The following is a 230,686-nucleotide window of genomic DNA, read 5'->3' as shown; positions in this document are numbered from 1 at the left end:
CGAGCCTGAGGTAGAGAATCGGCGGCCAATAGCCGGACGACGCTCTAGAGCTGCGCGAGAATGCATTTTTAGAAAAAATACGCGCACAAGAATGTAGAGGAACAGGCGGCGGCCTAGGAGCCTCCAAGTGACATGGCTAGAAGGGCAAATCTGCATCTATGCGCCAGTCCAAATTGGGTCTCTCTAGAGGGCGCACATCGATTAAAGAGCATCGGCAAGGACAAATGCAGCGCTCTTTTGCCTGCTACGCGAGCCAGCACAAACATGCCGACGCGCGCTCATAAAAATCTTTCTGCCCGGGCAAGTAGCAGGAAAGCTGCGCCAAGGCCTTGACCGACGTTCGAGAATCCGCTCTCCGGCGGGGCCGTACGGCTGGGCCGTCTTATTGCTTGCGCTTTTGTGTAGCCCATGGTGCCGCTAAACTTCGGCCGCGCCCGCAGGCACCAGTCACACTGAATCCACTTCCGGCGCCAGCCCGCGGAGTGACCCGGCAATCTTGATTAAGATCAAAGGACGCAATTCAGATCCTTTATCCTCTGGTGAGCTTAACGGAGGCAAGAGGTCTCATGCGCTACCTTATCCTTGTCGCAGTGCTCGCACTTCCCATCCTCGTCGGCTCAGGATCGCGTTCGATCGCTGGTTCGCGGGCTCATTCGTACACGCCACCGGTACGCCAGGACGTTTATTGTCTGCAGGGACGCAGTTGGGGATATCCGGGCAATTGCCAGTTCTCGACCTATGGCCAGTGCATGGCTACGGCATCAGGTACATACGCCTATTGCGGCATCAATCCGACTTACGCTTTCGAGCGGCAAGGAAGACAATCGCGCTGATGTGAATCGGATTTGCTGGTACGCCAAGCGGCGGGTTTGGGTCCTGTTGCCGTTCGTTCACCTGTTCTGGGCTGGAACGCCTTTTCTCGGCTGCCGGCCAAGCCCCGCGGATACCCCAAGCCCCGCGGATACCCCAAGCCCTGTGCTTCTCCGCCACAGACAATGAGGAGTATAACATCCGTTCGAAGCGGTGGCTGAGCGGAGATTCATCAAGACAGCCCGCCAAGACGCCGAAATTATCAGGCGGTATGTCTTAACATCAGTGGGCCGGCTGCGGCTGTCGATTTGGGCGGGCCGCCGTAAGCAGATCGGCAACGGTCGCTGTGCGCTGAGCGCGGCCCGCTGCCCTGATTGGCTGCCCGAGTATGGATGCTCTCGGCCGCTAGGCGCCAATTCCCTGCAGAAATCCGGCGCTTGAGCCTTTGCAATGGCTGCTATCCTGCTTGTTGCGCTGCTATATCGCCAAATGCCCCTAAAGTGATCGGCCATTGGTTGGATCACTGTATTTTGCTGTCGTGGCGGTGCTCTTGGGGCGCTCTCGGGTGGCCGTTCTACTCTCTTTAGAAGTAGCCGTTAGAAGTAGCCGTTCCAATCGTCGCGCTGCCTGGTCCCACTTAATTTCATCCCGAATCGGCGCTCTCGCAATATTTCCGACTATTTTCAGTCTTCCGTTGGCCCGAAGTTGCTCGCCAGGAATTTGTCGTGCGTCCATTGCTTCAGCGCATCGTCGTTGAGTACCGAGTTGACCAAGGCATTCCAATTCTCACCAGCCTCCCTCCATTTCGTTTTTCGGTCGGGAATGTTCCGGAGCAATCGAAATGCCGTCGTTGCGATCTTGCTTGCCTCTTTCCCTTCAGCAGCCTCGCGGATCACATCTTTGAACAATTGTTCGGGGAAGGTCCACCCGGCGCCTGTGAAGCGGTCGGCAAACATGTATTCGAACGAGGCGCGAAACACGACCGCCGCTAACGCGTCCTCATGTTCTGAGCCCGCGCTGCGCAGGTCGAACCATTGTAGCAGTCTTCGAACGGCTGCAGCAGGCGAAAACTGGCAGTCCCCCAGCGTGAGAGATACGAACATATACGCGATATCTGTTTGAAGTTCGTCGTCCAGGGACACGTACCAACGTTTGATTGCTTCAATAGGGGTCATGTGAAATTGCTATAAAGAAATGCAAGAACAGGATGCGCTCGATCCGACGCGCTTGTTAACGTAGTGCCATGGCTCTCAATACGCCCGACTGTCCGCAGAGGCCCAGTTATCTAAAAATCCCTGCTTCTCTGCTGTGAGAGATCGAGGATGATACTGCCGCAATTCGATCCCACGTCGCGGTCGGCTGCAAAACAAAGCGTTCTTATCGGAAGAGACGTATCGAGCAACCATGTACGGTGCTGCCACCTCCAAAATGAAGGCATCTCGATCAGTTGTCCTTACATTCGACGGCGAAGTCATATTCCGATTAGTCCAAGTTGCGGCCGAGAACGAGGCGACGAGCTGTCGAGGATAGCGGGTAGCGCTCTGGGGCGCCCTCGTAGAACACCGCTCCTCCAAGCAAAGCATTGGCCAAATGCAGCAGAGTTATCGCTTATCGTCGGCGCACCGAGCAAGACGCAGAGACGATTGCTAGAGTCGAGGCAAATCGCTGCGTCGCAGAGCGTTAGGTCCGAAGGCTTCGACGGCGCAGTGTGCATCGCTCGGGTGCGACCTGATCCGAAGTAGCGACAGCCGGAGCTTCTGAGGGCGTATTGCTCCTTCAGCATGCTGTCGCCGTAGCTTGGAGGAATTTGATCATTCGGCGCCGGCTCGAGCTGTTGCAGAGTAGCAGCGTAAATCCAAGCTCCCGATCCAGGATTTGGGTGCGCTCGCAGGGAGTAGGCTCATGACTCAAGTTGTTGACCCGTTAGGCGTCCCGCAGCTGCTGCTCTCTTGAAGGTTCTTGCATCTTTAACGCGGCGTGCAGGCGCGCCTTTTCCAGCCGTCGCCTGACTCCGCTAAGGCAACTAGCCAGCTCGGCAAATTCCGCAATATCGAGATAACCAGAAACAAACTCATCGAGTTCTTCCTGCTGAGCCGCGATGCTCGCAAGTCCTCTGCGAGCACTGTCTGTTAGCGACAGGTGGACGATTCGTGCATCGTTCGCGCAGCGCTCGCGTCGCACGAAATGCTTATCCTCAAGCTGTTTCGAATGCTTCGTAATGAAGGCCGACTCAACCTTCATCAACTTTGCGACCACGTTGACCGGAACACCCTCGCTGTGTTCCAAGTCGATCAATGCCATCAAGATCATCATTTGTGGTGCGGCAATGCCCAGCGCATGTGCCTGGAAAGACCGAAGGTCGTCCAAACACACATTAATGCCCCTGATCTCCCATGTGAATCGCCTGAGCACATCCTGACTCGCGGCAAGGCTCTTCCCCAGCCGTCTTTTCGATCCTGGCAGCTTGGACGGCATCAGATTTCAGGGAGCCTCCATCCTAAAACTATTCGGGGCGAGCAGAGCGCAGTCGGGGGACTACATATGCGCCTACTTCGAAGCGTCGAATCTCGGGTCAATAAGCAATCACATCAACTCGCTTCCGTGCCAACCTTCTTTGCAGACACGTCCGGTGCCGTAGCTGCCTAGGTGCAAAGCAGCTTCACACACTCGCCCCGGTGAAATCACTCAAAAAACAAGTTTCACATGCAGAGTTTCGGCTTCGTTAACTGCTTTTTCACGCGATTACAGCGTGTAACGCCCTGAACGTCGCAAGTCCGGCCCAAAAGCGACGCTGCTCGGCCGCGCGATTGGACGGCGAGCATTTTTAGGTTGTCGAGAGCTGCTCACTGAATCACTAGAACAACCCGTACGCCGCATGATCAACCTGTCGGAGCCGGCTCCAAGCTTTGAAAGCAGGAGCTGGAGATCGGCAATAGCTCCTTGTTCCACGATAAGTCGCACCCTGGGTCGAAAGACAAGTAATTGCAAGTCAGTTCTTCACCGGGTTGTACGTCACGGGCTGTGAGAATTCTGCAATGATCGTCTTGATATGTGTTTGGATGACTGCTGTGATTCATGAAGCGAGCGTTGTCAGCATTATACTCTATGACACCGTCATTAACCTTGTGGTCTCTCGGATAGGCATGCTTATCAAGTAGAGCTTGAAATGTTGGAGCTAGAGCTTCGTATTGTTCGCGCGTCACCGCAATGTCAACGATCGGGTTGTGAATCCAAAGTAATGAGCCTTTAGGCAGCCGAGTCGCGGAGAAAAGTCCAATCCCGCCAAACTGGTCTGGCTTCAAAATGGTTTCCACAATCAACATCGACGAAATCTCCAAAGTCACTAATAGCAGCAAGCTAACTGACGTGAGCGGCGAAATCTCCTCCGCGAATAGGTAGGGTCGTCTCTCCGCGCCTTCATCACAATTCAAAGTTCCTCGGGATGCTTTTCGGCTGCATGCTCCGGATGCCTTCTGCCGCACCGCCATCTTGGTGATGCTGGAAGGAGCTGTAGGTCGGTGGGATTTCCGGCAAAGATCCGCTCCGATCAAGGAGGCGAGTGATCGTGACCTGTGGACTCTCAGCGCGGCGGCACGCCGGACTTTCTCGGGGCCCTCTCAAGCGGCGACAACGCCTTTCATCAAGGCTTCAAAAGCAGGGGCCGAATCCCATTTGTTCCTCTGCCTTGCCGCAAAGAAAGTGGAGACATGGGCAGACATTATCGCGACGAGCGGCCGCCGAGGGAGCGGCAGTCGCCTTCGATTGTTCTGCACTATCACCTCGCCGCAACCAGCCCGCCAAACGTAATCACACTCTTCACAAACAAAAGGGGCCATGGCTGTTCGGCTCAACAAGGAGCCGCTAAGCCACGGTGCCCGCAGGTTCATCGGGGCCGGCAGCCCTTATCCGCATCGCCCAGAAGCTCACTAAGCTCGCAAGAGTCGCTGAAGCAAGCTATCGTCCATCAACTAGTCTGCTGCCTGTCTGGACTGGCCCCTCACGTAGCGACTGTCCCTGGTGTCTACAGCTGTGGATGGTGGATGAGCCGAACGTCGTTGGGGCCTCCCGGCCCCAACAGCGCCGTGTAACGCTCGCCGCGAATGTCGTATTGCTTCATCGGCTGCGCTGCGTCCGGCAAGAGGCCCCGGCGGCCGAGCTTCGAGATCATCGTGATTGGGGCGGGTTGTGTGCCGTGCGAAAAGCCCTGAGGAACGGCGAATGATGCGGCGTAAATCTCGCGGGCCGCCACCGGCGTCGTCTCAGCTCTGGCGGACGCCGGAGCGGCTTGCTCCATCGTCTGTGCAAGCAGTGCTGGCGACGGCCGATTCGCCGGTTGTGCGCTCGGCTGCGAAATGATTTCCGGTCGAGATCCGAAATGAATGGGTGCGCCTGACAGATTCAGTGGAGAGCTGCCCCTCATCGCCGCCGCGGGCACGAACAGCGCCGTGAAGCGGTCGTTATGAACTATGAAAGGAGCGGGTGGCGTGTCCTGGCTCGGCGGGACGCTGCTACCCTCATGCGCGCCTGACGTGCGTTGGTCATCCTGCCGCGAGTTGAAGGAACGAACGGCCACTCCTGAATCCACGGCGTGGTCATGACGCTCAGTTGGCTCCAGAGACGACGATGAGCCGGCGTTTTCCAGCATCGCCCACAGCAGATCCTGAGCGTAGTCTTGCGCAGGAAGGATCAACGGACGGCTGGCCCGAAACGGTGTGCCGGCCTCTTCAATCAGCCCGCGAGCGGCTGAATTGCTAGGCTCGCTGGCCTGGTGCTCAATGGCATCGGCTTGCGTCTGGCTAAATGTCCTCTGCCTCTTAGCAGGCCTCAACTGGCCGGTGTAGTCCTCACCCATCAGGACAGCGGCATCCTCGCGTCTGGTCACTGCGTGTTCGGGATGAGAACCCTCGGCCCTCTGGTGCTCAATTCCTAGGGTCTCAGCGGCTCTAAAGTCCGACAGATGAGGATGGTAGGGAACAGCAGAAACAGGATCCTCTGGGATCGCAGAGGTACCAACTTGCGGCACTTCAGCCAAGTACGGCTCAAAATCCGGTTGCTGCTGTTGCGCTTGTTGCACCGGGGCGCTGTAAGCAGCGAACTCTGGGTCGAATCGGTTGATGGTGTTAAATGGATCCATGGCCGCCCTCGGTTCGAGTGTTTCGCTCTCGCTCTATTAGGACCAGCTGTCGACAAGCTGACGCACTCAGAGAATTCGGTGAGCCAAATAGGCTTGCCCGATCGCCACACTTCGGTCGAAATCACGCAAGATGCCGGATTGCGCCTTAAGTGGTACGCAATGCGGCATTTCGCGGCGATCCTGCTGCATCGAGGCCGACCTGAACTAAAAACAGTTCAATCCCTTCTGCCAGCACCATCCACCCTATTGGATGCATTGATTTTCTTGAAATTTCGGTCCTGAGTGCCACACAGGCCAATGGTTTCCCTGAAGCGTCGCATGGATAAGGGTGCCCGATCTTCCGTCCCCCAATTTCGTTGTCGCGTCCCCCAGAAAGCTAGTCGATCAGTTACGCGGGAAGAAACTGTTGCTGCACTTGTCGCGGCAAACTGAGCCCGCGTGCATCAAGATTGTAATCATCGATGCAGACGTCGCCGACTTCGGCCAGCGCTTTCCCAACTGCAAGCGCGTCGAGATCAGATATATTCACTCGACCTCGTGGTACTCGGCCCGGTCGAAATCCGAGCCGAACAGCGCTGCTGCTGCGTCGTAGAGGGCGACGGTATTGACGGTTGACTGCATGGCGTACCAGGTGCGCAATGCCTCGATCGCCGATCCATGGGCTAGCAACTGTCGCGAGGGGGGGCAATCGAGCACCTCCAGCTTGGGCGCCTCCCGCTTCGTGCCGCTCTCGAGGATATTCCGGTCGATTGTCATTTCTCTGCCTTCGCCGTCCTAGTTGGTCCTCGAGATTCTATGCGCTCGCTACCAGCCTGCCAGTCTGCGCCATGTTGGCCGATCATTTCGCGATGGGACCGTTTGATGAAGGCGCGCTCGGCGCAAAAGCCGGCGGTGACTGACGCGGCTAGCGCTAGGCCGCAGGCGACGTAGTCATCTAGCAAACTCCAAATTATGTTACTGCCGGCGACGACGACAAAAGTGAGTACCATGACGGTATTGCGAAATGCTTTAACCATGCTTATTTGCCCCTACCCATTGGCGAGCGATGTTAACATCGCAACCACGACGTTCTGCGGCGTTTGAGCGGCATGATCCGTTGTATTTCTGCTAGATCAGCTTGTGGTGGCGCGCGGCTAGACGGCCCTCAGCGGTGCGCCAGTTCGCGCGCGGGGATCCTTCGCCGGCTTTAACGGCACGATGGTCCCACGTAGCCGCAGGCCAGACGAACCACTCGAAAGAAGTGGTGGGCGACACGGGATGTGATTGCCCGGCACGAGGTCTGGCGGGCCGAAGCAGCAACAGCAGCTCAGAGCAATCCACTGCAATTGCTGTTGGGGCAGTGGCCTTCAGCGGCGACGTTGGCCGTGTCTTGGTAAGTCCGTGGGAGAACCGGTTGCCCCACCGACATGTTAGGAGGGCCGCATGGTATGAGAGAAGCTTCGTCAATGACAATGCCTCCGGACAGGAGCGGAATTGAACAAAACTTCCAGCTAATCTGCTGAAATCCTGCAATGTGAGGCTGCTCACCAAACGATCATAGCGCGCGAATCGCGCTAATATCGTGAGAGCGATGATGTTATCGTCCAGCGCTTAGCAGTGATATCGAGGCGCGAACGCGGCGCGGGCGTCCAAAGTTCCCTTGAGTCATCAAGGCCGGTGATGATGCGCGAGCAACGAATCCCATTCCGAATTTTATATGACGGCGAGTGCTTCATCTGCTCTCGAACTGTGACTGGAGTCAGAAAGTTGCGTCAGACCGTTGCTGTCCCTGGGTTTGGCGTCGAGGTGGACTTGTCCGTTTATAGTGAAAACAACGCTCATCCAATCTCGAGCATGGAGAGCGCGGCGATCCTTATCGCCATCGAGATGGTCGCGCGCGGCAGCCGTGCTCGTGTTGCGCGGCGCCGCGCCGCCCCAGGCGCATAGTTGTCTTTTGCCATGCTCGGAAAGTTCGATGACTTGCCCCGCTGCGCTCCCAGCCGATGGCCGCATTTGACAACATGACGACGTAAGGGTGCTTGGAGGGGGCTCGGACGACCAATGCGGTCGCTTGGAATTCATTCTATACGAAACGTACAAAGGACGTGCTGCTGCGAGGTTGATAACGCGCTACCCCGGTCGAAATGAGCGCCGAATCTCTTGCGCGAGCGGCGATCATGTACACCGAAGTGGTGCCGGCCCTGAAAAAGCGCGCCGGCAGCGAAGATCTTTCCATCTCCCTCGCTCAATTCTGGACACTGCCGGACATCTCGGCCCAAGCCGTCCTCTCGGAGAACTATCGCAACGCCTTCGCGATCAGCGTCTATTTGGCGGCCGCCTCGCTCTATGGTGGAGGCGCCAAGTTTCTGATTCTCGATGATGTCACATCGAGCTTTGATTCCGGGCACCAGTTCCATCTGATGAACGTGATCAAAGGACAATTTGCGCGCCCTGGGATCCCAAATGGCCCTCAGGTCATCCTGCTTAGCCATAACACAGTCCTGGAGAATCTTTTCAACACGAATGCCAACGAGGGCGGTTGGTGGCATCAGTGCATTCAGCCCACCGCGCGAACATCGGTGCTTCCGCAGTCCGGCGCAATCCACAAGATCCGCGACGCGACTCACGCCTTTCGCGATGCCGGAAACACCGACGACGCCGCGCCTCGGATCAGGCAGTACCTCGAGTTCAAACTCGAGGAGGTCATCTCGAGGGTCGGCACTCCCGTGCCCATCGGCATTGCCTTCAATGACGACAAGCACATGGCAAAAAACCTTATAGACGCCATCAAGGCAGCCGTCGACCTCCATGACGCGGCCGGGCGCCTGGTCCTGGAGGCTGCCCAGCTCGCCGGCCTCCCCACTTCGGTGGCGACGATCGTGAGCAACTACCTTTCGCATTGGTCTACGGGGCAGACCCGCCTTCACGGCACCATCACTTAAAGGGGTAATGCAGGCGATCGAGAATTTTGCGGGTTGCTTTCAATTCGAGCTTCCAGCAGGCTCGGGTCAACACCGCTACTATAAATCTCTTGGCCAAAAGCTTTGAGCGCGGTGTAACGCTTCGAGCTCCGCCGATCATCAAGATTGAAGCGCTTGTGTCCTCATTCGGAAGAGGAGCTGTCTGCTAGGGATATAGGAGCAAACATCAAGTCGCGCCGACTGCCGCAGGTACTGGCGGCATCGGGTACTGCAAAACTGAAGCTCGTGGGAGACCGGCTCGCGATTGAGAAAGTCGCAGGGCTAATGACGATATGCGCGGCGCTGATGGCGGCGATGATCGCGGCGTTTGAAAGCTGAGCGGGCTCGTCAAGGCATCACCCCCGGCATCCAATGGCTGACGATCGGGACGATTCCCAGAAGAGTTTTAAGGGCTTGCTACAGCAAGCCCTCAGGGCGGACGACTGGGCTGAAGACCAAGCTGAAGAACCAAGCTCCGACCCTTCCGGCGCAGATCCTCCAAAAACTCCGTCCCGGAGGTCGCCGACTTCATGCTGAAGCAGCCGAAGAAGAACGCGCCACGCATGCTGCGCGAACACAAGGAGTCCGACGCCGAGTCCGAGCGGGAGCCCTCGCCCTAACGGTAAAAAAAGAGCTTTTCCAAAGCGCAGGCAAAGCCGAAGCCAAGCAAGGAGGCGAGAACCGCGGCGCGAAAGAGGAAGAGAAAATAGCCCCTGCTATACTCGCGCACTAGCCTGAAGTTTAGTCTCGATCTGCTTTAGAATCTCGATAGCACCCGCAATGTCAGAGGCAACCCGGCACTGAAACAGTTGATTGCCACGAGAGTGGAATGCAGTCCATCTTCAGTGAAGAAAGCCAGGCAATAAGCCAGCGCAGCCGATGCGTGCTCAATATCATGCAAGTCTTCGCTGGTGAACCGCCGCGCCTTCCATCGGAACGCCGCATGCAGCCCAGTATGAATGTGCAGCGCGCGAAGCTGTTGCCGGACTTGTGGACGCTTCTCGAACACAATGAAAAGCAGATTTGCCCATTCGTTCCAGAATGTTTGAACGCGTCGGCGGCTCTCGCTCTGGCTGACCACATCGCTCATCACGTTCATGCCGATATCGGCGCCAAGCTCAACGGTGCCCTTAAGCTTGGTCTCCAGGCTTGGGCGAAGCTTTTCAATTAATCCGCGTTTTGCTTTCCGCCCTCGTTCAATCCAGAAACGGTAAAATCAAGGGCAATCAGGCGGCGACTTTCGTCGGATCCTACGCATGGTCTCTTCCAGCGGCATATCCACACCGGTCGAAGGACGCCTTCTGCAGCGCAAGCTCGGTTGCGGCATCGGTGCCCGTGTTGGTCGGATTAACAAACCCAATAGTGAATGCGATCCTTGACCAGACCAGATGATGCAACGGATGCAAATCGTCGCAGCCGTCTGCGCCGTGCACAAAGTGGGAGACCTCGGCCCCGAGGCGCATGCGGAGATCGAGAAGCGAAACGCGACCACTTAGCGTATCGACACGCGTGCAATATCGAGACGAGCAGCCGCATCACTATTCTTTAGAAATTCGAAGAAGGTGCTGTCGCTGATTGGGCAACCCCATCGTCCTGCACGAGCAGTTGCTTCGGGGAAAGTAAGTCAGACACTTCCCACGCTGCGGGAGCGGCGCCTATCGCACCGCCGTTCGGTCAGTCGCGAGACAGATCGTCGGTGCGATGGGAGATTGCGAAAGGTTGCGTCAATGTGTGGTTATTTGCAGCGAGTTGTCGTCCCAGTAGAGCATTTGGACCAGCTACTGATGAAAAAGCGCGAGCAGTGGCGGGGATCGGCCCTTCTTTGCGGGGGGGCTTCGCGGGGCCTGAACATGCGCCTGCATTGATCATGTGATGCTGCTTTCTTGAGTTACCCAATGTTACCCAACTTCGATCTGAATGGGTGCATATGGGCGGAAAATGACGGTTAGCGTTTCCAACACTCGCGGCCCCGGAAGAGCAGGGCACGTGAATTTGCGGGCCAAAGAGCCAGAGGAGGGACTAATGCCAAGGACGCTAGCCGCTTTGGGCGGCCATTCGGCTCATTTCGTCAAAACCGCTCTGATTTGCTCAACTCTCTTGGCCGGCGCCGCCACATCTGTCGACCAGGCCGAAGCGCAGGAAATCAACTGGCGCCAGTTCGAGGGCTCTTCGATCGTGTGGGCTTACGACATCCATCCGTATGCTGACGCCGTTGCAGCACAGCTGCCTGAATTCGAGAATTTGACGGGCATCAAGGTGACACCCGAGCTTTATCCGGACGACGCCTACTGGAATAAGCTGACAATCCAGCTGAGCACGAAGTCGGCCTCGTGGGACGTCGTCGGCACAGGGATTCAGCCGGCTTGGGATCTCGCGCCCGGTCAACTACTCGAGCCGCTCGACCACTATCTGAACAACCCAAAGCTCACCTCGGCAAGCTATGACTACAAGGACTTCTTCCCCGCATTGCGTGACGCGCTGACGTGGCAAGTCAATGGCGGGCAAATCGAAGCGGGCGGGGGTCAGGTGTGGGCTATCCCGCACGGGTTCGAAAACATTCAATTATTGTACCGTAAGGACATTCTGGACAAGCACGGTATCAAGGTTCCGACAACCCCGCCGGAAATGTCCGCGGCTTGCGAGAATCTGAAATCTGCGGATCCGGCGATCACACCTCTGGGCGTGCGGGGGGTCCGCTTTTGGAGCAGCATCCACACGGCCGCAATCTCGATTGCCAAGTCTTACGGTGTGCACGACTTCGTCGTCAAGGACGGCAAATTAGAAACTGGTCTCGATTCGCCCGAGTCCGTCGCCTTCCACCAGGACTATGTGGAGATGATCAAGAAGTGCGCTGCTCCATCCTTTGCCAATGACAACTGGTATCAGGTGGTCGATGGCATCAATTCGGGTCGGACAGCGATGGCGATCGATTCCAACATGTTCGGGTTTTGGAACGATGTCGCCGGCAAGCCCGCTTCGGGCAAGATCGCATTCGCTCCCCCTCTGCGAGCTCCGAACGGCAAGAATTTTGAATCGAACATCTGGATCTGGTCCCTGGCCATGAATGCGGCCTCTCAGAAAAAGGGAGCAGCCTGGCTGTTCATCCAGTGGGCGACGTCAAAGCAGGTCGAGCTCAAGGGTGCCGTCGCAGGGAAGCTCGTCAACTCTCCGCGCGCCTCGACCTGGAGCGACAAGGTCTGGCTCGACTACGCGACGAAACCGGAATTCACGAACTTCGTGGATACCTTCAAAATCGTGCAGGACAGGGCTGCATTGGCCTTTACGCCGCGCGCAGGATTTGCCGAGGCAATGAACGCCTGGGCAGTCGCCATGCAGAAAATGGTCAACGGCGCGGACGTGAAGGCGACTTTGACCGACCTCGCCTCCGAGATCCGCTCCTCCATGTAAGGCGGTTGACGGGGCGGCATAAGGGGTTTGCCGCCCCACCAGGCCCGAGTATCTTTTGAGAAGTGAGCGATGGACCTTCAAGGCATCGACGCAATCGTGACGCTACAATCATCGGTCGACCAGCTGGCCTCGTCCAAAAACGAGCAGGTGCAAAAGGCCGAGCAGAATGCTCTTGACTGGCGGAGCCTTGCTGCGATTGCCCCCGCAATCATCATCCTACTTGGATTTCTTTTTCTGTTTTTCTATGGGGCCTTTCAATCACTCACCGATCTCAAGTTTGGCCGTCCCGTGGTTCGCTTCATTGGATTCACCAACTATGAAGTCGCAATCAAGACCCAAGATTTCTGGAACAGCGTGCGGGCGACTATGGCGTATGCCTGCTCCGCCGTGCTCGCCGAAGCGTTTTTTGGGCTTGCGCTCGCCAAATTGTTCGCAAGTGGGGTGTTCCTTGCCCGGCTGATGCGGCCGGTCATTCTGCTTCCCCTGGTTCTGCCGCCAATGAGCGTCGCCTTGATGTGGACCACAATGATGGATCCGCAGATTGGGATCCTGAACTATTTGCTTTCGCTCGTTGGGATCGGACGGTTCGCATGGATTTCGGATGCCAGCACGGCGATGTTCTCACTGGTACTCATCGACATATGGACTTACACACCATTCTTTGCGCTCATCATCTTCGCCGGGTTGCAGGGCATCAACGATGAGGTCAGAGAATCCGCGCGGGTCAATGGCGCGCGGGGTTGGGCAACGTTCCTCCATATCGAGCTTCCGCTCATCGCGCCGTACATCCTGATCGCCGCGGTATTTCGGCTGATCGAATCGCTCAACCAGTTTGATATCATCTTCGGAACAACCCAGGGCGGGCCGGGTGATAGTACTTCCGTGCTCTCGGTTCGCGCCTACATCACGGCCTTTCAAAATCTTGCCTTCGGGCGTGGTGCCGCGCTCATGGTTGTCAATTGGATGATCGTGCTTCTCGGAACCTTTGCCATGGTGAGATTGTGGCGGTTGGTCCGTCAGCGCGTAAGCTAGAGGAGGCTGACATGCGTTTTAATCGCTCAACGCCTGCAAGCTTGTTCCTTAATCTGCTGATTGTTGCTTGTACGCTGATCCTGACATTTCCGCTGGTCTGGATCGTGATGATGTCGGTGAAGCAGCAGGCCGAGGTCATGATCTGGCCGCCGCGCCTTATCTTCACTCCAACATTTGAAAACTTCCGCGTTTTGTTCGATGCCGCCCACGCCGGGGCAACAAGCTACGGCACTATCAAGGTTGATTTCTTGACCCCGATCACGAATAGCGTCGTCATCTCGCTTTGTGCGGTGCTGGTATCGCTCGTTGCCGGGGTACCGGCAGGCTACGTCCTGGCGAGGCGTAATATCCCTATGAAGGAGGACATCGCGTTCTTCATTCTGGGCTTCCGCTTCGCGCCGGCTCTCCTTGTCGTCATACCGCTGTTCAGCGTGTTTCAGACAATCGGCCTTTATGACACCTATTTCGGTATGATCTGGGTCTATCAAGTCGTCACGCTGCCAATGATCATTTGGCTGAGCCGTTCATATATCGAGGATATCCCAAAGGACGTTGAGGAGGCGGCCGCCATGGATGGCGCAAAGCCATTCCGGGTTGTGTGGCACATCGTTCTTCCGCTTCTAAAGCCCGGCTTGATAGGCGCCTCTTTGCTTATCTTCTTGCTCGCGTGGCACAACTTCGCGCTCGGCCTGATCCTCAGTTCGACGAAAGCACCAGTCACGGTCGCCCTGCTCAAGCTGCTCAATCCCGGCGTTCAGTTCTATCCGGTGATGGCTGCTGGTCTGGTGGTGACCATGATTGTGCCGGTCGTCCTGATCATCCTTGGCCAGCGTCATCTCGAACGTGGTCTTACCTTCGGGGCCGTGAAATGAGCCCCAGACCATTGATGTTCTTCGGAACGACCAATCTCGACCTCTGCTTCAACGTCGAGCGGCTTCCAACGCCGGGTGAAAGCCTGATGGGGAGCTTAAAACGGAATGCGGGAGGCAAGGGCGCCAATCAGGCGGTCGCCGCTGCTCGATTGGGCCTTCGGCCGAGCTTCTACACCCGGCTTGGCGATGACGACGCCGGTCGATCCTTGCTGCAAGCGCTGCGTGAGGCAGGTGTCCGTCTCGATGCCATAGCGGTGTGCCCAGGGGAGATATCGGGTTCTGCTCTCGTCCTTGTCGGTGACGACGGCTCCAACATCATTGTCATAGACCCGGGAGCCAATGCAAATGTCACACCAAGCATGGTCGAAAAGGCAGCCGAATTCATTGAGCGGGACGCAATCGTCGTTGCCGAGATGGGCATGCCCGTCCCCGCGCTCAATCACCTGTTTGCAATGAAGAGCAGCAAAGGATTCGATCTCATTTTCAATCCGGCGCCCGTGAGGGCGGGCCTGTCGGCGGCGGCATGGAGGAGTGTCGATTTCGTCACTCCAAACCAGACGGAAGCTTTCGAGCTCACCGGTGTCGAGGTACACGACCTCGACAGCGCAGCTCATGCGGCCGGAAAGCTTCTCGATCTCGGGCCAAGAGCTGCCCTGATCACGCTTGGTGGGCAGGGGGCCTACTACGCCGATGCCAGCGCGTCTTTTGCGCTCAGGGCATTTCCTGTGAAGGTCGTTGATACAACCGCGGCGGGCGATGCCTTTAATGGAGCCTTCGCAGCCTCTCTTGCCCACCGGTTGCCGATACGAGAAGCGATCAAAAAGGCGCTCGCGGTTGCCGCCTTATGCGTGACGCGACGCGGGGCCCAGAGCTCAATGCCCAGCAGTGGGGCCGTCGACGAATTTCTGAATTCTCAAACGATCTTGGAGTTGGAATGACTGAACAGTTCTCAGTTGCAGACAGGACCGTGCTCGTGACCGGTGCGGGCGGCGGCATTGGCTCAGCCATTGCCAATGCTTTCCGTCAAGGCGGTGCGAACGTCCTGGCAACCGACGTAAATGTGGAAAGTCTCCGGAACATTCTGACGCGCTTGCCGCACGGCAATGGCATCCTGCCCATGAGCATGGACGTGTCTCGAGAAGATGATGTCGGCAGGGTGCTTGATGAGATCGCCCAGCGCTTCGGCAGGCTCGACGTCTTGATCAACAACGCCGGAATAAAATCGGCTCAGCCGCTTCTGACCGGCAATGCCGATAGAATCGAAAAGACCATACAGATCAACTCCGTTGCGGTGCTTCGCTGTGCCAAGCAAGCGATCGAGCGCTTCATGAAGAGCAAGGGCGGCCGCATCGTCAATGTCGGGTCCTCGTTGTCATCTCAAGGCGCGGTTTTCAACTACCAGGCGGGCGGCGCTGATTATTGCTTGTCAAAGGCCATTGTGCACGACGTGACAAAGCTGCTCGCCTATGAATGCGCTCCGCTCAAGATCAACGTCAACGCGATTGCACCCGGGATCATCGATACACCCATGCACGGGCGTCCGCGGGAGGAGACCGAAGCGCGCCACAGTGGCCGAATTCCGCTGGGCCGGGTCGGATTGCCGGAGGATATCGCGGGGCTCGCGGTGTTCCTGGCCAGCCCCGCTGCCTCTTACATGACCGGGCAGGTCGTCCATGTGAATGGCGGGATGCTGATGCATGGTTAGCACCGGCTCAAACGTGAACTGGCCGCCAATAGAAGGGATCATCTCGGACCTGGATGGCGTCGTCTATCGTGGCAGCACCGCAATCGTGGATGCGATAGAAGCATTTACGCGATGGCAGGAAGCCGGCGTGCCGTTCTGTTTTGTGACGAACAATTCCACGCATACCCCTGAGGACGTCGTCCGCAAGCTGAGAGCATTTGGTCTTCCGATCGCAGCGTCAGAGGTCGTGACAAGTGCTATCACCGCCGCGGAACTCATTCGAACGAACTATCCGCAGTTGACGCGAATCTATGTCATCGGCGCTCCCTCGCTTGTCACAGCCATGCGCGATGTTGGACTGGAGGTCACTGACCGAACGCCTGAAGCCGTTGTGATGGGACTTGACCGGGATATCACGCACGAGAAGATGCGAATTGCCGTTGAAGCGATCCTGAATGGCGCCGTCTTCATCGGAACCAATCCCGATCTTCTGCTGCCGACGGCCAGCGGGTTCGAGCCTGGCGCTGGTGCGACCATTGCTGCTGTGGCAGCGGCTACGCAAGTGCAGCCCTCAATCGTTGGGAAGCCGCAAGTGCCGATGATCGAGACGGCGCTCTCACGCCTTGGTACGAACCGCGGTTCGACGATTATGATCGGCGACCAAGTATCTACGGATATTCAAGCCGGGAAGAGGGCGGGTCTTGCCACGGTGCTTGTCAGAACCGGCGTGCCGATGCGTCAGGATCCCTCCTTGATGGCCCCGGACTTCATCGTATCGAGCTTGCGCGAAATTGAGGTAAGTGCTGCTCGCGCGGCCGAGGTGCGACAGAGGAGGGCATAATGGCCAACGTTCGCCTGGAGAGCATCAAGAAGGCCTATGGGACCATCGAGGTCCTGCGTAATATCGATTTGACCATCGGGCACGGCGAATTTGTCGTCTTCGTTGGTCCGTCCGGGTCAGGCAAATCCACGCTTCTGCGCATGATTGGCGGGCTCGAGCCCATCAGCGGCGGGCGGCTCTTCATCGACAATGAGCTCGTCAACGACATCGATGCGGCCGATCGCAACCTCGGCATGGTCTTTCAGAGTTATGCTCTCTATCCGCATATGACGGTGAGAGAGAACCTGGCCTTTCCCCTGCGCATGGCCAAAGCCTCGAAAGCCGAGATCGCGGCCAAGATAGCCGAAATAGCGGCGCTATTGCAGATCGACCATCTATTGGATCGCAAGCCTCGACAGCTTTCAGGCGGGCAACGCCAGCGCGTCGCAATCGGGCGCGCCATCATGCGAGAACCAAAAGTGTTCCTGTTCGATGAGCCCCTGTCCAACCTCGACACCGAGTTGCGCGTGCAAATGCGGGTTCAGATCGCCAAGCTCCACAAGCAGCTCGGAAACACCATGATCTATGTGACGCATGACCAGGTCGAGGCGATGACCATGGCCGACAAGATCGTCGTCCTCAAGGACGGCAACATCGAACAGGTTGGCAGCCCCCACGATCTATATCACAATCCGGCCTCGCGTTTTGTGGCAGGATTCATCGGCTCGCCGAAGATGAACTTCCTGGGCGGCAAGGTCGAGGCAGCTCACGAGCAAGGCCTGGACGTCCGACTGGAGGCTGGTTCTACAATCTCCGTTCCGGTCCAGCCGGACCAAATGCTAGTTGGCAAGCCGGTCACTGTCGGAATCCGCCCGGATGACTTCTCCTCGCCGGCACTCGAGCAGCAGGAGATCTCCATTGGACTTGAGATCGATTTCGTTGAGCATCTCGGTAGCGTCACGTACATCTATGGCAACGTTGGAGACGAAATGGTCGTCGCCAAGGCGCCAAAATCCGGCTCGCGCAAAGGCGCCGGAAAGCTTACCCTCACGGCCGCTCCAGCCGATTGTCACTTGTTCATGAGCAATGGAAAGGCGGTTCGGCGGTTGCAAGCTCCTGTGACTTGGAGCTAGTCTTGACGTCGAGCCGTGCGATGATGCCGGCTCCGGATGGACACGCGGACCACTGAGGTGAAGGGAGCCGGCATCAGGCAGTTCTTCCGGAATTCCCGTTCGTTTGTCCTTGGTGCGGGGATCGGATCGGGCATGACGGCCAGGGCCGCGGAGCGGGCGGGCGCCGATTTCGTGCTCGCACTCAATGCTGGCCGTTTTCGCGCCATGGGCGGGGCCTCGCCCGCCTCGATTCTTCCAATCCGCAATAGTAACGAGTTCGTAGCGGGGTTCGGACGGACCGAGATCCTGCCAAATACGAAACTGCCGGTCTTCTTCGGCACCTGTACATTCGACCCCGAGCTTGATCTGGATCGATGGCTCGACCGGATCATCAAATGGGGATTTGCTGGCGTGACCAACTTCCCTTCGGTCATACACATCGATGATGACCGCAGGTCGTTGCTCGAGAAGTCCGGCCTTGGCTATTCCCGGGAGATCGAGCTCCTTGTTAAGGCTGCAAAACGCGGCCTGATGACGATTGCCTATACTCGCACTCAATCTGAAGCGCGTCGGATGGTCGAAGCCGGCGCCGAGGCCATTTGCATCAACTTCAATCTAAACCGCGCGGTTGAAAGCGGGTCTGATCCGTCGATCAGCCTGTCTGAACTTGCAGCGCGTACGAATGCCGTTGCGCGCGTTGCTCAATCCGTCAACAAGAGCACCATCTGCTTGCTTGGGGGCGGCCCGATCACAAAGCCGGACGAGCTCCTGGACATCTGCCGCGAAACCGGAATCCAAGGGTTCATCGGAGGCTCTTCGCTGGACCGCGTGCCTCTGGAGATGTCGGTCCTCGAGGTGACGTCGGGCTTCAAGACCATCCACCTGTTGCGCGAGAAGGTGGATCTGCTCGAAAGGAAGCTGCAGTTGAGTGGCTTCAGGCACGGCGTTATCGCGCAGTCCTCGGCAATGAAGCGCGTCCTCGAGATGATCAAACGCGTTGCGGCAACTCCCAGCCCGGTCCTCATCTGGGGAGAGGCCGGCTCCGGCAAGCGTAGAATAGCAAGCCTGGTTCACGCGTTCAGCGACCGCAGGCACGCCAAGGCGACGCTGTTTCATTGCCGGCCGGGTCCGGCGATGGATACACTCGGCCCGTTTTTCGGCGCCGAGCGCCTTGAGAGCGGCAAACGCCAATTGTCGCTGCTGGAGGCGTCGAGCGACGGCACCGTCTTGCTGCTGCATGTTGACCAGCTTTCGCGCGAAGGCCAGGAGCGCCTCGCCGATTACCTGGAGACAGGCGGGTTTACCCCTCTGAACGGGGTAACTGTCATGCGTTCCCACGCTCGGATCATTGCGACCGCGACAGTGGCCCGAGGCGCTGGACTTGAAACGGTTCTGTGCGCGCGGCTTCTCGACCTTTTTACCGGGCTGGATCTCCAGTTACCTTCGCTACCCGACAGGCTTGAAGATTTGCCGCAACTCGTTCAACACTTCACCGTCGAAGCCAAAGGAGATTCCAGCGCCCAAACGCTCACAATCGAAAACTCTGCTTTCCTTGCGCTAGCCGGGCACGACTGGCCAGGCAATTTGCGCGAGCTGCGGCAGGTCGTGAACCAGCTCGTGACCCTGCCATCAACTCACATCACCGGTGAGATGCTAAAGCCGCTGTTGGAGCCGACTTCAGGCGCACGGCCCGCCGCCTCGCTGTCCGAGAGAGACTGGATTATCGAGGGCCTGAAAAGAAACCGGCTTCACCGCGGCAAGACTGCTCGCTCTCTCGGGCTTTCGCGCAAAACCCTCTACAACAAAATCAAGAAACTGCGGATCCTCGAATAAGGCCTCATGCCCGTCGGAGCGGCTGCTTGGCCGTGGAGGCCTGCTCAAGTGAGAACTTCGGTACCGACGACGATCCGTGAGAGCCAAGGCCTACGAGCGCGATGTCCGATCCAATCGGCAGCGCAAGCGCCTCGGGTCGCAGATAGACGGACCCTTCCAGCTGTGAACCTAGCCGTTGCTCCGCTACTGTCATCTTTGCCTCGTCCGCCGCGACAAACAGGACTTTGAACCCTCGGCTTGCAAACCACTCCATACGGCGAAGCTCGAGCTCTTGACCGCGATCGAGCGGCACTCCTGCCGGTGTCCGTTCAATCATGGAGGCAGGTGGAAAGTTCGTCACTCCGGTCATCCTTGCATCTTCCAACAAATCACCGAGATCTTCCCAGCATGCAAACGGGTCGATCATGACGATCGCCGCATAGCAGGAAGGGGGCACCTTGGGCCCCGCTTGCAAGTCCCGCAGGAGACAGTCGTTCCAGTCGATGACGGGAAGCGTGGCCATGACCAGCATGGCGTTCTGTGGAAGGGTCCGCAGTGATGGCGCATAGATCGTCATCTGATCACCGCGAGACGAGGAGAGACTTGCGGCAAGGCGACCTAAGACATTGGTTCTCACGGTTCTACCCAACCCTACCCAATTGATGCTTCCGCCGATCTTACACGCCGCTTCATCCGGGTCTAGACCACGACGTCGATCGTTATCGGAGCACCGTCCTACTTTCTTGGCGCAGGAGCCAGGTTCGGCTGGAAAGGGATGGTCGTCGGCGCCGTTTCCTCCTGGCTGCTTAACTGGGCTCACCGCGCCCGTCCTGAGTGCCGGATGCGATTTGCTGCAGGGTGCTGAGCGAGCTCCGCTCGCGGTGAAAGAGGGCCCATGAAGCGTCTCGAGTAAAAAAAATGGGCGAGCTATCTGCGCCCTATGGATCCGCTGGCAGACCGGCTCGTCTGCTTCCTCCCTGACTGGCGCCGCTGCTGGAAACTCCGGCAGCGGCATCTTTTTGACTAGGGGCGGGCCTCGCCGCGCGATCGGGAGCTGATGTCGCGGAATTGGACGGCTCGCGACCAGGCGGGAGCCTCAATTTATATAAAGTCCGCCAGCTACGATTGCCCCAGTCGGTTCAAATGAGGCGCCTCCCAATCCCACACGGTGGCGCTCAATCACCTCGTTTCGGAACTGCTGTACCTTATCCGGCGCCTTCATCGAAAAGCAGAGGGCCCTATCAGGTCGCTCCAGTGCGAGCGATCCTTTCGATGATGCGGCAGGCCCCGGCACGCTCTTGGCTGGCTCACGGACGAGCAACATTGAAGTATCGAAGGTCGCGTTGGTCACCTATGAAGGCGTGAGATAGATCGAAACGGCTTGAAGCAGTGCCGAGAGGAAGGCGCAAGCGGCTGCAACCATGTTCAACCGCGACACTTTGCGGAGCGCTATTCCGACCAGCTCTATATCTGCGATGCCATCAAACGTCGCTCTAACCACGGGAACATTGACGAAGGCAGACCAAGCCCAGAACCCCGCGGCGGCACCTGCAAAGACCACGCTAATCCAGCTAGAGAGCTTCATCACCAATAACCTCAATCAATCTAAGCGGCAGTAGGAAACCTGTTGAGCAAGCTCGCAACGGCGGTTGCGTGCCACTCGCCCCCACGAGGCGCACTGATTCCCTGCCTGTTGAGTTGGTCGGTGATAGCACGGACGCTCGGGATACCAGAGCGCTTGATGCTCTCGATGATGCCCTGATACGGGGGAAAGTCAGACAACAAGAGGCCGTGCTGCCATCTCAGATTTTTGCTGCAATTCTGCTTTCGGTTCAGTCGTGAGACGCAGCCGTACTCTCAACGGCTGTTGCGCTACTCTCTTACAAGACGTTGAGGCGCGAGAATTTGGTCAAGAATTTTCTTCATCCCGGCAGGCTGATGCCCTTTGTCACGCATTCGAGCGATTATGACATTGCGAAATGTCTCGTATTTCACCCCACCGCCGCGCCTGCCGACGAAGAGCCTGAGGATGTCGCGTCCACGGAATGACGTTTTCCAATTTCCGTTTTGCAAATCGAGTTGGAAGCGCTCTTGATGCGCCTTGGTCATCGTTTCAAGAGCCGAAGGTGAAAGGCTGTTCTTGATCAAATCATCGATCCGAGCCCGCGAATATAGAATGGCTCTTGAGAGCGCTTCGCCCGGGTTGGCCGACTTGGGATCGATGTTGGTGCGGATCGCCGCGACTATCTCGCGGTTTGCTACATCGCTAGCGTCGTGCGCCACCAGCGCTGATAGTGTTTCCTTCGCGCAGTCGATCAGCTCATTCTCTATTTCGTCTTCGGACGGAACGTCCCGACCGCCGAGAAGATCTTGCAAAGCGCTCCTAATGAACTTCGAAACAAGCAAATAGTTTTCTATGTGATAGACATCCCATTCGAATTGCGTGGTGCTCGCGGCCGCGCTTGTATCGGAATCTTTGTCCGTGATGGAAAACACTCGCATCGGGGGGAGTCGATTTGCTTCGGTAAGCGACTGCAGGAGTGCGTGAAGTCCTCGCACTCGCGCCTTGTTAGTGCCTGAAACGGCATTTACGCCTGCAATAAGGTCAGGAAACAACTCAGATGTCATCCTCAAGTCAAAGTCAGAGTCCTCCCCTTCAAAGATAACAACCTTGGCCCCGGGGTTGTAGGCGGCCAAATCTCCCACTAAGTCGATGATTGCGCGGTCCAGGTCTTGATCGGCCTCAACGCGGTGCGCCTGATCGCGATCGGCAGGGGGATGCGCACTGGGCGTCATGTGAAATACCGAGACGCCTAGCCGCCCGACACTCTCTCTCAGGATGGCATCTGAATGAGTGATCAACCAAACCTGATTGCCCAACTCCTTCGCCAAATGTCTATGATAGAAATCGGACAGGTTGCGCGTGAGTCGTGGATTGAGATGCAGCTCGGGTTCATCGAGCAAAATTACAGAATTCTTCGGTGCCGACCTCCGCAGTCGCAAATAGCCGTAAAGAATTTCTTTTTCACCAGAACTAAGATCATCTAGATCATGTGTTTCGCGGCCGCCAACCATCACCGGAAAATTTAGACTGCCGTCCGATAATGGTTGAGGCCCAAGAAATTCTTTTTCCGGAAAAAACGTTGAAAAAAGCTCCTTAAGGGTATCGGTGAGGGAGATTTGCGATCCCAGCTTTTTTCCGGCCTTTTCGGCCAACGCCTCGCGCACATATAACGCGGCCATCTCGCTTTTTACGTTCGAATACTTTGCATTGTAATTGTAAAGGGCGCTTTGTTTGCGCTGCTGTTCAAGCGCATCTAGATTCACGTTGATGGAGTTGATTTGCTCGCGGTTGTACATCCGGTGAGCGCCGTGATAGTCGATAACACCAATGTGTTCTGGATCGAAATCGGTGAACAGCAACTCGAGCGTTTTCGATTGAGTGAACTGCGGAAGATCGCCCGGATTAATGGTGAGGCTTGCCGATACGGTAGGCTCGTCTATTTCTCCGCTAAAGATCTCCAGATCTTGCTTGGTCAGTTCTTCCACCTCTGATTGGCGGCTCCTGAATTGGGCCGTGAACGGAGCAGCATCGAAGCTGCGCCAGCCAACCAGTTCTGGCACAAGCGTTCCCCATACTTGCTTTGTGATCAGCTCCCGTGCTCGATTCTTGAGATAGCTCCGTTCTTCCTCATGAAGTTCTACCTCCATCTGCAAAATCATGGGCTTTTTAGGGTCATTGAACATACGGGCGAACGCTTGGGGTTCGTTCGCAAAGTTGATTTGGAACTCCCCGAACCACTGATGGAATTCGTTCGGCTGATAACCCCCGTAAACTGATTTCAAAAGTCTGATGGCATCTAAGATGCACGACTTTCCCGACCCGTTCTGCCCGGCGAGGACAACCATCTCCGCGAGGTCGTTCAAAACCGCCGACCGAACCCCACGAAAATTCTGTACGGATACTTTTTTCAGTTTCACGCCAAAATCCCTCCATGGCATGCAAACAGCACGTTCGGACATTCGACCGGCCAGTCCTGCGATGACAAATACCCGAATGTAAGATGGGCCTTGCATCACTGGATGGGGCGTTGCCCTGGGTTGTCCACTGGAAAGAGACGGCTCTTGCCTGCACTGCGGTCCCAAATTGGTCCCACTGAATGGCCACTGCGCGGCTCGTGTCGTCGGTCGCAGATTGCTGGGATGGTGATAACCAATTGGAGATGTTGGCGGATTTTTGGATCGGCCTCAGCAGAAGAGCACCTGAGAGCATTGACATGGCAGGGTCACAGGTTGAATCGCTGTCGTGCCTTCATCCTCAGGACGCTCGCGCATCCCGTAGCGCGAGCGCATCTCTATTGGTGAAATGCGCTTCGCTTACGACCTTGGGCTCGCCCCCGTTAAGGTGCAGTACTGCATGGTCGTTTCCCTTCTTGACCCTCATGCCGTACACTCTCGTCACATCAACGAACGCAAGGAACAGGTCGCCAATCGGCAGTTGGTTAAATGCCATCATGACGCCAGGCGGTTCAGTTTGCATCGTCTTCTCCCCGAGCTATCTTCTTTTCCAACTAAGCTAGATCGCAATAGGTGCGCGGATGATAGGTATCTTCCTGAGCTATCCCAAACCTCACAAGAACGTCCAAGCCAAATTTATCGAAGCAATCAAGGCTCACCTAGTCGCGCAAGGATTGAGTCCGCAAACCATGACGCGATCGAACTATGACATGGATGCCCCGTTGGCCGGAATACGCAGGCTGATGATCGGTTGCTGCGGACTGCTTGGTGTCGCTTTCAGGAGATCCTATTCAGAGCATTTCGCAATCCGCGATGGCGCAGACATCCAGTCGATTTCGACGGAACTCAAACAGAAAGTCTGGCTAACTAGTCCTTACATGCAGATTGAACCGGCCATGGCTTACCAGTTAGGTATTCCGATTTTGTTGATGAAAGAGAAAGGTGTCCTAGCCGAGGGAGTCATTGAGCAGGGGGTTACCGGACAGTACCTCCCAGAGTTTGATCCGGAGAATGTTACTGAGCCCTTTGATTGGAGTAATGCCATGAATCAATGGATTGGAAGAGTAAGAGCCGTTTACGACCATCGAGGAAGGCCCCCGCAACTATACTAGGGCAACTGACCGAAGCGGGAGCCTGAGTCGAGGCGTCCAATGCGAGAAGGCAATGGAGGAGAGGTGGTTGGAGTGCGGATTTTTGAAGTTCTCTCAGGGATTTTTCTTGACGAGCTTTGAAAGGGTGAAGCCGATTCGTTGAGGCAGACTATCCGGTCTCACATTGCTCCGAGATTCCACCGCAGATTGATCGACATAAGTCTCCTAAAGTTTACCCGCCACGCTTCTGTCTGATCGTTCCGTCAGTGTCATCTCTACGTTCAAGCGACGTCCGCTGTAGGCAGATGTGTTTGAGGGCTGCCAGTTTACAACGAGGAGCGCTCACTGCGGCGCATTGGTGCGACCTTAGCCTCAGTTCTGTCTTTCTAGATATTCTCAGGATGAGTAGGGGCTCGGTGCCAGCGACGAGCCCTCAACCGAGCACGCTCATCGACCGCCTCCGATCAGAACCTTGAGGTTCTTCCAGGTCCACTCGTATAGTTTGTCACTTGATGTCGCCGCCGTGGGCTTCTTGCAGCCGCCCTCTTTGTAGCCCTGCAGCAAGAAATAAGGGACCTTCTCTTCCTGTGCGATCTTGACCTCAGCCGATACGCCAGTTGCGGTGTCGGTGTGCTTGCCGCAGATCACGGCGACCGTATCGACCCCCTTGATCCGAGTTTTTGCTTTCTTCTTCCAGTCTTCGTCGATCGCTTCCTTGATGGACCAATCAGCAAGCTCAAAGGGGCTGTCGTCCAGTTTGGCCTGGCCAACCAAGAACTGTTTGAGGACCTCGTCGTGATCGTAGTCGAAGCTGATGAAAACTTTCGTTTTTGCCACTTCAATCTCCCATGAGCCCGAATCAGATGATTCAAATCTGCTTTGGCGGCGATCAGCACCTAGGGATGTTCCGAGTAGCGCTCTAGGAAAGGTCGGCGATCATCGGCTGTGAACCTGCTCGGTGGCCAAATTCGGAAGGCGCCTAAGTGATTGGGATGGGTTGTACGCCATGGGTAGTCGTGAGGAGGCTGATTGATGTTGTCACCGCCCGAACTCGGACTTGGCTATATTGGCGCTGCAACCAGCTTAACCTTGGTGCTTCCAGTCGATCGATACGACTATTGCTTTCTCGTCGCTACTGCTGGGGAAGAGCCAACTGCGATCTTTCTGGACGAAAGGTACCAATTCCAAGCCTTTGGTTGTCTCGGAAATACAAGTTATAAGGGTCTACTCATTCCCGACGTTCGTATCGAAGTGGACGAAACCCTGATTTTCGATGCTGCGGGAAGATGGGCTGTGCCTGGCATGATGGTCCGCCGCGACGATGGTCTATTCATCTCAACGATGGACGAGAGAGGGGGCGGCAGAAATCCGTTGATTGCGGTCCAGAGGGGACTCTCTCTTAGCGAGCAGGGCATGGCTGCCGGTTTTGCTCGTTGGCAGGTCGTGATCGGCGAGGGCATTGAGAAGCGGGTGCTGAAAGTTATCGAGCTAAATCAACCGGCCAACTGACAAGAAGTGCGTGCACGTCTGCTTGGGCGCCGATAATCATGAGGCCCGCAGTGGATCACCGCCGTCGCTGGTAGACTACCAGGCTCTCTGCCATCTGCCGTAGGTCCCTAGCTCGGATATCGCGATATTTCGCGTGTACGCTCAGAGTGACGAGAATGGCTACTTCGGCAGTATTGCCGGCCAAGTATGTAGTGTCATAATCGCGTACCTCGGCGCCGCGGATGACTCCCTCAACCCACTCAGTCCTGCGATAGTCACCCGCCGAATAGAGATGATCTCCGCCTGGCCGCCCCCACCGATCGCCGGTCTGGGTGTGCGTAGATGCTCTTCGTACTTCGCCAATGTGTCATCGAAAGCCCGGTATTTCATAGCCATAATAATAATCGAGTCCGATGGCGGCTCGCTAAGACGGCATACATATTCGGTGGCCTCCCTTACACAAGACCAGCCTGGCGCTAGATTGAAGGAGAACGTCGCAGTGGCGAAACGCTCCGGCGGGAACGGCACCAAGAGCCAGGCAGCGCCAATACCCAACCCGCAGATCGTTACGGCCGAAAGCGCCAGGCCCGTGAGGAACGCTCGGACAAACGGTCCTCTCACTACCGCCGTTCCTCCGCAGGTCGTCTGACGATTTCAGCGACCTGCCGGAAGCGTTCGCGCAGGCCCTGCGCGTCGACGTCCTCGTCGCGAATGGTGGAGAATAGCTGTCGCGCTCTTGAAGACGCCTCAAGAGACGCCTGAGAATCTCCCCGCAATAGGTGGATCTCTGACTTTAGAGAAATGGCCGTAATATGATCAAGTCGTGCGGAGAGATCGGCTCCTCGATCGAGCGCGGTTTGCCCAAGTTCAATTGCTGTATCGACCGCATCCATCGCTTTCCGAAGTTCTTGCTTCTCGGCCAGTGTCAAGGCTGCCGCTTGTAACATTTGCGCGGCGAGGGCCGGAAGGTCTTTGTCGGAAGCAAGTGATTTTGAGAAATCCCTCGCGCTCTTGATGAAATCCGACAACGCATTACCTTTTCCTTCCGATGTATTGTCGGCGATCACGCGCTGAAGAGCGGCTTTCTGAGCCACAAGAATCGCTGATGCGTCGTCAGGCGAGCCGGTTTTTGCGAATTGGTCTCGAGCGAACTTGATCGCGAAGTCAATCAGCTCAGAAGCCTGAGCTTTCTCACCAAGGGCGTCTCGGCTCTCTGCCCTCTGCACCGCACATAGGGCGATGGCATTCGTCCTCGGGTCTGCTGTCGCGTGGTCGCGCAGAGAATCCAGCAAGTCGCAAGTCGATGCCAGGAGCTGACTGCGTGCTTCACCCGCGGGGAGAGAAGCGGAGACGGATTGTATAACCCTATCGGTTGCGAACATACTGCGTGACAGGGCGTCAAGCGCACGATTTCTGCTCTCAAATGCGAAGATCGCTAAAGTCGCGACGGCCACGATTAGCGACGTTGTGCTTCCTGCTACAAGTCCCAGACGAACCTGCTGGCGCCGCTCCTCTTCGCGGCGCAGCGCCGGCATGTCGTCGAGACCAAAGCCAAGAAGCGGCGCCAGTAATTTTGCGGTCTCGTCGGCCAGCCTGGCCGCGCGGCTTGGGTTGAGAAATGATAGAGGACTAAGTCCTCTTAGGTCTATTATCTCAATATTTGGATATCTGCGTTCGAGATCACCGGGAAGGGCGTTTCCAGGGGCGTCTAGGGCGCGAACCACGAATATGTTGCCTGCATGGGGCCCTCGCTCGAATGCTTCGATTTCGCGTCGGATCCAGTCGTTACGCTCCGTACCGCGGTCGACCGCATCCGGTGTCGCAACGACGATCAAGTGTCGGGATGCGAGTAGTGCGGGAAGCGTGACTTTTTCGAAGAAGTCGTTAGTCGCCTGTTCGTAGATTGTGTCCAGGTAGAGTTTCAGTGGCTGTGGCTGGCGGCCGCGCAGGGAAGGCGGTGGCCGATAATCCTGAAGAAGTCTTCGCAATCGCCGAGCGAATGCATTGCCGTCGGATCGTCGATACGAGATGAAGGCATCGAACGAGGTCGCCATGGCTCTCAGGTCAAAAAATCTAAGTCTGAAACGCGAGTTATCGTGCAACGAATAGCGCTCAGCATCAACCCGGGAATTTTCCTAGTAGGCACAGACACTTAAATGCCGCAAAAAGAGACGCCCGCCTGGCGGATAAGTACTATTGGAGCAAACGTGGCGATCACCAAGAGAGTTTTCACGGCTTTCGCAATTGAAGACGAAAATCTTCGCATGTTGCTTGTTGGACAGCGCCTTCATCCCGAAACGCCATTCGAATGGACAGACATGTCTGCGAAGGAGCCGTGGAGCTCGGATTGGAAGTCTAAATGTCGCACCAGGATTAAGGGTTGCGATGGGGTGACCGGCACCGAACACGCCGAAGGCCGCTGGGCAGCTCAAGTGCGCCCACGAGGAGAACAAGCCGGTGCTCTTGATCCGCGCGAGTGGATCTAGCCCCTTGTCAGTTGTCCCGGAGGAAATCCGCGGTAAGGTCGGCTCAGTCTGGAGTTGGCCTGCAATTGACACGTTCATTAAGAGGCTGTGATGGGTATCGAAAACCACGCAACGGTAGTGGGTATCAATAACTATCCGGACGCTCCGCTGACGGGATGTGAAGCTGATGCGAGGGCCATTAAAAAGGCCCTTGCGACCCACGCAGATGGCCTAAAGAACTTCAAGGTCGACTTGCTGCTCTCATCCAAGCAACTGGTTAGCAAAGGAGCTATAGTCCGCGCGTTCCGAAAGGCTTTTTCTAGCAGGGACGCTCGGATCGTGTTGTTTTACTTTTCTGGCCATGGCGAGCTGACGTCGGACGGAGGCTTTCTGGTGACCCAGGACGCGATGGAGGGGGACGAAGGAGTTCCAATGGCGCAGTTGATCGCCGCAGCAAATAGCTCGCCGGCGTCGGAGCGGATAATCGTTCTCGATTGCTGCAATTCCGGTTCAATTGGCCAATTTTACGGGTCTTTGTCCTCGATTGCGCTTGAGGAGGGCGTATCCATTCTCGCGGCGTGCAGGACCGAGCAAAGCGCGATGGAAACGAACGGCCGTGGCGATTTCACGCGACTCATATGCGATGCGCTTGACGGTGGCGCGGCCGACGTCCGCGGAAACGTGAACGTGGCCGGCCTGTATTCGTATGTGGATGAGGTGATGTCCGTCACGCAACGTCCATTATTCAAGACCAACATTTCCAAGCTCGTTCCGATTAAGCGTGCCCATGCCTCGATCTCCGACGAAAAGCTGCGCTGCATCACCGAGTATTTCCCGTCTTCTGACTACGTCTATAAGTTAGATCCGTCCTACGAGCCGACGGCCGAGCCGAACTGTCCCGCACACGAGGCAATCTTTGCTGATCTGCAACGATTCAGAGGAGCCCGCCTTCTGGTCCCAAACGGCGAGGATCACCTGTACTGGGCTGCGATGAATAAAAAGTCGTGCAGCCTGACCGCGCTCGGAAAGTTTTACTGGGAGCAGGTCAAGGCTGAAAACATATAGCAAGTCGCGTATTTTCCATCGCCTCGAAATCCTTTCTAGTAGGGATACTCTCGAGATCTTTATCCGGAGGCGTCGATGGAGATTTTTCTTAGCTATCCTTCAGAGCGATTGAGCGTCGCGCGTGAAGTTTATGATTTTCTCACCCCGCTGGATGTCCGTGTCTGGTTTGATAAAGCCTCGCTCATCCCGGGTCAGGATTGGGATCTAGAGCGTGCGCGCGCTCAAGAACGTGCAGATTTAACTATTCTGATATTGGACCAGTAAGTCCCAAGCGATTGCCTCCGCCTTTTCCGCCGGTAGATGGACCTTAGCGGGCAAAGCGACGATCAAGTACTGGCAGTGCTCGGCGATGTTGTATTCGATCGTTTCGGCGATTGCCGACCCGGCGTGAACTCCGACGCGGATATTCGGGCCGATCGAATCATCTTGGACATAGAATGCTTCGCAGAACTCGGCGCGAGTTGGCCTGTTGGGGAGTGTCGACGTAATCGACGAGCGGAGCACTTGACCCGTTGCGACCACGGCGTGGCCAATATCCTTGTCTTTGAAGGACAAGCCGACGAGCACAGGAATGCCGGAGTCCACGTATCTGTTAATGATGTCTGCTGGCCTAAGTTGTCCCCAGGTGGGCTTTGAGCCGGAGCGTGCATAGAGCAGCGTCTCACGTCCCGCAGCACGCAGTGCCGCAATTATGTTGTTGCCGCTCAGATATTCAGAGCCAGTCGGTATAACCCGATTAATCGCGTGATCGGGCGTGGCGATGGCTGCGGTCGTTATGGAAACAATAGAAAGCCAAGGGCCTCGGTGACGCGCATTAAAATGCCGTGCCATTACCCAGATAACGGCTTGCGCACAGGCGCCGATCCGGGAGTCCTGCTGGGTCATCGGAATGGCGTCAACGGCGAAATCAACACCGAGCAAGTGGGCGGAGTAAGTTGCCCTTACAAGTTGGTATCCTTCGTACCCGGTTGGGGCAGTCGGCGTTCTAAGAATTATTTGCGATAGTGGGGCTTGTGAGATGGGCCTTAAAACCGCCCATCCCAGGAACGATCTCTTTCCGACGTTTTCGAGATGCTCGATGGTGGTCGATACATCGTCTGTGTCCAGAAAGAAAGCCCATTTGTTCGGAAAAGAAGAGCAAGCGAGTGCAGAGCTTGCGATGCCGCCTGAATGTCTTGGCATAGTAGGCGGAGTACGCCTCTGAAAAATCGCGGTCTATGTAGTCCTCTTCGACGAGAACTGTCTTCGCTCGGAGTTCAGCGAGATGCCGAAGGATATTTCTAGTAATGTCTGATCTGGATTGGCGCTCACTCAGGAGATTATTCAGCGCGGACCAGCTGGCTGGGTCATTCAGATGGATCGGCTTGACCGACGTCTCTCGTGGTCAACCGACCGTTAGATGACCGCTGATCTGCTCTGCAGCGCCAATGTTGTCGTCGATGGCCCGAAGGGTTTGACGAGCATCATCCGAAAGAGGCCACCGCAGCCCCGGGACGCTGTCATCGTGGCCAGTAAATACTTCGGCCTGGAGTCTATCCGTCGAATCAATTGGAGCCCCGATTGGCGCGACAACCTCTGGTTTCGGCGGTGTGCTCACTGCTAACCTCTTGACCGGACTCGACAATTCGAAAAGGGCAATAGGAATCAGATAGTTACATGGTGGGACGTTTTGTTGGTCCTTTCTAAGCACAAATTTGTTGACAGGGCCATAAGAAATTCGAATCGGCGACTCTCGGTGCACAGGAGCGCACGTCTTCGACGCCGGTTCGCCAGCTCGGCGTCGTCGATGTGCTCACGCGTTGAGCTGGCTTAGATGCCCTTGCAGGCACCAAGAGCCGACGCGGAGTACACGGCGAGCATTTCAACGGTTGGAGTAATGCTGCCCTAAACCCGATGGCATTCACAAAGGTCAGTCTGACTGCGGGTTTGCTGGATGGCTCTTGTGGCGGGCCCCGTTCCAGGGCCCGCGGTCGTTCGGCTGCAAGCGAGCTTTGTGGTTGCCCAAGTGAGCGCGTCCTCCGCATCAAAAGTTACGAGGTACCATCCGCTCTACGCTAAAGCGTTGTGCAACTAGGGAGTCTCCGGGGGCTGATGCGACATCGCGCAGCTTTTCGCAGACACAACCTCTGATACCTTATGGACACTCGGTCGGTGCTCAAATTCGGAGGTCGGAGATGTCGAAGGAAAAACGGCTGAAGCGGCTGCAGAACTTCACCTCTTGGGTCCACGAAAGCGATGCCAAGCTGGCAGAGGAAACCAGGGAGTTCGTCTTCGCGGAAGGCAAAGCGCCGGCGCAGACTGGAGATGTGGTTGAAGACCAGATCGTCAATGAGAGTATTATCCTTAGGCGGACGCGCCCAGTGCTCGCAATCAAACACGACCAGGCGGAACTCGTTTTTCTAGACGCGCTTGACAGCGAAATTTGGAAGGATCGATTGACGAAGGCCGAGGGGCTGATCAAGAGCGCAGCTCAGGCCGTCGGTCGCATCGACCTTGAGAACGCGGGACTGGATTGGGTCGGCACAGGATGGCTCGTGCACGACAACATTGTCGTCACCAATCGTCACGTGGCGAACGAATTCGTTGGTCGAAAGGGGCAGGGCTTTACGTTCAAGATGGGTTTGGGCGCCGAGATCGCCGCATCGGTCGATTTCCTTCAAGAGATCGGCAACCCGAATACGCTCTCGTTTCGCCTCACTCGAGCCATTCACGTCGTACCGTCTGGTGGACCTGATATAGCGTTTTTCGAGGTCGAGCGCTCCGAAGGCGGTGATGGACGTCTGGCGAAGCCGATCCGGCTTGCTACCTCTCCGACGCTGACCGACAGCGTCGGGCTCATCGGCTTTCCGGCATACGACAGCAGAATTCCGGACAGTGTCCTAATGGATCAACTATTCGACAAGACGTACGACAAGAAGAGGCTTGCTCCGGGAGCGGTCACACGCCTCGAGGAGTTCAGGATATTCCACAACTGTACGTCAGCCGGAGGGAATTCCGGATCCGCTCTCATTGATCTGAATTCAGGCGCGGCAGTCGGGCTTCACTTTAGCGGTACCTTCCTCGCGACCAATTATGCGGTACGGTCCGACGTGGTTCGTGCGGTCCTGGACGAAGTGCGCAGCGGCCGGATTAGTGTCGCAGCCACGGGCGCTAATGTCGGAGCTTCAGTTCCGAGTGCTCGTCGGGTGCGACAGCGTCTACGCTCATCGACCCTCGAACCGGAGATCGTGGCAGGAAAAGACGGTCGGGAAATCAGCGTAACTTTTCCACTCACGATCAAAGTCTCTATCGGAAAACCGATGGACGACTGCCTACGCCCTCGGTTCGATCTGCAAAATATCGAAGCCGGTGAGGGGGACGACATAGAAGCCGGCGATGAGGCGGTCGCCTCTGACTACCGCAACCGTAACGGCTACGATTCCGATTTCCTTTCGGTCGAGGGTGACGACTGTGTGGTTGAACTCCCGGAAGTCGTTCGCGGCGCGCGCGACGTGTTGACGTTCGATGGGAAAGACGGGGAAGAGACGGTGCTTAAATATGAGCATTTCTCCGTCGTCATGAGCCGCAGCCGTCGAATGTGCTTCTTCAGCGCCGTCAACATCGACGGCAACAAATCTAAGAAGAGCGCTCGAGTAGCATGGAAATGGGATCCCCGTATTCCCCGCGAACAGCAGATCATGAATGAATGCTACGGGAATCCGCCGAAGTTCAGCAGGGGGCACATGACCCGCCGGGAGGACCCCGGTTGGGGCACTCCGACAGAGGCCAAGCGGGGAAACGAGGATTCGATGCACGTAACGAACACGACGCCGCAGATGCAGGCGTTTAATTCACCCATATGGCTCGCGTTGGAAGACTATGCGCTTCAGCACGCCCGCGAAGACAAGATGCGGATCTCAGTCTTTACCGGTCCCTATCTGCACACAAAGGATCAGCCGATGTACGGAGTGAAGATCCCTACGGCCTTCTGGAAGATCATCGCCTTTGTACATGATCGGACCGGGAAACTTTGCGCGACCGGCTACGAAATGGATCAACAAGGTCAGCTGGAAGAGGAGGCGGAAGAGTTTGTTTTTGGCGTATTCACGTCACCGCAATTGAAGATCGCGACCCAGGTTTCGATCCGGTCAATTGAGGCAAGGAGCGGTCTCAACTTTGGACGTTTGGCGAGCCTAGATCCTCTGACTGGCGGGGAGGAAAGCCTCGCGGGCGAAAGAGTGCCGCTGATGACCCTCGGGCAGATCAAGGTCTTCTGAAATTCCGAAATGGAGCCGTCGACCTGATCGGGCATCCCGGAGGACGGTGGTGGACCGGCGAGAGAGCAATTACGCGCCGGAATCTGCCGGCCGCGCTGACGGGTCGAGGGTAGTCAAAAGCAGTGGCCATCTGCCGGAGTCCACTACGCAAACACCGGTTCTGCGAAAACCCCGGCCTGGCGCTTAGCTGGGGATTTTACTAGCTGATAGGCGCATCAGGTTATGGCACATCGGATAAGGGGCCACGAATGTACGGCCCGAAGGGGATGGAATCGACTAATGGTGCAAAGGGCGGTAGCAATAGTCCAATTTTGCACGCAGAATGCCGCCGCTACCCAGGTGCGGGGGTCTGCATGGGCCTTCAATTAGTCGCCCTCTTGAGCTCGTGGGTGGCCTGTCGATGCTGACGAGTGACGACTACATTCTTGTAGAGACCAAGCTGATCGAGCTGGTCACGCCACAGGCGTCTCCTCGTCAGTTCGTTGCCGCCAATTTGCCGGAGGCACTTGCAGCTCGGCTGGTCGAGGGACTAGCGCCGGTTCTGCTGGTGCAAGCTGCGCTGCGGCTTTGCGAAGAAGATGCGTACAGTGCTGCACCGCCTTCCATGTGCACGTTCTTGCAGAATTGCTTTCCGCTAAGACCAGAATTTACGGCAATTTGCGATAAGATCAAAACTCCGCCACCAGCATTGCCGGCCGCGGCGGATCCATTCGATGCCGTTATGCTTTCGAACAAGCTGCCATTCTTGGGTCGGTTGGCGGCCAGAACGCATCTGCGCGCGCTTATGCAAAATTCGCCACCTCGCCCCCTTGTTGTAATCAAGGGTTTGGGCGGAGCGGGCAAGACCTATACCACCGAATTGATCAACCATGTCTGCCGCACGCATACCAATATCATCCCGTGCCATATTGAGGTGCCCAAGGATCAGGGAATTTCGATCGGGCCGGCAGATCTGGCTCGCGACATCGTGCTCCAGTTGGGCGGCGACGTCGATAAGATGCCGCCCCAGCAGACTAACGCCGATAGGTGGGCCCAAGAACTGGCCATATGGATCGTAAATACCGCCCAAAAGTCTGGGTTTAAGTACTGGATCGTGCTCGACGGCTTCAATCAGGCCGAGCTGCGGCGTGATACACTGCCCCTTATTATCAAGCTGTCTCTCCAACTCACCAGGGGGATGGCAAGTCGGGTGCATAGACTTATCTTAACGGACTTCGACCACACGAGTTTGCCTATTATTCCCGGCAACATTGCCATCGAGACTATCCCGGGCCTGACAAAGGCGGTGGTCGCCGACTTTGTGACCCAGCTTCTCACGGCCGCGGGACGCCAGCAAGATGCCCCGGCGATGATCGCCGGAGTGACAGGAGACTTCGCCGATCCAATTCAAGACCTTCGGGAGCTCGGCGGGCGTCTCAACGACCTGATTGAACTGATAGGGTGATCGCATGGCCGCGCAGCCGCTATCTACCGGGGATGTACTTGCTGAGCTCAGGCGGAGAACGGCGGCTCGGGAGAGCCCGTCGTTGGACGAGTCGAGTTATGTCTACCTGTTGGCGGCTTCTGTTCTACACGTCTTCAACCCAACCCAACTCAAACCCTGGCTTCCTCTTGCTAATCCGGTCGACCCGTTGAAAGCTCTTCTGGGCTCCACGGTGCCTGCCGTGGGATGGCGCCATTTGGCGCTCCGGACGTTGAAAGTCGAAGAACGACGATCGGCCCTCAAATTCCTTTGGAATTTGGGCGGGCGGCAAAGAATCAAGACGGTTCTCGCGACGAATACGGACGTGGTCCGCACGCCGGTACAGACTGTTTTCGAGAGATGGATTGAAGGCGACCGCTTCGATCTCGCCTCGATGAACTACGACGAGCTTATCGCGCTCGGACAGGTGTACGATTGGGACATCAGCGCGTTCGGTGGTCTCCCAGACAAAGACAAGTTCGACGAAGCACTACGACGCAGATCGGCTGTTTCCGTGTTCGAACACCTGGTGGATGTAGACTTTACCGGGCGTGATCGCGAACTCCAGGTGCTGCGCCACTACGTTGGAGTAGTTTCGCCCTCTCTTTGGCAGCGCTTGCGAAGTTTTTACGGGTTGGGGGCGAAGCCGCCGCTTGTTCTTTGGGGACCAGGAGGCGTGGGCAAGACTGCGCTTGTCGGCAAGTTCCTGCTTGAGCACGTCGACGCGCCGGAAAGCGGTTGGTTTCCATTCGCCTATCTTCCGTTCGACTCCGAATCCCTCGATGTGCAACAACCGTTTACGATTTTAATCGCAGCCTGCGATCAATTGACTGCGCAGATCGAGGGGGGAGCCGGACCCAATAGCGCCGCCGCGGCAGCCGTCGCCGACTTCAAGAGGTTGGTTGAAGCGTACAGGGATGATCGCGCACAACTGCAGGAGCGTGCGTCGCGACGCGGCAGCCGGCGCATCGCTGACAGATCGTCTACCGAGTATTCCCTCTACGGCGCTTTCGCAATCCTGTTGAACAGGATCGCGGAGGCGGCCAGTTCGCAGCAATCGGCCTCGAAGGTACCTGTTCTACTGGTCTTCGACACGTTCGAAGAGGTCTACTATCGTCTGCGGGAAGATCTGCTCGGTTTCTGGCGCATGCTCGAAACCATTCAGAGGAACTTTCCCGCTCTTCGCGTTATCATCGCGGGGCGAGGACGTCCCAATCCTTTCACCGTCAACGGCCAAGTGCCTATCGAATGCCCGCTCGATGATCTCGATTCGAGGGATGCTGTTCAACTGCTAACTAACCTCAACGTGCCGCAGCCTGATGCGATCGCGATCTACCGACAAATCGGGGGGAGTCCGTTGATGTTACGCCTCGCAGCACGCGTGGCCCAAAGCGAGTCGTCCGGCGGCGGGATACGAGACCTCGAGACCAAGAAGTACTGGTTCTTCAACGTTGCTCCTGAGGTGATCAGAGGCAAGCTGTATCAGAGAGTACTCGATCATATTCATGATCCGGATATCAAGACGCTTGCGCACCCGGGGATGATTCTCCGCCGCGTTACAAAGGAAATCATCCGCGATGTTCTGGCTCCCCTGTGCGGCCTGGGTCAGATATCCGAAGAGCGGGCTGAGAGGCTCTTCGAGGGATTGCAGCGCGAGCACGCCCTCGTCAGTATCGAGCAAGACGACGCTCTCCGATATCGTGAAGAGGTTCGTCGTCCTACCCTTTTGTTAATGACGGAGGATCGTCCGATCCTTGTCCGTGAAATCCAGGAAGCCATCATTACATTCTACGAAGCGAGACGATCGCCGTCACTGTCCGAGCGCGCCGAGGAGATTTATCATCGCTTGATGCTAAAGCAACATGCGCGCTTCTTGCAGGGGCGATGGCTTCCTGGCGTCGATCGATATTTGAATTCGGCGATCGAAGAGGTGGGCGCAGAACAGCAGATATGGCTAGCCGAAAGAATGAGCATCGAACTTCCGTCCGAGACGTACGCGCGCGCCGATCTTGCGAGCTGGGAGCGGTTGATCGGACGTAAGGCCCTCGAAACGATGCGCTTTGGTGAAGCGCAGGCTGCGCTTGCGATGTTGGATGAACGAAAGGATCGGACGCCTGAAAGTCCGCTTTTCGCCATCGAAGCGAGAGCTCATCTGGCGGTTGGTCATCACGTGGCGGCAGCGCGGCTGCTGGAATCAGCTCTCGACAATTACCCGCCGTTCGGAAGCCGCGGGCGGCTCGCCGAAATCCTTTGGTTCAGGTCACAGGCTGCTTGGCAGATGGGCGACGCCTCGGCAAGCGCCTTTCTGGATCGCCTGATCGAGGTTTGTGAGACTCTCGCCTCCAGCATGTCCCTTATTCAGGCTCTCACGCAGAGGCTTGTTCTTTTGCGCGATAATGGTGGGGACGACCTGCGAGAGCGTTTGGCCAGCAAGCTCATGACACTCACCACGATAGAGATTGATAAGGAGCAATCGCTCATTAGGCTTGCCCTCGTCCAGCTTGGAGCGAATTATCCGCGCACCGTTGCGAGCCTGATCTGGCGGCTTTCATCCGAGGTCATACGCCGACTGAAAGCCGTGAATCTGAGCCCAGTCGAGCTCGAAAGGCTAATTGGGTTGCTACCCGAAGCTAATCGAGCGCCACTCTCAAGCGCGTCTGGTGCCGCCGATGTGTTTGCTGCTGCCAGCATGCATCTAACTCCGGAGTCGACGCGCGTGATCGTCGAACTTCTCGCTTCCGAAGGAGCGACCTTGGCCGGCGCCGGACTTGCCGGTCTCGAACCATATCGCGAGCCGTGGGAACTTGTGGCGTCTGAGGAGGCCATGCCCTAATGCCGTACCTCAGCAACGAAGAGATCATCGAGGTCTCGCAGAAACTAGTCGAACTCCTCGGCTACGGTCCTCAAATCCGTTCGGACTTGCTCGACGGAATTCCCGCGATCGTGACAGGGATGTTTCAGACGGCTACGCAGCCCCTTCTGTCGGCGCGACTTGACATTCGCGGCCTGAACGGCATCGATCGATTGGAAGACGGATCCATTCCGTTGAAGGTTTTCCTCGGTAACGCGACATCTCTACTTATAGGCCGGCCAGATGCGGAACCTCTCAGGAGGGCGCTTCATAAGGTCGAAACGACGGCCACGGGTGCTCCGGTTATCGACACTACGGGCTTTCCCGAACTTAAGGAAGTCGTGGTGCACCGAGATGATATGGTGCCGTACGCCTTCATGCTGTCGGGCGTCACTGCCGGCAAGGCCGTAGCGAAGCTGTCCGTGAAACGTCATTCCGGCGGGCACCCGCAGACGGATGCTGCCGGAAAGCCCATGATATTCTTGGGTAGTGGGTGGCTAATTGCACCTAACCTGCTTTTGACCAACCACCATGTAATCAAAGCCCGCGAAGCCGGCGAAGCCGCGGCATCTGAACAGGACTTCGGGTTACAAGCTTTGGCGACGACAGCGCTGTTCGACTACGACTTTGAAAGCGTGCAGGGCAACCCCATAAGCGTCAAAGAGCTGGTCGCCTGGGATCGATCGTTGGATTACGCGCTGCTGCGGCTCGATGGGGATGGCAGGCAGGGACTGAATGTCGGGGGCCCCATTACGTTTTCCGGTCCTGACGAGGATCGGCCTGCATTGAACATCATCCAGCATCCCGATGGCCAACCGAAGAAGTTTGCGATCCGGAATAACCTGTTAACCCAGGCGACGGATACTCAGCTTCGTTATTTTACCGACACGATGGCGGGCTCATCCGGATCGCCCATCCTCGATGATCGCTGGAACGCGGTGGGGCTGCATCGCGGCGCGACGCCGGTTACGGGCGTCAACTTCAATGGGAAACCCGTGGCCTACGTCAACGTCGGGACGCAAATAAGCTCGATCATAAGTGATCTTCGTGAGAGGTATTCAGGTAAGGTAAGTGAACTGAACATCTAGCGTCTGACCGCGTTCCATCCTACCTTTCGGTTCGAGAGGATCGTCATGCGACCATTTGATAATTTCGGTAGCGTCTTCATAGGTTTGGCTGGTCAGGTGGCCGCTAGCGGCTTGCCGGAGCTATTGGGCGCCGCGTTGAAGAAGTCATCCATCGGTGACCTTCAGACCGTTGTCGATCGGTTGACATCGAGCGGCTTCGCCGACCGCGTCTTCTCTTGGGCCGAAAATCAACCTAAACCCTCAATCTCCCCTAACGAGGTCGCACAGGCATTGGGCCCCGATAACGTGGCGAGCTTGGCAGACTCTCTGGGCGTGCCAAAAGAATCGGCGCTGAATCTTTTGGCCGACAAATTGCCTGCAGCGATCGGCGAGGCCACTAAGCATGGCGACATCACAGTAGGTCGCATTCGCGCGACAGGCTGAAAGGCTACCGCGGACCTCCGTTATTTCGCGGATCTGCATCGGCCATTGTTTTACGGCTTGCGTACTATCGGCCCTCGATGACCGATATGACTGCTTTCAGCGCGTGCTCTACCTGTTACAGGCCAATAGTCATTTCTTCCAACGCTACCTAGAAGCCCTCCTGCTGCGCCAGACATCCCCGCGGGGATTTTCATGCCCATGGTTGGCCTCGTACATCGCTCGTCCAGGCAAGCGCCGTCGGCCAGTAAGTACCTCGTACGCTGAGAGCTTGCAGCTATCGCTATAAGACTCGATCCGGACGAGGGGTAGGCGTGCATCCTTCTGACAGTTGATAGGTCTCTTGTGGCCGACACGATCCATCTCGGTCTCGGCACGTCAGTGCCCAGAGCACTCACCGTGCCAAGTAATCCGGTCGCCCTACTCGGAAGAGCCCTAGTGTCGTAGGGCTGAGTGCCTGTGTAGACTTGCGAGTCCGATATCAAGCAGCATGGGCGGGCTGATTAATGATCGTACGAATTGGACGTTGGTTGTCTACTATAGTCTTTTTCCTGGTAACAGGCGGCCTGGCGGTCAGCGCCATCGTGAATCAAGGCGAAGGACCGGACGACGACTTCCTCAAGGCGGTTTGGCAGCCGTTGGATAGCCTTGGCATTGACGTACTCCTGGGAAATGCGACGGAGCCGGCGACATCAAGCGTACCGAGGCTCGCTTCATTGAAGGGCTATACACCCAATAAGAAGGACTGGGGAAGCTTCACGAAGGAAGCTTGGCCTTACGCCTTTGCGAAAGGGCGCGCGGGCGTACTCTTCGCTTATAAGCCACGTGCCGTGCCCAAGCGATTGGCCAAGAAGAAAACGGCTTGCGATCGTCGGCCGCTATCTTTGGATGAAGGATGCCGTTTCGTTAGAAGCTGGCTAGCGGCGGAGCCGGAAAGCCGGGTCTTCTTGTCGTTCACGAATGAAGATTTCGAGGTTGCGTCCAAGACAAAAGCAGCGCTGGAAAAGGCCGGCTACGTGGTCTTCGTGTTCTTAAATGGCAAAAACGAGAAGCCTTGGGCCAGTCCAGCTCTGGTAGGCGAGGTGTTCGCGCAAGCGACCCATCGACTTGTTCTTGATACGGTGAGCGCTAGAGGCAGCGAAGGAGTGAAGTTCGAGAGCCTATGTTGTGAACCCCTTCTCTCGCCATCCTATCCTGATACACCGCTATCGAAGGCTCTAGCCGGCCAGATTTAGTGTTGTTCGATTAAGCGTTTCGAGACAGTCGCAAGCAGGTCAAAAAAGGCGAGGAGATGCGCTTGCCTTCTAGAGACTGATCATGTGGCTGCTCCGAAAGGATGTATCAATCTTGTCTTCTCGAGCCGCCGGCGGCGTCTCGATGAGGCCAATTGCCACAGCAACTGCCACTGGGCCGATTTTTTATTTAGGGACATCGCCCGAACTCTGGAGTTCGCCCACCTTCACCGTTAGGCCCGTGTAGAATTCGTTGACCCTCGCGAGCGTTCGTGGAGTGGATCCATTCGTATATCGGAAATCGAGAGCAACGCGGCCGTCCGGCGTTAGCTTATATTTAGCCCCGCCCTGGAAATAGCTCACGACATTCATGCCGGGATGTAGGGTATCATACAGATAGTAGTAGCGAATGTAGAGCCCCAAGGGCTTCAGGAAGCCCTTATCGAACCAAAGATTGCCGCTTATCTTGGTGCCGGCCAAAAAAGGTCTCTGTTCTTAAGCTGATCGAAGATGCCTGCGTTCTCGACCCGGTAATAGTCGGTCGCTAAAGTTGGAAAGAAGCTGATCCACATCCCGAGGGTTTCGTTCGCTCGGAAACTCGATCCGATGTATAGATCAGGTGCCCACGGCTGCCACATTCCCTCCAATCCAAAAATTCTGGCCTGCTGATCGTAGTCGGTGGTGTAGGTCGCATCCGTGCGGAAGTAATGCATCGGAATGGCGCCGCCGCGCTGCACCTCAGCTTCGAACCCGGCCATTCCCGATATCGACCCTGTCGTCTTCCCCTTCGATATTTTGGTATCGAACTCTAGGCCTGGCGCGAAATTGAAATAGGTCATCCTCGGAGAGTTCGGATCTCCCGTGTAGTTCAGATTCGTGTTGCCGTGGACAGCCATGATAACGGCTCCATTTCCGGCGAAGGTCTCGAATTTTTCGGCTAGGTTTCTCGTGTAGGTGAACGATGCGCCGTTATCGGAGATATTTCCATCCAGGGTTATATAAGCTATTGGCGCGTACGACTCGCGGATCAGGAGCTCGGTCCTTATATCGTTGTCCTTCTTGAGATCCATTTTTGGCGCCGGCAGTGCCGCATTTGCTGATTTGACCTCCTTGGAAATTCGGAGCGCAACGCTTCTCGAAAGCGGCTTCGTCTTGAGCCGCAACAACGCGGCTTCAACTGGAGCCTTGAGCGCCTCGCGTTCGTGCGGACTCAGGCTTGAGTAGCTCTTGAGAAGCTCTTGAAGGTCTTTTTGGCTGAGGTCATCGCCGCGCGACGTAGATGCTGCGGCAGCGACAGTAAGGGCGATGATTGCGCCCAACGTGTTCTTCCAGGTTGTCATTCACGGTCTCCCGCTACGCGAACGTTGTGGCTTAGACCGGAGCTGATATGCCGGCGGGGCGTCGAGCGGGATTGTGGCGGCTGATGACTTGAGCGACATCGGTCACCTTCATGTCGGGATTGTCGGTTTCTGAGGGGTGGATCCAGGGAGTAAGAACCATTCCCCGTTCGTTGTAGTAGTAGAGGTGAACCATCTGCGCCAATCCACGGCAGTCGATGCGCGTGAAATTCCAGTCCTTAAGCTTGTCGGTGTCTTTTATCTCGGTTGGATTGATGTGCTTTATTCGCGCCATCGCAAGCTTCACGTCGGTCTTGATCGCCGACATCGGATAGCCGGCCAGCGAACCGCGGACAGGACTGGCGGCAGCGACTCGAGACAGACTTTCCGTTAATTCTCCTACGGTGTCTCCTTTGAGCGTCTCGTTCGGCCATCCAACGGAATGCCGTCCAGATGCGCTTGTGTCAGTACAGAGGCGTCGAGCACCTTTCTAAGATCGCCCTTCAGACCGATACTATCGAACCTCGTGCTATGCTTCAGTTTAGCACTGGCCGACGTAAGTCGACCGACGGCAGTGACGACAGCTTTCTTCGCTGCGTGTTTGGATGTTTTAGCCATTTGATGCCCCCATAGATCGCCACTAACCGCCGGACAACCGGAGGGCTCTCATTCTGGCGGGTTGATCTCCCGCTTTACGCGGAGCGGCCACGGCATGGGCGGCCCCGGAACCCTAGAATCCAGCTAATGACATAGGTACTAGGAGGATTCCTAGTAACCACAGCTCGACGTTTACCTGGCGTTGCGAATCGCTGTTTGTTTTCTATGATTTGAGCGTTCCGGCCCGCCGTTGCGGCTCGGATGGAGCGTACGAGCATGGATTTCTTCATAAGTTATAACAAGGCTGATCGAGAGTGGGCCGAATGGATTGCCTACGTACTCGAGGAGGAGGGCTTCTCGACCTCAGTTCAAGCTTGGGATTTTCGACCTGGCAAAAACTTCGTACTCGAGCTGCAACGGGTTGCTGGGAGCGCCGACCGAACCATCATGGTTCTCTCGCCGGATTATCTCGTCTCCGAGTTTGGCTCTCCCGAATGGGCCGCTGCGTTCGCGGGCGATCCAAAAGGAGACCGCGCGAAATTGCTGCCGGTGATGGTGCGGCCGTGCGAGCCCACCGGCATGCTGCGGCAAATCGTGCGCATCGATTTGGTCGGCCAAGGAGAGGAGAACGCCCGTAAACGATTATTAGAGGGTGTCAAAGAGAAGCGAGGTAAGCCGGACGTTCGCCCCGCGTTTCCGACACGTGCCGCTGAGGACAAGGAAACCGCGCCGCAGCCGCGTCAATATTCCCCGAGAAGGTCGTCCAGCGCTCCGTACATTCCGGACATACGGCGGCCGCCAACGGACGCGGATCGGCGCAAGTTTGTCAAAGCGGGCTTTGCAACGATCGCGGATCGATTTCGATCTGGGCTCGAAGCTTTGAAGTCACGCTACGGTGAAATCGAAACGGATATCGATTTTCGCGGCGACTCGGACTTTACCGCTGAGGTCTTCTCCGCCGGCAAAAGCCGCTGCCATTGTCGGATTTGGCTAGGAGGCATGCTCTCGAAGGATTCGATATCTTACAATGAGGGGCGAGTCCTTCAAAATAATGCTGTAAACGAGATGCTTTCGATTTTTTCTGACAATAACCAGCTGTATCTTTCGGCGACGATGGGCGCATCGTTCTTTGAACGAGAAGGGTTTGATCTCAAGCGTCTTTCACCTGAAGCAGCCGCCGATTATTTATGGCGCAGGTTCCTGGAGCCACTCGAACGCGCATAATAGAGATCAGCGCACCGAGCATCATCTCGCTTTGCTGCTAGGGCTGCTTCGGGCAATCGGGCTTCGCCTGCAACCTGTCGCTCCACCGGATCTCTGACTGCGTGGACATGCGGACACAGCCCGCGGCGATCAATTCTCTGGGGTCAACTGACCAGCGCCGTATTTCTTTCTGAGTCGAGACTGTTATAACCCTCTCGCCTACAATCCCGGCGGCGGATATTTCTTTGAATGGTAACCGGTCGACCTCGAGCCCGGAGCCTACGCTCCAAACTTGCGCGATCCCCCTCCTGCCGAAAGTAACGAGCCGATTGCCGTCTTCAGTGAAGCCGACTCGTAGCGCGACACGCGTTTGTATAGCCGCGGTACTTCGATCGCAGGAAAACTAGCGTCATCGAGTGTTATAATTCGATAGCGTTACTTAAGCCTCGTTCGATAGCGGTCGTCACCGCGATCTGCGCTGAGCTGCTCCCAAATTTCTTTAGATAGAGAACGGTCAATTTGGGCCCGGCTGCAAGCAGCCAAGCCAAGTACACGCGAAATAACCAAAATATGAAAGTCGCGAGCGAACCAAATATGTCCATCTGAAATCCTCGCCCCGGGTTGCTTGTGCCGATAGAGATAAGCGGTATTCCGTATTCCTCACGAATTGCGTTCCGCGTCACAAACTACAAGGGCTGAGCCGCGGGCCGATGTGGAGTTTGCCTGATGCTTGCAGCGTACGATCACATCGCGCCAAACGACGTTAGGCAAATGCTTGAAAAAAATCTGGCACAGGAGTCGCTGAAGTAGGCGGTCGAATGGGTATCCCATCTCGTACTTATCAGGCCAGCTACGATCCTTCTTTCCGCAGAAGGTCACCGAACCACATTCCGATTTGCCGATCTCGGAGGCCGTGCCGTCATGGTTAGCGTCGGTGATCATCACCATGAAGCGGCATGGCACACCCTGGAGGTGCCGCGGGGCAGCAGCAGTCGGTAAGGCGGTCCGCATTCGCACCAGGCCTCTTCGTCGTTGACTGATACATCGTCTCGAGGCGTCAATCCGCTTCGGCCATGTGTTGATTCTTCAGAAAGTCTACAAGATACAACGCCGTGTCATCACGGGACCAAGGGATCGCCCCAGGGCGGAGTGCCGGAAAATTATTCGGACTTCTTCTCGCCTGCCGCAATGCCGAATGCTTGGAGAATGATTGGAAGGTAGCGCCGGACCTGATCCCGGTCGCTTTCCTTTTCGGATTCGCTCAGTTTTGAAAATGGGCAGGCGATCTGTTGTTCCCATCGTGCGACTAGCTCCGCGGGAATGACCAAGGAGCCGTCCGGAGCTCGGTCGCAATGGTCATGCACGTAGCGCTGCCAGTGCGCCCATCGCTCGTGCTCGATGTTCGCCAGAACTTCGGTGAGCTGTTCGAGCTCACGCGCTGATGGATGGCTTGGCATTCGGAATTTAGATCAAACCTTTCTTTGCAAGTCGACGATAGTGTTCACCCAGTGCGGTAAGCCTTAGAGTTTTGCTCTCCATGGCCGCATGCCACATATGGGGTGCCCCCTCCGGTACGAGCAACCCGTTCCGATTGTACTTCTGCAAAATTGCGAAAACCATGGTGTTTTCAAGGTTTGGGGGCGGTATGTCGGGGGGCGCCGGTTGGGGACGCTCCGGCTCGAACGTAGGGTCCAACTGGAATTGTGAACTGGCATCGGGAAAGAACTCTGAAATCCGACGCAGGTCTGAGAGCTGGAGAGGGGGCTGAACCTTTCTTAGCGAGACGAAGCGCTTGACGTTTGTCTTGAATACCGGACGTTGGGCCCACGGTCCAAGAGACTGATCGATGTGCGCATAAACCCCTCCTGGTGTCACGTCTCCCACAAGGTTGGCCGCGGCCCCACCGAGAGCATCGACAAGAAGGCTGGTGAATACACCGCCTTCATCATTCTCTTCCGCATACTGCTCCGCTGTCGACGCGGTGAGTATTGTCACCCCGTCGCTAATTTCGGACACTTTCGTGTTGGTCGGACTGTCGCCTGCGATACCGCTATGACAACAATCCAATATAATGACCTTGTTCTGAATCTGCGACTTCGTCGCTAAGGTCATGATCTCGGCCAGCGGAACTCCGTCGTCTCCGGTCTCGCAATCGCTTACGCAGAGGTACCCGCCAGTGACATCGAGGTGGCCATGGCCCGCAAAATATAGGAGGGCTATTTCTCCGTCGCCGGCGAAAAGCTCTCGAATGAGCTCCCTGAACTCTTGCCTCTTGACTGCATCGCGCGGCCCCGTTCCCGATTTCAGGTTAACGCCGAAGTTGACTGATGCGTCGGCATGGCGCTCAAGCATGGCCTTCACGCTATGGGCGTCGTCGACGGCCCCATGAAGCGGAGTGATGGATTCGTAATGGTCGATGCCGACGACGAGAGCTTTTCTCATGAATATTCTCTAGAGCGAATCGACAAAGGCTTTGATGTTGTCCCAAGTCCACACGACGGTGTTAACACCGTCGTGCTTCGTGCGATCACCAGTATAAGCCCAGACACCGCGCAGTGGCACCTTCTCTTCCTTGGCGCATTGAATTTCCCACTTCTGACCGGTCGACGAGAGCGAATTCTTGCTCATCAACGCGTGACGCCGTCGGAACGACGGATTCTCGTGCGCACGCGCTCCTTCCATTCCTTATCGTAGGGCTCCTTTACCGACATGTCGACGTAATCGAATGGGGTTTTCGTGTTCAGGGCCTGACCCTTCAACAGATCACGCGCCTTCTTGTCCTCGATCGCGAACGCGACAAAGACGGTCTTCTTGTCGGCCATGCACCACCTCCAATTTCGGGAATCTGCCAGGATCGGACCCGTTGCCCGCGGAAATACCCTCGTCCGACAATCCAAATAAGGGGGCATTTCGGCCGAGCAATAAGGTCTCGCGAAAACCTAGGGTATCCCTAACGGACGTCGGCTTCAACACGAACAAGACGGAGCGGCCGGCGTGGAACGGGCTTGGGTTCAGCGTGCGAGTGTCGCGAAAGGATCGCCATAGAAACAGTACGCGGCGTAAGTATCGCGTCCGCCCCCCTCATTGTAGGCTTCTGCTCGTATTGACGAGAGTATCTTGGCGAGCGGCATCTCAGGGGTATTCTTCAATGCCTCGTAGAAGGAGGTTGCCACCTTGTTTGCGACGGAGTCCTCGACGCTCCATAGCGGTGCTATGACAGCGGTGGCGCCAAGCTTGATAAAGGACGCGACGAAGCCTCCGAGGCCCACCAATGACGGGACCGTCTGTCCTATCTTGCAAGCATTGAGAAACACAACGGGCCTCTTGGCACGGAACAGCTGGGCCATTCCAGTCATGCCGAGGAGTGCGGAGGAAGATAATGTGCGGCCGCCTTCAAGGGCAATAGTCTGAATTCCGCTGCCGTCGTCTTCACCATGGCAGACGAAATGCACCAGGGTGCGTGCTTCCGCGCCGAGCCGGGATTGTATTGTTGCGAAATCAGCGGGGGTGATCTTGTCTCCCGAGTAGCAGGCCAGGACCATGGCCGCCTCTTCGTCGGAGAAGCGCAGTTTGCGGTTTCCAGAATACGCGGGAGCAACGACGAAACAGTCACGCAATTTGACCTTGCTCGAGGGAGAGATCACCCTGGCATCGGTCCATCTACCAAGCTGAAACTCGACCCCAAGGGCCAGCCGTTCTTCATAGCCACCATTTCTCCAGCGATTTGGAATCATCAGTTCCCATGGAACGTAGGGTTCGGCTGTTACGACAGCGATCGTCTTGATTCCGATCCCGCTATCGATCAGCTCCCAGAAAGCCTGCTGGAATAATCTCGGAGAGCCTTCGAACAAGATGTTTCCGGCACCCTTCAATTCGGCAATCAGCGCAGCCCCACCACCTTGGGCGGTGAATTTTTTCATAAACCCGGCAATGAGGTCGCGCGCTGCAGTCGGCAGATTCCAGACGCAGGTCTGCCGCTCGCGGAATGCAGGTAGGTGTGGTGTTTGAACCGAGCAAATGTATGAGCGACCGTCGTTTGCGTCAGCTGCCACGATCGTGACGACGAGATCGGGGGCCGCAGTTTCGGCCGGAGTAATAACCTCGATGGATGGAGGTGATTGTGCAGGTGCTTGCTGCCACGGATCGGAGCCAGGTGGCTCAGAAGGTAGCTCAGAATGAGGTTCAGAAGGAGCAGAGGAAGGCTCAGAAGGAAGGGTAGCTCCTTGAGGCGGCGCCGGACTTACGCCGGCAATGGCAACATTTCGGGTAACTCGGCCGCAAGGTCGGGAATTCACATAAAAGATCGCGGCGATGAAGGGTTGGCCGGTCACCTTTTCCGGGTCGTCGACGACTTGCACTGCGAATCGTCCGATGTCGACGCGGTCGATCGATCCATCCAGCCTGAAGGACTTTGTCGCCTTATCCTGGACCACGAAATGACCGCTCGCTGCAAGCGTCATCTCTACTTGCGTTCCGGCAGCCGCCCTGATCGGTTCGGAAGTTTCTCCTTCGGCAGCGGCGAGAGTGTCCAGATAAACGTTTGCAAAAAATCGACTTCCCTCATGGAGAGAGGCGGCATCCTCAAGGTCCAAATGGGGGATGCGCTCCACTAACTCGGGCGCGGGCGAAGGCTGCGGATTGGCAATCGGCCCGAGATCCGGTCCCCGCGGATTTTCACGAGAGGCCGTCCTTCTGCGGCCGCTGCCTCCGCGGCCGCGCCTTTGCACACTTTCAGACAGGCCGGGGGACAGATCTAACTGGAAAGAACCTTCCTCGATCTCGATTCTATCCGGATCGAGGGCATGGCGAACTCGTTGGAGTCTCGTCCTTAGCTGCGGCGAGGGGCTCAAGGCGTCGAGCACCTTGAGTATTCGCGTCAGCAACGGCTTGACCCGCTCCCGCCAATCCTTGCTTAGGAGGAGTGGCTCCAACTCGTCCAATGCCTCCACGAATTTGCGGCTGTCCAACAATTTGCGTCCGCGAAGATACCGCTCTTCCAGATCAGCCCCCGGCATTATGCGTCCCTCGGCTCAACGCTTTCTTCATGGCAGACGAAGCCGTCCTCGTCGACGTACCGCGCCTTCAGAGTCTCTCCGTCAAGGTCGATGACGGAAAACCCCATATAGGCCCAGTGCTCGGCGCCACCACCTATGAATCGACGATCTTCGTATGTCGCGGGCGGCAGGTACTCGTCATTCTCGCAATGGGTCATATAGACAGGCACGCCTCCATGCCCAACGAGTCGCGCATATTCCAGTTCGGCGTGTGGCTCATGGAGGATACACCTATGCTCGTGGCCCCAAATGGCGCCAAAAATCCTGCCTTCGGAAAGCAGCGGCCCCAGTTTTTCCCGTAGGATCTCTCCGACCTCGGGCGCATCCTCATAAGCACTGAAGAACTGATGGTGCGTGAGGAGGACCGCTCTTTGGCTGTTCCTGGCCAAGGTATCCGCCAGCCAGGTCGCCTGTGGGTCTTTGAGGCCGTTGTCGTCGTAAGCGGTGTCGAGGCCGATGAATTGCCAGTGCGAGTTTGCAAGCCGAAAAAAGCTGGAATATTTCTGCTTTGCAAAGCGGGGATCGGCAAGCAGCGTGCCGAAATAGGCATGCCCGCCGGAATACATATCGTGATTCCCGTTTAGCGACCAAGAGCCAACTTTTGCTTCTTCGCCGATCTTGACGGGCCAATACGGTAGAAAGCGCTTGCGGTACTCGTAATCGAAGCCAGAGTAATAAACGTCGCCGAGGTGGATGACGTGGCAATCGATGCCCTTCTGAAGACATTCTTCAACGTATTTGCGCATCTGATCTGCAACCTTCTGCGCTCGTCGCAGTCCACTTCCCCAATCACCGACCATGACAAGACGGCACCGATCAGCCATGGCCTGCGTTGGAGCTGGCTTTGGGTTGAACGGATGCTTGTTCCGGAACTTGGAGATGCCCATCGCGACCAGTGAACTCACCCAGCCAGGATCGGTGATGGAAAATTTCTCGAAGACGCGTCGGTCCGTCGAGGCCAGATGTTCGGCGAGCGAGCGATCGGCCACTGGAGGTTCAGCGGCGTCATCACGGCGCTGCGCCTGCTCTTGCGGCATATCCACGCGATCCGGGCTGTCCGGATGATTGAAGTATTCCTCCAATGCGCTCTGAGTGATGCTGACGATGGGGTCGCTGCTGATGAAACAGGCAGCATCGAGAGATGACTCCGTCGCGCCCCCGCGCCGCTCTGGAGGCGTGTCGAACCCGACGGGTCCGGACGACGAGGTCTTCTCTTCCTCCAAGGCAGTATCGAGTTCCGCGGCCGCTACCTCATAGTCTTGAGGGGCGACATGGACTTCATGGTCTCCTTGGGATGTGCCGTCGCGTCTTTCGCTCGAGCGCCGGTGCAGCTCTTGCGAGATCAACTCCATCTGAGCGAGCACGAATTCGCGCTCTAGAACTTCCCTGATCATCTGTCCCTCCAACCGCTTTATAACCCGAATCGACATCCCGCTTGGGGGGAGCCAGCGTGCGCTATGGCTCCCGGTTAGTAACCTAGGGTACTCCCGCAGGTGAGACACAAAATAGCAGTTCTCTTGCGACCGGAACTGCCCTTAGCAGTGTGCGTCGCGCCGCATCCCCACATTTCAACATTTGACGAAAATGAGACCGATCACCACGGGATTCCCCCAGTAACAAGACGACGCAGTTTTTGCTTCGATGCAGCGGACAGCAAAATCAGGGTGGATGTTCGATGATTGAAGCCTTCTCGATTGCGTCGGCGCATCTCTATCAGGATGCATTGGCTTCCCAGGCGCGGTTGCGCTTCGAAGTCTTCGTTCGTAGGCGCGGACTTGACCATTCCTCCTGGGAGGGATTGGAATTCGACGAGTTTGATACTCCTGCGGCAATTTATCTCGTCTGGCGTGATGTCGACCGCGTCGTGCGAGGGGTTGCCAGGCTGCTTCCGACCACCAGGCCATACATGATGCAGTCTTACTGGCCGCATCTGGTGGAAGATGGGGACCTTCCATCGGGCCCCGGTCTCTTCGAAGTGACGCGGGTCTGTGTCGACAAGACCGTGCCTCCAAACACCAGAAAGACGATCTTTCCAGAGCTTCTCTGCGCGATTGAGGAATTCATAGCGTCTCGCAACGGGATCGGCATGATCGGCGTCACTCGCGAGCACTTGCTAGCTCATTTCATCCAAACCGGCATTTGTTGGCTGGGACCGGCCGACGAAATAGAGGGCGAAATGGAGCGAGCTTTCTTCGTTCCGACCCACTTCATCCGTCCGAGCATGCATTGTCAGAAGTTCGGCATTGTTTCGCCAGTACTGCTTTCCGCTTTCGATGGCGTCCTGGCGAGGAGAGCAGCTTGATGAGTGCCTGGTCAGGAAAGACTCTGGGGGCGGTCGACGAAGAGTCCGCAAGACACATGGCCGACGCGCTCACTTATCTAAGTCGTGTTGCGATCGACGCTGGATACGCTGCAATTAGCCGTGAGATCCTGGTCATCCGCGACAAAATGAACTTGATTGCGTTGGCAGAGGAGGCCGCGCGTTGTCGTGCGGGGCGAGCATGAAAAAGGCATCCGCAGTATCGACCGATTTGAGCAAACAAGTAGCCTTCTTCGCAGAGCACGAGTCCGAAGTTCGCTACTATTGTAGAAGGGTTCCATCGACCCTTAGTACCGCAAAAGGCGCGATCATCGTCGACTCCAGGGGGCGGGAGTACGTCGACATGATGTCCTCATGCGGCTCACTCAATCTCGGTCATAACCACCCATACCTCAAGCAAGCCGCAGCAGACTACATCCTGCGTGATGGCATATCGGCGGCTCTCGACTTTCATACTGAAGCGAAGCTCCGCTTTATGAAGGCGTTCCAGCGAAGATACTTCAGCCACGTGGCTTAGCGTACAAGATGCAGTTTCCCGGGCCCACAGGGACGAATTGTGTCGAAGCTGCGATCAAGCTCGCGCGCAAGTTTACTGGTCGTAGCAATGTCGTAGCGTTCACCAATGCTTTTCACGGCGTGTCGCTGGGAGCTCTGTCGGCTACCGTATCCGGGTTTGCCAGGCGCTCGGCAGGAGGCTTGTTGAACGGCGTTCTGCGGCTTCCCTACGACGGTTATCATGGCGCTGGAATCACCGATCTCAAACGCTTCGAAACGATGGCATGCGATCCCTCCGGAGGGGTCGACGGAATTGCTGCACTGCTGGTAGAGGTCGTTCAGGGGGAGGGAGGACTGAACGTAGCTTCGAATGAGTGGCTGTCCGAACTTGCGAATATTACCAAGAGCCTTGGTGTCCTTCTAATAGTAGACGAAATTCAGACAGGATGCGGAAGAACCGGAAAATACCTTGCGTTTGAGCGCGCCGGCATCACTCCGGATTTGGTTTGTCTGTCAAAATCCATCAGCGGATACGGCTTTCCAATGTCGCTTCTTCTTATGCGGCCCGAATTGGACGTGTGGTCACCCGGCGAACATAGCGGTACCTTCAGGGGAAATTCACTGGCGTTCGTTACAGCCGCAGCTGCGATTGATCTCTGGAGCGAAGAGTTTGTGGCAGGAATCGAAGCGCGATCCGAAATCATTTCAACTTGGTGCAACTCGTTGATTGCGGAGTTCCCAAGCATGCTAGAGCCAAGGGGCATCGGGATGATGCAAGGGCTTTGGTTTTCGGACATGGCGATCGCCTCCGAAGTCGCGGACGAGGCGGCGCGGAGTGGTATCATCGTCGAATGCTGCGGCCCGAACGATGAGGTGCTCAAGTTCATGCCGCCGCTCAACATAGAGATTGATCTCTTGCGGAGCACCCTGCGGTCCCTGGGAGAGATGCTAAGAGCGACCCTTCTTCGCGAGTCGATCCCCACACTACAGAGCGATGAGGCCGTTCTTGATCCCCATGATGACCGCAGTGATCCGATTGCCTGCTCCAAGCTTTCTCATCGCATTGCCAACGTGGAATTCGACGGTCTTTTGCGAGATGGATAGTATCTCGCCAATCTCCCAGTTAGTCTTCCCCTCTTTGCACCACTTCAAGCACTCGAGTTCTTGAGAAGTCAGAGCCACGGCATCGGTAATGTGGCGGTCGACGAACTCGCAATACTTGAGCCAGTACTGAACGCACTTCATGTAGACGATTGCGGATCTACCTGACGCGGGAGCTCCTCGCTCACGGAAGCTTAGGCTGATTAGGTCGGTCTGCCGTACCGGTCCGCGCATTGGAACGGTCAACCCAGAGTGAACGCCGAGTTCGCGGCATTCTTCAAAAAAGTTGAGCTGCGCTTTGGAGAAGCGGCCGCCTGGAGCTGTCTCGGACCACCGAAAAGGTCCCCGGGCAGTCTGAACGTACTGAACAACCGGGTCGATCTGATCCCATTGATGAGTTTGATAGTTGTCCAGATATCCGACAGGGAATTCGCTCCACGGAATCGAGACGAGCCGCTTATTCTGAGCGCGGGCGAAGACCACGTTCTCGTATCCTTCCTCCTTCATTGAGGCAAGAAAGACGCTCTTCAGGGCGTTTTCGCTAGACGCCCGCTGAGTCTTTTCAATGAAGTCCTCGATTGCTGCGACCATGGTGCCCCCCACCGTTAGTCAGTCCACTTGCGTAGTTCAGAAAACCCTTCATGTGCTGATTGAACGTCGCCGAGGCCTCCCAGTGCGGAGCGTGGCCGGCGTCGATTAAGAGTGGCTCGCCATTCCAGATGTTTCGATAAGGAAGCGAGGCAAGGTATTCAGTCCTAATGAAGGGGTCGAACCGTCCTTGGACGATGCCAAGTGGGCGCTCGTCCTCCGCGACAATCCGCAGTTCGTCCGCTCCAACCCCGGCCATGCCGTTCCGCACCATCCAGTATCTTGCGTTGCCGTCGGCGCTTAAAGCGGTCGCAAGTTGATCTGGAGCTGCGCTGCGAGTCCCCATCATGGCGCGGACATATCGGATCGCATCGTCGCGGCTGAACGCCTTCTTCCCCGCTAGTGCCGTCGAGGGCGTCCACCTAAAACCCTTCTGAATGCCCTCGACGTTCAGCGAAACAGGAGGCGTTCCGGTTATAAGAAGCGATCTGACAGCGGAATAGCGAGCTAAAAGCTCGAGACCGATATGTCCACCAAGTGACCAGCCAACAACGTGATAGGAGCGGTAACCGAGTTCGTGCATCAGGGAATGGAGCACGTCCGCGTACCCCGGAAAGCTGTATGTTCGGTCAGGCCTTCGCGAATGCTCCGAGCCGCCATGGCCCGGCAAATCAGGAACAACAACGCTGAATCCCATCGCCGCCAACGCGGGAATTTGCTTCGCGAAGGCATGGTTGGACGATGAGTTGCCGTGAATCAGGAGAACGCCAACACCGTTCGCCTTCTTCTCCAGGAACGCCAGACGAAGACCCCTTACTCTTCGGGTACGCAATTGCATCGCCGTATTCCAAACCGCGTCAGAATTATCGATGACTATTCGAAATGCAGGCGCAACCCCCGGAATAATTGTGCGGAGGTGTCTCCTTATTGATGCATTCCGGCCTCGATCAGTCAAGGGCTTGGTGAGGCGGTTTTTGAAGGGGGCCGGTACTGCAACTTCTGAATCTTAAAAGCCGCCCGAGCTCCGCTGCTGAAAGTCAAATGCGGCTTTCACTCAATCTCACGATTGGTAAGCGGTCTGTTTTTTCGACAGATAGACGAAGAACTCGTCCGGGGGGCGTCGGCGCAAATTGGTCCCGAACTGCTTCTAGGGGTCGCTTGTCGCAATTGCTGCAACGTCAGTCTTTGGGCGGCGAACTTATCTAACTCTCACAGGTCTTTAGGTGTTTTTATAAGCTCAAAGTGGTCAAACGCCTCTGTTCTGCTTCTCTTCGGCGCGATAACGTGGCTGAAGCGAGGGTAGGTAGCACCATGAGGCGACAGGATTTCACAAGAAGAACCGGCGCAGCTGCTGGCCTAGAACTCGACGGCTATTCCCGGCGAAGCTTAAGTTACGGTCCGAGGAGGCACTCTTATGGCCGAGAACGACCATGTCGCTCTGCTTGTTAAGGGCGTGGCTGCCTGGAACACTTGGCGTTATGAGAATACCGCCATTCTGCCCACCTCAGTAGTGCCGACCTAAGCAATGCATTTCTCGGCGAGGTGAACCTCAGATTGGCGAATCTAAGTGAGGTAGAGCTCAACGCAGCAAACCTCCGCGCGGCGGACCTCTGGCGGGCAAACCTCCGCGCGGCGAAACTCGCCGGGGTAAACTTTAGAGACGCTTACCTCAGAGAGGCCAACCTTACCGATGCGAATCTCACCGGGGCGGATCTCACGGGGGCCAATCTCGGTGGAGAAAATCTCAGTGGAGCGAACCTTCAGGGGGCTACACTCCTGTCTGCCAGTCTGGTGAGTGCAGACCTTACGGGCGCTAACCTGACTGGATGCCTCATCCATGGTGTATCCGCCTGGCGCGTGAAGCTCGATGCCGGGACCAAACAGCAAAACTTGATTATCACACATCAGGACGAGCCTTCGATCACGGTCGACAACATCGAGGTCGCGCAGTTTACCTATCTTATGCTCCATAATGAGAAAATTCGCAATGTCATTGACACGATAACTTCAAAGGCGGTGCTGATCCTCGGCCGTTTCCAAGATGAACGAAAGGTCGTGCTCGAGGCGTTGCGCGAAGAGCTGCGTCATCGCAAGTACCTGCCGATCCTGTATGATGTTGATAGGCCCGCCACACGAGACATGACTGAAACCCTCTCTCTGCTGGCGCGTATGGCACGCTTCGTCTTGGTAGATATCACGGACGCTAGGGCAGTTCCGCAGGAGCTCAGTGTGATCGTTCCACATTTGCCCTCCGTTCCTGTGCAGCCGCTCGTCATAAAAGGCGCCTGCGAATACGGGATGTTTGAGCACTACGCCCGCTTTCCCTGGGTTCTGCCAATTTATCGATATGAAACACGGGAGCAGCTCGTTGCTGCGCTTGCCGAGGTGATCGACCCTGCTGATCGTTTGGCGCAGCAGTTTCGATCAGGCGCCAGCGCGGCCCAGGCACTTTGACGCGATCTACAGATGTAACCGTCCAGAATCTGGGACACCGCGGTACGGGTGTGACTGGACCGCAGTCAGCCGATCTATCCACAAGTACATTTCAGGGTGACCGTGCGGCGGCATCTTTAGCGCTGGATGAGATTTCCTAGTCCCGGAAGGCCCAATCTCTCCGGCCTGGATCCTGTTTGCTAGCTAATCTCGGACAGAGATTTTTAAATCGCGTCGGCTAAGTATGGAAATCGATGTGCCGCTTTGAGATGCTGCAACTTGTACCGTTGGAAAGATTTCGCTCAGCGACTTGCCTTGGAAAAGAAGACTGTAGAACAAGGTCGCCCATTGTTCGTATCCATCCACGGAAACGTTTCCTTGTGCTGCTAATACAGAAGAGGCAACCAGAGAGGATCCAAGTCTAAACGAGTTGCATGCTGCGAGAACGACAAGCTGAGTTTTGGAAAGGGACAGGAGAGGGTTGATTGATTCGTAGGTCATCCTATCGTCCTGGGGACTAAGACATTTCCTTCAACAAAGGCATCCATATGGACTATATCGTATTGCAAGTACGAAAAGGACTCCACGAATTCAGAAGAGGAAGCATGTGTCAGCATGTGTCGCTTTCTGGCTGAGAAGAGATTGCCAATCAGGGACGGAATCCTGGACGGGTACTCAGCGAAATCACGAGTTGCAACATACAAAATGCTTGGGTCTTCAAGCAGCGCGGTATCGCAACGTTTGGCCAAACTTATTAGCGCCTCTACCACGTGGGCGCGAAGATCGTCCGGTGACTTGAAGAATGCCGCAACCCGATCTCTGCCGATCCGATCCTTGAGCGATTGCAGCTTCGCTGCGCCGGGGCCTGTTTCAAAATTCTTTGTTTTGAAAACGTGATCGTCATGACAGAAGAAGATGGCCCGAGGCTTTTTGAGTTCGACCGCGTGGTTGTATTCCATCTCGCTGATCGAAATGTCGTGGCCATCGGGAACGTAGCCGTAGCGCCTGCCGAAGATGCCCACATAAACGTCGGGTTGTTCGACCATTTGCAAAGACGCCGCGATAGCATCTGAGTCGCGCGCCGTCAGGTGCTCCATCATATCGTGAGGGGCGTAGCCCGCGCGCTCGCAGGCCAGACGGGCCTGTTCGCGGTGTTCCGGCAAATCGAGCGCCGTGCTTGAGATCATCACGGCCTTACCCGCAATCGTTGTCATTCCAGGCATGCGATTTCCTCGATTTGAAGGCCGCTTGCGTCCCCGGCAGAGCCTGGCATCCTGTTGGCCGTGCCTGAGTGTTAGTGAGCCCAAGATGCAACATATTCCGCCCCTCGTCCTCTCATCCAACGCGTCGTAAGCTAGAAGTTGTGCTGGGCTGCCTATCGCGCCGCTCGGGACGGTATGTCTGGTGTGGCGGGGCTTCTAAACTCTTTTTTTGCGGTACGGGGGAGCCGCCGGTCCAATTCTGCCTTGGGGCAGGGCTTGCTATCTCGCCGTTGTCTGGGTGTGACCGGACATCAGTCAGGCGCCGCTCAACCATTGCATCTCAGACTGCCCCCCACAGTTCATCGCTGGCCGAGATGAACTAGCCCGGAGGTCCCGATCGCTCCGGCTAGTGCTCGGCGGATGATGCAGCGCCGCTAGATCAACGTTCCGTCGCGTCTTGCATCTGGAGCATTCGATCCCAAGCCAATCATAGCCACCACTGATTTCGCGTCATCTGAAGGAGCAGGGCTGGCCGCAGGGTCGAGCAGCTAAAGAAAGCGCAGTTGAACTCCGGATCAGGACTCATTGCTACCACAGGTCGCTTGCCTTTCTTAAAACAATCACCGAGGATCGCAGACAAAGCTTGGGCGCCCGTGACAATCGGCCACGTGGTCACGCGACGCGTGCTCCAGAAGCGCGCGCTCTACGAAATCCTGATCTCGCAGGGGGGCCGATTTGGCCGCTTCGTGCAGGAAATTACGGCGGTCGCCGCAAACCCGCTCTATGCGCTTGCCGCGCCGCTCGTGAGGATCACGCGGCTTCTCTACGATATGGAGCGGCGCCCCGTGCAGCACCTTACTGTCCACATCTCGCCGGAGCGTAGCCGGCTATTGATGGATGTCTCGATAGACTCGGTGAATACGCTTGCGGCCGGGTCGATATTTCATGACATCGATCGTTCGTGAACGGGATCTTTTGGAGTTCCTCAATCCTCGAGTTAACGACCTTACTCTACTCTTCCGCGCTCGATTATGGTTACGATCAAAGGGCACCAGGTAAGCCCATGCTCGTAAAACGAAACGGCCACCTCTTCGCGCCCCTAGCTTTGTTGTCAAAATTAGGTCAGTTTTGACGACGTAAGAAAGTCATCACTGATAGCGAGGATGCGACTGTGGGAGGTGCGAAGTGATCCCATTGTTTGTTTCACATGATTGGACTGAGACTACGGAATATGATGCGTTCGTATCCGTACTAAATCGCGCCCTCAGCGGGCGATGGACAAATTGCTCGGTCCCGCGGGACCAAGCGATCGACATCTTGGCTGACGAGGAGCGGCGACGAAAGGACAAGTTGCCTTGGCTAGAAGAGGAGCTCTGGCGCGCTGAGGTTCGGCTACAAGACCCCAAGCTTCCCAAAATCTTCGGATCCAGGTTCGTTTATAGGAATGGCGAGCTCCAAGAAGTCCCGAGTGTGGACAAGGTGAGAGCTGAAATTGGAAACCTGAAGAGACAAATTGCCGCTGCGAAATGCGAAAGCCAATCCCCGAGGGAGTTTGAAGCGAATACTGATGCGGCTTCCAGACAAAGGAGCTATTTCGGCCAGACCAAAAACCTAAGCCCATACGTCGAGGATTTTCCAGAGCTTAGTGGAGCAATCCGGGACCGAATCAGTGGGAGTGAGTTGGTATTCCTCCTGCTAACCCCGATGATAATTCCAAATCGCTGGGTGTACTATGAGTTCTCGATATGCAGCAATCTGGGTATTCCCATCGTTGGCGTGGGACTGCAATCGACATCTGGCTTCCGAGATTTAGAACTTCGGCTTTCGCACGTTATCGACAGTCAAAGCAGTGAAATCGATCGTGCTATCGTCGAATGCATAGATTCCATCCCGCAGTGGAGTTGGAACCGCAGACGGAACTCTCGTTATAGACAGCCCTAGCGCGGGCGTCGACGTAAGCGCAATTCAAGTCGAGACCAGATTGCGGATTGGACCATGAGTGATGAAAAAGTCGCAATAACTGAAGCACTCGCGAATTCCGAATCCCGATGGCGAACAGCTCGTTGGATCGCGAAACAGACAGGCGTCTCAGTCGAAAATACCCTCAAGATTCTAGAGCGATCACCAGAAATCAGGCGCGCCAAGAATGGAAACACTCGAGGAGAAGCACTTTACGCACTAAAGGATAAACGGATGGGTCGCACGGGCGACGATGTCCAAGAACCGACACTCGGCAAAACCCACTTGCCCCCGTCAAAATTGTTGGTGCTATTGCCCTTTGATGCTTCCGCGAGGCCTCTACGGGATGTTGTCGGTAAGGTTGTCCGGGCCAGTCACGGTGAGCCGCTTTTTCTTGACGAAATCCGACCTGGCGCCGTTTGGGCAGACGAAGTGTACAGACTCATCGGTATAAGCGACGCCGTCATCGCGGATGTCACACGGCATAATCCCAATGTGATGTTCGAAATCGGAATCGCTCACGGTCTGGGCAAACCGCTGGTGCTTCTAATTGACGATGCCGCTAGCGCAAATTTGCCTAGCGACCTCGCCGGATATCAGTTCATTCCATATTCCAGCTCGAATTTCTCACCCTTTCTGGATCGTCTTGGTAGAACAATCCAACAAGTTGTTCATCGTCGGGAGCAACGCTGATGGCCCGATCAAGCGTTTGCTTTATGGTCATGCCATTTCGATCCGAGCTCAACTTTCTGTATTTGTTCCTGCAACAGTATCTAATGCAAAAACATGGGCTTCATATTCGAAGAGGCGACACAAGCATCCTGACGAAGTCACTGATGGAGAAGGTGGAGGCGGAGATTCAAACAGCCGACCTCATTATAGGGGATATCACATACTCGAGCCCGAATGTTTTCTACGAGCTTGGGATAGCCCGAGCGAATCGCAAGCCCATCATTTTTATGACTCAAGAAGATCCCAAAGCTGCCCCGGTGGATCTCCGGCACTTCGAATTTATTCACTATGATCTATCGCGAGATCAAGAGCTGCTTTCAAAACTCGACAATGCCATCCAAAACTCGCTTGGTGGCGACTATGAGAAGCTACTGCAACAAGCGGTCGCGCTTCTCCAGAAATTTAACTCTGAGACTTCGTCCTCTTACTCCGCGGCCACACTGGAAGAGTTTCGTGCGCGAACGATCCGCGGCGAACGACTCGAGCAAATCCCCAATCCAAGCGATCCAGGTTTTGCAGAATTCTTGTTGCCGAAGATAATCGTTGAGTCGACCGACATCGCTGTAATTCGAAAGATCGACAAATGGTTGTCAGGCGCCAACGGTCGCGCGGAGAAAAAGCAAAGCAAGGCTCGCAAGCGAACATTGGCTTAGCGAACACTGTACGGAACCGACGGCGACCGCCGTTGCTTCATCGTTCCACGATTTGACCTCATTGTACCCAGGCTGCCATGTCGAACCAAAAACAAATCAATCTTCTTAGGCGGGGTGTCGACGCCTGGAACAGAACGTTTGCACTCCAGTCCGCGCCACCTATCGATATGATCGAAGCCAATTTGCCAGGAATATTTTTGGGACGCGCCTACTTGGTAAGGGCGCATTTCACGGCGGCTAATCTACATGGAGCAATCTTAGACGGAGCGCTACTGCTTCAAGCGAATATGGTGGGCGCTAATTTGAGTGGAGCGTTCTTAAGAGACGCGAACCTCGAAGATGTAAATTTTCAAGGCGCGGATCTAACGGGCGCGGACCTCAGCAACTCCGACTTGAACGGCGCCAGTTTCTGGGAAGCGAATCTGAGCGGCGCAAATTTAAAAGGAGCAAAGTTGGCCGGGGCATATCTGGTCGACGCCAATCTAGCGGGCGCGGATCTTAGTGGCGCCGATTTGACGGATGCGCGCTTGGTTAAATCCGACCTACGCGGGGCCAATATCACCGGCTGCAGGATTCACGGTGCTTCTGCGTGGGGGCTTCAGCTAGAAGGGGCCACTCAGAGCAATTTGATAATCACGCGCGACGAAGATGAACCAGACATTACAGTTGACAATCTTGAAGTCGCGCAATTTGTCCATTTGCTTATCAATAATGCGAACGTTCGAAATGTGATTGATAGCATCTCATCAAAAGTCGTACTGATTTTAGGCCGGTTCACACCGGAAAGGAAGATGATACTCGATCAGTTGCGCGAGGCATTGCGCAACCACAACTACTCTCCAATTCTTTTTGATTTTGATAAGCCTGCTAGTCGTGATCTTACGGCTACAATTTCTACGCTGGCTCATATGGCTCGGTTCATTATTGCAGATCTGACTGATTCCAAAAGCGTCCCTTATGAATTGGCTACGATAGTTCCTACTACGCCGGTTCCGGTTCAGCTAATACTTCTCTCAGGCGACAAGGAATTTTCACTTTTTGGCGATTTGGCGAATAGGCATCATTGGGTCCTCCCAATATTTTACTACGAAGACATGGAGGGCCTTTTTGCCAAAATGGTCGAAGAGGTGATCGGGCCGGCCGAGAGTAAAGCGCGTGAACTCAAGAAGTCGCTAAAAGGCTAGATCAATTCGATCTCTGAGATCATCGGCCGCAACGGAACTGAAGCCTTGATACCAGCAATTTCGAAAAGTCCGGCCGCGCCCGATTTCGTTGAGAGTGGCGGCAGTCGTCCAATGTGTTGACGCCAGCGCCGATGCAGGCGATCAGCCCCATCTGCGAGCCTCTCACCCGACAGGCCGACAAGCTACTTTGCGAATCTAGGAACGAGAAGATGTGGGCCGATGGAGGACCAATCGTAAGCGTAGCTCTGCAGCCCTTTGAATGACGCTTGACGCCTATTTTGTTTGCGTGGCGCGTCGCCGCGGTATCCATGTGTCGGACAACGCGTTGACGGCGGCTTCGAGCGCCTTCCGGTCGACGACGTTGGGATCGAACCGCTCCGGGCCCCAGAGACGCATGTGTTCGTGCTCGGGATGGCCGGGGTCGCTGATGGCGGCGAGGTATTCGGCATAGCCTGGCGCACCGCCGACGTCTTCCGGAGGACAACGACCGGCGGCCTCGAGCAGGAAGGGAAGCCCTTCCGTCGTGGTGTTCTCGAACCATTTTTCGAGCTTGATCACATGGTCCCAGCTGTCGCCGAAGTCATAGAGATAGTGGATCGTCTTGGCGCCGGTCTCGCGAACGATATCGCAAAGCCGCGCTTTGCGGGCATCCATGGGCTGGTGGCCGTAATCGTTGTGGGGATCAGGAACCCCCCAACGGACCTCACCAGCGAAGAACTCGAAGAGGTGACTGTTCGTCCAGCCGAATGCCTCCTGAAGCGCCAGATGCAACCGATCAAGGCGCAGGGTGACGGGTACGACAAGGCGACGCATCACCTCCGGCTTCACATCCTTGAGGGTCACCTTGATCCGAACCGCGGTCGTGTTCAGGCTCATGCCGCCAGCCTCGGATCGTGTGTATGCATCGTATAGGTCGACGCCCAGGGAAGCAGTTCGTCTAGTCGCGCCGCAGGCCAACCATTGACGAGCTTGGCGAGAACGTCAGCGAGCCAGTGCTCGGCACTGACGCCATTGAGCTTACATGTCTCAATGAGCGAAGCCAGCAATGCCCAATTCTCGGCACCTTCGTCGCAACCGGCAAAAAGGGAGTTCTTGGCATTGAGCTTGATCGGCCGCATCGCTCGCTCGACCGCATTGGTGTCCATCTCGATGCGCCCGTCATCAAGGTAGAACGTCAGGCCGTCCCAATGACGCAGCGCGTAACGCAGGGCCTTCGCCGTGTCGCTCTTCTGCGCAAGGTGAGCAAGCTTGGCCTCAAACCACTGCTTCAAGGCTGTAGCCAGAGGCCGGGCATGCGCTTGTCGCCCCGCGCGGCGCTGGTCCGCAGATCGGCCGCGGAGTGCCTTCTCGACCGCGTAAAGCTGGGCGATGCGCTCGAGGGCCTCGCGGGCAACCGGAGCTGGCGCCGGCGCAGCCTCCCGCTCGATCTTCACAAACTGGCGCCGCAGATGCGACCAGCAGAAGGCGAGCGTCCCGGACAGGGCGTCCGCACGCGTCTCTCGGGTCATGGTCTTGTAAGCCTGATAGCCGTCGCAGTGGATGATGCCGCGATAGTCTTCAAGCAGCCGCAAGCCATGAATGGCGCCGCGGCCCGGTGCATAGGCATAGACCACCCCAGGCGGATCAGGTCCGGCCCAAGGCCTGTCATCGCGTGACAGCGCCCAGAAGTAGCCGGTCTTTGTCCTGCCGCGCCCCGGATCCAGCACCGGCGCCGGGGTCTCATCGACACAGAGCTTCGAGGAGGCCAGCAGAAGCTGGCGCAGACGATGCCACAAGGGCTTCAATTCCTGGGCGGCATAGCCGACCCAGAAGGCGAGCGTGGAACGGTCGATGGCGATACCGTGCGTCGCCAGCATCTGCGCCTGGCGGTAAAGCGGCAAGTGCCAATGATACTTGGCATCGATGACATGCGCGACCAGTCCCTCGGTAGGCAATCCTCCCCTGATCAGTCGCTCGGGCGCGGCGTGCTGGAGGACGACGCCATGACAGGCGCGGCAGGCCAGCTTGGGCCGGCGGGTGACGATGACGCGATACTGCGCCGGCACGACGTCCAGCCTCTGGCTCTCATCGTGGCCGATCTCAAAGAGATCGCCTTTGCAGGACGGACAGCAGGTTGCAGCGGGCATCAGGGTTTCGACGATGCGCGGCAAATGCTCCGGAAGCTGACCACGGTTGGTTCTACGCTCGGCCGCTCTCTTCTCGGAGGTTCTGGGATTGACGCGATCCTCGGCTGCTTCGAGAGCTGCGACCGCCTCTTCGATGTCCTCCAGAACAAGCTGTAGCTGATCAGCATCCAGCTTTTCCGAGGACCGACCGAACTGCGCATCTTTTGCAAGCTTGAGCAACCGCTCGAGCCGGGCGCAGCGATCCAGCAGAGCCGCGGCAAAGGCACGCAACTCGGCGGGATCGCTCGGCAGCTCATCGGGCAAATCACTCATTGGCCCGAGCTTGCCATGCTTCGCGTCACGATGCAGCGAAGATCTGTATCTTTACGCAAGCGCTTTCGGCTGCGGGATTCGAGGCGCGTGCATGCGCGTCCAATCCATGCCGGCCACCAGTGCTGACAGCTGGGCCGCATTCATCCGCATCACACCGGCCACGATGGGTGGCCATTTGAAGCCGCTGCCATCGAGCCGCTTCCAGTACATCACAAGGCCGCTGCCGTCCCAGACGACGATCTTCACCCGATCGGCGCGCTTCGCACGGAACACCACCGCCACGCCCTTCATCGGGTCATGGCCCAGCGTCTCCTTCGCCAGCAGCGCCAAGCCTTCCGCTCCCTTCCTGAAGTCGACAGGTTGCGTCGCCACGTAGATCATGAGGCTCGCGGGTGGCGTCAGCATGAACGTGTCCGTCGGAGCGCAATGAACACATCGCTCAATACAGCAAGGCCAGGCGCCCCGCGCACCTCCACGCGCGCGCCCTGGAACTCAACCGTCACAACGGCGGCTTCCGGCGACCCGGAGGGGTCTGCGGCCGCAGGCAACGCCGATTCCGACATCACCGGCACGAACGACAGCGTGTCCGCCGACGCCGGCAATACCAACTGGCCCAAACGCGCCCGGCGCCGCCAGTCATGCACCTGCTGGGGCCGGCAGCCATGGCGACGGGCGACGTCTGTGACAACCGCCCCCGGCTCGAGGCTTTCCGCGGCAATGTGCGCCTTCAAATCATCCGGCCAGCGCTTGCGACCTGCGCCTGCGAACACTTCAATACGCGGTGACAACGGTCGTCTTATGTCGTCAGAATGGTCGTCCATTGTGAGCACCCTTCCAGAAGATGACTCTTCTAACGGTGCTCTCAAGACTCCGCACAAACAATCCAAAGGGCCTCGGCGCTACGCTTACGACCAATCGATCCATCGCCGACCGTAGATCAAGCTATGTGCGGCTCCGACAGCCGCCTTCACCTTGTCGGGCGCAGAAAGCAAGCGCGTCATCCGCTCGACATTGTACGGAGGCAGCTGCTTGTGATCTCCGATCATCAAGCGGCGGTAAGAGAGTAGAAGCGGCGACAGCAATGCGCCGCCCGTCGCTTTGCCGGATTCTTCGACTATGGTCCAATCGAACAGACTCCGCTCCTCGATCAACCGTTCGACTGCTGCTGAGTTCGTAGTCGCGAAGACCAGGTTGGCGGATCGTAGGATCATGCCTTCGAAAGCCCGCCCTTCCGCGTTCATGCGATTTTGGCGCTTCGACCGGCCAACCCCCTGCTGTTCTTCTCTCGCGCGAGCAAGCGCTATTACCTTCTCCCGCAGACCGCTGCTCGCTTCGGCGACCAGCTGGCTCTTTGCAAGCGCCTGGAGGTGCCGGTCGGCTTGCCTGTCGATTTCCAAATCGGTGTCGCACGGATCATCGTCCGCCGGGCGAGCTCGTACCATCACTGGCGCCACGCCCGATCCATCACCGAAGTTGGACTGGATCTCCTTCATCAGATGGTCGATCGCCGCATTGCTTTGGGCGGAGAGGAGCATCCTCGTCGAGGGGGCGTCCTCGAACCGTCGCTTGACGATGTCGCCAACGAGAAAGGTCTTACCGACGCCGGGCGGCCCCTGAAGAAAGAACAGCGGGACCGTCGGCTCCATATCAAGGCTTTGCCGATCGCGGTGACGTCGCCTCCGTCGCCGATCCGATTCATCAGGATCAAAGATCGTACCCTGTCGCCTCTTGCTGAGCGCTTTATCGAATGTAGCCGAAGGATCGCAAGTTCCAACGCGGATACGCCCATGTATCCCATGTGAATGAGCGGACCTGTCCCAGCGGCGCCGGCATCTATTGGCTGCTCCGCGCGAACAACCCCGCCGATCAGCCTATGAACCACTCATTCGTGACTGCCGGTGTCGAACCTACACGCCGCCCGGTCACCGGTGATGGCACAATGACCCGAAGCCGTGCGCAATGGGACGGCACTCCAGGCGAACTGTAGCCAACCATTATTCCCAGCGTGGCAGCCTTGGCCTAGTTGTCACAGAGGCTAATCAGTCATCCGATTATGCACCGAGTTTTGCAACGTTCGGCATTTTGCCAACATCTATGTATCGCGCTGAGTTTTGACGCGGCTAGCCGGCCTCCCCCGCGCGCGACGCCGCATTCAACTCTTGCCACTCTTTCGAGCTGACTTCTTTCAACGGCCTCAAAAGCAACTCAGATTCCTCCGTCGAAAACGCCCTCGGGCCCACCGATGCTGCAAAAATTTCTTCGGCTCTCCTTTTCGCGTTCCGCTTGATAGTCGAAATTAATCCCCAGCGATCATTCTCTATGCCGGTTATAGAAAAGCTACCCGCGTAGACAGGATTCGAATAGCTATTTATGCGAGCTGCGTCGCAAAGGACGCCGGGTCTCAAAAGGACTTCTTGATACCCTGGGAAGTTCTCGAAGGCGCGGGCATCAAGTTTGGGCGCTCCTTGATAATCAATAAAGCACCAGCCGGTCCACTGGGTCAGCTTCCCGTTGACCACCTCCGCCGACGCGTCGCGCCGGGCAGACGGATAAATTAAGCCGCGAACACCGCGACGTCTCAGTGTGTGCCATACATACGCAGGGAAATATGTTCCTCCTCGCTGCTCCGCGATGATCGCTGGAATGCAATAAAGGAACAGATTGGGATCATTCGGGTCGGTACACTTGCTTCGCAGAAACTCATCCGATCTTACAAGCCCAACAAACTCACGCTGCCCCTCGACGCACCTCAAATCTAGGATGCCCTCATCAGCGACCTCACAGAGTTTCGTGCGCAGCGGAAGAATAACCGTGGTGGGCTGGATAAGCCAAGAAATTCGGCCGCAGCCGCAATATGGCGCATATGGAGTGGAAAAAATGCACAGATCATTGTGGAAGGATCGTGGTCCCACGCAATTCCATATTCGACCAGCAATTCCCTATCCGTGGCCATCGCGCCGTCGAAAAGCAGCACGCTCCCCGTATTAAAAATCCGGTTCGGATCCCAATACTCCTGGATCTCCGAGACAAGAGTTCCATCATCCGACGAAGCATCTTTGCTTCCTACGACGGCATAATACCGCTGGCGACCGAGATCGTTTCCTCCCGCGAACCTACGCGGCTTCGTCTGTTCGTAGAGCAACGGAGCATCCGCTTTTTCTAACATTACGAGACGGCCTTCCGACCCAGGCGGTGCAGGCGGAGGTAGGATTACGGTCAGAGTGCCACGCCCCGCCGCCCCCTTCGCGAAACCTGGATAGGCAATATCGAAAAGCGCCCGTTCCGCTTCTGACGCCGTGCTTAAGTCCAGCTGTCGAAGGATGATGCTGACCATAGCGCCCCTAACAACGTTATCTGCCAGATCAACGCGCAGAAATTGCAATGGCTACCGACGTATACCACAGCCAAAAGTTGTGCAATAGTGCACCGAGCGAAGGAGAGCCCGAGGCTCGACCGGCTTTCGTTCGCGCCATATTCCTAAGGGCGCAGGCGGCACGAGACCATCTTAATGCTGAATCCAAATCTGGCAAGCTTCATCATTTGCTAGCGTCTGGTGGGCTCCTGCCAATCGAGATGCACACTGGAGAGGGGCGCCGCGACATGCCACCATCGAAAGAGGTAGCAGGACTTCCAGCTCTCCCTGTCTCCCTGATTAACGGCCGTCCTGGGCTTATGAGACAACCGCCAAAGGTGGGCGAACACGATTGGGAAGTTGCAAAGGAGGCAGGCCTTAGCGTGAGCGAACTCGTACGTTCGAAGACCCTCGTCTCCACCAATGAAACGAATGTGGGCGACACTCAAGATTCCCAGGTAACCGGGAGCAGCCAGCGCCTCAAACTAGACAGCGGTAAATAAGTCCAAGCACGCGCACATTGTGACAAGCCGCTATCGGTAGTACGATTTTCATATTGCAACCGACTAGCAGTCGGTTGCGCTCAATGGATCGAGGGCATTGTCCATGGCCAATGACGAGCACGTCGCATTGCTCAAGCAGGGTGTGGCTGCTTGGAACGCATGGCATGTCGACAAGCCGTCCCCTCATAGTCTGAGCTCTTTCGTTAGTCCGGATCTCAGCGAAGCGGACCTCTCCGGGGCGAACCTTCGCGGGGCCAACCTCAGTTGGGTGCACCTTGGCAAGGCTAACTTGAGCATGGCGAACCTCCAGGAGGCGAACCTCAGCTCGGCGAACCTCCATGGCGCGGTCCTCAGCGGCGCGAACCTTGTCATGGCGAACCTCAGCGGGGCGAACCTCGAGGAGGCGAACCTCTACCAAGCAAACCTCGGCGGAGCGGATTTCTCGTTGGCGGACCTGAGCAAAGCGAACCTCTGCTACGCAAATCTCAAACGAGCGCACCTCTTCTCGGCGCACTTGAGGATGGTGGACCTTAGCGGGGCAAGCCTCTACGCGGCAAATCTCCACGGGGCGAATCTCAGCCATGCAATTCTACGGGGAGCTGATCTTCAGGGTTCGCAGCTGGTGGGCACCGACTTCAGGAACGCCGATCTCACCAACTGCCGAATATTCGGTATATCAGCATGGCTTCTCAAGCTGGAGGGAGCCGCGCAGCAGAACTTGGTTATTACACATGAGGGAGAGCCTAAGATCACCGTAGACAACATCGAAGTCGCGCAGTTCATCTATCTCCTGCTTCGCAACGAGAAACTCCGGGACGTCATCGACACCATCACCTCCAAGTCGGTACTGATCCTTGGTCGCTTCACAGCCGATCGTAAGGCAGTCCTCGACGCGCTACGTGAAGAACTGCGCAGGCGTGAGTACCTTCCGATTCTGTATGACTTCGAAGGAACTGAAAGCCGCAATACGGACGAAACAATCACGCTGCTCGCTCGGATGGCAAGGTTTGTCATTGCCGATATCTCTGATGCCCAAAGCGTGCTGCAAGAACTGCGTGCAATTATACCAGATCTGCCTTCGGTGCCCGTGCAACCGATTATCCTTGCGATGCAGAAGGTGCCCGGCATGTTCGACTTTTACAAGAACTACCGGTCATTCCTGAAGGTCCACCACTATGCCGATCAGGCGCAATTGATTGCTGACCTCGGTGACAAAGTGATCCGCCCGGCAGAACTGAAGGTGCTGGAGCTTCGAAGTTGAGCCACATGCAATTGGTTCTACTGCCGGCCGGACAATAGAAGTCTGCGACTAATATATATGACAACCGCTTTCGAGGCCTTAGGCCTCCGATCAGGTCGGGTCTTGACCCTGGCTGTTCTCTAATTCCGGGCGTGAGGTCAAGCTCTCCTTGAACATCCTTGCCGGGTCCATGGTTCTCTCCGCGGTAGGGGCGTGCCCTCCGCATGATGGCGTAAGATGACGTTAGCGGATCAATGTGTGAAGCGCGCTTTGCCCTTTCGCGCACCGCAAAGCCAGGGGCGATCTCACCAACGCCAGCGTCCCGGCAGGGACGTTCGCTCCCGCTGTTCGGCGGGAACTTGTTATCCTTTATGCAGGCTTATCAGCAGCATCCTTTAATGACCATTTAAATTCGGTACCATCGATCCACATCCGATGCAGAATGACAGCAAGTTTTCGGGCAACTGCAACCTTGGCTTTGCGTAGCCCGCTTCGTTTCGCAAGCCGAATGCCCCACGCTTTGAGTGCTGACCATTTTGCGACGCGTGTGAGCAGCACATTGGCCGCCTCATAGAGGTAACTTCGTAGCATCTTATCGCCGCATTTCGAGATTCGGCCCGTCCAGTCAATCTCGCCGGATGCATATCGGCGGGTCGTTAGCCCTGCGTAGGCTCCGACGCTTCGTGATCTCTTGAAGCGAGCGGGGTCATCGACCGTCGCAAGGTAGCAAAGGGCCGTGACCGGGCCGATGCCAGGAGCCGTCATGAACCGTCGCACCTGAGCATTGTTGCGAGCCAGCCGCAGCACCTTGCGGTCAAGGTCCACAATCTGTTGCTCGACGGCCTCGCGTGCCTTCAGCAATGGATCTACCGCGGCAAAAAGCTCTGACCGATCCTCGGCCAACTGCGCGGCACGCACAGCAAACATATTCATCTTTGCTCGTCCGATGACAAGCCCAAGATTCTTGAGGAGCCCCCGGATTTGATTTTCGATATCCCGCTTGATCTTGACGAGCAGAGCTCGACTGACAAGAAGTGCTTTGGTCGCATGGCTATCGAGATCCTTGACGCAAACCTCCTTGTACCAACCACATTGCATGATACGCGCTATGCCAGCAGCGTCATTTCGGTCGCTCTTGTTGATCTGCATCTTCAGAACCGCCTTCGCATGCCTGGCGTCAATGCAGATAACGGGTAACCCGATCTTATTCAGCTCGGTCCACAGCCATGTCGACGTTGCTCCGGTCTCGAGTCCAATCCGAACGACGTGTGGCGCGTGCAATTTTATGAACGTCGCGATCGCCTCCGGCTCAGACGTAACCACCCCTTCGCGCTCGGCCTTTCCTGTCCGATCGACGATGCAGATCGAAGTTAGTTTCAGTGACACGTCTAATCCGACATAATGTTCCATTGCCTCTCTCCGTCATTGCAAGGCCCTGAGGCAGGCCTCGTCGAGTCCTGGAGAGCTGATTCCCAGAGCCTGAGTATGGCTCCGAGCCCGGAATTACCCCATGTGTGAAAACACAGTGCCGCTGTTATGATTCTCCCGTGATTCTGAGGGGGAATTGATGAGGCGCTTCGTTGAGGGGCGGATCGTGGGCAACGGGCGCTGCTGCCTGAATGCCTCGATGATTTCATTGACGAGAACAACCCTGTTCGCGCGATCGACGAGTTTGTCGATGCGCTTGATCTGGCCGAGATGTGCTTCGGTGGAGTTGCGCCGGCGGCGAGCCGCGCGTAGTGGAGGCTCGTTATGATCGGAAGCTTGGAGTTCTACCGAAATGTGGTGGACTTCGCTGAAGGCCTGCCGGAGTCGGATATCGGATTCATGAAGAAGTTCCTCGGGGCGTTGGATGCCGCCAAGAACGACGGCGACGCGCAGATCGTGTCGTGGTCCCAATTGCGCGGGGCCTCAGCATGAGCGTCGTGCAGGTTGCGATCCCGGTGCTGCGCGGCAGGCGCCGCTTCCATGTCGAAAAGGGAAAGTGTTGGAGCCTCATCGAGCATCTTATGCTCGAATCCGTCGCACGGACCCCTGCGACAGCCGCCGATCTAGCTCAACGCTCGAGCCTTCCGCGACGGGTCGTCGTCGAGGCTTTCATCCGGTTCATGCGGGTGGGGTGGGGGTGGTTCTCACAGGCTCAGCTACGAAGCACGGACTTTCGGCTGCCGAGCAGAACCACGTTTGGACTCTTCAAGAGGCGGCATCGATCGTCAACCCGGCTCAAAAGGCGGCGCTTCTTCAGCAAACCACCTTTCAGTTGAAGAAAGTCTACACATTCGAAACCGAACTCGAACGCGTCACGCGTAACGCGAAGATGTTTGGGCCGATGGAGGCTCTTTGGGACGGTTATCGGGTGGTCGAAGAGGATGTCGTGGTTCACCCACGCAGAGTTTGGCGTGCTCATCGTGCTGAGCGCGTGCGCGATCTCCGATACAAAGCCTTGTTACGCGGATGGGCCTTTAATCAGTTGCCTCCCCGTTTGAATAGTCAGGATAAAAGGCGATGCGATCATCAAATCCGCTTTCGTGATGAAATGGCCGTGCAGCCAGGCGGCAAGATACTCAGACCGTTCGCCGCTTGCGTGCGTGAGAGCATCGTTGCGAACTGCGACATCGTCCCGGTCCTCGTTCCCGACGCCATATCCGAGCCGGCGGAGACGGGTTGAAGGCGTCCATCCCCGATCTCTTTGTTGTCCCTGCGAAGGGAGATCTGCGGCCGCGTCCGCTTAGGGCAGGGCGACGGCCCAAGAATTGATCTCGCCGGCGCGGTCGAAGGACGTGTGGAACTTGCGCATCCAAGGGCACCTATCCGTCGGTCGTCTCGGTGCGAGGATCGACGCTGATCTCGGGTGAGAGGCCGGGCTCCTCCACACCTTGACTGCGAAGGACTGACCGTGCCGTGCCGATTCCGACTATAGACGGCCGTCTGTTCGCGGATGGTCTGGTGGTGATGAATTACATGGAGGGCGAACCGACCGAGACGGAGGCCGATTGACGTCGCGTGACCAACATGTTCCGCCGGTTGACGGTGGGGTGGCCGCAGCGTCTAGACTGGCGATCGTCGATGCAGCCGGTCTCGATGGCGGCCGGCAGTCTCTGACGTTCATGATCGTTCAAGCGCAACTAGCGCATCGCTCGCTGAAGAGACCCGATCGATTCGTATAGTCCGGTCGACAGGAAGAAGGAGCGTTGAGAATCTCGGAAGTGCCACAAGCGAAGCCATCTACCATTCGTCCAGGGCCTCGAAAATACCGGCAAAAATTTCTTAGCTCTTCAGCCAATTTGGGATGTGATATTTTCTTATTCCGCCATCGCTTTTAGACCTCGCTCAATGCGACAGGAATCATCGTAGGCTTCACCGAGCCAAGGCCACATAGATTGGAGTGCCAAGCACCATTGAATGTATCTTCTCTGATTCCGAGATTTCGTCTGCCCCAGGCTCGCGCCAACTCATAAGCGTGCGAGCTAAAAACTCTAGTTTGGCAGCAGGGCCTCCTTGCATGTTCCGGTCTGCATTCACAAGATGATATACCAAGTCGGAACCGGAGTTGCCCAAATATCCCATCTCGTCGAGGTCTTCTGCAGGGTCGAGGTCAAGCTTTCTTCGAAAAAATGTTTCAATCATTGGCGTAATTGAATACGAGTGAGCATGTGTCTTTCCAAGTTCACCAAGGTCCAAACCTATAAGATGCTTGGTTGAGCCGCAAAGAGCGACAAGCGTCCTGTCGCGATGTCCGCTGAAGTACGCCAGAGGCGAGGTCTCTTCGGAAGCGTCGGCTCGCTGATAGCGATAGAAGCCGTCGCCATAAGGACCCCACCTCATATCAAGAGTTCCGTGGAAGTACTCACTAGGCGCGTCGATAGTCCCGACTTTCTCGGTGTCATAGATGTGCTTAATTACCTCATCAGCTTTTTTGTACCGGTTAGACTCAGGAGTGGATGAGATTTGACTGAACAGCATGTCAATTTTGCTGTCAGAGATATAAACATAGTATCGTGAGCCAATTTTCTTTTTCTTCTCAATTAAGTTGCTCTTAATCCGCTCTGAAACCGCTTTCCCAACGGAGGTAAATGCATACGCGTCTTTTAACTTTGGTTGCTCCTCGATCAGTCGCTTTTCAAGAAGCTCGTTGATCGTTGCTGCTGTGAAATCGTCTTCACCGCTATGCGCGATAACATTCTTTCCATAGTGGTCATGCATAAACTCAACACCGGCCGGACTTAGCCGCGAATTCAGTTGTGATATGAAGTCATCGGAAACAACCAGATCAGGATAGTCCTCGCTGAGAAAGTCGAACAGAAATTCGTGGGCTGGATGTGTCAAGCTATCCGGCTTAACGGAAGAAAAATGATCTGTGCCTCTGAGGAGCCGGGGTGCAGCGAAATATCGGCCGGCTGATTGCTTTTCAACTACATGTCTGCGCGACGGCAGCCATTTCCTGCGAACAATGAAAAGATTCTCATACGCCTCAGCCCCTTTGAGCTGAGGAATCAACTTCTTCGCTAAAAGATTTTTGAATCTGTCGTCAAGGTCCTCAATGCTCCAATTACCCCACTCCAGTTGAGCCATCAGCTTGTGGTTATATAGTCTCGAAATCCATCTGAAGGTATCCGCTAAGCTCGATCCATACGAGGGGGACGCGATCAGCGCGAGGCCCACTTCTTTTGAAGCGAATTGCGCATAATCGCTCTCTAACATATATCGTACGACGATGCCGCCGGTGCTGTGGCAGACAAATATCAGCCGTTTCTTCTCAATCGGCGCTGGTCTCAGGCCGGTAGGATCGACTCGTTTGAGCGCGCTTAATAGCTCGCTGGCGCACGCGCGAATGTCATAAGCTCGCGACTCTGGCCCTGTGTAAAAGCCGCCCATAAAAATCGATACGGGCAGAATTCTCGGGTCTTCCGTAACTAGTTTTGGCCAGAAAACTTGGCTTCCATTGTCGCCGCGATAAAGCCAACAGGTAGCGCTGCCGGAAAAAATTCCGTGAACAAAAACTATAACCGAATCGGAGTTGTTGAAGAGATACCAGGTATTATTCGAAACCGGAGGGTCAGTCGGTGGCATGTTACTTACTCCTTGGGAGAGCAGTTTAGCCGGAGGATACGCCGCCGCACGCAATTAGACAATTTCTGCTTGAAATCCCGCCCCTGCACATGCATTTGCGGTCGGCCATTAATCGCCAGGATGCCTCTTATAGCGACCGTCAAATTCACTCCATTGTGGAGATCCTCCAAGAACCTCGATCGCCTGGTCATCTCTATCTAGCAGGCCAAGCCTTTTGATGAGGGCCTTGGCCGGTTCTATATCTGTATGACTCGGAACCTTATAGCCGAGCATCCAATTAACATAGTACGGCCAACCAACAGCTTCCCGCCCCATCAAGAACAGTGCCGCGCGAAACGCGCAAATAGACTTCTGTATCCAACTCCTTGTTTTAACGGTCCCCAGATCCTTGGGCTTTTCAGCTGGCAAGATTTCATCGAGTGGAATTGGCGATATACATCGAGTAGCGGTTTCAGCGAGAACCCTGAAATGTGTCTCACTCGAGTTCGGCGCGTGTGAAAAATACGATGTACCAAAATCCAAGATCCTTATCTTCGGCGCTCTCTCACCAATCTCCCAGTACGTTTTTGGCCTATTGTCCTTTTCAATCATAACATTGTTCCAATGGAGATCTCCGTGATAAATGTGTGACTTTCCCCACTGTGCATCGAGCTCCGTCAGGGCCTCTGCAATGTAAAATTTTCTGCCTATTGGGAATTGATGTGATGGCAACCAATCCCTTAGGGTAACTCCATCGATGAACTCCATGACCACAAAGAAAACGCCATCAGCCAAGACGCCGGCATTGTAAATCTCCACAGCCGAACTATAGAATAACTTCTCGTACGGCTCCGCGATGTGGAATTCTTCTTTGGGTTGCCTTAAGGCGCGCCAAGACTTCCGAGCCTCCTCCATGCCTTGAAGCGCCTTGTCCCGGGCGCCTTCGGCTTTAAGCTTCGTGTAAATCTTTACGGCGACCGGCCTCTCAAGGAAGGTGTCTGCACCCGCATAGACTATACCATTGGCTCCTCTAGCCAGTTCTGCCGAAATCACGACCCCCGGGATTTCCAAGGGTATCCCGTCTCCGATAATTCTTCCGTCAACAACTTCAAACATCTGTTGCCCTTCCTGCATGCGCCCGCATGGGCTGATTGAGATAGTCTCATGCGATCCTTGAAGGTCCGATTCTGCGGCTCATTTGCGCGATTTATGGATCTGTTGAAGTTTCTTCGTTGTTGCGCATTGTATCATCCGACGCTGTCTTACGACGCGCTGTAACTAAGGGCCTGTTTTCGCGACAAGGAGGGTCTATGACGGACGGCCAGTCGGAGAACGATGTCCTCGTGTCGTGCGGGAAGCATAAAAAGGAAAGTCGAGCAATCTGGAGGGATTGAGATGCTTCTCAACCTTCGAGGAATGGTCGGGGCGAGCACCGGAAAAGATGTGTCAAGACCATATGACACTCACTGCAGCAGAGAAAGGAAATAGACGAATGGCTTTAAAATCAGCTTCGCGAGAAGAACGATAAGATGAGGCGTGCTGGAGTTGGCATGCACGTTATGGATAGGTGCTATCTTGACTTTTGCACATTCTCCAAAACAGATGTTGAGAACGTTGAAAAGTTGAATGTTGAATGAGTTGCGGGCGCGTGTATGTAAGCATAGCGGCCCACTTGCGGCTGGCCAAATAATCTTCTTGGAAGCTGATGAGCAGGCACTTAGCGACAGGCAGGCTAGGCGCGGGAAGCTTCGAGGAGCTACCATGGTGATTGATGACGACGGCGTCTCTCTCGTGAAGCAGTTTGCCACGTTGAAGTCGGTCTATAAGCCGGAGCCTCAATTCACGTTCGATAATTCTCGCGAGGGCCGTGATAAGACATCGCGCAGGATTGCTAGGCAGATATTGCTAGGCGACATTTTGAGAAGCGCATAGACGAGCTGCTCGCGAGCGGAGGAAAGGTGTGAAGGCCAACGGAACTAGAGTGTATCTTGCGGCTCCGTTGTTTTCGCAAGCTGAGCGAGTAAGGAAGTCGCTCAGAGACGCGATTTCGAGCTTCGCCAATGTGTACCTACCGCAGGAGGACGGAGGCCTTATCTTGGACTTTGTGCGGGACGGAATGTCAGTAGAGGAGGCGAAAGCCAAAGTATTTCAGCTCGACATTAACGCCATAGCCGCTTGTGATGTGCTCGTCATTGTACTGGACGGGCGGCATTCGAGTTGGGGTACGCTTTCGCGACTGGAAAGATTTGCGTTGGTCTCAAGACTGACCCCCGTATGCTGCTTCCAATAGGAGACAATCCCATGATTGAGGTTGCTCTCCGGAAGATCTTCCATGACGAAGGCGAGTTAGTGAGTTGGATTGCAAGCTATGACGCGGGTGTACGAGCGAGCTGAGGTACCTATCGGCTACATCAGTCGCGAATAGCCTGCGATTTGGCGGCTTGCCGGTGGTAGCAGCGCGTGGTAGCATTTCGCTGGCAGCTAAGCTGATTTCTGTATGTTTTTCAAAGCCTTCCTTGATCGCCCTTCGATCCCCTGGGGAGCGCCAGTCGGGCAATCATGGCGTTGTTTTCCCATCGCTTTTTGCCGCTTTTCCCAAAATTCCCGGTGTGGTTTGGGAAGGTTTGTTCTTCCGATGTTCATTAAGATGCGTAGGCCCGCGCTTGCCGCTGCGCTTCCGGTCGGCGTCGCGGGTGTATCTCTCGGCCTTTGCAAGTGCGGTGTGTCCGAGCGCGGCCATGATGTCGTGGGCGCTGCAGCCAGCGTCGGCGAGCATCCGGCCCAGCGTCTTGCGCAGGCCGCGCGGTTGGCACGATAGGGGTAAGCCGGCGGCAACGACATGATGGTGCTTACTCGATGCGCGGCATTTAGCGTCGAAAAGGCCTGGAGCTTGGCTGGAGGTGTGATCATTTCAATCGAACCTATAGGACGCCTGAAAGAATGTGCCCCAGCGCTCCATGCTGTACTTCGAAAACTGTCCCCTACTGACGTTTCCCGGACCACGACAGCCTGTGCATCTCACTTCGCCGTCCTTTTCGGTCCACATTGCCCAATAGCGCCCGCCGATACCGACGCTAACGTTCTTCGTGATGAAGTAGGACAGCACGCCTTCGACCTGGACGCCGCCGCCACCATTGCCCCGTTGTTCAACGAAGGTGGTCGTCGGACGCAAGAGATGATTGTCACGGCCTTTGAAATCGGTCCAGGGTAAGTAAGCGACATCCGTACTCAAACGCCAACGCTCGGTCAGCATGGTTTCGGCGCTCAGGCCGACACGAGGTGCATTCCACTGCGTATTCTGGCTGCCAACGACCCTGTCGTCGCCGGGCGATAAGCATGCGCTTGGGTTGGCGATCTCTACACATCCCCTCGAGTCGGAGTTCTGTTCGTAGTAGGTCCAGCCGATAAATCCCCCAAGCTTGTAGTTGGCGCCGCGCAGAAAATTGTAACCGGCGTCGGCCGTGTAGTACGTGAACCTCCCGTTTGCTTGCCCTGATACCGTGTTGAGGTAGGGCGGGATGCCCCAATCTTCGTCGTTTTCTTTTCCTTTGTTGAAGCGCCCAACGCCGATGTTGCTTTTCAGGAATACTCCCCACGGGCTGTCAAGACGGCCAAATAATTCCCCCGAAAGTCCGTCCAGTCCGTGATAGGTGAGCCTCGACACGAGCATGCTGGGGTCTTCAATGCCGCCAGCGCCAACGCCGCTGGCGTCCCATTGGAATCGTCCCCGGCTGAGCCAGAGCCGCGATCCGCCTTCGAACGACCAACCGGCCGTGTAAGCAATCGGCGCGCCGGCCGGTGCTTTCGCGTACAGCGGCGCGTCGGACCATTCCGCCGTCCATGGGTCGGCGCCAAAATGGTAGTTCAATCCAATCTTCCCGATGTGATAGTTGCTGGACAGGGTCGTTGTGTTCGCCGGAAGAATTGCGAACGGGGGATCCTGCACCGTCGGAGGCGTCGTGACACTTGGTCCGCCGAAACGCAGATAGTTATACTCAGCTGTGACGGACCATGCAGGCGAAAGCGCTTGCTCGACGCCCAGCCCGATGATGCCACCGAGGCGACCATAGTCGAAATGTGTTTTCTCCTGTGGCAACCGGCGCTCCTCGTAGTTATTGACGACGTCGCCCTGATTGTTTTGCCAAGCCACGCCTCCCTTGAGATAGGCCAGCGTGCGGCCCAGAGCGCCAAACGCGTAACCGACGCGGCCCGTCGCGGTGGCAAAGACGTTGGGGCCTGCCTTGCAGTTTGCGCTCACGACCAAGCCGGACGACGCGAGGCAGGTATTTGTGCCGTCGGAGGCAGCACCGCTGGCGTCGAGTTCGACGCCAAACACCCAGCCGTTCTTCTGCCAATTGTAGCCGATCTGGCCACCTGCAAGGGACGCCGGCGTATCGACGATGCCGCCATAGATTGACGGACCGTAGAGATTGCTGAAGGATGTTTGGCCGTACCCGCCGCCGACATGCCCGCCAATATAGCCTCCGGACCAATGCCACATCGCCGGTGGCAGTTTCAGTTCTCGCTCAAGGTCTGCAGGATTGGCCGCACCGGTTGCAACGAGCGCAATTGTCGTGGCTCCCAAAAGATGAACTCCAGATCGCATTCAACACGTCCCTGCATTTTCTTGGTCCACGACCGAGCGCCCTTGAGTTATCGCGCAGCAAACCCTCGGGGTGGATCAGACGCTAACGGCGACACGCGCCGAGTCCGTCCCGAAGACCATCGCACTGCGATTGGTGATGATGCCGCAAAGAGAGCAAGTCGCGTGCCGAAGTAAATTCGCAGACTTTCCAGGCGCTTCCTCGTGGCGGTGTAGCGTCAAGTTGCCGACATTGTCTCAATACCGACAGCCGCGCAGTCACTGCCTCAGCAATACTTGGCTAGCGCGGTGTCATGGGGGCTATGGCCATAATGCGTTTGTCTTCCTTGGCGACCGTCGCTCAAGATCGAACGGCTCGAGCTCGACAAGGCTCGCGCGCGGCGCCTATGATCAGATGCATCCCACTTCTGTGCACAGGGCTCCACGGGGACGGACAGGCCAACCTGATTTCATACTCCTTGATCGCTAGAGCCGATATTTCTGCGGGGGCACGGGCTGCCGGTTTGTGCGATCTAAATGATCTTTTTTCGCGATCTTTTCCCGTTAGCGGGTCGTCACGATTCTCCTGGCAAAGGATACGGAGTGCTTGCTCGTAACCTGCCGCGATGCGTCTGACCATTTTCGGCCGAATCGCGGCGTCATGGGTTAGCCGTGTGCATAATACCCATCCATCTCAGCCGGGCAGGCTCTGCCTCCAAGTCTTTCAGGATGCGGCCCCGACGCACTAAATGGCAGGCCTGCATCTGGAGATAGCTGGAACAAATCCAATGCCAAGCCCGTGTCGTGATCGGCCCGCGCCAGTTCGTCAATGATCTCGACCTGCCGGGCAATATGGCGCTTACCGAGTGCTACGTGCTGCTCGGCTTCCGCTAAGTACTGTCGAGCGGCGCGTTGCCCTTGATTCATATCGGCGACCGCGAAAGCGACGTCTACGACGCAGACAGTCTCAGAATCTAAATCTTTCGGATTTCGAGTCCTCCGCGAAGTGGCTGCTGCTCCCATGGCCCGCTTCGCACTTACCCAACTTTACCCAGTCGCGCTCCTATCCGGCCTTATGAGCCACTTTACTTCGATCTAGACCTCCAAATGTCCAGAAACGTCTAGGAGGAAGATCGTGTCTCACCATTGCGCGGGCGACCAGAGGTCGGTCCGGAATGGTCACCCTTCCGATCTTGCGAGCAAGGTGGCGATTATCGCAACCTTGGACACAAAGGGCCGCGAAAGCGCTTATCTCGCGCGCGTCGTCGAACAGTGCGGCCGCAAGACTCTTACGATTGATGTAGGCACGTCAAGCAAGAGGTGCGGAAGCGAGGCGGATCGCAGCGATGCACGGGTGGCTGCACCCGCTGAGCTCTTACGGGAGACAGCTGCAACAGCGCGTGAAGAAGTCAAGGAGCTCCTGCGATCAGGTGCGATCGACGCTGTCGTCGGAGTAGCGGGCGGCAAAGGCAGCGCAGTCTTCGGTGAAGTTGTATCGGATTTGCCGTATGGATTCCCAAAGCTGCTGGTGAGCAGCGCGAGGCCAGCCCTCCTGGCCGAACTCGCCCTCCACAATGACATCCTCCTCTATCCGACCCTGGTCGATCTGTTCGGAATCAACGCGTTCACCGAACGCGTTCTCGACAACGCAGGACGGGCCATTGCGGCGATGCGCTATGTGCCAGCTCCAGAGCGGCGGAAGAGAAAGACTGTTGCGATCACGGCCTTTGGGGTCACGACGCCGGCGGCAAATCGCTGTGTAGCGCAGCTGGCAGAGGCAGGCGTCGACGCGATTGTCTTTCCGGCCAATGGCGCTGGGGGCCGCAAGATGGAGCAGCTCGTGTCCGCCGGTGAGTTCGATGCGGTGATCGATTTGACCACAACCGAGCTCGCTGACGAGCTCGTCGGCGGCACCGCCAGTGCAGGTCCCGATCGGCTCAAGGCAGCTTCTCACCGCATGATTCCTCAGCTTATTGCGCCGGGAGCTGTCGACATGGTGAACTTTGGCCCTCCCTCGAGCGTGCCTGCCGAGTTCAAGGGGCGCCAATTCTATTCGCATACCCCCTTCACAACGCTCATGCGCACGACCGTCTCGGAGAACGAGCGCATAGGCAGGCTCACAGCAGAGCGCCTTTCGCAAGCAAAGACGCCCGCCCTCGTGTTGTGGCCGGCCAAGGGGGTGTCTGACTATGACCGGGACGGTGGAATCTTTCGAAATCCTGAAGCCGATAGAGCCTGGTTCGACGCTGTCAGGCACAACCTGCCGCCCTCGATCATCGCCCGCGAGCTGGATTGTCACATCAACGATCCGGAATTTGCGGACGCGGCCGCATCGTGGATCGTCGAACGACTGACACCAGGAGGGGCATCCGGTGCGGATGTTTGATCGGGCCGAAATACTCGCAAAGATCACAGCTCAAATTGAGGCAGGAAAGGCGGTGCTTGCCGCGGCGAGCAGTTGCGGGCTCGTCGCAAAATGCGCAACTCTCGGCGGGGCCGACATGCTCGTGGTCTACAGTACTGGGCTATCGCGGTTGATGGGGCTGCCGACGAGCCGGATCGGCGATTCCAATGCGCGCACGCTCGAGCTGGCGGCGGAGATCCGCAACGTCGTCTCCTCCGTGCCTGTTATAGGCGGTGTCGAGGCCTGGGATCCCCTCCGGCTCGACCTCGATGACCTTCTGGCCAAGTTCTGGGCTGCCGGCTTCTCCGGCGTGATCAACTACCCGACCATTTCAACGATGGGTGAGAAATGGCGTGAACGTCGAGGCCGCGTCGGGCTCGGGTTTGAGCGTGAAGTTGAGATGATCGCGGCAGCCCGCAAGAAGAACATCTTCTCGCTCGCCTATGTCGCAAGCCCGCACGACGCCAAAGCGATGGCAAAGGCGGGAGCCGACTGCATCATCCCACATGTCGGCGCAACGCGCGGCGGGCTTGCGGGGCATGAGGAGGGACAGTCGATTGAAGAGGCCATCAGGCGCATCAACGAGATCAATGCTGCAGCTCAAGCCGTCCGCCCGGACGTCACTCTTCTCTGCCATGGCGGGGCAATCGCTGAGCCCCAGGATACCTCGGAAGTCTACCGATCGACCGGATGTATCGGCTTCGTTGGCGCCTCCTCCATCGAACGGATCCCGATCGAGCGGGCGGTGAAGGCTGCAGCCGAAGAATTCAAAGCCGTTCCGCTCCCGCGAGAGCGTCAGCATTCACTGCAGACTCCGCACCGAGGCACGAATGAATAGCCCGATCACCGAATCGAAACCCAATGCTGCTTCCTTCTCCAAAGCGAGCAAGCCAAGGCTCGATTTGGAGACAGACGTGCTCGTGATCGGCAGCGGCGCGGCTGGACTGTCCGCAGCACTCTATGCGGCAAAGGCCGGACTTCGTGTGACGGTGTGCGAGAAGTCTGACCGGCTCGGTGGCACGACCGCCCTGTCGAACGGCATGATCTGGGTTCCATGCTCAATGCAGGCCCGAGCCGCGAACATTGACGATTCGGTTGCGAAAGCGAAGATCTATCTGCAACACGAACTTGGCGACTACTATCGCCCCGAGTTCGTGGACGCCTATCTTGAAGACGGTCCAACAGCGCTCGCCAGCTTGGAGAATGGGACTGAAGTCAAGTTCACACTGGCCTCCGCTCCGGATTATCATTCGAGCCAGATCGGCGGGGTCGACAAGGGCCGGGCGCTAAGCCCAGCACCTTACGACGGACGGCTTCTCGGCAAGGATTTCGACCTGATAGGTGATCCGATTCGCGTCGTGCTCGGCGGCATGATGATTTCGTCCGGCGAGGTGAGAAGCTTCCTCTACCCCTTCCAGTCGGCTGCCGCGCTCAAACACGTCCTGCGCCGGGTCAGCCGCTACGCAGGCGACCGGCTGCGCTACAGGAGGGGCACTGAACTCAGTGGCGGCAATGCGCTGATCGCGCGGTTATTGGTAAGCCTGCGCAGATATGGCGTTGACATCTGGCCACGTTGCCCGGCGGTAGATCTGACGAGGGAGGGAGGGAGAGTTACTGGCGCAATCTTGAAGCGGGATGGCACGGATCTCCGCGTCCGCGCCTCGCACGGAGTGATCCTGGCAACAGGTGGCTTTGCGCGGAACGGTCGAATGCGAGCCCAGCTCAGCGGAGGCCACCAACACAGTGATACGCTCGCCCACAGCGATGTCACTGGTGATGGTATTGCGCTCGCAGGCAAGCTCGGAGCGGCAATTGATAATGACGTGGCATCGAGCGGCTTCTGGACGCCCGTCTCGATCCTCAGGAACGGCCGCTCCTCGCAAGTGGTCCCGTACGGCTGGCTCGATCGTGGCCGTCCAGGCGTCATCGCGGTGGGGCCAAATGCCAAGCGCTTCGTCAACGAATCCAATTCGTATCATGATATCTGCCTTGCCATGTTCAACAACGGTTATCCGGCGGACAAGCGGTTCTATTTCATCTGCGACAAGGAATTCGTCCGCCTCAGGGGCATGGGTCACCTGCTCCCCTGGCCATGGACATTGAGTATCAAGAAGTATGCCCGGTTAGGCTACATCGAGATGGGCCGGACTATTGCGGAGCTTGCACTGGAATTGGGCCTCGACCCCAACGAGCTCGAAAAAACCGTTGAAGAACACAATGTCCACGCAGCTGAAGGACGCGATCCGCTCTTCAACCGCGGTGAATCGGCTTTCAACCGTACGCTGGGAGATCCGGCGGCCGGTAAGAAAAACCCGAACCTTGGGGCTATCAAAACCGGCCCATTCATCGCACTCCCAATTGTCCCGGCAACCCTTGGAACGGCCACCGGCCTCTCAACCGATGCAGAGGGACAGGTCCTGAATGGAAATGGCGCGCCGATCGCAGGTCTTTATGCCTGCGGCAATGACATGACCTCGCCGATGCGTGGAATCTACCCAGGGGCAGGCATTACGATCGGCCCGGCGATTGTGTTCGCCTACCGCGCAGTCGACAGCATCGTGCGGTCGGCGCGACAGGAGCAGCTCGCGGCGGCATCGGGAGCGTAAGCCGAATGTTCTCTCCTGTTCCCCTGCGACGACGGGCCAGGGGCAAAGCAATTGTGTGGATGGTCCACTAGCACCGCTTTGAACTCCTTATGAACAGCCCCGTCGGGTTTCATGCAACTATGATCTCATGATTTGGAGGGGCACGATGCGCCGCTCACGCAACGCCAAGATCGTCGCAACCGTCGGCCCGCATCAAAGCTCACCGGGAGGCAGTTGCGAGCCCTCGGTGATGCTGAACTGGTCGGTGAAGGAGTTCGCCGGCCGAAGCGGGTTGTCATGCGCCGTCATCAGGCGGCTCGAAGAGTATAATGACACGCCTCCGGCCTCCGACGAGTTGCTTCAAACCTTGTAAAACACGTGTGCGGGGGGAATTGAATCTACATTTCCGCTGATTGGCAAGGCAGGTGTTCGGCCGCGGGTGCAATGTCGGTTGCCCAGCGAACATTACTCAACATTACTCAGATCTCGCCTACGTTTCTATGGGAAATCTCGCGCTGCGTGTCGTGAATGAAGTATCGACAGGCGAGCCGCCCAAGAAGCTCACGTTCGCCTGCAACTCCCATTGCCGGGATGACCTTCTAGGAGCGCTCTCGTGGCAGCAGCCCTTCGCATTCCAACGAGTAGCCCACGCCGTCAAGCGGTCGGCGTGAAGAGGATGTACTCGCAATCGCCGGGAATGTGACGCAGCAGCATGGATACGCTACCTATCGCCATCTTCGAGATCTTGAGCTTCGGCGCGATCGTTGTGCTGATCGTGCTCGGTCTCGGAATCATTGCCAGCATGATGGGTATCGTCAACTTCGCCCAGGGCGAGTTCGTCCTGCTCGGCGCCTATGTCACTTATCTCATGCACAGCGTCGGTTTGCCGGTCCCGCTCGGCATGCTTGCCGCGCCGGTCGTGGTCGGCGCCCTTGGTTTCGTCCTGGAAAAGCTCGTAGTTCGACGGTTTTACGCCGCTCCAATCGTCGCCATGCTTGGCACCTATGCGCTTGGGCTGATCATTCGCGAAGCCGTGCGCGGCCTGACCGGCGGACTCTATCTCTCGGTGCCGGAGCCAATCAGTGGCTCTATCACGATCGGTAGTCTGCATTTCGCCACCTGGCGCGGCGTCATCGTCATCATCACTTTGCTGGTGATGGCCGCGAGCCATGCATTGCTCGCCTACACCTCGTTCGGCCTGCGGGTCCGCGCCTCGCTGGAGAACCCGTCGCTGGCGCGGGCCTCGGGCATCTCCACGGGCATGATCTACAGCCTCACCTTTGCCTTTGGCGCGGCGCTCGCGGGCCTCGCCGGCGCGCTGATCGTGCCGGTCTTTTCACTGTTCGCCGATCTCGGCATTCGCTTTCTTATCCAGGGTTTTGTTGCCGTGATGGTCGGCGGCGTCGGGTCCTTCGCGGGCCCGGTCGCAGGCGCCAGCGTCATCGGCACGCTCAGTGCCTGGCTGCCTTGGCTGATGTCACCGGTGCTCGCCGACGTTCTGGTGTTCGTGCTCGCCATCATTTTTATCAAGCTCCGGCCGCAAGGCCTAATTTCGGGGAGAGGGGTCAACCGATGATCAACGCCAGCCGTGAACTGAGCCGCCGCCGCTTTCTCGGCAATTTTGCTTTCGCTTCGGCTGCCATCGCGGCGGGCCCAGGCAGCTGGGTGATCCGCCCGGACTGGGCAAATGCTGCGGAAGGCCCGATCAGGCTCGGCATTGCTACCGATCTTACGGGGTCACTCGGCTTTGCCGGCAACACCGACGCCAATGTCGCTCGCATGCTAGTCAAGGAGATCAACGACTCCGGCGGCCTATTGGGACGCCCGATCGAGCTCCTGATTGAGGATACTGCCTCCGACGAATCCGTCGCCGTGGGAAATGTGCGCAAGCTGATTCAGCGAGATAAGGTCGACTTGGTGATCGGGGGTATCTCGAGTTCGATGCGCAATGCGATCAAGGACGTCATTATCTCTCGCGGCAAGACGCTCTATATCTATCCGGAAGGTTACGAAGGCAAAGAGTGCACGCCCTCTCTGTTCTGCACCGGGCCGGTACCGGCGCAGAATTGCGACCAGTTCATTCCCTGGTTGATCAAAAATGGTGGCAAACGCTTTGCCCTGCCTGGCTCCAATTATGTTTGGCCGCAAACAATTAATGCCTATGCGCGCAAGGTGATCGAGAGCAGCGGTGGCGAAGTCGTCTTTGAAGAATACTACCCGCTCGACCAGATCGACTTTTCCTCTACGGTTAGCCGCATCATATCCAACAAAGTAGACGTGGTTTTCAACGCAATTGTCCCGCCCGGCGTTAGCCCGTTCTTCAAACAGCTCTACCAAGCCGGCTTCTCCAAAAACGGCGGGCGGCTGGGTTGCGTCTATTACGACGAAAACTTCCTGGAAATGAACCAGGCCGAGGAGATTGAAGGGCTTGCGAGCAGCCTCGACTACTACAAGGTGCTCGCGGAGGCGGATCCAGTGAGCGCCAGGATTCAATCGGCTTACGACAAACAATTCCCTGCCAAGTTCCGGTTCTCGGCAGGCAGCGCCGCTACCGGCACCTATCGCGGACTGAAGCTATGGGAGGCCGCGGTGAAGGAGGCTGGTTCAATTGACCGCGACTCGGTAGCCGCCGCCCTCGACCACGCCAAGATTGCAGAAGGGCCGGGCGGGCCTGCCGAAATGGCACCCGGCAAGCGCCACTGCAGGATGAATATGTACATCGGAGTGGCGAAGGGCGGCCAGTACGAGATTGTCGCGCGTAGCGCCGGCCTTGTCGATCCGAAGGAGTGCTGATGTCATCGACCGGCACTCGCATACAGCCGCCGCCACGCGTCATTCAAGCTGCTCGTTCGCCCGTCGTGGCATCTGCCTTCGGAGGGCGAAAGAAGGTGCTTCCGATCCTCGAATTGGCATTGCTGATTGCCGCTTTGATCGCACCGCTCGTCCTGCGGGATTACATCACTGTTTATGCGACGCGAGTGCTAATCCTGTGCCTCTTCGCGTTGTCGTTCGACCTGGTGTGGGGCTATGCCGGGATATTGAGCTTGGGCCAGTCGTTGTTCTTCGGCATGGCCGGCTACGGTGTGGCGCTGCTTTCACGCGACTTCGGGCTCGGATCGATTTTTGCCGTTCTTCCGGCCGGAGCCCTGATAGGCTTTGTGGCGGCATTGCTGTTGGCAGGCTTCCTGCTGCTCGGCCGTCATCCCTCCAGTGTGGTCTTCGTTTCCCTTGGTACGATGACCGGAGCTTACGCAGCTGACCGCCTGGCGAGAGGGTCACATTATCTTGGCGGCCAGAACGGCATCCCTTCGATCCAACCGATGACCATCGGCTCGCACGAATTGAGTGAGGGACCAGGTTTCTACTACCTGGTGCTAGCCATTCTAGTTCTGATCTATCTTCTGTCGTGCTTCTTGTCGCGATCCCAGTTCGGCCTGGCGCTCGCGGGATTGCGAGAGAACGAACAGCGGATCGCCTTCTTCGGGTACAAAGTGCAACATTTGAAGGCGATCATATTCGCAATCAGCGGTGCGATTGCAGGTACTTCCGGTAGCCTTTATGCGTTTCACGAGGGGTTCGTCTGGCCAAACATGCTGGGCGTGGTCATGTCGACCCAGGTCGTTCTCTACGTCTTGTTCGGCGGCTCCGGGACATTGATCGGTGCGGTCGTCGGCACCGCGATTGTCGAGGGGCTCAGCTTCTGGCTCTCCGACAACTATCGCGATATCTGGCCGATCATTCTCGGCGTTCTGCTGTTGCTCGTCATTCTGTTCCGGCCCCTCGGCTTGATCAGCCTCGTGCTAGGCGAGCGAGAACGTGTAGGTCATTTCGGCCCGAGCCTGAAGGAGAAGCGCAATGCCGCTCCTTGAAGCCGCCGGCGTCTCCAAGGTCTTTGGCAAGCTCACCGCGCTAGACGGAGCGGCGCTCACGGTCGGCGAGCGAGAGTTTCATGGCCTGATCGGACCGAACGGCTCGGGCAAGAGCACGCTGATGAAGTGTCTTGCAGGTGCGCTCGTGCCAACCCGAGGCAAGGTGACGTTCATCAACACTGACGTCACCTCGCTTACGCCGCCGGAGCGTGCGCGAGCTGGCATGAGCTTGAAATTCCAGATCACCGCCGTGTTACCTGCCCTCACGCTTTACGACAACCTCCTGCTCGCGCTGCAGGCCAGGTCCTCACTGCTGGACCTGGCGTTCTCGCGCACTCGAGGACGACTGCACGAGGAGGTCATGACGATGCTGCTCCAGTTCCGGCTCGCCGATCGCGCCTTTGATGCTGCGGCGACCTTATCTCACGGGCAGCAGCAATGGTTGGAGATCGCGATGGCGCTCGCATGCCGACCTCGCCTGCTGCTGTTGGACGAGCCCACCGGCGGCATGAGCCTGGAAGAGCGCCGCGTCACCGGGGAATTGCTGCAGCCGATCAAACAGCATTGCTCGCTCGTCATCGTGGAGCACGACCTGGATTTTATCCGCGACATCTGCGACCGCTTGACGGTGCTTGATCAGGGCAAGGTGCTGGCGTCAGGAACGGTTGCCGAGATCCAGGCCAACAGAAGCGTCCAGGAGATTTATCTGCGCCGTGCCTGAAATCCTCAATATCAAGCATCTCGACGCCGGCTATGGACGCAGTCAGGTCTTGTACGGCGTCAATATGGCCATCCCGCCGCGTGGCGGGGTCGCCGTCCTCGGCCGCAACGGCGCCGGAAAGAGCACGCTCATGAAAGCGATCGTGGGCGAACTACCGGCATGGAAGGGCTGCCTGCAGTTCAACGGCCAAGACATCGATCGCCGGCGGACGGAAGTGCGGGTGCGGGCCGGCATTGGATATGTGCCGCAAGAGCATTCAGTGTTCGCGCGCCTCTCCGTGCGTGACAATCTCGCCGTCGGATCGCTTTTGGAGCCCGATGGATCGGCAGTGGAGCGGGTGATGAAGATGTTTCCGAAACTCGGCCAGCGCCTCGATCAGCCGGCCGGAACGCTCTCCGGTGGCGAGCGCAAGATGCTCGCAATCGGGCGCGCGATCCTCGGAAACCCGAAACTCCTCCTGCTGGACGAGCCGACCGAGGGTGTTTGGATCGGCGTCATCGAGGAGATCACCGAGCGCTTGGTCGAGCTAGCTAGAGAGATCGCCATCATCATCGTCGAGCAACACCTCGACCTTGCAATGCGCGTAGCGGAGCAGGCCTATGTGCTCGATCGCGGCCGTGTCGCGCTTTCGGGGCCGTCGCAGCAGCTGCGCAACGACCCGCGGCTGTTGACGTATCTAGCGCCGTAGAGGCGTTCGCCGGTGGCTATCTCCAGGTCGAAGGTGGCGCATTTGAATTTCTTGCGATGGCTGAACGGAGAGGGGCGATGTCCGAAACCATGAGCGATTTTGTCAATGCGTGCCAAGTCGTCGATGTCCATGAACATCACATGGCCGAGATCGCACATGGCGCGGACGTAAATCTGTTGAAACTGTTCCAACAGAGCTATGTGGCTTGGACGAGCCACGTGCTGCCATCCGAGCCTAAGGCAACGATCGAAATGGTATCTATCCCTTCCGAGCCGACCACCTGGGAGGCGCTTGCGCCGTTCCTCGAGAGGAGCGGATCGAACGCATTCGTCCGTAACCTCGTCCGCGGAGTCGCCGAGCTTTACGGTGTCGCCGACACTGGAATCACTCGCGACAACTGGGAGGCGGTAGATGCTTCGGTGCGCTTGCGCCACAAGGAGGCGACATGGCCAAGTGAGGTGATCGGGCGGGCCGCCATCCGAAGGATCGTAACGGACCCTTTTCTCGATCCGTTGATGGATCCGCGGCCGGTCCTAGGGCAAAGTTACGATGCGGTCCTGCGGATTAACGCGTTCGCCCTCGGCTGGCACCCCGAATCTCGCGATCATAATGGAAATTGCGGGCATACGTTGCTGCGGCGCCTCGGCCTGGAGGTGAAAACCTTCGATGATTATTGCGACGCAATCCGCGAGCTCGTTGCCGGCTGCTCACGGCGCAATCACATCGCGCTCAAGAACGCACTCGCCTATGACCGGGATATTCGCTTTGACGAACCGAACGAGGAACTGGCTCGGCAGGCCTGGGGACAAAGGTCTCCATCCCCTGCGGCGCGCAAGGCGTTCTGCGACTTTGTCGTCGACTTGTTTTGTCAACTCGCAGGCGAGGCCGACCTGCCAGTCCAAACTCATCTTGGAACGGCAATCATAAGCGGCTCCCACCCCCTACGCATGACCGGATTGATTGAGCGTCATCCTCGGACCCGCTTTCTGCTGATGCATTTGGCCTATCCCTGGAGCCGGGATTTGTTGGGAATGGCCTTTGTGTACCGAAATGTCTGGCTTGATTTGTGCTGGTCGTTTCTGTTGAGCCCGTCACATTTCAAGCTCGCCCTTCATGAGGCTATTGAAGTCTTGCCGGATGAATCGCGAATGATGATCGGAGGAGATTGTCTTCACGTTGAGGAGACGTTTGCCGCGATACAGGGCGCGCGCCAGCTTATCGGCGAGGTTCTGAATGAAAAAATCGCGAACGGTTACTTTCGGCGGCGAGACGCAGAGCGCCTGGCGATCAGAATCCTTGGCGAGAACGCGAAGGAGTTTTTCAGACTGTCCTGAACGTGCCCTTTGTTACGCGATCTTACCCAAACGCGAGCGGAAGAGGCTGCTTGAAACTTAAAATGACGGATAGCTTTCAGGCTGCCGGCGCCCGGGAAAGAGCGGGGCACGTGGATTTAAGGCTAAGAGCCAAGGGGAGGGCAGTTCGATGTTGAATGATCACCGACAACTCAGCCGCCGCCGCTTTCTCGGCAACTTCGCCTTTCCGTCTGCGGCCATTGCGGCCGGTCCGGGCAGCTGGGCGATCCGTCCTGACTGGGCCAACGCCGCCGAAGGCCCGATCAGGATAGGTATTGCCACCGACCTTACGGGGGCACTCGGCTTTGCCGGGAATACCGACGCCAATGTCGCTCGCATGGTGGTCGACGAGATCAACGAGACTGGTGGTCTACTGGGCCGGCCCATCGAGCTCCTGATCGAGGACACTGCGTCTAACGAGTCTGTCGCTGTTGGCAATGTCCGCAAGCTGATTCAGCGAGACAAGGTCGACCTGGTGCTCGGTGGCATTGCGAGCTCGATGCGCAACGCCATCAAGGACATCATCATCTCTCGTGGCAAGACGCTCTACATCTATCCGCAAGCCTACGAAGGCAAGGAGTGCACGCCCTATCTGTTCTGTACCGGCCCGGTTCCGGCGCAGAATTGCGACCGGTTCATCCCCTGGCTGATCAAGAGCGGGGGCAGACGCTTCGCGCTCCCTGGCTCCAATTACGTCTGGCCACAAACAATCAACGCCTATGCGCGCAAGGTGATCGAGAGCAGCGGCGGGGAGGTGGTGTTCGAGGAGTACTACCCCCTCGACCAAATTGATTTTTCCTCGACCGTAAGCCGCATCACGTCCAACAAAGTAGACGTGGTCTTCAACAGTGTGATCCCCCCCGGCGTCGGCTCTTTTTTCAAACAGCTTTATGAAGCAGGTTTTTCCAGGAATGGGGGACAGCTGGGCTGCGTCTACTATGACGAGAACACGCTCGAAATGAATCAGGCTCACGAGATCGAGGGCCTCGCCAGCAGCCTCGACTATTACAAGGCACTGGCGGTCGAAGATCCGGTGAGCGCTAAAATTCAGTCGGCCTACGAAAAGCAGTTTCCTGGCAAGTTCCGGTTCTCAGCAGGCAGCGCCGCGACCGGCACTTATCGTGGATTGAAGCTGTGGGAAGCGGCAGTCAAGGAAGCCGGTACAATTGACCGCGAGGCGGTCGCCGCCGCGCTCGACCACGCAAAGCTTGTGGAAGGGCCTGGCGGGCCGGCGGAGATGGTGCCGGGCAAGCGCCACTGTAGGATGAACATGTACGTTGGTGTGGCAAGGGCCGGCCAATACGAAATCGTCGCCCGTAGCGCCGGCCTGGTCGACCCGAAGGAGTGTTGAAAGCCCCATATTACGCGGTCCAGCTTCGCTGGCGCCGCATGCGAGCAGATCGCGGTGGCTAGTTTCCGAGATAGTTCGGCGGCCTCTTCTCAAAGAAGGCGTTCATGCCTTCCTGCTGGTCAGCTGTGCTGAACGCAAAGCGGATGGCTTGGCGTTCAAACTCGAGCCCGGCGTCCAGCGTGGTCTGAAACGCGGCGAGAACTGCAGCTTTGGCAAGTTCAGCCGAACGGGGAGGCTTTTGCGCAATCAGATCGGCTAGTTCGACCGCACGAATCTGCGCCCTGCCGCTTTCGACAACTTCCGCCACAAGGCCGGCCTGCATCGCGATCCGCGCCGTGATGGATTGGCCGCTCAGGATCATCAGCATGGCCAGCGATTTGCCAGCCACGCGTGTCAGCCTTTGCGTCGCGCCGTCGCCCGGCAATATCCCGATGTTAATCTCAGGCTGTCCAAATACAGCCCCTTCGCCTGCTATCACGATGTCCGCGAGCAGTGCCAATTCGTGGCCGCCGCCGAAGCAAATGCCCTCGACTGCGGCAATGAGAGGCTTGGGGAAATTGGCGACATCCCGCCAGGCAGAACGGCGCGCGGAATTGTCGATTGCCTCAAAGCCGCGCTCTCGCATTTCCTTGATGTCGGCGCCGGCAGAGAAGAACGCATCGCTGCCACATATCACGACACAGCGGACATCTTCGTCAATTGCGGCATCGCGCAAGGTCGCGCCTAGATCCACAATCAGTTCGTTGCTCAACGCGTTTCGTTTCGATGTCCTATTCAGCGTCAAAAGGCGCACGTGGGGCGCGACAGATGTGGACAGGATGAGATCGGATGTCTTGGTCATGGAGCGGTTCTCCTGAAGGAATATGAGAACCAGCGCATAAACTGAAATCGATTTCTTAGCAACGACGCTTCTTTGGGAGCTATTTTGGCTGAATCAGCCTCCGCGTCGCTGGCGCCACTCGCTCGAGGCGGGGCTGACGGTGTCCCGTGAGGCGGGCCTCAGCCTTAAAAAGCAGCTTGACTCCCCAGATCCGAATTCTTATTGGTTCTGAAATCGATTTCAGAAGCCGGTGTTTAAATGCCGGATAAATGCGGGAAACCGGAAGCGTGCGACCGGCGAGGGTGGGGCGCATTTGAAGGATCTCATTGACGCTGCGGCGGTCTTTGGCGCTGCGCTGTCCAACAAGAACATCAGCTTCTTCAGAAGCGCGCTCAGAGCAACAGGAGGAGGGTAAGCCATGGGAATGGCACGGAATGTCGCGCGCGCTTTACGCGAGCCGCCGCGAAAGTCGGAAGCAATGATGGAGGCGTCCTGCGGCATTAGGGTCGTGCAATGGCCGCTCCTGAGGCGAGACTCGCAAATACGTGAAGCGAGGCGGGCTTTCCGCCGGCATCCCGAGCGCCTTTTGCGCCTGCGCTCCCTCGGTCCGGCCTGCTCCATGCCACCGCTCTCGTAGACCCCGCCGCTGCGGGCGCAGGTGAGCCGACGAGCGGCTGCTCGTTCTCGCGCGACCCGCAACATTATTAACGCATCAATAGAGTCAGAGGATCCATGAACATCATTGCTCAGCCCAGCGCTGTATCCATCCAGCTTGACAAGCAAACTGCCAACAAGCGGATGACCGTTGGCCTTGGAGGAGGGGTGGCGCTGGAGTGGTACGACTGGAATGTCTACGGCGTAATGGCAGCGTTTCTCTCGCCGCACTTCTTCCCTTCCGATGATCCCACCACCTCGCTGCTAGCGGGGCTGGCCGTGTACGGGGCGGGTTTTTGCGCTCGACCGCTGGGCGCGGCTTTGCTGGGGCCGGTCGCAGATCGCATCAGCCACAAGCGCGTGATGTTGATCTCGGTTACGGCCATGGCGGTTTGCTCGCTTTTGATATCCTTGCTGCCCACCTACAAGGACCTCGGCGTCGCGGCGGCGATAGCGCTGCTGATCATGCGGCTCATTCAGGGGCTTGCCACTGGCGCTGAGGCTGGTGTCGCCAACGCCATTGCAATTGAATTGGCGCCACCCGGAAAGGAGGGACACTACCTGGGTCTGATTGGTGGCACATTCATCCAGTTGGGAAATCTTGGATCGAGCCTCGTTGCCTTCCTGGTGAGCGCCTCGGTCGCACCTGAAGCCATGCGCGAGTGGGCCTGGCGCATACCCTTTGCGGTCGGTGGCCTGCTGGGCCTTTTGATCATCTATCTCCGCACGACGGTGCCGGAAACCTTGATCAATCGAGCCATGCATCGGCAAGACGAGTCTTCGCGCATTCAGGAAACGACTGGCGGTGTGTGGAAAACGCTATGGAGCGTCCGCCTTTCGCTGCTCGCCGTCATCCTGGTGATCGGCTCGGTGCAGATCGCCAACTATGCGTGGAACACCGGTCTGCCCAACATGGCCAACACGGTCTTCAAGGAGAACAGTACGTATGTGTACGGGATCATGACGCTGATGGTCCTGATCTGGATGTCAACGGCGCCTCTTGTCGGCGCTTTCGCAGACAAGGTACGACCCTCGCGCGCGTTCACGCTGCTGCGCCTGTTGCTCATCCCATGCTTCTTCCTGACGCTGCTCTATTCGGAAAAGGGCATCGTCACGTTCTTCTTTGTCACGGTGTTCGGTGGCGCGATCGTGGGCTTCAACATGGCCCTCTATAACTTCATCGCGACAACGCTGATGCCGCGCGCCGTGCGGACCACCGGAGTGGCTCTCGGCTATGCGCTCGGCGTCTCTCTGTTTGGCGGGACGTCACCCTATCTGCTGGTCTGGTTGCAACGCGAGCACATCGCCTGGATGTTTCCCGTCTACGGATCGTTGATCGCGCTCCTGAGCGTGCTGGTCTACCAGATCGCCAAGAAGCGCGGCCGCCTCTACATCGGTGAATGAGCACTCTGCCCCTGCGCTTCGCCGCGACAGACGCAAAGTGTTCGCATCGGGTGCAAAACATAAGGGTTCGCGCGTATCCATTCATGCTGGGCATGAGCATGGGATTGGCGCAAGCGTCCTTCCGCGAGCAGTCATTCACAAGACAAAGACTGCTTGCGCGGCACCAGAGTTCCTGAAGTTCGAGTTCGAAGCATGAAAACACCTTCATCGCCGCACTTCACGCCTGTGGACCTGAAGCGATATTTCAACGCCAGGCGCGCAAATACGGAAGGGTTCGCGGCCCGCCCGGGTGATACCGGCTGGATCGATTCGCTTCGTGGGCTCCAGACTCATCGCGGCATGCCCTTTCTGTTCGGCACCGAAACAGGGCCGGATGTGCTGCAGCTGCGCCCCGGGGCCTCTCCTGCCGTAATTGCGTTGCCGCGGGCAACGGCGAGCTATGTGCTGTTCGTGCAAGTGGTCGCAGACCGCCCCAGTACAAGTCCCGAGGGTTTCGGAGAGATCGGCCCTGCTACGCTACCTGTTGAAGGTAATCCACTCGGCGACCGGGTGGCGACATACGGGCTCCGCTATGCCGACGGCAGCGAGACCGACGTGCCGGTGCTGCGCCGCTTCGCGATCCAGCAGAACCACATCTCCTGGAGTGCGAGTGCGTTCGCAGCCCTGCCGCTACGCGGCCCCATCGTGCATGCAAGCACGGGCGAGGACTTTATACTCGGCAGAGCGCCGGGGGCGAGCTTCTTCCAGGGCGAGGCCCGCACCCAATCGGGACGTATGGATCGACAAGGTGAGAACCTGTGGCTTTACGCGCTCCCGAACCCCTGTCCGGACAAGGAGCTTTCGGCGCTAAGCTTGCACGCGGAACAGGAAATCTCGCTTGTCTTTGCGGTGACCACGACCACGACCACGCTCACCCAGCACCCGTTGCGCCTCCACGGCCGTCGCAAGCTGAAGGTGAGGCTGCCGCCCGGGGTTCATCTCAATAAGCTTGGCGAGCTCGATGTCGACGATCGAGGCGAGCAGATCGGCATGGACCTCGGCACGGTCATCTCGGCCCGCGCAGTGCTCGAGTACTCCAGAGCGGATTGGCTGGGCGCCAAAGTTGATGTGCAACCCGTGCGCTCGGCCAACGAAGTCATCGTTGAGTACTCCGCGCATCCCGACGCAAGGCTCTATCTGCGCTCCGACGATGGCCGCTTGCATATGTTCGAGCTTCGATCGTTGGAAGGCGGCGGTAACGAAGGCGGCGCCTCGCTTAATGTGGCCGCAGTCGAACCGGCCACAAGGCCGGTCAAGATCCGCATCGTGGAGAAGGGCAGCGGGGTGCGTGTTGCCGCGCGACTGCATGTCCATGGTGCGCACGGAGAGTATCTGCCACCCAAGGGACATCACCGCAAGGTCAATACCGGCAGGTTCGAGGACTTTTCGGGCGAATTTGCCAATGGGCTGAACCAGTACGCCTACGTGGACGGCAGCTGCGAGGCGGACCTGCCGCTCGGGCCCGTGTTCGTAGAGATCAGCAGGGGTTTTGAGGTGCGCCCGCTGCGCACCATCATCGAAATCACCGCAACGACGGACAATCTCACCTTTGAGCTCGACCGTGTGCTGCGCTGGCGCGAACAGGGATGGGTCAGCTCTGATACGCACGTTCATTTCCTGAGCCCGCAGACGGCGCTGCTTGAGGGCAAGGCGGAGGATGTCAACGTCGTCAACCTGCTCGCCGCACAGTGGGGCGAGCTATTCACCAACGTCGCCGATTTCGATGGACACACGACGATCGGGGCAAAGGATTTCGGCGGGGACGGGGAATTCCTGGTTCGGGTCGGCACGGAGAACCGGATGCAGGTTCTGGGGCACATATCGCTGCTCGGCTACGAAGGTGAGATGATCAATCCGCTCTCCTGCGGCGGGTCCAACGAAGCTGCGATCGGCCATGTTCTGGAAGCGACCATGGCCGACTGGGCGGAGCGCTGCCGTCAGCAAGGGGGCCTGGTCGTGATGCCGCATGCGCCGAACCCGCAGGCGGAACGTGCGGCCGATATTGTGCTCGGCCTAGTTGACGCCATCGAAATGATGTCGTTCAACCCGCGGACCGCGCAGATCAGCGCATTTGGTCTTGCCGACTGGTATCGCTACCTCAATATCGGGTACCATCTGCCGCTCGTGGCCGGCTCCGACAAGATGGACGCGGCCGCACTGCTCGGGGGCTCGCGGACCTATGTGCGGCTGGGCCAACGCGACTTCACGTATCGCAACTGGATGGATGCCGTGCGCAGCGGGGACACGTTCATCACGGTCGGTCCTCTGGTTGAGATGATCGTTGAAGGACGCCGCCCTGGAGGCACGGTGGTCCTTCCCCGTTCAGGCGGCACCCTCACGATCGACTGGCGGATTGAATCAGTCAGCGTTCCGCCGGCACGAGTGGAGCTCATATGTAACGGCACGGTCCTCGAGGAGATTCGATGCGGGGGTTTATCGTGCAAGGGGCAGCTCTCCGTGCCCATTAGCGATTCATGTTGGATCGCACTGCGCGTTCGGGGCAGTGTCGCCGGACGCGAGGCCGACATTGCGGCGCACACCAGTGCGGTATATGTCAAAGTAGGCGAGATGCCCATCTTTGCCACCGCGGATGCAGTCTCGGTCCTTGCACAAATCGAGGGATCGATCGCCTATATGGACACGCTTGCTCCCAAGTCCGATGAAGCGCGACACGCGCGACTGCGAGCTGCCCTGGAGCTTGCGCATCATCGCTTGCATCATAGACTGCACGAACTCGGCGCCAGCCACCATCACGCGCCCGTTCATTCCGTTCACGTTGAACGCGAGCATTGAGAAGCCGCTAGTTCGGTTGATGGTCGTGCAGGCGCGCGTCGCATGCTCAGCAAAGTTGCTGACGGGCGATTGGTGAAATGGAATGCCTCACCGGGTCCCTCGGCGCGAGGGATAGGCCACGGTTCTGAAACGGATTTAAAGAACCGGAGCCCGATCAATGATCTCGACTGCGCCCGCGCCGGGCGGGACGGACGCTGGACCGCGGCGGCGCGCTCGATGAGCGCATGACCAGCCGATAAGGCAACACGACACTTCTCGGGACAGGACTTCCAGCGATGGCATTGATGAGATAATCGGCGGCTCCCCGGCCGATTTCTGCTGCCGGAACACTGACCGTTGTGAGCGGCGGGTCCATTTGCGCCGCCAGCTCCACATCGTCAAATCCAGTGATGGAAAGCGTGGCCGGTACGGCCAGACCCATCTTGCGAGCCTCTGCCATTGCACCGATGGCAAGCGTGTCGGTGGTGCAGATGACTGCTGTCGTGTCCGGATGATCGGTGAGGAGTTGACGAAGGGCACTACGGCCTTGGGCAAGCGAATAATCGGCCTTGACGATCTGGGTTGGCTTGAGCGGGAGGCCGGCGTCCGAGAGCGCGCGCTGAATTCCCTCGAGCCTGGCGCGGGATCTGTCGTTTGACGCAGCAACAACGTTGGCAATTGCGCCGAAACGGACGTGTCCAAGCCTTAGCAGATACTCTGTCATCTCGCGGGTGGCGCTTTCGTTGTCGATTCCGATCGCGGGGATGCCGCCGCCGGACTTGGCAACATAGGTGGTGATGACGGGTACGCCTGCCTGTTCGATCAGGCTCCTCAGCTCCCGTCCGTGGGAAGCTCCGACCAGCACGATTCCATCGATGCCACGTTCAATGAGACTTTGCAGTTCCTGAAGTTCACGCCGCTGGTCATATTGCGAATTCGCAATGAACAGCGTGTAGCCGCTTTCGCTGAGGCGGTTCTGGAGCGCTTCGACCCCTTCTGCAAAGATACCGAGCGCCAGCGTCGGAACGATGACGCCGACGGTCCGCATGCGTCCCGATTTTAATGCTCTGGCTGCGCTATCGCGCGTGTAGGCGAGGTCATTGATATGCCGCATGACCCTGTCGCGAAGCTCCGGCCGTACGATATCGGGGTGATTGAGCACCCGCGACACCGTCGCCGGCGACACATTCGCCTTCCGAGCAACGTCCTCGATCTTCACGCGCGGCTGCTGGCGGCCTTTTGGCGCGATTAGAGGTTTTTTGTCCATTTGCGTTGGTCAACCAAGAGAAGGAGAGGATCACCCCCTCAAGTGGGTTAAACCATCACGAGCGCCACCTTCTCAAGCCCTGTATACGGGCCGTCGGCGCTATTTCTGGCCCTCTCATGCGCACATCGAGCGGGGGAAGCGAAGCTCATTCGAAAGTTGGTCGATTCGCTTGACTCCGGTTCTTGCGCGGCCTAAGTCTGAAATCGATTTCAGGGGTCGAGCGCCAAGCAGCTCGATTTCAGGCAAAACCGAAAGCAAGGACGTATGGTCGATCTTTTGAAGGGCATTCGTGTCCTCAGCCTCAATCACTTTCTGATGGGTCCGGTCGGCGTGCAGTTTCTCGCCGACCTCGGTGCGGACGTAATCGCCGTGGAGCCGCCCGGAGGGGCCTTTCAGAGGAAATGGGGCGGGGCGGACAAGCGGGTTGATGGCCAGTCAATGTTGCTTCTTACGGGCAACCGCAACAAGCGCAGCCTTACGCTCGATCTGAAAAAACCCGAAGCCGTCGTCATCGCCAGGCAACTGATCGCGAAATCGGATGTGATCGCAGAGAACTTCCGCCCGGGTGTGCTCGACAAGCTCGGTCTCGGCTACGAGGATGCAAAGAAGATCAATCCGCAGATCATCTATGCGGCTGCCTCCGGCTACGGTCCTGACGGGCCCTACGTCAACCGCCCAGGCCAGGATCTCTTGATCCAGGCCCTCTCAGGACTTGCGATGATCACCGGAAGTCGCGAGCAGGGGCCGCGGGCTGTGGGCGTTTCTGCCATTGATCATCACGGCGCCGCCTTGTTTGCGGCGGGCATCCTGGCTGCCCTGGTGAGGAAAGCGCGCACGGGGCAGGGTTGCCGCGTCGATGTTAGCCTACTATCGGCTGCGCTCGACCTACAGATGGAATCTTTTACCTGCTACTTGAACGGCCAAAGGCCTGACGACGTCCGTCAGCCGGGTCCGCTGGCGGGCTGGTACTACGGCGCGCCCTACGGCATCTACGCAACACGTGATGGACACATTGCGATCTCTTTGGGATCGCTGGAGGCGCTCTCAGACGCGCTTGACCTTCCGGTCGACCAGCGAATTCCTGACGAGGAGGCGTATCGCCGGCGGGACGAGGCCTCAGCCATGATTGCGCCCAGTGTCGCCAAACGCACAACCACCGAATGCATCGCCTTGTTCGAGGCGCGCGGAATTTGGCACGCTGCGGTGAACGATTATGCCGACGTCGTTGCGGATCCGCAGATTGCGCACAACAGAAATTTCCAGGTCGTGACCGGCGCGACTGGAACTCCCATCACCCTCGTCAGCCATCCCGTGCGCTACGACGGCGAGCAGCCGGACGTGCGTTTACCCCCGCAAAAGCTCGGTGCGCAAACGGAAGAGATTCTGAAAGAGCTGGGCTATGACGCCAGGAAATTGAAGCATCTTTACGATACGGGCGCCATCGGCGCTGCGGACTCCCATCACTGAACGACCAAAGTGACTTCTCGAAAGTAGCGCGCTTACGTCAGGAGGGCGTGGTGATCAGCATCAACTTGCGCGCGGCTTTCCCTGCGGTGTTGCTGACGAGGCGTGCTCCTCGGCAGCGATGCAACCAAGCGCACGCTTGGAAGTCTGGTGAACATTAACCGTTCACGCCAGGCCAGGATCTGTTGGTAAAAAGCTTTCAGTTGCCGCCAGGCCAAAGCCGCGCGGCGAGTTTTATGTTGGACCAGAAGCCATGACGGAACGCCAATATCTGCTCGCGCGCGAGCGTATGCTGAAGCGCATTGCCGAGACCAGGGACACTGCACACTCGGGCTTGCCACACCGGGCGAGTGCTGCCGATGGAAAATGGACGTTTACGCCCGATGGTGATTGGACCGGCGGGGCCTTTGTCGGCGAGCTTTGGCTCGCGCATCTCGCTGATCCCAGGCAGTTCCCAATCGAAGACGCGCGTGCTGCGCTAAGCCGGATGTTGCCGCGTGCCGAGCGGCTTACGGCCTTCAAGGGTTTCGGCTTCTATCATGCTGGCGCCCTCGGCAGCATCCTGTTCGAGGACGAAAACGCGCGCGAGGTGGCTCTGACAGCTGCAAGGTCGCTTCGTGATATGTTCGATCCACAGCTCGGACTGATACCGTTGGGCAGGGATGCCGAGGAGGCGAGCGCAGTCGGAGCCTCCGAGAGCAGCATCGACTCCCTTCAGGCGACAGGCCTGCTCTATTGGGCCGCGGAAGAGCTTTCCGATGCTCGGATGGAGGAGGTCGCCAATGCACATATGCGGCGTGTCCTCGAGATCCACGTACGGCAGGACAATTCAGTTATCCAGTCTTCCACCCTTGATCCACACACCGGCAAGGTGCTCAGAACGCACACGCACAAGGGATATAGCGATATCAGCACCTGGGGCCGGGCGCAGGGATGGGCGATGCTTTACACCGCTCACGCCGCCATGGTCCGCCCGGACGAACCGCTATGGCGCGACTACGCCGTGCGCCTTCTTGACTGGTGGATCGATCATGTGCCTGCGGATCTCATTGCCTTCTGGGATTTCGACGATCCGGCGATCCCCAACACCAGCAGGGATACTGCGGCCACTGCTATCGCTGCTGCCGCGGCACTGCGCCTCGCATCCGCACTTGGTCCCGAGCGGGGCACCAAATACAGACTATTTGCGGAGCGAACAGTTACTCAGCTGATCTCGAAATACCTGACGCCGACTACTCCCGATGACCGGCGCCCGCCTGGAATGCTCACCGGCGGCTGCTTCACCCGAAAGGCGATTGTGCGCGATATCGATGCGGCCCAGAACGTCGAGCTGATCTTCGGAAGCTACTTCCTGTTTGAATGTCTTGCCGTCCTCACCGACCTGGTGCCGCCTGGCTGGATTTAATGAGGAGGCACGAAAGGCGTCCAACGCGAGCAAAGCCTCAAACCAATCTCGTTTGTGACACCACGCCAGTCAATCTGTCAAAAAAAGTGCGCCGGTATCGGCGCCACTCCTTAGATGTTTGCGATGGCTGCCCCCGTTCGACAGCAAGTGACCGCCTCCTGTCTGGAATCCTCCACATGAGAAATGCGAAAACTCCCATCTATCGCGGCTTGTTCCCGGTCGCTCCGACGCCGTTCACGGAGGCTGGAGATCTCGATCTCCAAGGGCAGCGGCGCGTGCTGGATTGCATGATCGATCAAGGCGTGGACGGAATCTGCATTCTAGCCAACTATTCCGAGCAGTTCCTGCTGTCTGATCAAGAACGCGACATTCTGGTCGAGCTCTGTCTTTCACATGTCGCGGGCCGCAAGCCAGTCATGGTGACCTGCAGCCATTTCAGCACCCAGATTGCGGTGCAACGCGCCCGCTCTGCGGCCGAACGTGGCGCAAGCCTCCTCATGCTGATGCCGCCTTATCATGGTGCAAGCCTCAAGGCGGATGACGGGGCCATGATTGGGCATTTCGGCCGGGTCGCAGACGCGGCAGGGATTCCAATCATGGTCCAGGACGCGCCGCTCTCCGGCGTTACATTGACGGTCCCGTTTCTCGTCCGCCTCGCTTGTGAGGTGCCGCTCGCCAGATATTTCAAGATCGAGGTCCCGTTTGCTGCTGCCAAGTTGCGCAGTCTGATCGAGCTCGGCGGTGAGGCCATCATTGGTCCTTTTGACGGGGAGGAGGCCATCACGATGATGGCAGACCTCGACGCGGGTGCGACCGGAACGATGTCGAGTGCGCTGCTGCCCGATCTGCTTCGCCCGGTGCTCGATCACCACAAAGCGGGACGCAGGCAGGAAGCCGCTCTAGCCTATGCAAAGGTGCTGCCGCTCATCAATTTCGAGAACCGCCAGTGCGGCCTGCGCGCTGCCAAGAGCGTGATGGCTGAAGGTGGTGTGATCAAATGCGAAGCAGTGCGGCATCCGCTCGATCGGCTCCATCCGGCGACGAGAGCTGGATTGATCGAGCTTGCGCACGAACTCAACCCGCTCGCTCTTCGCTGGGGACATTGAGGCATGAACAATCCGGAACAAGCGGTGCAGGCACAACCTGTGTACCCCCAGATCAAGATGTTCATTGCCGGGGAATGGACGGAAGGGGAGGCGGAGCGCTCGGAAGAGATCCTCAACCCCGCGACCGGACAGCCCATTGGCGAAACGCCTTACGCCTCCCACGGTGATCTTGATCGTGCCCTCGCGGCCGCCGCGGACGGCTTCGAGATCTGGCGAAAGGTTTCAGCCTTCGACCGGTACAGGACCATGCGCAAGGCCGCCGAGCTCATACGCTCGCGCGCAGCCGACATCGCTGCAATCATGACCCTCGAACAGGGTAAGCCGCTGAGCGAGTCGAGTGCCGAAACGCTCCTCGCTGCCGATATCATCGACTGGCTCGCCGAAGAAGGGCGGCGCGCTTATGGGCGGATCGTGCCGGCGCGCTTTGGCAATGTCGCTCAGCTCGTGACCAAGGAGCCGGTCGGGCCGGTTGCGGCATTTACGCCCTGGAATTTTCCGATCAACCAGGCCGTGCGGAAGATTTCGGCGAGCCTTGCGGCCGGCTGCTCCATCATCGTCAAGGGACCTGAAGAGACGCCAGCGAGCTGCATGGAGTTGGTGCGTAGTTTCGCGGATGCGGGCTTGCCGGCGGGCGTGATCAATCTCGTCTTCGGGCTGCCATCCGAAGTTTCAGATCATCTCATACGCCATCCTATCGTCCGTAAAGTCTCCTTCACCGGTTCGACCGTAGTCGGAAAGCATCTCGCAGCCCTTGCCGGCGCCCACATGAAGCGCGCCACCATGGAGCTCGGCGGGCACGCGCCTGCCATCGTTTTCCCAGATGCCGACGTCGAGAAGGCCGCAAGAATCTTGTCGGCGAACAAGTTCCGCAATGCCGGCCAAGTCTGCGTCTCGCCGACGCGGTTTCTGGTGCATGAGAGTGTCTATGAAGATTTCGTCAAGAGGTTTGTTGCCGAGGCTAGCGCGATCAAGGTTGGCAATGGTCTTGAGAGAGACAGCCGCATGGGACCGCTCGCCAATTCGCGTCGGCTCGACGCAACGGAGAGCTTTGTCGCGGACGCTCTCGATTGCGGCGCCCAGTTGCGCACCGGCGGCAAGCGTATCGGCAATGCCGGATACTTCTTCGCGCCGACGGTCCTGACCGATGTTCCACCACGAGCGCGCATCATGAATGAAGAGCCGTTCGGCCCTGTCGCCCCGATTGCGCGGTTTAAAACCTATGACGACGTTGTCAGGGAGGCCAATCGACTGCCTTACGGGCTCGCCGCCTATGCCTACACGCGATCCGCCGCAACCATGGCCGCGATCGGGGCCGATCTCCAATGCGGGATGGTATCGATCAATCATCATGGGCTGGGGCTTCCCGAAGTGCCCTTCGGAGGAACGAAGGAGTCCGGCTTCGGCTCGGAAGGTGGCCTCGAGGCAATCGAGGGCTATCTCGACACCAAATTTGTGAGCCAGGCGAGCTAGAACCGGAATCCCAGGTGCCAAACCGGAGCAGAACGATTGTTCGACAGTGCCGCCGGATCGCCTCAAGCGCTTTCCCCTTCTCCGCTGGCAGACCGGTACGTCTGCCTTCTCCCCAGACTTGAGCCGCTGTCGGAGAACTCCGGCAGCGGTTCTTTTTCTTTGCGGGACTGACACCTTGTTGTTCATTCAGGCGGGAGCAGAAGTAAGATATCTTGTCCGGCAAATCGGCGCGGACGGATAACAGCTGCGTCCAAAGCCCTCAAACCTCCGCGCCAATCATAGCCCGCGAGCACCACGAATATTGGCGCGGCCCAGCATGACCATCGCCGAATTTCTCGGCGATGACCATCTCACGCGCATAAGCGCGCAGATGCGGAGCAGGAAGATCGTGGAGAACCGACAAGTCCATTTCCAGTAGACCCGGTTCGACCGCATCATCAAAGGCCATATCGATAACGATACGGGCCTTGGCGGAATAATGCGTCGGCGGTGATACGCAGTCCGCCATACTCGGTTTCCTCGCGAATGCGATTGACCTTGAGGCTGTTTGGATCGAACTCCGCCCATCGTCGAATGAAACGCCGCCGACTTCTTTGAAGATGCGGACCGTCTCGTCCTAATCATCGTTCTCGATGACGAGGGAGTCGAGGGGTACATGGAAAAATGGCCCGCTTGGAGCCATACCAAGCGTTTACGATAGGGCCAAATGTGGTAGCGTCAGTTCACCTTTGCCTGCGACAACTGAGAGGTTGAGTTCCTGCGCGGCAGCATCCAGGACCGGCACGGAAACGGCACTCTCGCGCGCTAGGCGCACAGCACACTCGATGTCCTTTGCAGCATTTGCAATCGAGATTGCCAGTGCATCCGGTTTCTCTCCCAACAAAAAGGCGGCGAAGGCTTGGAATATTCCACTGTTCGTAGAGCCCCGACTGACCAAAGACCGTAGTGTTACAAGATCTATCTGAAGACTATCCGCGAATTGGCAGACCTCAGCGGCGACCGCAGCTATGCCCATAGTCATGCTGTTGTAAACAAGCTTGAGCTTGTGGCCGTGTCCGACATCTCCAACATGCGTCACGGTCTCGCAAAACGCAGCAAGAATGCGTTCAGCGACGGGAAAGAGTGTTGTATCCGATCCAACCATCGCATTGAGAAGGCCGAGCTCTGCTTGCTCGGGGCTTCGTGTTACGGGAGCATCAATAAAGCTTAGACCTCGTCTTTGCGCCGTCTTCGCCAATGCAATAGTCGAGGCAGGATACGAAGTTGTACAATCAATTATCAAGCCTCCTCGGCACATGTGGCCAAATAGTCCATCGTCATCAAGGCACACCATCTCAACTTCGCGGCTGGACGGCAAGCACAACACCACCACACTTACATGCTGCGCCAACTCAGCGATCGACGTATGTTCGCGGGCCCCTGCATTTATCAGGCGATCGGCACCGAACCGCTTCTTGTTGCCTTTGATGTGGAGTTCGCGTTGCTGACGCAGCAGGCTGATGCCTATACCTGTTCCCATGCGCCCCGCTCCGATAAGCCCTACGCTTTGCTTGATCAGTCTGGGAGCCGCGCTCGCTGATGGTTCCTTGCTCATGACTTAGCATTCCGAAAAGTAGCCACGGCTTTGCAGGATGGGCAGCAGCTCGTGATGGTTGTTGATCGTGTAATCTGGCCGCGCGGCTTGCAGGCGCGAGGTCGAAACAAATCCTCCGGTGATGGATATGCTCGTCAGACCGAGATTACGTGCAATATCGATCTCCACGGGCATATCGCCGATGATGAAGGTTGATGCGGGCTTCAGGTCGTATCTTTGCATATAAAGCCGAAGCCGCTCTCTTTTGCTCATCGATTTGTATTGCGTGGCGCGGCTTTCAAAAGCGAGCACATCGGTGACGTAGTGATCTACTCCAAGCCTCCTCAGCTGGGACTGTAAAGGCGCGACTATGTGGTTGCTGAGGATGATGAGTGGAGCGGATTGTCGTCGCGCCATCTCGAGCACTCTGCGCGCCCCCTCACGTAGATCGGCCTTGTCCGCAAGAGGCTCGTATAAGTCGTGAAACAGTGCGCCATCGTCACGCTCAACTGCCTCAATCTCTTCGCGCGACATTCCAAGGCTACGATAGAGATGAGAGAGGGGAACATCACAATGATCCCGAAAGGTCTTTATATCGATGCTCCGACGACCAAAGCGGTCCAAAATGACATTGGTCGTTTCGAGCAGCGCATAGGTGTCATCGAGCAGTGTTCCGTTCCAGTCAAATACGAGAGCGGGTTTCATGATCCTGACCTCAGGCGGGTATTGACAGGAAGAGCGGCCAGCAACGCTTCCAAGTGCCTACGCGCGCGCTGCCGTCCAGCGGCGGTCGGCATCTCGAACGTGAACGGTGACAGATCGATGCCCTCTAGCCTGTTGGCCAAAACGGATACAAGGGCGCGGAAAGGCAGATAAGTTATCGATGCCGCTTGGATCGCCGTCGCAATGTTGCTCTCAACGATTCCGAGCGCTGGCGGCTCCATCCTGTGGAAGCGAAGGCATTGGGCGCGCAGTTCGGACGGTAGCCGCTTCAATGCCTGCCAGAATGCGAGCTCATCTAGCGTATCAATACCCATGCCGTAGTAGTTTGGCGCAACTATAGGGGGAGAACCTATCGCCCAATGTACGTGTTTGGCTCCAGCGGCAAGGAGCATCGTTGTGACGGCTTGGCTGGTATCGCCTCGAATGAGGGCTTCGTCGACAACTATTACGGTCCGTTCAGCTACGGCGGGTTCCGACACTCGATACTTCCGGGCAATGCGAGATTGCCGGGCGCTGGTTCTGCCGAGGAGCGTTCGCTCATGAAATTGCGTTGCCACTACGTCACTACGCTCGGCAAGCACGCCCTGTTCGGCGAGAGAGTCAAACAGACCATCGGCGTACGGCCCCCCAGTATTTGGCATTGAGGACACGATTGGCGGCATCAAGAGTGGCGCTGCTTGAAGTCGCTCCGCAACAATTCTCCCCAAAGAGAGCCCGATGTTGTAACGGGTTTGGCGATGTGAATGGCCCTCGACCGATGTGTTTGGACTTCCCAAATAGAGGGCTTCGTACGCGCAGAGCTTGGCCTTATGTCCTCGGCAGTTCAGGGCATGGTCAACGCTGGCGCCGGTCTTAGCATCCATGCGCTGTATGCTCCCAGGCGAGATCTGGCTGATCTCACCTTCCAAGCCTGCGAAGGCGCAATTTTCAGAAGCAAAGAGCAGCAAGCCATTACTTGCTCGCATAGTCTCCAATGGTCGCAAACCGCTTCGACTGCGGTATGCAACAAGATCTCCGTTCTTATCTAGCAAAAGCGCACTAAGGGCCCCATCGATACGATTATCAAGCTCGCGAAAGATAGCTTCGTAGTTTGCGGGTCGGCCGTGACGCCAATATTCTCGTTCGCAAGAGTGTTCAATCCACCTCAGCAAGAGCTCGGCGTCTGTATTCGTATCTGTTATTTGGCCTCGAGCGAGTACTTCGCTCCTGAGTTCATGAGCGTTCACCAAGGCGCCGTCCAGAGCAATGGCAAAATGGCGGCTAGGAATTGACTGCACGTCGTCGCCATCCCTAGCTCCACAGGATCCGCTACGGATCTGCGCGATTGCAACATGAGGCCGAAAGCACGGGTCCTGTTCGATGCAGTCAATGCGCACCGAGCCATCGTTCGATTGAAAGGCCCTTCCATACCGGAGCCCACGCTCTTGCATAAAAGCAGAGACGATGACGCCCGCTTGCCCACGGAGTGCAAGTGTCGGAATCATTTTGTTCAGCTGATCAACGACACGGGGCGATGGTTCGCTTGAAGCGCAGAAAAATGCACCGGCGACACCGGACATATAGTTACCCACTTGTTAAGGAGTCGCTCTGGCGGGGGCGCCTCGATGGCACGTCGCTTCATCCTTAAGCAAGCGTCGTACCAGCGCTTTGCATATGCTAGCTGGCATTTCCGGAGCGAGTAGGATTGGAAGACAGGCCATTCTAGCCATCGAGTGGTATTGTGCGTCGTTTAAGCACCCACGCGATGTTCAGGATGCTACAACCATGTGCGAAATGCTCCACACCGGAGCGAGCAGGAAGGGGGCTCAAGGTCGACGAAAGCCTTCTGATCTTCCACTCGTGTCTTTCATTTTTGCGTCCAGCCACCAAACCGGGTCTTTAAAGACAACCAGCCTAAGAAAAGGAGCTCGGAGAGGCCAGAGAGTGGCGTTCGACGCTCGCCTGATCAACTACCAACAGTGGTGATTGATCAGGACCATGAATCTTGGCCAGAACGAATCGTGTCGCTTACGCGGACCAACGCATGACGATCCACCTAACAGTTTGGTCAGAAGCTGCAATATGTCACCTTCAACGGCTCTGTCGCGGCGCGCGCGGCCAAATTATCTTGCGTGCGAAATCCTTCGAGCCCGAGTGACTCAGGTATCCACGTGCTTGGCGGCAAAACGCGACTCGATCGGCGGCGCTGAGATAAAAGGTGGGGAGGCGGATATACCAAGCCGCTATGATCCCGGATCCTGTACTGCCGAGCCTTAGCCGTCGAGGGCATCCTCGTCCCTGTGTCTTCACGCAACACAGACGACGGTGCAACGATCAGCGGCTGTTCGCGACGTTGAGCGAGACACCACTTAAAGAAGGAGCATCTGTTTGTTTTCTCAAAGTGCCGTCACTCCCAAAGCGGTGCAGACTAGCGCATCGGTGTTGCCGACACTCCCGGAATCTCGGCACATGGCACCTATGATATGCGCAGTCGCCACGATTCATAATGTCGTGCTAGCGCGAGTGCCTAGGCGCTAACTGAATTACGAAGCGCGTTCGTTTCACGGTGAGCCATTTCGTGGCAGCGCGGCCATGATCTCGTTTAGCCGGCAGAGAATTTCTCTGAACTTGTTCGCTCGACCTCGCAGAAGGCATAAGGGGGCGGTGCGTGCGCATGGAAATTGTTGAGTGCTTGGTCCGAAACCGAACGCTTTCGATGTCACGAATCGGTCAAGCAGCCTCCAATCTCGACTTTAATCAGACAATTGCCGGCGATTGCTCTGATTGGAACTGGCCCAGAGCGTGCATCGTGAAAGATGGGAGCCCATCTGAGTCTCGCAACATGAGCAGCAGTTGGGGAGAGCGTTCAAATCAAGTGTATCTGACATTAGGTTCGGAGACTGTATGCGAATTTGCGGTATCAAACTGACTCATGACGGAGCAGTCGCCCTTGTCGAGGACGGAAGGCTGGTCTTTTGTGTGGAGCAGGAAAAGCGGGACAATAATCCGCGATATCAAAAACTCCACAATCTCGATGCGGTTGTTGTCGCGTTGGCAGAACACGGTTTGGATCCGCGGGACGTTGACCGGTTCGTCATCGATGGATGGTGGGGCGAGAGGGAGTCACAATTTCAGGTTCTCAGCGGGACTGCACCCATTACCCTTAAAGGGGCGCCGTATGTTGAGGGCGATGCCGACGGCCTCCTCATAGCGCACGACGGCGCTGGGCTGATGCTCAAGGGAAGCGCCTTCCCTTATAAAAGCTATCCGCATGTCACAGGTCATGTGGCTTCCGCTTTTTGTACCAGTCCTTTCGCCAAGGCCGGGCAACCCGCGTTCTGTCTGGTTTGGGACGGCGCCTCCTTTCCACGGCTCTACCATGTAGAACGCCACGCAGCCAGGTTCGTCGAGTGCCTCTTTCCGCTGATCGGGCATGCTTATGCTGCCGCAGGCTATCACTTCGGACCATACAAGCAGGCTAACCGGATCAAGTGGGACCTCGGTGTTGCGGGCAAGTTGATGGCCTACATTGCGCTCGGTTCGGTCGATGAAAGCATCGTCGAGGTGTTTCAGGAGCTCTATGAAAAGCACTTTAGCAGGTTCACGGAGCCAGTCGGTCGTTGCAGCGAGGACGCCGCGCTTGAGCCTGTCCATGCGTTCTTCGATGCCTGCGTGTTACGGTTAAAGGCCGAAGCACCCGCAGATGTGCTTGCATCCTTTCATTGCTTCCAAGAGCGTCTGCTCGTTAGCAAACTGGCGAGTGCTATACAGAGACATTCGAGGTTTACCGCGCGCAATCTTTGCATAGTCGGTGGCTGCGGTCTCAACATAAAATGGAATAGTGCACTACGAGCTGCCGGCTTGTTCGATGCTATCTGGGTGCCACCCTTTCCGAATGACAGTGGCTCGGCAATAGGTGCTGCTTGCTCCGCATTGGCGGCGGACCAAGGTTTTGTACCATTGGAATGGTCCGTCTATAGTGGTCCAGCCGTGGAACGAGGCGACATGCCGCCCGGATGGGGCGGCTCACCATGCAGCATGCGTGAACTTGCAACCATTCTCGCCAGCAACAAACCCGTGATTTTTCTTGCCGGCCGCGCGGAGCTTGGACCTCGGGCTCTCGGTAGCAGAAGCATACTGGCCGCGGCGACATCGCCGCAAATGAAGGACCGTCTCAACGACATCAAACTTCGCGAGCACTTCCGGCCTGTAGCGCCAATATGCCTGGAGGATCGGGCGCCGGATATTTTTAGTCCCGGAACGCCAGACCCTTACATGCTTTTCGAGCACCTAACACGAGCAGAATGGCGGGATAAGATCCCCGCTGTTGTGCATCTGGACGGATCTGCGCGATTGCAGACCATTTGCAGGACCTCTCGGCACAAGATTGCCGAACTTCTCGTCGAATACGAAGGCCTCACAGGCATTCCGCTACTATGCAACACCAGCGCCAATCACAATGGACGCGGCTTTTTCCCGAATGCGGCGTCTGCCTGCCAGTGGAACCGCGTTGACCACGTGTGGTGCGATGGCATGCTGTGGACGAGACGCGAGGGCGGCGACTAAGCGCTGATCAAGGGCGTCTTTCTGTGTACGTGAGATTTGAAAACGGAACGCCGACCGTTTAGAGCCATTTTGGCGGCGGATAGTTCTCATCCAGCCCACGCAGACATCCCTTAGAATACCCTCTCTTCCCGAGCACCCCGATGACCGTGAACGGACCGCGGCGATGTTGAAAGCTGAGCCGTCAGATGTCGTCGATCGGCGACATGCGGCGACATGCGGCGATGTCGCCGAAAGGCGACATTTTTGATTGTCAGCGAATGGCGACAAATGATAATGTAAGCGAACGCTGACATTCGAATTTCCCATGCTTACACGTACCGCAGCCGATCTTGGCGCCGTCATCCGTGACCGGCGCAAACGGCTCAAGCTCGACCAGTCGACGCTAGCCAAAAAGGTTGGTGTCAGTCGCCAATGGCTCATTGAAGTCGAGCATGGACATCCGCGCGCAGAACTCGGGCTAATCCTCCGCGTCCTCGATGCTCTCGGCATTAAGCTCGATGCAGACAGCAATCCCTCCGCGGGCCGCGGCGTCCCGAAAACCGCCGTCGATCTGGACGCCATCGTGGCGAAAGCCAAAAAAGGCAAGCCTTAATGGCCGAGCTCATTGCACTCTTGGACGGCAACGAAGTCGGTCGCGTCCGAAGTGATGCACGCGGCCGGCTGACCTTTGGCTATGACAATGCATGGCGCAACGCTGAGGGAGCCTATCCTCTCTCGCTTTCGATGCCGCTTGCCGCTGAGGAGCATGGTCCAGTCGCCATTCAGGCCTTCCTGTGGGGGCTGCTTCCCGACAGTGAGCAGGTGCTCGAGCGTTGGGCCAAGAAATTTCAGGTATCAACGCGCAACGTGTTTGCTCTCATCCCGAACGTCGGTCAGGATTGCGCAGGCGCCGTTCAGTTTGTCACGCCGGATGGACTGGACGCCCTGAAAACGGGCCGAGATGACAAGATCGAATGGCTTGACGAGCCGGAAATAGCAAACCGGCTTCAAGCCTTACGCGAGGATCATGCTGCCTGGCGTCTGCCCGGCGATATGGGTCAATTCAGCCTTGCGGGCGCCCAGCCTAAAACTGCTCTTGTCCTCAAAGACGGCAAATGGGGCATTCCGTCCGGCCGCATACCGACCACCCACATTTTGAAACCGCCGCCAGGCCATTTCGATGGTCACGCCGAGAACGAGCATATCTGCCTGCAGCTCGCGCGAGAACTCGGGCTGCCGGCCGCTGAAACCAAGGTGATGCGCTTCGAAAAGGAAATCGCAATCGTCGTTGAACGCTACGACCGGCAAGTCAGTGGGAACGACATCATTCGGGTTCACCAGGAAGATATTTGCCAAGCCATGGGCATCCCGCCGACCAAGAAATACCAGAACGAGGGAGGACCAACGTCTGCCGACGGGATCGAGCTCTTACGGACATACTCGACGGACCGCGACGCGGACCTTGAGACGTTCGTCAGCGCTTTGGGCTTCAACTGGCTCATTGGCGGTTCCGACGCTCACGCCAAGAACTATTCCTTGCTTTTGGCTAGCGGCCCGCACGTACGGCTTGCGCCGCTCTACGACATAGCTAGCATTCTTCCTTACGATCACGTCGACCCGCGGAAGGTTAAGCTCGCCATGAAAGTCGGGGGCGAGTACAAGCTCGACCAAATTGGCTTGCGTCAATGGCAGAAGTTCTCGCGCGAAACGCGGGCTGATGCGGATGTGGTCACTGCTACTCTTATCTCCATGGCGGGGCAGATCCCCGACCTCGTTAACGACATCCGCGCGCGCGCGCAAAAGGAGGGATTGGAGAACGCCGTTATCGAGCGATTGGCAGCGGCTTTGACCAAACGAGCTCAGGACTGCGAACGCGTTCTGAAGGGAACCTAATTTTTGGGCTAGCAGATCGATCCGCACGGGCAGCACCAGCCGCGGCATGTTGATCGTCGGCATCGACGTCGAAAGCGCTTCCGCAATTGGCGCGCCATTTCGCCCACAGCATCCGTCCGCGAAAGAGCTGCTTCGATCAGAAGCGCGACTGCTCGCCGTGGCTCGCCAGCCTTTTCAAGGGAATCCGACCAACCCGCCTCACCCTTCGCCACATCAACAGCAGTAAGAATTCGCTGGAGAGTTTCTGGCGCCGCATCGCTCATCACCTCGACAAGAGGCTGACTTCCCTGAACCAGCTTGAATTTTGTCGGGATAGTCCGACACCAAGAGCAAAAGGTCGGGGCGTTCTTGCGCAAATTGCGCAACGATCACCGCGGCAAATTGCCAAGCGCAATGATCATGTTGGGCCAATCGAATTGTCTTCCCGGCTTCAACATGTGCAAATGCAGCCTTCGGTGCAATGCAAGCGACACGGGGCGAAAGCTTTTCAATTCGGGGCAAATTGCGGAAAATAACTTCCTGTATGAGCTCACGCGCGGCTTTATCATTATAGCTGACAGCAATAAATATTTCGGATTCGTGCGATAGATTTGCCCAGTCATCGCCTATTGTTCGCTCGATCGTACCCCAGTCAAGCGCGCGAACCGTCGCCGCGTACTTTGATCTGTTCGCTTTTTGAATGAATGCCAGCAGGAACGTTGCATTCTGAAAATCGCGCCGGCCGACGGCGGATAGCTGCATCGCCAAAATCTTTGGATTAAATTTTGCGCAGATCGATTTCGCCAGCATGAGGCGCCGCTTTTTGGGCGCGAACTTACGAACGTAGGCGCCGAGCGGGTCAGATACACGCAGAACGTGGTCTACTATAACGCAGAGCCGGCAACGCTCACTGCGGATCCGCCGTCGCCCGTCAAGATCGTCGAACTGCCCAAGCCCTTGCCGCTTCCCGGCCAGTTGAAACCACTCGCCGCCAGCAAACGCGTTCCGGAAGCCGCCGACCCAAAAGTTCGCGTCAAACAGGCCAACGCCGCGGCGCGCGTGCAGCCGGTCCGCGACGGTTTCATCAACGCGGTCCAGGTCTATCCCTTCTCGGGCGGAGCCCTCTACCAGGTCTATACGGCGCCCGGCCAGATCACCGATGTCGCCCTCCAGGAGGGCGAGCAACTTGTCGGCTCCGGTCCGGTCGCTGCCGGCGACAGCGTGCGCTGGATCATCGGCGATACCGAGAGTGGCGCCGGTGCGAGCAAGAAGATCCACATTTTGGTCAAGCCGACGCGGCCGGAGTTGATCACCAACCCCGTCATCAACACCGACCGGCGGACCTATCTCCTCGAGCTGCGCTCGACGGAGAAGACCTATATGGCCTCGGTCTCCTGGCAGTATCCCGAGGACCAGCTCATTGCATTGAGGCAGCAGAACGCGACGGCTGAAGCAGCCGCGCCGATTGCGGCCGGCGTCGATCTTGGCTCGATCAACTTCCGCTACGCGATCGAGGGCGATGATCCGGCCTGGCGTCCGCTGCGCGCTTTCGACGACGGCAACAAGGTCTACATCGAATTCCCCAGCGGGATCGTCCAGGGTGAGATGCCGCCGCTGTTCGTCATCGGTCCGGCCGGCGGCTCCGAGCTCGTCAATTACCGGGCGAACCGCAATTACTACATCGTCGATCGTCTCTTCGCCGCCGCCGAATTGCGGCTTGGCGACAAGGACAGCGAGCGGCGCGTGAGCATCGTCCGTACCGACGGAAGGCCGCGCGCATGGCGATAGGCAGCGAAGACGAACGTCAGAGCGAGATCCCGCACGTCGCGCCGCCGGATCTTCGGCTCCGAGGCGAGCGGCCTCCTGTCACACGCCTCTCGCGCAAAATGCTGATCGGCCTCGGTGCGGTGTCTGCCGTCGCGGTCGCAGGCGCGCTTGGCTACGCGTTGCAGACCCGCAACAAGCAGCAAGCCGGCCAGGAGTTGCTCAGCACACAGAACCTCCCTTCACCAGAAGGCTTTGCCGCCTTGAAGGACTGCACGGGTTTGCCACGTCAGGCGCCGCCGCTCGGGCCGCCGCTGCCCGGCGATCTCGGCAAGCCGATCCTCAACGCAGGCGCGGCACCCAACACCGTGGTCCCGGGAACGGCGCCCGATCCGGAGGCGCAGCACAGATCCCAGGAGATCGAGGCAGCCCGAGTCAGCCGCCTGTTCGCGCAGACCGTTCAGCAACCGCAGGGCGTCGGGCAGCCTATCCCGAATACCTCGACCGCAACCGCGACGACGCCGGCTGCAACACCTCCCGTCGACGCCGGGTCTGCTCAGAATATGCAGGATCGCAAGACGGCCTTCCTCAACGCGTCGACGGACAAGCGCACGGTCAGTCCCGACCGGCTCGAAGCTAAGGTCTCTCCCTATGTCGTGCAGGCAGGTACCGTGATCCCGGCTGCGCTCATCACGGGCATCAGGTCCGATCTGGCCGGCCAGATCACCGCTCAGGTCACCGAGGCGGTGTATGACAGCCCATCCGGCAAATATCTCTTGGTTCCCCAGGGCGCAAAACTGATCGGTCAGTACGATAGCTCCGTCGCGTTCGGCCAGAGCCGCATCCGTCTGGACCCGCATCATCATGCCGGACGGCAACTCGATCGTGCTGGAGCGCCAGCCCGGTGCCGACACCGGCGGTTATGCAGGCCTTGAGGACGAAGTCGACAACCATTGGGGCATGCTGTTCAAGGCCGCCGTTCTATCGACTCTGCTCAGTGTCGGCGCCGGGGCGGGCACGAGTCAGAACGAGAACAATCTTGTTCAAGCGATCCGCAGCGGCGCGTCCAACAGCATCAGCCAGACCGGCCAGCAGATCGTGCAGCGCCAGCTCAACATCCAGCCGACGCTCACCATCCGGCCAGGTTTCCCGGTCCGTGTGATTGTGACCCGCGACCTAGTGCTGACGCCTTACCGCAAGGGAGGAATACCGTGACAAAACTCAAGCTTGGGCCGCTCGAAGACGACAAGCCGGTCAAGCTCACTGTTGAGCTGCCGGCGGCAGTCTTCAGGGATCTCAAAAGCTACGCCGAGATCTTGTCGCGTAGCGGAAGCGCGGCCACGCCGACCGAGCCCGGCAAACTGATTGCCCCGATGATCGAGCGCTTCATGGCGACTGACCGAGCCTTTGCGAAGGCCCGGCGAAACGGTGGTCAGTCTGTACCTGGCTCAGCTGAGAGATCCGGATAGCGCTCGCGAAGGAGGTCGAGAAACGGACGCAGCGATGGATTGCTGTTCGCCTGCCGCCAATAAGCGCGAAAGCTCAGGCGGGTTGGGCCCTCTGCATCATGCACCTCGCGGAAGGTGACACCCGGATAGGTCGCGCCGGTGCGCACCTTCCAAGGCCAGCAGCATCCCCCAGCCTGCGCCGACCAGGGTGAGTAGCCGATCGAGCGACACATCATCACGAAGCACCGGGCAGGGATCGGAAGCTCCCAACTTGCTGATGAGCAGTTTGTGGAATTCTGGGCCCGGGCCGTGCTGTGACAACAGTAGGGTTTCGTGCCGCAGTTCGCCTCAATGAACCATATTGCGGGCTGTCAGCGAATGGTGTTCGGGAAGAGCGACGACGACACGCTCGCTCCAGACCAACAATGTCTTCTCGGTCCACCTTGGATTGGGCTCGGCCACGAATGCGATATCAATGGCGGAATTGACGAGATCGGAGATCAGTTGGTCTCTCGTGCCATCGACCAGATGTGGATCGACATCGGGGAAACGATGCCGGTGCTCCAGAAGGGTGGCTCGGAGATTGCCGGCCGAGAGAGAGGCGTGGATGCCGATGATCAATCGGCCGCTCTCACCACGCGAGTGGGTCTTGAGGCGCGCGGTTATGGCTTCCGTCTCACCCACGATGCGCCGGGCGGCATCGAGGAATTCCAGACCTTGGAGAGTTGGTCGCGTGCCTCCGTTGGTGCATTCGAACAGCGTGCTGCCGATCTTGTGTTCGAGATTGCGCAGGCAGCGACTCCGCGTCGACTGCTTGACCCGCAGTGTCTCTGCCGCTTGGCGGAGGCTTCGGTGCTGAGACGCGGCGATCGCCCAGCGTAGACCGCGAAATTCCATAGGCACGATTGAAACTTCACGGCGAGTTACAGCGACAGGGGACAGCCCACATCTAGAGGCACCCATCGCCTGCGCCTCGCACTGCCCTGCCACTAGGTCAGCTTGTCTCAAATACTTTCGTGGTACGCGAGACGGCACGGCGGCTGCGTTTAGCTTCCAGCGTAGTTGTCTCCTCTCCATCAGTTCAGCTCTTCGGGTGAATGATGTGTAGGCGGTTCCGTCGGAATACTGGATGTTGCCGAACGGCACGAGGCACGTCCTCGAGACTGTTGTTTACCTGCTTTAACGTGGCTGTTCGGGGACCGACCAATACATATGTCGTATCGATCGAAGTCAAAATCGGTATTTAACAATTAGCCCGGTTGCTGATGATCTAAATCGATTGTCATTCACGCAACGGGAGTTTCCGCCAGCGCGCCAACGCAACGCATATGTTTTCTTCAGTGGCGTTTGCGGACCGCGTAGGGATCGAAGAGTAAGAGCACCACGATGCGACCGGTCCAAACCATCGACGGCGGCCATGAGGTCGACGAGGCCCTCCTGGATGACGTCGAAGTGCCCATCGAAAACTTGATCGGCGAGGAGAACAAGTGCTGGGACTACGCAAAAATCATTGCCCAAATCGGCCGCTCGAAAGAGCGCATTCGCCGCATTAAACAATGGCATCCAAGATCGAGTCCGGGAGGCGCCCAATCATCGAAGATCCCGCAAAAATGATGTTGGTCCATTTGAGACCACGTCTGTTGCACTAACTGAGTTCGAGCGGCTGGTGACGCTCCATGAGCGAAAAAAAGGCCGTCGAGATCAGTGACCTCTCGGGCAAATGTTCTCGAAACGGCGCGCTACGATTAATCCAGAGGTCAAGTTTACTATTTGTGAAAGCGGAGAAATTCTTGAGCATCGGGGGTAAGGCGTACATCGCCGGAATTTACGAGCATCCGACCCGGCATGCACCGGACAAGTCGATCGCGCAGCTGCATGCCGAATGTGCGCGCGGCGCGCTAGCGGATGCGGGGCTCAGCAAGGACGATGTCGACGGCTATTTCTGTGCCGGCGATGCGCCCGGCGGGCCGATGGCGATGGCCGATTACATGGGGCTCAAGCTGCGTCATTTTGACGGCACCGAAAGCGGCGGCTGCTCCTACATCATTCATCTCGGCCATGCGGCGGAAGCAATCGCTGCGGGACGCTGCTCGGTCGCGCTGGTGACGCTGGCCGGCAAGCCACGCACCGGCAGTGCACCGGCGCGCGCCGTCGGGCCGGAACTGGATTTCGAAGCGGCTTATGGCGCCACCACCCACAACGTCTACGCTATGTGCGCGCTGCGCCACATGCATGAGTTCGGCACAACCGGCGAGCAACTCGCTTGGGTGAAGGTCGCTGCCTCGCACCATGCGCAATACAATCCGCATGCCATGTTGCGCGACATCGTCACGGTCGAGGACGTCATCAATTCGCCAATGATCGCTGATCCGCTGCACCGGCTGGATTGTTGCGTGGTTACCGACGGCGGTGGCGCCTTCATTGTGACCACGCCGGAGATCGCCAAAAGCCTGAAGCGGCCGCGGGTGCGGTTGATCGGCGCCGGCGATGCGTTGAAAGGGCCGCGCGGCGGGCGCCGGCTCGATTTGACCTATTCGGCGGCGGTGTGGTCGGCGCCGGCGGCCTTCGCCGAAGCCGGCGTGACGGCGAAGGATATCAAATACGCCTCGGTCTACGACAGCTTCACCATCACCGTGGTGATGCAGCTCGAGGATCTCGGCTTTTGCAAGAAGGGCGAGGGCGGCAAGTTCGTCGCCGACGGCAATCTGATTTCCGGCGTCGGCAAGCTGCCGTGGAACACAGACGGCGGCGGCTTGTGCAGCAACCATCCGGTGAATCGCGGCGGCATGACGAAAATTTTGGAAGCGGTGCGCCAGTTGCGCGGCGAGGCGCATCCGAAGGTGCAGGTGCCGAATTGCGATTTGGCGCTGGTTCACGGCACCGGCGGCATGCTCGGCATCCGTCATGGCGCGTCGACGGCAATCCTGGAGCGGGTGTGATGAGCGAGCGGAAGACTTATCCGGCCCCACATGGAAATGCCGAAACCAAGCCTTTCTGGGATGCGGCTGCGCAAGGCAGGTTCTTGATCAAGCGATGCACCGCGTGCAACCGACCACATTATTTTCCACGGGCGACCTGCCCGTTCTGCTTTTCCGATCAGACCGTGTGGGAAGAGAGCTCGGGCGAGGGCGAGATCTACACCTTTAGCATCATGCGCAAGTCAGCCACGGGTCCTTATGCCATCGGCTATGTGACGCTGAAGGAGGGCCCGTCACTGCTGACCAACTTCGTCGACTGCGATTTCAAGGCGCTGAAAATCGGCCAGCGCGTTAAGGTGGTGTTCAAACCGAGTGATGGCGCGCCGCTGCCGTTCTTCACGCCGGTGACGTAGTGCGCGGCTTCTACCATTGTCGTCGACAGCAACGGATATGCGATCGCGAGCGCTGTGGCGCCCCCCATTATCGACAGCGGCATGCACGATAATTCGCCGATGTTGCTCGATTTTTGGACCTGCCCGCCGCTTGACAGAAGTTTGACGGCCTCTTACGCTTACCGAAATTCGAGCCAAAGTTCCGAAAAGTGATACTTCGCTCGGTTCATACAGAAATGCTGCCGTCCACTTTTTCGGCATTGGCGCAAAAATCTGGAGCGCGAAATCGACGCGCGAGAGGGGATGGGAATGAATAGACGCGACTTTCTGACTGCAACCGCCTGCACCGCATTTGCTTTCTCCGGATCTTGGTCTTCCGGCGTCGCTCGCGCAGATGACGATATCATCCTCGGAGCAGCGGTCCCTTTGACCGGGCCATTCTCACTCTCTGGACGGATCTACTATGATGCGCTTCAAGTCGCGCAAGATGACCTCAATGCAAAGGGCGGCATCGGCGGCCGAAAGACGAAGATCATTTTCGAAGACACGCAGTCGTCCAATACGGGAGCTATCAATGCTTTCGTCAAGTTGTATCAGGAGTATAGACCGTCGCTAATGTTTCTCAGCAGCTACAGTACACAAAATGTGGCGACTTCACCCGAGATTCTCAAAGCTGAGATTCCCGTTTTTTATGCCGGCGGTGCTCGCACCGTATCTGCACTTAACAATAAGTGGATGTTTCGCATCCGACCTGAAGACGCACTCGCAGCTATCGGTATGGCTGAGTACGCAAAAGACGGACTTTCGAAGTCTAAACCCGGCGTGCTCTTTATTCAGAACGACTTTGGTCAGGGGGCGGCCGGCTTGGCAATCGAGGCCTTTAAGAGACAGGGCATCGAACCAGTTGGATCAGAAGCATATGGCGGAAACGACAAGGACATGTCGGCGCAACTTCTTAGCCTCAAAGCAAAAGGCGCGGATTCGCTGTTGCTTTTCTGCTATGCAGTAGATGCGGCGCTAATCGTTCAACAAGTCAAGCAACTGGGACTCGGTATCCCGATCGTTGCATCGTCGGGCCTCTTCTTGCCAACGACAGCCAACCTCCTTTCGCCATCGGACTACCAAAACGTCTGGGGTGTGACCGATGGTGTACTAGACGATTCCGCAGGCGGCCCAGTGAAGGAGTTCATGGACAAGTACAAGGCTCGCTTCAAGCGAGACGCCGACCCGTATGCGGCGGCCTATTACGATGCTGCCATGATCGCTTCGGATGGTATTTCTAAAGTTGGAGCAGATCCATCCAAGTTGCGAGACTATATTGCGGGATTGCAGGGCTACAAAGGATTAGCCCATGTATATTCGTTTGATTCCGCTAGGGATGGTGTGCACTCGGTAGCAGTCGTTAAGATGAAGCCCAGTTCAAAGCAGATCGAGTTGGTCAAAGAAATTACACCTTCGTTGCCGTGATCTCGCAATAATTTGCCGCAGGGACTGAGCATCAAAAAATGGGACCACTTCTGCAACTCGTTTTAAATGGGTTAGCTTTGGGCAGTATCTACGCACTGATCGCTTTGGGCTTTGTCATCGTTTACACTGCCACGGGAGTGGTAAACTTTGCAGCCGGAGAATTTGTCATGATAGGCACATTCCTCGCTGTATCTGCGATTGTGCAGGCAGAGTTGCCGCTATCGGTTAGCTATGTTGCGACGTTGTTCGGCATGGCAATCTTCGGGCTTCTCTTCTACGCGCTCGTTTTTCTTCCCTTGCAGCGACGGCCTACAGTTACGGTTATTATCGGCACCGTGGCAGCTGGCATCGTGATCCAGAACACTGCCGCACTCATTTGGGGAAATCTTCCGTTCAGGCTGCCATCTCCTTTTTCTGGGCAGCTCGTCACGATTGCCGGTAGCATTGTGCCAGTTCATCAGATAGCCATCCTGTGCGTGACAGCGGTGCTCGTCATTGGCCTCTACTTCCTTCTTTACCGCTCAGTACTCGGCAGTTCGATGCGTGCTACGGCGCAGGATGTCGAGACTGCGAGGTTGATGGGCATCGCGGTCGACCGGGTCTTAGCATTTTCGTGGGTGCTCGCGGCCCTTCTCGCGGGAGTCGCGGGCCTTCTGTTGGGTCCTGTCTGGTTTGCAGACGTAAACGTAGGGGGGCAGCTCGCTCTCAAAGCGTTCGCGGCGACGATCATCGGAGGATTCGGCAGCATTCCAGGAGCGATATTAGGTGGATTGTTCGTCGGGCTAACAGAGATACTGGGGGCATCATTCATTTCGTCAACCTACAAGGATGGCTTCTCGTTTCTGTTGATGTTGCTGTTTCTCCTTATGAGGCCGCAGGGCATCTTTGGCGAACGCGTAGCGGATCGTGGATGACCGCATGACTTCCCTTAAGCGCGAACAGCTCGTAACCATCGGTTTTCTAGTCGTACTCCTTGGGCTACATTTCCTAGTGTCGGAGTATTCGGTCAGACTGTTGAACCAGTCGATCATCGCCTCGATCGTAGTGCTGGGTCTTAACTTCGCTTTTGGCTGGGCTGGTTTGATCACGCTCGCTCAAGCCGCTTTCGTTGGCTTCGGTGCTTACGGTACTGCATTGTTGACGACCGTCCTCGGGTTTGACCCATGGCTTGCCTCCGGCGTCGCCGTCCTCGGGGCGGCTTTGATCGCACTGTTGCTGGGCATACCGACACTCCGGCTGAGCGGTCATTATCTGGCTCTTGCGACGCTCGGCCTGAACGTCAGTTTTGGCGTAGTGGCCTCAAACTGGATCGAGCTAACCGGAGGGACGAATGGCATCGTTCACATTCCTTCCTACCATGTGGCGGGTCTGCAGTTAGACAGTGAAGTGCTGTTCTTCCGCCTCGCGTGGGTCGTACTAATCGTCCTGACCGTGCTGGCCTACCGGATTAGAATGTCGCGCTTTGGCCGAGAAATGATCGCGCTGCGCGATGATGAGATCGCAGTCCAAATGTCAGGCGTTAATGCATTTCGGTTAAAGATGATGGCCTTCGTCATTGGAGCCGCCTATGCGGCTGCTGCTGGTGTATTGTTTGCCCACCACAGCAAATTCATTTCGCCCGGCGATTTCGATCACGTTCATTCAATTTTCTACCTTTCAATGCTGATTATAGGCGGTGAAGGCGCCATCTTTGGAGCTATCTTGGGCGCTGTGCTTGTTACGTTTCTTCCTGAGTGGCTGAAGCCGGTTGGAGACGCGTACTTAAGTGTTTTTGGCGTCGCGGTAATACTTGTTCTCGTGTTCATGCCTAGGGGGTTAGTGAGCTTGCTGCCATTGTTGAGTCCACGGCAGACCAGGAAAGAGAAACTGGTCAAGTCGGCGGAGACTGCAGCATGAGCGCGCTACTTGAAGTTAAAGAACTCTCTAAGAATTTTGGCGGCGTTCAAGCACTAAGCGACATTGCCTTCGATGTTGAGGAAGGCAAGATATTTGCTCTGATCGGCCCAAACGGCGCCGGCAAGAGCACTATGCTCAATGTCTTGACTGGATTGCTCAAGCCCTCAAAGGGAAAGATCCTACACCAAGGAAGTGACCTGGCTGGCTGGCCAGCATACCGTGTTGTCGCAAGAGGGATCGGGCGTACGTTCCAAAACGGTCGTCTCTTCTCCAGGTTATCTGTGATCGAGAACGTGATGATCGGTGGAAGTACAGTAACCGAGGCGTCGGTTTTATCGACTTTGCTCAGTACGCCTAAATTTCGCAAAGATGAAGCGGAGCTGCGCGAGCGCGGGATGAAGTTATTGAATCGCCTTGGATTGGCAGGGGTTGCAGAAGTCGCGGTCGGGTCGCTCCCCTACGGTCAGCGAAGGTATGTAGAACTGGCGCGTGCATTGATGCCGAGGCCGAAGCTTCTTCTATTGGACGAACCGGCGGCCGGGCTCAATTCCGGCGAAGTTGAGGATCTGATCGTGCTGCTCGCAGCGCTTCGATCAGAAGGGATTACAATTGTCGTGATCGAGCATCACATGGGCCTCATCATGCGTCTCGCAGACCATATCGTAGTTCTCAATTTTGGTCGAAAGATCGCTGAGGGAAAGCCGTCGGAGATCCAGCGAAATCCAGCCGTGCTCGAGGCTTATCTCGGTGGGGGTTATCGCCATGCTGGCGTGTGAGAATTTGGAGGTCTTTTACGGTGCGGTAGCTGCACTTAAAGGCATCAATATGAAAATCGAACGTGGCGAGATTGTCGCATTGTTGGGCTCAAACGGTGCGGGGAAAACCACTCTCTTAAGAACTCTTTCCGGCCTTGTTCGTCCACGTAGCGGCGAGTTTACGTTCGATGGGGTGAAGCTTGGCAACATCAGCCCGGAGCGTCGGGTCAGGATGGGTCTTGCCCACGTGCCTGAAGGACGCCGTGTCTTCCCAGGGCTTACCGTGCTCGAAAATCTCATTGTTGCTACCAACGCTTGGAGGCGGCGGGGCGAGAGTATCGAGGGCGATCTCGATTCTGTGATGCAGCTGTTTCCGCGGCTCCGCGAACGCGCCAAGCAACACGCATGGTCCCTTTCTGGTGGCGAACAGCAGATGCTTGCTATTGGTCGGGCTCTTATGTCCAGGCCGCGCTTGCTATTGCTCGATGAGCCTTCGCTCGGGCTCGCCCCGAGGATAGCGGAAGAGCTTTATGAGAAAATACGCGAGATCAATCTGAAGGGTGTAACTGTACTGCTGGTCGAGCAAAATACCGTGCTCGCCCTCTCCGTCGCACGTAGGGCATATGTGATCGAACTCGGGCGGCTGACTATTGAGGGCGCGTCGGAGGAGATTGCAAATGATCCTCGGGTCCGCGAGGCCTACTTAGGTGCGGATGCCGCGACCGTCGCGTAAAAAAATTTGCATTCGTGGTTGATGATGGAGGCCGGCTGCCAATGCAGAAAGGAGCAAGGGGAGCGCGCCGTCTCCGTAGTCGTGTGCAGAGGCCCGTCGGAAACAAACTTTACTTCTTATCGCGGAGTGAGAGGATTGTTGCCAAAACGCCAGCTAGCTGCTGCAACTGGGACAACAAGTGCGGCAGTTCTTGCGCAATTTTTTTAGTGATCGGTCCTGTTACCGCCACCGAGTAAATTACCCCCGCATCGCGAAGTAAAATAGGTACTGCGAGAGCCGACATTCCATCGTTGATGCCGTTTATGCAGGTGGCGTAGCCGAATTTCCTGGCGTCGCGAATTTCCTTTTGTACGAGCTTAGGGTCCGTGCAGGTCTCGGATGTGAAGGCTTTCAACGGTCCCGCCAGGGCTTTTCGCACGATATCCTCGTTCTGGTGGGCTAGAATCATCTTGGCTGATGCTCCCACATGTTGTGGGATTTCCTGACCAACTTCGACGTAGCTTCGCCACTTAGGGTCCCCGTAGGCTGACGCAACGACAAAGACGCGGTGGCCGGACAAGCACGACAGGAAATAGCACGCCTCGCCATAATTTGCTGCAGCCTGTGACAAGTGGGGCAGCGCTGCTGCTTCAATCCAATCGGTCGTTCGAGAGGCGTGAAGAAGGCGCGTGAGACGCGTGCCCAAAATTATATGACGTCCTCTGTCGCCTCCCTCCACAAGACCGGAGCGCGCTAGTACGCGCAGCAATCGATGCACCGTCGATTTCGGCAATTGAAGCGCGTTAGCGATTTCGGTGGAGGAAAGTTCGTCTGGAAAGGCCGCCACTAACTCTAAAAGAGACATGTAACGCTCGAGCGGTCCCGATGCGTTGCCGGAGGCGTCGTCCTGGTCCAGTAGCTCTTCTCGCTCAATCTTATTGGTTCGAACGTTGTTGCTCAATCTGCTCACCGGTCGTTTAGGCACCAAAGCCCTTCGGTCATTTTGTTGCGTACCACTTTATCAGCAAACCGCAATTGACAGGTCGCGCGGTGGGTGCATAAATCGGAAAAGAGTTCCGGTTTTTGGAAAAGATAGTCTTCCTTTCCGGGGCTGTCAACCGATCCGCAATCTGTGCGCGAAACAACCCTGCGAAGGTGGAGACATTTCATGAAGACTAGCGGTTCGGGAGATCAGGCGTTGGGCGATAAGCCGATGAACTTTGACGCTCCTGAAGAGCATGAGCTTTTGCGGCAGAGCGTCCGCCGCTTCTTCGCTGAGGAGCTGCCTGAAGTAAAAATCAGAGAGATGGATCAGGCTCGTAAAGTGCCGAAGGCTCTGTGGAAGCGCTTCGCCGAGTTGGGGTGGATGGGCCTTTCGATCCCGGAGGAATACGGCGGTAGCGGGGCGGATTTGACGACTGGCGTCGTGTTTTGCGAGGAGCTGGCGCGCCAGTTTCCTTCGCTTGGCGCTGACTATGTGATCTTCGCGATGGCGGCACGGGCTCTTCGTGAGCACGGGACGCAGAAGCAGAAAGACGAACTTTTGCCGCGCATGGCACGAGGTGAGTTTATGTTCGCCTTTGGTATTACCGAGCCGAGCGGGGGTACAGACGTGCTCTCCCTCACTACTCGCGCGCAGCTCGACGGTGAGGAGTGGGTTATCAATGGTCAAAAGGTCTATACAACTTTTGCCGACGACGCGGATGCGATCCTAGTTGTTTGCAGGACTGATCCACCTAGCGAAGGAAAGCGTGCGAGAGGGCTGTCCCTGATTCTCGCGCCGCGAAACCAGCCGGGGTTTGCCATCCGACGTCTCCACCTAATGGGAATGCGGGCGGCCTGTACATGCGAAACCTTCATCGAGAATGTGCGTGCGCCAGCGGACGGATTGCTCGGCGAGCGTGGTCGTGGATGGTACCATCTCCTCTCGACGCTCGACGAAGAGCGTATCCTGTCCGCGGCGCTCTATGTAGGGATTATGGATGGAGTCTTGGCGCAAGCGACCCAGTACGCAAGCGACCGCGCGGCCTACGGACGTCCCATTGGTGCCTTTCAAGCGGTGCAGCATCCTATCGCAGAAATTGCTACGGATCTTGAACTGTCGCGAACGATGGTGACAAAGGCCGCGTGGCTCCTCGCCAGTGGTCGCGAGTGCTCGAAAGAAGCCGCGATGGCCAAGGTGTTTGCGTCGGAAGCGGCCGTTCGTTCGACGGATCGCGGATTGCGCGTATTGGCCGGATACGGCCTAGTTGAAGAGTCGCCAATGGAGCGGTTGTTCCGAGATACACGGCTTGGTCCGTTCAGCCCTATTTCCAATGAGATGGCCCGCAATTTCATTGGACAGAGGCTCGGTTTGCCACGCTCTTACTGAAGCGAAGTGGAGGCAGTGGCCGGGCGTATCCGCAGCCTCGCTTGATAGATCGCTGGTGCCCGCATCCAATCTTTGAGGCTTATTTTCACCGAAGAGGTCGCATGTCACTTCTTACAGATGAACTGAAGGCGTGGATCGGGAAGGAGGTTCACTATCCCGCACGCGAAGAGTTGAGCAGGGCGTCAATCAGGTACTTTGCCTTGGCGTTGGGAGACCGCAATCCGTTATATGTCGACGACGAATACGCGCGAATGGCTGGTTACCCATCAGCTATCGCGCCCCCGACATTCGTTGTGGACTCCTGTCAGTACGCGCATCAGGCTCCAGCCGAGAACGGATACTTCGCTCATGAGTGGGATCTGCCCGTGTCGGGTTTCCGAACCGTGCGAGCGGGAAATGATTATGAATTCTTTAGGCCGATTCTGCCGTCCGATCGCGTGTCCGTCACCTGGAAGCTGGAAGATATTGTTGAGAAGCAGTCCTCTCGTGGCGGCACGCAATTGTTCATCATTTCGGTAGCGAGCCATTTCGATGACGACGGCAGTTTGGTTGCGGTAAATCGCGAGACCCAGGTGCTCCAACCGATAGATCCTGCAACATGATCAAAGCGACCCTTCGTCCTTCTGATATCGCTGTCGGCGATACGAACCACCTAGAGAGTACGACCCTTAATGCCGCGAGCCTGATGGCGTACGGAGCCGCAACGTGGGACTGGGCTCGTATTCATTACGATCTTCCCTATGCTCAGAAGCTTTCGTTTCCAAATGTCTTCGTTGATGGGCAGACATATGGTGCGATCATGGCCCGACAACTCATTGACTGGTTCGGACCGCGAGCATTCATCAGCAAGATGTCTCTGCGCTACCGAAACATGGTGTTCGCTGGAGAAACGATTGGAGGGGTTGGAGAGGTGGTTGATCTCCAAATGTTCGGTGATTACGCGATCGCGATAGTCTCGCAAGTCGTGCACAGAGGTAGCGACACAGTCGCCACCTGTCAGGCTGAAGTAAAGCTCCCGTTCTGAAAAGTCAGCATACAATGATCAACATCGGTACGCACCTAACTTACGCTTCGCTTCGGTGGCCGGAAAAAGCTGCAATCATTTTCGAAGGGAAGCGTTGGTCCTTCAGCCATTTGAATCGTCTCGCAAACAAAGCTGCGAATGCCTTTCTTGCTAGCGGCGTAGAGAGAGGGGATCGCGTTGCTGTTCTGACGTGGAATTTGCCTGAACAAGTCGCGTCATTTTACGGTCTACTAAAGATCGGGGCGGTCGCGGTTCCGATCAACTACCGACTGGCCTCGAACGAAGTCAAATACATCATCGATAATTGCGAAGCGAAGGTGCTTCTGTTTGATGAAGATTGCCGGACGACCGTCGAGCCTATCAAAGCGGACCTTCCGAGCATTAAGAGATTTATCTACATCGGCGATCGACCGCAGCCCGGCGATTTGTCATTCCAAACGTTCGTGGACGCTGCGTCCGACCTGGAGCCGGAAGTGCGCGCGGGTGATTCCGACCCTGCCTTCATTATGTATACTTCTGGAACAACAGGGCATCCTAAAGGAGCAGTGCGAAGTCACTTTGCGGAAATGATGGGCGTAGCAATCCACTCATTGCAATGCGGCTATCGGCACGACGATATCGGCCTTCACAACAAACCCTTGTTTCATATCGCTCAACTTCAAAATCAACTTATTCCATTCATTCTACATGGCGCGACGGCCGTCATGACGCGCGGCTTCGATGCTCATGAGACGCTGTCGCTCGTTGCGAGGGAGCGCATTTCAATTCTGCATGGTGTGCCTACGCAGCTAATCATGATGATGCAAATGGATCTTTCGAAGTATGATCTTTCGTCGCTTCAAATAGGTCTCTACGGCGGCCAAACCCTCAACGATCATACAACGCGAGAGTGCAAAAGGCTTTTTTCGAAGGCATTCTACAATATGTACGGTGCCACCGAGATCATCACCGTCTTGGGGTTGGATTACCATCTGCGGCCCGACAAAATAGGGTCTGTCGGGAGAGATATGGCCAATGTAAGGACCCGCATTATTCGTTCGGAATCTACGGACCCGGCCGACGTGGTGCGACCTGGTGAGGTCGGGCAGTTGATCGTCCAGACGCCGGCCATGATGACTGAGTACTTCCGAATGCCGGAAAGGACGTCGAAGGCAATTCAAGACGGTTGGTACTTCACAGGCGATGCATCAGTCGCAGATGAGGAGGGCTTCGTGACCGTGCTCGGTCGAGTGGACCACACGATCAAATCGGGAGGGGAGAACATTCACCCCTCGGAAGTGGAAAATGTCCTCTTCGAACATCCTGGAATTGCTAACGCTGCCGTGGTCGGCCTGCCAAGCGACAAATGGGGAGAGGTTGTCTGCGCTGCAATCGTTCGAAGAGATCGAGCTCTGACGGCAGAAGCGCTCGAGCAATACTGCATTGAAAGTCCTGATTTGGCGAATTTTAAACGCCCGCGACACTACTTCTTCGTCGATGACGTTCCTTCGAATTCTACGGGGAAGGTTGAGAGAGGGAAACTCAAGACGCTACTGACCGCCAATCTTCCGAAGCAGCTCGATTAGGAGAAATTATGTCGATTTTTCAACCCTTGTTCCCTCATGACAAATGGCCCTCGCGCTACACGTTTTCGCCAGGAGTCAAAGTTGGGAATCTGATTTTTCTATCTGGAACAACGGGCACCGATGACGCGGGAAATATTGTCGGCGAGGGAGATATTGTCGCGCAGACACGGCGGATCTTTGAGAAATTCGAGGCGGTTCTGGCGAGCGGCGGATTGAGCCTCGCCAACATTGTCGAGACGACGGATTACTTTCTTTCTTTCGACGACTATCAAAAGACGGCGGCATTACGACGCGAGTTGCTCAAGGGGCCGCCGTGGCCCGCCGCTACGGGAGTTCAAGTGAGTGGACTGATCCGAAAGGGCGCGCTGATCGAGATTAAGGCCATAGCCGCGACATAGGTTAAGCCAACCGGGCGTTTGTGGCTCACGTGTCGGGAGAGGTCCCGCCTAGGAGTTTCGTGCCTGATCGCGATTTGAGTACGTCCAATGCGATCTCGTCGGCAGCTTGTGAGATCGGCAAAAACGCGCGGAGTTGCCGACTTTTAAGCTATAATCCTGCGGAAGGGGATCATGAAGGTTCTTGTGTCGGTAAAACGGGTGCTCGATTACAACGTCAAGGTCCGCGTCAAGGGCGATGGATCGGGCGTTGAACTCGCCAACGTCAAAATGTCCATGAACCCGTTCGACGAGATCGCAGTCGAGGAAGCGCTGCGTCTGAAGGAAGCCGGCAAGGCGACCGAGGTCGTGGTGGTCTCCATCGGACCGGCGCAGGCGTCGGAGACGATCCGTACCGGTCTTGCCATGGGCGCCGATCGCGGCATCCTGGTGAAGGCCGAGGGCAACGTCGAGCCGCTCGCCGTCGCCAAGATCCTGAAGAAGGTTGCTGAAGAAGAGCAGCCGGGCCTGATCATCCTCGGCAAGCAGGCGATCGACGACGACAGCAACCAGACCGGCCAGATGCTGGCCGCGCTGCTCGGCTGGTCGCAAGCGACCTTCGCCTCGAAGCTCGAGGTCGAAGGTTCGGACTTCAAGGTCACGCGCGAAGTCGACGGCGGCCTACAGACCGTGAAGCTGAAGGGACCGGCGATCGTCACCACAGACCTTCGCCTCAACGAGCCGCGCTATGCCTCGCTGCCCAACATCATGAAGGCGAAGAAGAAGCCGATCGCGGAGAAGGCCGTCGCCGATTACGGCGTCGACGTCACCGCGCGTCTCGAGGTCCTCAAGACGACTGAACCGGCAGGCCGCAAGGCGGGCGTCAAGGTGAAGGACGTCGCCGAGCTGGTGTCGAAACTCAAGAACGAAGCCGGGGTGCTCTGATGACGACGCTTCTGATTGCCGAACACGACAATGCGTCGTTGAAGGATGCGACCAACAAGGCCCTGACCGCGGCTGCCGCGCTTGGCGCGGACGTCGAGGTGCTGGTGGCCGGCCAGAACGCCAAGGCCGCGGCGGACGCCGCTGCCAAGCTCGCCGGCGTCAAGAAGGTGCTGCTCGCCGACGGCGAGACCTATGCGCACGATCTCGCCGAGCCGCTGGCCGCGCTGATCGTCTCGCTGGCGCCGTCCTATGATGCGATCGTCGCGCCAGCGACCTCGCGCTTCAAGAACGTGATGCCGCGTGTCGCAGCCCTGCTCGACGTCATGCAGGTCTCGGAGATCATCAAGGTGGTCGCGCCCGATACCTATGAGCGTCCGATCTATGCCGGCAACGCCNTCCAGACGGTGAAGTCGAAGGACGCCAAGAAGGTCATCACGGTCCGCACCTCCACCTTCGCCGCTGCCGGTGAAGGCGGCAGNGCGCCGGTCGAGAGCGTTGCTGCGGCGGCCGATCCGGGCCTGTCGACCTTCGTCGGCGAGGAAGTCGCCAAGAGCGACCGTCCGGAGCTGACCTCGGCCAAGATCATCGTCTCCGGTGGCCGTGCCATGCAGAGCCGCGAGAACTTCGCCAAGTACATCGAGCCGCTGGCCGACAAGCTCGGCGCCGGCGTCGGTGCCTCGCGCGCNGCNGTGGACGCCGGCTATGCCCCGAACGACTGGCAGGTCGGCCAGACCGGCAAGGTGGTGGCCCCCGAGCTCTATGTCGCGGTGGGCATTTCCGGCGCGATCCAGCATCTGGCCGGAATGAAGGACTCCAAGGTGATCGTCGCGATCAACAAGGACGAGGACGCGCCGATCTTCCAGGTCGCCGACTACGGCCTGGTCGCCGACCTCTACCAGGCGGTTCCGGAATTAAACGACGCGCTATAGAAGATAACTAAAAAGAGCGCGTTCTCGAAGAAATCGGGGTCACCCTCCAATCAAAACGCCAGTTAGTCTCGACTGCTGCTCTGAGGGCGCTCCAGCTTACTCACGATAGGACGACGGGAGCTATTCTGCCGATGATAAGCGCAGTCCCGCAAAGAGGAGCACTGAATTCCACCAACATAAATGTTACGGGTATCAACTTCGGTTCCGTCGTTCGCACGCGAGATTTCGGTCGATTTCATTAGCAAGCAATTGGATCGCCTGCTCTACACCCGCGTCTGCGCGCTGCAGAGCAGATAAATGCCCTGGGCGTCTTGGATGACGAGAGTAGTGGGTCGTTGCAAAAATAAAATGGCGATATGAGGCGGCCATCAATTAGCGGAGTCGAACGGATGGATGAAGCGCTGGTTCAGGAACTTGTTGCCAAGAGCATCGGCGATGGTAGTCAAGACTTTGGATCATTTTTCTTGTCGCGGTTTTTCGGCATGGCGGTTGCTTACGAAGCCGACGCCTGCAAGGTAACGATGGGCGTCAAGCCTTATATGTTTAATCCGCAAGGGTCGCTTCACGGCGGCGCGATCGCCACGGCTTTAGACATCTCGATGGGACACCTTATCAAACATCAGTTCGGGCCCGGCGTTACATTAGAGATGAAAGTTCAGTATTTCACGCCCGTCCGCAGCGGCCTACTTACCTGCTGTGCGACTCTTTTGAAAAGAGGGCGCAAGACGTTTTTTGTTCAATCGTCGGCGCGAGTCGGCGATGGCGAGATGATTGCGCACGCGACGTCTACATGGAAGCTATTGTGATTGACGTTTGTCTTGAAGGTTAGACGCGCAATTTTTGAATCGCGGGCCGTCGTTCCTTCGTCGTCAGCAGCGGGAGCGCTCCTGCCGGGACGAGTTCTTCTGCCCTCCTGCTCGTTCAGGACGGATAGCTTGGGTCAGGAATTCCAAAACGGTAGGACTTTGGCTTGTTTACTGTTCTGCGACGCCTTGTGGAGAATGCTACGTCGCTGGCGCAGTGCAACGATTCAAGCACGATGCCTAGCCCGGGAGCTGCCCTCCGCCTTTGCTCGGCGTCCCGGGCCGCGTTCGATGTAGAAGATCGCGCCGTGGCGGCTGTTGGCAATCACTTCCCGGAAGTACGAGCCGGATCACTGACGACCCGGCGCCGGAATCTCCGAATCCGAAGGCGGGATCACTTCAGAGCTCTGCAGGGCGACTATCACCGGCGAGCAGCTCGCGTTCGAGGGCGGACCGTTCCTCATCTGAGAAATTTGCGGCAGCCAGCACTTCATCGGTGTGTTCGCCGAGTCGCGGCGCGTGTCGGCGCAACTTCCAGGATCCTCCATCGAATCGGATGGGACTGCGCAATAGGCGATAACGCCCTTCTGTCGGGTGGTCAGCCTGCTGAAAGAGCTCGACGTCCTTCAGATGCGGATCCGTCCAGAGGTCGTCTAGCGAAGCTATCGGCGCGCACGGGATATCATGAGCCTCGCAGAACGAGAGCCACTTGGCGGTCGACTTCTGTCGAGCGGCCTTTTCCACGTACTGATACAACTCGTCAATGTGTTGGGCGCGGTCGGCGAGGGTGCGGAAGCGCGAATCCTCTAAAACCTCGGGATATCCGGCAAATGCCAAGAAGTCCTGCCAGTTGCGGTCTGAGTAGGGCAGAAGGCAGGCATAGCCATCTGCGGTGCGGAACGGTTTGCGCATCGGGCTCATGTTGCGCGCCCAGCCGATGGGTCCCAACGGCGGCTCAAACGCAGCACTGGCGAGATTTTCGGCGAGGTTGAAGGCGACCATGGTTTCAAACATCGGCACCTCGACCTCGCATCCCTGTCCATGCGCTAGCCGCTGATAACACGCCGCCAGAATTGCCGTGGCTGCGGCCTGTCCGACGATCTTGTCGCAGATCATCGAAGGAACATATTGCGGTTCGCCACGAACGCGCTGGAAGAGGTCGGCAATTCCTGAACCCGCTTGGATCACGTCATCGTAGGCGGGGCGCTCGGCATAAGCCCCTCCTTCCCCATAGCCGTAGACCTTGCAGACCACCACCGAAGAGTTCACCGTCTTCAATTGTTCGAACGTTGCGCCAAGTCGCTTCGCCACGTTCGGCCTGAAGTTGTGCAGGATCACATCGAATTTTCCTGCGAGCCGCTGGAAGGCGGCTCGGCCAGCATTCGACTTCAGGTCCAGTACGATGCTACGCTTATTTCGATGTAGGCCCAGAAACATGCCGCTCATCGCGCGGGACCGCTGCGGGCGGTAGTAGCGCAGCTGGTCACCGGACGGCGCCTCTAATTTTACAACATCGGCTCCCATGTCCGCAAGCAGGTGTGACGCGTAGGGGCCCATCACGACGGTGCTCAGATCGAGAATGCGCAGGCCGCGGAGAGGGCCGCCTGGAGCGCGGCTTGTGCTTTTGTGGGTGTTATTCATGCTGACGAAGTTGGTTGTTGGGTCCTCCCATTCTCCTGAGATCTCTATCGAGGTAAAATACCGTTTTTGATTGCCATCAAGACGATCTGCGTATGGTTGCGACCGATATCGCAAAGATATGGATATGGCATGAAAATGGTATTTCACAGCCTGCGCCGCACACCCTCTTAGTTCACCTAAGCACGCGCGTCATGCACAGCCCAACGTCAAATCAAATAGGAGATATACATGGAGGATTCGGCGCAGGCTCCGTCCCTTGCATGGCCGCACTGCATTTCGCCTGTCGGCTTGGAGCGGGACCGAACCGTCGTCGAGAAACGGGTATTGACGTCGCCAGCCGCTCAGGCGGTTTAATCACTCCCTAACACGCAGCGCACAGTCATTCTCATGACCGATCTTCTCAATAACCTGCGGCTCGCGGTCCTGCCGGCCGAAGCCGAGACCTTCCGGCACGAAGTGAAGGAGTTTCTGTCCCGCGAGCTGCCGGGCGCGCCGCCCGATGTACGCTCGCGCTCCTGGGTTGCTTTCGACGCCGAATTCAGTCGCAAGCTAGCCGCTCGAGGCTGGGTCGGTGTAACCTTACCGAAGCGTTACGGTGGTAGCGAACTTGATGCGTTCCGCCGTTTTGTGCTTGTTGAGGAACTGCTTGCCGTGGGGGCCCCCGTGGGGGCCCACTGGATCGCCGACCGCCAGAGCGGTCCTCTTATCTTGAACTTCGGTTCGGACGACCAGAAAAACAATTATCTGCCGCGGATCTGCCGTGGGGAGATATTCTTCTGCATCGGGATGAGCGAACCTAACTCCGGCTCCGATCTTGCGAGCGTAAGAACCCGTGCAGTGCGGACGGACAAAGGTTGGCGTCTAAATGGGCGCAAGATATGGACGACAAACGGCCACAGGTGCGACTACACGATCGCGCTGGTCCGGACCTCGGGCACACCCGCCGACCGGCACGCCGGCCTCTCGCAATTTATCGTGGACCTGCGGCTTCCCGGAATCACCGTGCGCCCCATCGTGGACCTCGCCGGCGATGCCCATTTTAGCGAAATGTTCTTCGACGACGTGACACTTGCCGACGATGCCCTGGTCGGCAACGAAGGAGAGGGATGGAAGCAGGTCAATGCGGAGTTAGCTTTCGAGCGCAGTGGCCCGGAGCGCCTGTACTCCAGCCTCGTGCTACTTGATCTTTGGTTGCAGTGGTTGCGCGACGCAGGCGCCCCATATCTGCATCTAGAGCAGGTTGGCCGGTTCGCTGCCCACCTCGCTACTTTGCGCCAGATGTCAATCTCAGTGACCGCCAAGCTCGCGGCGGGCGAAAGCCCGGTTGTGGAGGCTGCGCTCGTCAAGGACATCGGGACCGAATTTGAGCAGCTTGTTCCATCAGTGATCGAAGCAGCCATCGGCACCGATCCGTCCAACCCATGCCCGGTAGAGTTGCTACGAACTGCCGCCTACGTGAGCCAGATTGCTCCGACTTTTTCTCTTCGGGGCGGCACCCGAGAAATTCTGCGCGGCATTATCGCGCGCGGCCTGGGCCTGCGCTGAAGGAGAAAAACGATGTTCGCCCAAGCAATCGAAACCCTCCTAGCCGAAAAATGCGCCCCGGCCCTGGTGCGTGCTGTCGATAGCGGCGGGTCCGCCCAGGTCCTCGCCACGACGCTCGCCGAAGCCGGCTTCTATGAGCTGATGGCACCCGAAGAGTCAGGTGGAGGCGCGGCGAGCTGGAACGAGTTGTTCGAAGTGGTCCTGCTTTGCGGTGCGCACGCCGTCCCTTTGCCACTGGCCCAGACAATCGTCGCCCGAACTATTACGAGCACGCCGGATCAACTCCCGGTAGGGCTTCTTACGTTTGCTCCCTCGCTCGCGCGCGGGCTCGACGGCTCTGTAAGCGCGATGCACGTCCCTTTTGCGCGGACGGCTTCACACGTGATCGCTGCAGCAGAAGACCGCTTGCTAGTGCTCTCGCTCGCAGACGCCGATCGCCTCCCTAGCGGCATCCACGGCAGTCTTGCGGAATCGATCGTCTGGCGTGCCGACGCGGGCAAACAACTTACGGCCGTTGTGAGTGGCGAGCAGTTCCAAGCGCTCGGAGCCCTGCTGCATGCAGGCATGCTCGCTGGTGCCATGAAGCGTGTGTTCGACCTAACAATGACCTATGCTAACCAACGCGTACAATTCGGCAAATCCATTGGGAAGTTTCAGGCAATCCAGCAGCAGCTAAGCGTGATGGCCGAGCACGTTGCGGCAGCGCGCATTGCAGCGGAAGCCGCCTTCGCGGCAGCCGATCCGCTGCCGCCCGTAACCGCGTGTGCAGTTGCGAAGGCACGCACTAGCGAAGCGGCGCAATTGGTCGCTTCTGTCGCCCACGCCTTGCACGGCGCCATAGGCGTGACAGAGGAATACGACCTTCAATTATTCACGCGGCGCTTGCACGAATGGCGCATCGCGCATGGCTCCGAGACACATTGGAATCGACTGCTCGGAAGGCTCTTTCTGGACAGCAACCGGTTGACCTCGGTCGAGTTCGTCCGTTCATTATTCCTAGCCGTGCAAGCATGAACCCGAAGCAGTGTGAACCTGCATTGCACGGCCAACCTCTCGGGCGGGATTTCGTATCCTCTCAGTGATAGGCATGACGACGGTCGAGGTCACCTCAACCACTTGCTGATCGCACGCTGGCAAGGCCATCGGTGCCGAGCTTGAATGAAAATCGCGCGAAGAGGTCCATGACTCAGATGTCCCCGCAAATGACATGAGTGCGACCCCGGCGCTCAACACGTCGGATAACTGAAGGAGAACGAATGGACAGCGACAGCATTGTCTTGGAACAGCGCGAGCATATTGCTGTGCTCACGCTCAATCGCCCAGACAAGATGAATGCGCTTACCCCCAAAATGCGGACCTGCTTCTGCTCGGCATTGCAGCAAGTGCAGGACAATAGCCAGGTGCGAGCGCTGGTCATCACCGGCGCCGGCCGCGGGTTCTGCTCCGGCGCAGATATGGCGAGCCGCGCCATCGTCGGTGGTCCGCCGGAGGAAACAGATCGCCGCACCGTGCTGAAATTGGTCGGCGACGTAACCCTCGCGTTCGAGAATGTGAACAAGCCGATTATCTCTGCGGTAAACGGCATTGCTGCGGGCGTGGGGCTGTCGATCGCACTCGCATGCGACATTCGCATCGCGTCGGCGAATGCCCGATTCTCGGCAATTTGGGTCAAGCGAGGGTTGATCGCTGACGGCGGCGCTTCCCTCTTGCTGCCGCTTGCAGTCGGCATGGAAAAGGCCTTGGAGCTCGCGTTCACCGGCGACATTATCGACGCACAGGAGGCGCAGCGGATTGGCCTCGTATCACGCGTGGTCGCGCCCGACGAACTGCTCCCCAAGGCTGTGGAGTTAGCCGCGAAGATCGCGAGCGGTCCGCCTATTTCGATCGAGCTTGTAAAGAAGCTGATGTGGGAACGAGCGCGCAACAGAATCCGCGAGCAGTTAATCTTCGAGAGTTATGCGCAGAACCTTTGCCGCACTACGCAGGATCAAAAGGAAGCAGTCGCGGCCTTCGTGGAGAAGCGGGAGCCGCACTTCCGAGGCGCCTAGTCTAGTCCGTGCGGGTTCGGAAGACCATCGACTTGCTGCAGTGTATATTTTGGCAACAGTCTAAGCGACGCGCCCTGTCCAAGGCAACACAGCCGCTCCGCAGCGGTTTGCGAATAGTTTGACAGAGGAGATTCATCCATGGATATCCCTTCCTTGCTCCGCACCTTCTGTGATGCAGTCGAGCGGCGTGACGGTAAAGCATTTGCCGCGCTTTTCGTGGAAGACGGTGTTTATCACGATGTGTTCTACGGGACGTTCAGCGGGCGCCCGAAAATCGCAGAAATGATCAATGATTACTTCTACCACGATGCGAGCGATTTTCGGTGGGATATGCATGACCCGATCAGCGACGGCGAGACGCTGTATTCGCGATACACATTCAGCTATCGTTCGACTCTTCCTGAGGCTAGGGGCGCACGAGCAATGTTCGAGGGCGTCGCCATCATGAGCTTGCACGCCGGCGAGATCACCTGTTACCGCGAGGTCGCCAACACCGCGCCGGCATTTGTCGATCTGAACTTCTCCTCCGAGCGTATTGCGCGGATCGCCTCCAAGCAGGGCGCCGAGTTAAAGGCGCGGCCAGAAATGCGGCGGCATTTGGCGGGCTGACATCGTCCGTTGTGAGATGCAGCGACGGGAGGCGCTCGCGCCGACCCTGTCTTGGAGCCTGATATCGCCGAGGAACTGCCGCCCATCACATGATATTTGGCCAGGCGCGGCGCTCGCGGCACAGGACCCTTGCAGAGCCGAATCTTGCGAAGTCGCACAAGCGCCGAGCCGTCTCCGCCGTGGTTGCGAAACTCGAGAAGCTATACCATCCGGTCCGCGCCGCCAAGTTTCAGCGTCACCGGTTAGCGCTAGATCATTGATTTGCGGATGACTTACTCGCATGCGATCGTTTGCGAGATACGAGTAGGCCGCCGACATTGGCAAGCGAATCCACCACCGCCGAAATCAGACGCCTGTCATCCTCCGCACGCCACACGAGTGATAGTTCAAAGAACTGTTCGACCTCTGGAAGCGGACGAAATACGACGCCATCGACCCTCAAGCGGCTGATCGCCGCAGGCATCAGCGCCACTCCAATGCCTGCACCCACCAGACCCAGCATGCCATAAACGTCATCGACAAACTCGGCCACTGAAGGAACGAATCCTGCAGCCAGGCAGGCGCGTTGCACGACGCCATAGGCTGCGTGCCCTTCGTTAGGCGGATATTGCACGAACATCTCATGCTCCATTTGCTGGAGCCGGATCCGCTTGCGCTTGCACATCGGATGGTCGTCAGGCAAAGCAAGTACCACGTGGTCTCGTAGGATTGGCCGATGCAGCAGCTTGTCAGCCACCAACGGTGTCCGCACGACCGCGAGATCGATAGCGCGTTGCGCGAGAGCCTCAAGAGCGCCATTGGTGCTGTACTGCCGAGTTTCGGTCTGAACTTCTGGGAGAGACTTACGCAGTTGACGCAGCAGCTTAGGCAGGAACGTCACTCCTCCGGAGCTGACGAAGCCGATTCTGATATGGCCGGAATGTCCGCGTTCAGTCTGTTGACCTGAGTAAACCGCCCGCTGCAGTTCGTCCATAGCCGTGCGCGCGCCGGCGAGTAACACCCGACCTGCTTCCGTTAGCGCTACGTTCCGGCTGGTGCGCTCAAACAGGCGGAAGCCTACTTCCTCCTCCAGCTTGCGAATCTGCAAGCTCAAGGGAGGCTGCGCCATGTGCAGCCGCTCCGCTGCCCTGGCGAAATGCAGCTCCTGTGCGACCGCCAGGAAATAGCGCAATCGACGTAGTTCTAAATTGATCATTGAACCGGCTGCCCCTTTTATGTCGGTGGGACCACGATCAATACATACGTCGTATGGATCGAGGCGCAAATCGGTATTTAACAATACGTCCGGCGCCTGCTGGATTGAAGGTCATCGAACTGGCTCCATCCCCTGGCGGGCCGCTCGGGCTTGTTAACGCCAATACGGCTCGCACGTGCTCTGGTCGCCCTGTAACCGAAGTAATGAAGTATGGCTACTACGTCCTTCTCCCCACCATCGACGCCTTTGCTCGTCCTGAGAAACGCCGATATTCTGGCGCCTTCGCGAATTGGCCTGCGCGACATCGTCATAAGTGGCGAAACTATCATCGCTCTTCTACCTGCTGGATCGAAACTATCCGGTCTAGAAATGGAAGAGATCGATGCGGCAGGTCAGTTCGTCTGTCCTGGTTTTGTGGACAACCACGTACACACCCTCGGTGGTGGAGGCGGGCTTGGCTTCTCCAGCCGCGCGCCTGAAATTCAAGCTTCACAGCTGGCTCGCGCGGGCATTACGACCATCATTGGAATGCTTGGATTTGACGCGACCAGCAAGAGCATGGCGGCCCTTGTCTCAAAGACGAAGGGACTCAGAGAGGATGGTCTGTCTGCTTACTGTCTAACGGGGGCCACACTTGAGCATCCTGTTCCGAGCTTAACGGGACAGATCCGCACGGATATCGCGTTTGTTGATGAGATCATAGGGGTCGGCGAACTCTCGATCTCGGAGCTCGGTTACGGCTATGATAGCTTCGGAAAAGGCGCTCAATACGTCGCTGAGGCCGCAGTAGCTGGCCTGCTGGCGGGAAGGCTGTCGCGAAAGGCGGGCTATTGCTGCCTACAAGTCCCGCCCTATCTCAGTCAAGTTCTTAAACCTATGTTCGAGGTGGTCGACCGGACCGGGATTCCAATTACGCAATTCATACCTTCGCACGTCAATCAGACCGACGGCTACATGGACGACGCTATCGCTTGGGGACTCAAGGGCGGCTGGGTGGATATCGGTGCGAACTACTCCCCTGAGAATAATTACGCGCGGGCTACATTGCCGCACAAAGCTTACACGCGACTGCGCGAAGCTGGTGTGCCGGCGGCCCGTATCTTAATCAGTTCCGACGGAAACGGTGCGCCGCCCAAGGAGGAGAAGGGCGAAAACAAGCCTAAGGTAGCCAACTACATGCCCATGCGCGCCTTACTTGCGGCTTGGCGTCGTATCGTACTCGAGGAAGAGGTCGACCTGAGTGATGCGTTGGCCGCAGTAACCAGCAACGTGGCTCGCGCTACGGGACTTGCGCACAAAGGCGAGCTTGCTCCAGGAAAGGACGCCGACCTTTTGGTACTTAACAAGGATCTCGAACTCGTGCACGTCCTCGCGAGGGGCAGACCTTTCCTCGCCGAGGGACAGCTCGTCCGCCGAGGTATGTTCGACGACACTTTGGTAAAGGAACTTAGCTGACGAAAGCGATGCGGGCAGATGAGTGAATTGCCCGACCGTGCCTCTTCGGAGCTTCGCTGGGCGGTGATCATTACGCATGGAGAGTTTTAAGTAATTCCATCGATCCAAAAAATTGCGCGCTGTGCCATTGCTTCAAGTTCGCTTCCGTCGGCCAGGCGAGCTTCTTGTGGGGGCTGTCATTCTCCACCGTTCGATCAGGCTCCGTCTGGTCCCCGTGGTCCCTTAGGGGACGTTTCCTCCCTGACTGGAGCCACTCCTTCGGAGTGGCTCCTTTTTGGGGGAGCTTGAAGCGACTCGGGTTCAAGGCAATTCCTTTCGGCGGCGGACTCTGCGCCATTTTTTCGGAGATTGCGGAGGGAGGTCGGCAGCACAGTCACCGATGCTTGCGACAGCAAGCCATCCAGAACCGATTACGACAGATCATATGATCGCCGATGTTCAGATCGTACGAAAGGAAGCTGGAGACAACGCCCGGACCGGAGAGAGATCACAGACACTCGACGTGACAATACGCCTGGTATTGTCGGAGGATACCGGGCTTTTACGAGATTGTCGGCCGGCGCAACGCCAACATCGCCAAGCGGATCGCGCTCGAGAAGGAAGCACTGGCGCCACTGCCGAAAGGCCACACGACCGACTTCGAGGAGAAGGTGATCCCGGAGACGTCGTCAGGCGGCTTCTTCCTGCGGCGCGTGTTCTACACTGTTCCTTCAAAACTGATTGGCCATCGCCTGCGCGTGCGCATCTTCGACGATCTCGAATGCTTCCTCGGCGTCACGCCGGTCGGGACATTGCGGCGCGGTCGGCCTGTGTCGGAGAACCACGGCGGGCTTGTCGTTGATTATCGGCACGTCATCCGTGCCCTGCGGCGCAAGCCGATGGCGCTCGTCAATCTCGTCTATCGCGACCAGCTCTTCCCGCGCGCGGCTTACAAGCGCCTCTTCGAGACCTTGCGGGAGCATGGCGACGACCGGCGCGCCTGCAAGGTGACGGTCGAGCTTCTGCCCCTGGCCCATGAGCGAGCCTGCGAGGTCAAGCTCGCCGAGGCGATCGCGACAGCCCTCGATGCCGGCTTTCAATTACTCATAACTTTGACCACTCGGGCTGATCCGCCGAACGACGAAATCTTGAATCGAAAGAATCACTTGTGATTCCTTGCTGAGCACCTGATTCGCGAGGGGGTGCTCTATGCGGCTGACATTAGAGGATCGATCGGCAAAAGGCTGTTTGCGATTTTGGAAGGTGAATGTTGGATTGATCGAGAGAGTAGTGGATGCGAGTTTAGGGACGCGCGGCTCGGCGACAGATTCCGCAAACTGCTCACGCAGATTGGAAGCGCCATGGGACAAAGCATTCCGCTCGTCTGCCAGGATTGGGCGAATACCAAAACAGCCTACCGCTTCTTCTCTAACGACCGGGTCAGCGAAGCGGACATTCTGGCCGGCCATTTCCAATCGACACATGATCGCACCGCCGCCACTGAAGGTCTCGTTCTTGTGCTGCACGATACAACCGAGTTCAGCTATCAACGCGAGAGGTCAGAAGCGATCGGCATCACCAAGAGCATAAACAGTGGACGGGATAAGGTGGGCCGCCTCAGATCGCACACGGTTTGCGGCATCCTGATGCATTCGAGCCTCGCGGTTACAATCGAGGGTGTGCCGCTGGGGTTGGCGGCCGTTAAGTTCTGGACCCGGAAGAAATTCAAGGGGACGGCAGCGCTTAAAAAGAAGATCAATCCGACCCGGATTCCCATCGAGAAAAAGGAAAGCGTCCGGTGGTTAGAAAATCTCAAGCAGTCTACGCAACTCTTGGATCATCCGGGACGATGCGTCCATATTGGTGATCGCGAGAGTGACATCTACGAGCTTTTCTGCGCAGCACAGGAGGTCGGTACTCATTTCCTGATCAGAACCTGCGTCGATCGCTTAACTGGAGACGGGGATCACACGATCGCCGACGAAATGGACGAGGTCGCCGTCAAAGGGCTCCATCGCATCGAAGTCAGAGACAGCAACGGCGATCCCGACCAGGCCGTTCTTGAGATCAGGTATCGCAAGATACGTGTCCTGCCGCCGATCGGAAAGCAGAAGTGCTATCCCGCTCTGACTCTGACGGTGATCCATGCCGAAGAGCGCGGCACGCCGAAAAACAGAAAGAAGATCGATTGGAAGCTGATCACCGACCTGCCTGTTGGTTCCCGCACCGACACCATTGAGAAGCTCGAATGGTATGGCCCGAGATGGAAGATCGAGGTGTTCCACAAGATCCTCAATCGGGCTGCAAAGCTGAGGAGTCGAAGCTCAGGACCGCCCAGCGTTTGACCAACCTGATCTCGCTCTTTTGCATCCCGAGTTGGAGGGTCTTCTGGATGGCGATGCTCAACCGTTCCGCCCCAGACGCGCCGCCAACCCTCGCGTTGACTGCGACTGAAATCGGCGTGCTCGATCGCCTCGTCAACGACAAACCAAAAGCAAGACAGAAAACGCTCTCGCACTATCTGATCAAGATCGCCCGGCTCGGCGGTTATCTCGCCCGCGCCAGCGATCCGCCGCCCGGCAATACCGTCATGTGGCGCGGGCTGTCACGCCCTCGCCGACATCGCGCTGGGCGCCATGGTCGGAAGAGAATTTGTGGGTAATTGAAAGCGATGCCGGACGGTTACCCGATCTTGCGGCATTGCGCGATCGCTTCCGACCCGAGGCGGCCTCGATCCCGAGTGTCGCCGTTAAGCTGGCACCGCTCGACGTCTACGATGAGCTGGCCTCCGTCAGCATCGTGTCGGCGCACTCGAACCTGGGAGGAGCAGCATGACCAGCGGAGCTACCTCCATCGATGCCGCCCGCGTCGAGCTGCTGCTCAATGAGTTGCGCCTGCCCGGCGTCAAGGCGATCCGGCCGAAGCTCGCCGCGCAGTCGGACAAGGAAGGTTGGCCCGCCGCCCGCTTCCTTGCGGCCCTTGCCGAGCACGAGGCAGCCGATCGCACCCGCCGCCGCATCGAACGACACATGGTGGAAGCGCGTTTGCCCGCCGGCAAGACGCTCGCCACGATTCGAGTTCGAGAGCCTGCCGATGCTGTCAAAGGCACAGGCGCTGGCGCTCGCCGCCGATGACGTCGGGTCGAAGATCGGCGTCAATTTTCTGCATGTTCGGTCCACCCGGCGCTGGCAAGACCCATCTCGGCGCAGCGATCGGCCTCGCTCGTCGAGAACGGTTGGCGCGTTCTCTTCGCACGCACTACTGATCTGGAGCAGCGGCTGCAGGTGGTGCGGCGCGAGCTGGCGCTGGAGCCCGCGATCGCCAAACTCGATCGCTACGACCTCCTGATCCTCGACGACATCACATATGTGAGCAAGGATCAGGCGGAGACCATCGTACTGTTCGAGCTGATCGCCGGTACGAGCGACGCTCGCTGCTGATCACGGCCAATCAGCTGTTCGGCGAGTGGGGGCGTATCTTCCCAGATCGTGTCCCCGGGCGTGGTGTAGCTGGCGGTGGGTCACCGCGTTCGCCGGCCTGGGCCGGATCGGTCAGGTGGCGATTGCCGGGAAGCTGACGGTGGGATCATCGCCCAACGGGGCGATCGTTTCCAGTGTCATGTAGCGACCGCGCCGGACCGCCCACTCATCGTTCTGTTCGAGCAGGATGGCGCCAATCAGGCGGGTGATGGCGTCCTCATTGGGAAAGATGCCGACCACTTCGGTTCGGCGCTTGATCTCGCCGTTGACGCGTTCGAGCGGATTGGTAACCGGTATGAGATGTCTCGGTGCCAACGTTCCCGCTGCGGTGTTCTACATCGTGGCGTATGGTGCGACCATCGGGACAGAGGCACCGGGAGCACGAAGTGCGGGCAGGCCGATGTTATTCGATGAGCCGAGAGCTCGAGTTAGTAGCTGGCCGCCTCTGCGACTCGCCCGGTTGCGCTGGGAGCGCGAATCCGTAGTTGTCGTGTCGCCCGCAGCTCCCGTCATATGTCTGGCAGGAGGTGCGAATGCGACGGGTGATTGGCATCGACGTCCACCGAACTTTCGGCGAGGTGGTGTTTTGGGAGGATGGCAGGCTCCGACGTGCGGGCCGCATCGATATGACGCGGACTGCGCTGGATGGATTTGGCAAGACCCTGCTGGCCAGTGATGAGGTGGTGGTCGAAGCGACTGCCAACAGCATGGCGGTGTCGCGGGTTCTGGCGCCGTTCGTGGCACGGGTGATTATCGCCAATCCGCTGCAGGTGAAGGCGATCGCCCAGGCTCACGTCAAGACCGACAAGATCGATGCCGGCACGCTCGCCAGTCTGCAGGCGGCCGGGTACCTGCCGCAGATCTGGACGCCTGACGCGGAGACCGAACGCAAGCGTCGGCTGGTGGCGCGGCGCTACCAGGTCGTGCGGCATCGCACGCGGCTCAAGAACGAGGTGCATTCGATCCTGCACGCGCACCTAATCCCGAAGTGCCCGCATGCCGATCTTTTCAACGCCCGCGGCCGGGCGTGGTTAGCCGCCCAACAGCTGCCGCACGATGAGCGCGCGGCCATCGATCGGCATGTGAGCTTGACCGGCTGGCGGAAGACCTGGCTCTGCTCGACCGTGAGATCGCGCAGGACGCCATCGACGATCTCGCGGTCAACAGATTGATGACGATCACCGGCGTCAATCTGGCGGTCGCCGCCAGCATCGTGGCGGCGATCGGCGACATCAGCCGGTTCGACAGCCCACAGAAGCTGGTGAGCTATTTCGGGCTGAACCCGCGGGTGCGGCAGTCGGGACTGGGAGCCGCCCATCACGGTCGCATCAGCAAGATCGGCCGCAGTCACGCGCGCGCCATGCTGGTCGAGGCCGCCTGGGCCGCGGCCAAGGCGTCCGGTCCACTGCATGCTTTTTTCGTGCGGATTCGCGCCCGGCGTGGCCATCAGGTCGCCGCGGTGGCCGTGGCTCGCAAGCTCACGGTGCTCTGCTGGCATTTGTTGACGAAGGGCGAGGATTACCTGTGGGCGCGTCCGGCGCTGGTCGCCAACAAGACCCGCGCAATGCAACTTCAAGCTGGACATCCGCAACAGAAGGGCAGCCGGCGCGGACCAGCCTATGCCTACAACATCAAGGCGCTGCGCAACCGTGAGATGTTGATTGCCACCCAGGCGGAGCGAAACTACGAACGAATGGTGTCGCAATGGAAACCGCGGCGGCCAAAACCCGGCGCGCGGGCGCCTCAGCTCGGCAGGACAAAATAGGCAGTCCGGTGACGCTTTCAGCCGACGCGTCACGCTTCGCCACGAGGTCGCCCGCGCCCGACAACCATAACCGCCGCTGACAGCAAGTGCCAGCCAGGAATGCAGTCCCATTCCACGCCAGCATGCCGCCGTGCTCGGGCCGGTCAAGGCCAAGCCGTGCGGTGGCCGCAAACGCGGCCAGCCTTGACCGACCCCGCGCGCGGCGGCTGCGAGATCGGTGGCCGGGACGGAAGAATGGCCCGCGACGCAGCCGAACAAAAGAATGGACGCGATGCCCGCAATCGTCATCGGGGCGTCATTAAAAATCGCTTGTCCATCTCATCCGTCGAGTGCAGCTTGGCGCGGTGCGCGGCCGGAAAGCTCATATAGGCGAGCACGTCGGTCTCGGCCTCATCGAGGAACGCGGCGAGCTTGGGCAGCTTGGGGCGGAGCTGGTCGGCGATGCGCCGCCATTGCGCCCGCGCCGCTTCCGCATCGTCCGGCGCAAAGGCGGTGGCAATGAAAGCGGAGACGACGCGCCGTCCGCTCTTGCCGGCATGCGCCAGCGCGTTGCGCATGAAGTGGACGCGGCAGCGTTGCAGCTGGCGTTGAGAACCTTGCCGACCGTGGCCTTGATCCCCTCATGGGCGTCGGAGACGACGAGCTTGACGCCGCGCAGGCCCCGCCGCGCCAGCTTGCGCAGGAACGCGGTCCAGAACGTCTCAGCCTCGGAGGGGCCGATGTCCATACCGAGCACCTCACGCCGGCCATCGCTGTTGACGCCGACCGCGCTCTTCTCGCCGTAACCGGCCCCGGTCAGGCCCTCGACCTCCAGCTCCATCAGCCGATGGGCGGCAAAGCCGATCATCTCGCGCAACAGATCGGCATCGGGGGTCTTCTCTACGAGCGCGCGCAGGTTCATCATGTCTTCGGTCATCGGTGGTTCCTCGAATCAGGTTGGTTGTCGCAATCCAAACCTTACCGACGAATCATCGGTGACCACCCGCAAAGCCGCTCGCTCGCTATGGCGCTATGTGGGGCGCGCGTCGCGAGCGGCTTCGCTACCAGCTACACCACTCCTTGGGACACGACCTCGACTGCTGCCTCGGCTGACCTCGACTGGAAGCTGGTGACCAATCTGCCGGTCGGAGATTTCACCATGGCCATCGAGAAGCTCGAATGGTACGCCTTGCGCTGGAAAGCAGAGGTGTTTCACAAGGTAATGAAGTCTGGCTGTCGCGCCGAAGAAACTTGGGTCGAGACCGCCGAGCGGCTGACCAAGTTCCTCGCCCTCATCGCGATGGTCAGCTGGCGCATCTTCTTCCTCACCATGTCCGCACAAGCGGACGCTGCAGGAGACAGTCCTCACCTCAGCCGAAATCCCGACGCTGGATGCCATCGACGCGGCGCGGTCCAAGCCGCGCATCTTGCGCAAGACCCTCGCCACCTACTTCTCGAGATTGCCATGCTGGGCGGCTACCTCGCGCGCAACCATGATCCGCCGCCAGGAAACATGGCGGTGTGGCGAGGCCTAACACGCTTCTACGACATCGCGTTCGGCCTCTCAATCAGAACTCGTCGACGATGTGGGTAATTGAAAGCTTCACCGGACGGATACAGCTGATCGAAGGAGTGGTCTCCGGTCGTTCGATTTGGCTCAAGGTCGGAATGTGCTCGTCAACACTGCCAACGACGAGGAGGCCTGCGGTTTGAAATGACTCTCGGAGGCCGGATTGTCACTTGGCGGAAGCGACTCGTGATGACGATCAGTGGAGGTGTTGTGTTTTGCGCTCGACAATCTCGCGGCCGCCCCGGGACCCGGATGAGAAACTCGAGCCGAGTCCTTGTGCGCATAATCAAGCGAGCCACTCCTCTTCGACAGCTATCGTCAATATCGCCTCGCCTTTTGGAATAGATGGATGTGTCATGCGCCACAGAACATAGCCCGCTTCGGGAGCAGTAATCTCCGCCAATGTGTCGCCAAATAAATTGCGGACCGTTCCAAGCCGCTGGTTCTTCTTCACCAGCTCGCCGGGCTCGACGTCGGCATGAAATTCACCATCCTTCGGGCTATAAACCCAAATATACTCGCCACACAGCGCGCGAGCATTCCGACACTGCGACAGTGGCGACTCAATGATGCCAAGGCGACGCGCAACGTTGAGCGCTCCCTCAACGTGGAAGGAAATCGCTTCTTCATCGAGCAGCCCATTCGAGCCGGCTTCTGACACTAAGGCAACGCGATTTTGCCTTGCGAAGGCTGTCGGAGGTCGGCCAGATCTTTGCATATAGTCCCTCGGCAGGCCAAGAATAATGTCGGCGTCGAAGCACATCGCCATTTGGCGTGCCTTGTCATCCGCCTTGGGATCATCCATTTGCTGGAAGAGTACGAATTTTGACACGTTCTCTCGTAGATCACCCCCGTGCATGTCGATGTAGACATCGGTGCCTGCACACCATTCGCTCATGATGACATCGCAGAGCGCTTCCGAGAATGTCCCATCACTTCTGCCGGGGAAGGTGTGATTGATATTCTTGTTGTCTACCGGGCAGACGTACTCTGAATATTTGAAATACGCGGGCTGGTTGATCAATGGGATGATAGAGACAGAGCCGGCCATCTTTTCTGGATCAAATAGCCGCTGAAGCCTCACTGCAGCTTCTATGCTGGATACTTCGTTAACATGGATTCCGGCCGAGACGCAGAGTCGTGGTCCTGGTTTTCGACCGCGAATCTCGCATAACGGCCACTCGAACCCAGCAAGTCGTGGGTTCAGAAAGCGAAGATGTCCGCGGAGTACTCCAGCTTCCCCATACGCGCAGCTACCGCTCAAAGGTGTGACGTCCATTCGCGTTTCCCCTCGTCAGTCCTCTGACTTTGGCGTTAGTCCTTGCTGGTTCCCGACCCGCATTGGTCAGAAGTCGAGAGCACCGCCTCGTCCTGCGAAGCCGCACTCCGATGAAAGTCGTGATGACGACTATCACCACAATGTATCCAGAAGCGACAATGGTTTTCTGGTCGACTCTACAGAGCGTCGGCGCCCGCTCGGCAGTTTCGCTCATCTAGGCGCGGGCAATGTCGCGCTGCTCACTGGGATCGCAGGGCGTCTCCTTGGTCGCTTGGCATAGAGTTTTAGGGTATACCACTTTGGGGTGAAGCCAGTGTATCGATACATTCTCGTCAGTCAAAGTGAGGTTGGTGTTATTAGCCTAAACCGACCGGAGAGTCTCAATGTCTGGCGCGCTATGCGTACCCAGCCCATCGACGCCTTGCTAATTTCGGAGCGGCAAGACTGTCGGTGCGATCGTTCTGAAAGGGGTGGCCGGTCGAGCGTTCTGTGCTGGGCAGGATCTCAACGAAACGAAGACGTTCGATGGCGACAGCGGATCCGAGTGGATTGAGCTGTACGGTATTATTCGGTCGCTTCCTAAACCGCTCATTGCTGCTCTGAATGGTGTTGCTGCCGGGTCGGCGTCTCAAGTCGCGCTCCTCTGCGACTTCCGAATTGTCATGCGGGCGTAAGGATGAGGCAGCCGGAGAGCAGGTCTGGCGTCGCGAGCGTGACGGCGCTGGATCGTGCGGGGAAATCCTTGGAGTAGCGCGCACCACAGATCTAATGCTGAGGGGCCGAATGATGGATGCCGCGGAGTGCCTTTCGATCGGAATTATAAACACGATCGTGACAATCCTATTGGTTTCTACGCTACGCTTACGTTCTATCCAATCTGCTCGTTCAGGTTCGATCCCCCGTTGTGAAGCGAACCAAAGCAACAAACTGCAGCGGATAGCACGGATGATGTCTTCGCAGTTTACGCACTAACCGCGCGGGTGGCGATGAGGCCGGCGCGTACGTACGTACCCGGCCCGCGAAAAACGGGGGCTTACCGACAGGCCTGGCAGCTACAAATGGCTCAAGTGTTCTGTCAGTTCTGTTGGTTTCACGACGGAGGTACGATGTTTCGAACGCGTTCCTTGAGTAGATAGGCGCGCATATTCGCACAAATCTCCAGCCCCGCTCAATAGAGTGAACTGGCATGGATCTTGAGTCTGGCTGAGCGTTGAACGTATGTAGATTCGCTGCACTCGTAGCGGGACAAGTGCGCTCGTTCTTGCATGAGCCAGGGGTCAAGCACCCAACTATTGTATTCTATCCGGAGATCTCGGATGCCAACTGCTAAAGAGCCGCAAAACACTTGGGACGATTGGGCCTGGCAGTTAGCAAACAGTGTCACGACGCTCGAGCTCCTAAGACAACGCTTAGTCCTATCAGCCGAAGAGGAAGATGCTTTCGGAAAAGTAGGTAAGCGATATGTATTCAGAGTGACACCATATTACCTGTCCCTGATGGACAGGAATAATCCGAACGATCCGATTCGTCTTCAGGCGATTCCCAACATCGCTGAGCTTGTGAATTTTTACAATATCGAGCAACTCCCGTCCTTCCACCGTTCAGACGTAGAGTCCGAGAATCCGTTGTGGAAGGAGGGGAAGACCGATGTCAGCTGCATCGTTCATAGGTATCCCGATCGTGTGCTGTTCCATCTGACAAATTTGTGTCCGACCTACTGCAGGCACTGTTCGCGTAAGGTTCACGCTAGTCGCGACTCTATCGTTAGTGACCGATCGCTGATTGACCGTGGAATCGCATACATTCGGGAGCGGCCAGATATTCGAGATGTATTGCTGAGCGGTGGTGATCCACTTACGTGTAGTGATAAAAAGATTGAGTACGTATTGTCGCGGGTCAGGGCGATACCGCATGTAGAGATTATTCGGATCGGCACCCGCGCTCCTGTTACGCTCCCGCAGCGGATTACGCCTGATCTGTGCCGGATTCTTAAGAAGTATCATCCGATTTGGGTCAATACTCATTTCAATCACCCCAATGAGGTCACACCTGCGGCCGAGCGCGCGATCGAACGGCTACTCGATGTGGGGGTACCCGTCGGAAATCAGTCCGTGCTACTGAAAGGAATAAATAACTCGGTTGATGTCATGAAACGACTGGTTCACTCGCTCGTTAAGGCGCGGGTACGTCCGTACTATTTGTATCATGCGGACTTAGTGCGGGGGGCTGAGCACTTTCGAACGTCGATAGCAGAGGGAATAAATATTATTGAAAATCTGCGCGGGCATACGACTGGGTTTGCGGTGCCGCAATATGTCATCTGTACGCCTCTTGGTAAGACGCCGCTCAATCCCAGCTATCTGATTGGCTCGGGACCTGGCTATGCCGTGCTGCGCAACTATGAGTGGAGAACGTGGAGGGATCCGGACGTTGAAGCGTCCCCATTAGCACGACCAACAGGCCTTGCCGATTGACCTCGTCATAACCAGTCCTCTGGACGAAAAGATGAGTTGCGAGACTGATCGACCATTTGCGCAGTTGATAAGGGATTTAAGAGCAGCGGGTTCTGAAGACTATATGCGTACGAATAACCCGCCTTGCATCGGCGACACTTGCGACTGTGTGGCCCGGCGTGGTTTGGCGCCGACCTTCACATCGTCGCAATGGTACGTTTCGATCGCGACATCGGCATACTGTTCAGCGGCATCTTTGAGCAGACTATTTGATCAGACGGCACGAGACGGGGAGATCGGAGGAGATCTTGTTCGATTCAAGTTGTACTCTGACTGCGAACGTGGGCGTGTTTCACAGCTGGAATTGCAGCTGGATCGAAAGTGTCACGAGCCGTAGGAATATGGAATGTTTCGGAAGGCTGACGGAACGGATGTCTGGCTGCAGAGTTCGGCAAGGTTGCCATACCTATCGGTAGCCGGCCGTATCGAAACCTCTGAGGACTGTTCAGTAATCCGTTCGAGGCTGCTTCAGGTCTATGAGCCCGTCCACGGCATAGCGACGGACGATGCGTTCCTAATTCAGGACGAGAATGGCTGCTCTCTGGTTTTCTGCGTCCGGCCCGACATGACGTGCGCCTTGTTACTGATAGGAGAATTTCGCGAACGTGACACTAGAGAGAAGTCGACTGGCGTTTTGGAGGACTTAATTCGTATGATCGACAGGAATGTAAGCCGAATTGCGCGTCACAGTCGGGCAGCCATCCATGTTCAGGTGGTCAAGCCTGAGCTTGCAATAGGTACTGGCTGAGCTAAATGCCGTAATGGGCCCTGCTCCGAGCAAGGGGTAATGATGGTGAATATCCCCCGATAGATGATGAAACGGGATCACGACCTGAGTCGGCCCCAAGCTTCTGGAGGCGTAGGACAGCGGTGGAGAACTATACCGGAATTGACGTGTCATTGGAACTGTCGAGCGTATGCGTTGTGGGTGCCCAACGTAAAATCCTGAAGGAAGCGAAGGTCACGAGCGAACCCGACGCCTTGGTTGAATTTTTCGAGACGCTTGGCTTTGCAGTGAGGCGGACGGCTGGAGGCTGGGCCGCTGTCGCGATGGCTGCATGCGGGGCCGAAAAGAGCAGGGTTCGAGACGGTTCTGCTCGAAACGCGGCATGTGAAGGCCGCATTGTCTGCGATGACGGTGAAGACTGATCGCAAGGATGCGCGCGGAATCGCCCAGTTGATCCGGATGGGATTGTTCCGGCCGGTACACGCAAAGTCGGTCGATGCGCAGGAGATCCGGGCCCTCCTGATCGCACGCAAACAGCTTCTCGGGCGGCTGATCGACGTGGAGTTCAGTATCCGCGGCATTTTGCGTGGCTTGGGCTGAAGGGTGGCCCGGTGACGCGGAAGAATTTCGAAGCGGATTTGAGAGTTAAGTTGCGGGTCAAGCGACACTGGAGCGCATTGCTACAGCGATGCTTTCGGCACGATCGGCCTTGAAGGCCGAGTACGGAAGGACACACAGGGCTATGCTGGCAATCGCGCGTGACGATGCGGTTTGTCGGCGCCTCATGACAGTGCCGGGCGTTGGTCCCCTGGTGCTGTTACCTAAAAATCGGCGATTCATGATCGTCATCGCATCGTAAAATCGAAGGCTGCAGGCGCGCTGTTCGGGCTCACGCCAAAGAAATACCAATCAGGAGAAAAGGACGTCACGGGCGGAACCGCGCTGGCCGGAGACGAGATAGTGCGCACGGTGTTGTATGAGGCTGCCAACGTTCTGTTATCGCGCATCACGCGGTTCTCAAAACTCAAGCGCTGGGGGATGGACGTCGCCAAGCAGCGAGGTTCGAAGCGCGCAAAAGTCGCTCTGGCACGTAAGCTGGCAGTGATCCTGCATCGGATCTGGTCGACGGCACAACTTACCGATGGACCGAAGCGGGGCCGATCGAGGCATGGAAGACGTGGAGGAGATCAAGAACGCAACCGGGCTTGAACTGAAGCTCAGTGCCCGAGTCCCGTCGCCGGGATTTTCGTTCCGGTGAAGCCAGTGGCCGTCATCTGACGAACCACGCGTATCTCGCTCACCGCTCCCTCTCACAGCATGATGTGGCGGCCAGGTGTTGACCACGGACAGAAGCATGAGTTCGGCGGCGTGACGTTTACTCGGGAGGCTTGACATCAACGGCCCGTTACAGAAGGTGTTTAGTCGCGTCAATTGCTGGAGCGGGTTGAGTTTGAATCGTTCGGGTTGGGAAGTCCAGCATTTGCAAATGTATTCGTAGGGTGTGAGGCCCTTCAGGGTCTTCAGCCGCCGAGCATAGTTGTAGGCGTTGATGAAGTCGGCAAGGTGAGCTTCGAGCTGATCGAGTCGATCGTAGTAATAGCGTTGGACGGTCGCTTCCTTGATCGTGCGGTTCATGCGTTCGACCTGGCCATTGGTCCAGGGATGCTTGATCTTAGTCGGCCGATGTTCGATCCCGTTCTCCCGGCAGCGCATGTCGAACATATGCGTCGCGTATCTTGCTGTCGGGCCGTCCGCATAGCGCGGTGGGAAGGTGAACTGGATCCCATTGTCGGTGAGAACCGTGTGGATCTTGTAGGGGACGGCCGCAATAAGAGCTTCGAGGAAGGCCGCGGCCGAGGTCCTTCCCGTCTTCCTGGCCAGTTGCGCGAACGTGAACTTACTGGTGCGATCGATTGCGACGTAGAGGTAGAGCTTGCCTTCGGCGGTCTGGAACTCGGCGATGTCGATGTGGAAGTAGCCGATCGGATAAGCCTTGAACTTCTTCTTCGAGGGCTTGCCACTGCCGACTTCCGGCAATCGGCTGATGCCGTGACGCTGGAGGCAGCGATGCAGGGATGACCGCGTCAGATGCGGGATGGTCGGCTGCAGCGCATAGAGACAATCGTCGAGTGGCAGCAGCGTATGCTGCCGGAAAGCAACGATGATCGCCTCCTCCTCGATGGAAAGGACAGTCGACTTGGCTTCCGCGGGGCCAGTCGAACGATCGGTGACGGTCTCGCGCTGCTTCCACTTCGCGACAGTCTTCTGGTTGATCCCGTAGCGCTTGGCGAGACCTCTCAGGCTCTCTTGACTATTTTGTATTGCTCGACGGTCTGCCTCCGTCGTGGTGGCGCAGCCGTGTAAAATCTGTCCCATAGCGCTTCCTTCGAATTATGGGACAAGGATGCACCATCAAAGTCTGGGACTAAATACCTAGTCCATCGCTCCTGGAGTGGATCAACATCATCATCTGAGGGACAGCGACCTAACCTGGGTCGGCTCGCGAAGGCCAGCCCACTACGGCGTCTAGAGCGATAATTTTGCTGTATCAAACGGACTGCCGCGTCTGTGGCCACCTAGGCAAATCACGGAGAGGGGTCGATCAACGGATGTTAGCGCTGCTAAGTGTCTGACAACGACTAAAATCGTGTCGATTAAACGACATTCGCTGGCAGCGTCTATGCTGCAGTGTCTATTATCATCTTCAATGACTTACGCTTTGGCACGGCCATTGCTACTGGCATGCAGCAACGTTGATCAAGCAGAAGCCGAGTCGGCTCGAAACGCGGAATCATCTCGACCACAAGTGAGCAATGCACTGCTATTCACCGAAAGATAACCAATGTCTTCCGAACTCCTCTATCTGTCGAAGGCCGATATTGACCAATTGCAAAGTTCTTCTCACGAAACTCGTAACGCAGTTCTTGTCGTATTTTGCGAGAAAGCAGCTGATCGCAACATTGGACTTGTCAAATTCGTAACACCGGCACCGGCTCCTAGTTGATGTCGATGAGCGCAGCATCTGAGGCCAAGGCTATAGGGATTTTAGAAATGGTGGAGATGGTTCCGCCCGCGGGAGTCGAACCAGATCTAGAGTTAACCTGCCCCTGAGTATTTCCTCCAGGTCGAGTTAGAGTCCGGCCTGAGCTGTAGCGAGACCGAACTTTGGACCACCCAGAACTAGAGTTTTGCGCTCTTATATGCCGCCTCTCTCAACGCAACGAACGCTCGGCTGCGCAACCCGACCAGCTGCGCCGATCGCCCGTCGCTTACCCCACGTATGGCGTACAACACTACGAGACTCTAACCGAAATTCAGGGGCACTTCATCTACTACGGTATGATGAGGCTCATAGCTGATGAAGCCCGGCGAGCGCACATCTGGATCTTGGGAAAGTTGGAAATGAGCTCTCAGACAATCAGCCAAGATCCGTCAGGCCCGCTTGAACGTTACATTCAAATCTTAGAAGCACTCGCAGCTATTCCCGGCTCTCTGACTTTAGCGGAAATTGCTGACTTGGTTGATTTGCCCATATCAACCGTCCATCGACTGCTTGGCGGCTTAGCTCGTTCCGGACTTGCCGCTGGCGGACGAAGTCACCCTTACGAGCTTGGAGAGCGTTTGATCAGGCTGCTTCACGCGGCGACTGATGACGGCTGGGCACGCTCACTATCGCAAACACATCTTCAAGCGTTGGCGAAACGGACTGGGGAAACTTGCTATCTTGCACGGCTCGTGGGCGCGCGCGTTTTCATAGCCGCAGCCCTGTCCCCAGAAGAGCGATGGAAAGACCTCCCAGACGCTAGATGGCGCAGTTATGCGCAGCCTCGGGTTGAGATGCCAATCAACGCCGCCGCGTCGGCAAAGGCCATTATGGCTTTTCAGGATAAGGTGGTGCTCGAGAAAGCACTTTCGGAAGAAATGCCGGTGCTGACCGCCAACGCTCGCAATTCCGTGGCTTGGATTGAGCAGCATTTTGCTCAGATTAGACGCCAAGGCTACGCAACTTGCATCGGCGAGATCGATGAAGGGGTTGGAGCAATTGCCGTGCCAGTACGACTAACAAACGGCACAATTCTTTATTCGGTTGCCCTAACTGGCCCGTTGCACCGCATTATGAACAATCAGTTCTCCGACCGCATAAGCGCTCTGCGGAGCGCTGCCGACGCACTCGCAGTTCCTCTCTCCATCGGATTGAAATGCAGAGAGAAACTGGATGAAGAACCGTTCCGCACTGAGCGGAAGACGAAGGCATCAAAAAACTCAACGGATGGGGAGAAGAAAACACTCGCTCATCAAGCAACCTCCAAGAACACACCACCGAAGAAATCCAAGATCAAAGTTAGCGGCGAACCGAGCGTACGCAGCAGGCGCGCCACAAGGACGCGATAGGCTATGGTTGAATGGCTGTCCCTCCACGTTAATCAGCTTATCGCGCAGAAATCATCTGAAGCCTACAACACATGTCCTGGGTCTTAAAACTCAATCACTCACCCCGACGAGATACTCATTTCCTTGTCGAGCGATCACGAGGCACGCACGATCGATGTACCACATCAATCCTACTTCAATATTTGTTCCCCATGCTCTCCTTCTCGAGGGGAACGCGCGGCGGATTGATCGTTTTCTTAAGCGCGGCGGTCCCCTTGAATTTTCTTCCAGGCCCAGAATTCGACCGCCGCGCGCTGCACTTCGGGCCAGACTCTAACTCTTTCTCGAGGAAATACTCAGTGGCAGGTCAATACGCCTGCGGTTGCAATTTCCTGTCACGCGGGCCAAAACCGGAGGGACGCGGCGCATGGCTCTAAGCTGAATTGCTCCGGTAGATTTTTGAGGCAGCAAAGCTAACCTATAACTTGCGGAGCCATGCATTTGGTGCACAAGTAAGATTGCTCCCAAACGCATCGGTGTAATACGTATCAATTAGAAACCCATTTTTCTCCACCAACAGTAAGCCATCGATAGTCTCCTTATCTGCTTTCATAGGGTCGTCTTCGATCACATAGTAATCTCCTGACACAAGAAAGCGGCTCAGGTAAGAAAATATCGAGAATACTTGTACGTGCGCATCGTCTACTACAAGCCAAGGATGAGGTAGCCTCATCAGCAGATTTTCATCAAAACTGCTGAGGTCCGAAAGGTCGATCTGATGAAAGGTAAGGAAGGGGTGATTTGCACTTGGATGGATGCATTTGGTATGGAGATCAAACGAGTGAACTTCGCCTGAATGTTCACAAAGTACGGACATTTGGTCAGCAAACCACAATGCGCTGCCCCCTTGAAGCGAACCGAGCTCGAGAATTGCTCTCGGCTGAAGTTCCCAGATAAGCCTTGTATACAGAGCCAAATCAAAAGGGGTCTTGATATTTATCAACCCCTTGTACGTCATCGCTAAAGCCCCCATTTTTGTCTTATAGCTGGGAAAAAGCTTGGTGTGATGATACCCCTTCCATCCACGTACCGACGGTTTTGCAAAACGGTCGGAATAATCAGCATCAACAGTACTGCTTATTGTGATTGCCCAATCAAGCATTCCGCCTGGGCCCGTTTGATCCGGGTAGTTATTGTGGGCGGCCTCTGAAAAAGCCCTGTATCCGGAAGCGAGTTTCATAGGTCGATTTCCTCTGGCTGCGCATGTCATCGGTTCTTAGCAGCGACCTAGTCGGCCCCTACCTAATACGAATTTAGACCACGGGTTAGCCGGCTTTGGGCAGCTACCAAATCAGATAGCGGCAAGCGCGCTTGTCAAACGCCATCCGGGACTGCGCCCTCATATTGCCTCAGACAACATTGCTGCAGACGGCGAAAATGAACAACGTCGATCCGTTCGCCTGGCTCATCCTAACACTTCAGCGTGTCGCTAACGGCTGGCCGAGCAGCGAAATCGACGCGCTTATGCCATGGAACCACGCCGCCTGACGGCCTCAGCTTGCCGCTTACTGTGATTCTGTTTGTGGCGCCGATTCGCAGAGGCGTTACAGATGAGCGGGAGACACGGGAGCCGATGCTGCAGGCTGGCATGACGACGAAGTCGTTTCGCCGGACAAGCGATTGGCGCGCCGATTTGGTTGCCTGCTTGATCGGATATCGGCGGCACCTGGCCGACCGGTCCGGCCGCGTGCGGCGACTGGGCGGCGACAAAGGCGGCCTATCGCTTCTTCGATAAATCCGCGCGTTACCGAGCATGGATGCTGGCCGGCCATTTTGCCGCGACCGCCATGCGCTGCGCGGCGAGCGGAGGACCAGTCCTCATTCTTGCAGGATACCACCGAGTTCATCAGTTCATCTACAGCCGTGCGCAGCTGGGTAAGATCGGCTTCACCAAGACCATCAACGCCGGACGCTACAAGGGTCAGCCCAGCGTGGTGACTTTGTGTGCGGAGTGCTGATGCATTCGAGCCTGGCCGTAACCCTCGGCGGAACGCCGCTCGGGCTGACGGCAGCGAAGTTCTGGACACGCACGAAGTTCAAGGGGACCTGGACGTTCAAGCGGCATGTGAACCCTGCGCGGGTACCGATCGAGACGAAGGAAAGCTATCGCTGGCTGGAGAACCTGCGCCAGTCGATGGCGCTCGTGGGCACGCCGGAACGCTGCGTGCATGTGGCCGACGGCGAGAGCGACATCTACGAGCTCTTTTGCCTGGCGCACGATCTCGGCACGCGCTTTCTGGTGTGCGTGCAGACCAACCGATTGGCCGGCGCGCCCGCCGACGCAGAGCCACGGGATGGAGCTCATCGGATCTTCGCCCAGCTCTCGGCCACGCCTTGGGCGGGACGCCATTGCGCGATCGGACAGGATGAGACGGCGTGCGTGCATGTGAAGTTCGCCGCAATCCAAACCTTGCCGCCTATAGGCAAGCAGAAGCGATACAGCCCTCAGCTTCTCACCTACATTCACGCCCTTGAGATCGTTCGACTGGAAGCTGGTGACCAATCTGCCGGTCGGAGATTTCACCATGGCCATCGAGAAGCTCGAATGGTACGCCTTGCGCTGGAAAGCAGAGGTGTTTCACAAGGTAATGAAGTCTGGCTGTCGCGCCGAAGAAACTTGGGTTGAGACCGCCGAGCGGCTGACCAAGTTCCTCGCCCTCATCGCGATGGTCAGCTGGCGCATCTTCTTCCTCACCATGTCCGCACAAGCGGACGCTGCAGGAGACAGTCCTCACCTCAGCCGAAATCCCGACGCTGGATGCCATCGACGCGGCGCGGTCCAAGCCGCGCATCTTGCGCAAGACCCTCGCCACCTACTTTCTCGAGATTTCCATGCTGGGCGGCTACCTCGCGCGCAACCATGATCCGCCGCCAGGAAACATGGTGGTGTGGCGAGGCCTAACACGCCTCAACGACATCGCGTTCGGCCTTTCAATCAGAACTCGTCGACGATGTGGGTAATTCAAAGCTCCACCAGAGAGATACCAATCAATTCGCTTAGACGCGGTGGCATCCGCCTCATGGTCAAGGCCCGATCTGATGCTTGAATCAGTTCACCGGCTTCTGTGTGGGAAGACATAGAGATTCTGCGGGTTCAATTTGGATCTGATCCGGTTGCCGCCAGCTTGTATCGAGCTTTCCCCGCCGGACTTCAAATGCCAGGAACTCGAGGCGACGCTCCAACAATGGTGGTTCGGAGGGCAGTCGCTCCCCGAAACCATAGCCTCTCCTCTCTGGAGCGATCAATTTTCGTTCTGCTGGCAGCCCACTAAGACTGGTAGTTTCTCAGTCGCCCCCGCACGTTGTACCGGAAAGATGTGTTGCAGCAGATGATGTCGCTCGTCGCTACAGGGCGAGGGCGTAGCAATGGCTGATCTCGTTCATCTTTTGCGTGTATCGCGCTTCCTCCAATCGTATGACGCCGAGGCCTTGGAAAAGGGATTGCGGCTCGCGATACAGTACAATCGATGACTACATCGCTATTGAACCCGCGACTCTCACTTTGGGATGGAACTTGGATGATTGGCCCCCCATTCCTCACCAGGAAGAAGTTCGTGAATGAGATAAGTATCGCTGACCGTTAGTGGACTAGCGGAATGCGGTGTTGGCCGCTCCGCCGCGGTCCGACAGAACCCAGCTTGATTGAGCTGCGCAGCGACTGCGCAGAGGCAACGTCTTGCTCTCCCGGAAGAGATAGCCGCTATACATCGTTCGGGCGGCCAAGTGTTTTCGCCTTCGTAGGCACCGGATTGGGACGAGCGAACGAGAGCAACATGGAGGTGAGAGTGAAAGAGATCGTGTGCCTCAATGGCCAATTCATTCCCGCGGCAGAGGCTAAAATATCGATCTTTGACCGCGGCCTCACCTTCGGAGACAGCATCTATGACTGCTGCCCCGTCGTTGCCGGCCGTTTAATCAATTGGCCTCTCAACCGGGCACGCATACAGCGTTCGCTGAAGGAGATAAGCCTTTACGTGCCAGATCGCTTCTGGATTGAACTCGACGAGCGCGCCTTTGAATTGATCAAGCGCAATGATCTAGGTGAAGGGTACGTCTACTTTCAGGTGACACGCGGCGTCAGCGAGCGCGCCTTCACTTACGGCGACAACATGACGCCCACCGTCATTTTGACCGTCACTAGGACCAGAATCGTTGAACGAGGCGACGCGTATCGAGGAATAGCCGTGTGCTCGGTCGAAGATCTCAGATGGAGGCGGTGCGATATTAAGACCACGCAACTGATCTATCCGGTAATGGCCAAGATGGAGGCGAAGTCGAAGCAATGCCAGGAAGCCTGGCTCGTCTCCGCAGGATTGGTGACGGAGGGAGCCTCGACAAACGCATACATAGTCCAGCGCAATGGCACCATCGTTACGCAGCCGATATCTTGCAATATTCTAGCTGGCTGCACTCGACATGCGCTGCTTTCACTCTGCAAATCCCGGGGCGTCAATGTGGACGAGAGAGCGTTTAGCCTGGACGAGGCGGTCGGCGCTCGCGAGGCATTCATAACGAGCGCAATCCATTTTGTAACGCCGGTGATTGTCATCGATGGAAAAAAAGTTGGAGATGGAAAAATAGGTGCGCTCACGGAGGAGCTGCATGAAGCATTCCTGCAATCACTAGGTTGCTGAAAGGAGAATTCAATTCGGATGCGACGCGAGGGACCGCTTGTTCATAGCACCGAGAACTCAAAGGAGAGTCCATGATCCGCCTATTCGCTGCTATAATCACCACGGAAAGCAACTTCTTTTCTCCTTCCCGACCAGCCTCCACTTCTTTAAGGGTGCCGTATTCTTGCGACCAGGCGAGTATCGGCGAGACACCGCTCATGTGTACGGAGCCGCTGGGGGTCGCACGGCGCCGCGCTGCAGCGGATCGCCATAGGCGGTGCGGTAAACTCTGAACCTCCTCCGAATGAGTGGACACCTGTAGTAGGCTCGGAGAGCCCGTAAGTGTCGAATGCAAGGACGTCAACGTCGGTCGTTCACGGACGACTACAAGCGCCAAGCGGTTGAGCTGGCTGTCTCTAGCGGCCGATCGATCGGGTCGGTCGCCAAGGAGCTCGGTCTGCGCGATTCGGTGTTGCGGCGCTGGGTGGAGAAAACTCTGGCAGGAGCCGGCATCGGCGGCGTGGCGCCCGCCACGCAAGCGACGCCGATGTCGGCGGACCAGGCTTCGGAGATCGCCCGGCTACGCTAGGAGAACGAGCGGCTGCGCATGGAGCGCGACATTTTAAAAAGTCGATCGCGATCTTTGCCGGAACCCCCACATGAGCTTCCGCTTCATCGAGGATCACCGCAAGTCTTATAGTCTTATCCGGTGCGGCTGATGTGCACCGTGCTCGAGGTCTCGCCAGCCGGCTATAACGCTTGGCGCGAGCGCCCGGTGAGCACCCGTGCAACTTCCAATTCCGCGCTGCTGGCTGAGATCTGGGAGGTCCATCGCGAGAGCGGCGAGCGCTACGGCAGTCCCTGGATCCACGCCGTCCTGCGGAGGCAGGGACGTGGCGTCAGCCGAGGCCGGATCGAACGGCTGATGCGGCGGCATGGCATTCGGGCGATCATGGCGCCGCCACGTCGGGTCCGCACCAACCGTCAGGCGCTGGGCCGTAAAAATCGATCATCGCGCCAGGCAAGCTGATGAAAACTATCGAAGCTTTCATATGTGGGCCCGCGCTACGCGAGGCAAGCATTTCAGGAGCATTTTCATGCCGGTCGAGGTTAAATGTACGGGCGGTTAGCGTTACCGAAGCCATAGGCGCTGCCGCTTCCAGATCATAGAGGAGGCGCGGTCAACTGGGTCGCGATTATTGCGCATGATGCCAGAGCTTTCACACACAGAACGATAGCGCGGGCGGGGCTGACGACCGAACTAGGGCATTGAGCACGGGCCGCGGCTGCCCAGTAGCTCGATCATGTCGCCGTTTGAGGTGCCTCCGCCTATTCATTCACCACTCGGCAGCAGCGAGCCGTTTTTCTTGGCGCTGCGTAAAAGGGCAAGGAATGCCCAAAAGGATGCAGCGAGGAGCACCGCATTGAGGGCCAGTGCCTGGACCATCAGGTCGGTGCGGAAGCTGTGCTCGATCAGCAACGCGCGCATACCCTCGAACACATAGGTAGGTGGCAGTGCCCAAGCGACGTGTTGCAGCCAGACCGGCAGCACGCTGACGGGATAGTAGACGCAGGCGAGCGGCATGATCGCGAACATCATGGTCCAGACAATGCTCTCGGCCCCGAGCCCATTTCGCAGCACCAGGCCCGAGACGAAGATGCCGACCGCCCAGCTGGTGAAGATCAGGTTGCAGAAGAAGGCAATCAGCGGCAAGCCGAGCGCATAGACGTTGAAGTGAAACAGCACCAACGCAAGCACCGTCGTTGGAATGATGCCGATCGCGAGCCGGATCAAGCTCATCACTATCAGCGAGAGCAGAAACTCAGTAGGCTTCAAGGGGCTCATGATGAGGTTGCCGAGATTGCGCGCCCACATCTCCTCCAAGAAGGAGATCGAGAAGCCGAGTTGGCCGCGGAACAGGATGTCCCAGAGGATGACGGCGCCGATCAGCGTGCCGCCGGTGCGCGCGAAGAAGCTGGCATTCTGAGCGATGTAGTACTGGATGAAGCCCCAGGTTATAACCTGGAGCGCCGGCCAGTACAACAGCTCGAGCAGCCGCGGCCAGGACGACAACAGCAGATACCAGTAGCGTAGAATCATCGCGCTAATGCGATTTAGGGATATGCCGCAGTGGAGGAAGAGATTGGTCATTGCAGTTTCCTGTAGCCCCAATAAGCGAAGCGACATTCGAGATTTTGCGCGGAGAGTCCATGAGCATCGCTGTGCTCACCAGGGCCACGAATCTATGCAGTCATTGCGAGCAGCGTTTGCGACCACGCCATCCAGAGCGCATTCCAGCGAATATGCAGCATTGCTCCACTTCGAATCGCAATGACAAAAGAATTGCGCTCGCCGCCGGATCGCCGCCTCACCTCACCGCTTCCTTCGCGTTACCCGGCCGCGAGAGACGTCGAGGAATACCTCCTCCAGCGTGTTGCGATTGTAGCGGACCATGATGGCCTCTGGGGTATCGTCGTCCTCGATGCGGCCGCGCTTCATGATGATGACGCGGCCGCATAGCCGCTCGACTTCCAGCATGTTGTGCGAGGCGAGTAGGATGGTGGCGTTGTTGTCCTTCTGATAGCGCTCCAGATGCGCCCGCACCCAATCGGCCGTATCAGGATCGAGCGAGGCGGTTGGCTCGTCGAGCAAGAGCAGCTCCGGCTGGTTGATCAGCGCCTTGGCCAGTGCAACCCGGGTCTTCTGCCCCGCCGAGAGCTTGCCGCTAGCACGATCCATGAAATCGTTGAGATCGAGATCGTCGGCCAGTTTGGCGATGCGCTCGGCAAGGTTCATCACCACATAGAGCTTGCCGAAGATGGTAAGGTTCTGGCGCACCGTCAGCCGCATCGGCATGTGGACATAAGGGCTCTCGAAATTCATCCGCCCCAGCACCGCCGCGCTCTCCTCCGGCATGGCATGGCCGAGCACGCGTACGCGGCCGGAGGTCGGCAGCACCAAACCCAAAATCATCGCAATCGTAGTCGTCTTACCGGCGCCGTTACCCCCCAAGAGCCCGGTGATGCTGCCTCGGGGCAGCGAAAACGAGATATCATCGACCGCACGCGTCTGCTTGTAGACCTTGACGAGCCGGTCCACTTCAATCGCCGCGGAAGTGGGGCGGACTACGAGGTGCGCCCGGTAAACCTGGTTATCGCGAGTAATGTGTACCATTCTTAGTTACCCTAGAGGGAGAATTGAGATGAGCAACATCGCCTGGCTTGGATGTGAGCCAAATGCTGAAATGGCAATGTTTCTTGGACGAGATATGATCGCGTGCCGCGGCTTGCCGGCTAGCTACAGCCGACCACTTCATGGAACATTGGGAGCGCATCGCGAGCTCTCGCGTCGGCAACAATTCACTCTCGACGTTGGACGGCTCTGTTCGCAAAGGAAAGCTCAGTCGCTCCTCTAACAAAGTGTCTTAATCCTGTCGCGTTGATTGCCTGAGGGCTGCTACTAACGGTCGGCGTGGGGATTGCACGCACCCGTCCTGCTTCGTAAGACTTCTGCGTCAGAAGTTTTACCAAGGTTTCGTGTCGACAGATATATGAAACCACTATGAACTATTGGTTCCGTGATCTGAGAGGTCACTAATCGGTTCTCAAGATAATTCATTGGTCTCTCAAGAGTTGGCGGTCGACCCTATCGGCTAATGCCTAGGCGTTGCAAATCGCATTCAGCAAACGCCGTGCCATCTGCAATACCCGGTCTCGATTATTGCGCGCCAGGATGCTGAACACCTAGGAAGAGCAGAGGAATCCTAAGGGGTAGACAACTCTTCGCGCAGCTCAACGTCACGTTCTCGCCATCGAATGGAGCAAGTCGGACACAACATGTCGGGTGAGTCTGGCGCGTCGACGTGGTGTCGTCGAGTTCGTCTACGAGGCTGGATCATGCGGCTACAACGTTCAACGTCAACTCTCGACAATGGGGATGATCTGCAGAGTGTGCGCGCCCTCGTTGACGCGCGCCCTCGTTGACGCCACGCAAGCCGGGCGAAAGGATCAAGAATGACCGGCGCGACGCGTCGCTCATCCGCGGCAGCTCGTTGCCTACTTCGGCCTCGGGAGAAGTCTCCGACCTCGGCGAGTATCGTAGTGGCGACGATCGGACCGACGCCCTTCAATGCTTGCAGAGCCTGCATCTGTTTGGCCCACGGGGAGCTCGCGAGTAGTTCGCGGATTTGCTCCTCTACTCCAGCCTTGCGAGCCTCGTCATGCTCAAGTGCGTTGAGATAGGTCTGGAATGCAATCTGTTGCGCCGGATGGGCGAACGTCCTGTTGCAGAGCCACATCCGGTGTCGGCGACTTCAAGCCTTACCCTCGAAGCGTAAGTCGCAACGGAGCATGAACGCCTGAATGCGAATGCGATCTCGGCGGACATCCTGACCAGCTGCGTGCCGCGCCCGTACCAGGTCGCGTAGTGCCTCATGAAGCGCGTCCGGTACCCAGACATAGGTGAGCTCACCGGCCCGATGCAGACGAGCCAAAATGATGGCCATAACCATCTTTGCAACCGTCTGAGCCACGCGGTCAGCTATAGAGGGTATTCCTAACGGACGCTTCCCTCCATTAGCCTTGGGAATTTTCACCGCCCCAAGCGAGCACAGCAGCGGCGGTACGGTAAGGCCGCGCGGCATCACCAAGGCGGGCAGTTCGATCGCGCGGGCCGTGCTGTGTGAAGCTGCCTGGAGCAATCGTACCACGCCGAAGGTCGGGCAATGGATGAAAGAGCGTTGCCCGCCAGTTTCACAAGATATCGCTGCGCTGGCCTGGAAAGCGCAGCTACGTCTGCACAAGACCTATCGGAAGCTCATCGCGCGCGGAAAACGCTCAGTCGTCGCTACCGCTGCAGTTGCGCGGGAACTGCTCGGCTTTATCTGGTCCATCGGCCAGCGCGTCCCGCTAGGCGCGTAATCGAAGACGTATCCTACGATCCGCATCAGCGAGGACGCCGAGCGCGGTAGAGGGAATCCTCGAGTTCATTTTGGACAGCGGAAACGCCGACGTCCGAGGCCAGAGCGAGGCAGCCCTCCGACGCACCGTCATCATGGGGTAGCCAATCCCCGCATAGGAGTCTGAGCGACCGTCGAGAACACTCGGCGTCCTCACCCATGCGTAGGCATCAAATATCCACGTCCCAAAGCGGGCGATCGGGAAGCTGTGTTCAAAACAGTTGACAAAGGCCATAGGAGATGAACCGGCCTCTCTCGAGCCTTTTGGTAAACGGGCATGCTCCCTGGCCATCGTGCCAGATCGCCTTCACAAGATCGCTGCGGCGACCACGGAAGACGAACAGATGACCATTGAGCGGGTCTTTGTACAGCACCTCCTGCACCTGGAGTGCCAACGACGCAAAGCCTCTGCGCATATCGGTGTAGCCTGTCGCGAGCCACACTCGCGCGCCTGTCGGAACCGGGATCATCGGCGACCAGGGCATCGAAAACTCGACGTGGCGCGTCTCCATCAACCTCACCATCGACCCGGATGCGGTGTCCGCTATCAGGATCAATCTCGATGATGCCCTGGCTCTTCCGTCGACATGCCGACGCCGTCGCCGATCGTGCTTGGGCCACATCCCGCGCCGGCACAGACGGCCCAATCTCGACCGGCACGAACGGCGCCACACTCGTCTTACCGTGCTTGCAAAGCTCTTTACGCCACCGGAACAGCTGGCTCACATGAAGGCCGGCCATGCGAGCCACCTCCGAAACAGTGGCTCCGGGCTCGAGCGATGCTGCAACTAGCCGCTCCTTCTCATCCTGCGACCACCGCCGCCGCCGCTCTACCGATGTGATCACCTCTGCCCGCGATATCGTCATAGCGCTTCTCCTAGGATTACCCCTAGGACCAGCAGCGCTCGCCTCCGTCAATCAAGGCGGCCGCAAGCGGACGCGTACGACAAGACTGTAGCCGAACTCATGAACGCGCTGGCAGAATACAAAGGACGAGGCCGCGTGACGCGAAGCTCGAAGCGCGACAGATCGGCCTACCAGAAACGATGGGTGCGCACGCAACGGAGACATGCAACAACATCACCAGCGGATTGAGAGAGTGAAATCGAGCGAACTGCCGCCCGTCCAAGTGGAGCGACTCGGCAACGGAGGTTAGCCCAATGAGAATGAGCTACGCTCGTTCAACGTTCGGAGCAGCGTGAGGTCGGGGCGACCAGTTGTGCGGCAAGCAGGGTACTATAAGGTATCCCCCATTTGAGCGACCGAGCGGCAGTTGCAATCAAAGAGGGGATCAGATGGGACGGCTTGATAATAAAGTCGCAGTCATCACCGGAGCTACTAGCGGCATCGGTTTACGCACGGCTGAAATCTTCGCGGCCGAGGGCGCGAAAATCGTCGTTGCGGGTCGCCGTGATGCCGAAGGTAAAGCCCTAGCCGAGCGGCTGGGCGCGTGCAGCATCTTCCGCAAGACGGACGTCACAATCGAGGAGCAGGTCAAAGCGCTGATTGCGCTTGCGGTCGATAGATTCGGCCGCATCGATTGCATATTCAATAACGCCGGCAGCCCGGGGCAGACCGGCGGTATCGAGGATCTGGATACCGAGCGGTTCGACTTCACCATGGCTACGCTGGTGCGCAGCGTCATGCTCGGTATGAAACACGTCGCGCCTTACATGAAGAAGCAGGGCTTCGGCAGCATCATCAACAATGGCAGCATCGCTGGGCGTCTGGCTGGCTTCTCATCCTCACTGCCCTACAGCGCTGCCAAAGCCGCGGTGATCCATCTCACTAAATGTGCCGCCATGGAACTCGGTGAGGCCGGCATCCGTGTCAATTCGATCTCGCCCGGCTTGATTCCGACCGGCATCGGCCGCCCGGTCGAGGCTGCCGAGAAGGCAGCTGCGGTGCAGCGAGAGCTCTGGAAGAGCGCGCAGCCGATCCCACGCGCGGGGCTACCCGAAGACGTTGGTCATGCCGTGGTATTCCTCGCCAGCGATGAATCTACTTTCATCAACGGTCATGATTTGGTGGTCGATGGCGCGATTACCGGCGGACGCAACTGGAGCGAGCAACAACAGGCCTATATCGACATAGGCAAGCGGATAGAAGAGACGATGCGCTAATCCATGCTGCGGGTCACTGCCGGGGCGATCCGCGTTGAGAGTCTGGCTTAGTCGTCCGTGAAGAGCGGCTAAGCGACTGAGCTGGGGTCGCATTGTTCTTAGTGGCCTGTTTTGGGATTGCAGGGTTTTGATGCTTTGGGCATTGGAACCCTGCAATTTCGTTTTGAGGATTCCATCGATTCGCCAGTCATGATTCCGTCCTCGCATCGGAGGTGGCGATGCGACCGAAGAAGCCCAAAGCGAGTAGATCGGGCCATCTGTTCATGGCCAGGCTGGACCAGATCATCAACATGAAGCACGAGCTGGTTCAGCTCGCCGGCAGGGTCGATTGGGACCGGATCGACGGCGAGATCGCGCCGCTCTACAGCGAGAACGGTCGGCCGGGGATTGCGACCCGCTTCATGATCGGGCTGCTGCTGCTCAAGCACATTTACGGCCTGTCCGATGAGGGAGTCTGCGAGCGCTGGGTCCACGACCCGTATTTCCAGTACTTCACGGGCGAAGAGTTCTTCCAGCATGCGTTCCCGCACGAGCGCTCGGACCTGAGCCACTGGCGCAAGCGGCTCGGCGACAAGCTGGAGCTTTTGCGGGCCGAGAGCCTGCGGGTGGCGCACCAGGCCGGCGCGTTGCGCAGCCAGGACCTCAAGCGGGTCACGGTCGGTCGAGTAGCCCCGGGGAATTGCACCCCGAGGCTCTCACGAAACCGGACGTGAACCTCTCGATTCATCCGGCTTCTATCTTCCAGCCGCAGGTCGAATGCCGGCTCGCCACATATAGAGTAGGTTCGGATCGTGCTGTGCGAGCCGTCCCAACCAATATACTGAGGCGACTTTCCGGCCTTTCAACCGCTTGTATTTCCGCCTCGCCCAACGGGCGAGCGCGTCGTTTACGTGACGAAGTACGTTGACACATTCCGTCCGGTAAAACCGTCCGTAATAGTTCAGCCATCCTTGCACGACAGGACCAATCAGCTTGGCGAGTTCTTCAAGACTCCAGTGGTTTCGGGTCGAACCCAGTCGCCATGAGCGAATGGTTTGTCGGATTCCTTTGGCAGCCTTGTTGCTGATTGCCGGGAGGAAGTTGAGGAACTTCTCGCCCTTTCGATCGCGAGCGCTGCGCGGCTGGAAGGTGTAGCCAAGGAGTCCGGATGGAATATTCGTTCCATCGTCGGCTCCATAACCATCTTTGCAACCGTCTGAGCCACGCGGTCAGCTATAGAGGGTATTCCTAACGGACGCTTCCCTCCATTAGCCTTGGGAATTTTCACGAAACGAACGGGAGGCGGAAAGTATGTACCCGATGACATTCGATTCCAGATCTTGTAGAGGTTTCTCTTCAAGTCCTTTTCGAATTCCTCGATGGAGACCCCGTCCACACCCGCTGACCCGCGGTTCGCTTTCACCTGTTTCCAAGCTCCCCAAACGAGATGTTTGGGGATCTGATACGACTTTTCCTCAGTCATCGGCTCCTCCCGTTTCCGGTTGGCCGGTGACTTTGGCTGGAAGATCGGGTCTCTTCGCTCCGCCCGTATTACCGGGGCTCATCACTATTACGAACCCGTCCGCTCCTACGTCGCGCATTGGTACTCTGCCCTCGGCGGGTCCGCCGCCTTTGGGGTCTCCCTTGGCAGCGACGCAGATTCCCATGTTCCGCGCAAGAGCCTGCCATCGGAATCACGCCGCCTCTACACCGGTTGCCGCCCGCCAATAGACAGGCTCTCGCCGCGCTTGATCCCAGGAGGTGGTATGGCCCCTGGTTTCGACAACACCTGAACTGTACTTTCGATGCATCATCGGCGGTTTACTTGCGTCTTCCCGTGGCTCACCTGACAGGCTGATTGCCCGCCTTTTCCAGCAACGCTCACCACCTCAGCCATTGAGCTGAAGCAGCTTGTGGCGGTTGGGACTCTGATCCTGCAATCCGAGTCGGAGGGGCCTGCCCTCATCTCCTGCGCAGCAAGTGCTCGGAAGATGGTCTACATACTCAACCTCCTTCTTCGCGCCGTCATGGCGCACATACCGCCGTGCAGCCGAAGGCCATCACCTTCCCGACCGATGCCAAGCTGTTGCACGCGGCAATCAAGGGGCTCAGCCGCCTGGCGAGGAAGCACGGGGTCAAGCTGCGGCAGTCCTATCTTCGCATTGCCAAGACCGCGGCGATGACAGCGGGACGCTACGCCCACGCCAAGCAATTCAAGCGGCATCAGCGGCAGTTGCACATCCTGCGCAGCCGGCTGGGCCGGATCACCCGCGATATCCGCCGCAAGATCGAAGGTGAGGCCGTGATCGAGAACCCCTTCGCCTTCCCGCTCGGACAGGCCTCCTAGATCCGCTCGCAGCAGCAGCGCCAACGGGCTGGAAGCTGTATTCCTTCCATGCGCCGGAGGTCGAGTGCATCGGCAAGGGCAAAGCAGCCGCGCCTTACGAGTTCAGTGTCAAAGCCTCCATCTTCACCAACTACCGCCGTGCTAACGGCGGCCCGTTCGTGCTGCACGCCAGGGCGCTACCCGATAACCCGTACGACGGTCACACCTTTGCTGGACGTCATCGACCGCACCGAGACACTCACCGGCTGCGATCGAGCGGGCTTATGTCGACAAGGGGTACCGCGGCCATGACGCACAAAATCCCCGCCGGATCTTCATCTCTGGCCAGAAGCGCGACGTCTTCGGGGTCGTCAAGGGCGAGCTGCGCCGCCGCTCCGCCATCGAACCCATCATCGGACACCTGAAGACCGATGGTCACCTCGGCCGCTGCTACCTTAAAGGCCGCGCCGGCGATGCGGCCAACGTCATCCTCTCGGCCGTCGGTCACAACTTCCGCCGCATCCTCGCCTGGCTGCATGACCGCTCAACTCAGACTGGACCATCACCTTCAAAGGTATGTTGAAGCCGGACCTCACGCGGTGGCAGTGGCAGCCGCCGTCGAGGGCATCGCGGGCCGGGAATTGAAATCGCGGAGCTGATCTGCACCGGCGATCTCGCCCATCACTCCGGTCTAACGACCGGTCGCAACAGCGACGGCGATCTCCAGCGCGATCTCGACGCCCAGGTCGACGCATCCCTCCGCCGTCACCTCAGCAAGCCGCCGATTGCAGCTTTGGCATCAGAGGAAATGCACGAGCCGCAAATCGGCTCTCCTGAGGGGCGCATCTGCGTTGCGATCAATCCGCTCGACGGGTCCTCCAACATCGACATCAACATGACCGTCGTCATAATCTTCTCGATCCTACCCGCGCCCGACGATCTCGCGTTCGCCCTCCGTCAGCCGGGCTCGGCGCAACTCGCGGCAACTTTTTCACCTGGCCAACGTTTCAACCAGCATGCCTGCGCTTGGCTTACAAAATTGCAGGACTCTAACCGCCGTCGGATAAATACTCTGGCCGGTCACTACTGCTTGAAAGCTAACGATTTGACGAGCGCACGACAAATGAGGCGTTAGGCTTCACGTTTCCGCATCACAATGCCGCGCGAATGCAGTTATGATCCCCACTATCGTCCGTCGGGTGAAGGCAGCGGCTGATCACCTTTCTCGGTAAGTCCGGGAGTCGGAAGCGCTCGCCTTTGCGCACTGAGTCCTGGCAGCTTGATGTCTTCATGGCGGGCCGGGGTGAAGCGGCCGACTAGGCTCCCGGATTAACTAGCGCTAGGTGTTGCCGGCGGAAGCGGCGAGTTCAAAGCGAGTGGGTTCTTATTGTGGCCATCAAACTCGTTCCTCAACTCCTCTCCTGTTCGCCAAATCAGCCAATAATCGTAATCGACGATCTCGCCGTCCACCTTCACCAGTATTGATATGTCCGCTTCATGGTGAGCAAATGCATATTGTAAGACAAGGCCCTTATCTAGTGCCCATCGCTCTACAAGCGCACACAAGAAGTCAGGGGCCCAGATCGCATAAGACAGGCCTTGTGTCACTCTTGCCATGATTCCGGACAAGCCCCGCCCTCTAAAGTCGTTTCTGATCCAGTAGTCCCCGTGGTAGGCCACCTTGCCAGTTATCGTCGTTGCGCTTGTTGCCCTGCAATCACAGCGGTAATAGCGATCCTCCGGTACGGTTGGATCTGCATAGAACACTTTCAAAGATCGAAAATGTTCTGCAAGACTAGTGCCTGAAAGATCATAAAGGCGGTGCGCGGCCAAAATCGCCACAGCGTTTTTCTTGTCGGTTCCCATTATCCAATAGCCCTCACCTGGTTTGATTGGCGAGAGATCTGGCCTGAAATTTGGTTCGATCGGCTCTTTGGTTGGAGTCGTGCAAGCTACCCTGGCAAACTCGTCGAAGTCGAATCCGATTTGTAACTTGATGCCGTTTTCAGCGAGCACGTTGTCGTGAATTTGGAGAGTGCGAGAGAGGCGTAAAGAATGATCTAAGCGCTTCATTGCGGCACCTGATCTCGGGTGATGCGTTCTACACTAGCCATGCTGCTTCATGCTGATATAGCGCTCTGGACTGATCAGGGTACTACTCATTTTGGTAGAGAAAAAAATCAGAAGAGTGAATGGCGGCTACTCTCACAATGGACATTACGCTGATTGCGGAGTGGATTACGGTATTTCGAGATTCAAGCATGCAAGCTTGCAGCAGTGCACCGGTCGCACGCACCTACATAGATACCCACTTGGCCCGTGAATAGCTATTGACGTGCCACTGAGTATTTCCTCCGGAAGGAGACAGAGTCCGGCCCGAAGAAGGACGGACGGATGAAGCAGCAAGGTTCACGGAACAGAAGATTATTGCGGCGAAGGAGCACGAAGCGGCGGCGAAGACGGCCAATCTGGCTCGCAAGCACGGGATCTCCGAGGCGACGATTTACAATCGGAAGGCCAATTCGGCAGCATGGACGTCTCCAAAGCGAAGCGGTTAAAGGGCCCTGGAGGCGGAGAACGGAAGTTGAAGAAGCTTCTGGCCGAGCAGATGTCGATACAGGCGCACTTCGCAAGCTCCTTTCAAAAGAATGGTAGGGCCCGCCGCCAAGCCCGCTGAGGTCGCGCATCTGCAGGCCGTCATGGGTCTGTCGGAACGGCGGGCCTGCTCGATCGTGGATCGGAAGATGGTCCGCTATCGCCCTAGCCGCCCGGCGGCCGCAGTTCTGCGTGGCCGATTACGCGATCTCGCCACGAGCCGCGGCGCTTCGGCTATCGCCGCCTGTTCGTCCTGTTGCGGCGGGAGGGGAGCCATCGGAAATCACGATGGCTGCATCCTTGTAAAGCCAGCATGGCGTTGGGGCGCCGACTACAATCTCCAGCATCCCCGCTCGTCGGTCATGGCGTCAGTCGCGCCTACGATGCGTCTGACATCCTCTAGGAATTCTTGACCTTAAATGCTTGATCGCGTGCCACCGTTGATGCACTCTGAGAGCTTGCTACCAACCGCGTGCTCCGCGGAAGAACGATGCGGCGGTCGCGATTTCGATGTCGCCACAAGCTTGGGTACCTCGCCCGACTTCGCGCTGTAGGGTGACCGCTGCAATTCATCCCGTGCTGTCGGTGGACCCAAGCCGGATCCAGAACTGTTCAGCTTCCGACGTCGTCGCCCAAACTTAAGATCTCGCAACCCGGGCTGTCGATCATCTTCTCTAAAATATTCTGAAAAACTCGATGCATCGTGCGAACTCCATGTGCGAGCGCAACGACGCGGCGGCTCTTCTTCCCCATTGCAGCTTGACACCATCACGACCCTTTGCCACCCTGGGGACAACCCGACGGCTGAGAGGTTGTCCATACACCTCCGTCTGCCCGAGCCAGACAGAATGCTGCACTTTGCTTTGAGAACTAAAATCGAAGCTGAAGCGACCGCTAGATAGAAAGCCAATTTTTGAGAACATTTCGGTCTGCTTGAACGATGGCGGCGCCCGCGGCAGAGCAGGTTTTGCTCTCTCGTTATCGGAAGGATAAGTCCAACGTAAGCGACCGCCTGATGTCAGGATGACTATTTGCCGACATCATCGAACACCGAGCGTGTTGTCGAGACGGGAGCTGGAGGTGAGGGCTCCTCCCTTTTTTGCGTCACGATGTGCGTCCAATCAGGTTCGTCTTCGGTGCTGTCGTCGTGCTCGCGCTTGCGTACTTCAATTGTCTTGACCGAAACGTGAGAGCTGGATTTTGATCGCAAACGGCGCGAGGCCTTGCCATCCCATATATACTCGGGATACCGGCCAAAGCTGTTTTCTGTTGGTGGTAGGTATTGCGCGACTGAACTGCGGACATAACGCACGTCGGCCTTGGCGAGCTCGTCAATCTGTTCGCAGAGCATCCGATGGGTGTGGCCGTTGTACTGGGCCGCGCGGGTCTCGTCGAGCGAAAGTGAGCTGCCGTGGGCAGCTAGGATCTCCGCCCTTGTATTGCACAAAATAGGGAAGTCGGCGCTCGCCCTGCTTTCGAAGGGTGCCCATGCATGTTCAGACAAGGACAGGAGTTCGCGCGCCGACACTGGGCCGATCGGGGGGCAAACATGACCGCATCGATGATGCGCCTTGGTGGGCGGTGCGTGGGAGACTCACTCAGCATTCTCCAAGGATACCCGGAATGCACGTAACCGCAGGTCCGGAAGGGCGCAGACCTAAAAATCGTAGAGAAATACGCGTGTTGCCAAGGACTTCCACTCGTTGCAGGGCGCTTGCTCATCGTCGCCGCAAGATCCGGGCTAGATGTTCAGCCCAGCGTTCCAGCGCATCTCGCATTTCAGCTTGGTAACGAGCCTGATTGTAAATCCCGGCTACGCCCGCGCGATGGCGGCTCACGTGGTTCAAGATCGCCTCTACGACATGCGGCAGGACGCCTAGCTGATCCGCCATCACGGTTGCGGTTGTACGACGAAGATCATGCACGGTCCAATGGGGGAGGGGCTTAGCATCTTCATCCGCTCCCCTCCGCGCTGTAAGAAACCGCGCATCAAGCGCGGCCTTGGACTTAGACCAACCGGAGAACCCTCGACCCCTGTCGCCTTTTCGGCGAGGACCATCACCAAAGATGCAATCGCGATCATCACGCCGGGGCGGTAAAAGGGCTAAGGCGGTCGGGACGAGTGGCAGTACATGCTCACGATGGTTCTTGGTGCGAGCACCGGGCAGGGTCCAACGCTTGTCCGTGGTATCTAGCTCCGGCCATTGCGTTCTGCCGACCTCATCGCGCCGCTGAGCGGTGAGGAACAACAAGCGCACTATCCGTCCGTAGTCGTCATTACCGTATGCCTGCCAAATCTCGGCTAGCTCTGCGTCGGATAGCACCCGATCCCGGGACTTCGGCTGTTCGGGACGGTTGGTGCCGAGCACCGGGTTTCCCGGAATATCGAGACCCTCTCGAATAGCCCAATTGAACATTGTGGATAGGGCGGTCCGAGCGCGGGCGGTTGAGACCGCCCCTTGCTGCGCTGCAATCTCCGCGACTCGTGCTGCAACATGGCGACGGGTGATCTTGAACACGGAGACTGAGTGCAAGGGCTTCCAAGCGACCAACAAGTAGCGCTCGATCTCGGAATACGTGCGGGGCCGCTGCTTCTTTTTGGCCGAGGCAAGGTACTCGCCGGTGATCTTGCGGAGGGTATCTGCCGTTTTGGAGGGTGGCCTCCGCTTTGCGCTTCGATCGTGGTCTGTCCCACCAATGAAGCTGCTGCGTTGATCTTGCGATCCTCGTTATCCGTATTGGCGCCAGGCGCGGCAACATCGCCATTTGGGCGCGGCTTTCAATCGTATCGGCCTTCCGGATCATTGCGTAAGTAGCAGGATCTTCGGCCGGAATGGTCGCCAGATCGAGGTCGATATTCTTGGAGGATTTCAGAAGATCGAAGGCTCGGCGCACGAGAATAAAGAAGATCTTCGATTGTGAGCGGCAGCATCGTTTTCTCCATCAAACGGCCGCGCCAATCGCGGCCTTGGAGGCCGGCTGCACCTGAGGAGGCGGATGCATCGAAGAGCCTTGCAGGGCTGCCATGTCCCGTCGACGAGCCAATGTACCGTTACGGCGCAGGCGCTGCTGTCGCCTTCGCTATCGAGACGCGCGCGAGAAGCCCGTCCTTTCCACCCGTAAGGCCGTACTCGTCTGCCGACTTCCCGTCGAGTTTGGCCGCTTCGGCGACACCCTTCGAGAGCATGGCGAAAGTGTCATCGGTAAGACGTAGGGCGCCGACGCCAAGGCGGCGTCGCCATCTCGCTCCGCGTTCCCATGCCTCCATCCATGCGAAGCCTAGGTCACTTCCGCGCTTAACGGTATCGAACGCCTGAATGAGCGCACCGGCTTGGTTGATGTCCTTCTTCGCCTTGTCCGCAAAGAAGACGTTCCTCTTGGTCGCGACTATGAGCTTGTGGATGGCGTAGCGCTCCGGCGCCGGTACAAGGACCGGTACGCCTGCATCGTGCAGAACGACGGAGCGGATCGGCTCATGGATCAGGTAGTCCAAGAACCGTAATACCTGTGCGCCCACCGACGGCCCCAACGACGGCATCTTCGTTAGCCTGGAGGAGTAGTCCTCGTCGCCGCGGTTCGGCGTGAGGAATTCGACTTTGAATCCGGTGGCGTTGGCGAAACCGCTGAACAGCTTCGTCTCGTCGGGGGAGAACGAGGGCGCGAACGTCGGATCGACCTTTTTCAGGATGTCTTCAATGTCCGGCATGCTCTCATCGATCGAGATCGAGATGCCGTAGAACTTGGTGCGATATCCATATCCTCGGTCGTGACGAGTTCGTCGGGAAGCCTGACGCCGAGGACGCCGCTGTATGTTTGATAAGCCATCGAACCGATAAGCGTGGCGCGAAGTCGAAAAAGTCCCGCTCGCGCGAGTTCGCTGACAACGAGACCTTCCATGTGAGGCGGAGCCGGGTAGCCCGCCCGCCTCAACTTCGCAGCCAGCTCTCGACGCGCGCGATATCCGATCTTCGTGCGCTGAAACGCTTGGGCGCGCTTGGCGATCTCCGGATCGTCGGCCGGCCCGACGTATTTGAGGGCCGTCTTCGTCGGTCCCTGGCCGCCGGAGGTCTCATAGGCCTTGTAATAGTAGTATTCGCGATTGGCCCGCTTCTGTTTGAGAAAGGTCCCGTTTTCCGGGAAATTCTCATCGAAGTCGGCATCGGTCGCCTTTTGAACCAGGTCGGAAAACATGACTTGGTCGATGTTTGAAAACTGCTTCGTGGATCTTTGTTACCATTTTGGCGAAGTGGTAACAAAAGCTCTTTTGTATCCATTATGCCGAAATGGTAGCAAGCCATTGTGCCCATTTCGCCAAAATGGTAACAATAGTAAAATCAACGGTTTACGCGAAATTTGTTCCAGGTCCACTATTCTGGAACCTTGGCTCCGCCTCATTCGCCCCTGCGGATGAGCTCGGGGCACAAGGCCGGACCGAGGTCCTCTCCGCCGTCTGGGAACCCCGGGCGGAGCCGCCCGACGCGGCGGTTCTGGACCCCGCCAGCCGCGGGCCGGCGCGCGCTTTGAGGTAGCAGCTGCTGGATGATCCTTTCGCGCACGAACAGCCTCTTGAGCCAATCTGTAGGACTAGCTAACTGCCGCCACAGCAGCTTCGAAACGGTCGCGGGTCGAAGCTGCCAGCTGCCCTAAGCCGAAGTGCTCCTGCATGCCGCGGATGATATCCTCATCTTCCTCGAGCCCAGTGGTCCGCAGCATCCCAGCGAGACCCGCCAATTCGGGAAGCGGAATGTCACTGTGATCGCGTCCCCCAGCGCCCCTGTAAGGAGCCCTGTCCTGCGCCGCGGCATCCTGAGGCCAAACAATCTGCCGCTCGCCGTCCTTGGACATCGGAAACCGATTTCGTCCGAGGGATGAGGCGACGATCTTTTGCACCGTCTCACCCGAGCGCATGAAACCGTGTGCACGCGCAATGCGATCTACAATCACGTCGAAATAGATCGGGCCTTCGGTATCGACAACATGATCGACCATACTACGGAGTGTCCCGCGGTAGCTCGCGTCGTAGAAGCGCTCCCGATCAGGGGGCGCCACATTTGCGGGATCGGCTTTGACATATGTGGCCGTCCCTCGATCAGGCTCCCGCACCTCGGTCATCGGTCCACGAGCGTAGACCTTCGTTGCCCCGACAGGCGCTCCGTCGTCGTTTACCGATTCCGGCGAGACTTCGGTTTGCTCAGATTCGGGGGCCGCCTCTGCGACCGACGTTTCGGCGCCGGCCGGCTCGCCGGTATCATTAACGGACGGGATTCTCTCCGGCGGAGGCGCTGGTTCTTCACTTATCGCGGGAGCTGGCCGAGACGCACGGTCGGCTTCGAGATCGGCGACCAGCCTTGCGTGGATCTTTTCCGTCGCAGTAGATGAATCCATCCACCATTCCGTGCTCCAGATCCGCCGAATTCGCCAACCAAGATCCGTAAGCACCATTTCGCGCAGACGGTCGCGATCGCGGGCGGTGGCCGATCGGTGGTAGGCGGCGCCGTCGCATTCGACGCCGGCAAGATATCGCCCGGGGAAATCCGGATGAACGACGCCGAGATCGATCCGGAAGAAGGAGACGCCCACCTGAGGATGAACCTCCCAACCCTTCTCTTGGAGGGCCCGCATCACAGCGTCCTCAAACGGCGATTCCGCGTCGCGCCCGGTTGGCGAGAAGGCCTCGGCGATAGCCCGTGCGCCGTTCTCAGCGAACTCGAGGAAGTGTTTGAAATCGACTACACCTTTGGCGCCGGTCCGCCCGAGATCGATCTGCTCGGGCCGCAATGTCGCGAACACCAACAACTCGCGCCGCGCACGAGTGACCGCGACGTTGAGGCGGCGGTGGCCGCCCTCGCTGTTCAGCGACGAGATCTGAGCTGTGACACGTCCAGTCTTGTCCGGTCCGACCGCCACCGAGAATACGATCACGTCCCGTTCGTCGCCCTGCACGTTCTCGATGTTCTTGATCAGGATCGGTTCCCTGGACTGGTTGCGATCGAAGTGGGGCTCCAGCGATGGGTCAGAGCGGCGGGCTTGATCGAGCAAGTTCTCGATCAGCCGTTGCTGTTCGCCATTAAATGTGACGACGCCAATTGAATGGGACGACGTTTTCATGCGCCGGACGACCTCGGCCACCACGGCTTCGGCCTCCTTGCGGTTTATCTTGGCGCCGCCTCGCTCGTAGACGCCGCCCTCTACGTGAATATAGCGGACCGCGGTATCGCGCGTCACAGGCGAGGGGAAAGTCGTCAGCTCACCCCGATAATATTTGACGTTGGAGAAAGCGATTAGACTCTCGTGGCGGCTGCGGTAGTGCCAAGACAGCCGCATGCTCGGAATGTTCGAGGCAAGGCATTCGTCAAGTATGCTCTGTTGGCTCTGGACGGTCGAACCGTCGTCATCTTCGTCATCGACGCCACGCTGTCCGACGTTCGTAGGGGGCAGCTGCTCCGGGTCGCCCACGATCACAACTTGAGTGCCGCGCGCAATCGCTCCGATTGCGTCCCATACCGGGATCTGAGAGGCCTCGTCGAAAATGACGACATCGAAGGGTTTGGCGTCTGCGGGTAGGTACTGCGCAATAGAAAGCGGGCTCATCATAACGCATGGGGCGAGCTGGGTTAGCACCGTCGGGAGGCGGCCAAACAGCTGCCGAAGCGGCATGTGCCGAGCTTTCTTATTGATCTCGCGCGCGAGCGTGCCCCATTCCGGATCCTTGCCGAAATTGGTCTGAGTTGGCACCCCCGCCCCAATGCGTGCCTTTACGATGTCTCTGGCGAGTTCTCCAACCCGCTTGTCAGCGGCGATGAACGCCTCAATCGTGGCTTCGTGCTTTTCCGCAAGAAAGCCACTTAGAACCTCGTCCTCGTTGACGATAGCTTCGGCAATCCAGCGCGCATAAGAGTAATCGAAGACGTTCGAGAGGGCCGTCCCATCTACGATTCCGTTTTCGACGGCATCGACGAGAGGGGAAAGTCCCGCTGCGCGTGCCGAACGAGCAGCCCAACGCCAAGTGGCCCATTGCGGAGCCTTGATGACGTTTGATCTCCAATTCGCGGTTCGTTGGAGGAGGGCCTCGATCCAGCCAGACTCGATCTTGACGATGTCCTCCGGGTCATCAAGGCCGATGCAAGCACCCAGCTCTTTGGCCGCCCGGTGCATAGTCGGAAATGCCCTGTACATAGCCTCGAATGCATGGCGGACCTGTCCGCTCGGCCGGAAGCGAGGGTTGTCGCGAAGCAGCATATCTTGGATATGCAGGAGCAGCTGATGCGGCTGCATGCCATCGATAGGATATGCATCGACCGCATCGCGTACGCTTGTGGCCCAGTCGATCAGCCCTTGGAAACGAGACGCCTCGCTCTGCGGCCCGCGCCAAAGGCGCTCCATGCCCCTGAAGCGAGGTTTCGTATTCTCGATTTCGCGCAGCAAGCCAGCGAGCTCTTGCAGCACAACAATGTCTCGACCGATGTCCTCAGGCACCTCGTCCGGGCAATATGGCTTCAGAGCCAATCTGACCTTCTTTTTCCGGCCGCTTCGCACGAGAACATTCGACGCGCATGCATCCGTCCAATCACGCTCGAGCGATGGCAGATCCAGCAGCGCCGCCCTGAGCTCGTATTGGACGGAAAGCTGCGAGTTTTTTTCGTTTAGCCGGCCTACGGCGTCGGCAAGGTCGTGCAACGCGTTCACGCGTTCTGGTGCGTCGGTCGAGAGCAAAAGCGATCCGTCCGCAGCATCGGCGTGCAGCAGCAACGAGACGAGCTTGATCAGTTGCGGCAACAGACCATCGTTGCGAGCGGCGCCATCGAGCCCAATCGACAACACCAGATCGTCGGCAGCCGTCCTAACTTCCTGGAGGGCGAGATGGAGACGGTCGACCAGCTGCTGAAGCGACTGTACCCACGCAGGACTCCATTTGGTCTGCTCGATGCCTTTGAGTGGATGATTGACAGGATCACCCACGGCTTCGAGGGCGGTGCGAATATCTGAGCAAATCTCGCGCATGCGAACGAGATCTTCGGGGGTATGTACCGTACCGGTAGGCCATGTCAGGCCGACGTCTGGAAACCGATCGCGATCGGCGACGACCCGTCCGAAGGCCTCGTATGCTGTCATTCCATTGGCGCGGCGCCGGTGTAGCGCGGAAACAAGCTTGTTCAGTTGGTCGCGTCGCCGCTTCAGCTCGCTAGCCGCTGCCGACCAATGTTCCTCGGTGACGAGATTGCGCTCGCGCCAGGCGGTGGCCAGCTGCTCCAGCACATTAGACTTCTGGGCTTTGGTCGAATGAACCTCGAGACAGTAATTACCGAGACCGATCGCCTGCATTCGCTGTCTTACGACTTCGAGCGCAGCAGTCTTTTGCGACACGAAAAGAACCGTCTTTTGATGAGCGAGGCAGTTCGTGATCATATTCGCGATAGTCTGGCTCTTGCCCGTGCCCGGCGGGCCGAAGAGCACGAAATCGCCTCCACGCTGCGCGGCGAGCACGGCAGCAACTTGGGAGGAGTCGGCCGAGAGCGGCGCGAAGAGTTCGGCCGGATCGATGACTTGGTCGATGGTGTGCTCTGCGACAAAGGCGGCGCTCGAGCCGTCATAGGTGTGGGTGGGGGTGTCTATCAGATGCCGGACCACCGAATTTCGCTTCAGGATTTCGGTGCGGTCGACAAGATCCTTCCACATCAGGTACTTCGTGAAGGACAGCGTCGCGAGCACGACCTGCTCGGTAACCTCCCAGCCTTTGATACTCTTGATATGACGCCTGATGGTCTTCCAAATACCTGCAACATCGACCCCAGTTGCGTCTTCCGGCAATTCTCCTTCGAGTTCGGGAATCGAGAGGTCAAAATCCTGCTTCAGCATCTGCAGCAGGGTCGGATTGAACCGAGCCTCATCCTCGTGCAGCGCGAGGCGAAAGCCGGAGCGCACGCTCTTGCGCTCAAGCTGGACCGGGACAAGGATCAACGGAGCACGGTAGGGCCCGGCGCCCTCCTGGGGCGTCCACTTTAGGAAGCCGAGGCAGAGGTACAGTATGTTGGCCCCGCCCTCCTCGAAGGCGAGGCGGGTGGCCCGGTAGAGGTCGGTTAGCCGACCTTCGAGTTCGGTCTCCTGAACGGCGGTGTGGAGTTCGCCGCGGACCATAGCGTCAGAGATGAAATTTTTGCGGGCGTCGTCCTGCAGCCGCTGCGCGAGCAGCGCAGTATCGCGGCCATCGCTGCCATCGAGCACGCTGGCTCTTCCGAGCAATTTGAAGCGGTCTCCACCTGAGAGCTTGTCCTCCAATATCGCCGCATCAGGGCACTCGATCCCGATGGTGGATTTCGAGTCCTTGAAGTTCAGTAGGCGGTTCCTCAGCGTGAGGTCTAGAAGATTGCGTTTCCAAACCTCTAGCCGATCCAGGCTCCGTTCCGAAACGTCTTCCCGTGGTTTGTCGAGATTCTCTTCAAATTTTGGTATTTCGCCAAGTTCATTCGGGACAGACGGTGCGCCAGCAGGGGTTATGGTCGGCTCGCCGGACCTCGATAGATCGAGTGGCCGGATCTTAGCGCTTCGTGCACGCTTGACGTCGATGGCAAGCTCGAACTCGGACGTTGCCTCCTCGACGATCAACTTGGCGCCGGCATCGACAGCTTGTTTGAAACGCCCTGGATTTGACCCGGTGAGGATCGTCGTCTCCACCAGGACCATCTCATCGAGCTGCACGCGCTTGCGCAACATCTGCGGGTCATCGATTACAAGGCTTGAGAAGTCCTCGTCAACAAGCCACACGCCAACGAAAGCGTGACCTTCAGTTAGGACAAGCACAGGATTGAGGCCTGCCTGCTCAAGGCAGGACGCATAGAGGAGAGTAAGATCCAGACAGGTTCCGACCTTACGAGACAGGATTTCGCTGGGGCCTCGGATCTGCTGGCCCGACCGTTCAAAGCTTTTCGGGGGGAGGACGTAGGCGATTGAGTGTGAAACCAGAGCTGCCCAGACGGCATCGGCTATCTCCCAGGCCCGGGCCTTGGTCTTCTGGTGATAGCCATCTATCGCATCATGACGGCCTGCTGCCGCCAGCTTACCCGAGGCTTCCCGAAGGATGACATCGATGGTGGGATCCGTCGGTCTAACGAAAGCGGCCAGCAGCTCGGGCGCGGCGTTGACGCCGCCCCAGTGCGAGGGAGGGAGCAGATTTAGCTCGACTGCGCTCTCGATAAGCGTTTCACCCGCGGATTCTACGCGAATACGCAACTGCGCTCGCCTGGACGCGGTTACGCCGGCCAGGAACGCGGGATCCAGCTTCAAGTCTGGGCTGCGGATATGATGAATGGCGCGATCGGCAACGTATTGGATCTGTGACACCGCGGGTGTCAGAAACGGAGGCTCCGCTGTGAGATGTACGGAGAGTTCTGAAAGATCGCGCCCCGTGCCGTTCTCGATTGCCAATTCGCGGACTATTGGGACAGCGTTTTGATAGAAGGCGATGTTGACGTTGTCCGCAGCCGTGCAATTGATTTTCAGTCCGCCAGCTGGTTCTTTGATTTCAGCCCGCTCCGCCATATCGTGCGCCCCCAAAAGAAAATTCGGCAACTGCAGACCATGTTCGGCCAAGAACAATCATGCGCAAGCTCGACTTGACTGGGCTTGGCATAATGGTGGCCGGCCAAAGAATCGCCCTGTTGCCTCCCGGCGTCTTCTACTCCTTTGGCGCAGGTGTAAAGTAAGTCCTTCGGATGCGCTAAAGAACTTAGGGAAATCCCCAGGGCTAGTCAAAGGTTTCGCAGTCGGGCCACACAATCAATATCGGCCATTGCCATTGTGATTGCGAGCGCTCGAGTTCACTGGGGATGCGCTTCTTAATACAACGAAGTCGCAACGGTGGCCGTGTCGCAAGCGCTAATGATCCATTCTCAATGCGTGTTCGATCAATACCCGATTTCCGTGCAGGCTCGCCCCCTCATCGCCAATTGAGGCAGATAACCCAATGAACCCCCGCCCGGCCTCACGTGGCTTGTATCCTATCGCACCCAACGCGATGACCGCTAAAGTTTCGGTCTGTGCGAATGCCTGTAATTTGCTGCCGCACTTTCTAAAAGCCTCCCTGGCATCGGCCAGTCTTTTTTTTTCTCCTCGACCTGCGGGTCTCGTGGCCTGAATATATTTGAGCGTAATTCAACGGGTAGTGCGCTTACATTACCGAAATGTATGAGGGTCTCTATGCATTCCTTCTTTAGATCGAAGAACGCGCGAACAGGTTTGCCGACAAACTCCGCAGTAATCCAGCCAATGACCGCTCCTAAGGCGCCCAGAGCGACCGGTTCAAGCCAAGCAAAAAAGTCGCTCACTGTACGCAGACCTCAAGCCGAAAGGTCGGTGCAACTTCTGCCGCTTCCTAGGCGGTTGGTAGCTGCTGTCATCAAAAGAGCCCCAAAAGGCGCAATCAAGCGCAACTAGCGGACGAGCGCAAGTGGTCCTTAATCGTGGCGGACAGTCCATCCGCACTGATCGCTTCCTCCTCGGACTAACATGGCGACTAATAACTGATCTGATTTACGGCACGGATCATCCGTGCGACCAATTCGGATTATCCATGACCTCGCGGCGGACCGCGTGAGCATTGCAAGTGCATCCTGGGTTCGGCTCATGCGAATGAGCACACAGGCGACCGCACTGCCGGCTCGACCAAACTGATTCGACTTGCTTCTCAACAATGCGCGTCGGTTCTAATGGCCGATGGCTGTGTTCACCGTCTAGGTGACTGAGCTAACGCCGAAGACGGCACTGATGGCAAGGTATCGTGGCTGGGATTTTGCTCTCACGACGGCACATCAGGTCGATACGAGCCATGGAGCGCCGTCCGCTGCGTCTTTTGTCGTGGTAAATCGAGCGCGATGGCAAGCGGCTCGCGGTCCCGCCTTCCTCACGGCGCTCGGTATTCGGCCATAGCAGGGGACTCAGCAGCCTGCGCGGGGAGCCTGCTACACGAGGTCAGCCAGATTTGTCCTCGATCCCCTTCGGATCAAGGTCTCGATCTCATCCCGAATGGCACGCGCGCTGACGAGGCGCGCGCGACGTCGGCGCAAAGTCGAAGGTAGCGGCGCCGACACACAGGCCGACGGGCAACCCATCGCTCATAAAGTCTTGAGATACTCAATGAGCGCTCGACGCTCGGCTTCGGTCAATTCTGGTCCGATGACGCCAGGCGGCAGCTTCGTTAAGTCGGTTTCCTTGCCCTCGAACGAATGTCCGCGATTGCTGTTGCCAAGCAGCGACACATCAAAGTTCGTAAGGCCGGCCGCACAGCTCTCGACCGCCTTTGCTTTTGTAACAAGCCCGACCTTGACCGGGTCGAACGCACGACTGCCGACGCAAAACGACCTCGGCCGCTCGGCTTGCGGCACCAACATGTCTCTCAGTGTCGGAACAGACCCATTGTGAAGATAAGGAGCCGTTGCCCAAACACCGTCCAATGGGCGAGCCCGGTACTGAGGCTCAAGGGCGAGTACTGTCTCGTCCTTGCCGTTGTGGCTCGCACGCGCCCCGATATAGACCCGCTGGTTTTGGCAGTTCTTCCTAGGCCCCCACATTTGCCGCTTGGTCTCTTCAGAAGTGCCGTTCGCAATGACCCATTGATCGATCGTTTTGCCGACCACGTCCATGAGCGCGAGTACAAACAGAGGATCTCCGCCTTTATCTGCCAGAAGGCCACAACCTCCGGCTTTGTTGAGGTCATCTTCAGGATTTAATAGGAGTGACTCGGGTAGGTGAACGCGCCGCGTCGTGAGGACGTTAGACTGTTGGCGGTCGGTGCCGATCGCCGAGACCGGCATCTGGACGACGTTAAAATAATGCCGTTCGCCGACCTCTACCCAATTCTTCTCGCTCTTGGCTGAGCGATCGGGGTTCTCTGCGCGCCAGAATGAGTCTTCCGGCCACTTTTTGTCGAAGGCAGCATCGTTCACCGGGCCTCGGTGGCATTCAAAGCAGTGAGCACGATAAAGATCGCGACCCTGTTCAACGACCTTTTCATCGATCGCCCAGGCCGGGTCACCGCGGAATTTCTCCTGCGCGTCCTTCCATCGGGGAGCCACGAGCCCGGTGAATTTTCTGGCTCCTGCATCTTCGGACGAAAAGGGATCCGTGCCGCGCAGAAGCTCTTCGAACCGCGCGATGTCGGAGAGATGTATGGATGAGGCAAAGAGCGGCCTTCCCGGCGCGGCAGCGGTCATATTGATTTTTGCGCTGACACCGAGCGCTTCGCCTGCATTGCGAACGAGGTCGTTGAGAACAGATGCGTCATACTGTGCCCAAAGGAAATACGGCGTGTCCCAGATCGGTGGAAAGCTCACGGGGGCATCGTGGCGCGCGAAGTTGCCCTTGAGGAGTGGCTCGGACAGTTCGCCGGTCAAGGGATCGAGTAGATTGCTATAGAAAACCTGGTTCCCGATCCGGTTCAGCGCATCAAGTCGACCGAACCCTTCATCGAGATCCGCCACTCCCTGTCGCGTCAAAAGTCTGTCGGTCTCTGCCTTCTGCTTCTTGATCTTTTGGAGTGCTAGCTCAAGATCGCTTCGAAGCTGATTTCGATCGACGCTCTGCCCTTTGATCTGCTCCAGCTTGCTGGCGAAACGCTCGAAACGCCATGGTAAGATCAGCGTGTAGCCGATAGACAGCCCGACGGCTCTTTCAACCTCGCCAAGATTGACCATCGCCGGCCCGCCGTCGAACCGTATGCTGACATTCTTGTATTCGAGATGGCCCGTATGACAGGCGGCGCAGGTTAGCCCAATCTGATCTTCATACGGGACGCCAGTCGCCGGATCGACACCGCCCTTGAGGATGGCAAAGCCGACCGGCAAAGCATTCGGGTTCGCGGGCGCGCTTGGAGTCCAACCGTGGTTGGCTATGTCCCCATTCGGCGCATCGTCGTGATAACCGTATGCGGGCGCAATACCCGCGAAGTCCTTTGAGCCAGGACTGGGAATGAAGCCGAGGCGGCGCAGGTAGTTCTCGTCCGTTAAGCTCGTGTAAGAGAAGGACAGCTCCGGGCGTTCCAGGGCCAAAAACCACTGATAAGGGACAGGGATGGTCGCTGTTCCCTGCGATGTGTGGTGAAACCAGTAACGCTGGCGGGCGCTCCAATTTTGCGGGAGCCAATAAGCGCTTTCGATTTTTGATGGCTCGGGCAGCGTCGCAGGCAGTAATTGAGCGACGAGATTGGCATCGTTCTTGATCTTAAGGGCTGCGTCGCGAACCTTCTCCGGGGCGAAATACACCAGGCCGGCCGCCACGATCACGACAACGATGGTTGCTAATAACAGGCTGGTGATATGAGGCCAGCGCATCAACCAGGAATAAAGACGAGAGCCAAAAGAAGGTCTGCCCATAGCAAGGACTCCATCCATCTTTTTCATCCGTCCAGCCGACCCGGCAGGCTACCGGAAACGGCGACGGTCTCTGTTACTTGTTCAGCAATTGGCTATTGATGAAGGCGACAACGTCGGACGTCTCGGCTGCCGCGCGCCTGGTTATCGTCGCCGCTGCCGGGCCGCCGCGCAAAAAGGATGGGAACCAACCGAAGTTGCGAACATTCCAGTTTTCTTTCGGCCACACCGCGCGGTTGACGCCCAGCGCTACGAAATTTGGAATTTTCCGGGCGAGTGGCTGTGCCGTCTCGGTGTGACAGCTCACGCAATCGGTATTGAAGAAGTGGCTCTTCTTCGTATCGGCAATGGTATTGACGATCTCGATGATGCGGCTGTTGGGCACGTTACCATCGATGAACTCGGAGGTCGAAACACCCTTACGATTACCTTGGGGCAAGGGCGGATTTTGCAACGCCGCGTGTCGACAGGTGACAGGGTTTTGATTGTTCGTGCCCGGTTGCGGGACCACGTGCTTTCCGCCGACGGCGCTGAACATCTGTGCCACGTGCATTCCATCAAGCGTAGGGCCGGGTACTGGGATTAGGCCTGCTTGCGGGACCCTTAACATCGACACGAAAATCCAGGGTTCGGGCGGGGCGATGCCCATCACGGCCATGGTATTGAGACGCTGCGGCGAGAGGTGCTTCTCAATTAAAGCCTTGAGGGCATCGCGGAACGCCTTTGCCGATGCTCCTACAAGACCCGGATGCACATTCAGATCACCCGCAGTCGAGACTTTGACATTGCCAAACTGTCCTGCCCCAAGCTGATCGCGCAAGGACGCGACGTCACGAAGGATCGCCTTGAATGCTTCGTCGTCCGGTTTGAATCGCGGGAAGGGCGCGCAACCGTCCAGAGGCGGGTCCGGGGCGAGAGTGAAGCTGAAGATAAGGTGGCCTGCAGTGTCATGAACCTTGAAGCCGTCCGGCCCGTTGGTCACCGGCTGAATGATGAGCCGGATCTGTGGTTGTCGGCCAAACTGCGCGATGATCTCCGGCGACAATCCCGGCGCGCCCGGATCGATGCGGATGCCGGCCACAAACCAGGCGCCGATCTTTTTCACGGCATCGGGAAACTGAATGTGCCGTGCACCCGAATCCGGCACGCCCGGATGCTCCGGATTTTCGGCGTTGGCGATAAAATGCGCGAAATCCGCGTCGGAAAACAGCCGCTGCGGCGATCCCGAAGGGCCCGCAAGATCGGACACGGCGATCAGATTGGCGAGGTCGGCCGCCGACTTCGGCGGAGGAAAGAGAATGGATACATCATTGGGCGCAAGCGGCCTCGACCCGGCTTGCGCGGGAGCCGTTCCTACCTCCAAAGCTGCGACGAACATCAACCCTGCCGCTAGCAAGCTTGCGAGCCGTCGCGGAAACAGAGATCCGTTGATTTGACCCCTCGCGATCATTGGAAAATCCCCCTGTAAGAGCAAAAATTTAAACATCAGCTGTCGAACAACTACATCTCGCCGCTACGCGCCTCGCCAAGGCAATGCGGGCGACCGGATCAAATCCTTCATTCCTCACCGTAGAATTGGCTTTGCAAGGTCTTGAGCTTCGTCGGATGCAACGCCTCCTCTATACAGCCGAGGAACATCTCACTGCGTGCATTGACCCGCGCGTGATCGGCTGGATGCGTCATATCCGTTTGCAACGCGCGCACCGTTGTCCAGTCGTTCCCACGATCCTTGAGCAATTCGAACAGCGTTCGGCGGTTGTCCGGCGGAGCTAACCGGCCGTCCTTATACCGGTGCAGTCGGAAGTGAGCGAACGTAACCTTAGCCGAGATCTTCGCATCAAATAGCGCGTCGGGTAGCGTTAGCAGATCAAGTCCTTGTAGCTCGCGTAGCTGCACCATCTGATCCTGCGCTTCCTGATACTGCTCACGGCCGACCAATTGATACATTCCTCTCGGGCGAAACAGCCAGCCGTCGTCCGTTCCGGGCTGGTTGCCAAAGTCGTTGTCATCGTAAGCGAGCACGAAATTCGCCAGTTCCTTGGGATGATTCAGCAAAGAGTTCACGTCGACCGCTGGCTTGTTTGCGGCCAGGAGCCTTGAGTTGTTCTTGTCAATGCGATCGCGCCATTTCTGCGGAAGTTGAGAAACCGCGCTGTAAGAAAAGTTCTCGCTGCTGCGAGTAAAATCGGCGCTGTCGTATGAGACGGATCCTAGAATATAGGCAAGGATACGGGGATTCGTTTCCTCGACGCGATCCCATTCCTGCAACAAGGCTTTGACCTGCTCGGCCTGATAGTAGGCCATATAGCTCTTGCGATATGGCGGAACGGGTCGTGGGGCCGGCGAATAATCTTTGCGCGATTCACTCAGCTGGTGCTCGTAGGCGGCGACTTTTTCCTGATATTCCTCATAACCGCGCTGTTGCAACCAATTGCTCTCATAACAAGCAAGTAATGGCTGCGGCTTGATCTTTGGAGTTGGTTGATATTCCTTCGCTAGCTCGTCGGCGTAGGCAGCCCGTGCAAGTTTGGCATCCTTCAGCGTCTCAAATGCGGTCGCGACCGATCCATTCAGAAGATGGAACAACTTCACTTGCAGGCAATCTGCATTGCTCTGCCTTTCGCGGGACTGATCGAAGTCGTCCTTCGGCACGCAGTCCCAAAAACGGCCGCTGCTCAATGAGATGATGTCCTCGGTCTTCTGGGACAGTGTCCAGCCGAGTGGAAGGCTATAAAACAATCCTGTTATGTCCGTCCGGCCGAACGTTGGAAAGCGCTGAACACTGGACGTCACATCGACGTCGGGCCGACGGTCGATGCTGGTTGCATGATTGAGGGCCACATAGGTACGGGAGGTCCGCGTGCTTAGAAGCGCGCGCACCGGCTCCATGAGCTCTCCGAACATGAATGAACCATGATCGCCGAACTGCCCGCTGACGAGGGACAGCAGGTAAATCCTGAATTTCGGCGCATCGGAGGTGCCCTTGATGGCGTTAAGCTTCTCAATCAGGTCGAGCGCGGTCTCAATCCCAGAGTTCTCCACATATCCGCCGTCCACCAGGCGCGCCTGCGGATGAGAGGTTATGCAGTCATTTTTGACTGAGACGGTCGCCGCTGGCGTCACCCACGGAAAACGTGCGCTCGTGAAAGCGGCCGTGCTCAGCGGAATATGCAGCGAGTGGCTCTTGACCGTTTGGTCCATCCCGGTGCCCTGACGTTCAAGCGCGGCAAGAACACACAGGTCCGTGTCTTTGGGGTGCAGCGAATCGAAATCAAAGGGAGAGATGACGGCCCGTTTGCCGCTGCCGGCATCCGTCGTGTTGAACAACAGGGCGGGCATGTTGTTGTCGGGCGCCCAATGGGACTGGAAGTCAGCCCTTAGCAGATTGGATTGATTGTCGCTGCCCTTGTTGCTGCGGAGGACCCTGTCACCGGCGTTCTCCAACGTGTATTCGAGGAAGCGCGCGCGATCGAAGGCCGGGATCGCGTGCGGTGAAAACATCTGAGTGAAGTCAGTAAACAGAAAGCCGGCAACCAAAGGCGACAGAAAATCTGTTGCCAGAACGCTTGCTACGCGCTGCTCGACCGGCCCAGGAGCATCAATATCTTGGACCCGTCCAACCCCTGCCAGGAAATCCGCGATTTTGGGGCATGTTTTTGCGTCGACGGCATTCGGATCAAGGGACGCATTTTCCGCGTGGAGCGCAGCGGCGAAGATTGCCGAACCGACGCTGCCCCCGGACACACCGCTTATCGCAAACAGATGTTGGCGAAATGCCGGACAGAGATCCTGCATCCGCGCAAGAAACCGCGCGGCATTATTAGCGGCATAGATACCTCCGCCTTGAGCCGCCACAATGAAGACGGGATATTCGCCGAGCCTCTTGGCTTCCTCTACCCGCGGTTTTTGTAAAAGCCACTCGCGGAATGCGGCGGCTGCGGACATGCGCGCCTTTTCCGGCGAGCTGTTTGCTTCAGAGACGGTACGTAGTTCATGGTCGTCACCTCCCAATAAGGAGGCAAGCAGAAACAGCCCACCGAACACAACCGGAATAAACGGAAACGCAAATCTGATGGTCAGGAGAGAAAAATGGACCGTAAGACCAAGGACGCAAACCGCAAAGAGGGCGATCACGCCGAACGATCCGACAAATTGTGCGAGCCTATCAGGCACCATAAGGAATGCTGCTGTCAGCAGCACGATGCCGCCGATCGAGAGCGCGAGAAACCTGTAACGGATGAAGTAAGCATTATTAGCGCGGCTCGCTACATCAATCGAACGATCTCTTGATCCCATTCGCCAAGTAAATGCCACGAAACAGACGAGCATGATCAGCATGGTAATGGCGAGGACGAACAGCACGTTCCTCTCAAACGCGAGCGCCTGGTCTTGAATGCGGAAGATGCTTCCGACTTCCTCGACCTCGCCAACCTTTCGTGCCGGCCGCGAGGCGAATTGACCTGCTGTAGCGGCGATGATCGGCAGTGCTCCAAGCAACACGGGAGCAAGTCTTATATAGAAAGCTAGGCGCCCGGAAGGCTGGGGGATTTGCGGCAGGGATGCAGTCGTGAGCTGAAAGGCGCTTGCCCAAATCGCTATCGCAATCACGCCCAAGCCAGCGAACTCCTTGAATGTCACCCAACCAAGGTCGTCGGCGGCTATCCGGTAAAGCTCCTGAATTTGATCTGGCAGGTAGAGCAACACCGAGATAGCTACCGACAGAACAATTATCCATCGAAGGTTGCGCAACAAAGTAAACAGCTGCTCGCGCACAGTCATCGCGTCCTCTCCTCACATATTTATGGAGGTCGCTGGCAAGCCACAGAAGTGGGCTCGGGTACCAAGCATTCGCGCCAGCTCACATTGAAAGCATTGAGCCCCAAGCATACGGGCGTCTCGAAAAAGATTGAATTACGGTCACGCTCGTAGGTAGCGCGTTTAACATTGTGCACTTCCGTACAGGAGTGTTCCGGGAATGTCGATATCTTCTACGCGGCGACGGCGGAGTTTTCCTCCGAATGGCCGCGACTTCCGCGTCGTCGCGCAAATCGGTTGCCGACGTATGACTCCCTTGATGTGGCTGGCAAAGCCTGATCGCAAACGCTTAGTACGGCCGCCTATCGGAAGAATACGCACTGGCTAGGCAGAGGGTGCGAGATGGCCCGCGACAAGCTGCGATCGGATGTCTTCGGAGCGACATCTTGCGGCTTTAAAGCAATGTCTCGCGCTTTTGTTCGGCGTAACTTGGGGCGGGAACGCAAAAAAGCGGCGCCGAAACTGCTCTAGTCTGTGCGGCTAAGAAGCTTGAGAGCCTGGTGTGTTGCGCGCCCTGTCGAGGGCATGGCTGAAAAATGACAACAGTCCAGAAGCGATACCAACTGGAATCGAGAGCGGGCTCCTGCGACCCGCCGTCGGCCTCACGTACTCAAGCCTTCCTCGCAGATGAAACGATTGGGTCACAAGCGGAGAATTTGTAGCGCGCATCCTCGTACCTCGTTTATTCCTGCGCGTGGCTGCCTTAAGGCGGTCGGCGATTTAAACGCTGCATCATGCCATTTCCGCCGGCCGCGATCCGGCGGGAATGGCATTCGTTGCTTGTTGTGTATTCGTACTTTGTTTCAACAAGTTGCTTTGAGAATAATCATGCTGCAAAGGCGGTCTAAGCACCCCGACATTCGCACGAAGATCTTAAGCCAAGCATGGGGTGAAAGGCGATGGCAGCCGCCGTTGGCCTGCATCGCAACGGTCTTTCTTGCGGGCTGTTCGCTCCATCCTGTCCAACAGGATGTTACCGGGGTGCGCACGTCTGAGCTTGTGCAATACATTCGCTGCGAAAGTCGGCTGGCAATCCAGGACAAGGCGATTGCACTCTTCCGGAAGGAGGATCTGGCGAACCCTTTGATTGATGAGCTCAGCGCTCTCCGCGGAAGACAGTGGCCGTCGAACCTCAGGACTCGTCTAAACGGGATCGAGCAGGTCATTTACGATCGATACATCAGGACTGGCATAGCTTATGATTTTTCCTTCGACATTACTGAGGACAACGGCGCCTCCGGCGTCCTCGATCCCGTCAAGTTGTTCACCAATGGGGCCGCAGGACTCGGCCTGTCGGCAAGCGGCGATTTCAGGCGCGAGAATCTCAGGCATTTCGTTGTGAGTGAGACAGCCGAAGATCTTTTGGAGAATGGCCAGCTGGAGTGTGGGCCGAGCTACGACTACAAATCATCCAACTACACTTACCCGATCGCAGGAAAGATCGGCATCGACGAACTGGTTTCGACCTTCTTTGAGATCAATGAAATCAAGAATTTGTCGCCTGACAAAACGAGCGCGACGATTTTTGCAGATACATTGACATTCACCACGACCATTACAGGATCAGCCTCTCCGCACGTTATCGTAGCACCCTCGGGAAACCGGTGGGGATTGGCGAGCGCAGCAAGCCTCGGCATCTCCGGATCGAGAGTGGATAAGCACGCGCTGATCATTGGTCTGTCGCTCGACACGATGAAACGAACGGCTTCGCGGCAGACAGCTGCGGCTGCGATCGTGGCTCCTGGGTTGGCGGCTCGGTCCGCCCTTCAAAGATCCAATGTACGATCAGCGAATGAGCAGAGTGCGCTGGATGCTGTTACTCAAGCGCGTCTGGACGCTTATCTGGACCGGGCGTTTCGCTAAACCAAGAGCTCTGGCTCTGGCGCCGGCGGCATCGGATGCAGTCGGCGCTTTGACCGACACTAAGCGATCGAGTTTGTATCCACTGCGGTTTTGCTGCCTTCATTGCGCCGTGGGCGCGCGCACTCTTGTGAGAATTTGCAGCGTCATGAAATTGGGAAGCTGCCGTTCTAACCGTTAAACTACGCCCGCACGAGGCGGCTGTTTTGGTCTCTTAGGCACCCCTACCGACTAGGTGCGACGTCGGTTCTCGGAGGCCGTTACCTTCAATGGAAAAAGGACAAGCAAAGAACTGAAGTATGACTAAGAGTACCGCGAGAACAGAGACGATAAAACCTGTGAGCTTGGTGCCCTTTTCTGCCAAGGCAGATTATCGAGCCCGCCCATGGTGTCGCGAAACCGCGCGGCACAGAATTGTTTTGCTGCTGCTTTAGGAAACGATGCAGGGCTGGTCGGTTAGAGCCAGCTCTGCATCGGTCTCGCAAATTGGCAGGTGTGAGCCGTAGCGGCTCCCTTCGTGTAGCTTCTACGCTGCGACGGATGCCTGCACTGGTGCTTGCGTCAACGCAGCGATCAATTGCTTGACGTCCGGCGCCCCCAAGCCGGTGACGCGGTCATAGCCGACCCCGCCCCTGAATTCGCCATTGCTGCCGGCTGTAATGTCCCGGAAGCAACCAGTGCCGTTGAGTGGGTAAAGCAGCGGATTCAAATAAGGAAGGGCGGGTAGTCCGGCTTTTTGGCGTGACTCATTGATAAGAGCGCAAAAACCCGCCCAAACTGGCGCAGCCCAGCTTGTTCCACCAATTCCGGTGGGCTGTCCGTGCAGGACCAGAAACGCTCCTTCATTCGGATCGGCGGCCGCACTCACATCAGGTACCGACCTTTTACTTCCGGTCGGTACGCCTTTGCCTGTTTGCCAGATTGGGCGGGTGAAGAAGATGCTGTCACCGCCCCCGCTGCCCGGCCAGCCATCCTCTTGAGCAACGGACCCGTCCCCTGGTGCGAGCCTCAAGCTGGTCCCGCCGACCGCAACGACTGCCGTATCCGAGGCTGCATATTCCGCCTGAAGCGGGCCGTTTGGGGTTTGCCCGTCGCTGTTCGGATTGGAGCCGGCGTCGCCGCTCGACACGAAGACATTTACACCCAATGCAGCGAGTCTGAGTAATTTCTGATGCTGGGTGGCCACTTCGCCGTTTGGGCCTCCCATGAAAGTTTCACCCAGTCCAAGGCTTATTGACAACTGTCTGAGGCTCGGATCGTTCGATGCGTCCGCAATGATCCGATCGAGGGCCCGATCGAGCGCCACAAACTGAAGTGAACCGGTCGCGTAGATTTTAATCTTCGCTCCAGGCGCGATTCCGCTGGTCCACGAGACATCCAGCGTCTCCTCTCCCTCGGGGGCGGGCAGATGGCCAGCGCCCACCTTGATCTTGCCGATCCTTGTCAGGTCGACGGCGATCCCGTTTGCTTTCCAAAACTCAGTGATGTCGTGATCATTTGGAAAAGTGTCTATCAATATCGCAATCGTCTGGCCTGCGCCGGTGACGCCCAACGCGTTCGCATTGTACGCATGGAGAATCTCGGCAACAAGATATGGTGGAGAATTGGCGATATTTGGCGAGGGGAGCCCGTGCCGATCCAGAGTGACGCGATTGCCGTGCACAAGCTTGCGCGCCATGTGCTTGTGAGCGTGACGGAATGGTTGCAGGCCGATGATGGCATGGACGGGGGCGCCGACGGATATGGGGAGGCTCGGCGCATTCTGTGCGGCGGTGTAGGTTATTCCTTGTTTCGTAACCTTCACCATTTGGACGCCCAGGCTTTGTTCGATCTGACCGACAGTGGCCTTGGCGTATATTCCGGTGTCGCCCGGGCTCTCGCCGACGACGGTGAAACCTTGTTCCGTCAACCAAGATTTGAGCGCGTCAACGTCGGCCTTTTTGGGCCGGTACTTCTGACTCAATTGCTCGGCAGATAGTACCTCGCCCTCAGCAACACGCTTTTCCAGATCGTCCTTGTCAGGCATCTCGAGTGAAAAGAGCAATTCCATCGTTTCATTGCGGGTGTCGCTCCTTGCGTGAGCCACCATTAGGCCACTCTTGGTCACTCCGGGCTGGGTGGGCAATTCGGTGACGCTGTCTGTAAAGACCTTGCGATCGCTCATGGACATTCTCCCTCAATCACTTGGTGGAATGATCGTCCGCGGCTGGGTTCAAGAGCCGTGCGCTACAACTGGTAGTTTCGCATCTTTATCGTTTTGAGGTGCGGGCCTTTGTGGCTTGGTTCACATTCGCGAAAAATCTCGCGAACGCCAGACGCAAGAGGCTGTTGGGCGCCGTGAGCGACGGGTGAGATTCGATGACCCATTTTCGTTACTGGAGTCAAATAACCTCGGCCCAAACTTGATTGCTCCGGGAGCAAGGATCTCGGCATGATACTGCCCACGGCAGATAATAATGTTTGCCAAAAGCGCATGAGCGCGTTTGAGTTGCACGAACAGCTTTCGACTTTGTAGCGGTACGGCGAGAAGTGCCTTCCCACGATCTTGCAATCTGGCAGTTGGACCAAAGATGGCCGAAGTCACATCCTTGCCAGTCTCACAGGCGATCGTTGCTGAAATTCATCCCGCAAACGTCGCGCCAAAAAGATCGATCGCCTTATTGATGCCACCCGGCCCGAACTTCTTGGCTAGGCCGAGCATCGTCTTCTTTATAACTCTATCTGTTATGGCCGGGTCGCAATTGACCGGATGCAAATGACCATCGTGCGCCTCTTGTATGGTTCTTGCCTCTTGCCGCTTCTTCGATCTCTGCGACTGTAACAAACGGTATCATCGCAGCCTCCTAATGGCCTTGTTGAATCAGCGAAGCGTGTTCTGCAACCTAGTGAGTTGAGTATTGATTGAGCTTGTTAGAAGCTGCTGTAAGAAATCATGTGCGTAAGGATTGTAGCGGTTACGCGCTCTCGCTACGCGCATCGGCTTTCCGACGTTGGGACCAAGTGCGAAGGCCAGAGTGATTTTGTCTGTGTTCACCTGAGAAAAATCTGCTAGTGCAGAGATGTTGTTGAATCTCACAAGCGTCCACGTCGGTCCTGTCGCGGTGATCTTCTTTGTGACCACGAATTGGATTGAGCCGCCAAAAACTCCCGCGTCTGTCAGCTTGCGACTTTCGTCCAAATCTGCGGTGCTGTTGGCCATTGCGACCATGTCGATAATGCCAAGCGTTCCGGCGAGGGGGGTGTCCGCAACAAGCGGGCATTCATGAGGATCGACGCCGTTCTTCCAGTCCAGGAAAATCTTCCGAGTCGAAAGCTGAATGTTTTCGGTGAAATTGTGCTCGCGCGATTCGCTCAAATTGGCGCTGCCAGCAACGGTCAGCGTAGTGGCAGCAGCAGCCAGCGGGGTTACATAGGAAAGGCTAGGTGTAAGGCCGCCGGTATCATTTACATCGAGTGATAACGACACCTCTACATCGTAGTCACCATCCAGCAAGAAATTTCGACTGAACGTCACGGGATCAGTAGGTCGATCATCCCGAACCATATCCCGAATCTCGCATTGAACTCGAGCTACGATCGACGCAACTGTTGGCTGGCCTGCCTTGTCATAAGGAACGTCGTAACGGGGGACGGCACAGCCGGAGCACGCGCCAAGTAAAATGAGGGTTAGAGGAAATCGGTACGCGTAATGCAATCGCTTGCCCCCCCCAACAATTAGTTGCAAGTGCGTTTATCGCACTAACCCTAAGCGCACTCACCCGGTCTCCAGTGGCACACCGCGCCCAAGGCTCTCGCCCGCTCGCAGCAGTCTTTCTTTGTGAGATGAGGAATATGAAAGTCTGCCTCGCCCGGAGGCTTGATCGTGCAGCAACCGAGCGCTCCCATGCGCTCTGGTACTGCCGCGCGTACCTGCGCTGTGGTTGCAGCCTTCTTCTTCGCTGCGGTTTTTCGTGTGGCGCCCTTTTTTTTGCGAGCCGCTTTAAATATACGCCTTTTGGCAGCTGCTTTCTTTCCGCGAGAACCGCTCTTTGACGGCCTTTTCATCGAAGCCCCTCTAAAAAATGCGCCCAGCAATGTAAAGTTGTTAAAGCATCAACAGATAGCAATCACGCCAAAATTGCAATAGCGAAGACTAGTGTGCTGGCGTTAGGAGGTGCGGGCAAATAGCCCTAAAACGCGATGCCCTAGTGCTCCGTCTTGCCGCTTTGTTTCACCTGCTGTTCGTGCTCGTGGCTAAGCCCATGTGGAGCACGGGTGGTTCGCGGGGCGAACGATTGGTTCGATCAAGAATGAGCATAATTGTTTTCCGCAATATATGGCAGGGATGATCATCTACGTGAGAAGCGAGCTGCGCTGCAGAAGTTCGAACTCATTTGAGAGGGTAGCTCAGCTGACAAGCCTGTGGCCTTTGAGCTGACGATGCTCGGAACAGTCTGGCGTCCGCTGCAGGACAGGGCGCATGCACCGTTCCTTGCTTATCGCCCAGCAATGGACGAGGTCATTGGACGCCACTTGGCTCGGCAGCGATATCAGGCTTGAATTGGATGTCTGGCATATCCGCAACGGTACCGGTCTGAGCTCGTGTGGCCGCTTCGACCAATATCTCGGGCGAGCCACGTGCTGCAGCATACATCAATATCGTCCTGCGGCGCGTGACCTCCATCGTTTTTCCGCGGTCGGACCCCGGCAACGGGCGCGATGCGCTACATTCAATCGGGGCATCCTTGATTGATCCAGTCGACGATCTCGAGGACTTCAGGGTCGGGTATGAACGGACCGCCCTTGGGCATCCGAAGCGCGGGGCTGCTGATACCCGTTCGCAGATCCACGACCAGATTCGTACTCGCTCCGTCGTGCCCGATCAGCTCAGGTTGGATTAGGCGCTTTCCGTGCCCGATCGCTGCGAGCAGGTTTGCCTTCGTATCCCATTTGAAACTGGCACCGTGGCCACTGAGATCGGCTTCCCCGTTGGCTTGCTGCCACGTCGCCATACCTTGATCGAGAATTTCCTTCACTCGCCCGAAACCCATTTTCCCCTCCCTCGCGGCTACTTTGAATCGATGACGAACTTAGAGAATATGTGACTGACGTTCAGTTTCTTCGCCTTCAGGACGACGTTGCCGTTCAGATCCTTTACGACGCGGGTATCGTGACAACTGAAACAGTTCACGAAACTGTTCTGAGTGAAGGACTCCATGGCCATGCTGGAGAGGCCGTCTTCACCGGCGACGACCGCCGCAGGATCGTCCGTGGTCATGCCTGCCGGATTTTCAATCTTCATGCCGGCCGCAAAGCGCTCGGGCTTGTCCATCCAGATCGCACCGACGAGTCGGTAATTGCGGCGCGGATCGTTCGGCGCATTCTGCGCGAAAAGCGACGTCATGGACTTGTTGAGATCCACGATATCTTCGTCTTCATCCGTCCCGGCGCCAGCGGATTTCGATCCAGGAAACATGCGATAAATCGACGTTTGTAGCGGCTTGCCGCCGCTGAGAAACGTCTGGCTTCTCTCGTCGAACGACGATGCCATTATGGCGTCCGTCAAGAACTGATTTGCCGCGGAAGCAAGAGTGCCACCCTTGTATAAAACGAAGTCTTGCGCCTTGACCGGGCCATCCACGCCGCCGGGCAGTCCGTTATCGGGAGATGGTTGGGAAGCGGCGGCTGGTGCGAGGTCGCGCGTGCCGTTCGCGTCGACGTGCTCGAACGTCGCCCAAACGAATTCCGGATGCCCGTCTGGTATAAAGACCACGTGGAGGGCGAGCAGCGCGACGGTCTCGCTCCGCGGTGGGGCAGTTTCGTCGACTTCTAGGAGCTGTCCGTTGCGCTTCAAGGTTGGGACACTCGCCTCGACTGTGATGTAGTTCGCGGGAACGTTTCCCTTTGGGACGACCCGCCAAGCCGATTTCAGCTCAACCGCTCCTTTCGGGAGTTCGAGGTTTGGGTCGGCGTTCTCGACGGCGGCCTTGCTGGTCAACTGCTTCGACCGGACAAAGTCAGCGAAGGTCTGGTTCATATGGATCGCGTAGAAGATCGGTTGGCCGCCTTGATCGATTAGAAGCCCGGCGAAACCCGCCTGGCGCACGCCCGCGTTTATCGACGTTGCGCTGTTCGGTCCCGGAAGCCGCGGCGTGTCGGTCGTAGGATCATTCGATCCTTTTAGCGCGCGCGGTGCCAAGGCCAGCAAGTTCAGCCTTTTAGCCGCGAACGTTGGTGCGACGGCAGGCCCGAAGACGTCGCCGATGGTCGAATAAGACAAGAAGGCCGGACTTCCGTTCGTGGGCTGGGCTGCGAGCAAAAAGTTCTGCCAGGCTGGCTTGTAGAAGACGCAGTCAGGCTCCGGATGGGGGGGCGGCCGATCAAACGTCGGAGCTGGGGTTTTCGGTAACCACTGAGGATCGGCGACGCATTCTGCGTATCCCGCACGAGGCAACAAGGCACCCACGATGAACAGGACGCTGATCCGAAGATAGAAAAACAGAGACGGACTATGAGCCACGGAATTCCCTCCGCGAGGTTGAAACAAAAAATCGGAATATCGAAGTCAGGTCTAGAGGGAGACGTCGGAATTAGAGGCAGTTGCTATCGGACCGCGCGTCGACGCCGTCGAGTGGGCGCGATTGAACAACAGAAGAAGTGACACGATGCTGGTAACGATCAGGAATATTGACCATAGGATTGTTACGTGGTTGTGCCGCAATTTTCAATTGCAATTTTATCGGGGCGGAAGTGTTTCGTTCTTTGATCGTCGCGTCTCTCTTGCTGTCCAGCAATTCAACTCGCAGCGATGCAGCGTGGCCTGAAGGACTACGCTTAGAGCAATACGACAGGCTTTTTGACATTTGTCGGCATTAGAAAACCGAACGTTGTTGTCAATCGGATGTCAGCTGACACGTAACAGCGGTGGCGACGGCCCCAACCCCAGCGGACCTAGGCGATGACTTGGAAGGAAGTGGTCGGCTGATGGCGACTTAAGGCACCGGAATGGCTTGAGCCACAGGTGCGCGACGTGTCCTCTCCGTGATCGAGACTTCCAAGCGGCTGAATAGTGCGCGGAGTGTTGGGCTCTTCCTGTTTTGCGTCGCTGACGAGCTGCACAGAAGTGATGCGTTGACTCATGCTTGGATGGACGATCGCGGCCGTGGCATGCGCCTCGCGTAGAGGCCACCCTTCGCTGTGATTGCGAGAGATTGGTCACTTAGCGCCACCGGTTGTCTCTTTGCTGAAGAGGCCGTTGAACCTCATCTCGCCGCAACTAGCTCAGGCGGACGACCGACCTTGTCGAGTTGTAAGCTAAGATCGGCATCGATCCGTATGAACGGCCGGCGTCGCGTGAGCGCGAGGCGTTATCGCTCTCACCCGGACCCAGGGCGACGGACCAGCAGGGGATAACGCAACCTAGAAGAGAGCTCGTAAAAGACGGGTTTGGACACGCCCAGGCAGTTGGCACATCTAACGTAAATAAAAGAGCTTGCCGCGTTTTCCCGGTCTGCTGTAGAATCTTCTTCATGTGAGGATTCGAGGGAATAGGCTCCGTTCAGTTCCGGATTTCGCAAATTCATTTGAACTTCTGTGGGGACACGCGATGGCTAAGCCTGCCGTTTCCCGTGACGCCTTTCGGGGCTTGTTCGCCTTTTATGCGGCCAAGGCCCACCATGATCACAACGGTATCGCCGAGGGCCGGCTCCTCAAACTATTCGGATCGAGCGAACACATCCCCGACGGGCTGTTGGAGTTGTGGTCATCTCGGACCGAGCTGATTGGCTCGGACGCTATTGGCAACATTATGTCACCACTCGCTCATCAGATCCTGGACGGCGCCGCACAATACAACCACGCCAGCGACTTCCTTCGTCGACTGTTGCGAGAGTTAGACCAAGACGACCATTAACCGCGATTGCGAGTGGCTGACGCTGACCTGTGGGAGGCTACTCTGACGGTGTTGGCCCATCGCCTGGATGTTCGACGCTTCACCTCGAAACATGGCGACGAGCCAATCGCCGTCCCAAAGCTCAACGTCGTGCCCGCTATAGATTTGTTCGGCTCGACGTCCCGCCGCCTGCTCGTCGATGCAGTCGAGCTTTGCAGCGCAAATCACTTGCCTGTCTCTGTCCACCACGAACACTTTGTACCGCATGATGGAAGTCCCATCCTCTAGGGGGCCGCCATCGTAGTCGATAGGTTCGTTTAAGGCAGTGCTAAAGAAAGCGCTGGCGCGAGGAACGTTTGTACGCGTGGCAATTCGGCTAGACCGGCGTCCGGACTCTTCGATCCCGACGGCGCCTACCGTAATACAGGCCGGTGCGGTGCGCCTCAGGGTGCAATCTGAATGCGTGCCGAAGCGAGCGGCTCGAGCTCAACATGGAGAGCATCGCCAGCATCATCAAAAGTGCGCCCAGCCAAGTTGCCGTCCGGCTCGGCGCCTCGTTGCGGGCCTCTGCAATGAGCATAAGCGCGTCGATCGGCGTAGTCGGAGCTTCGGACCCAGTCAGCGTATCGTTGGCCTGCGCGGCCGCTAGAAGTGGCGCAACATCGAATTGATCTTGGCTCGACACCGAGAACGTGGGCGGGCGGCATGTGCTCGGCGATGGGGCTCGCCGACATCAGAGCGGTGCTCGTACCGAGATCGCGGTCCTAATACAGCGCCGTGCCAGCCGCACAAGGCCGCAAACGGTCGTGGAGACGAGCTGCCGCCGGTCGCCAGAGATCTCACTTTTGGTTTCTTGCGCGACCTGTCGCTGACTTATTCGTGCTGCGGGGACGGCTGTTAAGAATTGGTTTAGTTCCCGGCATGATCATTAGGGACCACAAGGGACCCGAGCATGCAATTTCGCCATGCGAATACCTTGGAAAGGATTGAGGCGGTCGACGATCGCGGACATGGCGAGGTCGCGTGGCCCGTCACGCTCGACCAACTGGATTTCTCGACCTCCAATCGTGATGAGATCCAGGCGCTGTTGGCGCCAAGCGGCCATTCAAAATCCGCTATTTGGGTCGTCGGGGTCGCATTGGTTGGAGGCTTTGGATTGGGGTGGGCTGGTGCTTGGTATGCCCCAGCAGCTGTCTCAGCTGTCTATCGAATTGCTCAGATAGAAACGGCTTCGCGCCGCATGCCGGACACAAAATTGAGCGGTAAGGTCGAAAGCGCCCGAAAGCTAGCATCAGAATCAAGCTGGCGAACACCGCCTCGTCTAAGTCAGTCCGCCACAGTCACCGCGAACCTTGCTCCGAAGTCTCTGACTAAAGCGTCGAGTGGGGCGCAATCGGGGGATGCTGTTGAGCCGGACATGTCTGTGACGGGGGGCGGTCCGGCCTACGACGCCGCTTATGTCGGTCCCCGAGACACCGCCGACGACTGTGGTCGGCTGGGCAGTCCTCGACGTTCGCGGCGGAACGGCGGTGCTTGAAGGGCCCGATGGGATTCGAATGGCTGCACGGGGCGACGTGATCCCCGGCATCGGGCGGGTCGACTCGATCGTGCGATGGGGCAATCGTTGGATAGTTGCGACAGCAAGCGGCTTAATCTCGACGCGATAGGTATGCACGCTTGCGACGAAAAGGTATGCCATACATTTTGGCCGTCCACTCACCAGATTGGATACCAAACAAAAAGGCGTGGGCGAGCCGACAAGGTCAGTTCAACTGCAGCTTGCCCGAGCTGAGCGAGTAGGACCGGACCTTCGCGGGGGCTGGTGGACCGCTTCAGTTGGCCCCGCCGGCTTCCGCAGAAGACGGCGGCGATCGGGCCTCTCGCAGCTTATGATTGCAAGCCGCCTGTCTGGGCAGAGGTTAGCCCGTTTGTTTTCCTGCTGAAAGGGAGAGGATGTGGAGCTCACGCTCTGCCTGCTCCTTCGTCAAATTGGCTGCCCACTCGCTTCCAATCAGCGCAGGCCCCTTGCGCTCTCGATCGTAAACCATCCAGCCTAGACTTCCCATCCGAACCACAAATCTGCTTAGCGACGGCGCATTTCCAATCACAAATGGCTCCCAATTCCCTGCTGTGCCGGCAAATAGGTCGTGCCGCCTCTAAGGCTTTCGTATGCGAATCCAGTCCAGGAATGACCCCGACGCTCAGGAGAGCGGCATAATACAACTACGGTAACATAACGGCCAATTCGCTGGATGGTTGTGAACTGGTTCACAGGAAGGCCGCGGTCCGCCGCGCCGCGACTAAGTTTAACAGCGCAACTTCCGGACCACCTATCGTTCCCCCGGGGATCTGGACACGTTGGGCGGCGCTGTACACGCAAAGCGGATGTAACAGCGTTGACGGAATAAGAGGAATCCAGGGCGCCCCGGGTGGCAGGAGGCGCGGGTAGGCACTGAGGAACGCTAGAATAATCAATGTTGGAAAGATCCCGTTGCCCACGAGCGCGTATTCCTTCTCCGCTCCCGCAGGCGCTAACGGGGCCGTCGGAGACGGAGGGCTGGGTTAGCAAGGTGGGGACGGAGGACATGGGAGCTTGAGCTGTGGAGGAGGACACGGGGAAGCCACTGGTTCCTCAAGGCCCCAAGGGGCCGATGGGACCCGTAACTACTTTGCCGGCGGCTACGGGGTTGTTGATCATTCAAAACCTTGATCTTGCCCAGGTGATTGACGCTGCGAGAAAGCACCGAGCCATCATGAAGATCCAGAATCAGGCGCATTTGGAATTGAAATCGGAGCTGCTCATTTCTGAATAAGGGCTCCAGCCCTCAGCGGGGACTAAATTCCCCGCTCATTTATTTACGTTCGTTCGTGACGCTCGTTCATCTGCGAGAGGTTTGGCGACGAACGCGACAACGCGTGTCGCGGCGAAGTCAGATGCGTTGAGTAACCTTCCTGAGATCGCACAAGCAGTGCAAATCATTGCACCTATCGACGCTTCATGAACTGCGAGACTTTCCCGACTGTGGAGAGCCATTCGGGTGGATACGGGCTCGGGTCCCATGATCGCCGGTCCGCTTACTCACCCGCGTTTATCATCTTAACCTGTGATCCAGTTCACTCTTCGGCATCAGGAAAGCGGTAGGATGTGGTGAGAGCGCCAGGCTGACTGGGGCGCGGCTTAGGGAGGACAATCATGAAAGTGATTCGTGCAGCTCAGGCTGGACAGGGCGGCCAGGTCACCATTGCCTGTATCAATAAGGCAACCGTCGATCTGGGTATACCTTTTGAAAAGCTGACGCGAGCGCTTCAGAAGTGCTATGACACCTACTTTCTCCCAGTGTGGGGCTACCCCGTAAAGCTATACAATACCGACGCTGCAAAGCCCTCTGATTGGCAATTTGTTTATTTCAACGATGCCGACGCGGCTGGTGCGCTCGGCTATCACGACCTCACAAAAGGCGGACAGCCCGTTTCCAAAGTGTTCGTCAGAACCACGTTGGCGGACCACCAATTGGTCAGCGTCACTGCGTCGCACGAACTGTTCGAAATGGTGATCGACCCGCTCGCAAACCTTTGGGCGGAAGCGGCAGACGGCACCGAGTACGCTTATGAAATGAGCGACCCGGTCGAGGAAGATACTTTTCTGGTCGACGGCATTCCGATGTCGAACTTCGTACATCCGGCCTGGTTTGAGCCGTTCAAGCACCCGCCCGGCACCAAATTTGACCATCTTGGGCTGCTCCGAAAGCCATTCAGCATGACAAGAGGCGGCTATGTGATCACGAAGAAGAAGGGAGTTGTAAGCGAGCAATTTAGTTCGCTCGCTAAGAGCGCCCGTTTTGCACGTGAAGATCGCGTCGGCCATCGCAGCGAACACCGGAAGCGAGAGGATGGTCTGCGCATTCCCGACAATCGCCGGAAGCGGCCAGTCGCTGCACACGGCACAAGCGCTGTGGAGTCGGCACTGCACGCCAGATCCTGATTAGGGAAAGGCGCCATTTCCGAACCCATTCGATTGGTAATAAGCATCCTGGGGACGCCGACGAGTAGTTTCTGACTCTGTTTACGCCTAAGTCCCAACTGAACAGATCAGGGATCCAAGGGAGGGGTAGCATGGCCGATGAAACCACGCTCTATCGCCTATTCAGCCAACTTCCTGAACTCGAGAAGCAGGAACTCATGCGTGCCGCAGGTGTGTCCGATACGCGGCCATCGGTCCTTAAGAAGGATGGATATGGAAGCGTTCCGGAAGGTGAAGCATGGGTGCAAAACAATCGTAGCAATCTCGCTCCCTTAATCCTCAGATGGATCGACCCGTCCGATGATGACGTCGCTGCTCTGGTGAATCAAGGAGACTTGAAAGTCGGCCACGCCGTATCCGAAGGAGTTGCCACAGCGTTCAAGGTACGGTTTTCTTCGCCGTCGCCCACTGATGAAAATGGGATTCCTCTTGGCGAACTCGCTGCCGATGCAGTTGCTTTGAGCCAATTGATGATTGTCCTCATGGCTGCTAATCGGCCATTTGGGGTGTCAACAGTCATGCCTCACGCCCAGGTCAGTGCGGGATCCGTTTCGTTCGCACTTGCTGGACCGGGTCTGTTGGGTTTTGGATTAATGGTTGTGGCGGCCTGCGGTGCAGGCATCATTTCCGCGCCGGTTCTTCTCCCCGTCTATGCAGGTGGCGGCATACTTGCGGCCGCGGGCGCGATTGAGACTGTTCTGAACTGGCGTCGCACCGTGGCCGAAACCAAGAAGGTCGGCCAGGAAACCCAAAAGATAGAAAAGGAGCGCAGTCTTCTCGACCTGGAAAGCTTAAAGAGGGAGCTTGAAATTCAAAAGCTAAGATTGGAAGTCAGGGCAGCGGAACCACCGGCGTCGTCCCTTGTGCCGCTAGATCAGGTGAAGCACGCCGCGCATGAGGCAAACGTTCCGTTGGGCTATGCGCTTCATATACTGAACCGAACCCTACCCACGTTTTTCGTCTTGCAGGGCAGAATGCCTGAGCGAGCAATAACCATTGAAGGACCTCTTGGGCCGCCACGACATTGACGGGCAGCACTGCTGCAGCGCCTATCTCGTGCACTCGTCGAGCCGCTTTCGTCGAAAGTATGTCAGCGCCGGTGCCGCGCGGCATCGAAGAACCCCATTCGATGATCTTCGCTCATCGAGGGTTTGCGTGGCGGCGGCACTATATTTGCAATCGTTTCGGCCAGAGCGTGCTTCCCGTTCGCAGGTATCCTGGATGACGAGCACGTCGGGCGCATTCTGATCTAAGAGCTGCGCAATGCGGCGGTAAACACACCTTGCATTTATGAGGGCCGCGGGTCTCGCGGATTCCCCAGTCGAACGGCGCTGAGTGGCCGTCGAACACGATGAAGCAAAAGCCGCGGTGTTTTCGTAAATGGAAGGGACGAGGGAGCGTGGATCAGGCTGGATCATGCGCTTGCTTGAATGCGGCGCCGTTCGACCCGCGCCAATAGTCGCTCGGTCGCCGCCACTGACGGGTGGTGGCGTCGAGGAGCCGTTGCTCGACGTCCTTCCAGCCCGCATCCGGACCGTATAGCCCGTAGGCATCGGTTTTCTGAATTTCGACGATGCGGCCGCATCGACTGCAGGAGGCCCGCAGCACGTGCTGGTCGATCTCCGAAAGCCTCCGCGACTGGATAGCTGGATAGGGGGACCGGTCTGTCAGCGTCGGCGCCGGCGTCCTTCAGGACGGCATCCCAATATTCGGCCGGCATCGGGTCCGCCGGGCCTGTCTGGCGTGCGTTGGGTGCGTCCCTGCCGCCGGCGCCGGCCATCTTTTCCGTCTGCTTTGAGGTCGGCGTGCGCCAGCTCGCGGGCCTTTCGGAAGCCGTCTGTCGGGTCATGCCTGAGTTTGAAATTTGGCCGACTTGACTAGGCCGCCGATGCGGCTGGAGCCGTGGTATCCCACAGCGACCCGCAACCGCAGAAGCGCTACAGCCCCGCAAAGCTGATCGGCATCGATAAGGACCTGATCCTTGGTTCGCCTGACGTCGCGCACATTTCCATGTCCTACGTGGAGCGCCAGGATCTCACCATGCGCATGTCGATGCGCCGCTTTACTCGGCTCACCAATGCCTTCTCAAAGAAAGTGGAGAACCACTATCGCGCACTCTCGCTCTATTTCGTCTGGTACAATTTCATCAAGCAGCATAAGACGCTTCGGATGACGCCCGCGATAGCCGCCGGCCTTGTCTCCTCTCCGCTGGAAATGAACGACATCGTGATGCTAATCGATCAGCGCGAAGACCCGCCGAAGAAGCGCTCTTACCCAAGGAGAAGAGCCCTAAAACTATAGGCTCCGCCAGCTACTCCGGCGAACAACAGAAATGGCTTTAAATTTCCGATCGCCTTGAGGGTGTCCGGGACGAAGACGCCAATTAGCAGGATCAAGGAGCTTGCGAACGTACCCGCGTTGAAACAGCGATCAAAGATCGCTTTATTCGCGTCGGTAGTTTGAGGTTTTCTGAGAAGATCTAAGAGGTAAGCGAAAATTACATACAGAATGAGAACGGCGCCTATAAATATAAAGACGCTATCCTCATCTCTTGGAACGACCCACGAGAAAGTTTGCCACGACAAAACCGGTAGCCCCGCCAACTACGCCGCTGATGACACCGAGACCGAATGATAGCCTCGATTCGCTAATGAAGCCTATGATTGCACCGACCAAGACAATAGCGAGCACGGCGAAGCCAAAAAAGGCCTTGAAGCCTTCATTGAAGCTCACGCGGGGGGTCGCGATTTCATGGAAGAAGTGGGACATGATGTCACCAGCCTAAGCGGCATACTCTCTCTGGTTGTCTACTGGAGATAATCTCGAAACGTATGTCAACAACAGGTTTACTGTTAGGTTCCTTACGGTATTTTGACACCGTCAGGCGACAATAATTCAAGCTGAGGCAGGGCCGTCTCTCGATTGGAACATATAGAGAACCTAAGGTCGAGTGGGCACCGCCACTTTTGCGAAAGCCAAAATAAGCGTCCCGCGATCGCGCCATGTTGTGGTCTTTATCAAAAAACCAAAATATAAATAGGAAGTTCGGCCTTTTAGTTTGGGTTCCAATGAAGCGCAGCGATCTCAGCCATACGATCCGAGAGACCCTGAAGCGGCTGCCGCCGCCCTACGATTCCCATTACGGGATCGTGCCTCCGGCGCCACCAGAAGACGGCGTGTTCGCTCCCGGAGCGACGAAGGCCCTCGAAGCCGCTCAGGCGGCCTTCGGCAAGGTCGACGCCATCGCGGCCCAAATGAAGGACCCCTACATCGTCAGCCGGGTCCTGACCAGACGCGAGGCGGTCAGTTCCTCGTCGATCGAAGGCACTCAGAGCACTCTCGACGAATTGCTTTCCGTCGAGGAGACCGGCGACAATGGTGCCCGGGACGAAACGCGCCAAGTCCGCAACTACGCTGTCGCCTTGGACGGATTCATCCCGAGAGCCGCCAAGGAAGGCTACGGCGTATTCACGATGGACCTGATCAGGGATCTCCATCGGGCCGTGATGAAGGACGATCCGGATTACCAGGACGTTCCCGGCGAACTTCGAGCGCGCGTCGTGTGGATCGGCGGGAGTAAAGACATCGCATATTCAAGTTGGAATCCTCCGCCTCCTGCCGATGTTCCTGACTGCCTCGCGCAAACGGTCGACTACCTCCGGAATGAGGGGATGCAGCAGATGACGCAAGGGTTCATTACGCGCATGGCGATTGCTCACGCTCATTTTGAGGCGGTGCACCCCTTCCGGGACGGCAACGGTCGTGTCGGTCGCCTTCTGCTTCCGCTCATGATGGCTGCGGAGAAGCATGTGCCCCTGTACCTTTCACCTTACATCGAAAGCAAAAAGGGCACGTACTACGCCTCGCTCAAGGATGCACAACAACGGCTCGAATGGGAGCCCGTCATCACCTTCATGGCCGACGCCGTGACCGGTACCGTCGAAGAGCTCATCCGGACGCGCACAGCGCTGTCGGAACTATCCGAGCGATGGAGGGGCCGCCGAAAATTCCGAAGGGGATCTGCGGCCAGGAGAGCGCTCGACGAACTTCACAATTATCCGGTGGTGACGGCAAAGCGGCTTAGCGAACTGCTCGATGTCACCCCCGCACAAATAAATCAGGGCATTGCGCAGTTGGAGGAAGCCGGCATTCTGCACGAGCGGACCGGATACGCACGCAACCGAGTTTACGCCGCTCCTGAAGTGCTCGCAGTGATCAATCGTCCCTTCGGTGAAGAGCCTGTTCTTCCAGAATAGGATGAGTCGAGGGGCCCCAACGGACCGCCGCCGATCTTTTTGACCTGCCTTGAACGGAGGCGCCCACGCAATTACGATCCTTCCCATGGCGCGGGCGCCTCTCGATCAGCAAGAAAAGATGGGCGACAACTGGCGAGACAAGAAACAGCGACTACTACTTCCCCGGTCACATCAAAGGCACGCACTTCAACGACGGCTCGTGGGGCAAGCTGAAAAAGGAGCTCGACAAGAAATCAGGTGTGCAGGATGGCAAGGACGGGATCTTCGGCGTACTCTCCGATCTACACTTGCCCGACCTGGGATCTCCCGTGAAATCGCTGAGATCATGCTCAACCACGTGACCGGTGGAGGCAAATCCGATCTCGATGAGATATACAACAGGTATGACTATCTTCCTGAGAGGCGGGCGGCGCTACAGAAGCCCGAAGCTCACCTGAAAAAGAGAGTGGCGAGCTAGATGCCGTAATGGGCCCTGCTCCGAGCAAGGGTCATGATGGTGGCTGTCCCCCGATAGATGGTGAAACGGGGTCACGACGAGAGTCGGCCCCAAGCATCTAGAGACGGAGGACAGCCGTGGAGAACTATGCCGGAATCGACGTGTCATTGGAACTGTCGAACGTGTGCGTTGTGGATGCTCAGGGTAAGATCCTGAAGGAGGCGAAGGTCGCGAGCGAACCCGACGCCTTAGTTGAATTTTTCGAGACGCTTGGCTTTGCAGTGAAGCGGATCGGGCTGGAGGCAGGGCCGCTGTCGCAATGGCTGCATGCTGGGCTGAGAAAAGCAGGATTTGAAACGATTCTGCTGGAAACGCGTCACGTAAAGGCCGCACTATCGGCGATGACGGTCAAGACGGATCGCAAGGATGCCCGCGGGATCGCCCAGTTGATCCGGATGGGATGGTTTCGGACGGTACACGCAAAGTCGATCGATGCGCAGGAGATCCGGGCCCTCCTGATCGCACGCAAACAGCTTCTCGGGCGACTTATCGACGTGGAATTGAGTATCCGCGGGATTTTGCGCGGCTTTGGGCTGAAGGTTGGCCCGGTGACGCGGAGGAATTTCGAAGCGCGGATCCGAGAGTTGGTTGCCGGTCAGGCGACATTGGAGCGCATTGCCAGTGCGATGCTTTCGGCACGATCGGCCCTGAAGGCAGAGTACGGAAGGCTGCACAAGGCTGTGCTGGCAATTGTGCGTGACGATGCGGTCTGTCGCCGGTTGATGACAGTGCCGGGAGTTGGTCCCCTGGTGGCTGTTACCACAAGTCGGCGATTGATAACCCTCATCGCATCGTAAAATCGAAGGCAGCAGGCGCGCTGTTCGGGCTCACGCCAAAGAAATACCAATCGGGAGAGAAGGACGTCACAGGCGGGATCACGCTGGCCGGCGACGAGACGGTGCGCACGGCGCTCTATGAAGCTGCCAACGTTCTGCTGTCGCGCATCACGCGGTTCTCAAAACTCAAGCGCTGGGGGATGGATGTCGCCAAGCGGCGAGGCTCGAAGCGCGCAAAAGTCGCCCTGGCACGTAAGCTCGCAGTGATCCTGCATCGGATCTGGGTCGACGGCACAACTTACCGATGGACTGACGCCGGCCCGATCGCAGCATAGAAAACGTGGAGGAGATCAAGAACGCAACCGGGCTGAACTGAAGCTCGGTGCCCGAAGTCCCGTCGCCGGGACGGTGGATCCGGTGAAGCCGTTACACGGCCAGTGGTCGTCATCTGACGAACCCCGCGTATCTAGATAGGCTCACCGCTCCCTCTGACAGCATGATGTGGCGGCCAGGCGTTGACCACGGACAGAAGCATGAGCTCGGCGACGAGACGTTCACTCGGGAGGCTTGACATCATCGGGCCCATTACAGAAGGCCGTGTACCCATAAACCGGCGGCGTGATGCGACCGAAGCAATGTCTGCTTTGCCCCCATAGCGACCGACTCCATGCGGCAGCGCAATATGTCGCGATGGGCCAACGCCAGACTTTGTGGACCTTACTCGATCACCTTGTCGGCGCCTGCAAGAAGATACGCCGGAATTTCAAGTCCCAGTACTTTGGCTGTTTTGAGATTGATATAAATCTCGTATCGATCTGGCTGTTCGACCGGGAGGTCAGCAGGCTTGGCCCCCCGAATTATCCTATCGACATAAACGGCACCTTGCCTCGCAATTGCAAAAAGGTCGGGCCCCAGGCTTATTAAACCTCCCGCAATAACCGTTTCCCGAAACCCATGGCAGTTAGGTAGGCGATGGGCGAGAGAGAGCTCTGCGATGGCTTTTGAGTTTATGGAAGTGAGCAGGCCAGCGATGACGATTAGACCGTCAACCTTGCTTTGCTGTATCTGTTCAAACGCGGCGGGCAAATCATCTGCGGTCTTTACATAAGTCGTGGTCAGTTCGAGGTGCATGTCAGAGGCAGCCCGCTCCAAGGATCTCATGGCAAACGTAACGTTCGGATCACCCTGCGCGGCTAGAACAGCAATCTTTTTAAGTGCTGGCACTAACTCCTTCAGCATCTGTAGTCGCTTCGCATAGGTGTCGATCGCAGCTTCGAACGAAACCCCGGTCATATTACCGCCAGGATGTGAGAGGCTTTGAACCAATCCAATATCAACGGGAGCGCCCACCGACAGAAACACGGTGGGGATACTTTGGCTAAGGCGTTTTGCGACTACTCCACCGACCGTTCCCCAAATGACAAGGATATCGATTTCTGGGAGCAGTTTCGTGACAGCGACTTCAATTGCTTTCGCCTCAGGCGGCACAACTGAGCGGGTTACAACAATATTCTTCCCTGCAACGTAGCCGAGTGTGTCGAGCTTTTGCGTGAACTCCGCCAGCAACTGATCGCCCAACCCCCCGGTACCGATATAGCCGAGCCGCCAGAGTTTTGCGGATCTCTGGGCCTCCACCTCGAGCGGCCACATCGTTATGCCACCTGCAAGCGTGATGAACTCTCGACGCTTCATTTTCGCCTCAATGGCTACTGTTCTGAAGCAAACATACTACACTCTGCCGCTCCGACGTGTAGAGAGAACCGATGTCGGCTTCGGGTCATTTTCGACGGTTTTGGCAGGGATTGAGGGCTGGTCGATGTCCGCTACTGTCCGTAAGCGCCGCAAAAGGCTCGGGCCAGGAGCGTTGCGTTTGGCCGGACTGCCGTGATTCAAACTCCCGAACTGGGGGCTCGAATCATGCGCTACGAACTCGCCGACCACGAATGGACCGCCATCAAGCCGATGCTGCCGAACAAACCGCGTGGCGTTCCTCGGGTTAACGACAGGCGGGTCCTGAATGGCATCTTCTGGGTCCTCCGATCAGGAGCACCTTGGCGTGATCTACCCGAGGCGTTTGGTCCGTACACCACTTGCTACAACCGCTTCGTCAGGTGGCGGCGGGCAGGTGTCTGGGGCCGCATTATAGACGCGCTCGCCGCTGCCCACGACGCCGCTGTCCAGATGATCGACACCTCCATTGTCCGCGTGCATCAGCATGGAGCTTGCATCACAAGCAACCAGCGCCAATCAATGGGAAGGTCACGCGGCGGCTTGACGAGCAAAATTCATGCGGTGGTCGATAGCAACGGTCTGCCGGCTGGCTTTGAGCCCAGGCGAGGCACACGACGTTCGACTTGCCGGAAAACTGCTCTCTCGTCTGAAATCCGGGTCAATGCTGCTTGCCGACCGTGGCTATGACGCCGACTGGATCAGGGAGCTTGCCATGAAGAAGGGCGCGTGGGCCAACATCCCGCCGAAAAGCAACCGCAGCGATCCGATCTGCTTCAGCCCCTATCTCTACCGTGCTCGCAATCAGGTCGAGCGGTTCTTCAACAGGATCAAACAATGTCGTCGGGTGGCGACGCGCTACGACAAGCTGGCCGCCAACTACCTTGCCTTCGTTCAGCTCGCGTCGATCAGACTATGGCTGCGTCTTTATGAGTCCGCGTCCTAGTCATCTGGAACGCAAATTCGTCGCATTAGTTGATTGCTCGAATCTCGAGAGGAGAGCGCTAGTGGCGAATGCAGGTGTGCGAGGCCGGCCGATCGCGCCGTTGGTGCTTAGTCCGCAGGAGCGGACGTACTTGGAGAGGCAAGTTCGTCGTCATCGTGTTGCCCGGTCGCTATCTGAGCGGTGCCGCGCGATCCTGCGATGCGCGGATGGATTGCCAAGCAAGTCTGTAGCTGCCGAACTCGGCCTTCACGAACACACCGTTGGCAAGTGGCGCCGCCGATTCTTGAAGGATCGCTGTGATGGCCTGCTTGACGAAGCCCGCCCTGGCCGCCCTCGAACCATCGACGACGATCAGGTTGCTGAGGTAATCGAGCGGACATTGCGTACGACACCGCCCGACGCGACGCACTGGTCGATCCGCTCGATGGCTGCGGAAACTCGCTTCTCTCACACCACGATCCGCCGAATGTGGACGGCGTTCGGCTTGCAGCCGCACCGCAGCCAGACATTCAAGCTGTCGAGCGATCCGCTGTTCGTCGACAAGGTGCGCGATATTGTCGGGCTTTACCTGTCCCCGCCGAACCGAGCCCTTGTCCTCAGCATCGACGAGAAAAGCCAAATCCAGGCCCTCGATCGCGAGCAGCCGGTCTTGCCGATGATGCCCGGCATACCGGAGCGTCGTACGCACAGCTATGTGCGCCATGGTACGACCACGCTGTTTGCCGCGCTCGATGTCGCCTCGGGGTTCGTCATCGGCAAATGCTACAAGCGCCACCGGGCAGTCGAGTTCTTGAAATTTTTAAAAGAGATCGATGCTCAAGTTCCTGAAGGCCTCGATGTCCATATCGTCATGGACAACTACGCCACCCACAAGACACCCAGGATCAAAGCGTGGCTCGCCCGTCGGCCGCATTATCATGTCCACTTCACGCCGACTTCCGCGTCATGGATCAATCAGGTTGAACGTTGGTTCGCTGAACTCACCAGAAAACAGATCCAGCGAGGTGTTCATACCTCCGTCAGGCAGCTCGAGGCCGACATCCGTACCTTCATCGACCTGCACAACAACAACCCGAAGCCCTTCAAATGGACCAAGTCCGCTGACCAGATATTGGCTTCCGTCAAACGCTTCTGCCACAAAGCCCAGCAGACTTTATGTGGCGAACTTTAGATTCACCTGACTAGATCCTGACTCGAACCTTTGCCAAACAGAGGTTGGATCAGTGGGCCATCGACCATTTCCGCTCCTGTCGTGGGATCGATGAAGCGGAAATAGCCATTGCCGAGAAGAAGGCCTTCATCAAGCGGAACGGGCCTTTCCGTCCGCCGCAGGAGTCGGGCTCCAAGCCACTGCTCAAGACCATTGGTGTCGCCGATCACCGCCGAAAGCGCGATGATCTGCGGCTCGATCCCTTCGTGCCGCCGCATGCGGATGAGGGTCAGGATGAACTCCAAATTGGCGCCGCGGCCTCGATCGGCGATCATCTGGGCTTCATCGATCACGATCACGCCGACCTGTGCCAACACATGAGGAAAGGTGAGGGCAATGGCGGCAAACTTCTCATAGGTCAGAAGTCCAATATCGTACCGACCCTTCAAGAGCGGTGAGATATCGTCCGTCTCGCCTGTTGCTTCCACAGTACGTATGCCGAACCCGCCATACACGTTTTCGAAGTACCTTCGCTTGTCCGCTACGAGAGCCTTCAGCGGAAGCAAGAACAGAGCGCGCTTTCGGTCTACGACGCTTCTGAGCGCCGCGAGCTCGCCAACCATGGTTTTGCCGGAGGATGTTGGAGCCGACACAACCAGATTTTCGCCATCCAAAACGCCGAAATCGTTGATGGCAGCTATCTGGAGCGCATTCAGTGACGGAATTGCACCTGCCCAGGCGGTGATTAGGCCGTCCGGAAAACCTGCGCTGGTAAGGCTGGCGAGATCAGAACTGATCTTCGCAGGCATTCGTTCTGGGAACGCGGCCCTATACTTGTCCCCTGCGACAAATACCGGCCACTCAATGCCTCCATCGATACTTCCGCGCATGGTGGGATTCTGTTGTTTTCCCCCTTGTAGTGCAGCGGCCTTTACCCGGTTGGTGACGTGCTCGATAAGACGGTAAAGGGATATCCTGCCGGCATTGGCGACTTCCTCGGCACCACGCAGCGCCTCCAGCAAATAATGTGTGAGGAATCCATGCCCGAACCGGCGATCTTCATAGGCCGGTTCATTGGCGGCGGACGCGGTCAAGATGATCCGGCCCTCGCCGGCGAGTTGAGCTAATCTGGCTTCTGTGGATTCAAGGCTTCGTGGCTTGGTATCGACTCTCAAGACCTTTGCGCCTATGCCTCCCGAGAAGCAGCAGTCGAGAAATAGTACAAGCCGCTTGGCGGGTATCCGTGCGAACCATTCCTGCAGGATATCGAGTGGCACGGCGGAACCGCTAAGATCTGCCAAATCAGCATCATGAGTGACGAGTTCGTGCGTCTCAGATCCGTGCCCCGAAAAAGCAATCACGACGGTATCTTCGGGATCACACGTGGCTAGTCTGTCGAATTCGGCTTCCAAGCCTGCGCGCGTCGCACTCTCGTCCGTGAGCAACGAACTTTCGCCTCCGAGAGTGTCCGAGAATAGCGCTTCCAGCGCCATCGCATCGCGTCGGGCGCAGGTGAGTTCATCTATGTCTTGGGAGGCGTAACGGTCGATGCCGATGAAGAGACCGCGAAACGCCATGACGCACCTTTAGGACCTGACGATCCCGACCGAGAATGCCGTGTTCGGCTTCTCGGCCTTCTCAAGCAGAGAAGCTCTTTTCCTGAGCGATCTGCTTGTTCCCAACCTTCTCGAAGCAGACGCACCAAACCGCCTCTTCCTGGAACATTGCGGTTATGCCGACCTTTTCGACTGTCATCACGGGGCCGCCTGATTTCACTCGAACCAGGTCGCCCCGGTTTGAATTCACTGCCTTCCATCTTTCATCTCTTTCGAGTTGCCTTGAGCCTGCTGGGTTTGCATTCGTAACGTCAGTTTGTTCTTTATTTGTTCGTTTCGCAACTTGTCCTAAATCATCATCCACAGGACGCGTCGCGGTTGAAGTAGACGGTTTGGATATCAACTGATGATTGACAAATATAGATAATTTCAAACTAGTCTTCGGTTTGAAAATATGCTATTATATCAATCATGGATAGACAAAAAGGCCAACTCCTAAACCGGCTTGACAAGTTCCTGCCTGAGGGGCTTGTCGTGGATTCCGTCTGGCTCAAGCGGCACGGCTACTCCACCCAGCTCCAGCATCTGTATGTGACGCGTGGCTGGCTCGAACAGCCAACCCGCGGGGTTTTCCGGCGACCGCGCTACGAATTGAGCTGGCAGCAGGTCGTCATATCCCTGCAGGGCATCCTGAACTATTCACCGCTCGTCGTGGGCGGGCGAACGGCGCTCGAATTACAAGGATACGCTCACTACCTGCCGCAAGCGACGACTCGCGTTCACCTCTACGGCCCCAAGTCTCCGCCATCCTGGGTGAACAAGCTGCCGCTGTCCGTGAAGTTCGTCTACCACAACGACCGGCGGCTCTTCAAAAACGAACCCGTCGCGAAGGGCATAAGCAGTGTCCGCTGGAATGTCGAAACCGGGAAGATGCTCGATGATACGGCTTTTCGGGGAGGCGACGTAACTCAACTGAACTGGGGCCAATGGGACTGGCCTATAACCCTGTCGACGCCCGAGCGCGCTGTTTTCGAACTGCTCGACGAATTGCCCAACAACGAAAGCTTCGAACAGGTCGATGCCCTACTCGGTGGCCTTGCCAATCTTCGCCCCGATCGCTTGCAAAAACTCCTGAAGGATTGCGCAAGCGTTAAGGTGAAGCGTCTCTTCTTTTACTTCGCCGACCGTCACAACCATGCCTGGCTCAAACGGCTTAACAAGCAAGCCGTCGATCTTGGGCATGGTAAACGTATGCTCGTCAAAGGTGGTGTTCTCGATCCGACCTATCAGATAACGGTGCCGGGAGATCTCCATGGCGTTCGTTGATGCTTACAAAAAGCAGGTCGCGCTGTTGCTGCGCGTTCTCCCATTTGTCACCGAAGAGAAATGCTTCGCACTGAAAGGCGGCACCGCGATCAATCTTTTCGTCCGCGATCTGCCGCGCCTCTCGGTCGATATCGATCTAACCTATATTCCTGTCGCGCCGCGAGCTGAATCCCTTTCCGACATCGATGCAGCGTAAGCGTAGCGCCGAGGCCCTTTGGATTGTTTGTGCGGAGTCTTGAGAGCACCGTTAGAAGAGTCATCTTCTGGAAGGGTGCTCACAATGGACGACCATTCTGACGACATAAGACGACCGTTGTCACCGCGTATTGAAGTGTTCGCAGGCGCAGGTCGCAAGCGCTGGCCGGATGATTTGAAGGCGCACATTGCCGCGGAAAGCCTCGAGCCGGGGGCGGTTGTCACAGACGTCGCCCGTCGCCATGGCTGCCGGCCCCAGCAGGTGCATGACTGGCGGCGCCGGGCGCGTTTGGGCCAGTTGGTATTGCCGGCGTCGGCGGACACGCTGTCGTTCGTGCCGGTGATGTCGGAATCGGCGTTGCCTGCGGCCGCAGACCCCTCCGGGTCGCCGGAAGCCGCCGTTGTGACGGTTGAGTTCCAGGGCGCGCGCGTGGAGGTGCGCGGGGCGCCTGGCCTTGCTGTATTGAGCGATGTGTTCATTGCGCTCCGACGGACACGTTCATGCTGACGCCACCCGCGAGCCTCATGATCTACGTGGCGACGCAACCTGTCGACTTCAGGAAGGGAGCGGAAGGCTTGGCGCTGCTGGCGAAGGAGACGCTGGGCCATGACCCGATGAAGGGCGTGGCGGTGGTGTTCCGTGCGAAGCGCGCCGATCGGGTGAAGATCGTCGTCTGGGACGGCAGCGGCCTTGTGATGTACTGGAAGCGGCTCGATGGCAGCGGCTTCAAATGGCCACCCATCGTGGCCGGTGTGATGCGGATGAATGCGGCCCAGCTGTCAGCACTGGTGGCCGGCATGGATTGGACGCGCATGCACGCGCCTCGAATCCCGCAGCCGAAAGCGCTTGCGTAAAGATACAGATCTTCGCTGCATCGTGACGCGAAGCATGGCAAGCTCGGGCCAATGAGTGATTTGCCCGATGAGCTGCCGAGCGATCCCGCCGAGTTGCGTGCCTTTGCCGCGGCTCTGCTGGATCGCTGCGCCCGGCTCGAGCGGTTGCTCAAGCTTGCAAAAGATGCGCAGTTCGGTCGGTCCTCGGAAAAGCTGGATGCTGATCAGCTACAGCTTGTTCTGGAGGACATCGAAGAGGCGGTCGCAGCTCTCGAAGCAGCCGAGGATCGCGTCAATCCCAGAACCTCCGAGAAGAGAGCGGCCGAGCGTAGAACCAACCGTGGTCAGCTTCCGGAGCATTTGCCGCGCATCGTCGAAACCCTGATGCCCGCTGCAACCTGCTGTCCGTCCTGCAAAGGCGATCTCTTTGAGATCGGCCACGATGAGAGCCAGAGGCTGGACGTCGTGCCGGCGCAGTATCGCGTCATCGTCACCCGCCGGCCCAAGCTGGCCTGCCGCGCCTGTCATGGCGTCGTCCTCCAGCACGCCGCGCCCGAGCGACTGATCAGGGGAGGATTGCCTACCGAGGGACTGGTCGCGCATGTCATCGATGCCAAGTATCATTGGCACTTGCCGCTTTACCGCCAGGCGCAGATGCTGGCGACGCACGGTATCGCCATCGACCGTTCCACGCTCGCCTTCTGGGTCGGCTATGCCGCCCAGGAATTGAAGCCCTTGTGGCATCGTCTGCGCCAGCTTCTGCTGGCCTCCTCGAAGCTCTGTGTCGATGAGACCCCGGCGCCGGTGCTGGATCCGGGGCGCGGCAGGACAAAGACCGGCTACTTCTGGGCGCTGTCACGCGATGACAGGCCTTGGGCCGGACCTGATCCGCCTGGGGTGGTCTATGCCTATGCACCGGGCCGCGGCGCCATTCATGGCTTGCGGCTGCTTGAAGACTATCGCGGCATCATCCACTGCGACGGCTATCAGGCTTACAAGACCATGACCCGAGAGACGCGTGCGGACGCCCTGTCCGGGACGCTCGCCTTCTGCTGGTCGCATCTGCGGCGCCAGTTTGTGAAGATCGAGCGGGAGGCTGCGCCGGCGCCAGCTCCGGTTGCCCGCGAGGCCCTCGAGCGCATCGCCCAGCTTTACGCGGTCGAGAAGGCACTCCGCGGCCGATCTGCGGACCAGCGCCGCGCGGGGCGACAAGCGCATGCCCGGCCTCTGGCTACAGCCTTGAAGCAGTGGTTTGAGGCCAAGCTTGCTCACCTTGCGCAGAAGAGCGACACGGCGAAGGCCCTGCGTTACGCGCTGCGTCATTGGGACGGCCTGACGTTCTACCTTGATGACGGGCGCATCGAGATGGACACCAATGCGGTCGAGCGAGCGATGCGGCCGATCAAGCTCAATGCCAAGAACTCCCTTTTTGCCGGTTGCGACGAAGGTGCCGAGAATTGGGCATTGCTGGCTTCGCTCATTGAGACATGTAAGCTCAATGGCGTCAGTGCCGAGCACTGGCTCGCTGACGTTCTCGCCAAGCTCGTCAATGGTTGGCCTGCGGCGCGACTAGACGAACTGCTTCCCTGGGCGTCGACCTATACGATGCATACACACGATCCGAGGCTGGCGGCATGAGCCTGAACACGACCGCGGTTCGGATCAAGGTGACCCTCAAGGATGTGAAGCCGGAGGTGATGCGTCGCCTTGTCGTACCCGTCACCCTGCGCCTTGATCGGTTGCATCTGGCGCTTCAGGAGGCATTCGGCTGGACGAACAGTCACCTCTTCGAGTTCTTCGCTGGTGAGGTCCGTTGGGGGGTTCCTGATCCCCACAACGATTACGGCCACCAGCCCATGGATGCCCGCAAAGCGCGGCTTTGCGATATCGTTCGCGAGACCGGCGCCAAGACGATCCACTATCTCTATGACTTCGGCGACAGCTGGGACCATGTGATCAAGCTCGAAAAATGGTTCGAGAACACCACGACGGAAGGGCTTCCCTTCCTGCTCGAGGCCGCCGGTCGTTGTCCTCCGGAAGACGTCGGCGGTGCGCCAGGCTATGCCGAATACCTCGCCGCCATCAGCGACCCCGGCCATCCCGAGCACGAACACATGCGTCTCTGGGGCCCGGAGCGGTTCGATCCCAACGTCGTCGACCGGAAGGCGCTCGAAGCCGCCGTCAACGCGTTGTCCGACACATGGATACCGCGGCGACGCGCCACGCAAACAAAATAGGCGTCAAGCGTCATTCAAAGGGCTGCAGAGCTACGCTTACGATGCAGCCATGAAGCGCATCGTTGCAGAGATTAAAGAGAAGATTCCCGGGGCACAGGTCCATGAGACCCGTAAAGAGGGCACGATCGTCAAACTGGTGGTTCGCTCGCAGAACGTCCAGATCAAGATTGAAGTCACGCCTGTGCTGCGTGGCTGCGTCTTCGAGCCGGTCGTGACTTCGGTGCGTCCCGCCGTCGAAGAGGCGTTTGGTTTCGCTGAGGCTCGCACGGTCTCTTTTGCTGACCTCTATGGCGGAAAAATTGTCGCTGCTTTGGATCGCCAGCATTCGCGTGATCTGTTCGATATTCGCGACCTGCTGGCCAATGAGGGAATTACCGATGAACTCCGCAAGGCCTTCATCGTCTATCTCTTGAGTCACGACAGGCCGATGTTCGAGGTACTTGGCTCGCCACAAAAAGATATCAGCGATGAATTTCTCCACGGCTTCGAAGGAATGACGGACAAGCCCGTTTTAAAGGACGAGCTGGTTGCCGCGCGCAAGACCCTGGTCGAAGAAATTGTTGGTAAGATGCCAGAGGCTCACCGGAAATTTCTAGTATCGTTCGAGCGCGGCGAGCCTGATTGGGATCTCCTCGGCATCCCCGTCGCCGCCGATCTGCCTGCCGTCAAATGGCGTCAGCAGAATCTCGACAAGCTATCGAAGGAAAAGCGCGCAGAGCTCGTTGCGGCCCTGGAAAAAGTCCTCAAGTCTCGCGCCTAGCTTACCGGCGCGACATGCCTTTCAGCTCCGCCCGACGCCTGGCGACGAGGTGTCGCGCCTCCGCCGTATCGAATCCGGCCTGCTCAAGCTGGCGTATGGTGCCAGTCAATGCAACGATCTGTGCCCGAAGGTGAAGCAATCGGATCCGCTGCTTTTCTTGCCCTTTGATAAATCCCACCAGCACTGACTTGCGTGCACAGAGCACGGAGCCCAACCTGAAGACGGGTAGTTTCGACGTCTCGGTCAGATAATAGACTTTGCGTCGAAACTCCCGTGATCCAAACAGATATTCTGCGAATGCAGCAGCACCTTCCAGGATGTCGTCAGCACGTACGTCTAAGCTCGCGGCCTTCGGCTCCATGCTCCATGTGTCCTCACAACTTCTGTTGATTGGTCCTCGGCGGCTGCAAAGGACATTCCCTGGGCAATATGGGAGTGTTCGCTTGAACCTCGCTGGCTGGGCCTCAGATTCGACCTGCCAAATCAGGTAAATATCCTTCCGCGATCAAGTCCTGCGCCTTTCACAGTTGAAGCGAAAGCACGAGACAACCTATGCCCAGCCGATTGCGCGCTGCCCACAGAAGGATTCTAGCACATCGAGCAGCTCCATTGGAGCGTTCGCAGCGACGCATCTGAATCCAGATACTAAACCAATTGCAAGTATCTAATTAGCCCTGCGCGCAGAGCGTCCGCGGCGCCAAAATCCGCGAGGTGTTCGGATAGTGCGGCGGGTTTCAGCTCTTGACGCCTAATGCCCAATCCTTAGCAACATACCAACATCGTCCCTTCGCCCGTTCCTTCCAATAGAGGGTTGAAACGTTCTGCCATCCCTTGGAGGCAAGTGCTTTCCTCAATCGTCTTTCCTCAGACGCTCCGACAGCAGCATCGCTTCCTTCAGCGAAAACAAATGACACCTCGCGTAATGCCTCCGCTGCAAACTCCTTTCTCCGACGTCTGACTAACAATGCGACAGCATGCATCGCATGTCGTCCTACAAACCGGGCTTCCGCTTCGGGAGTTCCAAGAGGAAATAGAAGACGTCCGCCCTTTTTCAGATTGTCGATCCAGGTGACAGCTGGTCGGCTTACCGCAAAGTTGACGTAAATGAGATCAGCCAATGGAAGTGCGCAGTTCTTGCCGTCGGCATTCAAAACTTCAACGTTTCCCCAAAGTCTCAGGTTCTCCCTTGCGAATTTCGCCAATGACTTGTCGTATTCGATAGCCAACACTCGCCCCTTTTTGCCGACTAGTTCGGCGAGAATGGCGCTGAAATACCCCGTTCCCGCGCCTACGTGGACGACGGTCGCCCCTGTTAGTGGTCCGACTCTGTGCATCAGCCACGCGTGAAGCGACGGACTACCATTGTTAACTCCGCGTTTTGGATCAAGGGAGATGACAACATCTTGGTAAAGAAGTGTGGGGTCGTTCGTCTGCAAACGCAAATGAGGAGCCCATGGAGTCACCGCGTGCCACCGACGGCCTACAAGAAAGTGTTCTCGCGGAACAGCCGAAAATGCCTTTTCTAATTTCTTGTCCCTATCTGCTCCGACCACGGCCAGTATCTGCCGGGCATACAGTTGTCTTACTTCGCGAATATTCATGCCTCTACCCTTGTGTCGCAAAAGTGGCGCACGCAAACATGCACCCGAGCCTAGATCATAATTGTAGGATAAGGTCTCCCAGTTAGGCGAAATCAATTGAATTTGAGTGTCTGCTTGAGGCGGCCTCATCGGTGCTTGCCACATGTTCGGTCGCATGACGAATTACTGTGAGAAGGCGATTGTAGCCGAACCGCCGGCGGACCGCCGCCAGTTCGCGCAGGGTATGGTGGTCGGCAGCGGTGCACCAGCCTCTCGCCTTGCGGCTTCCGCCACTATCGTTCTTCTTCAAGGTCCTAGAGCATGGGCGCTTCTAAAGCGCCGTCCCGGCCACGCTTGGCGTCTGACACTTCCGAGCCACTATTGGCTTTCCACCTTGGAGGTCGCGCTGAAGATCCCGTGCTTGGTGGCAGACACTGGCCGTCGCCGCTGCCGCCCTTGTCGTGTAATCACGATGACCTGCTAGTTCTTGAATTGGGCCTGACTTCATTGCGCCAGCCCGTCGCAGTGATCTGAGGCCGGCAAACTGGACCATTTTTGGCTAGAGTTTGCGCCGCGTAAATCCACCCGGCTGGGAGGAGCGACGACGATGAAGGCCTCGAAGTTTTCGGACGCCCAGAAGGCGTTCATCCTGAAGCAGGGCAGCGACGGAGGTGCGGTGGCGGAGATCTGCCGCAAGGCCGGGATCAGCCAGGCGACCTACTTCAATTGGAAGAAGAAGTATGACGGTCTGCTGCCGACCGAGATGCGCCGGCTGAGGCAGCTCGAGGAGGAGAACGCCAAGCTGAAGAAGCTGGTGGCCGATCTGTCGCTCGACAAGGAGATGCTGCAGGACGTGATCCGCCGAAAGCTATGAAGCCTGGCCGCAAGCGCAAGCTGGTCGACGAGGTCCGCAGCGAATGGCAGGTCTCGATCCGCAGGGCCTGTGACGCGCTCGAATTTGACCGCTCGACCTACCACTACAAGTCCCGTCGCTCCGGCCAGGCTGCCCTCGAACAGAAGATCAAGGAGATCTGCCATGTTCGCATCCGCTACGGCTACCGCCGTGTTCACGTCCTGCTGCGTCGTGAAGGCTGGCGCCATGGCCAGAACAAGACGCGGCGCATCTATCGCGAATTGGGCCTGCAATTGCGCAACAAATCACCCAAGCGCCGGGTCAAGGCCAAGCTGCGCGACGATCGCAGGCCGGCGACGCGATCGAACGAGACCTGGGCGATGGACTTTGTTCATGATCAGCTGGCGACCGGCGGCAAGCTCCGGGTGCTCACAGTCATTGACATCTTCTCCCGCTTCTCGCCGGCGCTGGTGCCGCGGTTCACCTTCCGCGGCAGCGACGTCGTGGAGGTACTGGAAAGGGCCTGCAAGGAAGTGGGATTCCCGGCGACGATCCGCGTCGATCAAGGCAGCGAGTTCGTGTCGCGTGATCTTGACGTTTGGGCCTATCAACGCGGCGTCACGCTGGACTTCTCACGGCCCGGCAAACCAACCGACAACGCGTTCATCGAAGCCTTCAATGGGCGCTTCCGGGCCGAATGCCTCAACGCGCATTGGTTCCTGTCCCTTGCGGATGCCCAGGAAAAAGTGGAGACTTGGCGCAGATACTATAACGAAGAACGGCCCCACGGGGCGATCGGCAATCGATCGCCGATTTTGCTGCACAACCACGTCGGCGCGTCCAGCCCGCCAACGTGATCAGAGCGCAAAACTCTAGTTCTGGGTGGTCCAAAGTTCGGTCTCGCTGCAGCAGGTCATCGACTCTACCAACTCTTGGAGGTTCTTGCGAGGCCCAGACCATCTACAATCCTACTTGGCCGAGATGGCCAAAACGATCGCAGGGAAGATAGGAGCTAGCAAATGGGCTCATCAGTACCAAACCTGATCCTCAAGACAGACTACGCCACACCAGCAGATGAAACGGTTTTGGAGTTCCACATGGACATTCCGCTCTCTCCTGAGGAGACTGCGAGAATCCGGCAGTTTCTCGCAGGGAATGATTGGCAGGCGTTGAAAGACTATGTCGGAAATTCAAGGCCCCAACTTCGTTCTCTCATATCGGAATGGATTGATAAGACAGAGGATCGCAAGCTTGGCAAGATCGTTTCGCTGAAGGCCAGGGCGTCCTAAATTTCCATGTCCCATTGTCCCCCGCTATCGCCACATCTTGCGGCGATGGCGGCTGCTCCGTGAGGAGTAACTCAGTGCTGCGAATTTCTGAATGCGATTTGACCATAGAACGTCGCGCTGAAATTCGAGCGGAATTCCAGACATTCGGATCTGCGAGGATAGTGGATTTTCTGACGCCTGATGCAGCCGCGGCTGCATCGAAAGTTCTCCAGTCGTTCGATGCATGGTCGGTTGTATCTATTGCCCCGGATGGAACGCCGATCTGTCTCGATTGGAAGGATTGGGAGCGCTCTCGTCCTGACGGGCGCCAGTCGTACAGTTCCAATGCATCGTTCCAGTATTTATTCAAGAGCTATCCGCTCTTGGAACGACTGCGTGATGGTTGCGCCACTGGAGTTCTTCGCACGATTGCTGAATACCTGACTGGCACGACGTTCCGACGCATTGTTGCAGATGCGACCGGGCATGGCGAGTTTATCCATGTCGACGGGTTTGCTTCGCGCTTTGAGGCCGGACATTTTCTAACAACGCATACCGATAAGCAGCCGCCTGGAACACCGGGAATTCGAAAGGTTGCCTACTCTCTCAATCTCACAACACAATGGGACAATGACTGGGGTGGACAGACTGCCTTTTGGAGCGATCATGATCCACCCATATGCCTTCCACCGACTTACAATACTCTCTTATTGTTCGCGGTGCCGCGACCACATTCCGTACTGTATGTGCCGCCCTATGCGCGCGGCGCTCGACTCGCCCTTACCGGATGGCTACATGAATGAGATTTGTATCCATGCGACGCGGACGGACCTGCAGCCAGCCCGCGCGATAGAGACGACGAGGAATGCATGGAAAATCCTTAGCACATCGAAACCTGCATACGAAGATGCCCGCACTAACGTCGGATTGCCGGCTGCATAGCGCATCAAGGTGTGACCTGAATAGCAGATCGCATTAAGCCGAACGAGCGAGGCCTCTTGAGCGCCGGTCAATCACGGAACTCGGCATTGCGACGCGCCGGGGCTTCGTTGTCGATGAGTCACACTCAAGCAAGCCCGCCTTTAGCGATAGCTCCGTTGCAAAGACTGTTCGCAGGATCCGCATCATTGGCCTTCTATGCAGCAAGTATCTTTTCTCTGCTCTACGCTGGTTCCCTACGACGACTGAATACTTGTTGAACTAATCCGTTATCGGGTGGAATGAAATTGCGTGCGCGGCCGCCAAGCTGATCGGCCAGTACGATAGTTCTGTGGCATTCGGCCAGAGCCGAATCCTCCTGGTCTGGACCCGCATCATCATGCCAAATGGTAGCTCGATCGCGCTGGAGCGCCAGCCGAGAGCCGAGATCGGTGTTTGCGCTGGCCTCCAGGACGAGGTCGATAATCATTGGGGCATGCTGTTCAAGGCCGCCGTCCTTTCGACTATGCTCAGCGTCGGAGCGGAGGCGGGCACAAGCCAGAATGAGAACAGCCTTGTTCAAGCGATCCGCAGCGGCGCGTCCAACAGCATCAGCCAGACCGGGCAGCAAATCGTACAGCGCCAGCTCAACATCCAGCCGACGCTGACCATCCGGCCAGGTTTCCCGGCGCGGGTCATTGTTACCCGCGGCTTAGTCCTGGCCCCTACGGCAAAGGGAGGAAGACCGTGACGAAACTCAAGCTTGGACCGCTCGAAGACGACAAGCCGGTAAAGCTCACGATCGAGCTGCCGGCGGCAGTCTTCAGAAATCTCAAAAGCTACGCCGAGATTCTGACGCGTAGCGGAAGTGCGGCGACGCCGACCGAACCTGCCAAATTGATCGCGCCGATGATGGAGCGCTTTATGGCAACCGACCGGGCCTTTGCCAAGGCACGACGAAATGCTGCTCAATTCTCGCCCGGGTCGGCGGAAAGGTCCGGATAACGTTCGCGAAGCAGGTCGAGCAGCGGACGTACTAATGGATTGCCGTTTGACTGCCGCCAATAGACGCGGAAGTTCAGCCGCGTCGGCCCCTCGGCATCATGCACCTCCCGGAAGGTGACACCGGGATAAGTCACGCCAGTCGCACTTTCCAGCGCAAGGAGAATACCGAAGTCCATGCCTACCAGGGAGAGAAGCCGGTCGAGCCCCACGTCATGGCGAAGCAGCTTGCAAGGGTCGGAAGATCCTAATTTGCTGATGAGAAGCTTGAGGAGTTCCGGTCCGGGGCCACGCTGTGACATCAAAAGCGGTTCGCGCCGCAGTTCGCCCCAGTGAACTACGTCATGACTTGCCAGAGGATGTTTCGCAGGGAGGGCTGCAACAACACGTTCGCTCCAGAGCACCAATGACTTGCCGCTCCAATTCGGATTGGGATCCGCCACGACAGCGACATCGATGGCTGAGCTGGCGAGGTCCGAGATCAGATGCTCGCTCGCGCGGTCGACAAACTGTCTATCGACATCGGGAAAGCGGTGACGGTGATCGAGGAGGGTGGCTCGGAGATTGCCGGCTGACAGGGAGGTGTGGATCCCGATGCTCAACCGGCCACTCTCGCGACGCGAGCGGGTCTTGAGGCGAGTAGCCATTGCTTCAGCTTCGACTACGATGCGCCGGGCATCCTCGAGAAATTCTCGACCTTCCATCGTTGGTCGCGTACCTCCGTTGGTACGCTCGAATAGTTTGCTGCCCAACGTGTGTTCGAGACTTCTTAGGCAGCGACTGAGCGTCGACTGCTTGATTCTAAGCGTCTCTGCCGCTTGACGGATGCTTCGATGCTGAGACGCAGCGATCGCCCAGCGTAGGTCTCGAAATTCCACAGCCACGTTCGAAGCCCTATGGTGAGTTGTCGGACCAAGTGATTTCTTGCCTCTTCATCAATTGTCCGTCGGCACGTCCGATTGCGGCCGGAATACGTACTTCAAAAACAACGATAATTCAAGCTGTGGATGTAGGATATAAAAAAACAACTACGAGGTCTTCGCCTATCTATGCACTTCGATCTGTGTCTTCGGATTTTAGGGCCAATGTCTCAGAAGACAAATCAAACAGCACAGTGCGCTTGGCGGCTCGGAGACCCGCGCCAGAATTGTTCGTATGTCGAGTTGCGCGGTCGATCTAATTCGCGGCTTTCTGAAGCCGCGCCGGGTCGCCGAGAAGGCGCTCGCCGCAATGGTACAGAAACCTATGTGCAGCGCGTTTTCGACCCGTTCGGTAGACGACCTGGCGACCTAGACCAGCATCTCGAAGAACCAAGTCAGCCAGTCATGCGCAGAGATCGACAACAAGGTGAATGCTTTTCTCGCCCAGCCGATCGACGGTGATTGGCCCTGTCTATGGATCGACGCCACCTAAGTGAAGGTGCGCCAGAATGGCCGCATAGTATCGGTCTCGGTGATCATAGCGGTCGGTGGCTCAACTGCCACAAAGCCAAATGGCATGCACTCAGTAACGGAAATCTACGTCTCCGGGCAGAACCAAAGGCAGGTCACCGCGGGGCACCTGCATTCGCACCAGTGCAAATTTCGAGAAAATCGAGGGATTAAGTCCGTTGTTAAGCTGCATCGGAAGTTGCAGCCTCCCGGTTTTGCGCCTCTCCCGCTAGTGCATGACAGTGGGTTGGTTAGAGCTGATGAAAATAAGTCGCGCATGAACAACTCCAAGTCGCGAAAATATGATTATGAGCCCGTTGAAGTAGTTATTGTGACTGTATACATCTTCAGGTAGATCTTGCTTTGCGTCCTGTGGGCTTCGCCAGTGCATGCCGCGAACCAGTTCCAATCTTCGTCGTGCGCATGAGGCCGTGCAGGATGGAGGCACGAGGCAGTCGTTGTTCGAGGATTTTCCAAGCATGAGTTCTGAGACGACGCGAACGTCGCGCGAGCTCAAAAAGAAAGCTGGTTTCGTTTCATCGACTGGACATGGATTGCGTCTATGATCTGCACTGTTGATCAGGCTGTAAATCGATCTGCTGGCCTCATATGCGAGTGCCCTTCGATGAGAACGGCACGAGGCGTGTCGATACGCAAAGGGAGTCGGATTCTTAGATGCTGGTGGTGTGTATTGGAATTGCGGCGCGGTGACCCACGCTCACATAATTCGAGTGTGCAGCATCAAGATGGTTTTGCCGGGTTTGTCGCCAGACGCGACTACCACTGAGCCTGTTTAGACATCCACAGAAAGAGGCGTCGTCATGAGTGGGACAATGGTTGTTGAAAATATCATTCCGCGAGCAGACATCGTCAGGCACGCGGAGCGGCTTGGTGCCGAAATCAAGAACATTGCGCTGTCGGACGATTTGCCTGACGATGTCATCTTAGCGTTCAAGCGGCTTCTGTTAGAGCATAAGGTCATCTTCTTCCGTGACCAGGGACATCTCGACGATGCACAGCAGCAGCGTTTTGTGCTCAGGCTCGGCTCGCTGATACCGAATCCCACAATGGCGGACACAATGGGCGGTTTAACGATCCGACAGGAGCTGTCTGATCCCGCCTGCGGTCATCTCA

General features: G+C 57.5%; 186 protein-coding genes and 27 pseudogenes. 132 read left to right on the top strand and 81 right to left on the bottom strand.

Going from position 1 to position 230,686, the window contains the following annotated elements:
- The first annotated feature begins 566 nt into the window (after positions 1–566).
- Complete coding sequence (locus BRAGE_RS53525) at positions 567–833, top strand: DUF3551 domain-containing protein (protein ID WP_084334829.1); 267 nt, start codon at positions 567–569, stop codon at positions 831–833.
- Positions 834–1,493: 660 nt separating this feature from the next.
- Here BRAGE_RS53525 and BRAGE_RS0131065 read toward each other — a convergent pair.
- The 5 genes from BRAGE_RS0131065 to BRAGE_RS0131045 form a co-directional block, all read right to left on the bottom strand.
- A complete protein-coding gene (locus BRAGE_RS0131065) occupies positions 1,494–1,985 on the bottom strand; it encodes a hypothetical protein (RefSeq protein ID WP_027563401.1) in 492 nt (163 codons plus the stop codon).
- A gap of 748 nt (positions 1,986–2,733) precedes the next feature.
- Positions 2,734–3,285 (bottom strand): MarR family winged helix-turn-helix transcriptional regulator, encoded by a 552-nt coding sequence (locus tag BRAGE_RS50305; protein ID WP_035730268.1) that lies wholly within the window; start codon positions 3,283–3,285, stop codon positions 2,734–2,736.
- Between the two features lie 404 nt (positions 3,286–3,689).
- Positions 3,690–4,133, bottom strand: a complete 444-nt coding sequence (locus tag BRAGE_RS50300; RefSeq protein ID WP_035731800.1) for an SET domain-containing protein — start codon at positions 4,131–4,133, stop codon at positions 3,690–3,692.
- 698 nt (positions 4,134–4,831) lie between these two features.
- On the bottom strand, positions 4,832–5,944 hold the full coding sequence (locus BRAGE_RS0131050) for a hypothetical protein (RefSeq protein ID WP_027563402.1): 1,113 nt from the start codon (positions 5,942–5,944) through the stop codon (positions 4,832–4,834).
- Positions 5,945–6,469: 525 nt separating this feature from the next.
- The gene (locus BRAGE_RS0131045; protein WP_027563403.1) at positions 6,470–6,700 is read right to left on the bottom strand and encodes a hypothetical protein; all 231 of its coding nucleotides are present in this window, start codon (positions 6,698–6,700) and stop codon (positions 6,470–6,472) included.
- A 1,400-nt stretch (positions 6,701–8,100) separates the two neighbouring features.
- Between BRAGE_RS0131045 and BRAGE_RS0131030 the strand changes: the two genes are divergently transcribed.
- The 11 genes from BRAGE_RS0131030 (at position 8,101) to BRAGE_RS0130970 (ending at position 19,644) form a co-directional block, all read left to right on the top strand.
- Positions 8,101–8,865 (top strand): hypothetical protein, encoded by a 765-nt coding sequence (locus tag BRAGE_RS0131030; protein WP_027563405.1) that lies wholly within the window; start codon positions 8,101–8,103, stop codon positions 8,863–8,865.
- A gap of 144 nt (positions 8,866–9,009) precedes the next feature.
- Positions 9,010–9,222, top strand: coding sequence for a hypothetical protein (locus BRAGE_RS50290; protein ID WP_141263288.1), 213 nt, complete (start codon positions 9,010–9,012; stop codon positions 9,220–9,222).
- Between the two features lie 490 nt (positions 9,223–9,712).
- Positions 9,713–10,054: a hypothetical protein gene (locus BRAGE_RS0131015; RefSeq protein ID WP_027563407.1), complete on the top strand. Its 342-nt coding sequence runs from the start codon at positions 9,713–9,715 to the stop codon at positions 10,052–10,054.
- An 851-nt stretch (positions 10,055–10,905) separates the two neighbouring features.
- Positions 10,906–12,291, top strand: coding sequence for an extracellular solute-binding protein (locus tag BRAGE_RS0131005; RefSeq protein ID WP_108914650.1), 1,386 nt, complete (start codon positions 10,906–10,908; stop codon positions 12,289–12,291).
- Positions 12,292–12,360: 69 nt separating this feature from the next.
- Positions 12,361–13,323 (top strand): carbohydrate ABC transporter permease, encoded by a 963-nt coding sequence (locus tag BRAGE_RS0131000; protein WP_027563409.1) that lies wholly within the window; start codon positions 12,361–12,363, stop codon positions 13,321–13,323.
- Between the two features lie 11 nt (positions 13,324–13,334).
- Positions 13,335–14,195 carry a carbohydrate ABC transporter permease gene (locus BRAGE_RS0130995; protein ID WP_027563410.1) on the top strand — a complete coding sequence of 287 codons (861 nt, stop codon included), beginning with the start codon at positions 13,335–13,337 and terminating at the stop codon, positions 14,193–14,195.
- Between the two features lie 14 nt (positions 14,196–14,209).
- Positions 14,210–15,133, top strand: a complete 924-nt coding sequence (locus BRAGE_RS0130990) for a ribokinase (RefSeq protein WP_231164226.1) — start codon at positions 14,210–14,212, stop codon at positions 15,131–15,133.
- Complete coding sequence (locus tag BRAGE_RS0130985; RefSeq protein ID WP_027563412.1) at positions 15,130–15,900, top strand: SDR family NAD(P)-dependent oxidoreductase; 771 nt, start codon at positions 15,130–15,132, stop codon at positions 15,898–15,900. Before BRAGE_RS0130990 ends, BRAGE_RS0130985 begins: the two co-directional genes overlap by 4 nt.
- Positions 15,893–16,720: an HAD-IIA family hydrolase gene (locus tag BRAGE_RS0130980; protein WP_027563413.1), complete on the top strand. Its 828-nt coding sequence runs from the start codon at positions 15,893–15,895 to the stop codon at positions 16,718–16,720. Before BRAGE_RS0130985 ends, BRAGE_RS0130980 begins: the two co-directional genes overlap by 8 nt.
- A complete protein-coding gene (locus BRAGE_RS0130975) occupies positions 16,720–17,832 on the top strand; it encodes an ABC transporter ATP-binding protein (protein ID WP_027563414.1) in 1,113 nt (370 codons plus the stop codon). The genes BRAGE_RS0130980 and BRAGE_RS0130975 overlap by 1 nt, the downstream gene beginning before the upstream one ends.
- A 36-nt stretch (positions 17,833–17,868) precedes the next feature.
- Positions 17,869–19,644, top strand: coding sequence for a phosphoenolpyruvate hydrolase family protein (locus tag BRAGE_RS0130970; protein WP_084334831.1), 1,776 nt, complete (start codon positions 17,869–17,871; stop codon positions 19,642–19,644).
- Positions 19,645–19,648: 4 nt separating this feature from the next.
- On the opposite strand, the gene BRAGE_RS0130965 is transcribed toward BRAGE_RS0130970, so the two are convergent.
- The 4 genes from BRAGE_RS0130965 to BRAGE_RS0130945 form a co-directional block, all read right to left on the bottom strand.
- Complete coding sequence (locus BRAGE_RS0130965; protein WP_231164227.1) at positions 19,649–20,200, bottom strand: hypothetical protein; 552 nt, start codon at positions 20,198–20,200, stop codon at positions 19,649–19,651.
- A gap of 774 nt (positions 20,201–20,974) precedes the next feature.
- Complete coding sequence (locus tag BRAGE_RS0130960; RefSeq protein WP_141263286.1) at positions 20,975–21,211, bottom strand: hypothetical protein; 237 nt, start codon at positions 21,209–21,211, stop codon at positions 20,975–20,977.
- Between the two features lie 284 nt (positions 21,212–21,495).
- A complete protein-coding gene (locus BRAGE_RS0130950) occupies positions 21,496–23,604 on the bottom strand; it encodes an AAA family ATPase (protein WP_167336533.1) in 2,109 nt (702 codons plus the stop codon).
- 337 nt (positions 23,605–23,941) lie between these two features.
- The gene (locus tag BRAGE_RS0130945) at positions 23,942–24,163 is read right to left on the bottom strand and encodes a hypothetical protein (RefSeq protein WP_028146441.1); all 222 of its coding nucleotides are present in this window, start codon (positions 24,161–24,163) and stop codon (positions 23,942–23,944) included.
- A 58-nt stretch (positions 24,164–24,221) separates the two neighbouring features.
- On the opposite strand from BRAGE_RS0130945, the gene BRAGE_RS0130940 reads away from it, so the two are divergent.
- Positions 24,222–24,752 (top strand): hypothetical protein, encoded by a 531-nt coding sequence (locus tag BRAGE_RS0130940; protein WP_035730265.1) that lies wholly within the window; start codon positions 24,222–24,224, stop codon positions 24,750–24,752.
- A gap of 426 nt (positions 24,753–25,178) precedes the next feature.
- Here the strand turns inward: BRAGE_RS0130940 and BRAGE_RS0130935 are convergent, their stop codons facing one another.
- Entirely contained in the window at positions 25,179–25,568 is a 390-nt protein-coding gene (locus tag BRAGE_RS0130935; RefSeq protein ID WP_027563421.1) for a TIR domain-containing protein, read from the bottom strand.
- Positions 25,569–25,763: 195 nt separating this feature from the next.
- Between BRAGE_RS0130935 and BRAGE_RS0130930 the strand changes: the two genes are divergently transcribed.
- Positions 25,764–26,240 (top strand): hypothetical protein, encoded by a 477-nt coding sequence (locus BRAGE_RS0130930; protein ID WP_028146440.1) that lies wholly within the window; start codon positions 25,764–25,766, stop codon positions 26,238–26,240.
- Between the two features lie 599 nt (positions 26,241–26,839).
- On the opposite strand, the gene BRAGE_RS50280 is transcribed toward BRAGE_RS0130930, so the two are convergent.
- On the bottom strand, positions 26,840–28,273 hold the full coding sequence (locus BRAGE_RS50280; protein WP_051378202.1) for a hypothetical protein: 1,434 nt from the start codon (positions 28,271–28,273) through the stop codon (positions 26,840–26,842).
- Between the two features lie 153 nt (positions 28,274–28,426).
- Between BRAGE_RS50280 and BRAGE_RS55145 the strand changes: the two genes are divergently transcribed.
- From BRAGE_RS55145 to BRAGE_RS53520, 3 genes are all read left to right on the top strand, one after another.
- Positions 28,427–28,705 carry a hypothetical protein gene (locus BRAGE_RS55145; RefSeq protein WP_199820254.1) on the top strand — a complete coding sequence of 93 codons (279 nt, stop codon included), beginning with the start codon at positions 28,427–28,429 and terminating at the stop codon, positions 28,703–28,705.
- Between the two features lie 90 nt (positions 28,706–28,795).
- Positions 28,796–29,749 (top strand): caspase family protein, encoded by a 954-nt coding sequence (locus BRAGE_RS0130915; RefSeq protein ID WP_027563424.1) that lies wholly within the window; start codon positions 28,796–28,798, stop codon positions 29,747–29,749.
- A gap of 75 nt (positions 29,750–29,824) precedes the next feature.
- Entirely contained in the window at positions 29,825–30,013 is a 189-nt protein-coding gene (locus tag BRAGE_RS53520) for a toll/interleukin-1 receptor domain-containing protein (RefSeq protein ID WP_084334835.1), read from the top strand.
- Here the strand turns inward: BRAGE_RS53520 and BRAGE_RS0130910 are convergent.
- Positions 29,987–30,634: a hypothetical protein gene (locus BRAGE_RS0130910; protein ID WP_027563425.1), complete on the bottom strand. Its 648-nt coding sequence runs from the start codon at positions 30,632–30,634 to the stop codon at positions 29,987–29,989. The two genes, BRAGE_RS53520 and BRAGE_RS0130910, sit on opposite strands and share 27 nt — an antisense overlap.
- 1,289 nt (positions 30,635–31,923) lie before the next feature.
- On the opposite strand from BRAGE_RS0130910, the gene BRAGE_RS51895 reads away from it, so the two are divergent.
- From BRAGE_RS51895 to BRAGE_RS0130880, 6 genes are all read left to right on the top strand, one after another.
- On the top strand, positions 31,924–34,005 hold the full coding sequence (locus BRAGE_RS51895; RefSeq protein ID WP_051378199.1) for a DNA/RNA non-specific endonuclease: 2,082 nt from the start codon (positions 31,924–31,926) through the stop codon (positions 34,003–34,005).
- Positions 34,006–34,405: 400 nt separating this feature from the next.
- Positions 34,406–35,449 (top strand): hypothetical protein, encoded by a 1,044-nt coding sequence (locus BRAGE_RS0130900; protein WP_027563426.1) that lies wholly within the window; start codon positions 34,406–34,408, stop codon positions 35,447–35,449.
- Between the two features lie 82 nt (positions 35,450–35,531).
- Complete coding sequence (locus tag BRAGE_RS0130895) at positions 35,532–38,300, top strand: ATP-binding protein (protein WP_159073964.1); 2,769 nt, start codon at positions 35,532–35,534, stop codon at positions 38,298–38,300.
- Entirely contained in the window at positions 38,300–39,406 is a 1,107-nt protein-coding gene (locus BRAGE_RS50270; protein ID WP_051378197.1) for a trypsin-like peptidase domain-containing protein, read from the top strand. The genes BRAGE_RS0130895 and BRAGE_RS50270 overlap by 1 nt, the downstream gene beginning before the upstream one ends.
- Before the next feature lie 45 nt (positions 39,407–39,451).
- Positions 39,452–39,829 (top strand): YidB family protein, encoded by a 378-nt coding sequence (locus BRAGE_RS0130885; RefSeq protein ID WP_051378195.1) that lies wholly within the window; start codon positions 39,452–39,454, stop codon positions 39,827–39,829.
- Between the two features lie 503 nt (positions 39,830–40,332).
- Positions 40,333–41,061 carry a hypothetical protein gene (locus BRAGE_RS0130880; RefSeq protein ID WP_141263284.1) on the top strand — a complete coding sequence of 243 codons (729 nt, stop codon included), beginning with the start codon at positions 40,333–40,335 and terminating at the stop codon, positions 41,059–41,061.
- Between the two features lie 183 nt (positions 41,062–41,244).
- Here the strand turns inward: BRAGE_RS0130880 and BRAGE_RS0130875 are convergent, their stop codons facing one another.
- From BRAGE_RS0130875 to BRAGE_RS0130865, 3 genes are read right to left on the bottom strand one after another with little or no spacing between them, the layout of a single operon-like run.
- Positions 41,245–41,538: a hypothetical protein gene (locus tag BRAGE_RS0130875; RefSeq protein ID WP_027563430.1), complete on the bottom strand. Its 294-nt coding sequence runs from the start codon at positions 41,536–41,538 to the stop codon at positions 41,245–41,247.
- The gene (locus tag BRAGE_RS0130870; protein ID WP_027563431.1) at positions 41,520–42,398 is read right to left on the bottom strand and encodes a hypothetical protein; all 879 of its coding nucleotides are present in this window, start codon (positions 42,396–42,398) and stop codon (positions 41,520–41,522) included. The genes BRAGE_RS0130875 and BRAGE_RS0130870 overlap by 19 nt, the downstream gene beginning before the upstream one ends.
- Positions 42,399–42,429: 31 nt before the next feature.
- Complete coding sequence (locus BRAGE_RS0130865) at positions 42,430–42,723, bottom strand: hypothetical protein (RefSeq protein ID WP_027563432.1); 294 nt, start codon at positions 42,721–42,723, stop codon at positions 42,430–42,432.
- Between the two features lie 545 nt (positions 42,724–43,268).
- Between BRAGE_RS0130865 and BRAGE_RS52200 the strand changes: the two genes are divergently transcribed.
- Positions 43,269–44,216, top strand: a complete 948-nt coding sequence (locus tag BRAGE_RS52200; RefSeq protein WP_108914654.1) for a toll/interleukin-1 receptor domain-containing protein — start codon at positions 43,269–43,271, stop codon at positions 44,214–44,216.
- A 639-nt stretch (positions 44,217–44,855) separates the two neighbouring features.
- Here BRAGE_RS52200 and BRAGE_RS58060 read toward each other — a convergent pair.
- The 7 genes from BRAGE_RS58060 to BRAGE_RS0130820 all read right to left on the bottom strand — a co-directional run bounded on the left by BRAGE_RS58060 (position 44,856) and on the right by BRAGE_RS0130820 (position 50,643).
- Positions 44,856–45,206, bottom strand: a complete 351-nt coding sequence (locus tag BRAGE_RS58060; protein WP_084334837.1) for a hypothetical protein — start codon at positions 45,204–45,206, stop codon at positions 44,856–44,858.
- Between the two features lie 149 nt (positions 45,207–45,355).
- The gene (locus tag BRAGE_RS0130850) at positions 45,356–45,652 is read right to left on the bottom strand and encodes a hypothetical protein (RefSeq protein WP_027563434.1); all 297 of its coding nucleotides are present in this window, start codon (positions 45,650–45,652) and stop codon (positions 45,356–45,358) included.
- A 7-nt stretch (positions 45,653–45,659) separates the two neighbouring features.
- On the bottom strand, positions 45,660–46,637 hold the full coding sequence (locus BRAGE_RS0130845) for a caspase family protein (RefSeq protein ID WP_027563435.1): 978 nt from the start codon (positions 46,635–46,637) through the stop codon (positions 45,660–45,662).
- A 9-nt stretch (positions 46,638–46,646) separates the two neighbouring features.
- Positions 46,647–46,823 carry a hypothetical protein gene (locus tag BRAGE_RS57165; protein ID WP_231164228.1) on the bottom strand — a complete coding sequence of 59 codons (177 nt, stop codon included), beginning with the start codon at positions 46,821–46,823 and terminating at the stop codon, positions 46,647–46,649.
- On the bottom strand, positions 46,823–47,017 hold the full coding sequence (locus BRAGE_RS57160; protein ID WP_231164229.1) for a hypothetical protein: 195 nt from the start codon (positions 47,015–47,017) through the stop codon (positions 46,823–46,825). The genes BRAGE_RS57165 and BRAGE_RS57160 overlap by 1 nt, the downstream gene beginning before the upstream one ends.
- Positions 47,018–47,206: 189 nt before the next feature.
- Positions 47,207–49,210: a CHAT domain-containing protein gene (locus BRAGE_RS53510; RefSeq protein WP_084334839.1), complete on the bottom strand. Its 2,004-nt coding sequence runs from the start codon at positions 49,208–49,210 to the stop codon at positions 47,207–47,209.
- Positions 49,210–50,643, bottom strand: coding sequence for a metallophosphoesterase family protein (locus BRAGE_RS0130820; RefSeq protein WP_027563438.1), 1,434 nt, complete (start codon positions 50,641–50,643; stop codon positions 49,210–49,212). The genes BRAGE_RS53510 and BRAGE_RS0130820 overlap by 1 nt, the downstream gene beginning before the upstream one ends.
- 281 nt (positions 50,644–50,924) lie before the next feature.
- On the opposite strand from BRAGE_RS0130820, the gene BRAGE_RS51890 reads away from it, so the two are divergent.
- The 4 genes from BRAGE_RS51890 to BRAGE_RS53505 are packed head-to-tail and all read left to right on the top strand — an operon-like array spanning position 50,925 to position 53,168.
- On the top strand, positions 50,925–51,551 hold the full coding sequence (locus BRAGE_RS51890) for an acyl-homoserine-lactone synthase (protein ID WP_051378194.1): 627 nt from the start codon (positions 50,925–50,927) through the stop codon (positions 51,549–51,551).
- Positions 51,548–51,754 carry a hypothetical protein gene (locus tag BRAGE_RS0130810; RefSeq protein ID WP_141263282.1) on the top strand — a complete coding sequence of 69 codons (207 nt, stop codon included), beginning with the start codon at positions 51,548–51,550 and terminating at the stop codon, positions 51,752–51,754. Before BRAGE_RS51890 ends, BRAGE_RS0130810 begins: the two co-directional genes overlap by 4 nt.
- Positions 51,751–52,086 (top strand): aminotransferase class III-fold pyridoxal phosphate-dependent enzyme, encoded by a 336-nt coding sequence (locus tag BRAGE_RS57660; RefSeq protein ID WP_028146436.1) that lies wholly within the window; start codon positions 51,751–51,753, stop codon positions 52,084–52,086. Before BRAGE_RS0130810 ends, BRAGE_RS57660 begins: the two co-directional genes overlap by 4 nt.
- A gap of 8 nt (positions 52,087–52,094) precedes the next feature.
- A complete protein-coding gene (locus BRAGE_RS53505) occupies positions 52,095–53,168 on the top strand; it encodes an aminotransferase class III-fold pyridoxal phosphate-dependent enzyme (RefSeq protein WP_199820255.1) in 1,074 nt (357 codons plus the stop codon).
- Here BRAGE_RS53505 and BRAGE_RS51880 read toward each other — a convergent pair.
- Together BRAGE_RS51880 and BRAGE_RS50240 are read right to left on the bottom strand one after the other, a co-directional pair.
- Positions 53,049–53,756 carry a helix-turn-helix transcriptional regulator gene (locus tag BRAGE_RS51880; RefSeq protein WP_028146435.1) on the bottom strand — a complete coding sequence of 236 codons (708 nt, stop codon included), beginning with the start codon at positions 53,754–53,756 and terminating at the stop codon, positions 53,049–53,051. The genes BRAGE_RS53505 and BRAGE_RS51880 overlap by 120 nt on opposite strands.
- Positions 53,728–54,591 carry an alpha/beta fold hydrolase gene (locus BRAGE_RS50240; protein WP_051378192.1) on the bottom strand — a complete coding sequence of 288 codons (864 nt, stop codon included), beginning with the start codon at positions 54,589–54,591 and terminating at the stop codon, positions 53,728–53,730. Before BRAGE_RS50240 ends, BRAGE_RS51880 begins: the two co-directional genes overlap by 29 nt.
- A 671-nt stretch (positions 54,592–55,262) precedes the next feature.
- Between BRAGE_RS50240 and BRAGE_RS52195 the strand changes: the two are divergent.
- Positions 55,263–56,207, top strand: a pseudogene (locus BRAGE_RS52195) (pentapeptide repeat-containing protein); the annotation flags it as partial.
- A 183-nt stretch (positions 56,208–56,390) separates the two neighbouring features.
- Here the strand turns inward: BRAGE_RS52195 and BRAGE_RS55140 are convergent.
- Positions 56,391–56,687: a hypothetical protein gene (locus BRAGE_RS55140; RefSeq protein WP_141263281.1), complete on the bottom strand. Its 297-nt coding sequence runs from the start codon at positions 56,685–56,687 to the stop codon at positions 56,391–56,393.
- The gene (locus BRAGE_RS0130785; protein WP_084334841.1) at positions 56,684–57,409 is read right to left on the bottom strand and encodes a DUF4062 domain-containing protein; all 726 of its coding nucleotides are present in this window, start codon (positions 57,407–57,409) and stop codon (positions 56,684–56,686) included. The genes BRAGE_RS55140 and BRAGE_RS0130785 overlap by 4 nt, the downstream gene beginning before the upstream one ends.
- Before the next feature lie 662 nt (positions 57,410–58,071).
- Between BRAGE_RS0130785 and BRAGE_RS50230 the strand changes: the two genes are divergently transcribed.
- The 4 genes from BRAGE_RS50230 to BRAGE_RS50220 all read left to right on the top strand — a co-directional run bounded on the left by BRAGE_RS50230 (position 58,072) and on the right by BRAGE_RS50220 (position 61,916).
- The gene (locus BRAGE_RS50230; protein ID WP_141263279.1) at positions 58,072–58,353 is read left to right on the top strand and encodes a hypothetical protein; all 282 of its coding nucleotides are present in this window, start codon (positions 58,072–58,074) and stop codon (positions 58,351–58,353) included.
- Positions 58,354–59,383: 1,030 nt separating this feature from the next.
- A complete protein-coding gene (locus BRAGE_RS55135) occupies positions 59,384–60,040 on the top strand; it encodes a hypothetical protein (protein ID WP_141263277.1) in 657 nt (218 codons plus the stop codon).
- Positions 60,040–60,732 carry a hypothetical protein gene (locus BRAGE_RS0130770; RefSeq protein ID WP_141263275.1) on the top strand — a complete coding sequence of 231 codons (693 nt, stop codon included), beginning with the start codon at positions 60,040–60,042 and terminating at the stop codon, positions 60,730–60,732. The genes BRAGE_RS55135 and BRAGE_RS0130770 overlap by 1 nt, the downstream gene beginning before the upstream one ends.
- Before the next feature lie 77 nt (positions 60,733–60,809).
- The gene (locus BRAGE_RS50220; RefSeq protein ID WP_027563443.1) at positions 60,810–61,916 is read left to right on the top strand and encodes a pentapeptide repeat-containing protein; all 1,107 of its coding nucleotides are present in this window, start codon (positions 60,810–60,812) and stop codon (positions 61,914–61,916) included.
- Positions 61,917–62,189: 273 nt separating this feature from the next.
- On the opposite strand, the gene BRAGE_RS0130760 is transcribed toward BRAGE_RS50220, so the two are convergent.
- The 6 genes from BRAGE_RS0130760 to BRAGE_RS56110 form a co-directional block, all read right to left on the bottom strand.
- On the bottom strand, positions 62,190–62,792 hold the full coding sequence (locus BRAGE_RS0130760; RefSeq protein ID WP_027557046.1) for a plasmid pRiA4b ORF-3 family protein: 603 nt from the start codon (positions 62,790–62,792) through the stop codon (positions 62,190–62,192).
- Positions 62,789–64,354 carry an IS66 family transposase gene (gene tnpC, locus BRAGE_RS0130755; RefSeq protein WP_027557045.1) on the bottom strand — a complete coding sequence of 522 codons (1,566 nt, stop codon included), beginning with the start codon at positions 64,352–64,354 and terminating at the stop codon, positions 62,789–62,791. Before tnpC (BRAGE_RS0130755) ends, BRAGE_RS0130760 begins: the two co-directional genes overlap by 4 nt.
- A 51-nt stretch (positions 64,355–64,405) precedes the next feature.
- Positions 64,406–64,759, bottom strand: coding sequence for an IS66 family insertion sequence element accessory protein TnpB (gene tnpB / locus BRAGE_RS0130750; protein ID WP_027557044.1), 354 nt, complete (start codon positions 64,757–64,759; stop codon positions 64,406–64,408).
- Entirely contained in the window at positions 64,753–65,175 is a 423-nt protein-coding gene (gene tnpA / locus BRAGE_RS0130745; protein ID WP_035729932.1) for an IS66-like element accessory protein TnpA, read from the bottom strand. Before tnpA (BRAGE_RS0130745) ends, tnpB (BRAGE_RS0130750) begins: the two co-directional genes overlap by 7 nt.
- Positions 65,176–65,259: 84 nt before the next feature.
- Complete coding sequence (locus BRAGE_RS0130740) at positions 65,260–66,000, bottom strand: AAA domain-containing protein (protein ID WP_027564928.1); 741 nt, start codon at positions 65,998–66,000, stop codon at positions 65,260–65,262.
- A gap of 474 nt (positions 66,001–66,474) precedes the next feature.
- Positions 66,475–67,266: a hypothetical protein gene (locus BRAGE_RS56110; RefSeq protein ID WP_141263441.1), complete on the bottom strand. Its 792-nt coding sequence runs from the start codon at positions 67,264–67,266 to the stop codon at positions 66,475–66,477.
- A gap of 1,046 nt (positions 67,267–68,312) precedes the next feature.
- On the opposite strand from BRAGE_RS56110, the gene BRAGE_RS0130730 reads away from it, so the two are divergent.
- The gene (locus BRAGE_RS0130730; protein WP_027564931.1) at positions 68,313–69,470 is read left to right on the top strand and encodes a pentapeptide repeat-containing protein; all 1,158 of its coding nucleotides are present in this window, start codon (positions 68,313–68,315) and stop codon (positions 69,468–69,470) included.
- 348 nt (positions 69,471–69,818) lie between these two features.
- Here BRAGE_RS0130730 and BRAGE_RS0130725 read toward each other — a convergent pair whose 3' ends face one another.
- Entirely contained in the window at positions 69,819–70,859 is a 1,041-nt protein-coding gene (locus tag BRAGE_RS0130725; RefSeq protein ID WP_027564932.1) for an IS110 family transposase, read from the bottom strand.
- Between the two features lie 157 nt (positions 70,860–71,016).
- Here BRAGE_RS0130725 and BRAGE_RS57155 point away from each other — a divergent pair.
- The 3 genes and pseudogenes from BRAGE_RS57155 to BRAGE_RS0130715 all read left to right on the top strand — a co-directional run.
- Positions 71,017–71,174, top strand: a pseudogene (locus BRAGE_RS57155) (IS5/IS1182 family transposase); the annotation flags it as partial.
- A 27-nt stretch (positions 71,175–71,201) separates the two neighbouring features.
- Complete coding sequence (locus BRAGE_RS55130) at positions 71,202–71,369, top strand: hypothetical protein (protein ID WP_156950888.1); 168 nt, start codon at positions 71,202–71,204, stop codon at positions 71,367–71,369.
- Between the two features lie 205 nt (positions 71,370–71,574).
- Positions 71,575–72,117, top strand: a complete 543-nt coding sequence (locus BRAGE_RS0130715) for a hypothetical protein (RefSeq protein WP_141263443.1) — start codon at positions 71,575–71,577, stop codon at positions 72,115–72,117.
- 689 nt (positions 72,118–72,806) lie between these two features.
- Here BRAGE_RS0130715 and BRAGE_RS51870 read toward each other — a convergent pair.
- Both BRAGE_RS51870 and BRAGE_RS0130705 read right to left on the bottom strand, forming a co-directional pair.
- Positions 72,807–74,519: a DUF7019 family protein gene (locus BRAGE_RS51870; RefSeq protein WP_141263445.1), complete on the bottom strand. Its 1,713-nt coding sequence runs from the start codon at positions 74,517–74,519 to the stop codon at positions 72,807–72,809.
- 108 nt (positions 74,520–74,627) lie between these two features.
- The gene (locus tag BRAGE_RS0130705) at positions 74,628–75,614 is read right to left on the bottom strand and encodes a hypothetical protein (protein ID WP_141263447.1); all 987 of its coding nucleotides are present in this window, start codon (positions 75,612–75,614) and stop codon (positions 74,628–74,630) included.
- Between the two features lie 844 nt (positions 75,615–76,458).
- On the opposite strand from BRAGE_RS0130705, the gene BRAGE_RS58055 reads away from it, so the two are divergent.
- Positions 76,459–76,788 carry a nucleoside 2-deoxyribosyltransferase gene (locus BRAGE_RS58055; protein WP_433994934.1) on the top strand — a complete coding sequence of 110 codons (330 nt, stop codon included), beginning with the start codon at positions 76,459–76,461 and terminating at the stop codon, positions 76,786–76,788.
- A gap of 621 nt (positions 76,789–77,409) precedes the next feature.
- On the opposite strand, the gene BRAGE_RS50200 is transcribed toward BRAGE_RS58055, so the two are convergent.
- Both BRAGE_RS50200 and BRAGE_RS55120 read right to left on the bottom strand, forming a co-directional pair.
- Positions 77,410–79,083, bottom strand: coding sequence for an outer membrane protein (locus tag BRAGE_RS50200; RefSeq protein WP_231164230.1), 1,674 nt, complete (start codon positions 79,081–79,083; stop codon positions 77,410–77,412).
- Between the two features lie 663 nt (positions 79,084–79,746).
- Positions 79,747–80,103 carry a hypothetical protein gene (locus BRAGE_RS55120; RefSeq protein ID WP_141263448.1) on the bottom strand — a complete coding sequence of 119 codons (357 nt, stop codon included), beginning with the start codon at positions 80,101–80,103 and terminating at the stop codon, positions 79,747–79,749.
- A gap of 181 nt (positions 80,104–80,284) precedes the next feature.
- Between BRAGE_RS55120 and BRAGE_RS0130680 the strand changes: the two genes are divergently transcribed.
- The 11 genes from BRAGE_RS0130680 (at position 80,285) to BRAGE_RS0130630 (ending at position 92,050) form a co-directional block, all read left to right on the top strand.
- Positions 80,285–81,466 (top strand): Tm-1-like ATP-binding domain-containing protein, encoded by a 1,182-nt coding sequence (locus BRAGE_RS0130680; protein WP_231164231.1) that lies wholly within the window; start codon positions 80,285–80,287, stop codon positions 81,464–81,466.
- Positions 81,459–82,322: a phosphoenolpyruvate hydrolase family protein gene (locus BRAGE_RS50195; RefSeq protein ID WP_063617248.1), complete on the top strand. Its 864-nt coding sequence runs from the start codon at positions 81,459–81,461 to the stop codon at positions 82,320–82,322. The genes BRAGE_RS0130680 and BRAGE_RS50195 overlap by 8 nt, the downstream gene beginning before the upstream one ends.
- Positions 82,315–84,090 (top strand): FAD-dependent oxidoreductase, encoded by a 1,776-nt coding sequence (locus tag BRAGE_RS0130670; protein WP_035730251.1) that lies wholly within the window; start codon positions 82,315–82,317, stop codon positions 84,088–84,090. The genes BRAGE_RS50195 and BRAGE_RS0130670 overlap by 8 nt, the downstream gene beginning before the upstream one ends.
- 145 nt (positions 84,091–84,235) lie before the next feature.
- Positions 84,236–84,442, top strand: coding sequence for a hypothetical protein (locus tag BRAGE_RS0130665; RefSeq protein WP_027564938.1), 207 nt, complete (start codon positions 84,236–84,238; stop codon positions 84,440–84,442).
- 339 nt (positions 84,443–84,781) lie between these two features.
- Positions 84,782–85,645: a branched-chain amino acid ABC transporter permease gene (locus BRAGE_RS0130660; protein WP_027564939.1), complete on the top strand. Its 864-nt coding sequence runs from the start codon at positions 84,782–84,784 to the stop codon at positions 85,643–85,645.
- Positions 85,642–86,862 carry a substrate-binding protein gene (locus BRAGE_RS0130655; protein ID WP_027564940.1) on the top strand — a complete coding sequence of 407 codons (1,221 nt, stop codon included), beginning with the start codon at positions 85,642–85,644 and terminating at the stop codon, positions 86,860–86,862. The genes BRAGE_RS0130660 and BRAGE_RS0130655 overlap by 4 nt, the downstream gene beginning before the upstream one ends.
- 65 nt (positions 86,863–86,927) lie before the next feature.
- Complete coding sequence (locus BRAGE_RS0130650) at positions 86,928–87,938, top strand: branched-chain amino acid ABC transporter permease (protein WP_027564941.1); 1,011 nt, start codon at positions 86,928–86,930, stop codon at positions 87,936–87,938.
- The gene (locus BRAGE_RS0130645) at positions 87,925–88,659 is read left to right on the top strand and encodes an ABC transporter ATP-binding protein (protein WP_027564942.1); all 735 of its coding nucleotides are present in this window, start codon (positions 87,925–87,927) and stop codon (positions 88,657–88,659) included. The genes BRAGE_RS0130650 and BRAGE_RS0130645 overlap by 14 nt, the downstream gene beginning before the upstream one ends.
- A complete protein-coding gene (locus BRAGE_RS0130640) occupies positions 88,652–89,347 on the top strand; it encodes an ABC transporter ATP-binding protein (protein WP_027564943.1) in 696 nt (231 codons plus the stop codon). Before BRAGE_RS0130645 ends, BRAGE_RS0130640 begins: the two co-directional genes overlap by 8 nt.
- Before the next feature lie 77 nt (positions 89,348–89,424).
- Entirely contained in the window at positions 89,425–90,681 is a 1,257-nt protein-coding gene (locus BRAGE_RS0130635) for an amidohydrolase family protein (RefSeq protein ID WP_027564944.1), read from the top strand.
- Between the two features lie 148 nt (positions 90,682–90,829).
- On the top strand, positions 90,830–92,050 hold the full coding sequence (locus BRAGE_RS0130630; RefSeq protein WP_035730247.1) for a substrate-binding protein: 1,221 nt from the start codon (positions 90,830–90,832) through the stop codon (positions 92,048–92,050).
- 58 nt (positions 92,051–92,108) lie between these two features.
- Here BRAGE_RS0130630 and BRAGE_RS0130625 read toward each other — a convergent pair whose 3' ends face one another.
- A complete protein-coding gene (locus BRAGE_RS0130625) occupies positions 92,109–92,891 on the bottom strand; it encodes an enoyl-CoA hydratase-related protein (RefSeq protein WP_027564946.1) in 783 nt (260 codons plus the stop codon).
- A 711-nt stretch (positions 92,892–93,602) separates the two neighbouring features.
- Between BRAGE_RS0130625 and BRAGE_RS0130620 the strand changes: the two genes are divergently transcribed.
- Together BRAGE_RS0130620 and BRAGE_RS0130615 are read left to right on the top strand one after the other, a co-directional pair.
- Positions 93,603–94,928 carry an MFS transporter gene (locus BRAGE_RS0130620; RefSeq protein ID WP_063617247.1) on the top strand — a complete coding sequence of 442 codons (1,326 nt, stop codon included), beginning with the start codon at positions 93,603–93,605 and terminating at the stop codon, positions 94,926–94,928.
- A gap of 192 nt (positions 94,929–95,120) precedes the next feature.
- Entirely contained in the window at positions 95,121–97,760 is a 2,640-nt protein-coding gene (locus BRAGE_RS0130615) for a CehA/McbA family metallohydrolase (RefSeq protein ID WP_231164232.1), read from the top strand.
- Between the two features lie 154 nt (positions 97,761–97,914).
- Here BRAGE_RS0130615 and BRAGE_RS0130610 read toward each other — a convergent pair whose 3' ends face one another.
- Positions 97,915–99,006 (bottom strand): LacI family DNA-binding transcriptional regulator, encoded by a 1,092-nt coding sequence (locus BRAGE_RS0130610; RefSeq protein WP_027564949.1) that lies wholly within the window; start codon positions 99,004–99,006, stop codon positions 97,915–97,917.
- 264 nt (positions 99,007–99,270) lie between these two features.
- Between BRAGE_RS0130610 and BRAGE_RS0130605 the strand changes: the two genes are divergently transcribed.
- From BRAGE_RS0130605 to BRAGE_RS0130590, 4 genes are all read left to right on the top strand, one after another.
- The gene (locus tag BRAGE_RS0130605; RefSeq protein WP_027564950.1) at positions 99,271–100,473 is read left to right on the top strand and encodes a CaiB/BaiF CoA transferase family protein; all 1,203 of its coding nucleotides are present in this window, start codon (positions 99,271–99,273) and stop codon (positions 100,471–100,473) included.
- A gap of 250 nt (positions 100,474–100,723) precedes the next feature.
- Positions 100,724–101,875 (top strand): glycoside hydrolase family 88 protein, encoded by a 1,152-nt coding sequence (locus tag BRAGE_RS0130600; protein WP_027564951.1) that lies wholly within the window; start codon positions 100,724–100,726, stop codon positions 101,873–101,875.
- A gap of 176 nt (positions 101,876–102,051) precedes the next feature.
- Positions 102,052–102,981: a dihydrodipicolinate synthase family protein gene (locus BRAGE_RS0130595; RefSeq protein ID WP_027564952.1), complete on the top strand. Its 930-nt coding sequence runs from the start codon at positions 102,052–102,054 to the stop codon at positions 102,979–102,981.
- Positions 102,982–102,984: 3 nt separating this feature from the next.
- Positions 102,985–104,451, top strand: coding sequence for an NAD-dependent succinate-semialdehyde dehydrogenase (locus tag BRAGE_RS0130590; RefSeq protein ID WP_051378179.1), 1,467 nt, complete (start codon positions 102,985–102,987; stop codon positions 104,449–104,451).
- A 259-nt stretch (positions 104,452–104,710) separates the two neighbouring features.
- Here BRAGE_RS0130590 and BRAGE_RS55115 read toward each other — a convergent pair whose 3' ends face one another.
- The 4 genes from BRAGE_RS55115 to BRAGE_RS50185 all read right to left on the bottom strand — a co-directional run bounded on the left by BRAGE_RS55115 (position 104,711) and on the right by BRAGE_RS50185 (position 108,306).
- Entirely contained in the window at positions 104,711–104,959 is a 249-nt protein-coding gene (locus tag BRAGE_RS55115) for a hypothetical protein (RefSeq protein ID WP_027564954.1), read from the bottom strand.
- 183 nt (positions 104,960–105,142) lie between these two features.
- Complete coding sequence (locus BRAGE_RS0130580) at positions 105,143–106,045, bottom strand: NAD(P)-dependent oxidoreductase (RefSeq protein WP_027564955.1); 903 nt, start codon at positions 106,043–106,045, stop codon at positions 105,143–105,145.
- A 3-nt stretch (positions 106,046–106,048) separates the two neighbouring features.
- Positions 106,049–106,729 carry an HAD family hydrolase gene (locus tag BRAGE_RS0130575; protein ID WP_027564956.1) on the bottom strand — a complete coding sequence of 227 codons (681 nt, stop codon included), beginning with the start codon at positions 106,727–106,729 and terminating at the stop codon, positions 106,049–106,051.
- A complete protein-coding gene (locus BRAGE_RS50185; protein ID WP_231164233.1) occupies positions 106,726–108,306 on the bottom strand; it encodes a hypothetical protein in 1,581 nt (526 codons plus the stop codon). Before BRAGE_RS50185 ends, BRAGE_RS0130575 begins: the two co-directional genes overlap by 4 nt.
- A gap of 1,324 nt (positions 108,307–109,630) precedes the next feature.
- On the opposite strand from BRAGE_RS50185, the gene nodU reads away from it, so the two are divergent.
- The 3 genes from nodU (at position 109,631) to BRAGE_RS0130550 (ending at position 113,164) form a co-directional block, all read left to right on the top strand.
- Positions 109,631–111,292, top strand: coding sequence for a nodulation protein NodU (gene nodU / locus BRAGE_RS0130560; RefSeq protein WP_027564959.1), 1,662 nt, complete (start codon positions 109,631–109,633; stop codon positions 111,290–111,292).
- Between the two features lie 304 nt (positions 111,293–111,596).
- The gene (locus tag BRAGE_RS0130555) at positions 111,597–111,884 is read left to right on the top strand and encodes a type II toxin-antitoxin system Y4mF family antitoxin (protein ID WP_027564960.1); all 288 of its coding nucleotides are present in this window, start codon (positions 111,597–111,599) and stop codon (positions 111,882–111,884) included.
- Positions 111,884–113,164: a type II toxin-antitoxin system HipA family toxin gene (locus tag BRAGE_RS0130550; protein ID WP_035730241.1), complete on the top strand. Its 1,281-nt coding sequence runs from the start codon at positions 111,884–111,886 to the stop codon at positions 113,162–113,164. Before BRAGE_RS0130555 ends, BRAGE_RS0130550 begins: the two co-directional genes overlap by 1 nt.
- 213 nt (positions 113,165–113,377) lie before the next feature.
- Here the strand turns inward: BRAGE_RS0130550 and BRAGE_RS55110 are convergent, their stop codons facing one another.
- The gene (locus BRAGE_RS55110) at positions 113,378–113,953 is read right to left on the bottom strand and encodes a hypothetical protein (protein WP_141263450.1); all 576 of its coding nucleotides are present in this window, start codon (positions 113,951–113,953) and stop codon (positions 113,378–113,380) included.
- Between the two features lie 66 nt (positions 113,954–114,019).
- Between BRAGE_RS55110 and trbG the strand changes: the two genes are divergently transcribed.
- From trbG to BRAGE_RS50170, 3 genes and pseudogenes are all read left to right on the top strand, one after another.
- Positions 114,020–114,931, top strand: coding sequence for a P-type conjugative transfer protein TrbG (trbG, locus tag BRAGE_RS50180; RefSeq protein WP_051378176.1), 912 nt, complete (start codon positions 114,020–114,022; stop codon positions 114,929–114,931).
- Positions 114,922–116,122: pseudogene (locus BRAGE_RS50175) on the top strand (TrbI/VirB10 family protein). Before trbG ends, BRAGE_RS50175 begins: the two are co-directional and overlap by 10 nt.
- Positions 116,119–116,376 carry a DUF2274 domain-containing protein gene (locus BRAGE_RS50170; protein ID WP_035730239.1) on the top strand — a complete coding sequence of 86 codons (258 nt, stop codon included), beginning with the start codon at positions 116,119–116,121 and terminating at the stop codon, positions 116,374–116,376. Before BRAGE_RS50175 ends, BRAGE_RS50170 begins: the two are co-directional and overlap by 4 nt.
- Before the next feature lie 327 nt (positions 116,377–116,703).
- On the opposite strand, the gene BRAGE_RS57145 is transcribed toward BRAGE_RS50170, so the two are convergent.
- Entirely contained in the window at positions 116,704–117,252 is a 549-nt protein-coding gene (locus tag BRAGE_RS57145; RefSeq protein ID WP_159073988.1) for a LysR family transcriptional regulator, read from the bottom strand.
- Positions 117,253–117,723: 471 nt separating this feature from the next.
- Here BRAGE_RS57145 and BRAGE_RS0130520 point away from each other — a divergent pair.
- From BRAGE_RS0130520 to BRAGE_RS0130485, 8 genes and pseudogenes are all read left to right on the top strand, one after another.
- Positions 117,724–117,962 (top strand): annotated as a pseudogene (locus BRAGE_RS0130520) (pimeloyl-CoA dehydrogenase large subunit); the annotation flags it as partial.
- 183 nt (positions 117,963–118,145) lie between these two features.
- Positions 118,146–119,294 carry a thiolase domain-containing protein gene (locus tag BRAGE_RS0130515; RefSeq protein WP_027564965.1) on the top strand — a complete coding sequence of 383 codons (1,149 nt, stop codon included), beginning with the start codon at positions 118,146–118,148 and terminating at the stop codon, positions 119,292–119,294.
- Positions 119,294–119,686: a Zn-ribbon domain-containing OB-fold protein gene (locus BRAGE_RS0130510; protein WP_027564966.1), complete on the top strand. Its 393-nt coding sequence runs from the start codon at positions 119,294–119,296 to the stop codon at positions 119,684–119,686. The genes BRAGE_RS0130515 and BRAGE_RS0130510 overlap by 1 nt, the downstream gene beginning before the upstream one ends.
- Positions 119,687–119,974: 288 nt before the next feature.
- Positions 119,975–121,132, top strand: coding sequence for an ABC transporter substrate-binding protein (locus BRAGE_RS0130505; RefSeq protein WP_159073989.1), 1,158 nt, complete (start codon positions 119,975–119,977; stop codon positions 121,130–121,132).
- A 38-nt stretch (positions 121,133–121,170) separates the two neighbouring features.
- Entirely contained in the window at positions 121,171–122,046 is an 876-nt protein-coding gene (locus tag BRAGE_RS0130500) for a branched-chain amino acid ABC transporter permease (protein WP_027564968.1), read from the top strand.
- 4 nt (positions 122,047–122,050) lie between these two features.
- On the top strand, positions 122,051–123,028 hold the full coding sequence (locus tag BRAGE_RS0130495) for a branched-chain amino acid ABC transporter permease (protein ID WP_028146432.1): 978 nt from the start codon (positions 122,051–122,053) through the stop codon (positions 123,026–123,028).
- On the top strand, positions 123,025–123,804 hold the full coding sequence (locus BRAGE_RS0130490; protein ID WP_027564969.1) for an ABC transporter ATP-binding protein: 780 nt from the start codon (positions 123,025–123,027) through the stop codon (positions 123,802–123,804). The genes BRAGE_RS0130495 and BRAGE_RS0130490 overlap by 4 nt, the downstream gene beginning before the upstream one ends.
- Complete coding sequence (locus BRAGE_RS0130485; protein WP_027564970.1) at positions 123,791–124,516, top strand: ABC transporter ATP-binding protein; 726 nt, start codon at positions 123,791–123,793, stop codon at positions 124,514–124,516. Before BRAGE_RS0130490 ends, BRAGE_RS0130485 begins: the two co-directional genes overlap by 14 nt.
- Before the next feature lie 109 nt (positions 124,517–124,625).
- Here the strand turns inward: BRAGE_RS0130485 and BRAGE_RS53495 are convergent, their stop codons facing one another.
- Positions 124,626–125,456, bottom strand: coding sequence for an IclR family transcriptional regulator (locus BRAGE_RS53495; RefSeq protein WP_084335113.1), 831 nt, complete (start codon positions 125,454–125,456; stop codon positions 124,626–124,628).
- Positions 125,457–125,663: 207 nt separating this feature from the next.
- On the opposite strand from BRAGE_RS53495, the gene BRAGE_RS0130475 reads away from it, so the two are divergent.
- From BRAGE_RS0130475 to BRAGE_RS0130440, 8 genes are all read left to right on the top strand, one after another.
- Positions 125,664–126,866, top strand: coding sequence for an acyl-CoA dehydrogenase family protein (locus BRAGE_RS0130475; RefSeq protein ID WP_051378172.1), 1,203 nt, complete (start codon positions 125,664–125,666; stop codon positions 126,864–126,866).
- A 101-nt stretch (positions 126,867–126,967) separates the two neighbouring features.
- The gene (locus BRAGE_RS0130470) at positions 126,968–127,468 is read left to right on the top strand and encodes an FAS1-like dehydratase domain-containing protein (RefSeq protein WP_027564973.1); all 501 of its coding nucleotides are present in this window, start codon (positions 126,968–126,970) and stop codon (positions 127,466–127,468) included.
- Positions 127,465–127,890, top strand: a complete 426-nt coding sequence (locus tag BRAGE_RS51855; RefSeq protein WP_051378170.1) for a MaoC/PaaZ C-terminal domain-containing protein — start codon at positions 127,465–127,467, stop codon at positions 127,888–127,890. The genes BRAGE_RS0130470 and BRAGE_RS51855 overlap by 4 nt, the downstream gene beginning before the upstream one ends.
- 14 nt (positions 127,891–127,904) lie before the next feature.
- Positions 127,905–129,455 carry a class I adenylate-forming enzyme family protein gene (locus BRAGE_RS0130460; RefSeq protein ID WP_028146431.1) on the top strand — a complete coding sequence of 517 codons (1,551 nt, stop codon included), beginning with the start codon at positions 127,905–127,907 and terminating at the stop codon, positions 129,453–129,455.
- Positions 129,456–129,463: 8 nt separating this feature from the next.
- Positions 129,464–129,853, top strand: a complete 390-nt coding sequence (locus BRAGE_RS0130455; protein WP_035730236.1) for a RidA family protein — start codon at positions 129,464–129,466, stop codon at positions 129,851–129,853.
- 171 nt (positions 129,854–130,024) lie between these two features.
- A complete protein-coding gene (locus tag BRAGE_RS0130450) occupies positions 130,025–130,774 on the top strand; it encodes an electron transfer flavoprotein subunit beta/FixA family protein (protein WP_028146430.1) in 750 nt (249 codons plus the stop codon).
- A complete protein-coding gene (locus BRAGE_RS0130445) occupies positions 130,774–131,703 on the top strand; it encodes an electron transfer flavoprotein subunit alpha/FixB family protein (RefSeq protein WP_028146429.1) in 930 nt (309 codons plus the stop codon). The genes BRAGE_RS0130450 and BRAGE_RS0130445 overlap by 1 nt, the downstream gene beginning before the upstream one ends.
- 389 nt (positions 131,704–132,092) lie before the next feature.
- Positions 132,093–132,509, top strand: a complete 417-nt coding sequence (locus BRAGE_RS0130440) for a PaaI family thioesterase (protein WP_027564870.1) — start codon at positions 132,093–132,095, stop codon at positions 132,507–132,509.
- 396 nt (positions 132,510–132,905) lie between these two features.
- On the opposite strand, the gene BRAGE_RS50155 is transcribed toward BRAGE_RS0130440, so the two are convergent.
- On the bottom strand, positions 132,906–134,294 hold the full coding sequence (locus BRAGE_RS50155) for a CaiB/BaiF CoA transferase family protein (RefSeq protein ID WP_199820264.1): 1,389 nt from the start codon (positions 134,292–134,294) through the stop codon (positions 132,906–132,908).
- Between the two features lie 240 nt (positions 134,295–134,534).
- On the opposite strand from BRAGE_RS50155, the gene BRAGE_RS0130430 reads away from it, so the two are divergent.
- From BRAGE_RS0130430 to BRAGE_RS0130415, 4 genes are all read left to right on the top strand, one after another.
- On the top strand, positions 134,535–135,692 hold the full coding sequence (locus BRAGE_RS0130430) for an acyl-CoA dehydrogenase family protein (RefSeq protein WP_027564869.1): 1,158 nt from the start codon (positions 134,535–134,537) through the stop codon (positions 135,690–135,692).
- Between the two features lie 12 nt (positions 135,693–135,704).
- Complete coding sequence (locus BRAGE_RS0130425; RefSeq protein WP_027564868.1) at positions 135,705–136,706, top strand: acyl-CoA dehydrogenase; 1,002 nt, start codon at positions 135,705–135,707, stop codon at positions 136,704–136,706.
- 242 nt (positions 136,707–136,948) lie between these two features.
- Entirely contained in the window at positions 136,949–137,740 is a 792-nt protein-coding gene (locus tag BRAGE_RS0130420; RefSeq protein ID WP_035730227.1) for an enoyl-CoA hydratase/isomerase family protein, read from the top strand.
- A 138-nt stretch (positions 137,741–137,878) separates the two neighbouring features.
- Complete coding sequence (locus BRAGE_RS0130415) at positions 137,879–138,349, top strand: nuclear transport factor 2 family protein (RefSeq protein WP_027564866.1); 471 nt, start codon at positions 137,879–137,881, stop codon at positions 138,347–138,349.
- 253 nt (positions 138,350–138,602) lie between these two features.
- Here BRAGE_RS0130415 and BRAGE_RS50150 read toward each other — a convergent pair whose 3' ends face one another.
- Positions 138,603–139,544 (bottom strand): LysR substrate-binding domain-containing protein, encoded by a 942-nt coding sequence (locus tag BRAGE_RS50150; RefSeq protein WP_084335108.1) that lies wholly within the window; start codon positions 139,542–139,544, stop codon positions 138,603–138,605.
- A gap of 210 nt (positions 139,545–139,754) precedes the next feature.
- Here BRAGE_RS50150 and BRAGE_RS0130405 point away from each other — a divergent pair, with 210 nt between their 5' ends.
- From BRAGE_RS0130405 to BRAGE_RS53490, 5 genes and pseudogenes are all read left to right on the top strand, one after another.
- Positions 139,755–140,999, top strand: coding sequence for an amidohydrolase family protein (locus BRAGE_RS0130405; RefSeq protein WP_084335106.1), 1,245 nt, complete (start codon positions 139,755–139,757; stop codon positions 140,997–140,999).
- Positions 141,000–141,736: 737 nt separating this feature from the next.
- Positions 141,737–142,150: a hypothetical protein gene (locus BRAGE_RS58050; RefSeq protein WP_141263428.1), complete on the top strand. Its 414-nt coding sequence runs from the start codon at positions 141,737–141,739 to the stop codon at positions 142,148–142,150.
- Between the two features lie 30 nt (positions 142,151–142,180).
- Positions 142,181–143,323: an IS4 family transposase gene (locus tag BRAGE_RS50140; protein WP_231164235.1), complete on the top strand. Its 1,143-nt coding sequence runs from the start codon at positions 142,181–142,183 to the stop codon at positions 143,321–143,323.
- On the top strand, positions 143,320–143,640 hold the full coding sequence (locus BRAGE_RS57135) for a hypothetical protein (RefSeq protein WP_231164236.1): 321 nt from the start codon (positions 143,320–143,322) through the stop codon (positions 143,638–143,640). Before BRAGE_RS50140 ends, BRAGE_RS57135 begins: the two co-directional genes overlap by 4 nt.
- Before the next feature lie 169 nt (positions 143,641–143,809).
- A pseudogene (locus BRAGE_RS53490) lies at positions 143,810–144,465 on the top strand (ATP-binding protein); the annotation flags it as partial.
- 64 nt (positions 144,466–144,529) lie between these two features.
- On the opposite strand, the pseudogene BRAGE_RS0130370 reads toward BRAGE_RS53490, so the two are convergent.
- A pseudogene (locus tag BRAGE_RS0130370) lies at positions 144,530–144,745 on the bottom strand (transposase); the annotation flags it as partial.
- 263 nt (positions 144,746–145,008) lie between these two features.
- On the opposite strand from BRAGE_RS0130370, the pseudogene BRAGE_RS50125 reads away from it, so the two are divergent.
- Positions 145,009–146,222, top strand: a pseudogene (locus BRAGE_RS50125) (IS110 family transposase).
- A gap of 308 nt (positions 146,223–146,530) precedes the next feature.
- On the opposite strand, the pseudogene BRAGE_RS50120 reads toward BRAGE_RS50125, so the two are convergent.
- Positions 146,531–147,138, bottom strand: a pseudogene (locus BRAGE_RS50120) (transposase); the annotation flags it as partial.
- Between the two features lie 24 nt (positions 147,139–147,162).
- Between BRAGE_RS50120 and BRAGE_RS50115 the strand changes: the two are divergent.
- Positions 147,163–147,795: a hypothetical protein gene (locus BRAGE_RS50115; protein ID WP_231164237.1), complete on the top strand. Its 633-nt coding sequence runs from the start codon at positions 147,163–147,165 to the stop codon at positions 147,793–147,795.
- Between the two features lie 262 nt (positions 147,796–148,057).
- Here the strand turns inward: BRAGE_RS50115 and BRAGE_RS0130350 are convergent, their stop codons facing one another.
- Positions 148,058–149,050 carry a succinylglutamate desuccinylase/aspartoacylase domain-containing protein gene (locus tag BRAGE_RS0130350; protein WP_027565158.1) on the bottom strand — a complete coding sequence of 331 codons (993 nt, stop codon included), beginning with the start codon at positions 149,048–149,050 and terminating at the stop codon, positions 148,058–148,060.
- Positions 149,051–149,520: 470 nt separating this feature from the next.
- Between BRAGE_RS0130350 and BRAGE_RS57130 the strand changes: the two genes are divergently transcribed.
- The 3 genes and pseudogenes from BRAGE_RS57130 to BRAGE_RS50110 all read left to right on the top strand — a co-directional run bounded on the left by BRAGE_RS57130 (position 149,521) and on the right by BRAGE_RS50110 (position 153,504).
- Positions 149,521–149,724, top strand: a complete 204-nt coding sequence (locus BRAGE_RS57130) for an enoyl-CoA hydratase-related protein (protein ID WP_027565157.1) — start codon at positions 149,521–149,523, stop codon at positions 149,722–149,724.
- A 642-nt stretch (positions 149,725–150,366) separates the two neighbouring features.
- Complete coding sequence (locus tag BRAGE_RS53480; protein ID WP_084335163.1) at positions 150,367–151,524, top strand: KamA family radical SAM protein; 1,158 nt, start codon at positions 150,367–150,369, stop codon at positions 151,522–151,524.
- Positions 151,525–152,433: 909 nt separating this feature from the next.
- Positions 152,434–153,504: pseudogene (locus BRAGE_RS50110) on the top strand (IS110 family transposase).
- 214 nt (positions 153,505–153,718) lie between these two features.
- On the opposite strand, the pseudogene BRAGE_RS50105 reads toward BRAGE_RS50110, so the two are convergent.
- Positions 153,719–154,666 (bottom strand): annotated as a pseudogene (locus tag BRAGE_RS50105) (IS481 family transposase); the annotation flags it as partial.
- A 1,026-nt stretch (positions 154,667–155,692) separates the two neighbouring features.
- Between BRAGE_RS50105 and BRAGE_RS53475 the strand changes: the two are divergent.
- Positions 155,693–156,682 (top strand): IclR family transcriptional regulator, encoded by a 990-nt coding sequence (locus BRAGE_RS53475; protein ID WP_159073993.1) that lies wholly within the window; start codon positions 155,693–155,695, stop codon positions 156,680–156,682.
- Between the two features lie 457 nt (positions 156,683–157,139).
- Here BRAGE_RS53475 and BRAGE_RS0130325 read toward each other — a convergent pair whose 3' ends face one another.
- Positions 157,140–157,901: a CmcI family methyltransferase gene (locus BRAGE_RS0130325; protein ID WP_159073992.1), complete on the bottom strand. Its 762-nt coding sequence runs from the start codon at positions 157,899–157,901 to the stop codon at positions 157,140–157,142.
- Positions 157,902–158,077: 176 nt separating this feature from the next.
- Here BRAGE_RS0130325 and BRAGE_RS53470 point away from each other — a divergent pair.
- The 7 genes and pseudogenes from BRAGE_RS53470 to BRAGE_RS50090 all read left to right on the top strand — a co-directional run.
- Positions 158,078–158,209: pseudogene (locus BRAGE_RS53470) on the top strand (transposase domain-containing protein); the annotation flags it as partial.
- Between the two features lie 167 nt (positions 158,210–158,376).
- A pseudogene (locus tag BRAGE_RS57125) lies at positions 158,377–158,433 on the top strand (hypothetical protein); the annotation flags it as partial.
- Positions 158,434–158,478: 45 nt separating this feature from the next.
- Positions 158,479–158,679 carry a hypothetical protein gene (locus BRAGE_RS57120; protein ID WP_231164238.1) on the top strand — a complete coding sequence of 67 codons (201 nt, stop codon included), beginning with the start codon at positions 158,479–158,481 and terminating at the stop codon, positions 158,677–158,679.
- Entirely contained in the window at positions 158,679–159,347 is a 669-nt protein-coding gene (locus tag BRAGE_RS57115; RefSeq protein WP_231164239.1) for a hypothetical protein, read from the top strand. The genes BRAGE_RS57120 and BRAGE_RS57115 overlap by 1 nt, the downstream gene beginning before the upstream one ends.
- 1,159 nt (positions 159,348–160,506) lie before the next feature.
- Positions 160,507–161,355, top strand: coding sequence for an aminotransferase class IV (locus BRAGE_RS0130310; RefSeq protein ID WP_027564860.1), 849 nt, complete (start codon positions 160,507–160,509; stop codon positions 161,353–161,355).
- Between the two features lie 328 nt (positions 161,356–161,683).
- Positions 161,684–161,923, top strand: a complete 240-nt coding sequence (locus BRAGE_RS50095; protein ID WP_084335098.1) for a transposase — start codon at positions 161,684–161,686, stop codon at positions 161,921–161,923.
- A gap of 129 nt (positions 161,924–162,052) precedes the next feature.
- Positions 162,053–162,364 carry an IS3 family transposase gene (locus tag BRAGE_RS50090; protein WP_028146427.1) on the top strand — a complete coding sequence of 104 codons (312 nt, stop codon included), beginning with the start codon at positions 162,053–162,055 and terminating at the stop codon, positions 162,362–162,364.
- A 303-nt stretch (positions 162,365–162,667) separates the two neighbouring features.
- Here BRAGE_RS50090 and BRAGE_RS0130295 read toward each other — a convergent pair whose 3' ends face one another.
- The 3 genes from BRAGE_RS0130295 to BRAGE_RS58045 form a co-directional block, all read right to left on the bottom strand.
- Entirely contained in the window at positions 162,668–163,486 is an 819-nt protein-coding gene (locus BRAGE_RS0130295; RefSeq protein WP_027564858.1) for an ABC transporter permease, read from the bottom strand.
- 222 nt (positions 163,487–163,708) lie between these two features.
- Positions 163,709–164,509, bottom strand: a complete 801-nt coding sequence (locus BRAGE_RS0130290) for an ABC transporter ATP-binding protein (RefSeq protein ID WP_051378165.1) — start codon at positions 164,507–164,509, stop codon at positions 163,709–163,711.
- Positions 164,510–165,098: 589 nt separating this feature from the next.
- On the bottom strand, positions 165,099–165,482 hold the full coding sequence (locus BRAGE_RS58045) for a transposase (RefSeq protein ID WP_430644515.1): 384 nt from the start codon (positions 165,480–165,482) through the stop codon (positions 165,099–165,101).
- A 451-nt stretch (positions 165,483–165,933) separates the two neighbouring features.
- Here BRAGE_RS58045 and BRAGE_RS58040 point away from each other — a divergent pair.
- Both BRAGE_RS58040 and BRAGE_RS58035 read left to right on the top strand, forming a co-directional pair.
- Positions 165,934–166,039, top strand: a pseudogene (locus tag BRAGE_RS58040) (transposase); the annotation flags it as partial.
- A 68-nt stretch (positions 166,040–166,107) separates the two neighbouring features.
- A pseudogene (locus tag BRAGE_RS58035) lies at positions 166,108–166,254 on the top strand (IS110 family transposase); the annotation flags it as partial.
- A 250-nt stretch (positions 166,255–166,504) separates the two neighbouring features.
- Here the strand turns inward: BRAGE_RS58035 and tnpB (BRAGE_RS50085) are convergent.
- Positions 166,505–166,804 (bottom strand): IS66 family insertion sequence element accessory protein TnpB, encoded by a 300-nt coding sequence (tnpB, locus tag BRAGE_RS50085; RefSeq protein ID WP_231164240.1) that lies wholly within the window; start codon positions 166,802–166,804, stop codon positions 166,505–166,507.
- Positions 166,805–166,829: 25 nt separating this feature from the next.
- A pseudogene (tnpA, locus tag BRAGE_RS58030) lies at positions 166,830–167,159 on the bottom strand (IS66-like element accessory protein TnpA); the annotation flags it as partial.
- A gap of 428 nt (positions 167,160–167,587) precedes the next feature.
- Between tnpA (BRAGE_RS58030) and BRAGE_RS0130275 the strand changes: the two are divergent.
- Positions 167,588–168,415 carry an SDR family NAD(P)-dependent oxidoreductase gene (locus BRAGE_RS0130275; RefSeq protein ID WP_027564855.1) on the top strand — a complete coding sequence of 276 codons (828 nt, stop codon included), beginning with the start codon at positions 167,588–167,590 and terminating at the stop codon, positions 168,413–168,415.
- A gap of 218 nt (positions 168,416–168,633) precedes the next feature.
- Positions 168,634–169,074, top strand: a pseudogene (locus tag BRAGE_RS53445) (transposase); the annotation flags it as partial.
- 75 nt (positions 169,075–169,149) lie between these two features.
- Here the strand turns inward: BRAGE_RS53445 and BRAGE_RS58025 are convergent.
- Positions 169,150–169,431, bottom strand: a complete 282-nt coding sequence (locus BRAGE_RS58025; RefSeq protein WP_430644514.1) for a group II intron maturase-specific domain-containing protein — start codon at positions 169,429–169,431, stop codon at positions 169,150–169,152.
- A gap of 18 nt (positions 169,432–169,449) precedes the next feature.
- On the opposite strand from BRAGE_RS58025, the gene BRAGE_RS57110 reads away from it, so the two are divergent.
- The 3 genes and pseudogenes from BRAGE_RS57110 to BRAGE_RS50060 all read left to right on the top strand — a co-directional run bounded on the left by BRAGE_RS57110 (position 169,450) and on the right by BRAGE_RS50060 (position 171,855).
- The gene (locus tag BRAGE_RS57110) at positions 169,450–169,614 is read left to right on the top strand and encodes a hypothetical protein (RefSeq protein WP_231164241.1); all 165 of its coding nucleotides are present in this window, start codon (positions 169,450–169,452) and stop codon (positions 169,612–169,614) included.
- Positions 169,615–170,432: 818 nt separating this feature from the next.
- Positions 170,433–171,255, top strand: a pseudogene (locus BRAGE_RS50065) (IS5 family transposase); the annotation flags it as partial.
- A gap of 105 nt (positions 171,256–171,360) precedes the next feature.
- Complete coding sequence (locus tag BRAGE_RS50060; RefSeq protein WP_347336548.1) at positions 171,361–171,855, top strand: hypothetical protein; 495 nt, start codon at positions 171,361–171,363, stop codon at positions 171,853–171,855.
- Between the two features lie 194 nt (positions 171,856–172,049).
- Here the strand turns inward: BRAGE_RS50060 and BRAGE_RS55085 are convergent, their stop codons facing one another.
- Positions 172,050–172,793, bottom strand: a complete 744-nt coding sequence (locus BRAGE_RS55085) for a hypothetical protein (protein WP_141263420.1) — start codon at positions 172,791–172,793, stop codon at positions 172,050–172,052.
- A gap of 350 nt (positions 172,794–173,143) precedes the next feature.
- Here BRAGE_RS55085 and BRAGE_RS53435 point away from each other — a divergent pair.
- Positions 173,144–173,586: pseudogene (locus BRAGE_RS53435) on the top strand (transposase); the annotation flags it as partial.
- Between the two features lie 756 nt (positions 173,587–174,342).
- Here BRAGE_RS53435 and BRAGE_RS50050 read toward each other — a convergent pair.
- Positions 174,343–174,843 (bottom strand): hypothetical protein, encoded by a 501-nt coding sequence (locus tag BRAGE_RS50050; RefSeq protein WP_027564851.1) that lies wholly within the window; start codon positions 174,841–174,843, stop codon positions 174,343–174,345.
- 217 nt (positions 174,844–175,060) lie between these two features.
- Here BRAGE_RS50050 and BRAGE_RS57655 point away from each other — a divergent pair, with 217 nt between their 5' ends.
- On the top strand, positions 175,061–175,195 hold the full coding sequence (locus BRAGE_RS57655) for a hypothetical protein (protein ID WP_283808091.1): 135 nt from the start codon (positions 175,061–175,063) through the stop codon (positions 175,193–175,195).
- A 3-nt stretch (positions 175,196–175,198) separates the two neighbouring features.
- On the opposite strand, the pseudogene BRAGE_RS57105 reads toward BRAGE_RS57655, so the two are convergent.
- The 7 genes and pseudogenes from BRAGE_RS57105 to BRAGE_RS0130205 form a co-directional block, all read right to left on the bottom strand.
- Positions 175,199–175,573 (bottom strand): annotated as a pseudogene (locus BRAGE_RS57105) (tyrosine-type recombinase/integrase); the annotation flags it as partial.
- A gap of 19 nt (positions 175,574–175,592) precedes the next feature.
- Positions 175,593–176,210: pseudogene (locus BRAGE_RS57650) on the bottom strand (hypothetical protein); the annotation flags it as partial.
- A gap of 157 nt (positions 176,211–176,367) precedes the next feature.
- A pseudogene (locus BRAGE_RS51835) lies at positions 176,368–177,212 on the bottom strand (GSU2403 family nucleotidyltransferase fold protein).
- A gap of 687 nt (positions 177,213–177,899) precedes the next feature.
- Complete coding sequence (locus BRAGE_RS50040; protein WP_231164242.1) at positions 177,900–183,902, bottom strand: DUF3320 domain-containing protein; 6,003 nt, start codon at positions 183,900–183,902, stop codon at positions 177,900–177,902.
- Between the two features lie 1,520 nt (positions 183,903–185,422).
- Entirely contained in the window at positions 185,423–187,705 is a 2,283-nt protein-coding gene (locus BRAGE_RS53425; protein ID WP_283808069.1) for a di-heme-cytochrome C peroxidase, read from the bottom strand.
- Positions 187,706–187,751: 46 nt separating this feature from the next.
- A complete protein-coding gene (locus BRAGE_RS0130210) occupies positions 187,752–189,053 on the bottom strand; it encodes a hypothetical protein (RefSeq protein ID WP_231164243.1) in 1,302 nt (433 codons plus the stop codon).
- A 179-nt stretch (positions 189,054–189,232) separates the two neighbouring features.
- On the bottom strand, positions 189,233–192,454 hold the full coding sequence (locus tag BRAGE_RS0130205; protein WP_231164244.1) for a hypothetical protein: 3,222 nt from the start codon (positions 192,452–192,454) through the stop codon (positions 189,233–189,235).
- A gap of 864 nt (positions 192,455–193,318) precedes the next feature.
- Between BRAGE_RS0130205 and BRAGE_RS0130200 the strand changes: the two genes are divergently transcribed.
- Positions 193,319–194,353, top strand: coding sequence for a hypothetical protein (locus BRAGE_RS0130200; protein ID WP_027564847.1), 1,035 nt, complete (start codon positions 193,319–193,321; stop codon positions 194,351–194,353).
- A gap of 523 nt (positions 194,354–194,876) precedes the next feature.
- Here the strand turns inward: BRAGE_RS0130200 and BRAGE_RS51825 are convergent.
- Both BRAGE_RS51825 and BRAGE_RS0130185 read right to left on the bottom strand, forming a co-directional pair.
- Positions 194,877–196,514, bottom strand: a complete 1,638-nt coding sequence (locus BRAGE_RS51825; protein WP_084335110.1) for a S53 family peptidase — start codon at positions 196,512–196,514, stop codon at positions 194,877–194,879.
- A 696-nt stretch (positions 196,515–197,210) separates the two neighbouring features.
- Positions 197,211–197,894: a hypothetical protein gene (locus tag BRAGE_RS0130185; protein ID WP_141263418.1), complete on the bottom strand. Its 684-nt coding sequence runs from the start codon at positions 197,892–197,894 to the stop codon at positions 197,211–197,213.
- 318 nt (positions 197,895–198,212) lie between these two features.
- Here BRAGE_RS0130185 and BRAGE_RS55075 point away from each other — a divergent pair, with 318 nt between their 5' ends.
- Positions 198,213–198,476: a hypothetical protein gene (locus BRAGE_RS55075; RefSeq protein ID WP_167336531.1), complete on the top strand. Its 264-nt coding sequence runs from the start codon at positions 198,213–198,215 to the stop codon at positions 198,474–198,476.
- Positions 198,477–199,059: 583 nt separating this feature from the next.
- Here BRAGE_RS55075 and BRAGE_RS0130175 read toward each other — a convergent pair.
- The gene (locus tag BRAGE_RS0130175; RefSeq protein ID WP_027564844.1) at positions 199,060–199,380 is read right to left on the bottom strand and encodes a hypothetical protein; all 321 of its coding nucleotides are present in this window, start codon (positions 199,378–199,380) and stop codon (positions 199,060–199,062) included.
- Positions 199,381–199,397: 17 nt separating this feature from the next.
- Positions 199,398–200,849, bottom strand: coding sequence for a hypothetical protein (locus tag BRAGE_RS50025; RefSeq protein WP_027564843.1), 1,452 nt, complete (start codon positions 200,847–200,849; stop codon positions 199,398–199,400).
- 1,086 nt (positions 200,850–201,935) lie between these two features.
- On the opposite strand from BRAGE_RS50025, the gene BRAGE_RS0130165 reads away from it, so the two are divergent.
- Complete coding sequence (locus BRAGE_RS0130165; RefSeq protein ID WP_027564842.1) at positions 201,936–202,241, top strand: hypothetical protein; 306 nt, start codon at positions 201,936–201,938, stop codon at positions 202,239–202,241.
- On the opposite strand, the gene BRAGE_RS50020 is transcribed toward BRAGE_RS0130165, so the two are convergent.
- Positions 202,221–202,487 carry a hypothetical protein gene (locus BRAGE_RS50020; protein WP_035730221.1) on the bottom strand — a complete coding sequence of 89 codons (267 nt, stop codon included), beginning with the start codon at positions 202,485–202,487 and terminating at the stop codon, positions 202,221–202,223. The two genes, BRAGE_RS0130165 and BRAGE_RS50020, sit on opposite strands and share 21 nt — an antisense overlap.
- 2,926 nt (positions 202,488–205,413) lie before the next feature.
- Between BRAGE_RS50020 and BRAGE_RS50010 the strand changes: the two genes are divergently transcribed.
- Positions 205,414–206,202: a hypothetical protein gene (locus tag BRAGE_RS50010; RefSeq protein ID WP_051378155.1), complete on the top strand. Its 789-nt coding sequence runs from the start codon at positions 205,414–205,416 to the stop codon at positions 206,200–206,202.
- A 131-nt stretch (positions 206,203–206,333) separates the two neighbouring features.
- The gene (locus BRAGE_RS0130135; RefSeq protein WP_027564839.1) at positions 206,334–207,269 is read left to right on the top strand and encodes a hypothetical protein; all 936 of its coding nucleotides are present in this window, start codon (positions 206,334–206,336) and stop codon (positions 207,267–207,269) included.
- 376 nt (positions 207,270–207,645) lie between these two features.
- Here BRAGE_RS0130135 and BRAGE_RS57100 read toward each other — a convergent pair whose 3' ends face one another.
- Positions 207,646–207,849, bottom strand: coding sequence for a hypothetical protein (locus tag BRAGE_RS57100; protein WP_063617245.1), 204 nt, complete (start codon positions 207,847–207,849; stop codon positions 207,646–207,648).
- Between the two features lie 309 nt (positions 207,850–208,158).
- Here BRAGE_RS57100 and BRAGE_RS50000 point away from each other — a divergent pair.
- Positions 208,159–208,542 (top strand): annotated as a pseudogene (locus tag BRAGE_RS50000) (IS1 family transposase); the annotation flags it as partial.
- Between the two features lie 243 nt (positions 208,543–208,785).
- On the opposite strand, the gene BRAGE_RS0130120 reads toward BRAGE_RS50000, so the two are convergent.
- A complete protein-coding gene (locus BRAGE_RS0130120; RefSeq protein ID WP_027564838.1) occupies positions 208,786–209,010 on the bottom strand; it encodes a hypothetical protein in 225 nt (74 codons plus the stop codon).
- 299 nt (positions 209,011–209,309) lie between these two features.
- On the opposite strand from BRAGE_RS0130120, the gene BRAGE_RS0130115 reads away from it, so the two are divergent.
- Together BRAGE_RS0130115 and BRAGE_RS49995 are read left to right on the top strand one after the other, a co-directional pair.
- The gene (locus tag BRAGE_RS0130115) at positions 209,310–210,497 is read left to right on the top strand and encodes a Fic family protein (protein WP_027564837.1); all 1,188 of its coding nucleotides are present in this window, start codon (positions 209,310–209,312) and stop codon (positions 210,495–210,497) included.
- Positions 210,498–211,070: 573 nt separating this feature from the next.
- Positions 211,071–212,104 (top strand): annotated as a pseudogene (locus BRAGE_RS49995) (IS110 family transposase).
- Between the two features lie 382 nt (positions 212,105–212,486).
- Here the strand turns inward: BRAGE_RS49995 and BRAGE_RS0130100 are convergent.
- Positions 212,487–213,461, bottom strand: a complete 975-nt coding sequence (locus BRAGE_RS0130100; RefSeq protein ID WP_027564836.1) for an ABC transporter substrate-binding protein — start codon at positions 213,459–213,461, stop codon at positions 212,487–212,489.
- Between the two features lie 225 nt (positions 213,462–213,686).
- On the opposite strand from BRAGE_RS0130100, the pseudogene BRAGE_RS53410 reads away from it, so the two are divergent.
- Together BRAGE_RS53410 and BRAGE_RS0130090 are read left to right on the top strand one after the other, a co-directional pair.
- Positions 213,687–214,362: pseudogene (locus BRAGE_RS53410) on the top strand (IS5 family transposase); the annotation flags it as partial.
- A gap of 142 nt (positions 214,363–214,504) precedes the next feature.
- Positions 214,505–215,614 carry an IS630 family transposase gene (locus BRAGE_RS0130090; RefSeq protein WP_051378153.1) on the top strand — a complete coding sequence of 370 codons (1,110 nt, stop codon included), beginning with the start codon at positions 214,505–214,507 and terminating at the stop codon, positions 215,612–215,614.
- 2 nt (positions 215,615–215,616) lie between these two features.
- Here the strand turns inward: BRAGE_RS0130090 and BRAGE_RS49990 are convergent, their stop codons facing one another.
- Both BRAGE_RS49990 and BRAGE_RS57095 read right to left on the bottom strand, forming a co-directional pair.
- On the bottom strand, positions 215,617–217,170 hold the full coding sequence (locus BRAGE_RS49990; RefSeq protein ID WP_231164245.1) for a DEAD/DEAH box helicase: 1,554 nt from the start codon (positions 217,168–217,170) through the stop codon (positions 215,617–215,619).
- A 61-nt stretch (positions 217,171–217,231) separates the two neighbouring features.
- Positions 217,232–217,582, bottom strand: coding sequence for a DUF2158 domain-containing protein (locus BRAGE_RS57095; protein WP_167336530.1), 351 nt, complete (start codon positions 217,580–217,582; stop codon positions 217,232–217,234).
- A 38-nt stretch (positions 217,583–217,620) separates the two neighbouring features.
- Between BRAGE_RS57095 and BRAGE_RS0130075 the strand changes: the two genes are divergently transcribed.
- From BRAGE_RS0130075 to BRAGE_RS49985, 7 genes and pseudogenes are all read left to right on the top strand, one after another.
- Entirely contained in the window at positions 217,621–218,475 is an 855-nt protein-coding gene (locus tag BRAGE_RS0130075; RefSeq protein WP_027565191.1) for a type IV toxin-antitoxin system AbiEi family antitoxin domain-containing protein, read from the top strand.
- A pseudogene (locus BRAGE_RS0130070) lies at positions 218,462–218,668 on the top strand (nucleotidyl transferase AbiEii/AbiGii toxin family protein); the annotation flags it as partial. The gene BRAGE_RS0130075 and the pseudogene BRAGE_RS0130070, both read left to right, overlap by 14 nt.
- Before the next feature lie 87 nt (positions 218,669–218,755).
- On the top strand, positions 218,756–219,178 hold the full coding sequence (gene tnpA / locus BRAGE_RS0130065; protein ID WP_035729932.1) for an IS66-like element accessory protein TnpA: 423 nt from the start codon (positions 218,756–218,758) through the stop codon (positions 219,176–219,178).
- A complete protein-coding gene (gene tnpB / locus BRAGE_RS0130060) occupies positions 219,172–219,525 on the top strand; it encodes an IS66 family insertion sequence element accessory protein TnpB (protein WP_027557044.1) in 354 nt (117 codons plus the stop codon). Before tnpA (BRAGE_RS0130065) ends, tnpB (BRAGE_RS0130060) begins: the two co-directional genes overlap by 7 nt.
- A gap of 51 nt (positions 219,526–219,576) precedes the next feature.
- Positions 219,577–221,142, top strand: coding sequence for an IS66 family transposase (gene tnpC / locus BRAGE_RS0130055; protein WP_027557045.1), 1,566 nt, complete (start codon positions 219,577–219,579; stop codon positions 221,140–221,142).
- The gene (locus BRAGE_RS0130050) at positions 221,139–221,741 is read left to right on the top strand and encodes a plasmid pRiA4b ORF-3 family protein (protein ID WP_027557046.1); all 603 of its coding nucleotides are present in this window, start codon (positions 221,139–221,141) and stop codon (positions 221,739–221,741) included. The genes tnpC (BRAGE_RS0130055) and BRAGE_RS0130050 overlap by 4 nt, the downstream gene beginning before the upstream one ends.
- A gap of 49 nt (positions 221,742–221,790) precedes the next feature.
- Complete coding sequence (locus BRAGE_RS49985) at positions 221,791–222,501, top strand: nucleotidyl transferase AbiEii/AbiGii toxin family protein (protein ID WP_051378152.1); 711 nt, start codon at positions 221,791–221,793, stop codon at positions 222,499–222,501.
- A gap of 1 nt (position 222,502) precedes the next feature.
- Here the strand turns inward: BRAGE_RS49985 and BRAGE_RS56485 are convergent, their stop codons facing one another.
- Positions 222,503–222,862, bottom strand: a complete 360-nt coding sequence (locus BRAGE_RS56485) for a hypothetical protein (protein WP_063617239.1) — start codon at positions 222,860–222,862, stop codon at positions 222,503–222,505.
- A gap of 373 nt (positions 222,863–223,235) precedes the next feature.
- Entirely contained in the window at positions 223,236–224,102 is an 867-nt protein-coding gene (locus BRAGE_RS53395; RefSeq protein ID WP_084335013.1) for a protein-L-isoaspartate O-methyltransferase family protein, read from the bottom strand.
- A gap of 586 nt (positions 224,103–224,688) precedes the next feature.
- Here BRAGE_RS53395 and BRAGE_RS0130025 point away from each other — a divergent pair.
- From BRAGE_RS0130025 to BRAGE_RS0130010, 5 genes and pseudogenes are all read left to right on the top strand, one after another.
- Positions 224,689–225,791, top strand: a protein-coding gene (locus tag BRAGE_RS0130025) for an IS3 family transposase (protein ID WP_108914720.1) whose coding sequence is annotated in 2 segments (ribosomal slippage) — positions 224,689–224,950 and positions 224,950–225,791 — 1,104 coding nt in all. Because the reading frame shifts where the segments join, the coding sequence is not laid out codon by codon here.
- Between the two features lie 162 nt (positions 225,792–225,953).
- Positions 225,954–226,223 carry a hypothetical protein gene (locus BRAGE_RS49975; protein ID WP_027564553.1) on the top strand — a complete coding sequence of 90 codons (270 nt, stop codon included), beginning with the start codon at positions 225,954–225,956 and terminating at the stop codon, positions 226,221–226,223.
- 74 nt (positions 226,224–226,297) lie between these two features.
- Positions 226,298–227,005 (top strand): 2OG-Fe(II) oxygenase, encoded by a 708-nt coding sequence (locus BRAGE_RS53390; protein WP_159073978.1) that lies wholly within the window; start codon positions 226,298–226,300, stop codon positions 227,003–227,005.
- 437 nt (positions 227,006–227,442) lie between these two features.
- A pseudogene (locus BRAGE_RS49970) lies at positions 227,443–227,871 on the top strand (TrbI/VirB10 family protein); the annotation flags it as partial.
- Positions 227,868–228,125 carry a DUF2274 domain-containing protein gene (locus BRAGE_RS0130010; protein ID WP_027564552.1) on the top strand — a complete coding sequence of 86 codons (258 nt, stop codon included), beginning with the start codon at positions 227,868–227,870 and terminating at the stop codon, positions 228,123–228,125. The pseudogene BRAGE_RS49970 and the gene BRAGE_RS0130010, both read left to right, overlap by 4 nt.
- Here BRAGE_RS0130010 and BRAGE_RS53385 read toward each other — a convergent pair.
- Positions 228,089–229,000, bottom strand: coding sequence for a LysR family transcriptional regulator (locus BRAGE_RS53385; protein ID WP_245161746.1), 912 nt, complete (start codon positions 228,998–229,000; stop codon positions 228,089–228,091). The two genes, BRAGE_RS0130010 and BRAGE_RS53385, sit on opposite strands and share 37 nt — an antisense overlap.
- A gap of 310 nt (positions 229,001–229,310) precedes the next feature.
- Between BRAGE_RS53385 and BRAGE_RS57090 the strand changes: the two are divergent.
- Positions 229,311–229,532 (top strand): annotated as a pseudogene (locus BRAGE_RS57090) (transposase); the annotation flags it as partial.
- Positions 229,533–230,385: 853 nt separating this feature from the next.
- Positions 230,386–230,686 (top strand): TauD/TfdA dioxygenase family protein (locus tag BRAGE_RS49965; protein ID WP_245161736.1); only part of this gene is annotated, 301 nt, incomplete at its 3' end.

Source organism: Bradyrhizobium genosp. SA-4 str. CB756, assembly GCF_000473125.1.
Lineage (GTDB): Bacteria > Pseudomonadota > Alphaproteobacteria > Rhizobiales > Xanthobacteraceae > Bradyrhizobium > Bradyrhizobium arachidis.
The sequence above is the reverse complement of the archived record's forward strand: the minus strand, read 5'-3'. Positions and strand labels throughout refer to the sequence as shown.

Coding starts and splice junctions, on each gene's coding strand:
- BRAGE_RS53525 (WP_084334829.1), top strand. CDS start 567: ATGCGCTACCTTATCCTTGTCGCAGTGCTCGCACTTCCCATCCTCGTC.
- BRAGE_RS0131065 (WP_027563401.1), bottom strand. CDS start 1,985: ATGACCCCTATTGAAGCAATCAAACGTTGGTACGTGTCCCTGGACGAC.
- BRAGE_RS50305 (WP_035730268.1), bottom strand. CDS start 3,285: ATGCCGTCCAAGCTGCCAGGATCGAAAAGACGGCTGGGGAAGAGCCTT.
- BRAGE_RS50300 (WP_035731800.1), bottom strand. CDS start 4,133: ATGTTGATTGTGGAAACCATTTTGAAGCCAGACCAGTTTGGCGGGATT.
- BRAGE_RS0131050 (WP_027563402.1), bottom strand. CDS start 5,944: ATGGATCCATTTAACACCATCAACCGATTCGACCCAGAGTTCGCTGCT.
- BRAGE_RS0131045 (WP_027563403.1), bottom strand. CDS start 6,700: ATGACAATCGACCGGAATATCCTCGAGAGCGGCACGAAGCGGGAGGCG.
- BRAGE_RS0131030 (WP_027563405.1), top strand. CDS start 8,101: ATGTACACCGAAGTGGTGCCGGCCCTGAAAAAGCGCGCCGGCAGCGAA.
- BRAGE_RS0131015 (WP_027563407.1), top strand. CDS start 9,713: ATGCAGTCCATCTTCAGTGAAGAAAGCCAGGCAATAAGCCAGCGCAGC.
- BRAGE_RS0131005 (WP_108914650.1), top strand. CDS start 10,906: ATGCCAAGGACGCTAGCCGCTTTGGGCGGCCATTCGGCTCATTTCGTC.
- BRAGE_RS0131000 (WP_027563409.1), top strand. CDS start 12,361: ATGGACCTTCAAGGCATCGACGCAATCGTGACGCTACAATCATCGGTC.
- BRAGE_RS0130995 (WP_027563410.1), top strand. CDS start 13,335: ATGCGTTTTAATCGCTCAACGCCTGCAAGCTTGTTCCTTAATCTGCTG.
- BRAGE_RS0130990 (WP_231164226.1), top strand. CDS start 14,210: ATGTTCTTCGGAACGACCAATCTCGACCTCTGCTTCAACGTCGAGCGG.
- BRAGE_RS0130985 (WP_027563412.1), top strand. CDS start 15,130: ATGACTGAACAGTTCTCAGTTGCAGACAGGACCGTGCTCGTGACCGGT.
- BRAGE_RS0130980 (WP_027563413.1), top strand. CDS start 15,893: ATGGTTAGCACCGGCTCAAACGTGAACTGGCCGCCAATAGAAGGGATC.
- BRAGE_RS0130975 (WP_027563414.1), top strand. CDS start 16,720: ATGGCCAACGTTCGCCTGGAGAGCATCAAGAAGGCCTATGGGACCATC.
- BRAGE_RS0130970 (WP_084334831.1), top strand. CDS start 17,869: ATGGACACGCGGACCACTGAGGTGAAGGGAGCCGGCATCAGGCAGTTC.
- BRAGE_RS0130965 (WP_231164227.1), bottom strand. CDS start 20,200: ATGACGATCTATGCGCCATCACTGCGGACCCTTCCACAGAACGCCATG.
- BRAGE_RS0130945 (WP_028146441.1), bottom strand. CDS start 24,163: ATGCAAACTGAACCGCCTGGCGTCATGATGGCATTTAACCAACTGCCG.
- BRAGE_RS0130940 (WP_035730265.1), top strand. CDS start 24,222: ATGATAGGTATCTTCCTGAGCTATCCCAAACCTCACAAGAACGTCCAA.
- BRAGE_RS0130930 (WP_028146440.1), top strand. CDS start 25,764: ATGTTGTCACCGCCCGAACTCGGACTTGGCTATATTGGCGCTGCAACC.
- BRAGE_RS50280 (WP_051378202.1), bottom strand. CDS start 28,273: ATGGCGACCTCGTTCGATGCCTTCATCTCGTATCGACGATCCGACGGC.
- BRAGE_RS0130915 (WP_027563424.1), top strand. CDS start 28,796: ATGGGTATCGAAAACCACGCAACGGTAGTGGGTATCAATAACTATCCG.
- BRAGE_RS53520 (WP_084334835.1), top strand. CDS start 29,825: ATGGAGATTTTTCTTAGCTATCCTTCAGAGCGATTGAGCGTCGCGCGT.
- BRAGE_RS0130910 (WP_027563425.1), bottom strand. CDS start 30,634: ATGACCCAGCAGGACTCCCGGATCGGCGCCTGTGCGCAAGCCGTTATC.
- BRAGE_RS51895 (WP_051378199.1), top strand. CDS start 31,924: ATGTCGAAGGAAAAACGGCTGAAGCGGCTGCAGAACTTCACCTCTTGG.
- BRAGE_RS0130900 (WP_027563426.1), top strand. CDS start 34,406: ATGCTGACGAGTGACGACTACATTCTTGTAGAGACCAAGCTGATCGAG.
- BRAGE_RS50270 (WP_051378197.1), top strand. CDS start 38,300: ATGCCGTACCTCAGCAACGAAGAGATCATCGAGGTCTCGCAGAAACTA.
- BRAGE_RS0130885 (WP_051378195.1), top strand. CDS start 39,452: ATGCGACCATTTGATAATTTCGGTAGCGTCTTCATAGGTTTGGCTGGT.
- BRAGE_RS0130880 (WP_141263284.1), top strand. CDS start 40,333: ATGATCGTACGAATTGGACGTTGGTTGTCTACTATAGTCTTTTTCCTG.
- BRAGE_RS0130870 (WP_027563431.1), bottom strand. CDS start 42,398: ATGACAACCTGGAAGAACACGTTGGGCGCAATCATCGCCCTTACTGTC.
- BRAGE_RS0130865 (WP_027563432.1), bottom strand. CDS start 42,723: ATGTCGGCGATCAAGACCGACGTGAAGCTTGCGATGGCGCGAATAAAG.
- BRAGE_RS52200 (WP_108914654.1), top strand. CDS start 43,269: ATGGATTTCTTCATAAGTTATAACAAGGCTGATCGAGAGTGGGCCGAA.
- BRAGE_RS58060 (WP_084334837.1), bottom strand. CDS start 45,206: ATGCGGACCGCCTTACCGACTGCTGCTGCCCCGCGGCACCTCCAGGGT.
- BRAGE_RS0130850 (WP_027563434.1), bottom strand. CDS start 45,652: ATGCCAAGCCATCCATCAGCGCGTGAGCTCGAACAGCTCACCGAAGTT.
- BRAGE_RS0130845 (WP_027563435.1), bottom strand. CDS start 46,637: ATGAGAAAAGCTCTCGTCGTCGGCATCGACCATTACGAATCCATCACT.
- BRAGE_RS57165 (WP_231164228.1), bottom strand. CDS start 46,823: ATGAGCAAGAATTCGCTCTCGTCGACCGGTCAGAAGTGGGAAATTCAA.
- BRAGE_RS57160 (WP_231164229.1), bottom strand. CDS start 47,017: ATGGCCGACAAGAAGACCGTCTTTGTCGCGTTCGCGATCGAGGACAAG.
- BRAGE_RS53510 (WP_084334839.1), bottom strand. CDS start 49,210: ATGCCGGGGGCTGATCTGGAAGAGCGGTATCTTCGCGGACGCAAATTG.
- BRAGE_RS0130820 (WP_027563438.1), bottom strand. CDS start 50,643: ATGATCAGGGAAGTTCTAGAGCGCGAATTCGTGCTCGCTCAGATGGAG.
- BRAGE_RS51890 (WP_051378194.1), top strand. CDS start 50,925: ATGATTGAAGCCTTCTCGATTGCGTCGGCGCATCTCTATCAGGATGCA.
- BRAGE_RS57660 (WP_028146436.1), top strand. CDS start 51,751: ATGAAAAAGGCATCCGCAGTATCGACCGATTTGAGCAAACAAGTAGCC.
- BRAGE_RS53505 (WP_199820255.1), top strand. CDS start 52,095: ATGCAGTTTCCCGGGCCCACAGGGACGAATTGTGTCGAAGCTGCGATC.
- BRAGE_RS51880 (WP_028146435.1), bottom strand. CDS start 53,756: ATGGTCGCAGCAATCGAGGACTTCATTGAAAAGACTCAGCGGGCGTCT.
- BRAGE_RS50240 (WP_051378192.1), bottom strand. CDS start 54,591: ATGCAATTGCGTACCCGAAGAGTAAGGGGTCTTCGTCTGGCGTTCCTG.
- BRAGE_RS55140 (WP_141263281.1), bottom strand. CDS start 56,687: ATGACCTACGAATCAATCAACCCTCTCCTGTCCCTTTCCAAAACTCAG.
- BRAGE_RS0130785 (WP_084334841.1), bottom strand. CDS start 57,409: ATGCCTGGAATGACAACGATTGCGGGTAAGGCCGTGATGATCTCAAGC.
- BRAGE_RS55135 (WP_141263277.1), top strand. CDS start 59,384: ATGAGTGATGAAAAAGTCGCAATAACTGAAGCACTCGCGAATTCCGAA.
- BRAGE_RS0130770 (WP_141263275.1), top strand. CDS start 60,040: ATGGCCCGATCAAGCGTTTGCTTTATGGTCATGCCATTTCGATCCGAG.
- BRAGE_RS50220 (WP_027563443.1), top strand. CDS start 60,810: ATGTCGAACCAAAAACAAATCAATCTTCTTAGGCGGGGTGTCGACGCC.
- BRAGE_RS0130760 (WP_027557046.1), bottom strand. CDS start 62,792: ATGAGCCTGAACACGACCGCGGTTCGGATCAAGGTGACCCTCAAGGAT.
- tnpC (WP_027557045.1), bottom strand. CDS start 64,354: ATGAGTGATTTGCCCGATGAGCTGCCGAGCGATCCCGCCGAGTTGCGT.
- tnpB (WP_027557044.1), bottom strand. CDS start 64,759: ATGCTGACGCCACCCGCGAGCCTCATGATCTACGTGGCGACGCAACCT.
- tnpA (WP_035729932.1), bottom strand. CDS start 65,175: ATGGACGACCATTCTGACGACATAAGACGACCGTTGTCACCGCGTATT.
- BRAGE_RS0130740 (WP_027564928.1), bottom strand. CDS start 66,000: ATGGAGCCGACGGTCCCGCTGTTCTTTCTTCAGGGGCCGCCCGGCGTC.
- BRAGE_RS0130730 (WP_027564931.1), top strand. CDS start 68,313: ATGGCCAATGACGAGCACGTCGCATTGCTCAAGCAGGGTGTGGCTGCT.
- BRAGE_RS0130725 (WP_027564932.1), bottom strand. CDS start 70,859: ATGGAACATTATGTCGGATTAGACGTGTCACTGAAACTAACTTCGATC.
- BRAGE_RS55130 (WP_156950888.1), top strand. CDS start 71,202: ATGATCGGAAGCTTGGAGTTCTACCGAAATGTGGTGGACTTCGCTGAA.
- BRAGE_RS51870 (WP_141263445.1), bottom strand. CDS start 74,519: ATGCCACCGACTGACCCTCCGGTTTCGAATAATACCTGGTATCTCTTC.
- BRAGE_RS0130705 (WP_141263447.1), bottom strand. CDS start 75,614: ATGTTTGAAGTTGTTGACGGAAGAATTATCGGAGACGGGATACCCTTG.
- BRAGE_RS55120 (WP_141263448.1), bottom strand. CDS start 80,103: ATGGGAGCAGCAGCCACTTCGCGGAGGACTCGAAATCCGAAAGATTTA.
- BRAGE_RS50195 (WP_063617248.1), top strand. CDS start 81,459: ATGTTTGATCGGGCCGAAATACTCGCAAAGATCACAGCTCAAATTGAG.
- BRAGE_RS0130670 (WP_035730251.1), top strand. CDS start 82,315: ATGAATAGCCCGATCACCGAATCGAAACCCAATGCTGCTTCCTTCTCC.
- BRAGE_RS0130665 (WP_027564938.1), top strand. CDS start 84,236: ATGCGCCGCTCACGCAACGCCAAGATCGTCGCAACCGTCGGCCCGCAT.
- BRAGE_RS0130660 (WP_027564939.1), top strand. CDS start 84,782: ATGGATACGCTACCTATCGCCATCTTCGAGATCTTGAGCTTCGGCGCG.
- BRAGE_RS0130655 (WP_027564940.1), top strand. CDS start 85,642: ATGATCAACGCCAGCCGTGAACTGAGCCGCCGCCGCTTTCTCGGCAAT.
- BRAGE_RS0130645 (WP_027564942.1), top strand. CDS start 87,925: ATGCCGCTCCTTGAAGCCGCCGGCGTCTCCAAGGTCTTTGGCAAGCTC.
- BRAGE_RS0130635 (WP_027564944.1), top strand. CDS start 89,425: ATGTCCGAAACCATGAGCGATTTTGTCAATGCGTGCCAAGTCGTCGAT.
- BRAGE_RS0130630 (WP_035730247.1), top strand. CDS start 90,830: ATGTTGAATGATCACCGACAACTCAGCCGCCGCCGCTTTCTCGGCAAC.
- BRAGE_RS0130625 (WP_027564946.1), bottom strand. CDS start 92,891: ATGACCAAGACATCCGATCTCATCCTGTCCACATCTGTCGCGCCCCAC.
- BRAGE_RS0130620 (WP_063617247.1), top strand. CDS start 93,603: ATGAACATCATTGCTCAGCCCAGCGCTGTATCCATCCAGCTTGACAAG.
- BRAGE_RS0130615 (WP_231164232.1), top strand. CDS start 95,121: ATGAAAACACCTTCATCGCCGCACTTCACGCCTGTGGACCTGAAGCGA.
- BRAGE_RS0130610 (WP_027564949.1), bottom strand. CDS start 99,006: ATGGACAAAAAACCTCTAATCGCGCCAAAAGGCCGCCAGCAGCCGCGC.
- BRAGE_RS0130605 (WP_027564950.1), top strand. CDS start 99,271: ATGGTCGATCTTTTGAAGGGCATTCGTGTCCTCAGCCTCAATCACTTT.
- BRAGE_RS0130600 (WP_027564951.1), top strand. CDS start 100,724: ATGACGGAACGCCAATATCTGCTCGCGCGCGAGCGTATGCTGAAGCGC.
- BRAGE_RS0130595 (WP_027564952.1), top strand. CDS start 102,052: ATGAGAAATGCGAAAACTCCCATCTATCGCGGCTTGTTCCCGGTCGCT.
- BRAGE_RS0130590 (WP_051378179.1), top strand. CDS start 102,985: ATGAACAATCCGGAACAAGCGGTGCAGGCACAACCTGTGTACCCCCAG.
- BRAGE_RS55115 (WP_027564954.1), bottom strand. CDS start 104,959: ATGGCGGACTGCGTATCACCGCCGACGCATTATTCCGCCAAGGCCCGT.
- BRAGE_RS0130580 (WP_027564955.1), bottom strand. CDS start 106,045: ATGAGCAAGGAACCATCAGCGAGCGCGGCTCCCAGACTGATCAAGCAA.
- BRAGE_RS0130575 (WP_027564956.1), bottom strand. CDS start 106,729: ATGAAACCCGCTCTCGTATTTGACTGGAACGGAACACTGCTCGATGAC.
- BRAGE_RS50185 (WP_231164233.1), bottom strand. CDS start 108,306: ATGTCCGGTGTCGCCGGTGCATTTTTCTGCGCTTCAAGCGAACCATCG.
- nodU (WP_027564959.1), top strand. CDS start 109,631: ATGCGAATTTGCGGTATCAAACTGACTCATGACGGAGCAGTCGCCCTT.
- BRAGE_RS0130555 (WP_027564960.1), top strand. CDS start 111,597: ATGCTTACACGTACCGCAGCCGATCTTGGCGCCGTCATCCGTGACCGG.
- BRAGE_RS0130550 (WP_035730241.1), top strand. CDS start 111,884: ATGGCCGAGCTCATTGCACTCTTGGACGGCAACGAAGTCGGTCGCGTC.
- BRAGE_RS55110 (WP_141263450.1), bottom strand. CDS start 113,953: ATGCTGGCGAAATCGATCTGCGCAAAATTTAATCCAAAGATTTTGGCG.
- BRAGE_RS57145 (WP_159073988.1), bottom strand. CDS start 117,252: ATGGAATTTCGCGGTCTACGCTGGGCGATCGCCGCGTCTCAGCACCGA.
- BRAGE_RS0130510 (WP_027564966.1), top strand. CDS start 119,294: ATGAGCGAGCGGAAGACTTATCCGGCCCCACATGGAAATGCCGAAACC.
- BRAGE_RS0130505 (WP_159073989.1), top strand. CDS start 119,975: ATGAATAGACGCGACTTTCTGACTGCAACCGCCTGCACCGCATTTGCT.
- BRAGE_RS0130500 (WP_027564968.1), top strand. CDS start 121,171: ATGGGACCACTTCTGCAACTCGTTTTAAATGGGTTAGCTTTGGGCAGT.
- BRAGE_RS0130495 (WP_028146432.1), top strand. CDS start 122,051: ATGACTTCCCTTAAGCGCGAACAGCTCGTAACCATCGGTTTTCTAGTC.
- BRAGE_RS0130490 (WP_027564969.1), top strand. CDS start 123,025: ATGAGCGCGCTACTTGAAGTTAAAGAACTCTCTAAGAATTTTGGCGGC.
- BRAGE_RS0130485 (WP_027564970.1), top strand. CDS start 123,791: ATGCTGGCGTGTGAGAATTTGGAGGTCTTTTACGGTGCGGTAGCTGCA.
- BRAGE_RS0130475 (WP_051378172.1), top strand. CDS start 125,664: ATGAAGACTAGCGGTTCGGGAGATCAGGCGTTGGGCGATAAGCCGATG.
- BRAGE_RS0130470 (WP_027564973.1), top strand. CDS start 126,968: ATGTCACTTCTTACAGATGAACTGAAGGCGTGGATCGGGAAGGAGGTT.
- BRAGE_RS51855 (WP_051378170.1), top strand. CDS start 127,465: ATGATCAAAGCGACCCTTCGTCCTTCTGATATCGCTGTCGGCGATACG.
- BRAGE_RS0130460 (WP_028146431.1), top strand. CDS start 127,905: ATGATCAACATCGGTACGCACCTAACTTACGCTTCGCTTCGGTGGCCG.
- BRAGE_RS0130455 (WP_035730236.1), top strand. CDS start 129,464: ATGTCGATTTTTCAACCCTTGTTCCCTCATGACAAATGGCCCTCGCGC.
- BRAGE_RS0130450 (WP_028146430.1), top strand. CDS start 130,025: ATGAAGGTTCTTGTGTCGGTAAAACGGGTGCTCGATTACAACGTCAAG.
- BRAGE_RS0130440 (WP_027564870.1), top strand. CDS start 132,093: ATGGATGAAGCGCTGGTTCAGGAACTTGTTGCCAAGAGCATCGGCGAT.
- BRAGE_RS0130430 (WP_027564869.1), top strand. CDS start 134,535: ATGACCGATCTTCTCAATAACCTGCGGCTCGCGGTCCTGCCGGCCGAA.
- BRAGE_RS0130425 (WP_027564868.1), top strand. CDS start 135,705: ATGTTCGCCCAAGCAATCGAAACCCTCCTAGCCGAAAAATGCGCCCCG.
- BRAGE_RS0130420 (WP_035730227.1), top strand. CDS start 136,949: ATGGACAGCGACAGCATTGTCTTGGAACAGCGCGAGCATATTGCTGTG.
- BRAGE_RS0130415 (WP_027564866.1), top strand. CDS start 137,879: ATGGATATCCCTTCCTTGCTCCGCACCTTCTGTGATGCAGTCGAGCGG.
- BRAGE_RS50150 (WP_084335108.1), bottom strand. CDS start 139,544: ATGATCAATTTAGAACTACGTCGATTGCGCTATTTCCTGGCGGTCGCA.
- BRAGE_RS0130405 (WP_084335106.1), top strand. CDS start 139,755: ATGGCTACTACGTCCTTCTCCCCACCATCGACGCCTTTGCTCGTCCTG.
- BRAGE_RS0130350 (WP_027565158.1), bottom strand. CDS start 149,050: ATGGACGTCACACCTTTGAGCGGTAGCTGCGCGTATGGGGAAGCTGGA.
- BRAGE_RS53480 (WP_084335163.1), top strand. CDS start 150,367: ATGCCAACTGCTAAAGAGCCGCAAAACACTTGGGACGATTGGGCCTGG.
- BRAGE_RS53475 (WP_159073993.1), top strand. CDS start 155,693: ATGAGCTCTCAGACAATCAGCCAAGATCCGTCAGGCCCGCTTGAACGT.
- BRAGE_RS0130325 (WP_159073992.1), bottom strand. CDS start 157,901: ATGAAACTCGCTTCCGGATACAGGGCTTTTTCAGAGGCCGCCCACAAT.
- BRAGE_RS57120 (WP_231164238.1), top strand. CDS start 158,479: ATGCTGGCCGGCCATTTTGCCGCGACCGCCATGCGCTGCGCGGCGAGC.
- BRAGE_RS57115 (WP_231164239.1), top strand. CDS start 158,679: ATGCATTCGAGCCTGGCCGTAACCCTCGGCGGAACGCCGCTCGGGCTG.
- BRAGE_RS50095 (WP_084335098.1), top strand. CDS start 161,684: ATGCAAGGACGTCAACGTCGGTCGTTCACGGACGACTACAAGCGCCAA.
- BRAGE_RS50090 (WP_028146427.1), top strand. CDS start 162,053: ATGTGCACCGTGCTCGAGGTCTCGCCAGCCGGCTATAACGCTTGGCGC.
- BRAGE_RS0130295 (WP_027564858.1), bottom strand. CDS start 163,486: ATGACCAATCTCTTCCTCCACTGCGGCATATCCCTAAATCGCATTAGC.
- BRAGE_RS0130290 (WP_051378165.1), bottom strand. CDS start 164,509: ATGGTACACATTACTCGCGATAACCAGGTTTACCGGGCGCACCTCGTA.
- BRAGE_RS58045 (WP_430644515.1), bottom strand. CDS start 165,482: ATGCAGGCTCTGCAAGCATTGAAGGGCGTCGGTCCGATCGTCGCCACT.
- tnpB (WP_231164240.1), bottom strand. CDS start 166,804: ATGGAGACGCGCCACGTCGAGTTTTCGATGCCCTGGTCGCCGATGATC.
- BRAGE_RS0130275 (WP_027564855.1), top strand. CDS start 167,588: ATGGGACGGCTTGATAATAAAGTCGCAGTCATCACCGGAGCTACTAGC.
- BRAGE_RS55085 (WP_141263420.1), bottom strand. CDS start 172,793: ATGAAGCGCTTAGATCATTCTTTACGCCTCTCTCGCACTCTCCAAATT.
- BRAGE_RS57655 (WP_283808091.1), top strand. CDS start 175,061: ATGTTCAGCCCAGCGTTCCAGCGCATCTCGCATTTCAGCTTGGTAACG.
- BRAGE_RS53425 (WP_283808069.1), bottom strand. CDS start 187,705: ATGAAAAAGATGGATGGAGTCCTTGCTATGGGCAGACCTTCTTTTGGC.
- BRAGE_RS0130210 (WP_231164243.1), bottom strand. CDS start 189,053: ATGTTCGTCGCAGCTTTGGAGGTAGGAACGGCTCCCGCGCAAGCCGGG.
- BRAGE_RS0130205 (WP_231164244.1), bottom strand. CDS start 192,454: ATGACTGTGCGCGAGCAGCTGTTTACTTTGTTGCGCAACCTTCGATGG.
- BRAGE_RS0130200 (WP_027564847.1), top strand. CDS start 193,319: ATGCTGCAAAGGCGGTCTAAGCACCCCGACATTCGCACGAAGATCTTA.
- BRAGE_RS51825 (WP_084335110.1), bottom strand. CDS start 196,514: ATGAGCGATCGCAAGGTCTTTACAGACAGCGTCACCGAATTGCCCACC.
- BRAGE_RS0130185 (WP_141263418.1), bottom strand. CDS start 197,894: ATGGTTCGGGATGATCGACCTACTGATCCCGTGACGTTCAGTCGAAAT.
- BRAGE_RS0130175 (WP_027564844.1), bottom strand. CDS start 199,380: ATGGGTTTCGGGCGAGTGAAGGAAATTCTCGATCAAGGTATGGCGACG.
- BRAGE_RS0130165 (WP_027564842.1), top strand. CDS start 201,936: ATGGCTAAGCCTGCCGTTTCCCGTGACGCCTTTCGGGGCTTGTTCGCC.
- BRAGE_RS50020 (WP_035730221.1), bottom strand. CDS start 202,487: ATGCGGTACAAAGTGTTCGTGGTGGACAGAGACAGGCAAGTGATTTGC.
- BRAGE_RS50010 (WP_051378155.1), top strand. CDS start 205,414: ATGAAAGTGATTCGTGCAGCTCAGGCTGGACAGGGCGGCCAGGTCACC.
- BRAGE_RS0130135 (WP_027564839.1), top strand. CDS start 206,334: ATGGCCGATGAAACCACGCTCTATCGCCTATTCAGCCAACTTCCTGAA.
- BRAGE_RS0130120 (WP_027564838.1), bottom strand. CDS start 209,010: ATGTCCCACTTCTTCCATGAAATCGCGACCCCCCGCGTGAGCTTCAAT.
- BRAGE_RS0130115 (WP_027564837.1), top strand. CDS start 209,310: ATGAAGCGCAGCGATCTCAGCCATACGATCCGAGAGACCCTGAAGCGG.
- BRAGE_RS0130100 (WP_027564836.1), bottom strand. CDS start 213,461: ATGAAGCGTCGAGAGTTCATCACGCTTGCAGGTGGCATAACGATGTGG.
- BRAGE_RS49990 (WP_231164245.1), bottom strand. CDS start 217,170: ATGGCGTTTCGCGGTCTCTTCATCGGCATCGACCGTTACGCCTCCCAA.
- BRAGE_RS0130075 (WP_027565191.1), top strand. CDS start 217,621: ATGGATAGACAAAAAGGCCAACTCCTAAACCGGCTTGACAAGTTCCTG.
- tnpA (WP_035729932.1), top strand. CDS start 218,756: ATGGACGACCATTCTGACGACATAAGACGACCGTTGTCACCGCGTATT.
- tnpB (WP_027557044.1), top strand. CDS start 219,172: ATGCTGACGCCACCCGCGAGCCTCATGATCTACGTGGCGACGCAACCT.
- tnpC (WP_027557045.1), top strand. CDS start 219,577: ATGAGTGATTTGCCCGATGAGCTGCCGAGCGATCCCGCCGAGTTGCGT.
- BRAGE_RS0130050 (WP_027557046.1), top strand. CDS start 221,139: ATGAGCCTGAACACGACCGCGGTTCGGATCAAGGTGACCCTCAAGGAT.
- BRAGE_RS49985 (WP_051378152.1), top strand. CDS start 221,791: ATGAAGCGCATCGTTGCAGAGATTAAAGAGAAGATTCCCGGGGCACAG.
- BRAGE_RS56485 (WP_063617239.1), bottom strand. CDS start 222,862: ATGGAGCCGAAGGCCGCGAGCTTAGACGTACGTGCTGACGACATCCTG.
- BRAGE_RS53395 (WP_084335013.1), bottom strand. CDS start 224,102: ATGAATATTCGCGAAGTAAGACAACTGTATGCCCGGCAGATACTGGCC.
- BRAGE_RS49975 (WP_027564553.1), top strand. CDS start 225,954: ATGGGCTCATCAGTACCAAACCTGATCCTCAAGACAGACTACGCCACA.